The organism is Pseudomonas svalbardensis (genome assembly GCF_030053115.1).
In the GTDB taxonomy this organism is placed as follows: domain Bacteria; phylum Pseudomonadota; class Gammaproteobacteria; order Pseudomonadales; family Pseudomonadaceae; genus Aquipseudomonas; species Aquipseudomonas svalbardensis.
Genome location: NZ_CP125619.1, coordinates 6,005,069 through 6,229,974, shown reverse-complemented (window position 1 = coordinate 6,229,974; position 224,906 = coordinate 6,005,069). Strand labels below are relative to the sequence as shown.

The window sequence follows — 224,906 nt, the reverse complement described above, 5'->3', positions numbered from 1 at the left end:
TGGGGTGGTAAGCTTTTCGGTACTAAGGTCAGTATTAATTTCTTACCTTGTAAATTTTCTTGCGTTAAAATGGCGAAAGTGGCTGACTAATTATTATATTGATTTGTGGGCCTTGCAAACGAACATGCCAAGTAAAGTGGCAAAGTTAGTTGATAACCCAGACCAGCGAATTGCAGAAGACATTAATAAGTTTACGTACGAATCAGTGGATTTAACTTGTGGATTGATCTACACGCTTGCTAGTGTGGTTTCATTTAGTGTTGTGCTTATCGGGATATCGGGCGAAGCCAATTTGTTTGGCTATAATATACCCTACTATATGTTTTGGGCCGCTATATTTTATGCCGTTATAGGGACGTATATAAGTCAAAAAATTGGATTTGTATTGGTGTCTCTTAGTAATAAGCAACAAAAGTCCGAGGCGGACTTTCGGTTTGATCTTATAAAGCTTAGGGGGAATGATGAGAATAGTCCTGAGGTAGCGAATAGCAATAAGTTGCATGTCATGACTGGGCGAAAACTGGATTCGTGCATTGCTAATATGAAAAATATTATAGCTGTAAAAATGCGACTTTCTATATTTACAGAAAGCTACGCTCAGCTTTCTTTGGTTTGCAGTAGCTTACTAGCTGCTCCACGTTTTTTTGCCGGAAAAATAACGTTTGGCGAATTAATGCAAGTAAATTCAGCGTTTGGCAACTTATATGAAAATTTGAGTTGGTTTATTAATGCCTATCATACGTTAGCTGACTGGAAAGCCACGACTGATCGACTGATTGCATTTGATAGGGCGTTAGCTTCACTTTCAAAAACAAAATGCTTTCCGTTGATCGATGGTTTTACGAGTATTGAACCGTCTCATAGAAATGATGCCGTCATGGACCGCTCACTTTAAAACTTAAACGTCATTTCATTTTTATATGGAATGAAGCATTTGATTGGATTATCACTATCAAACAGTCCCTAACGCGCCCTCAAGTTATCAATATTTAATGGTTTTATTTATAGTTTAACATTAACCTGCGCGGCATAAAAAATGAAAGCAAAAAGCCTAGAATGCCTCCCAGAGGTATTTGTTAACATTGACGTCTATAAAGTTCATAGCTCTAGCGTTGTTTTATATAATAAGTTACATGTTGATAATTCCAGCAATCTGACTGAGGCGGAAATTTTAGAAAGGTACAGTTATAGTACGAAGATTTCCGAGGCGAAGGGGAGCGAATCGACGATTCATAAAAAAAAGTTTTATGCGGAAAGATACGGCGGCGATCAAATTTCAAAAAATGGCGGTGGCGGTCGTTGCGGGTTCGATGGACTTTTTCAAATTAAGGGAATAGGCAGAACTCCACTAGTCGGCCTTAATACGGACGATGTACATTCTAACGGGATGTTAGATCTGGAGTCGGCAATTTATGAGGCTATCTGGGGAGAAATTATTAACTTGATTTTGCCACATGGAGCGGTACGGTCACTGGCAGTAATATGCCTCGATAGTACTTTTTCGTTGGATGGAAGGGTTCACCAGCAAGCGCTGCTCGTACGAGAAGCCGTTATAAGACCTGCGCACTTCGAAAGAGCCATTTATTTCAACGAACCTATCATCCCTGGAAAATTGTGCAACGATGCGCGCCGCGTTCGTGACTCAATTCAAAAAATAAATGAGTTCCTTCCACGCCCGCAGAAATCATGTTTTCAGCAAACAAACACAACTTCAATCTTATCGTTTAAAGAGGGGGTAATCGAACTTTCGAGAAAGTATGCAGAGCAATTTGCCGTCGCCCGCTCAAAAAATATAATGCATATGATGATGTCCTCTTCGAATATCGCCATAACGGGTGCCTGGCTGGATCTTAATAGCGTGACGGTAGTTTCCCATAAGTCAGTGAACGAAAAGAGGCTATATCAAACGTTCAATACAGAATATGCTTCAGTGTTAAATAGCTTGAAAAGCATTTGTTTTAATGCTGAAAAATACATGCAGGTTACCAAAAAACAATCCGCAGAAATAACAGATAGCGCATTGTCAAATTTTTCAACTGCATATGATTGCGAACTTAGAAAGTTTCTAATAATCCGCTCTGGCTTTCCACCCTGTGTAGTCGAATGGATGGTGCCGACTGTAGAATTTCAAGTTTATTCTAACAAACTTTTGAGTTTGATGGAGGACCAAGATTACGCGCTTCAAGATGAACAATTATTTGGTTGTTACAGATTTCATAATATAAAAGGGCTTCCGCACGTGGTCATTGAGGAGGTAGAAAATAGAGTTGATCATGATGTTGTCATAGAGTGGGATACAGACAATCTGTTTCTAAAAAATGAATTAGAAAATGCGTTCGAGAGCTTTTATCTGTTAGTAGTGTCAAATGTCAACATTAGCAAGCAGGCTCTAAATCGGCTGATTTGCATAAATTTAACGAGACGTTCTAAAACCCCAGCCCTTTTGCAGAATTTTAAGCTTTATCAATTGATTCTAGAGTGTATTAAGAAAAATAACGCTGGACCGAGATTGAAGCAGGATATCGAATTGCTTTCTCAAGAAGCATATGACACGGCCAGTATCTGCTTAGGGACAGACGAAGGCTATAATAGTTTGCTCTGGAAAGAAGGAGATAACACAATTGAGTATGATGGCTTGCTAGACGCATTTCGAATAATTCATGACCATCAAGAAATAATTCTGAGTTGGAAGGAAATGACATCTTCACTCGATAACCTACCGATAGTAAAAAACTGCGAACTGTTTTATGAAAATATAAAGGGGGTCTTGTTTGATGTATGATATAGCCACAGAGTGTCCATCTGAAGAGATTCGTAAGCAAGCGACCATGGTAGGGTTCGCGACTATGGTGCTTTTACAATCTCAAAAGTATTCATTGTTTCATATTTTAACGATAAAAATATGGCTTGAACAAGCAATCATGCTGGATCAGATTAAGTTTTATTTTGACTGGAATGGGCATCCAATAGGCTATGTTACTTGGGCTTACTTGGCTGGGGATGTCGAAAAACGTTTAGTCGAAGACCCTGATTTTGTTCTGCACTATTCAGAGTGGAATGAAGGTGGAAATGCATGGGTCATAGACTGTTGCATGCCAACCGGAAACGCGAAAGAAGGATTGCGTTATTTTTTTGAACACATTAGTGAAACCTACTCCGGATCGCTCTCATGGGCACGGCGAGGAAGCAATAATAAAGTTAGAAAGGTTAGTAGTATCGACATAAAAACCAGAAATTACACTTCAAAATGCGTATAGCTAATGTATCTAGGGTGTTGCCGCTGACCGAAAACTGCCCCAGTAAAGGCTGTTCTGCCGACTGAAAACTGACCCGGGTGCTCAACTACTTCTGCTCACTTTCCGAGCAGGAGAACACATGGTGATCAGCATGGAAATGTTGGGAAAAATTCGGAGGATGTACTTTCGCGACAAGCTGTCGTTGCACCAGATCGCCACGCACTTGAACGCCTGCCGATGGCTTCCTCGGTTGAGGATTACGAAGTTCTTCTGCCGTGGAACTGCTCGCCCGCATCGGTTACAACTGGATTCGACCCCATCAATTCAACGGTGGACTGGCGCCAGCTCGGGCCGAAGAAAAACTTAACGTCGTGTCCGGGATTAGTTGACCACTACACTCGTTGAAAGCCGGCGGCGAGCAAATCTATACGGCGTCTCACTCGCAATGCTTGACGAAACTCAGCACATAACCGGCTCCGGCGCATCAAAGGTAACTGACATTCTGTTGACGATGGCTGCTATCGGTCTTCCAGTAATATTCGTTTCTAACTACAGCCTCGTGCATAAGCTAATTCGCCGAAATAGCGAAGATAAACAGAGGCTCCTCTCGGAGCCTCGTATCATGCTGCCTGATCATCCTGAGAGCCAAGACTGGAAAGATTATGTAAGCGAGTGCATTCGGGTCTGCAATGGTCACATTCAGGTTGGGATTGATGACCTAACAACAGAGCTTTATCGTTCTACTTTTGGGATTAAGCGGCTTGCTGTACAGCTCCTTAAGATTGCTTACATAGAGTGCCGCAGCGCTGGCAGGAAATCTATAAAGCACGCCGATGTGAGTAAGGCATTCGTTCTAGTGCGTATTCAAGCAATTCGCAGGATGTCCAACAGCTACAGCTTCAGTCGCTGCAGCCTCGTATCACCGGCACCCATTTGGATCTGCGATGTCCATTCGATCTTCCAGTTGATAGAAATTCCAATGTCGTGAGTTTCGCTCGTGAGGATCGAAACAATCGCGTGAACGCAGTGGTCTTCGACTCAGCACTGAATGAAAAAGAGCGATTGGCAATGAAGCACATTGGGCTGTTACCAGGTGACGTTGCACGATCTAGCAAGCAAAACCGCCCTCCGCCGGTACCTAAGGTTTGAGATGAAGAAATGACAAAATCCTTTTTCGAAATCGTCGGCTCCTTAAAGCAGACAACGAAGCCGAGCAAACCTCGATGAAGGCGCCATCGCGAAACCGCGAGTCCAAATAGGATGGAGCGGAAGGAAGAGTAGAGATGCTCCATGAAAAAATCCTTTGATTTCAATTAGATGGCGCTGCGAGACAGTTTTTATTCCCTAGAGCTTCATGAACAAGTAGCTTTTCGGGTGGTTGAGACAGTTTTGCAGCGTTGTTTTTTCGTCCTGCGAACCGCGGAATGCGGGGCTTCGCAGGACAGTTTTTATTATCTAAATTCAATGGAGTGCTGAGCCGGTTCGCTCCCACAGGGGCTATCCGTGTGGCCTGAATTGACTTGGCGCCACACCGCTCCAGCGCACGAACGCATGACGGAAACTCGCGGTCTCGCTGAAACCCAATGCTTCGGCGATTTGATAGATCGCCAGTTGGTCCTCGCAGAGCATGCGTTTGGCCTGCTCGAACCGCAGCTCATCAAGCAATTCCTGATAGCTGCAGCCCAGATCCTTCAGGTGGCGACGCAAGGTGCGCGCCGAGCAATTCATCTGCTCGGCCAAACCTTCGAGGCCGGGCGCCGCATTCAACTGCGCGCTGAGTAGCTGGCGGATTCGTCCCAGCCACACCTGGCGTCCCGTGAACTCGGTGTTCTGTTTGCGGCAGCGTTCGGCCATGGCCTGATGGGTGATGGCGTCGGCCAGCGGCAGGGGGTGCTCCAGCCAGGCTTTGTCGAAGGCAAAGGCGTTGGACGCAGCGTCGAACTGCAAGGGGCAATCGAAACGTTCGGTGTAGCGTGCCTGATAGTCCGGTGCCGGGTATTCGAAGCGGGCGCCAAGCAGCGGCAACGGTTGGCCGAGCAGGTCTTCGCAAGTGACCTTCATCGAAACCAGGCAAAACTCGACATTGAATGGCGCCAGCGCAGGGTTTTCCCGATAGTCGCCAGCGGTGAGCCAGATGCGCTCGTTATCCTCTTCCAGGCTCAACTCGAACAGTGTTCCTAATAGCGCCGGATAGTGCAGTGCCAGCCGCAAGGCGTCACCTAAAGTGGCGCTGGTGAGTAAGGCGTACCCGAGCATGCCGTAGGACGAAACATGCATTCGCCGGCCCAGTTCCAGGCCGATATCACGCTTGAGCGCGACGGCATTGGCGCAGACCTGCATCTCCTGATTGGTGGTGATGCGCGTGTCCGCCCGGCTCAGATCCGCCGCGCTGATGCCGCTGCCGGCCAGCAGCGCTTCGCTGGACAAGCCCTCGGCCTTGAAGGTGTTGAGCACCAGGGAGACAGCGTTGAGGGTGGTGAGGTGGGAGTGCAACATGGGGTGTTCCAGCCTTGGGATGCTGGAACGCAGCAAGTTGTATGCCTGATGGAGATCCTGTGGGAGCGAGCCTGCTCGCGATGGCGGTGTGTCAGTCAGCATCATTGTTGGATGGACGACCGCTATCGCGAGCAGGCTCGCTCCCACAGGGTATTGCAGGGTGTCAGCTGAGTTCGCCGCACAGGTCGAGCTCTACAAGACGACGCACTTCAGCGTTATCCAGATTTGCACCCAGCAACGCGTGAAACTTGCCGAACACCGCTTCCCGCGTCATCCCACCACCGGACAACACACCGACACCACGCAGACGACTGCCAGCCTCGTAAACATCCAGCTCGACGCCACCTTCATGGCATTGGGTGACGGCTACAACCACAACACCCTTGTCCCGCGCCCGTTCCAGGCTGGCGAGAAACTCTGGAGTGTCGCTCGGCCCGGTACCGCTGCCGTAGCACTCCAGCACCAGGCCTTGAATGCCGCTGTCGAGCAGGCTGTCCAGTATCTCGGCGCCGATGCCGGGGAACAGCGGCAGCACAGCGACTTTCGCCAATTGCTTGGGCTGGTTGTAGGTCAGCGATGCCGGTATTGAAGTAGCCCTCTCACCGCCACCCTGACGCTCAAGACGCTTGAACGGATGGCGACCGAAACTGCGCACCTTCGCGCAACGGGTCGGGTCCAGCAGTTCGCCGTGGAAGTACAGATGAACGCCCGGCGCAAGGCCGTGACCCAAAGCAACCAGCGCGCCGCTGAGGTTTTCCCAGGCATCGCTGTCGGCTACGCCGGCCGGCAGCATGGAACCGGTGAACACCACGCGGGCATGCAGGCCGAGCAATTGAAAACTCATGGCCGCCGCGCTGTAAGCGAGGGTGTCGGTGCCATGCAGGATCAGCACGCTGTCGCAACCCTGGACATCGACAGCATCAACCACCGCTTCACGCAGTTGCTGCCAGTAAGCCGGGCTCATGTTGGCGCTATCGATCAGCGGCGACATCTCGCGAAAGCGCCACTGCGGCACGATAAGGTCAGGCTGGCTGTGCAGATATTCGCGCATCCGTGCTTCGAAACCGGACGCCGGGGCCAGGCCATGAGCGCTGGCTTGCATACCGATGGTGCCACCGGTGTAGAGCACCATGACGTGCTGGGCGGCAGGGTAGGTCGAGGAATTCATGGAGACTCTCCGAGAATAATGACTTCCCCTGTGGGAGCGAGTCTGCTCGCGAAAGCGGTATTTCAGCCGACATCAATGCCGTCTGACATTCCCTCTTCGCGAGCAGGCTCGCTCCCACATGGGATTGCGCACTTTAACCGATCAGCGTTGCGCTGCGGGTACGCCTTGCGGCTCAGCTTCAGCCTTGGTGGCGGCCGCTGGCGGATTGGCTGGCCAGGCTTTCAAGTCCAGGTCCAGATCCGGGAATTTGCTCGAATCGAACACGGGCGTCTTGATGCCGGCCGCGCGCTGGTCATCGTAGTCACGCAGGATGCGCATGCCGACTTTGAACAGCAGGAACAGCGCGATCAGGTTCACGAACGCCAGCAGGGTCATGGTGATGTCGGCGAACGCGAACACCGTACCCAGGTTCTCGATCGCACCCCAGTAGATCAACACCAGTACCAGTGCGCGGTAGCCGATCAGCGCCTTGCGGTTTTCACCGATCAGGAACCGCAGGTTGTTCTCGCCCAGGTAGTAGTTGTAGAGAATCGAGGTGAACACGAACAACGACAGGGCCACGGAAATGAAACTCCGGCCCCAGTCACCGACGACGGCGGCGAGCGAATTCTGGGTCAGGGCAATGCCGTCGCCTTCGAAGCCTGGTGTGTAAAAGCCCGAGAGCAGGATCAGCAACGCGGTGCAGGTGCAGATCACAAAGGTGTCGAGGAACACGCTGAACGCCTGAACCACACCTTGCGAAACCGGGTGCTCGACCGAGGCCACAGCGGCCACGTTTGGCGCACTGCCCAGGCCCGCTTCGTTGGCGAACACGCCACGCTTCACGCCCATGACGATGGCACTGCCGATCAGGCCGCCGAAGGCCTGGTCGAGACCAAAGGCGCTTTTGACGATGGTCATCAACATGCCCGGAACGTGGTCGAATTGCAGCACGATCACGTAGATGGTCACGCCGATGTACACCAGGGTTTTCACCGGCACCAACAGGTCAGCGACCTTGGCGATCCGCTTGATACCACCGATGAACACCAGACCCAGCAACACCGCCAGGGCCAGGCCCGTGTAAGTGGGGTCGAGGTCGAAAGCGTTTTTCAGCGAGTGGGTCACGGCGTGGGATTGCAGACCGTTGAAGGCGAAGCCGAAGGTGATCAGCAGCAGAAACGCCATGATCATGCCCAGCCAGCGTTTCTGCAGGCCGTGCTGGATGTAATAGGACGGGCCGCCACGGTACGTGCCGTCGGAATCGCAGCGCTTGTAGAGCTGGCCGAGGGAGCATTCGAAGAAGCTGCTGGACATACCGACCAACGCGGTCACCCACATCCAGAACACCGCACCCGGACCACCCAGAGTTACCGCGATGCCGACACCGGCGATGTTGCCCGCACCGACGCGGCCGGCGAGGCTGAGCATCAATGCCTGGAACGAACTGAGTTGACCGGCGCTGCTTTTCAGGCTGTCGCGGAACACCGCGAACATGTGGAAAAAGTGGCGCAATTGAACGAAACGCGAGCGGATCGTGAAGTAGCTACCGAGCCCGACAATGAGCACGATCAGTACTTTCCCTGAGAGGAAGTCGTTAATGACTTCGAGCATGGATTATTCCTCGCTGTTTTTTGTTTAGGCAAATGCTGGAGGGGCAGAAATATCGCGTTACACCGGCTTGCGCGTGGCACAACAGGTGAGGCGAAGATTCGTCCCGGTTCCATATCGCAGGTTGTTATTAGTTCGGGTTTCGCATGGGTTTGGGCCTCGTTACCGACGACCGCTCACGCGAAGAGGGGCGGCACTATACCTATGAGCGTGCCGTCCGTCTGCACGGTTGTGGTGCAAGCGACGAAACGAGGTCCCTTTCTTTTGTCGAAGCATGGCTTGCCAGCGATGGCGATCTTGAAGGCGCCATCGCCGGCAAGCCGTGCTCCTACAGAAGTCGAGCCAGGCACGACCTATACGGTCGGGCCTGCAAATCATTAAAAAAAAGGGCTTGGGGAATGAATCCCCAAGCCCTCAAAAGGTGAGAGGTGTCTAGTCCCTCGACCTGGTGAGCGTGGCGCTTCGTGCTCTTCGTTAAAAGAGCAAGCGCCGGCGTTGCGTTCGGTTAAGCCTTCAGAGGTACCAGACGCGGAGCAATCATGTTTTCCGGGCGCAGGATGTCGGCGAGCATTTCGTCGTCGAGCAAGCCTTCTTCGCGCACCAGTTCCAGCACGCCGCGGCCGCTTTCGAGGGCGATACGGGCGATACGGGTGGCGTTTTCATAGCCGATGTACGGGTTCAGCGCGGTGACCAGGCCGATCGAGTGCTCGACCAGTTCGCGGCAGCGCTCTTCGTTGGCGGTGATGCCGACGATGCAGTGCTCGCGCAGCATGTCCATGGCGCGTTGCAGCAGGCGGATCGAGTCGAAGATCTTGAATGCGATCAGCGGCTCCATCACGTTCAGTTGCAGTTGGCCGCCTTCGGCTGCGATGGTCAGGGCCAGGTCGTTTCCGATGATCTGGAACGCCACCTGGTTAACCGCTTCCGGGATAACCGGGTTGACCTTGCCTGGCATGATCGAGCTGCCTGGCTGACGCGCCGGCAGGTTGATTTCATTGATGCCGGTGCGTGGGCCGCTGGACAGCAGGCGCAGGTCGTTGCAGATCTTCGACAGCTTGACCGCGGTGCGCTTGAGCATGCCGGAGAACAGCACGAAGGCGCCCATGTCGGAGGTGGCTTCGATCAGGTCGGCGGCCGGAACCAGCGGTTGACCGCTGATCAGGGCCAGACGCTGAACGGCCAAGAGTTGGTAGCGCGGGTCGGCGTTGATGCCGGTGCCAATCGCGGTGCCGCCCAGGTTCACTTCGGTCAGCAGCTCAGGGGCCAGTGTCTTCAGACGCGCCAGGTCTTCGCTCAATGTGGTGGCGAAGGCGCGGAATTCCTGGCCGAGGGTCATCGGCACGGCGTCTTGCAGCTGGGTACGGCCCATCTTCAATACGTGGCTGAACTCCTGGCCCTTGGCGGCGAACGCCTGGATCAGGCTGTCGAGGCTGGCCAGCAGCGCGTCGTGACCCAGCAGCAGACCCAGACGGATCGCGGTCGGGTAGGCGTCGTTGGTCGACTGCGCCATGTTCACGTCGTTGTTCGGGTGCAGGTATTGGTATTCGCCCTTCTGGTGACCCATGGCCTCCAGCGCGATGTTGGCGATGACTTCGTTGGCATTCATGTTGGTTGAAGTGCCAGCGCCGCCTTGAATCATGTCCACCACGAACTCTTCGTGGAAATCGCCGCGGATCAAACGTGCACAGGCTTCGCTGATGGCAGCGTGCTTGGCTTCGCTCAGGTGACCCAGCTCGCGGTTGGCGTCAGCGGCGGCCTGTTTGACCATCGCCAGACCAACGACCAGTTTCGGGTAATGCGAAATCGGAACGCCGGAGAGACGGAAGTTGTTCACCGCTCGCAGGGTCTGGATGCCGTAATACGCTTGAGCAGGTACTTCGAGTACGCCAAGCAGGTCTTTTTCTGTGCGGAAAGATGCAGCGGAAGACATGATAGAAATCATCTCGATAGGGACCCGGTCTGTGCCGGAACACTGCAAATGCTAGGCTTGTGGAGAATTTTGGGCCAATGCTGTTAAACACTAGCCTATGCACATTCGGCATAATGCCCGTGTGACGCCGTGTCTGCGGCGAGCGTGTGACCTAAATTGGTGCGTGTCCGGGAGGCCGTGATGAACCTTGAAAGTAAATGGCTTGAGGACTTTAGTGCTCTGGCCGCCACCCGCAGCTTCTCCCAGGCTGCCGAACGACGCTTCGTGACTCAGCCGGCGTTCAGTCGACGGATCCGCAGCCTTGAAGCCGCGCTGGGGCTGACCCTGGTCAATCGCTCGCGCACGCCGATCGAGCTGACAGCGGCGGGGCAGCTGTTTCTGGTCACCGCGCGGACGGTGGTCGAGCAGCTCGGTGAAGTGTTGCGTCACCTTCATCACCTGGAAGGCGGGCAGGGCGAGGTGATGCAGGTTTCTGCTGCTCACTCCCTGGCGCTGGGTTTCTTCCCGCGCTGGATCGCGCAGCTGCGTAATGAAGGCCTGAACATCGCGACGCGCCTGGTGGCAACCAACGTCGGTGATGCCGTGCATGCCCTGCGTGAAGGCGGTTGCGATCTGATGTTGGCGTTCTACGACCCGGATGCCGCGATGCAGATGGACCCGGAAATCTTCCCGTCGCTGCACCTTGGCGACACCGAAATGCTCCCGGTCTGCGCGGCTGATGCCGACGGTAAGCCACTGTTCGATCTGGAAGGCGAAGGCAGTGTGCCGCTGCTCGCCTACAGCGCCGGTGCATTTCTCGGGCGTTCGGTGAACATGCTGCTGCGCCAGCGCGCGTTGCGCTTCACCACCATCTACGAAACCGCCATGGCCGACAGTCTTAAAAGCATGGCGCTGGAAGGATTGGGCATTGCCTGGGTGCCGAAGCTCAGCGTGCGCGCCGAACTGGCTCGGGGTGAACTGGTGGTTTGCGGCGGCCCGCAGTGGCATGTGCCGCTGGAGATTCGCCTGTACCGCTGCGCCTTGGTGCGCAAGGCGAATGTGCGGTTGTTGTGGCGCAAGCTCGAGGGCGGAGCAGCAAGTGGCAATCAGTAAGCTGGTGAAGGCAGAGGCATGCTTTTTTGTGCCTCTGCCCATATCAGAGTTGGAGCATCAAGCTCTGTGATTCAGATAATTTTTTATGTTTTGTCGGTTAGTCGGGCTGAAGTTATAGCAAATGGATCGGAGTACATTTCGCTGTGGTGTCATATACGTTTCGCACCACCAACCGTTGTATTGAACTTTCGAGTCTTCATGTTTGGCGCCTAATAAATGGCCGATCTCATGACCCACTGTTATGAAACTGGTCGTTGATGCAATTGCAAAGGTTCCAGCGCCAAATGGGGGCCAGAGAAGTGCAGCACCTCCAGTCTTGTCATTCAAATGATCTTTAGTGACCAAAATAACCTTGGTCAATGAGTTTGTCTGGAAACCTTCTTTTCTAGCCTCGTCCAGAAATTTTATACCCAGGGCCTCCCAGCGCCTCAGGGTCTGCATTTCGTCATCGCCCTTGTAATTGAAGTTGCTGTAGGGCGAGCCGCCACCAAAGACAATGTTGACCCTCAGGTCGGTGAAGCTTTCCAGCTCTTTTACAAAAGGTTGGAAATGATCGGCATAAATCGTCTCTTTCGTTGAAGCGGGTACGTCTTCGTGAATCATAGCGAAAATCATAAGATCTTTTATCTGTGACGGCTTGGTAGTTGGAGTCATCCTTGAATCCTTATTAAAAAACATCTCGGTTCTGATTAGGTTCGAGAGATTTCTTGTTGTGTTTGTTAGTTGTGTTGGTTGGTGGTTACGATAGTCAAACTAACTAGGGTGCGGCGCTTTGGCGAGTTAATCTATATGTCACTTTATTGCGATATGACTAGCCGCTACCAATAACCTTAGTTGTAATTTCGTGGAGTAGAGGTTGTGCGTTGGGATATCTTAATAAGCCTATGGGGGCAGGCTGAATCGACTGACTTTTGAGTCAATAAACTTGCCGCATTGAATCAATTGACAGATGGTCGCTATGGGGGCTGTTTATCTGCTTCATTGAGGTATACTGCGCGGCCTTCGGCCGGTTCGCCCGGCCATAATTCATACAATCAAGCCACGCATTTTGCGTGGCTTGTTTGTTTTTTGACGCGCCTGCGGGCGCCCAGAGAGAAGAGGCACGACGATGAGTGCACTGGTTGGCGTGATCATGGGCTCCAAGTCCGATTGGTCCACCCTTAGCCACACCGCCGATATGCTGGAAAAGCTCGGCATTCCTTACGAGGTGAAAGTGGTCTCTGCCCACCGCACCCCGGACCTGCTCTTCCAGTACGCCGAAGAGGCTGAGGCGCGTGGCATCGAGGTGATCATCGCCGGTGCCGGCGGCGCGGCCCACTTGCCAGGCATGTGTGCGGCCAAGACCCACCTGCCGGTGCTGGGCGTGCCGGTGCAGTCGTCGATGCTCTCGGGCGTCGATTCGCTGCTGTCTATCGTGCAGATGCCCGCGGGCATTCCGGTCGCCACCCTGGCCATCGGCAAGGCCGGCGCGATCAACGCAGCGTTGCTGTCGGCGAGCATCCTCGGCGCCAAGCACCCGCAGTTCCACGCGGTGCTGAAAAAATTCCGCGCTGAGCAGACAGACAGCGTCCTGGAAAATCCAGACCCACGCATCGCCTGAGGTTGTTGACGATGAAGATCGGTGTAATCGGTGGCGGCCAGTTGGGTCGCATGTTGGCGCTGGCGGGCACTCCGCTGGGCATGAACTTCGCTTTCCTGGACCCCGCGCCGGATGCTTGCGCAGCCGCGTTGGGCGAGCACCTGCGGGCCGATTACGGCGATCAGGATCACCTGCGTCAGCTGGCCGATGAAGTCGATCTGGTGACTTTCGAGTTCGAAAGCGTCCCGGCCGAAACCGTGGCCTTCCTGTCGCAGTTCGTCCCGGTCTACCCGAGCGCCGAAGCCCTGCGCATCGCCCGTGATCGCTGGTTCGAGAAGAGCATGTTCAAGGACCTGGGGATTCCTACCCCGGCGTTCGCTGACATTCAGTCACAAGCTGATCTGGACGCCGCCGTGGTTTCTATTGGTCTGCCGGCCGTGCTGAAAACCCGCACCCTGGGTTACGACGGCAAGGGCCAGAAAGTCCTGCGCAAGCCTGAAGACGTGGTCGGTACGTTCGCCGAACTGGGCAGCGTGGCCTGCCTGCTGGAAGGTTTCGTGCCGTTCACCGGTGAAGTCTCGTTGATCGCCGTGCGCGCTCGCGATGGCGAAACCAGGTTCTATCCGCTGGTTCACAACACCCACGACAGCGGCATCCTCAAACTGTCCGTGGCCAGCACCGACCACCCGCTGCAAGCCTTGGCGGAAGACTATTCCAGCCGCGTGCTCAAGCAACTGAATTACGTTGGCGTGATGGCGTTCGAGTTCTTTGAAGTCGACGGTGGCCTCAAGGCCAACGAGATCGCCCCGCGTGTGCATAACTCGGGGCACTGGACCACTGAAGGTGCCGAGTGCAGCCAATTCGAAAACCACCTGCGGGCCGTTGCCGGTCTGCCGCTGGGTTCGACGGCCAAGGTCGGCGAGAGCGCGATGCTCAACTTCATCGGTAAAGTGCCGGAGACCGAGAAAGTTCTGGCCATTGCCGATTGCCACCTGCATCACTATGGCAAGGCGTTCAAGGTCGGCCGCAAGGTCGGTCACGCCAATCTGCGCTGTGCAGACCGTGATACGTTGGCTGCGCAGATCCTCAAGGTCGAAGCGCTCATCGCCGAATAGTTTCATGCGGCAGCGGCGGAACCATTCAGGGGCCGCCGTTCTCTCATGGCAGGATGCCAAAGTCTGACTAGGCTTTCGCATAGCCAAACCAATCAGAGGGAAATGCCATGGGAATTATCGGAACCATCTTTATCGGCTTGATCGTCGGCCTGCTGGCTCGGTTCTTGAAACCGGGCGACGACGGCATGGGCTGGATCATGACCATCCTGCTCGGTATCGGCGGTTCGCTGGCGGCCACATACGGCGGCCAGGCCCTGGGTATCTACCGCGCTGGCGAAGGCGCAGGTTTCATCGGTGCGCTGGTGGGCGCGGTGGTATTGCTGGTGATCTACGGCCTGATCAAAAAAAGGACCTGATTGAAGTGACAAAGCCCTCTCTGCGCCATCGCCGGAGAGGGCTAGAATGCTCGGCGTTACACCGTCCTTTCCTTTGCCGAGCACTTTCATGCGCCGTCTTCTATTGACTATTCTATTCTTGGGCAGTGGTTTGGCCCACGCCGGCGAAATGCCGGAAACCGACTGGCTCGAACTGATGCCCAAGTCGGACCAGAAAGCCCTCGAGGCCATGCCCGAAATCGACCACAACTCCCCCGAAGCCAATGGCACCTTTACCCAAAAGGGTGGCATGAAGCAGAGCAAGGGCTTGCCGGCGGTGATGTATTCGACCAAAACCGTGCCGTCGATGAACGACAAGAACATCCGCATCGGTGGTTATCCGGTGCCGCTGGAGTCCGACGCCAAGGGCCGCAGCACACTGTTCTTCCTCGTGCCGTATCCGGGCGCCTGCATCCACGTGCCGCCGCCGCCACCTAATCAATTGGTGTTGGTGCGTTATCCGAAAGGTTTGAAGCTGAATGACATCTATACACCGCTGTGGGTGACCGGCACGCTGAAGGTCGAGAAGGTCAACAACGACCTGGCTGATGCAGCGTATGCGCTGGATGCGTCGAAGGTGCAGGTGGTGCAGGAGTCGGATTTGTAGGAGATCCAAATGTGGGAGCGGGTTTGGGTGATGCTTATAAAGGTGCGCTGCCGATGCTCACGCCCAGCGTGTGACTGGCACCCGGTGCCAATGTCACCACATCATCCATCACATTCGCCGTTTCGATGCACAGCATCCGCTGCCAGCCATCGTCAGCCATGTCACTGAACGCCGCAGCGCGATCAATCCACGGATTCCAGATCACCGCCGAGCGTGAACCGCTGCTGGTCAGCTCGATGCGCCGTTCCCAGGCCGGATCGACAATGCTCAGCTTCGTCGGGGTATTGAGATAGATACGATCGGTCTCGCCGACAAAACGCAGATCGCCGGTCTGAGTGACGGTTTTCCAGTCGTCCAGGGTTTCGATGTAACTCAAGCCATCCAGCCCTTCGACATGCACTTGGCGTACATCGCTGACCGCGAAATAGCTGTGCAGCGCCTGGCTGATGGTGACTTTGTCAGCGCCCTGGTTATGGCTGGTCAGGCTGATGTGCAGTTGCTCATCCAGACGAATGCTCAGCTTCAAATCCACCTGATGCGGCCAGCCCGGTAAACCGCCCTCAGGGTAGGGCAGAACAAACTCCACCTTGAGGCTTTCGCCCTCGGTTTCAATGCCGCCCAGTTCCCAGTCCATCGCCCTTACCAGCCCGTGGGCGGTCGGCGCTTCGTTACTGACGCGCATCGCCTGAACGCTCTGCGGGTTGCGCGGCAGATTGCCGAACCACGGCCAGCACACCGGAACCCCGGCGCGGATGCTCTTGCCAGTCTTGAACACGGCCTCGTCGTTGAGCCAGATCAGCGGCGGTTGCCCGGCCACTTGATAACTGAGGATGTGCGCGCCTTGCTGGGCGACCAGCAATTCGGCCTGACCGTGGCGAATGCGCCAGCAGTTCAGTTCATCCAGTTTCACGGCTTCAACGTTGGGCGTGCTCATGGGGCAACTCTCGATCAGGAACAATGACTGCAATGGACCGCAGAAAGGTCGCAGTGTTTAACGAGCTCTAGGCGGAACCGAACGGGTGCGACCGCTGCCGTCGATGGCGACGAACACAAACACGGCTTCCGTCACTTTACGCCATTCGCTGGACAGCGGATCGTCACTCCAGACTTCGACCATCATCTGAATCGAGCTGCGGCCGATTTCCAGCGCCTGGGTATAGAAGGAGAGCTGAGCACCCACCGCTACCGGAACCAGAAACGCCATGCGGTCGATCGCAACCGTGGCCACGCGACCACCCGCGACTTTGCTGGCCATTGCGGTGCCGGCCAAATCCATCTGCGACACCAGCCAACCGCCGAAAATATCGCCAAAGCCGTTGGTTTCGCGAGGAAGCGCGGTAATTTGCAGGGCAAGGTCGCCTTGCGGGATTGGATCTTCTTGTTCGAGCTCTATCATGCCGGGGGTGCCTCTGACCCGTGACTCTCATTGGTACTTCAGGTGAATAGCCGTCTCAAGGAAAAACGATTCAGCCCCGAACATACTACGTTCGTCACGTTTTTCGTAAGGCGCCTAAAGGGAAACTCTGCGAAATCGGCTGACGGCTGCCAACGACGTTTTCGCACAGCAACCCCTTACAAGCAGGTGCAGGATTGCGAGTATATCGGTCGGTAGACTCCGAGACGACCGTCCGGTTCTCATTTCGACCGTCAAATACGCACCTCTATGTGCTTTTTCGAACAATTTGTTATCGTGCCGGACCTGCCCAAGCCTCGGCCAGCGTTGTTGAGGTTGCAGATCCGACTATAAGAGAAGCCTTGCCATGACCACAGCGCCCTCGAGCATCGCGCAGTCCACTCAATCCGCACGTCCGCTGACCCGCAGCGATTACAAGACTTTGTCGCTGTCTGCCCTGGGCGGTGCGCTGGAGTTTTACGATTTCATCATCTTCGTGTTCTTCGCCACGGTGGTCGGCAAGCTGTTCTTCCCGGCCGACATGCCCGAGTGGCTGCGCTTGATGCAGACCTTCGGGATCTTTGCCGCCGGCTACCTGGCGCGGCCACTGGGCGGCATTGTTATGGCGCACTTCGGCGACCTGTTGGGACGCAAGAAGATGTTCACTCTTAGCATTTTCATGATGGCGGTGCCGACCCTGATCATGGGCCTGTTGCCGACTTACGCGCAGATCGGCATGTGGGCGCCGATCCTGCTGCTGCTGATGCGGGTGATTCAGGGCGCGGCAATTGGCGGTGAAGTGCCGGGCGCGTGGGTATTCGTTTCCGAACACGTGCCGCAGCGTCATATCGGTTATGCCTGCGGCACCCTGACCAGCGGGCTGACGGCTGGCATCCTGCTGGGCTCGCTGGTCGCCACCGCGATCAACAGCATTTATACCCCGGTCGAAGTCTCGGATTACGCCTGGCGGATTCCGTTCCTGCTGGGTGGCGTGTTCGGCCTGTTCTCGGTTTACCTGCGCCGCTGGTTGCACGAAACCCCTGTATTCGCCGAGCTGCAACTGCGCAAGGCCCTGGCAGAAGAAGTGCCGCTGCGCGCCGTGTTGCGTGACCATCGCGGGGCGATCCTGATTTCCATGCTGCTGACCTGGCTGCTGTCTGCCGGCATCATCGTGATCATTCTGATGACCCCGACCGTGCTGCAGACCGTCTACCACTTCTCGCCAACCACCGCATTGCAGGCCAACAGCCTGGCGATCGTGTTTCTGAGCCTGGGCTGCGTCGCCTCCGGTGCACTGGCTGACCGCTTCGGCGCGGGTCGTGTCTTCGTGTTCGGCAGTGCCGCGTTGCTGATCAGTTCGTGGACCTTCTACCACAGCCTGTTCAACCACCCGGACTGGCTGTTCCCGATGTACGCCTTGACCGGCTTGCTGGTCGGCACTATCGGTGCAGTGCCGTATGTGATGGTCAAAGCCTTCCCGGCGGTGGTGCGCTTCAGCGGGCTGTCGTTCTCCTACAACCTGGCCTACGCCATCTTCGGCGGCCTGACCCCGATGGTTGTCACCCTGCTGCTGAAGGAAAGCCCGATGGGGCCTGCCTATTACGTAGCGATCATTTGCGGTGTCGGGATTCTGGTGGGCGCGTACCTCTGGAAGAAGGGTCGCTAAGCCGAGCCTTTCATCGACTGTACTGGCCCTTTCGCGAGCAGGCTCGCTCCCACAGGTTGAACGCGGACCACTGTGGGAGCGAGCCTGCTCGCGAAGGGGGCAACGCAAATCACCCGGCAAACAATCGAATGCTGGCCTTTCATCTAATTGTCATATTTCAGCCATAGAGTGTTCACACGGCCTGCTGATACTTGGCCCCGACTTAACACACCTATCTGCTAGGAGTAAGGCATGAAACTGAAGCGTTTGATGGCGGCAATGACTTTTGTCGCTGCTGGCGTTGCGACTGCCAACGCGGTTGCCGCTGTTGACCCTGCTATCCCGAGCTACACCAAGACCACTGGTGTGTCGGGCAACCTGTCCAGCGTCGGCTCCGATACCCTGGCTAACCTCATGACCCTGTGGGCTGAGAACTACAAAAAAGAATACCCGAACGTAAATATCCAGATTCAGGCCGCCGGTTCTTCTACCGCGCCACCTGCGCTGACTGAAGGCACCGCTAACCTGGGCCCGATGAGCCGCAAGATGAAGGATAACGAGCTGCAAGCCTTCGAAACCAAATACGGCTACAAGCCAACTGCTATCCCGGTTGCCGTGGATGCCCTGGCTGTGTTCGTGCACAAGGACAACCCGATCCAGCACCTGACCATGGAACAGGTCGACGCGATCTTCTCCTCGACTCGTCTGTGCGGCGCCAAAGCTGACGTGAAAACCTGGGGTGACCTGGGTGTGACCGGCGACCTGGCCAACAAGCCAGTGCAACTGTTCGGTCGTAACTCGGTATCCGGCACTTATGGCTACTTCAAAGAAGAAGCCCTGTGCAAAGGCGACTACAAGCCAAACGTCAACGAACAACCAGGCTCGGCTTCGGTCGTGCAATCGATCAGCTCCTCGCTGAACGGCGTTGGTTACTCGGGCATTGGCTACAAAACCGCTAGCGTGAAAACGGTAGCTCTGGCCAAGAAAGGCAGCACCGAGTTCGTCGAAGACACCGAAGAAAACGCCCTGAACGGCAAGTACCCGCTGTCGCGCTTCCTCTACGTTTACGTCAACAAAGCCCCGAACAAGCCTCTGGCCCCGCTGGAAGCCGAGTTCGTGAAGCTGATCCTGTCCAAACAGGGTCAAGAAGTTGTGGTGAAAGACGGCTACATCCCACTGCCGGCCAAGGTTGCTGCAAAAGCACTGGCTGACCTGGGTCTGCAAGAAGGCGGCAACGTCGCAAAAAAGTAAAACCTTGAGTCCGGGGTAAACCTGGACTCTGTAGGAGCTGTCGAGGGAACCGAGGCTGCGATCTTTTGATCAGGCTTCTAACCGCAAGATCAAAAGATCGCAGCCTCGTTTCCCTCGACAGCTCCTACAACCCCCAAATTTTCGGTCCGCTGCCAGTTCCCACAGGCGGCGGATTTGTTGCGTCACTGCATTGTCATCTTTCTGTCATACAGGTTCGCTAGGGTGTGCGCATGAATGATCTGGCCAATTCCACCATGACTACTAATCCTCCCAAGCGAATTGATTTCAATACGCCTGAGCTGCAACGCAAGCGCCGCATCCGCGCGCTCAAAGATCGCCTGACCCGCTGGTACGTCCTCGTGGGCGGCCTTGCCGTTCTTGGCGCGATCACGCTGATCTTTTTCTTCCTCGCTTACATTGTCGCGCCCCTGTTTCAGGGGGCCGACCTGACCTCCAAGGACGCCATCACGCCGGCCTGGATGCAAGACGCCGGCAAGCCGTTGATGATCTCCCTGGAAGAACAGAACCAGGTCGCCATGCGGGTTTCCGACAAGGGCCAGGCGCTGTTCTTCGATATCGACAGTGGCGCCGAACTCAAACGCGTCGATCTGAAGGTTCCGGCCGGCGTCAGCGTGACTTCTATCGGTGAAGACCAGCCAGGTCATCCACTGGTAGCGGTGGGCCTGTCCAACGGTCAGGCACTGGTGTTCCGTCATACCTATAAAGTCAGCTACCCAGACGGCAAGAAGACCATTACGCCAGCCGTCGAGTATCCGTACGGTGAAACGCCGATCGCACTGAACGAGACGGGCGGCGCGCTAGAGCACGTCAGCCTTAACGCGACCGATTCGACCCTGATGCTGGTCGGCTCCACCGGTTCACAACTCAATGTTTTGTCGCTGACCAGCGAAGAAAACATGATGACCGGCGAAATCACCAACGAGCAGAAGCGCATCGATCTGCCGCAGATGACTGAGCCGGTGAAAAACATCTTCGTCGACCCACGTCAGCAGTGGCTGTACGTGATTAACGGTCGGGCCCAGGCCGATGTGTTCAGCCTGCGCGACAAGAGCCTCAATGGTCGCTACAAGCTGCTCGAAAACGGCGATGCCGAGATTACCGCCAGCACCCAGCTGGTGGGCGGCATCTCGCTGATCCTCGGTGACTCCAAAGGTGGTCTGGCCCAGTGGTTCATGGCGCGCGACCCGGACGGCGAGCTGCGTCTGAAGCAGATTCGTACCTTCCAGATGGGCACCGCGCCGATTGTTGAAATCACCGCCGAAGAACGTCGCAAAGGCTTCGTTGCCCTCGACGCGTCCGGCAAGCTCGGCGTCTTCCACAGTACCGCTCACCGCACGTTGCTGGTCGATCAGGTGGTGGAAGGCCAAGGCATTTTCGGTCTGTCGCCGCGTGCCAACCGCATCATCGTCGAGGCCAACGGTAAGGTGCAGCCACTGTTGCTGGAGAACCCGCACCCGGAAGTATCGTGGAGCGCGTTGTGGAGCAAGGTCTGGTACGAGAACTACGACGAGCCTAAATACGTCTGGCAATCGACCGCGGCCAACACCGACTTCGAACCGAAAATGAGCCTGTCTCCGCTGACCTTCGGTACCTTGAAGGCCGCGTTCTACGCCATGCTGTTGGCCGCGCCGCTGGCCGTCGCTGCGGCGATCTACACCGCATACTTCATGGCCCCAAGCTTGCGCCGCAAGGTCAAACCGGTGATCGAGTTGATGGAAGCGATGCCGACGGTGATCCTCGGCTTCTTCGCCGGCTTGTTCCTGGCACCGTATGTTGAAGGGCATTTGCCGGGCATCTTCAGTCTGCTGATGCTCCTGCCCATCGGCATTCTGGTGGCTGGTTTCGTCTTCAGTCGCCTGCCTGAATCGATCCGCCTGAAAGTGCCGGACGGTTGGGAAAGCGCGATCCTGATCCCTGTGATTCTGTTTGTAGGCTGGCTCTCGCTGTACATGAGCCCGTACATGGAAACCTGGTTCTTCGGCGGCGACATGCGCATGTGGATCTCCCACGACCTGGGCATCACCTACGACCAGCGCAATGCACTGGTGGTCGGTCTGGCCATGGGCTTCGCGGTGATCCCGAACATCTACTCCATCGCCGAAGACGCCGTGTTCAGCGTGCCACGTGGCTTGACCCTCGGCTCCCTGGCGCTCGGTGCCACGCCGTGGCAGACCATGACTCGCGTGGTGATCCTCACCGCCAGCCCGGGCATTTTCTCGGCGCTGATGATCGGCATGGGCCGTGCGGTCGGCGAAACCATGATCGTACTGATGGCCACCGGTAACACGCCGGTCATGGAAATGAACCTGTTCGAAGGTCTGCGCACACTGGCCGCCAACGTCGCGGTGGAAATGCCCGAATCGGAAGTCGGCGGCAGCCACTACCGCGTGCTGTTCCTCTCGGCGCTGGTGCTGCTGATGTTCACCTTCGTCATGAACACCCTCGCGGAACTGATTCGTCAGCGTCTGCGCAAGAAATACTCGTCGCTTTAAGAAAGGTAGAAGTCTGTGAAACAGAACTCCCTGAAAGGATGGTTCAAGAGCGGCGCCCCCGGCGTCTGGATCAGCGGTGGCGCGGTGTCCATCGCGGTCATCATGACCATTGGCTTGTTGGCAGTGATTGCCGTGCGCGGTCTGGGCCATTTCTGGCCGGCGGACCTGGTGCACGCCAGTTACGACGTGCCGGGCCAGGCCAATCACCTCGTCATCGGCGAAGTGGTGCAGAAAGAAGAAGTGCCGCGCGAGCGCCTGAAAAGCGCTGGCCTGCCGGTGCCCGACCAGGGCCCGGAGTTCATGACCCGCGAGCTGATCAAAGTCGGCAACCGTGACCTGAACGGCAACGACTTCACCTGGATCGTCGGCGAGTGGCTGACTAACCAGAAGACGCCGCCAGAGCTGATGGCCATCGAGCGTCGTGAGTGGGGCAACTTCTACGGCTACCTGGTCAACGTCAAACAGGACGGCAAGGTCATCGCTGAAGGCGAAGCGGCGTGGCCTGAGTTGCAAGCGCGTGTGGAACGCGTCAACAAGCTCGCCGCGCAGCTCAAGATCCTTGAAAAGGTCGACATCGGCGCGATCAACGCAGGGCTGGAGCGTGTGCGTCTGCACGGTCGCAAACTGGAGTTGGCAGGCAAGCTCGACGCTGCTGCACAAGCGGACATGGAATCCGAGCGCGCTGAGCTCAATGCGCGCTATCAGGACATCGAAGCCCGTCTGAATGACCTGCACGCCCAATTCAACCGCGACAGCCTGACGGCCCGCGATGCGAACGGCAAAGAAATCGAAATCAGCATCGGTAAAGTGGTACACGCCTACCAGCCGAACGCGATGGGCACCGTTACCAAGGTCGGCTTCTACTTCAGCAAGATCTGGGAATTCCTGTCGGACGACCCGCGTGAAGCGAACACCGAGGGCGGGATCTTCCCGGCGATTTTCGGCACCGTGATGATGACGCTGATCATGGCGATGATCGTTACTCCGTTCGGCGTGCTGGCGGCGGTGTACCTGCGTGAATACGCCAAGCAGAACACCCTGACCCGGATCATCCGTATCGCGGTGAACAATCTCGCGGGTGTTCCGGCAATCGTTTACGGCGTGTTCGGTTTGGGCTTCTTCGTTTACGTGTTAGGTGGCTCGGTTGACCGCCTGTTCTTCCCGGAAGCGCTGCCGGCACCGACCTTCGGTACGCCGGGTTTGCTCTGGGCTTCGCTGACCCTGGCGCTGCTGGCGGTGCCGGTGGTGATCGTGGCGACCGAAGAAGGTCTTGCACGGATTCCTCGCACCGTACGTGAAGGCTCGTTGGCCCTCGGCGCGACCAAGGCTGAGACCTTGTGGAAGATCGTCATCCCGATGGCCAGCCCGGCGATGATGACCGGCATGATCCTCGCGGTGGCCCGTGCCGCCGGTGAAGTAGCGCCGCTGATGCTGGTGGGTGTAGTGAAACTGGCGCCGTCGCTGCCGGTGGATGGCAACTATCCATACCTGCACCTGGACCAGAAGATCATGCACCTTGGCTTCCACATTTATGACGTCGGCTTCCAGAGCCCGAACGTCGAAGCGGCACGCCCACTGGTGTACGCCACGGCGCTGTTGCTGGTGCTGGTGATCGCGACGTTGAACCTGTCGGCCGTTTATATCCGTAACCACCTGCGCGAAAAATACAAAGCGCTGGATAGCTGATTTCATGCAGCACTGATTTCTATGTGGGAGCGAGCTTGCTCGCGATGGCATCACCGCGGTTTCAGAGTTAAACCGCATTGCCTGAATCGCGAGCAGGCTCGCTCCCACAAAAACCGAACCGAATTTGTTAGCACAGGGAGCCTCCCATGCAGCACGAAGCACATACCCACGGCATCAACATGTCGGCGCTGGGTCGCGATAAACAGAGCTTGAGCCTCGAGCAGGAAACCGTCGCGATCGAAGTACCAGGCCTGAACCTGTTCTACGGCGACAAACAAGCGCTGTACGACGTCAGCCTGAACATCCCGAAACAGCGCGTGACCGCCTTCATCGGCCCGTCCGGCTGCGGCAAGTCCACACTGCTGCGTACGTTCAACCGCATGAACGACCTGGTGGATGGCTGTCGTGTCGAAGGCGCGATCAACCTCTACGGCAACAACATCTACCGCAAGGGCGAAGACGTGGCCGAGTTGCGTCGTCGCGTTGGCATGGTGTTCCAGAAGCCGAACCCGTTTCCGAAAACCATCTACGAGAACGTGGTCTACGGCCTGCGCATCCAGGGCATCAACAAGAAGCGCATCCTCGACGAAGCCGTCGAGTGGGCGTTGAAAGGCGCGGCACTGTGGGACGAAGTCAAAGACCGTCTGCACGAATCGGCACTCGGCCTGTCCGGTGGTCAGCAACAACGTCTGGTGATCGCTCGCACCATCGCCGTGGAGCCGGAGGTGCTGCTGCTCGACGAACCGTGCTCGGCACTCGACCCGATCTCCACGCTGAAAGTCGAAGAGCTGATCTACGAACTGAAATCGAAGTTCACCATCGTCATCGTGACCCACAACATGCAACAGGCCGCGCGGGTTTCTGACTACACGGCGTTCATGTACATGGGCAAACTGGTGGAATTCGGCGACACCGACACCCTGTTCACCAATCCGGCGAAGAAGCAGACCGAAGACTACATCACTGGTCGCTACGGCTAGGAAGCTGTTGTTGCTCACTGAACTGACGCTGCGGTCCACCGCACCTTACCGGACGCTCCAAGGACGCCAACATGATTAGTAAAGAAGGCCTTACCCATCACATCTCCGCGCAGTTCAACGCTGAGCTCGAGGAAGTGCGCAGCCACCTCCTGGCCATGGGCGGCCTGGTCGAGAAGCAGGTCAACGACGCGGTGACCGCGCTGATCGAGGCTGACTCTGGCCTGGCCCAGCAGGTTCGCGAGATCGACGACCAGATCAACCAGATGGAACGCAACATCGACGAAGAATGCCTGCGCATTCTGGCTCGCCGTCAGCCGGCAGCGTCGGACTTGCGTTTGATCATCAGCATCTCCAAGTCGGTAATCGACCTGGAGCGCATCGGTGACGAAGCGACCAAGATTGCCCGTCGTGCCATCCAGTTGTGCGAAGAAGGCGAAGCCCCGCGGGGTTACGTCGAGGTTCGCCACATTGGCGACCAGGTGCGCAACATGGTTCGCGATGCACTGGACGCTTTTGCCCGCTTCGACGCCGACCTGGCGTTGTCGGTGGCCCAGTACGACAAGATCATCGACCGCGAATACAAAACCGCGCTGCGCGAACTCGCCACCTACATGATGGAAGACCCGCGCTCTATCTCGCGGGTCTTGAGCATTATCTGGGTGCTGCGTTCGCTGGAACGGATCGGCGACCACGCGCGCAATATCGCGGAGCTGGTGATTTACCTGGTGCGTGGCACCGACGTGCGGCACTTGGGCCTCAAGCGCATGAAAGAAGAAGTTGAAGGTACAAGTGGCGAAACCGCTAATGTTCCGGGCAAAGCTGACGATAAGTAAGATTGCCTGAGAAAAGCGCCCGGCCTTTTGGCCGGGCGTTTTTGTTTGTGGTTTATGAATTTGAAAGCAGCACCCGCGAACGAAAAGTCCCGGCGTGACTGAAGGTTTTTGGCAATGTGCCATCAGCAAAGCGGTATGCTTGCCGGGATTTTTTAAAGGGGTGATGGATGAGTAAGGTCAGTGTGTTGGTCGTGGACGACGCGTCGTTCATTCGTGACCTGGTGAAGAAGTGCTTGCGCAACTACTTCCCGGGTATCCGGATCGAAGATGCGGTCAACGGCAAGAAGGCTCAGGCCTTGCTGGCGCGGGAAGCGTTCGACCTGGTCCTGTGCGACTGGGAAATGCCGGAAATGTCCGGCCTGGAATTGCTGACCTGGTGCCGCGAGCAGGACAACCTCAAGACCATGCCGTTTGTGATGGTGACCAGCCGAGGCGATAAAGAGAACGTCGTTCAGGCGATCCAGGCCGGGGTTTCGGGTTACGTCAGCAAGCCGTTCACCAACGAGCAACTGCTGACCAAGGTCAAGCAGGCCCTGAACAAGGTGGGCAAGCTCGACACCTTGATGAACAGTGCTCCGACCAAAATGAACTCGGCGTTCGGCAACGACTCCCTGAGCGCATTGACCGGCGGCAAGGCTGCCGTGGTCGCACCCGCCGCGGCGCCGGTCAACCCGTTCGCCAAACCTGTCGCCGCCGCGCCGGCCCCGGCGGCTGCTCCGTCTCGCGGTCTGCTCAACAGCCCGCCGATCAAGCCTCCAGCGTCCTCCGCAGCGCCAACGGGCGGTCGTGGCCAGGGCCAATTGCGCCTGCCGAACGGCATTCAGCAATGTGTGATCAAGGCCTTGAGTCTCAAGGAAGCCTTGCTGGTGGTGAAACGCACCGACACCCTGCCGCAAGTGCTCGACAGCGCCGTGCTCGACCTGGAGCAGGGCGATAACGCCGAAACCGCCCGTCTGAACGGCTACCTGCACGCCATCGTCGCCCACGAGCCGAAGCCCGACAGCGACTGGCTGCAACTGACCTTCCGCTTCGTCGACCAGGATGCGCAGAAGCTCGATTACATCTCGCGGTTGATAGCACGGGGTACGGCGCAGAAGCATTTCATACCCGGCGCTTAAGTTCGGTATCGTCTGTTAGGCCGCGAGCAGGTCGTATCGTCGCACCGTCGCTCCCACATTTGAAATGCATTCCAATGTGGGAGCGAGCCTGCTCGCGAAGGGGCCATCAAATTCACCGCACATCCGCTGAACGGCCCATTTTGAAACATCTGCCGACTACCCGGGTCCATTGCAGCTGCTAGGCTCCTACCCAGGCCTTACTCGACAGAATTTTGCCCATGCTCGCGCGCCTGCTGTTTTTCTGCGGTCTGTTCATGGCATCCGCCTCGGCGATGGCCATGACGATCTACAAGTCCACCGACACCAATGGCGTGGTCTCCTACAGCGACCGCCCCACGACAGGCTCCAAGGTGTTCGTTTTTCGTGATCGCATGGTCGAGAATCTTGAGCGCCAGGTGTACGTCGTCATCACGAAGAAGAAGGGCGTAGACAGCGTTTACGTGCGCAATGACCTGTATGCGCCGGTAGAAATCGAGTTGAGCTTCGGCGGGCTGAAAAACGTCAGTGGTGCGCCGAGCCGACCGATCCGCCGGGTGATGCCGGCACGCAGCAGTATTCGTCTGGCGCTGCTCACAGCCACGCGGCCCGAAAGACCGCTCGCGTACACCCCAAAATTTGAATACTCCCTGGGCGACCCCTCAGGGGCCGCCATGGCCTATCGATACCCGTTGCCCTGGCGCGGTGGACCGTTTCGGCTGAGTCAGGGCGCCAACGGTCAATACAGCCACTTCGGTCCAAAGAACCGCTACGCCATGGACATCGCCATGCCCGAAGGCACGCCGATCATCGCGGCGCGTGGCGGTGTGGTGGTGAAAACCGAGAATACCCAGACCGGGCGCGGCACCGATCCGTCGGGCAATTTCGTGCGGGTGCTGCACAATGACGGGACCATGGGCGTGTACCTGCACCTTAAGCAAGGTTCGGTGAGCGTTCGAGAGGGGCAACGAGTGTCGGTGGGGAGTCCGCTGGCCTTGTCGGGCAATACCGGCAACAGCAGCGGGCCGCACCTGCATTTCGTGGTGCAGCGCAATACCGGGTTGGGGCTGGTGTCGATCCCGTACCAGTTCAATCAACCGGTGGGCAGCCTGCCGAACTTTGCGCTCGGTAAACAGTGAGGTGTTGCCTGTTCTGACGCCTTCGCGAGCAAGCCCGCTCCCACAAGGTCTGTGCAAAACCTGTGGGAGCGAGCCTGCTCGCGAAGGGATCGACGCAGTTCTGGATCTGCCTGTTAATCCAGCATCAACACCTTGGCCAGAATAATCTTCGGCCCTTTCATCTTCTTGATGATGATCCGCAAGCCTTCGACTTCCAGCACCTCTTCCTCTTCCGGCACCCGTTTCAGGGTTTCGTAGACCAGCCCGGCGAGGGTTTCGGCTTCGATGTGGTCCAGGTCGATGCCCAGCAGGCGTTCGACCTTGAACAGCGGCGTATCACCACGCACCAGCAGCTTGCCCGGCTGGTACGCGAGGATCCCGCGCTCAGCCTTGCGGTGTTCGTCCTGAATGTCGCCGACCAGTACCTCCAACACGTCTTCCATGGTCAGGTAGCCGATGATGTTGCCGTCGGCTTCTTCGACCAGGGCGAAGTGCGAGCCGCCCTTGCGGAACTGCTCCAGCAATTGCGACAGCGGCATATGGCGCGAAACGCGCTCCAGCGGCCGGGTCAGTTCGGCGAGGTTGAACGACTCGGGAATGTGGTCCAGGGCTGCCAGTTCCAGCAGCAGATCCTTGATGTGCAGCAGGCCGACAAACTCCTGGGTATCGCTGTCGTATACCGGATAACGGCTGAACTTGTGGCGACGGAACATCGCCAGGATTTCCTTCAGCGGCGCATTGAACTCCAGGGTCACCAGGTCTTCCCGGGAGTTGGCCCAGTCGACCACTTCCAGTTCGCCCATTTCCACCGCCGAGGCCAAAACGCGCATGCCTTGGTCGCTCGGGTCCTGGCCACGGCTGGAGTGCAGGATCAGTTTCAGTTCTTCACGGCTGTAATGGTGCTCGTGATGAGGGCCGGGTTCACCTTGGCCGGCGATCCGCAGGATCGTGTTGGCGCTGGCGTTGAGCAGGTAAATGGCCGGGTACATGGCCCAGTAGAACAGGTACAGCGGCACGGCGGTCCAGAGCGATAGCAACTCGGGTTTGCGGATGGCCCAGGATTTCGGGGCCAGTTCGCCGACCACGATGTGCAGGTACGAAATGATAAAGAACGCCGTGAAGAACGACACGCCTTTGATCACTTCGGCGGACTCTACGCCGACAGCGCTCAGTACCGGCTCGAGAATATGGGCGAACGCCGGCTCACCGACCCAGCCAAGGCCCAGGGAGGCGAGGGTGATACCCAGCTGGCACGCTGACAGGTAAGCATCGAGCTGACTGTGAACGGTGCGCAGGATGTGTCCGCGCCAGCCGTTTTTTTCAGCGATGGCTTCGACCCGGGTCGAGCGCAATTTGACCATGGCAAATTCCGCCGCAACGAAAAAGCCGTTGAGCAAAACCAGGATCAGAGCAAAAAGAATCATGCCGAAATCGGCGAAGAGTGTCGCGAGGGTCAAGCCAGGGGAAGGGTCCATGATGGAGTTTTGCGGGTTCCGTATATTCGAAAGGAAAGAAAAAAGTGCGCCTGAAGGGCAGGCACAAGTCAGCCAATGTAGCGGCTGACCAAGTGATTGACCAGTGGCGCGTGCCGGCCGGTATCAGTCGGTGGCGCTGATGACCCGGGATTTTGTGACCTGGGCCGGCGCAAAATGGCAGGTAAAGGTGCTGCCATGGCCCGGCATACTGCTGATTTCCATCCGCGCGCGGTGGCGCAGCAGCACGTGTTTGACGATTGCCAGGCCGAGCCCCGTACCGCCGGTGTTGGAATTGCGGCTGGAGTCGACGCGATAGAAGCGTTCGGTCAGGCGCGGCAAGTGCTTGCTGTCGATGCCGATGCCGGAGTCCTGCACACTCAAGTGTGCGCCTTGCTCATCACCCCACCAGCGAATGCGGATATTGCCCTCGGCCGGGGTGTATTTCACCGCGTTGAACACCAGATTGGAAAACGCGCTGCGCAACTCGGCTTCGCTGCCCTTGAGCAGAATCGTCGGGTCGGCTTCCAGGGTGATCTTCTGATTGCGCTGAGCAGACAACTGCTGAGCGTCGCTCTTGATCGATTGCAGTAAGCCGTCGATGGCCACCGGCTGGTTGTCCGACGGGTAATCGGTGGCTTCCAGTTTGGCTAACAGCAGCAAGTCGTTGAGCAGCGTTTGCATGCGTCCGCCTTGCTGCTGCATCTGTTGCAGGGCACGGGACCAGCGCGGGTTCACGTCCTCGACGTTGTCGAGCAGGGTTTCCAGGTAGCCGCAGATCACCGTCAACGGCGTACGCAGTTCATGGGAGACGTTGGCGATGAAGTCTTTGCGCATCTGTTCCAGTTGATGGATGCGCGTCACGTCGCGCACCAGCATCAAGTGTTCGTTGTTGCCGTAGCGGGTGATGTACAGCTGAATGCGCAGACGATCATTGATCGGTGACGGAATTTCCAGCGGCTCGGCGTAGCTGTCCTGTTCGAAGTATTCCTTGAAGCGTGGATGGCGTACGAGATTGGTCACCGGTTGGCCGCTGTCTTGCGGGGTTTTGAGGCCGAGCAGAGTTTCGGCGGCGCGGTTCCACCATTCGAGGTTGCCGTCGCTGTCGAGCATGATCACTGCGTCTTTCAGCGCGGCAGTCGACTCCTGGACCCGGTCGATTACTGCTTGCAGGCGCCCACGCACACGTTGGTCGCGACGTTGCAGGTGGTAGATGCTGTCGAACACTTCGCCCCACAGACCATAGCCATCGGGCGGTGCTTCCTCGGGTTTGTGCAGGCGCAGCCATTCGTGCAGTCGCAGCAATTGCTTGAGGGTCCAGGCCAGGTAAAGGCCCAGGCCCGCGGCGAGGCTCCAGCCGTAGTAGCCGGTAATCAGGCCGATCACCAGGCAACCGGTCACCAGCAAAAGCATGTGGCGGATCAGGGTGCCATGCCAGTTTTGGTTCACTTGAGCGCGCGTCCTTGTCAGCTTGTCGTGCGGGAAAGGTCCGGATCAGGCCTTGGTGGAGAACCGGTAGCCGGTGCCGCGCACGGTTTGTACCAGATTTTCGTAAGCATCGCCGAGGGCTTTGCGCAGGCGGCGGATGTGCACGTCGACGGTGCGCTCTTCGACATAAACGTTGCCGCCCCAGACCTGATCCAGCAACTGGCCGCGGGTGTAGGCACGTTCCTGGTGGGTCATGAAGAATTGCAGCAGGCGGTATTCGGTCGGGCCCATCTCGGCGGGTTTGCCGTCGATGGTCACGCGGTGGCTGATCGGATCCAGCAGCAGACCACCGACTTCGATCGGCGTCTCGCCATCGGTAGGGCCGGCGCGGCGCAGCACGGCCTTCAGGCGCGCCACCAGCTCACGTGGGGAAAAAGGCTTGGTGATGTAGTCATCGGCGCCGACTTCCAGGCCCTGGATCTTGTTGTCCTCTTCACCCTTGGCGGTGAGCATGATGATCGGGATGTCCCCGGTCAGCTCATCGCGCTTGAGGCGTCGGGCCAGCTCGATGCCGGAGGTGCCGGGCAGCATCCAGTCGAGCAGGATCAGGTCCGGCTTGCGGTCGACAATGATGGCGTGGGCCTGCTGCGAGTTCTCAGCCTCCAGGCAGTCATAGCCGGCCATTTCCAACGCAACGGCGATCATTTCGCGAATGGGCGCTTCGTCGTCGACGATCAGAATGCTCCTGCCAACCATGCCTTTAATCCTCTTGTCATTTAACTGTCTTGCGCCGCATTAGATAACGGAATTATTGCAGTCGTGTGACAGTATTTTAGTCGCCCTGCGATTGTTGTGATCCTGAACTAAGCTTTAATTCCGAATCCTGACAACCACAAAAGGAAGGTTTCCATGAAGCGATACTCGCAATCCATCAAGGCTCTGATGCTGACGGCGGCCCTGGCGTTGCCATCGATGGCCTTCGCGGCTGAGCCAGCAATGATGAAAGACGGGATGATGGTCGATCATAAGGGTATGACGGTGTACACGTTCGACAAGGATGCTGGCGGCAAGTCAATGTGTAACGATGATTGTGCCAAGAACTGGCCGCCAATGATGGCTCCGGCGGGTGCAAAGGCCGAAGGCAAGTGGAGCGTTATCAAGCGCGATGACGGCACGAGTCAATATGCCTACGACGGTAAACCGCTTTACACGTTCGTGAATGACAAAAAACCCGGTGACATGGTAGGCGACAAAATGAAGGACGTCTGGCACGTCATCACCAATACCGGACCGAAGAAGTAAGCGAGTCCAGAAACCGCAAACCTGCCCCCATGCCGGGAGCAGGTTTGATTCAACGCAACCCGTAATCCAGCACAATCCCGACAAAAATCGCCAACCCGGCCCAGTGGTTGTGCAAAAAAGCCTTGAAGCAACGCATCCGGTCCTTGCCGCGGGTGTACCAGAACTCCCACGCAAAACAGCCCGCCGCCGCCAGCAATCCCAAGTGAAACCAGCCGCCGAGCTCGAATTTCGACCCGGCCAGCAGCAGGCAACCCAGCGCCAGCCCTTGCAGGATCAGGATGATCACCCGGTCCGCCTCGCCAAACAGAATCGCCGTGGATTTCACGCCGATCTTCAAATCGTCGTCGCGGTCGGTCATCGCGTAATAAGTGTCGTAGCCGACGGTCCACAGCAGATTGGCGATCCACAGCAACCACGCCGCCGCCGGGAGTTCACCGGTCTCGGCGGTGAACGCCATCGGCATGCCCCAGGAGAACGCCGCGCCCAGCACCACTTGCGGGTAATAGGTGTAGCGCTTCATGAACGGGTAAGTGAAGGCCAGTGCCAAACCGCCGAACGACAGCCAGACCGTTGCTGCATTGGTGCACAACACCAACAGGAAACTCACGCCCATCAGCAGCGCGAAGAACACCAGCGCTTCTTTGGAGCTGATCTTGCCGCTCACCAATGGCCGCTGTTCGGTGCGTTTCACGTAGCCGTCGACCTTGCGGTCCGCCCAGTCGTTGATCACGCAGCCGCCAGCGCGGGTCAGCACCACACCGAGGACGAAAATCACCACGTTGGCCAATGACGGTGAACCTTTGCCGGCGATCCACAGTGCCCACAACGTCGGCCACAGCAGCAGATAAATGCCGATCGGTTTGTCCATGCGCGTCAACTGAATGAAATCCCAGGCCCGGGGATTCAAGCGATTCAGGGACTTGAGCAGGCTCTGGTACATCAGCAATTCTCCGGATGGGCGCGGGTGGCGTTCCACAGGGTCGGCAAGAAAATTTCGGCCACCAGCACGCTCAAGGCGCCGCGGTCGAAACGCGAGCGACGGCCCCACAATTCAGGTGTCCGGGACTCCATCGGTAGCCATTCCTGAGGATAGTGACAAACCTCAATGACGCGACGTTGAAATGCCTGATCGCAAAACAGCAATTCGCCCAGGGAGCGGCTGCCCAATTCGTCCATGTGCAATCCGTCGCCCTGCAACGCACTGCGCGCCGCCACGCTGCGCGCAAATACCCAGGCTTCGCCGTGGCCGCGCAGATACACCTCGCGAACCCAGCCCTCGCTGCCTTCGGCCAGCTCCAGCGCAGCACATTCGTCGGCGCGCAGCGATTGCCAGCCTTCGAGCAGCGGCGTGACGCTGAAGCCATCATTCGACAGGCGGATCAAGCGCCGGGTCAGCGACCCTTTATCGAACAGCCAATCGAGCGTAGTCGTGTCGGGGAGGGGCGTCAGTTGGCTTAGAGAGAGCCAAAGTGGGGTCGCGGCGGGGGATTTTGAGTGCGGCACAGTGAGTCATTATTGGCAGCAAATGAGGCGGCGAGCTTACCATGTCAGCCTGCGATTTTGATTGATCCGGCCGGCCATTGCGTCGAACAGGCTTGCATCTGCCGGGCCCGATCAGTACAAAACGCCCCTGAGCCGGACGGCAGCGCTCCAACCATCGACCGTTCGCGCCGGCAAAAGCCTGAATCCTGAGGATGTATGTGAATGAAAAAGTGGCAATGTGTGGTCTGCGGCCTGATTTATAACGAAGCCGACGGCTGGCCGGATGACGGCATTTCGCCGGGCACCCTATGGCAGGACGTGCCGGAAGACTGGCTGTGCCCGGACTGCGGCGTGGGCAAGATGGATTTCGAAATGATCGAAATTAACTAAGACATTTGAAGGAGTAGGGAATGAACGCACCTGTCGTGATCGTCGGCACCGGGTTGGCTGGCTACAACCTGGCTCGGGAGTTTCGCAAACTCGATGGCGAAACCCCGCTGCTGCTGATTACCGCAGATGACGGACGCTCCTACTCCAAGCCGATGCTCTCCACCGGCTTCGGCAAAAACAAAGACGCCGACGGCCTGAGCATGGCCGAACCCGGCACCATGGCCGAGCAGTTGAAGGCCGAAGTGCGTACGCACACGCGCATCAGCGGCATCGACCCTGGCCACAAGCGCTTGTGGATCGGTGAGGAAGCGGTGTTTTACCGTGACCTGATCCTCGCCTGGGGCGCGGAAACCGTGCGAGTGCCGGTCGAAGGCGATGCGGCTGACGCAGTCTTCCCGATCAACGATCTGGAAGACTACGCGCGCTTTCGCGCAGCGGCGGCCGGCAAACGTCGGGTGTTGCTGCTCGGCGCCGGCCTGATCGGCTGCGAGTTCGCCAACGACCTGATCCTTGGCGGCTACGAGGTGCAACTGGTTGCACCGTGCGAGCAGGTCATGCCGACCCTGTTGCACCCGGCGGCGGCCGCTGCGGTTCAGGCCGGGCTGGAAAGCCTGGGCGCACGCTTCCACCTCGGGCCGGTGCTCAATCGCTTGCAGCGCGTTGCTGACGGACTGGAAGCGCATCTGTCCGATGGCCAGGTGATCCCTTGCGACGTGGTGGTGTCGGCCATTGGTCTGCGTCCGCGCATCGATCTGGCGGCTGCGGCCGGTGTGCAGGTCAATCGCGGCGTGGTGGTCGATCGCCACCTGAAAACCTCCCACGCCAACATCTATGCCTTGGGCGACTGCGCCGAAGTCGATGGGCTGAATCTGTTGTACGTCATGCCCCTCATGAGCTGTGCGAGAGCGCTGGCTCAGACCCTCGCCGGAAACCCGACGGCGGTGAGTTATGGCCCGATGCCCATCACCGTTAAAACGCCAGTCTGCCCCTTGGTGGTTTCACCGCCACCACGGGGTTTGGAGGGCGTTTGGACAGTCGAAGGGCAGGGCGCGGACATCAAGGTATTGTGCCGCGATGCCAGCGGCAAACTGCTGGGTTATGCCCTGACAGGCGCGGCGGTGATGGAAAAACTGGCCCTGAACAAAGAGCTTCCGGCACTGCTGGCGTAAATACTGGTCGTTCTGTCGGAATCACCCCTCTTTTGCCCATACAAAGGTCGCGCCGAGACTGGCGCGGCTCTTCGCTGCGTGCCATCCTCACTCCCGTCTGCCGCAGAGTAGAGCACCTGCGGCGCTTTGGGCGCTGTTCCAACGAGAACAGCACGGACATAACAACAAAAAACCGTCAAAGGGGCTTCACTAATGCGTAAACCAGAACTCGCCGCTGCAATTGCTGAAAAAGCAGACCTCACCAAAGAGCAGGCCAACCGCGTTCTCAACGCCGTTCTCGAAGAAATCACCGGCGCTCTGCACCGCAAGGACAGCGTTACGCTGGTGGGCTTCGGTACCTTCCTGCAACGCCATCGCGGTGCCCGCACCGGCAAAAACCCGCAAACCGGTGAGCCCGTCAAAATCAAGGCCAGCAACACCGTTGCGTTCAAGCCAGGCAAATCGTTGAAAGACAGCGTCAATCCGTAACACGCACCGACTTCCCGCGTAGCGGGTGAGCGGGATAAAAAATGGGCACGCCAACTGGGTTGGGTGCCCATTTTTTTATGCCTGACGAATCAGCTGACTCGATTTTGTTGCTTGGCGAAAATCGCCGCCATCTCGGGTTCATCCAGATGATCCAGCGCTCGCTCCACCAACAAATGCACGCCGTCGGCCATGCGGCTGAGCGCCAGGGCTACGGAGCGGCGTGAGCCTTCCACATCGTCGGCGAGGTTGGCGGCGATGGCGCTGATGGACAGCAGATCTTCCGAGGCATTGGCGAGAAGGGTTTCAGGGTGGATGCCCGAGCAGACGCTGAAGAGCTGGCCGTTGCGTTTTGGTGGTTTGGGGTCGGCTGGCGGGAAGTGATGGTCGAGGGCGCGCTCGGCGGCTTCGTTGAGTTTGTTCGAATCGGGGCTTTCGTAGGGAGAGACCGGATCGGTGTCTGGTGGGTTGGGTGTGACCTTGAACATGATCTTCAATTCCTTGAATGATGCTGACAACACTTCGCCGACTAAACGAAGGGGTGGCAGCTGTACGCAGGTTAGTCGGACCGGGGAATTGAAGAAGCCGGCGCACCCGAAGGTGCCCTACGCACAGCCACCATCAACTGCAGGTAGGAAATACCTGTCTGACAGAAGCTTGTGCAACTTCAATTACCAGCGAGCGACTAAACCCGATCACTGATGGGCAGTGACAGGAACCAAGTTACCGGCCGACCCCAAGGCGCACAAGCCGGCGGATTCTGGCGTAGCCGTAGGCAACGACGCAAGGTGTTGTAGCTTGCAGGAAGTAACCTTGAGGCGTTTTAAACAAGCGCCGTCGAGCGGTGTTTAACCATCCTAAATGTTGGCACTCCTTAAAACCCGATATGAAATTTCCGCGATACCGAAAGTTCCAATATGGGACTTTGTTTTGTGTATGAGGTGCCATCATTGTGATGGCACTTTTCATACGGGCTGTTGTCGCTCCAATTTGTTGAAAGATGACAGCGCCTTTCGGAAGCCTCCTACATTTAATAATTTTTATTTTTGTCATGATTCAGATGCGTGCCAGCGATTCAATCGGCAGCGACCGCGGGTGATTGACAGCGATGCCTCTAAGTCGGTGCTTTCCGATCGATACGTCAGGCGAGGAAACATTAAACTGATATCAGGGAATCCCTTGCGATATATAAGGAATTCTCCTACGTGCAATAGACACACTTCGTCTTGTTGTTTAATCAGATGCTTGCTAGTGGCCATCATCGTGAGTACGATGCGCGCACTTGAAAGAGCACGAACTCAATTGGATGAGATTCACCGCAGCTCTTTGATTCTGTCCCGCGTCGTTGGAACTCCAATAGACGTATGACTGTAATCCTAATTAAAGGCCATGGATGTCCTACTCAAGCAAACTTTCCGCTCATTACCTCGAACTCGCAAAAGCCTCTGTTTCCCAAGAGAATTTCGCGGGCGAGGACGTTCGCTTTTCGAGCGAATATGAGGCGCTGGAAAGCGAGCTGGGCAAAGCCCAATCCATGCACGAAAGCGGCCAGATCGACTGGCTGAAAATCCGCGAAAACAGTGAAAACCTGCTGCGCACCCAGTCCAAGGATTTGCGGGTTGGTGCCTGGCTGACCTGGGCCCTGTACCAGCGCGAATCCTTTCAAGGGCTGCTGGCCGGCCTCGGTTTGCTGCACTACCTGTGCGAAAGCCACTGGGCCGAAGTCCACCCGAACAAGGCCCGCACCCGCTCCGCTGCCGTCAGTTGGTTGGTTCCGCGTCTTGAGCAGGTGCTGACTGAAAACGTCGCGATCAAAGAGCAGTTGCCGATGTTCCGGCGGCTGGTCGAGCACCTTGAAGGTCTCGATGCTGCTTGCACCGAGCATTTGGGGGATGACGCTCCGCTGCTGCTGCCGATCTCCCGTCGCCTGAAGAACATGGTCCAGCGTGCCGCCGACAATCAGCCGGAACCTGGCGTCGTCGGGGCGGCGGTGGCTCAGGTCAAACAAGCCGCCACGCAATTGTTCACCCCCGGCGCACCGATCGATAACGAAAAAGAAGCCCACAAGGCCCTGCGTGCCCAGCAGGAAAGCGCGCGGCCGTTGTGTGCCTGGTGGCTCAAGCAGAAAGCCACCGACCTGCGCGCCTTGCGCCTCAATCGCACACTGTTGTGGTTGCCCATCGACGCGGTGCCCGAGCGCAACGCCGAGCAGATCACCGTTCTGCGCGGGTTGCCAGCCGACAAGCTCAAGGCCTACCAGGACCGTTACGACCAGGCCAAATACGCCGATCTGCTGGTGGAACTGGAGGCGAGCCTGGCGAAGGCGCCGTTCTGGTTCGATGGCCAGCGAATGGTTTGGGAGTGCCTCCAGGGGCTCAACGCCGAGATGGCAATGCGCGAAGTGGAAATCCACTTCGCGCTTTTGATTCAGCGCCTGCCCGGCATCGTCGAATTGCGTTTCCATGACGGCGCCCCGTTTGCCGATCCGGCCACCCGTGCCTGGGTCAGCGCCCACGTCATGCCGCACCTGCAAAGCGCCAGTGCGCCGCGCAAGGTCGAAGTCGCCGACAGCCAGCCGGCCTGGGAAGTGGCCCTGGAAGAAGTCTTGCCGATCCTGCGCAAAGACGGCCTCAAGGCCGCCGTGCAGATCCTCAAGCAAGGCCTGCAAAGCGCCCACGGTGGACGCGTCCGATTCTTCTGGCAGTTCGCCCTCGCGCGGCTGTGCTTCATGGCCAAGAAATACGAACTGGCCAGGACCCAACTCGAAACACTCGACCAAACATTACAGGACTCAGGCCTGAACGCCTGGGAGCCCGATCTTGCGCTGGAAGTGCTGCATTTACTGCATAGCTGCTGCGAGTTGTTACCGCAGAACCATGCTGTACGTGAACGCAAGGAAGAGATTTATCGCAGGCTGTGCCACCTCGATCTCGAAGTGGTACTCGAATAGGCCCCAGGGCCACAACCGCAAGGAGAATAGCCATGGCCAAAGAAGGCTCGGTAGCCCCCAAGGAACGCATCAACGTCACTTTCAAACCTGCCACCGGTGGTGCTCAGGAAGAGATTGAACTGCCGTTGAAACTACTGGCAATCGGTGACTACACCCACCGCAAGGACGAACGTAAAGTCGAAGATCGCAAGCCGATCAGCATCGACAAGATGACCTTCGACGAAGTGCTGGCCAAGCAAGAGCTGCAGCTGACGTTGAGCGTACCGAACCGTCTTCAGGAAGAAGGCGACACTGAAGAATTGGCCGTGAAACTGCGCGTCAACTCGATGAAGGACTTCAACCCGGCCAGCCTGGTCGAGCAAGTGCCTGAGCTGAAAAAACTGATGGAACTGCGCGACGCGCTGGTGGCCCTCAAAGGCCCGCTGGGTAACGCGCCTGCGTTCCGCAAAGCCATCGAAGGCGTTCTCGCCGACGACGAATCCCGCGGTCGCGTACTGGGTGAGCTGGGCTTGAACGCCGCAGCCCAGGACGCCTGAGTCTCCATCAGCCAAGGAAGCCAACACCATGAGCACTAGCGCAGCACAGCAAAAGAGCAAAGAGAACGGCGAATACAGCATTCTCGACAGCATCATCGCCGAAACCCGCCTGACGCCGGACGACGAAGCCTACGACATCGCCAAGCGCGGTGTGTCGGCCTTCATCGAAGAGCTGCTCAAGCCGCAGAACAACGGTGAGCCAGTCAAGAAGGCCATGGTTGACCGCATGATCGCCGAGATCGATGCCAAGCTCAGCCGCCAGATGGACGAAATCCTGCACCACCCTGACTTCCAGTCCCTGGAGTCGTCGTGGCGTGGTCTGCAGTTGCTGGTCGACCGCACCAACTTCCGCGAAAACATCAAGATCGAAATCCTCAACGTCTCCAAAGAAGACCTGCTGGACGATTTCGAAGATTCGCCGGAAGTGATGCAGGCTGGCCTGTACAAACACATCTACACCGCTGAATACGGTCAGTTCGGTGGTCAGCCGGTTGGCGCGATCATCGCCAACTACTTCATGTCCCCAAGCTCGCCGGACGTGAAACTGATGCAGTACGTGTCCAGCGTTGCCTGCATGTCCCACGCGCCGTTCATCGCCGCGGCCGGCCCGAAATTCTTCGGCCTGGAAAGCTTCACCGGTCTGCCGGACCTGAAGGATCTGAAAGATCACTTCGAAGGCCCGCAATTCGCCAAATGGCAGAGCTTCCGCCAGTCGGAAGACTCCCGTTACGTTGGCCTGACCGTGCCGCGTTTCCTGCTGCGTAACCCGTACGACCCGGAAGAAAACCCGGTCAAATCGTTCGTGTACAAAGAAACCGTCGCCAACAGCCACGAGCACTACCTGTGGGGCAACACTGCCTACGCGTTCGGCACCAAGCTGACCGACAGTTTCGCCAAATTCCGCTGGTGCCCGAACATCATCGGCCCGCAGAGCGGTGGCGCGGTTGAAGACCTGCCGTTGCACCACTTCGAAAGCATGGGCGAAATCGAAACCAAGATTCCTACCGAGGTTCTGGTTAGCGACCGTCGTGAATACGAACTGGCCGAGGAAGGCTTCATCTCCCTGACCATGCGCAAAGGCTCCGACAACGCGGCGTTCTTCTCCGCAAGCTCGGTGCAGAAGCCGAAGTTCTTCGGCATCAGCGCAGAAGGCAAGGCAGCAGAGCTGAACTACAAGCTCGGCACCCAACTGCCGTACATGATGATCGTCAACCGCCTGGCTCACTACTTGAAAGTGCTGCAGCGCGAGCAACTCGGTTCGTGGAAAGAACGCACCGACCTCGAGCTGGAACTGAACAAGTGGATCCGCCAGTACGTGGCCGACCAGGAAAACCCAAGTGCCGAAGTCCGTGGCCGTCGTCCACTGCGCGCTGCCCAGATCATCGTCAGCGATGTTGAAGGCGAGCCTGGCTGGTACCGCGTCAGCCTGAACGTGCGCCCGCACTTCAAGTACATGGGTGCCGATTTCACCCTGTCGCTGGTTGGCAAGCTGGACAAAGAGTAAACGGAGCTAACTCATGACTGGATACGGCAGCCTTTTCGAACGCCTGGGTGGCGACGCGGACAAACGCGTCGGCTGGAGCCGCGAGGTCTCCGCCATGGCGTCCGTGGCTGCCCATCTGGCCAAGATGCTCAGCACCCGTGCGGGCAGCGTGCAAACGCTGTCCGATTACGGGCTACCCGATCTCAATGACATGCGTCTGAGCCTGCACGACTCCCTGAGTCAGGCCCGTTTGGCCATCGAAAATTTCATCGAAGCCTACGAGCCACGCCTGAGCAATGTGCGTGTCATTTCCCTGCCGCGTGACCACGATCAGCTTCGCCTGTCCTTCAGCATCGAAGGCCTGCTGGAAGTTGATGGTTTCAAGCGTCAGGTCAGTTTCGCCGCGCGCCTGGATGGCAGCGGTCAGGTCAAGGTCAACTAAGGAGATTCGTATGTCCGGCAAACCCGCAGCACGTGTATCCGACCCCACCGCTTGCCCGCTCCCCGGTCACGGCACCAACCCGATTGTCGCCGGTTCCGGCGACGTGTTCTTCGACGGCCTCGCGGCCGCCCGCCAAGGCGATGCCTCGGCGTGTGGTGGTGCGATGTCGGGCGGGTTGGCGACGACGGTTTTGATCAACGGGAAACCGGCTGCGACGGTGGATTCCGTCGGGACCCATGGCAACAAGGTTACGGCCGGGTCCGGGACGGTGATTATCGGGAATTCGCATTCGGCGGTGCCGTTTGTTCCGCCGATTCCACTAATGCTTTTTTCTCATTGCCAGCATGTTGTGATGAAGGACCAGGACGGTAATCCATTACAGGGTATTCCGTATCACATCAAGAATGCCAAGGGAGAAGTTGTTTCGGGGCAAACAGATGCGATGGGAAGAACGCAAATGGTTGGAGGTAAGGAAGGCGAGAGCTTTGATTTTCATCCGGCTATCGACGGGGTTTTGCTATGACCGCGGAAGTTCTCTCAAGTTTGTATGTCTCCTCGGTGGCTTTAACTCCAAAAGCTGACCCTCTTGGAAAAGAAGTAGTTTTAAAGGTCTTTTGGCCAACTACGACCTTGTGGTCAGAAGTTGAAATTGCAGCCTATCAGAATGAAGCTCCGATGATTGCGGAAAGGCTGATTAATGAGAGGTATTGGAATAAAGACGGTGAGGTAAGTGATTACAGGTTTACCTGTGAAGATTTTGCGATACGCGTTTTGGTGGAATTTTCCAGTAAGCGGGGGCTGCCGGTAAAACTTAAAACCGGAGTCAGAACTTATAAGAATATGGAAAGCTATAGCCCGGCGGTGCATGACCGATATGCCTCGAATATGTATGGTTTCGCAGAAATGGTTATGTTTACCTACGGTGCCCGTGAGATGCAAAACACGGTAGAAAACACCACGGCAGTAGCAAGTGTCGACGATCTGAAGCCTGGCGACATCCTTGCTCAAGCGCTTGACCGACCGATGATGACAACTGCCCACCATATTCAAATGGCAGTGTCCGTAACCGGTGACCGCATAGATATATGCCAGGGAAATACTGATGCAGCTATTGTGTGGCCGTTTACTTGGGCGGTGAGATTCAAAGGAGAGAATATGGCCGATCCCCAAAGTGGTGGATACGTAGGCCTTCCTATTGAAAAAGGCTACTTCACCAAGGATGTATCTGGCTGGACTTACTATAATCCAGGCAGAGGAGTCGTCAGAGCAGATTTTCTCAAGGCGTTTGAGTTTTATCGCTGGAATTTTGTCGGCTTTAATAAGGAGTGAGCATGGAAGGCTACTTTGCTGGAATGGTGGATAATAATTATTTTGGTTTGTTGGCGATTTTCTGTTTTGTAGTTGGAATTGTCGGGCTTGTTCCAAGTGTTAGGGCTAGAAAATACTATAAAGTTTTGAATTTTTTATGTGTTATGGCGATCCCGGTAATGTACCTGCTGGGTTTGTATTACTTGACGCACCCTAGGGTCTAATGATTGTACTTAAACGTCGCAGGTACGGAGTGTAAAAGTGGGCGCTCGACCCGTTGTTAGTTTCATTGCGAATAAATACACGATGCTTGCCGCTGCATTGGTTGTTAGGCCGCTGGAGCTGTCCCATGACTCCAACTACGACGACCAGCCTCGCCGCTTCACGTTGGGTCCAGGCGAGCGCCGTTCCATCGCCAACTACACGTCGGCAGGAAAGGACGTTGCGGGGCAGATAAGCGGTGGGTACAGCTTGTCGATCAAAACCACCAGCGCCGTCAAAACCATTGATGCGCAGACGTTGCGGGCGGCGTTGGCGAGGGTTGAGAAGGTCGAAGACAACACAGTACGTGCATGGACGATTGAAGACCGTTCGTTTTGCCCAAACGGGGCATCGCAGTGATCTGGGTAAAACGCTTCCTCATGGTGGTGGGATTTCTGGCCTGCATCGCCAGTGTGTTGGTGGTTTTCCGGATGGATTTTTCAAAGGATGAGCCCCGGGTTTTGAGCGAGTACCCCAACGCGAAATGGCGCGGCAAGGTGCTGAGTGCCGACAGGGCCAAGGCTGAACAGACGCGGTGCTGATGAATTTTTTTACAGGATGAAAGGGAAGAGGGATTTTGAGTGATTGATCGTAGCGAAGAATTGTGTGGCGGCGCTTGAGCATGAATAGCCAACGACTGATCGGGTTGGTCGTCCATGGGATGGCCTGCGTGCTCTATATCGTCATGAATGGCTATGCCGTGCCTGTCTACAAACAGCTCGTCGGCGGGCTGACGTCTCGTGGTGTCGCCATCGGCATGGGCATGTACTTTATTTTTTACTTTTTCGTTTTTTTGAATTTTGTTTTGGTCTTCATCCGTCGCCTGGCCATCAAGTTTGGCGTGGCGATTTTCATGATGCTGTCGATCCTGTTTTACATGCTGCCGCAGTATCCCGTTCGCGGCATGGCGTATTGCGCGCTTGCGGGTGGTTTGACAGTTTCCGCGATCCTGGTAACACGCGCCATCGACGCAGCCTTCACCCGCTGGCGTGGGAAACAGGGAGTGGCCAGGTCGTGATCCACATCAAACAGCCTCTGAGCAAAGTGCTGGCTGTGCTCCTGTCGGCAGTCGCGCTTCTTGCCTGGACGACGCCTGTGTTTTCCAGCGCACTGATGTTGCTTATGGACCGGGAGAATTTCATCCCGGCGCAGTCGTCGATCTGGACCTTCGAACCTTATGAAATCAACCAGAGCTCCTCGTCGTATTGGCTCTACGGTGAGGACCGGTCCAACTATTACTACTTCGCCTACACCCCCGAAACACCTTACCGGCTGATCGCCAAAGACAATCAGTGCGCAGGCTTCGACAAGCGGGATGTGCGTACATGGTGCACACCATGATGCCGTGGTTGCGGGTGTGGAAATGGCTCAATCATCTGCTGAGCCTGATCGGTGCGTTGGCCGTCATCGTGGTCGTGACGTTCTGGATCGGTTCGAGCTGGGGCAACTCGACGCCGGTATTGCCCGATCACCCCGATGCGGTGTGGCGCGGTGCGCAGGATGGCGGCTACTTCATCGAGATCACCCAGTCGATGCCGCCGGACTACTTCGTCCAGGTGCGGTACGAGAGCGGCAGTCTCCTCAGAGAAGGCTGGACTCGCTTCTCTACCCCTGACGACAAGCCGTTGACGATGAATCGGGTGAGCGGCGCCGACAGCGATTACCTGTTCATCGATTCATTCGTGCCGATCACCGCGAGCAAGGGAGGGCGTGTTCAGTGAAAATTCGCGCTCGCATGACCCTCAAGGATGGAGCCTTTTGCCCATGATCGATGTATCGGACGAGATGCGCATGTACCTGATGTTCATCGCCGACAGCAATCTGTTCGGCGGCATCGCGATCTTGAGTTTTCTGCTGATTGTTACGGCAATCAGCAAGCGACTGCGCCAATCATGGCTGCATCGCGCGCTGACTTTCATGGTCCTGATATCGCTGGTGGCCATCGAAATCGCCGGCAGTTGCTACTCATCGGTGCCTCCCGCATGAACATGCCGGCGCGCATCATCTGCTGCCTGTTGATCCACAGTGTTTTCTGTGTGGGTTACACGTTTCTGAATAACTTCGCGGCCGACTGGTACATCTCGACCTACGGCGGCTTGACCTCCCGTGGCGTGAACATTCGTCTTGCCAGCAAATTCCTCTACGAGTTTTTTCTCGTCTTCAACGCGGTGCTGGCGCTGATTCCTGTGCTACGTGTGAAGTTGATCCTGTGGGCGATCTGGGTGGGGCTGATTCTCTTGTGGATGCTGCCGGATCATCCGTTGCGGGCGCTGCTCTATGGCATTGGCCAAGGGACATTCACCTTGACGGCGATCCTTCTCGGCACCGGGCTGGATGGCTGGTACAAGCGCAAGTTTGCAGGCGCCAAAGCCTCGAAGCTCGCGTCGGGGGCCGACCATGCTTAGCCGCGCGCAACTGAGTTTCTTCATGGTTGCCTTGTGGTGGCCATTGCTGGCGGTGCTGGCGATTTTTTCCTATGGCCTGTGGATTGGCGAGTACTCCACGTTCGATTCATCCGAGACTCATTGGGTGTACCTGTTGTGGTGGGGCATCCCCGGGCTGTTGATGTTTTCGCTGTGGACTTCTCGATCCGCCAAGAGCCGAAACGAGCAACAAGCGCTGCGGATGGTCTGGTTGGCGCCGTTGAAGTTCATTCCGTTCTACGCCGTGCCATGGATGCTTTATGGCTTGTTCAGTCTGGTCGCCGGGCAGCTCAGTGACTCTTACATGGCCTACGGCTGGATCCTGATCGTGCCGTACCTCCTGATCGGCGGCTACGTCTGTGCGGGTCTGACGGTTGCGCTCTACAGGACGTTTTTTTCATGAGATTCAATACCAGGCAGGTAACCCGTGTCGTTTAACCACTACTACCAAAGCGAACTCACCGCACTTCGCCAGTTAGGTCGTCGATTCGCCGAGCGTAGCCCGGCGCTGGCGCCTTTCCTGGGTCAGGCCGGGCGGGATCCGGACGTGGAGCGGTTGCTGGAAGGCTTTGCGTTCCTGACCGGCCGCTTGCGTCAGAAGCTCGACGACGAGTTGCCGGAGCTCAGCCATTCGCTGATGCATTTGCTGTGGCCCAACTACATGCGCCCGCTGCCGGCGTTCAGCATTTTGCAATTCGATCCGTTGAAGCGTTCCGGGCCTGCGTTGATGGTCGAGCGTGACACGCCGGTTGAGAGTGTGCCGATCGATGACGTGCGTTGCCGTTTCCGTACCTGCTACCCGACCGAAGTTTTGCCGCTGGATCTGGCTGCACTGACGTATTCGGTGAAAGGCGACGGTTCGCTGTTGAGCCTGCGTCTGGAGATGAGCGCTGACGGTCACCTCGGTGAACTGGAGCTGAGTCGTCTGCGTCTGCACTTCGCCGGTGAGCGCTACATCAGCCAGATGCTTTACCTGAGCCTGTTGCGCAACCTGGAAGGCATCGAGCTGATCCCGCTGGACGGCGCCGGCAAGCCCATCAACGGCGTCAACGGCACGCCAATGGCCTTCAAGATGCCCGGCGACCGCGTGCAGCCGGTGGGTTTCGCCGAAGAAGAAGCGTTGATCCCGTATCCGCTGAACACCTTCCGTGGCTACCGCTACTTGCAGGAATATTTCGCCTTCCAGGACAAATTCCTGTTCGTCGACGTCAACGGTCTGGACATTCTCAAGGCGTTGCCGGAAGACACGCTCAAGCAGATGCGCGGCCTCGAATTGCGCTTCGATATTCGCAAGAGCGGCATTCAGCGCCTGCGCCCGACGCTGGACAACGTGAAGCTCTACTGCACGCCCATCGTCAACCTGTTCAAGCACGATGCACTGCCGATCCGCCTCGACGGAAAACAGGACGAATACCTGCTGCTGCCAGCCGAATACGACCTGGAAAACTGCGGTGTGTTTTCGGTGGAAACCGTCACCGGCTGGAAGCCCGGCGGCCTTGGTTATCAGGAGTACGTGCCGTTCGAATCGTTTGAGCACGACCCGAGTTTCGACGTGCCCAACAGCCGTCCGCACTACAGCATTCGCCAGCGTTCGTCCTCGTTGCACGACGGCCTCGACACTTATCTCAGCTTCGGCATCCGTCACACCGAAGCCCATGAAACCCTGTCGATCGAGCTGATGTGCACCAACCAGAACCTGCCGCGCAAGCTCAAGCTCGGCGACATCTGCATGGCCTGCGAAGAGACGCCGGAGTTCCTCAGTTTCCGCAACATCACCCCGGCCACGCCCAGTTATGCGCCGCCGCTGAACCGTGACTTCCTCTGGAAGCTGATCAGCAACATGTCGCTTAACTATCTGTCGCTGGCCGACGTCAATGCGTTGAAGGTGATTCTCGAAACCTACGACCTGCCGCGCTACTACGACCAACACGCTGAAAAAGTCAGCAAGCGCCTGTTGGGTGGGCTCAAGTCGATCAAACACCAACACGTCGATCGCTTGCACCGAGGGTTGCCGGTACGCGGGTTGCGCACCGAGCTGACCATCGATCCGGAAGGGTATATCGGCGAGGGCGACCTGTTCGTTTTCGCTTCAGTTCTTAACGAGTTTTTCGCGCTTTACGCCAGTCTCAATTCGTACCACGAGCTGCGGGTAAAAAGCACACAGGGAGAGGTGTACCAATGGACACCACGTATGGGTCTGCAACCCCTGCTTTAAGCGGGCTGACCCGGGTAATACGCGAGTACTCGCTGTTTCAGGCCGTGCTGCTGGTGGTTGACCGGCTGCGCGAGGCGCACCCGTACCTGAGCGAAGACGATCTGTATGACCAGCTGGAATTCCAGGCCAATCCGAGCCTGGGTTTCCCCGGCAGTGACGTCGATCGCGTGGAGTTTTTCGAAGAGCACGGGCAGATGCGCGCGCGTCTGCGTTTCAACCTGATCGGCCTGGTCGGTTCCGGTTCGCCGCTGCCGGCGTTCTACGGCGAACAGGCCCTGGGCGATAGCGAAGACGGCAACCCGACCCGCAACTTTCTCGACCTGTTCCACCATCGCCTGCAACGGCTGATGCTGCCGATCTGGAAAAAATACCGCTACCGCGCAAGCTTCCAGAGCGGCGCCCTCGACCCGTTTTCGTCGCAGTTGTTTGCGTTGATCGGCCTCGGTGGCGAAGAGATCCGCCGGGCCCAGGAACTGAACTGGAAACGCCTGCTGCCGTACCTCGGCCTGCTCAGCTTGCGGGCGCACTCGGCGGCACTGATCGAAGCGGTGCTGCGTTACTACTTCAAGCACGCCGAGCTGACCATCGAGCAGTGCATCGAGCGCCGCGTCGAAATCCTCGACGAGCAGCGCAATCGCTTGGGCCGCGCCAACAGCCTGCTCGGCGAAGACCTGGTGCTGGGCGAACACGTGCGTGACCGCAGCGGCAAATTTCGCATTCACATCCGCGAACTCGACTGGCAACGCTTCCACGAATTCCTGCCGATCGGTTTCGGCTACCAACCGCTCTGCGCGTTGGTGCGGTTCACCCTGCGTGACCCGCTCGATTACGACATTCGCCTGGTGCTGCGCCAGGAAGAAATCCGCGAACTGCGCATCGGTGAGCAGAACGCCTGTCGCCTGGGATGGACCAGTTGGCTCGGCCGCGAAAAAGCGGACGGCGTGGTGACCCTGGGCAGCAAAATTCATTAAGGACAGATGACCTATGATCAACGTAGACCTGCAACAACTTATCCAGGCGCTGGACGCCGAAACCCGTCGTGACCTGGAAAGTTCGGCCGAACGCTGCGTCGCCCGTGGCGGCAGCAAGATCCTCGTCGAAGACTTGCTGCTGGGCTTGCTGGAGCGCCCGCAAGGCTTGCTCGCACGCGCGCTGCAAGACGCCGAAGTGGATGCCGGTGAGCTCAGCGCCGCGTTGCAATCGCGGGTCGAGCACAGCGCTTCGCGCAACCCGGTGTTCGCCCCGGAACTGGTGCAGTGGCTGCAAGACGCGTTGTTGGTGGCCAACCTTGAACTGGGCCAAAGCCAGGTCGAGCAAGCCGCGTTGATTCTCGCGCTGTTGCGCAACCCGATGCGCTACGCCGGCAGCCGCTATCAATCGTTGCTGGCCAAACTGAACATCGAACGCCTGAAAGAATTCGCCCTGTCGCAGAAAGAACAACCGGCCACCGGTAAACCCGCTGTGCCGGGCGAATCGCTGCTGCAGCGCTTCACCCACAACCTGACCCAACAGGCCCGCGACGGCAAACTCGACCCGGTGTTGTGTCGCGATGGCGCGATCCGTCAGATGGTCGACATCCTCGCCCGTCGCCGCAAGAACAACCCGATTGTGGTCGGTGAAGCCGGCGTCGGTAAAACCGCCATCGTCGAAGGCCTGGCCTCGCGCATCGCGGCTGGTGAAGTGCCGCAAGTCTTGAAAGGCGTCGAGCTGCTGTCGCTGGACATGGGCCTGTTGCAGGCGGGCGCCAGCGTCAAAGGTGAGTTCGAACGCCGCCTCAAAGGCGTGATCGACGAAGTCAAAGCCTCGCCGAAACCGATCATCCTGTTCATCGACGAAGCTCACACACTGATCGGCGCGGGCGGTAATGCCGGCGGTTCCGACGCGGCCAACCTGCTCAAGCCAGCCCTGGCCCGTGGCGAGTTGCGCACCATCGCCGCCACCACCTGGGCGGAGTACAAGAAGTACTTCGAAAAAGACCCGGCCCTGGCCCGTCGTTTCCAACCGGTGCAACTGCACGAACCGACCGTCAACGAAGCGGTGACCATCCTCCGTGGCCTGGCTCAGGTCTACGAGAAGAGCCACGGCATCTACCTGCGCGATGACGCGGTGGTTGCGGCGGCCGAGTTGTCTGCTCGCTATCTCGCTGGCCGTCAGCTGCCGGACAAAGCCGTCGACGTGCTCGACACCGCGTGCGCCCGCGTGCGAATCAGCCTCGCCGCTGCCCCGGAAAGCCTCGAACGCCTGCGTGGCGAACTGGCCGAAGGTGGCCGTCAGCGTCAGGCCCTGCGCCGTGATGCCGAGGCCGGTCTGCTGATCGATCACGAAGCGCTGGAGGCTTTGGAAGATCGCCTGGCTGCCGCCGACGACGAAAGGGTCGCGCTGGAAACCCTTTGGACCGAGCAGAAAGAACTGGCAGAGCGCCTGCTGGACCTGCGTCAGCAATTGGCCAAGGCCCGCGAAGCTGCCGCAGTCGAGCCCACTGTCACGGTTGAAGAAGATGCCGAAGGCACCGTGATCGAAACGCTACCAGTGGACGAAGCGCAAAGCGTTGAAACCCTGGAAGCCGCGCTCAACGAAACTCACAAAGCCCTGACCGAACTTCAGATCAAAGAACGTCTGGTGAGTTTTGAAGTCTGCCCGCGTCTGGTCGCCGAAGTGATCAGCGCCTGGACCGGCGTGCCGCTGGCGCAACTGGCCCGTGAGCACAACGCCAAGGTCGCGAGCTTCGCCACCGACTTGCGCACGCGCATCCGTGGTCAGGAACAAGCCGTTCACGCACTGGACCGCTCGATGCGCGCCACCGCTGCCGGCCTGAACAAACCTGATGCGCCGGTCGGCGTGTTCCTGCTGGTCGGCCCGAGCGGCGTCGGCAAGACCGAAACTGCGCTGGCCCTGGCGGACTTGCTGTACGGCGGTGATCGTTTCATCACCACCATCAACATGTCCGAGTTCCAGGAGAAACACACCGTCTCGCGCCTGATCGGTGCGCCGCCGGGCTACGTCGGTTATGGCGAGGGCGGCATGCTCACCGAAGCCGTGCGCCAGAAACCGTACTCGGTGGTGCTGCTCGATGAAGTCGAGAAAGCCGACCCGGACGTGCTCAACCTGTTCTACCAAATCTTCGACAAAGGCGTGGCCAACGACGGCGAAGGGCGCGAGATCGACTTCCGCAACACGTTGATCCTGATGACCTCAAACCTGGGCAGCGACCGCATCGCCGAGCTCTGTGAAAACGGCGCGCGGCCGTCGGCCGAAGTACTCGAAGAAACCATCCGCCCGGTGCTGAGCAAACACTTCAAACCGGCGCTGCTGGCGCGCATGCGCGTGGTGCCTTACTACCCGGTCGGTGGCCCGGTGCTGCGCGAGCTGATCGAAATCAAACTCGGCCGTTTGGGCGAGCGCCTGAACCGTCGTCAACTGGATTTCACTTACTCGCAAGACCTCGTCGATCACTTGGCCGAACGCTGCACCCAAAGCGACAGCGGCGCGCGCCTGATCGACCATTTGCTCGACCTGCACGTGCTGCCGCTGGTGGCCGACCGCTTGCTCGATGCGATGGCCACCGGCGAAAGCCTCAAGCGTGTCCACGCGACGCTCGACGGCAACGCCAGCGTGACGTGCGAGTTCGCCTGAGGTGGGTGTGATGTTCACTCAAGTGCCGCAACCGCTGGTCTATGCCGAAGCCTTGCTGGCGCAGTTCGCCAGCTTGTCGCGCGCGGCGGACGGTGCTGCGCTGCTGGGTGACTTCGTGCGCGGCTTGGCCGAGCTCAGCGGTTGTGAGTTGACGCAGCTGTACCTGCTGGACGCGACTCACACGTGCCTGGGGATGAACGCCGAATGCCTCAACGGCATCCTGCAACCCCGGGAATCGGCGAGCCTGCCGGCGGATTACAACGGTGAACAACTGCTGCAATTCGCCCTGTGCCAGAACCGCGTGGTGTGCCTCAGCGAGCTGAGCGGCAGCCTGCACGAAACCAGTTTCCTGCCGCCTCAGGCCATGCCTTGGCAGTCGCTGTTGTGTGTGCCGCTGGTCAATCAGCAGAAAGCCGTCGAAGGCTTGCTGCTGTGCGCCAGTCGCCGGCACATCGACCTGCAAGGCTTTGCCGATTCCCTTGGTCAACTCGGTTCGTTCGTGCTCGGCCAATTGCATTTGCTGCAACGTCTGCGTCAGCCAACCGTTGATGCGCGGCCAGTGAAGGCCAGCGTCCCGAGCGCCAGCGGCTACGGTTTGATCGGCAAGAGTTCGGCCATGCGCCAGACCTATTCGCTGATCAGCAAAGTCCTGCACAGCCCATATACCGTGCTGCTGCGCGGTGAAACCGGCACCGGCAAGGAAGTGGTGGCGCGGGCGATTCACGATTGCGGGCCGCGCCGTTCTCAGGCGTTCATCGTGCAGAACTGCGCGGCGTTCCCCGAGAACCTGCTGGAAAGCGAACTGTTCGGCTACCGCAAAGGTGCGTTCACCGGTGCTGATCGCGACCGTGCCGGGCTGTTCGATGCGGCCAACGGCGGCACCTTGCTGCTCGATGAAATCGGCGACATGCCGTTGTCCCTGCAGGCCAAGCTGTTGCGGGTTCTGCAGGAGGGCGAGATTCGCCCATTGGGTTCCAACGACACCCACAAGATCGACGTGCGCATCATCGCCGCGACTCACCGGGATTTGTCGGTGCTGGTCAGCGAAGGCAAATTCCGCGAGGACTTGTACTACCGCCTCGCGCAGTTCCCGATCGAGTTGCCGGCCCTGCGTCAGCGCGAAGGCGACATCCTCGACCTGGCCCGGCACTTCGCCGACAAGGCGTGCTCGTTCTTGCAGCGTGATGCGGTGTGCTGGTCCGATGCGGCGCTGGATCACCTGTCCGGTTACACCTTCCCCGGCAACGTGCGTGAACTCAAAGGCCTGGTCGAACGCGCGGTGCTGTTGTGCGAGGGCGGTGAGTTACTGGCCGAACATTTTTCCCTGCGCATGGAAGCCATGCCGGAAGACAGCAGTGGCCTGAACCTGCGCGAACGCCTGGAGCAGGTCGAGCGCAGTCTGTTGCTCGATTGCCTGCGCAAAAACGACGGCAACCAAACCCTTGCGGCCCGCGAACTTGGGCTGCCGCGCCGCACGCTGCTGTATCGCCTCGGGCGCCTGAATATCAACCTGGGTGATTTCGATGGCTAGGCAAACAACCGTCGACTTCACCTCATCCGCTTCCAATAGCGCCGCCCAAACGGGTCGGCGCTTTGTACTTTGTCTACCCCTGGAGACCCTCTGATGTCTGTTCGTCACTGGCAAGCCGTCCTGCTGACCCTCGTCGTTCTATGCGGCCTCGGCGGCTGTAGCGGCAATTACAAATACAACGACAACACCTATCGCCCATTGGGTGATCCGCAGGCGGTCAATCGCGGCAAGTGACCGCAAGGAGTATCACCATGGAACTGGTTTTCGAAATGCTGAACACCAAGCAGTTCGTGCCCACGGATTTGTGCCAGAAGACCTTCAAACAGGCCGGTGGCGTGATCGGTCGGGGCGAGGATTGCGACTGGATCATCCCGGACCGCAAGCGTCACCTGTCCAACCACCACGCGTTGATCAGCTACCGCGAAGGCACGTTTTTCCTGACCGATACCAGCAGCAACGGTATCCAGGACAGCGAAAGCGGCGCGCGCCTGCGCAAGGGCGAAGCGATGCGCATCGAGCACGGCAGCGTCTACGTGCTGGGTGACTTCGAGATCCGTGCGCGGCTGGTGCGCGACCCGGCGACCTTCGACGTTGAAGTCGGCCGTCCGCAAGCGGCAGGCAGCATCATCCCTGATGACGCGTTTCTCGATCTCGACCCACTCAATGCCCTCGATCAGCAAGAGCGCGTGTACTCGGAAATCGACGAGCTGATCTCCCCGAGCACGACCATCGAGGACACCCGTCAGCGCGCCGACTATGCGCGCATCGACATGGAAAGCCTGATGGTGCCGGAGCTGATCAACGCCCCGGCAGAGCCAGCCCCCGCGCCACCGCCGAAAGCGGTCGAGCGTCAGAGTGAAGGTTTCTGGGAGCACTTCGGTGCGGCGCTGGGCGTGGACCTCAAAGGCCTCGACCACGATGCCCGCGAAGCCCTGGCGCTGAACGCTGCACGCCTGCTCAAGCAAAGCGTCGGCGGTTTGCAGCAGAGCCTGCGCACCCGCAGCGAACTGAAAAACGAACTGCGTCTGGCCCAGACCACCGTGCAAGGCACGAACAAAAACCCACTGAAATTTGCCGTCGATGCCGGTGAAGCGCTGGGCATTTTGTTGCAGGGTAACAAGCCGGGTCAGTTGCCGGCCGAGCAGGCGGTCTCCCGTGCGTTCCGCGATTTGCAGGCGCATCAGGTGGCCTTGCTGACGGCCAGCCGCGCCGCTGTTCGCGGCACGCTTGAACACTTCTCGCCACAGCAATTGACCCTGCGTTTCGAGCGCGACAACAAGCCTTTGCTGGCCACGTCCGGCAGTCGCTGGAGAGCTTACGGTCGTTATCACCAGGCCCTGCGTCAGGACGATGACTGGAGCGAGCGCCTGCTGGCCCGCGACTTCGCTCAGGCCTACGAAGAACAGATCCGCCTGATTTCCACCCTTCACACCGACCACCAAGGATGATGCGCATGTCTCGCTGCTCGACCGCTTTTTTCAAGACGCTGACGGCGTTCGCGGCCCTGGTGCTGCTGGCCGGCTGCTCGTCGCTGTCGCCGTATTCCCACGTCACCAAACTCAACCTGAAGCTGACCGCCAGCGATCAGCTGAACCCGGACCTCAACGGGCGTCCGTCGCCGATCGTTGTCCGTCTGTTCGAGCTTAAGCATCCGGTGACGTTCGAGAACGCTGATTTCTTCAGCCTGTACGAGCGCGCCAAGGAATCCCTGGCCCCGGACCTGGTGGCCAGCGAAGAAATTGAACTGCGTCCAGGTGAAACCGTGGAGATGAAACTCAGCGTGGAGGAGGGCAGTCGTTACGTCGGCATCCTCGCCGCCTACCGCGATCTGCCGGAAACCAAATGGCGCTACACGGTGCAAGTCACCCCGGTGGAAGTCACCGACGCTGATCTGACCCTCGACCAGGCCGGCATCCGCAACAGCAACGAAACGCTCGCCAAGGCGGATGACTGATCATGAATTCCCATAAAGTGATTTGGCAGGAAGGCATGCTGCTGCGCCCGCAGCACTTCCAGCACAACGATCGCTACTACGACCACCAGATGAAGACCCGCACGCAGTTGCTGGGCAGCTACACCTGGGGCTTCCTGAACCTGGACATCGACTTGCAGTTCCTCAACATGGGCAAACTGGTGATCAGCCAGGCCTCGGGGATTCTGCCGGACGGCAGCCTGTTTGAACTCGGCGGCAACACTGAGCCGTTGGCCCTCGACGTGCCGCCGAACACCGGTCATACGCCGATCTACCTGGCGCTGCCATTGGTCACCGGCAACCACATCGAGTCGCGTCGTCCGGAGCAATCCGACGTGCTGGCGCGCTACACCGCGTACGAAGCGGAAGTCGCCGATTCCAACGCCGGCGACGATTCCGCCAGCCAGGTCAGCTGCGGCCGTCCGGACTTCAAACTGTTGCTCGGCGAGCAGCAGAGCGACCAGGCCTACGTGAAACTGAAGATCTGCGAAGTGCTCGACACCACGCCCGACGGCGTGATCAGCCTCGACCCGGACTTCGTGCCGACCTACATTCAGGCGCATTCGTCCAGCTACCTGCTGTCGTGCCTGAAAGAAGTGATCAGCATGCTCGGCCACCGGGGCGACACCATCGCCGAGCGGATCCGCTCCAACGGCAAAGTAGGCGGTGCGGAAGTCGGCGACTTCATGATGCTGCAACTGATCAACCGCACCGAACTGCTGCTGCGCCACTACCTCGGCCTGGAGCAGGTTCACCCGGAAGAGTTGTACCGCACGCTGCTGACCATGCTCGGCGATCTGGCGACCTTCTCCAGCGACAGCAAACGCCCGCGCCTGGACAGCCGTTACCAGCACAGCGACCAGGGCGCGAGCTTCCGCAAGCTGATGGAAGCGATTCGTCAGGTGCTGTCGATGGTGCTCGAACAGCACGCCATCGAACTGGTCCTGCAAGCGCGCCAATACGGGATCATCGTCTCGCCGTTGCACGACCACAAACTGCTGGGCTCGGCCTCGTTCGTGCTCGCCGCCAGTGCCAACTGCGACTCCGAAGAACTGCGCCATCGCTTGCCCGCGCACCTCAAGGTCGGCCCGGTGGAGCGTATTCGCCAACTGGTCAACCTGCATCTGCCTGGCATCAAGGTCAAACCGTTGCCGGTGGCCCCGCGGCAGATCGCGTTCCACTCCAACAAAACCTATTTCATTCTCGAACTCAGTTCCGAAGACCTGGCACAACTCGAGCGCTCCGGCGGCTTCGCGTTCCACGTGTCCGGCGAATTCGCCGAGCTTGAACTGAAATTCTGGGCCATCAGGAACTGACCGACATGATCAAGGACATGGAACATACCCAGGACGATAAAACCGTCCTGCTCGACCGCCAGGGCCACGGCCCTGCTTCGAGCCCGCTGACAGATTTCGCCGCACCGCCGCGTTTCGAACAGCTCGAAGAACGGATGATCTACGCCGCACGCTTGCGCCCGGCTGAAGCGTTCAACATCAGCCTCAATTCGCTGGTCGCAGCCGCCTCCGACCTGTTGTCGGAAGTGGTGCGACTCAAGCACAGCGACACCCGCGAAGACATGTACGCGCTCAACGAGCGACTGACCGCCGGGCTGAAACTGTTTGAAGTGCGTGCGCTGCACAACGGCGCCGAAAGCAGCCAGGTGATGGCCGCGCGTTACGTGCTCTGCACCGTGGTCGACGAAGCCGTCGTGACCACGCCGTGGGGCAACGAAAGCGAGTGGTCGCAGATGAGCCTGCTCAGCAGCTTCCACAACGAAACCTTCGGCGGCGAGAAGTTCTTCCAACTGCTGGATCGCCTGTCGAAAAACCCGGTCAAGCACCTGCCGATGCTGGAGCTGATGTACCTGTGCCTGTCGCTGGGCTTCGAAGGCAAGTACCGGGTGCAAGCCCGCGGCATGCTCGAGCTCGAAGGCATCCGCGACGCCTTGTATCGCCAGATTCGCCAACTTCGCGGCGACGTGCCGCGCGAACTGTCGCCGCATTGGGAAGGCTTGAATGATCAGCGCCGCAGCCTGGTGCGCATCGTGCCAGCGTGGATGGTGGTGTTGTTCACCGTGGTTTGCCTGGTGGTGATGTATTCGGGCTTCGCCTGGGTACTGGGCGAGCAACGCGAAACCGTTCTGCAACCTTATCAGCAGCTTGATCCGGCCGCGGTCCAGCCGCAGTCGCAGCCGTAAACAGGGACGTGTGATGAAAAAGTTTTTCAAGAAAGTCGGCGCATTCTTGCGTCAGACCTGGGTCTGGACCTTGTTGCTGGTGCTGTTCGTCGCGCTGCTGGTGTGGTTCGTCGGGCCACTGCTGGCGGTCAATGACTACAAGTTCTGGGAAGGTTCGACCTCCCGCCTGCTGACCATCAGTGTGCTGTTCCTGATCTGGGGCCTGACCATGGTCTTCGTCAGCTGGCGCGCTGGCGTACGCAAGAAAGCCATCGAAGACACCGAAGACGGCCAGGATCGTATCCGCCGTGAAGAGCTGATCGACGAAGAGCAGAAAGAGCTTCGCGTACGCTTCAAGGATGCGTTGAAAACCCTGAAGACCTCGAGCCTCTATCGCGGTCGCAGCGAACGCTGGCGCAGCGATTTGCCTTGGTACTTGCTGATCGGCCCACAGGGCAGCGGCAAGACCAGCCTGCTGGACTTCTCGGGCCTTGAGTTTCCGATCAACAAGATCGACCGCAAGCTGACCCGCGACACCCTCGGCACCCGTCATTGCGACTGGTACTTCGCCGATCACGGTGTGCTGATCGACACCGCCGGGCGTTACCTGACCCAGCCGGATGCCGAAGTCGATGGCAGCGCCTGGAGCACCTTGCTCGACCTGCTGCGCAAGCGTCGCCGCAACCGTCCGTTGAACGGTGTGCTGGTGACCATTCCGGTGGAAACCCTGCTGGGCGGCAGCGAGCAAGACCTCGACACCCTGGCTCGCCAGGTGCGTGCCCGCCTTCAAGATGTGCATCAGAAACTGCACGTCGATGTGCCGATTTATCTGGTGCTGAGCAAGGCTGACAAGCTGCTCGGTTTCGACGAGTTCTTCGATCAGCTGACCCGCGAAGAAAGCGATCAGGTGCTCGGCACCAGCTTCCGCAAAGAGCAGAGCGGCACCGACGTCGCCGTCCTGCGCGCCGAGTTCGAAGAGCTGCTGCGTCGCCTGAACAGCCAAGTGATCATGCGCATGCACCAGGAGCGCGACACCCAGCGCCGTGGCCGCATCCTCGACTTCCCGCATCAACTGGGGCAGATCGGCGAGCGTCTGTGCCTGTTCGTCGACATGGCGTTCACCGGCAACCGCTACCAGCGTGTCAGCCAGTTGCGCGGTTTTTACCTGACCAGCGCACCGCACCTGACTCAAGAAATGGACCAGACCACCGCCGGCATCGGCGCCAATCTGGGCCTGAACGCTGGCGTGCTGCCAACCTTGCGCAGCGGCCGTTCGCGCTTCATTCACCACTTGCTCAGCCGGGTTATTTTCCCCGAGGCCGATCTGGCCGGTCTGGACAAACGCGAACGCAGCCGCATCCATTGGGGCCAGCGCGCGTTGTACGTGGGCGCATTGTCCGCGCTGGCACTGTTCGGCATGCTGTGGGCGGGCGGATTCTCGGCCAACTACGAGCGTCTGGAAAACCTGCGTAACCTGGCTACCAACTGGACGCAACAGCGCTCGGCCCTGACCGCGCGTGATGATTCCATGGCAGTGCTCAAGCCCCTCGACACCAGTTACGCGGCGACTCAGGTCTTCCCGAAAAAAGGTGACGTGTCGTACCACGAACGTGGCGGCCTGTACCAAGGCGAAGAGGTCAATCCGGTGGTCAAGGAGGCCTACGAGCGGGAGCTTGAAGCGCAACTGCTGCCGAAGGTTGCGACCCTGCTGGAAGGGCAGATCCGCGCCAACATGAAGGACCGCGAACGCCTGCTCAACAGCCTGCGTGCGTACCTGATGTTGAACATGAAAGACCGTCGCGACGGCCCGTGGCTCAAGGATTGGGTTGCCACCGAATGGTCCCAGCGTTACGCCGGCAACACCGCCGTGCAGAACGGTTTGAACACGCACTTCGAGCGTTTGCTGAAGCAGCCGTTTATCTACCCGCTGAACGATCAGCTGGTGGCTCAGGCGCGCCAGGTGTTGCGCAGCGAGTCGCTGGCCAACGTGGTTTACCGGATGCTGCGCGAGCAGGCCCGCAACCTGCCCGAATATCGCCTCAGCCAACACTTGGGCCCACAAGGTGCGCTGTTTGTCGGCACCGAATACGTGATCCCGGGTTTCTACACCCAACAGGGTTATCAGCAGTACTTCTCGGTTCAGGGCAGTGCGCTGGTCACCGATATCCTGCGTGACAACTGGGTGCTGGGCGAAGGCTCGGGCATCAGCGGCATGGACTTGCGTCGCCTGATGGTCGAACTGGAGCAACTGTACTTCCGCGACTACGCCAACTTCTGGAGCGAAGCGGTCGGGCAGGTTGCCTTGCCACCGATCAACGACGCCGGTGAAGGCGCCGAGCAACTGGCTGGCCTGACCTCGGCCAACTCCCCGGTGCTGCAACTGCTGGTGGAAGTGCGCGAGAACACCCGTTTCCCGGCAGAAGCCGAACCGGTTGATCAAGCGGCTGATGCCGCTGCAGCGCTGGGAGAGCAGAAAGGCAAGTTGGGCAAGCTGGGCAAACTGGCGTCTGCCGCAGCAGACCAGGCTTCGGACATGGCAGCGATCAAAAACCTGCCGGACACCGCGAAGAAATCCCTGCAACGCCGCTTCGAACCGCTGCACCGTTTGCTGGATGACAACAACGGCCCGGCCGCTGATTTGACCCCGGCCCTGACGGCGCTCAACGACCTGCAACTGCAACTAGCGAGCCTCGCTCGTGCCAGTGCGCCGGAACAGGCTGCGTTCGAAATGGCCAAGACCCGCATGAGCGGTCAGCGTGATGCGCTGAGCAACTTGCGCAATGCCTCCAACCGTCTGCCGCGTCCGGTCAGCGTGTGGTTCAACGTACTGGCTGAAGACACCTGGCGTCTGGTGCTGAACGACTCCTACCAGTACCTGAACCAGCGTTATCAGAGCGAGCTGTATAGCTTCTATGGCAAGGCGATCAACAAGCGTTATCCGTTCACCGCCCACAGCACCAGCGACGTTGCGATCAGCGACTTCCGCGAGTTCTTCAAGGCGCAGGGCATCAACGATCGCTTCTTTGATACCTACATGCGTCCGTTCGTGAGTGGCGATCCAGGCAACTACCGCCTGCGCAGCATCGACGGTCACAGCATGCCGATCTCCAAGGTCTACCTCGACCAGATGGCCGCGGCACAAGTGATTCGCCAGAGCTTCTTCTCGATCAATCCGGCCGAGCCACAAGTGCAGTTCAAACTGGAGCCGTACACCCTCGACCCGGCCGTCAGCCGTTCCGAGTTCAAGTTTGGCGACAAGACCATCGAATACCGCCACGGCCCAATCGTGCCGGTGTCGTTCAAATGGCCGACCGACGCTGAAGACGGTCGCACCAGCCTGGTCCTCGACAAAATGGCCGGTCGCCCGATCGGCATCGAGAAGAACACCGGCCCATGGTCGCTGTTCCGTCTGTTCGACCTGATGCAGACCGAGTACCTGAGCGGTCGCGATGTGCTGGTGCTCAAAGCTGACGTAGGCGGCCTGCGCGCCAATTACCTGCTTAGCAGCCAGCGCACACCGAACCCGTTCGACATGGGCGTGCTGCGTACCTTCCGTATGCCGGTGCAGCTCTGATGCTGGTTGCCAGTCCCTGGCGCAGCGCTGCGCGTACCGATCCGGGCAAGGTTCGGGCGCGTAACGAAGATGCTTTCCTGGACTGCCCACAGCAGGGGCTGTGGGTGGTCGCGGATGGCATGGGCGGTCATCAGGGTGGCGACATCGCCAGCCAGTTGATCGTCGCCAGCCTGGCGGAATTGCCGGTGCAGCACGACTTCGACGAACGACTCAAAGGTATTCGCCAGTGCCTGCACTGGCTCAACCGCCGCTTGGGTCAGGAGTTGACCGTCACGGCCGGGCGCCACGACAGCATCATGGGCAGCACCGTGGTGGCGCTGCTGGTGGAAGGTAATCGCGCGGCCTGCATCTGGGCCGGCGACAGCCGTTGCTACCTGTGGCGTGGCCAGCGTTTGTATCAGCTGTCCAAGGACCATTCGCTGCAACAACAACTCATCGACGAGCAACAGATGAGCATCGAGGACGCCCGTGCGCATCCTTCGGCCCATGCCCTGACCCGTGCGGTTGGGGCAGCCGATGTGCTGACTCTGGACGTGCTCGAACTCGAGGTTTACCCCGGCGATACGTTTCTGTTGTGCAGCGATGGTTTGTACCAAGGGCTGAGCACCGATGCCTTGGGCAACGCCCTGAGCCTGACCGCGCCGCACGTTGCGCTGGAGCGTCTGTTTGACGGCGCCCTGCGTGGCTCGGCTCGGGACAATCTGACTGCCGTGGTGATCCGAAAATGACTGAACTCATGCCGCCGCTCGACGACCTGCTGGTGACCGACGAGGAAGCCAATAACCTGACCTACTTTGCGTTCGCCAAATCGCACAAAGCAGAGCCTGCGCTGGCGCCGATCAAGGCCAGCATCGGCGAAATGCCGGACGTACTCGCAGGCCGTTACCGCATCGAGCGCCTGCTCGGTGCCGGCGGCATGGGCGCGGTTTACCGCGCACGGGACTTGCTGAGCGAGCAGTTCGGCGATCCCGACCCTTACATCGCGCTGAAAATCCTCAGCGAAGAATTTGCCGAATCGCCGGACGCCAGTGCCTTGCTCTACAGCGAGTTCGCCCTGACCCGACGACTGCGCCACGACAACGTGCTGCGTTTGCACAGCTTTGAAGTGGACACCGATTGCCAGCGCGCCTTCATCACCATGGAACTCATGCGTGGGCTGACCCTGGACAAATTACTCTGCGAGCGGCCGCTGGGCCTGCCGTGGAAAGAACTGCGCGACATCGCGCTGCCGCTGCTCGACGCGCTGGCCTTCGCCCACGCTCGCGGCGTGCTGCACGGTGACATGAAACCGAGCAACGTCATGCTCAGCGAAGAAGGCGTGCGCCTGTTCGACTTCGGTCTGGGCCAGGCCGAGGAGGGCATCTTGCCCGGCCTGCCACACCTGAGCCGCAACCGCTTCAACGCCTGGACCCCCGGCTACGCCGCCCCCGAACTGCTCGAAGGCCAGCCGCTGTCGGCCAGTGCGGATGTCTATGGCGTGGCCTGCGTGCTCTACGAATTGGCGGGCGGCAAACACCCGTTCCGCCGCTTGCCCTCGACCGAAGCCCGCGACGGCCACCTCGAACGCGAGCTGCACGCCCCCAGGAATTTACCGAAACACTGCTGGCCAGCCCTGCGAACGGCGCTGGCTTTCGATGCGGCCAAACGCACCATCACCGCCGCACAACTGCGTGACGCCTTGGGCGCCACTTCGTCTTTGCTGCAGCGCCTGCGACTGCGGGCGTAACGGATGACTACCGAACAGGGAGCAAGCAATGTTCAACCCAGCTAACGAAACCCACTTCAGCCTGACCGTTGAAGACTACGTCGGCGACCTGCAAGTGCTGTCGTTCACCGGCACCGAAGGCATTAGCCAGCCGTATCGCTTCGACCTGGAACTGGTCAGCGAAAACCCCGATCTGGACCTGGAAAAGCTTCTGCACAAACAGGCGTTCCTGGCGTTCGATCCACAGGGTTCCGGCATCCACGGCCAGATCTACCGCGTCGCCCAAGGCGATGCCGGCAAACGCCTGACCCGCTACAAAATCTCGCTGGTGCCGCACCTGCAATACCTGCACCACCGCACCAACCAGCGCATCTACCAGCAGATGTCCGCGCCGAAAATCATCGCGCTGATCCTCGATGAACACGGGATCAAGGGCAACGCCTACAAATTCCAGTTAAGCCAACCCTGCCCGGACCGCGACTACTGCGTGCAGTACGACGAAACCGACCTGCATTTCGTCCAGCGCCTGTGCGAAGAAGAAGGCATTCACTACCACTTCCAGCACAGCGAAAAAGCCCACCTGCTGGTGTTCGGCGACGACCAGACCGTGTTCCCCAAACTCGGCCAGCCAACGGCGTACGTGCAAGGCAGCGGCATGGTCGCCGATGAGCCGGTGATCAAAGGCTTCAAGCTGCGCCTGGAAACCCGCACCGGCCGCGTCACCCGCCGCGACTACGACTTCGAAAAACCACGCCTGCAACTCGAGTCCGCCTACAAACCCGAGGCGCAAAGCGACGCGCCGGACCTCGAAGACTACGACTACCCCGGCCGCTTCATCGACCGTGCGCGCGGTAAATTCCTCAGCCAACGCGCCCTCGAACGCCACCGCGCCGACTACCGCCAGGCCGAAGGCAAAAGCGATCAGACCACCCTGGTCAGCGGCCACTTCCTGGAAATGTCCGACCACCCGCGCACCGAGTGGAACGACCTCTGGCTGCTCACCGAAATCTTCCACGAAGGCAAACAGCCGCAAGTCCTCGAAGAGTCCGTGACCAGCGACACCACCGACCACAAGGACGACTTCCACCAGGGCTACCGCAACCGCTTCCTCGCCACCCCGTGGGACGTCTTCTACCGCCCCGCGCTGGAACACCCAAAGCCCCGCGTCCTCGGCAGTCAGACCGCCATGGTCACTGGCCCTAAAGGCGAAGAAATCCATTGCGACCAATACGGCCGCATCAAAGTGCAATTCCACTGGGACCGCGAAGGGTTGGCTGATGACAAAACCAGCTGCTGGATGCGCGTTTCTTCGAGCTGGGCTGGCGACCGTTATGGCGCCATCGCCATTCCGCGGATCGGTATGGAAGTGTTGGTGACCTTCCTCGAAGGTGATCCCGATCAGCCGCTGGTGACTGGGTGCCTGTATCACAAGGAAAACCAGGTTCCGTACGATTTGCCGGCGAACAAAACCCGGACCGTGTTCAAAACCCTCAGCTCACCGGGGGGCGGCGGGTTTAATGAACTGCGGATTGAGGACAAGAAAGGCGCGGAGCAGATCTTTATTCATTCCCAGCGCGATTGGGATGAAAACATTGAGCATGACCAGAAGATAAGAGTCGGCAATGAGCGGCATGACACGGTGGAGAAGAACACTTACACCGAGCTCAAAGCTGAAGAACATCGCACCACGATTGCGGATCGCAAGACTGAAGCGCGGCTGGATGACCACCTGACAATTGGGCAGAACCAGCATGTGAAGCTGGGGACTGCGCAGCTGACTAGCGTTGGGAAAGAGATTCATCTGAAGGCTGGGGACAAGATTGTCATCGAAGCCGGGATGGAGCTGACAGTAAAAGCAGGTGGCAGCTTCATCAAGCTCGACGCCGGCGGGATTACCGTGGTTGGGCCGGTGATCAAAATCAACGCTGGCGGTTCGGCGGGGAGTGGGACAGGGATTGGGATTAAACCGCCGGTGCTGCCGGGGGCTGCGGATAAGGATAAGGCGGGGAGTTTGATGGATCAGGCGTTGGGGAATGCGTCTGAGGAACTCAAACCAAAAACGAAATACCTGTTATCGCTGTGAAGCCAGCGTTCGATGGATCTGAAAATTTATTAAATATGGATCACACCTATGTTGATTAGCCCTCCGTTTATTCCAACTCCCAGCGCTGGAGAGGACGACGAAGCATTTCTGAATCGAGCGATGCTATGTGGAGCTCCTGGAGATGGTTTTTTTCCTATCAGTTTTGATCTGAACTGGCATGGTGGAACACACCTAAAAGCACCAACAGAAGCGGGTCACGTCCTGCCTGTACGTGCGATTGCCGACGGGACGCTAGCCTATTTTCGCGAGCCCGCCCCTGTGGATACAAATGCTGACGCCCCATTGAATTACAGTGGTTGGACAGACAATGGCTGCATTGTCTTGCGTCACGAAACCGAGATCGGTGAAGGTGCAAATTCGAAGGTGGTCTTTTTTTCGATTTATATGCATCTTTCAAAATTAACGGTGAAAGATCTGAAGAAAGGAATGCAGATTTACCGTAAGGAAGCGCTCGGCGAGGCAGGAAAAATTTACGGTTCTGCTAATAAAATTCATTTTGAAATTATTGCGGATGACAACCAGGTTGCAAACCTGACAGGTCGATCAGAGCGAGAGCTTGAATATCAGACGAAGTCTGGTCGTAAAGCGAGCTGTTGGGGAGATATGTATTTTTGTTTGCCTCCAGAAGTTGTTGGTTACACGGATCACCCTAGTTCATGGGCGGACTCAAACAATGTATCGAGTCGAGCGGTTCGTCCGACAGAAGATCTATTCGTGCGCATAAGCTATAGCCAAGGGCAATGTGTGCTTCGTACCTATACACTTGATGGTAACTGTATTGGTGAGCAAGAAGAGGAAAAGGATTTTGAGTACGATCTTTATCAGGAGGCGACTAAGCGTTATCCAAGTTGTGCAAGCGCGGGTTACGAACTACTTCGCTTTGGTCGAGTGCTCGGGCCTGATGCGCTAGCACCGGCCAATGCTGCTCATTGGAGGAAAGTCGCTCTACCTGGTGGGGTTGCGTGGTTTAACCTAAACGGCACTACTGTTACCTGTTTTAGTGATGCTGACTTTCCTCATTGGCAAGGCTGGAAACTGATTTCCGATGATACCGATGAAGATAGTCATTGTCAGTCTCCATACTTGAGAATGCTTTTGAAATTGGATGAGGATCCTCTATATCCACCTTCAAGAAGTTTGCTGGAAATATCCAAAAATCCTGACCTTAAATATGCGCCACCAAAACCCGAAGAGGAGAGTGTTTACAGTAAGAGTTATCGGATCAAGCAGCATAATAAAGCGATCCTCGAGAAGGAGAGTTCACAACAAAAGCTCAAGCGTTGCATCTTTAAGTTTCCAAGTGAGTGGGGAAAAAGTGACTTCGATACCCGCTACAGTTGGTTGCAGCAAGAGTCAGAGTTGGGTCCGCCTATGCCAAAAGGCGACTATGAAAAACTCAAGGCACACCAAGAAGCTATGGCTTTTTGGGAAGAGGCTGGTTTAACGGATATCGGAATTAAACATTGGCATTTCCCACCGAAAGAGTTTATCGGAGCGTTCAGGAAATGCTCATGGCTAAGCACGAATGAGTTGATTCAATGTATTCCTCGGTCATTTATTGGTGAGGATCATAATAGTAAAACATTATATCGGGCGAGCATTCCGTATTCTGGTGCTTCTCGCAGGGCTGCAAGAATCAAAGTGTCACTTAATGAGGTTATGCGAAAATATCTGGTAGTGACGAAACAACGTATGAGTCAGTTCATGGCGAACGGCTTGGTAGAGTCAGGCTTTTTTTCCTTGTTTTCGGAGCTCGGAGAAGGTAAAGGAAAAAGCTATGGTGATTGGTATGGTAGGGGGATCATTCAGGTAACGCATAAAGACAATTATATTAAGTATTTTAAGCATCGAGGTAGGCAAGTAAATAATGAAGCTCAGAACGTAGCGTGGAGAAATGCAGTTGGATCAGAATCATATGACCAAGCAGAAAGCGCTGGTTTTTGGTGGGCGAAAAATAGGGCCAATAAAACAAGCGATCCTGTAGCTATGAATGTCGCATGGCGGGTTGAGGTGTGTGAGGACTTTAACTGGAAGACACACCAATGTAGCGTTTCTCTCAGTGCTGAGAGTAGACTGAGCAATCCAACGCTAGATCTAGTTGGGCGTCATGTGAATACAGGTAAGCCAACTACAACTATACGTATGAATGGATTACCTGAAAGAAGGGATGCCTTTACTAACGTACAGGCTATACTGTCGGATTTATTGTATTCAAGTCCGGTGCCTGGAGAGTTACCTGCATCAATTCCTTCATTTATTAAGAGGCAGAAACAGTGATTAAGGTCGCGGCTTTGTATTTGTTGTCCTCGTTTTTGCTGGCGTACGCTGGAGAGGATCTAGTTGTTGAAAGCAATGGTTGTGTGATGAAGGTAAAAGATTTCACTGGTTTCTCAGCTGGGAAAACTAGTGAAGGCGAGACCATTGTCAAATACAAATATAAAGACGGTAGGGTGCGGGATATCAAGGTCGGCTGCGAAGATATGACTCTGGCGGATGCAATAGCTGGCGATTATGTGCAGGAGAAAGATGGATTGAAAGTTGGGACTGGATCGCATCCGCTATCAAAAGCAAGACTGTACTCTGGTAGCAATTGGTCTGGAGTAGAGGGCGTATATTTTTTAGGTGCCGTCTGTTTTACCACATCATTTGAGGCAGGCAAGAATCATGTTTTTTTTATAGAGACATGTGGCGAGGAAAAGGACACGAATGAGGTGAGGGGAAGCTTTCTGTCGTTGCTTAAACACGCTGAGACTTATTACGTTGAACCTGGTAATAAATAACAGTTAGATAGAGGGGTAAATTTGTTTTTGTAGTTGGGGATAAAATAAGCCTGTCCACTTTGTCTCTGAAGCAATTTTGAGAGCTACATCCGTAGCGCCGAAGATTCGATAAAAACAAAAAAAATGGGACAGATTTATTTGTGAGACTAGGTATGGCCATAAATAAATCTGTCCCATTTTTCTGCCCGTTTTTTCTTTTGCCCATTTTTAGATGCTGGGCTTTTGAGGCTGCGGCCATCGCTTTTCTATACGAAGTTGATGAAAGTAAAGCCGATCATCTGATCAATCCAAGAGATCTGGTTGAGTACGCTAGAAACTATACTGGATCGACAGCCGTGCAGATGGATCAATCCGGAAACAAAGCAATATGAGTTCAAATAATTTAGTTGTAATGAAGGTAGGTGCTGTAGGTATTTGCCTTGCGTTAGCTATCCTGGTTTCCGGTACCGCTAGTGCGAAAGCATTAAGCGCATGCGGTGTTTCAATCCCGGAAGTGCCAGGGTTTAGTCTGGAGATCAGGGCTGAGAATAATATTTGTTATGGTGAGTTTGCGTCGAAGATAAAATTGAATCCGGATATTTTGACAGAAGAAAACGTTTTTATTATCGAGCCTGTACCATTTGAAACGCGACTTAAAGATACGGCACGATTTGACGGGAAGGGAAATTACATTTACAGCTACGCCGTAGATGATGTGATACGACAGAGCAACGAAGAAGGGAAAGTTAGCCTTGAACAATTGACTGCGTCCGGAACTGCATCGCTTCGAGTAGTAATGTCGCCTTTTATGCTATGGAGTTCGGAAGAGGACATTAGTGCAGCCAGGGAAAAATTTTCGATTGCCAGTTCTGGATTGAGATTTGACTGCTTTTACGGTTTGGCGGGTGTAGGCAAATCAACTGTGACGTTTTCCGTTTGTGTTCCTCGATCAACTGATATTGGTGATCCTAAGCTTTCTGATATTAAAGAAGCTTTTCAGGCTATAAAGCTGGATGTGGCGAATGATTAGGTACTTGTTTCGCCAGCTTCTCTGAACGAAAAGTGAACAGATTTATTTGTGCGCTTCTGCAAATAAAGTCTTCAATGCAACTCGGTGAGGTAATTAAGTGCGGTTTAAAAATCTTGTGATGCCATTGCTTGTGTTGTTATGGAGTGCTTCAGCTTATGCCGAAGTAACGACTTTCAATCCAGTTAAAAAAGTCGAAGCAACTCTTGTGTTGGACGGTTTAACTTTAACGATCGGCGTTAAAGGTGATACCCATGCCGAATCCAGGACAATCGATTTTGAGGCGATTAAAGATCTACATGTTCAGATAGACGATTTTAATTTCGATGGTATGAAGGATTTTGCTGTTTGGCAGATCGATGATGGGATGGGCACCTATACCATTCACCGGATTTTTGTGTATCAGCCGGAAGCTGTTTTTTTCAAGGAAATACTTCCTGATTGTGGTGATGGCTTTGTCAATCTCCGTATAGAGAGCAGGCAGAAAGCTCTTGTCAGCACTTACTGGGAAATGAATGAGGCTAAATCGTGCATGACCACATTTCCTCAACGTTAATGCAGGAAAGGGGACGCCAAGTCCCCTTTTTCGATTCGCGGTTTTTCTACACCTTAGCCCGATGCTCCGCCGGATTCGGCGAATCAATGTGATCCAACGCTCGTTCCACTAACAGATGTACGCCGTCCGCCATCCTGCTGAGTGCCAAGGCAACTGAACGTCGTGAACCTTCCACACCGTCGGCCAAGTCGGCGGCGATGGCGCTGATGGCCAGCAGGTCTTCTGAGGCGTTGGCCAGGAGGGTTTCGGTGTGGAGGTCGGGAGCTACGATGAAGAGGTAGCCTTTGCGACGTTTTTGTTTTTCGTCGGGAGGTGGCGCGAAGTGATGGTCGAGGGCGCGTTCGGCGGCTTCGTGAAGCTTTTTGGAATCGAAGGATTCGTAGGGGGATGTGGCTGAGTCTTCTGGCGGATTAGGTGTTGGCTTGATCATAGATGTATCTCCTGGAATTAAGAGACTGACACCGTTTCGCTTTGCACTTCGAAAGAGGTGGCAGCTGTGCGTTGGTGTGCAAGACCGATCCAGGAACCGGCAGACCCGAAGGCCTCCGACGCACAGCCGCCATAACGACCCGCGAGCATAGAAAAACGCTCGACGAATAGCCATAAGCAATTGCGCACCTGGATTCGGACTTGCACGTCCGAGTCACCATTTTTGCGGTGACGAACAGAGGTTATAGGTGAACTCAAATCACGCCTAGTTCACGAACACCCCCGCGTATTGAAGGAAATGTCCGAGGATGTCGAAGTCAGTGTCAGCGGATGAACAGGTATTTTTAAACACGACACCTGAGCAGGTTAAACGAAGGTTTCTGAGTGATTGACATGGATTGTTTTTTGAAGAGAAGCGGCTACCCGACGGCGCTGATGGTCGGTGTTGTGCTGAGCGTGCTCCTGGGTGGCGCGGATACGTTCGCTGAGGATCAACCTTGCCCGTTCGACGTGCCTCAAACAGAACTGAAGGTCGCAAGCTGCGCTCAGGAAGGGGGCGTGGACATACTCAAGCTTATGCCGCGCAACCAACCTGACTACGACACCAACCTCGACAATCTCCCCACCTTCATTCTGACCGGGAAAAACCTGCAGGCTATTTTGGCGGTCATCGGGACGGATAGTGCCCAGCGTTACAACAAGCTGATAGAACTGCCCAACGCTGACTCAATCATGGATTATTCGGACGCCGCGCCGACAGCAAAAGCTGTAATGCAGCAGCGAGGCTGGACGCTATTGGACATGAAAGACGTGATTTTCCCAGGACCTGGGGGAACTGAAGGGGCTGGATTAATCTGCAACACGCTTCAAGCAGAAACAACAAAGGGCTTAGTGGTGGTTTCTCAGTGCAATTCTTTTTATGAAGATGAGAAATCAAACCTGAAAAAACTCCTCGCCCGAATCACCTGTAAACCCCCAAAAAGTGAAGCCTCGCCAGCGTTGAACACCGACTCAGGCACTATCGTTTTCAACTACACCAAATTACCCGTAGACGAATCCCAAGACCCCGACGAAAAGGCCATCGACGTCGATTTTGTAAATTGCGCCGACGGTAAAAAGACGAATATCGGCGGGCTGCCCTTTTTGGCCGCCACCGGGCGCGTGCAAGCGGCTTTCCTAGCCCAGGCCAAACCCGATACCGCGCCGATGCTGTTCATCATTCATGCCGTCGGAATCAGAGCCTATACGGGCGTTAATTATCTGGGCGAGTACTACACCGTTCATGCATATTCCCCTACGGCGAAGGGTTATGTGCGGGATGAGCGACTGTCGAACTATTTCGGCAATGGCGGCGATATTGCGCGCGATGTCGAGTCGGAGGAGTTGGTCTACACGTTCCCCTACAAAACCGCCGATGATATCGTCGCCAAGCTTAATTCCGCCGCTTATAAACACTGGGCCGCGGGAGACAAGGTAACGCTCACGATCAACAAGAAGACCTCTATCTACAGTTCACCGATTTTCGCCGACGTGACGAAGATGTATTTGATCCAGGGCGATTCGGTGTTGCAGGAAGGGGTTGAGTCGGATTGGGTCAAGATCTTGTTCAAAACTCCGAAGGGCAAATCCATTCGGGGTTGGGTGCAATGCGGCGATGCCGGTGGCTGCTGATCGATACTTCATAGAACGGGTGCCGTAAAACAGATGAAAAACTTAATTCTGGTGTTGCTGGCAGGCTGCTTTATCACGATGGCGAGTGCTGCCGATTTTCAACGCGTGACCGTAGAACCGCAGGGCGAGCAGAAAGTAGTGGGGCCGTGCATCGGCGATCAAAGCACGTTGCAGCTGAAAAATGACGTCATCAGCGTCATGGCGCAGAACGGTGAAAGCTACAGCCTGAATGCCGATGAGCAAACCGAGGCGCTTGCCGCTTATTTCGGTTCGGACGCTGATTCAGGGCTGTGCGTCATGGCTATCAAATATGCCGAGAACGAGGTGAATGAAAGCTTTTCGCTGTTCGTCTTTGATCCGCAGCAGAACCGTTTCAAGCCTTCCGCCGTCAAGACCATCACCAACCCGGAATTTACCAATAATCAAATCATCAGCTACTACAAGGACGGACCCACGAATTACACCGATACCTTATGTTTTGATAGCAAGGATTACTTCCCTTGCGAGAAGCGCGAGTGGTTTGCAGAGCGTCTCGGCAAGCAGCAAATGTGTGAGGGTGAAGACGCTTGCGCACTGCCCGACATCATCAGCGAAGCAACGGGTCAGCCGGTTGACGCGACGATCGCCGATGCCAAGGTTTACTTGCTGACCAAGACCGATGAAGCGGTTTTTACTCAGAGGAAAGCCTATCTGGTACGCGGCGACAGCGTAACGCTGGATGACTACGTTCGAAACGATGAGGGTTTGTACTTTCAGGTGACGTTTGTCGGCAAGGTCAAAACGGTAGGTTGGGTGTCGGCAAAGTCACTCAACATTGCCTATTAGTGGGGACCGGCCAGTCAGCAGTGCGAAGCCGTCGATCCACAGGTTCACCCACAGCTGCGCCGTCAGGGAAAACCACATGTCCTGCGGCGCCCACAGCACGATGCCGGCGATCAACCAGCCCCAGGCCATGGGACTTTTCAGCCGATTGCCGATGCGCACGAGACCGAGCATACGAAATGGTGAGCCAGGGTGGGATGATCGTTTCGATGAGCTACACGAATAAGTCGAGTGGCGAGGAATACGGGTTTTTTTATACAGCCACCGAAGTCTCTTTGGAGAAAGGCTGCCAATGGATGGATGAAGCGCGAGCACAAGCCCTCGCCGGCAAGGTCAATTTCGCCGGACACTACGCTCTGCACAGGGTGGGCTGTAGTGGCAGCACGATGTGTGTCGAGGTGCTGGACGCGCAGACGGGCGAGGTCGCGACGGGTCTGCCCAATGCCTACGACGGCAACTTGCTGACGCTGTCTTACCAGCCCGACAGCAACTTGATCATCGTCTCCGGCATCACCGCCAATACCGAAGAAGACATGAAGGGTAAACGGCTGAAGAACCGCGACCGAACTCACTATTACGAGTTTGTGAACAACGAAATCCGGCTGTTGAAAATCACCGATTCATAAGCGATTTGGCAAAGGGAGTTGTCTTTGAAAAAGTTAGTGATGCTGATGTTGCTGGCCTTCCCCGCGTTCGCTCACAGCGAAGTGGAAACGAAAATTTCCTGTTTTAAATCCCAGGAAGGCAAGGACATAAAGTTTGAGTTCAGGACCTACCACGATCAGGCAGCCAAGTGGAGCGGGGCGGCGGTCAAGTATGCAACGTCCAAAGAATCGATCCCGTTGGTCTACAAAAGTACCGAGCAAGAAGAAATGTCCGAGGGCCGACCTTTTCAATTCACTACCACGTGGGTCGAAGTCGTGGGCGGCGCGATCACGGGTGAATATGTCATGGTCCGGCAAGGTGCACTGATTTACGGCATGTCGTACACCAATGCCAAAAGCAAGAAACACTATGGGTTTGAGCATCACCCGCAGATTGAGTCTTCTCCCGAGAAGGGGTGTCAGTGGTGAAGCTGTATACCTTAAAGATTTCAATGTTCCTGATGACGCTATTGAGTTTTGGCGCTGGCGCCGCTGAGTTTGTTTTTCCACACGCAACGATCTGTGAGCCTTACGGCAAGACGCCCGGCAGTTGTTCCGTTGCCTTGAATGCAGACGGCTATATTTTAGATGCCAGCTCAGGAAAGCGACTGTTCGACGACGCGGAATATACCGGCGCGATGTTTACCAACGCGCTGTATCGATCCGGAAGGCAGTACATCCTGGACAGTGAGAATTACTCTTCGGCTAAATCGCGCCGTTGGGTGGTTTTCAGCTATGACGGTAAAGAGATCGTCCTGAACCATATCTATATTTTTTCCTTGGATATCTCTACACAGATTGGCCCGTACTGGCATGGCTATGACTGCCGTCCGGCCAATGCGAAGTTGGTTGCTGGCGCGGGGCAGGGGCTTCTGGATTCCGCCATCAACACCCTTTGCAAGGACGTTGAAGCCAGCGTGGTAACGGTTGCGGATCAACCCCCTGCATCTTCGGCCGCCGGTTCGTTGGCGGTCAGTGTCCCGGTGTACAGCGACGGGCAACGCAATGGCGCGGCAACTTATGTGTTCGAGGGGACTGACGAGCCCGAGTTTCTGAAGATGGCGTGTGATTCCGGCTGCGCGCTTCCCTTGAAAGAAACAGTTTCGCTGAGTACGGGAGAGGTCGCGCAGCCGAGTTCCAGCGCCCATCAGCCAACGGTGATCAAACAGCAACAGGCCAGTTTATTGGGTGATGCATCCCGTCAAAACGTGTCTGTGCTGTCCGGTGATGCTGGGGCAGACTTCCGCCGCCTGCAGATCACACCTGAACACGGCACCGGTGACGACATCCTGCTGGATACCTCCAAGGCATTGCCGTTGATCAAGAGCCAATACTCGTCGGCCATGAGCGATATCTTCAGCGTCAACATAATCAACAACCCGGCTGGCGTGCTGAAGGTCATCGATATGCAAGGCGAGTCCGTGTCGGTCAAGCAGTCTTCTGCCGAAGCCGGAAACGCCCTTGTGCTGGTCAGCAGCGAAGAAGATAACGCCGTTTATAACTTCAACCTGGTGTTTCGCTACAACAAAAGCTCCAGGCAGTTCGAGCTGAAAAATGTATTACAGGTCGTCAATAACGAGTCCTGTGATCACTCGGTTGTCAGTGTCGAAGAAGTACCCAAAAGCCTGATCGGTGAAATGTCTTTGGCGTTTTTCGATGGACGCAAAGTGTTTGAGCAGTTGTCTGACTTGCGCATTAAAGCTGCCAGCGATTACAAAAAATTAATGATGACTGACGTCGTGGAACAGCTCGACAAGGCGTTGGCGCTGTATCGAAAAGGGCAGACCGAGGCCGTTTCGACGGTGATGGCGAATTTCCTGATGGATGGAGGCAGCGGTCACTGTTATCCGGACAGCTACATCGCGCAAAAGTATGACTTCGCTCAATCGCCGGGCTGGTCCAACGACCTGGGGTTTCTATTCGGTGAAACCGGCTATTACGCAGAGTCCACTGAGCTGTTGAACGCGGTAATTGCCAGAAACCCCACCCGAACCGTGGCCTATCTGAACCTCGCAGACAGTTACTGGGGCCTGAACAATAAAGCGCTGGCGGCGCAGGCTTACAAGCGGTACGCCTCGTTGATGACCGACGCGGGCAAGGTATCGAAGATTCCCGCGCGAGTGGCTGAGCGTAGCAATGGAGTGGCGGAGTGAACGAACGCAAGAAGCTGTTTTTGATTTTCGCGGGCGTGGTCCTGGCTGCGGCCATGGCCCCGGTTTTCGGCCAGCCCAACTGCAATCTCGACAGTTTGGAAACGCCTGATTTGCTGATGTGCAGCCAGCAGACTTTCGATTCACTCGACGTGGCATTGAATGCTCAATACAAAAAAGCGCTGGCCAGCTTGTCCCCGGACGACAAGCAATTGTTGGTGGATGTTCAGCGCAGTTGGGTGAGGTTCAAGGAGGGATACTGCGAAACGCTCTATCAAAAAGCCGGGGACGGTGAGGACGCGGCACTCAAAAAGTGGTCCTGCCTGCTGCACACCACCAATGGCCGGCTGAGCGAATTGATGTATTTGCAGACGGGGATGACCAACGATGGTTTCTACAACGCGATGCAGGCGATGGTGGGCAAAGACGACGCCATGACGCTGGAGGCAGCGGCGGAACGGTTGGGAGGCGAGGCGTTGGTTGACCCGATTTGGCAGCATTACGTGGATGGCCACTGTGAAATGGCCTTCGGTCTGTTTCGAGAAGATCTGGAGTTCTGTGGGCAGCGCATGCGTTTTCAGTTGCCCATCAATCGTTGATCGTGGGCTAAATAGGCGTTGTTTCGTCAGTTGAAAAGCGTGACTTGGCAGTCATTGACGCCAAAAACTGCATCATCTTCTGCAAACACAAGCCAATAGTGTCGTTATCGTCTGAAGCCGCTACACTGCGCCGGCCGTTCATTTTCCTTTTGAGGCTGTGCGCATGAAATTTCGTTTTCTTCTGTGGATGCTGGGTTTGTTGATGGGTAAGGCCAGTCGGACTAATCCTGCGTTTCAGCAACAGTTGGGTGACAAGGAGCTTGTATTCCAATTACAGACCCTGGACGGGAAAGTGGCGCGGCATTTCTTTGTGAAGGATCAGCGCATCACCAGCAAGTCCGGCGTGTATGCCGAGCCGGCGTTTGCGATTGCCTTTAAAGATGCGGCGTATGGCTTTGCCACGATGCAGGCGAAGAACAAGCAGCTGGCGTTTATGACGGGGATTCAGGACAAGTCGATTCAGATCAAGGGCAACCCGGCGCTGGTGATCTGGTTCCAGGGGTTGACCAAGTATTTGAAGCCGAAGAAGGCCAAGCCGAAGGCATAGGTCTTTCAGGTAGCTCGCCGGGACAAGCTAGCCTCTTCAGCCATCCGACTCAGGAGGCTCGCGGGCGTCCAGTGGCTGGGCCCGGTAGGTCTTGTAGATCTGCTGGATTTGCGGGTTGTCCAGATTCTCGTATGTGATGCCTTCCTTGTCCAGGCCATCCAGGCCTCTGATGCCACCGATGGTCTCTGGCCACTCGTCACGACTGGATATATCGACTACGAACGGGTTGAGGTAGTTATCGAGATGCCTCTCGCGAGGCTCTCGGATCTCGTCGCTGAGTGCCCGCAGGTAGTCATCTTTGCTTGTCATTGACCAGTCGATGGCGAACTCGGCTCGATAACAGAGTTCCATGAAGACTAATAGAATCGTGCGCCCATTGCCGTCCAGGAAGGGGTGTGCGAAAGCCAGCTGACCCATCACTCCGCCGGGATGGTCTCTGAAGCGTTTCTTGTCAGCTGCTAGCTTAAGCGCATAGTTGACAGACATTCTGATGGAGTCCGGGCGCTCGAAGACGGTGCTGCGGGGATCGTCGAGGGAGCCTTTGAAGACAGCCAGGTGAGGGACAAGCTCGTTCCGGTCTTTTCCTGCCCAGTGATAGAAGCCGGAGAACAGGATTTCGTGAACTTTGAGTACAGTTTTGTAATCGATTGGCTTTTTTTTGGCCAAATAGGCAAGCGCATCTTCGATGCTCAATTCGAACGAAAGATGCTCTGACTCTTTTACTTCAGTGGGATCTTTCAGTTGCAGCGAGTTTTGAAGATATCCAGCCGTTTCGAAGTCGCCGAATGGATCAAAAGTCATGCGCTACGTTTCTGTGCACGCCTTTCCTTAAGATAGCGCCCTTGGAGCGCCAGGATTTCAGACTTGCTCAGAACGCCTTTTCTCTTGAGATTGACGAGCAACTGTTCGATGCCATCCAACTCGACGATATCGCCAGCCAAGCGGGTAATGCTCACGGCCATACGACTCATGCCGTCACGTTCAGCAGTGACCTTGTTTTCTTTCGCAAGCTTACGGACTTGGCTTGCAACACTGACAGCAGCTCTTTGGGTCATCGGAAAGCCCTCTATTTGCCGTCAAATCATAGCAGGGCGCTTGCTTCCTGTCGTCGTTGGCTCAAAGGCCAAAATCTGTGGAAATAGGGCGATATTTGCAAGCCCGCTCAGGGATTTAGATGATCTCTGTGGGAGTGAGCCGGCTCCGGGCGGCGTTCCGACGATGCTTTTATACCTGGGTGAACTGCGAAGCCAGTTCGCGCAGCAGGACTTCTGCTTCGAGGACTTTGCTGACGACGTCGTTAGCTTTGTCGCGAGTCAGGCCGACGCGTTCCAGCAAGGCGTCCGGGATGTCTTCATCCGGGCCGGAGCCGATGCCACGGCTACGCAGCAAGCGCACCGCCAGGCAGACGAGGTTTGGGTACTCGGCGTAGTCGCCGTCATAGCTTGGGTCGTGCTGGAAGCGCAGGGCAGTGGCCAGTTCTTCGGGCATGTCCCAGTAGCGCATCAGCCACGAGCCGATCTGTTCACGGCTGATGCCGAGCAGGTGTTGCTCGACGTAGCTGTGGCACAGGTGCGGGTTGACCTCCAGGTGGCGGCAGATCAGCGAGAAGTGTGGCGGGAAGACGTGGGCCAGCAGCAAGTAGCCGAAGTTGTGCAGCAGGCCGGCGAGGTAGGTCAGGCCGGCTTCCGGGCGCTGGGCGCGGGGCATGGCGCGGGTCAGACCTTCGATGACGGCGGCGGTGTAGATCGATTGCTGCCAATACGGCGTGGTGTGTTGCGGGTGGTCTTTTGGCAGGCTCAGGGTTTTGCCCAGGGCCAGGCCTAGCGCAAGGTTGATCACCAGGTCGAAACCCAGCACCCGCACGATGGCGTCTTCCACTGAGCGAATCTTGCCCGGCGAGGCGTAGTACGGCGACGCCGCCCAGCTCACGACTTGTGCGGCCAGGGCCGGGTCGGTTTCGACGACGCCGGTGATGTCGTCGATGGTGGCGTTGGGGTCGACGCGCAGTTTGATGATTTTCTGCGCGGTCTCGGCCAGCGGCGGAATCTCGATGGTCTCTTCCAGGCGCTGCTGGATGCGCCGCGCGGTGAACGCTTGAACGGCCTGGGTGATTTCCTCACGGTCATCGTGAGGGCGGTCGAGGTTCGGGCGAATGCTGATCAGCGCTTCGCCGAAGTTGGCGGCGCTGGCCTTGGTCAGCATGGTCTTGAAGTCTTCGCTGGTGATCTCCAGCAACACGCCCGGCTCGCCCGAGTTGATCAGCAACTTCGGCTCGCGCAGCAGGCTTTCTTCATACAGGCACGGTGAACTGGTGAGCGCCGGCATGCCGGGCAGCAGGCTCAGGTTGTGTTTGCCGAGCATTTTTACCAGGCGTTCGGTGGACACGGCGGTGAGGCGGCGGCCGGTCAGTTCGGCGAGGCGATTGAGGTCCAGCAATTGGCTCTGCGGGAACAGCACCATGAGCGTGCCCACGGCGTCATCAAGCAGAACAGCCTGCACTTTGCGTGCGGCGTTCAGGCCGTGATGGTCGAGGACTTCTTCGTAGGCGATACCCAATTTGCCCAGCATCAGCCGAATAACCGACGGAGCGTGCGGGGTGGCGGGTGCGAGGGCAACTTCGGTCATGGTCTGTATCCGTTTTAAAACAATGGCAGGAGTATAACCAGCTTGCTCAGAACGGTGGTTCAGAAACTGCGACGGTGCTCACACTTGGCCGTATTGCTGCCCATGACGTAGCCAGCGGTCGAGCAGCGGGCTGACGTGATCCGGCCAGCGCTCCAGCAGCGCCTGGGCGGCGTCGCGCACGGCGGGCAGCAGATCGGCGTCGCGCATCAGGTCGGCGACCTTGAATTGCAGCAGGCCGGTTTGACGCGTGCCGAGCATTTCGCCGGGGCCGCGCAGTTCGAGGTCTTTTTCGGCGATGACAAACCCGTCGTTGGTTTCGCGCATGATGCCCAAACGCTGACGACCGATCTGTGACAGCGGCGGATGGTAAAGCAGCACGCAATGACTGGCGGCGCTGCCCCGACCCACACGGCCGCGCAACTGGTGCAATTGCGCGAGCCCGAGGCGTTCGGGGTTTTCGATGATCATCAGGCTGGCGTTGGGCACGTCGACGCCGACTTCGATCACCGTGGTGGCGACCAGCAGTTGCAGGTTGCCGGCCTTGAATTCGGCCATGACCGCGGCTTTTTCGACGGGCTTCATGCGGCCGTGGATCAGCCCGACCTTCAACTCACCGAGGGCGGCGGTGAGGTCTTCGTAGGTGGTTTCGGCAGCCTGGCAAGTCAGCTCTTCCGACTCTTCAATCAGCGTGCACACCCAATAGGCCTGACGCCCTTCGGCACAGGCGCCGCGCACCCGTTCGATGACTTCGGCGCGCCGGGTATCGGTGATCAGCACGGTGTTCACCGGGGTTCGGCCGGGCGGCAGTTCGTCGAGGATCGAGGTGTCGAGGTCGGCGTAGGCGCTCATGGCCAGCGTCCGGGGAATCGGTGTGGCGGTCATGATCAGCTGATGCGGACACATCCGCCCGCCAACACCTTTCTGCCGCAACGCCAGCCGTTGCTGCACGCCGAAGCGGTGCTGTTCGTCGATGATCGCCAGCGCGAGGTTTTTGAACTGCACTTCGTCCTGGAACAGCGCGTGGGTGCCGACCACCATCGGTGTGCCGTTGGCAATCTGCTCCAGTGCTGCCGCGCGGTTCTTGCCTTTCAGCTTGCCGGCCAGCCACGCGACTTCAATGCCCAGCGGTTCGAGCCAGCGTTTGAAGGTGATGAAGTGCTGCTCGGCGAGGATTTCGGTGGGCGCCATCAGCGCCACTTGATATCCGGCCTCCAGCGCCTGCAGCGCGGCGAGGGCAGCGACCACGGTTTTACCCGCGCCGACGTCGCCTTGAATCAACCGCAACATGGGCTCGTGCTGACTGAGGTCGTAGGCGATTTCGTTGCCGACCCGTTGCTGGGCGCCGGTCGGAGTGAAGCCAAGGTTGGCCAGATACTGGGCCGGCAGCCGGGTGGCTTTCGGCATCGCCGGCGCGCGCAGGGAGCGCATGCTCTCGCGCAGACGCTGCTGGGACAGTTGATGCGTCAGCAGTTCCTCAAAGGCCAGACGGTGCTGCGCCCAGTGATGACCGAGGGCGAGTTCGTCGACGTCGGCATCGGCGGGCGGGTGGTGCAGGTAGCGGATCGCATCTGCTAGCGGCGCTAGTTGATAGTCCCGCGCCAGTTCGGTCGGCAGCCAGTCGGGCAGGCTGGTGGGACCGAGCATCGTCAGGGTTTGCATGCACAATTGGCGCAAGCGCTGTTGGGTCAGGCCTTCAGTGAGCGGGTAAACCGGGGTCAGGGTTTCATCCACCGGTGGCGGCTCGTCGCCGGTGATGGCGCGGTATTCCGGGTGGTAGATTTCCAGTCCCGACGCACCGGGACGCGCTTCGCCGTAGCAGCGAATCCGCGTGCCGCGTTTGAGGCCTTCTTTCTGGGCGTTGCTGAAATGGTAGAAGCGCAGGCTGAGCCCGCCGGTGCCGTCCTGCAGGCGCACGACCAGGCTGCGGCGGCGGCCCATGACCACATCGGCGCCGCTGACGGTGCCTTCGATCACGGCGTCTTGCCCCGGTCGCAATTGGCCGATCGGGACCACGCGGGTGCGGTCCTGATAACGCAGCGGCAGGTGAAAAAGCATGTCCTGGAGATTCTCCAGGCCGACCTTGGCCAACTTCTCGGCCATGGCTTCGCCGACACCCTTCAGTGCCGTCACCGACACTTGCGACAACTCGGTCATGGCAGCGACTTAGGCCGCAACCACCGGTGCTTGTGGCTTGGCCACCGAGCACAGGCGAATGGAGTCAGCGAGGATTTCAATCGCTTTCGGCCGCGGGAAGCTCGCGCGCCAGGCGATGGCCACGGTGCGGAACGGCACCGGAGGCGTCAGTGGGCGCACTTCGATCACGCCGGGAGCGTAGTGATGGCTGTCGACCGCCGACAGCGGCAGGATTGAGATGCCGAGGCCGGACGCAACCATGTGGCGGATGGTTTCCAGGGAACTGGATTCGACCGTGGTGTGCTTGGCGCCGTCGTTGCCTTTGGCCAGGGTCGGGCAGGCTTCCAGCACTTGATCGCGGAAACAGTGGCCTTCGCCGAGCAGCAGCAGGCTCTTGTCGTTGAGCAGCGCGGCGTCGATGGATTCTTTTTGGGTCCACGGGTGCTGGGCCGGCATCAGGACGTAGAACGGCTCGTCGTAGAGCTGCAAGGTCAGCACGTCGGCTTCGTTGAACGGCAGGGCGATGATGATCGCGTCTAGCTCGCCGTTGCGCAGTTTGTCGCGCAGCACGTGGGTAAAGTTTTCTTCGATGTACAACGGCATCTGCGGGGCGACCCGGTGCAGTTGTGGAATCAGGTGCGGAAACAGGTACGGGCCGACGGTGTAGATGGCGCCGACTTTCAGCGGGGCAGTCAGCTGGTTTTTGCCGGCCTGGGCCAGTTCACGGATGCCTTGGGCCTGCTCCAGAACTTTCTGCGCCTGGGCGACAATGCCTTCACCGACCGGAGTCAGGCGCACGGCACTCTTGCTGCGCTCGAAAATCAGCACACCGAGTTCGTCTTCAAGCTTTTTCACGCCCACCGACAGGGTCGGCTGGCTGACGTGGCAACGCTCGGCCGCGTGGCCGAAGTGCTGCTCTTGGGCGAGGGTAACGATGTAGCGTAATTCTGTAAGAGTCATAGCAAGCGTCCATGAAGTTGCGGGCCAAGCATACCGGCTGCAATCGATAGACGCACGTTATCAGACTGAGTGTGTTGAGTGACACAGGGTAAAGCGGGTTTGCCGCTGGCGGATATGCAAAAGGCACCTTTCGGGTGCCTTTATGGCTGCTGCATGACCCTGTGGGAGCGAGCCTGCTCGCGAAGGCGGTGTAACAGTCAACGAAGATGTTGAATGTAATGGCCTCTTCGCGAGCAGGCTCGCTCCCACATGGGTTTGTCGGTGGTTTAACGCCGGCGTTTTTCCAGCGAGTAAACAAACGGTGCAACGATTTCGATGGCGCCGTTGGTCAGCATGTCAGCCGGTGGCTTGGGCAGTGGTTGGGCACGGCGGATCATTTCCAGGGTGGCCCGGTCCAGATCGGCATTACCGGAAGCGGTCACCAGTTCAAACGACAACACGTTACCTTCGGCATCCACCACGAAGCGCAGACGGTTCATCCCTTCCTTGCTCCGCGCCTGCGCACTGGCCGGGTACTTTTTATACTTGGCCAGGTGAGCGAGCAGGGTGCCTTGCCAGCTGGCCTTGGCCGCTTGCTGCGCCGGTGATGGGCCCGGTGCCGGCTGAGCGGATTTCTCCGTCGGTGCCTGAGTCGGTTGCGCGTCGCTCGGTTTTTCCTCGGACGGCTTCTCTTTCGGCGGTTCCGGCTTTTTCTCCACAGGCTTGGGCGGTTGAGGCTTTGGCTTGGGTTTGACCGGTTTCGGCACCGCGATCTCGGCCTTCGGCACTTCAGCCAGCTTCGGTATCGGCAGTTCTTCCACCGGGGCGGGTGGCTGTGGCGGCGTTATGACCTTCGGCGGTGCCGGCGGTGGCGGGGCCGGAACCGGCGCCAATTCGACCATCATCGCCTGTGGCGGCAGCTCGATCGGTGGGTGCGACGTCCAGTTCAGCGCCAGCGCAATGGCCAGCGCATGGACGCCCAGCACCACGGCCAGGCTCCCGCTGTAACGCGTCAGCTTTTGGCGCGTCGTGATCATTTCTTGACTGCCGTCTCGAGTCCGACCAGACCCACCTTCAGGTAACCGGCAGAGCGCAGGTTGTCCATCACGCTCATCAGGTCGCCGTAATCCACGCCTTTATCGGCCTGGAAGAAGATCGTCGTGTCTTTTTTGCCTTTGGTCCTGGCGTCGAGGGTGGCGCCGAGTGCTTCGGCCTTCACCTCGTCTTCGCCGAGGAACAGGCGTTGGTCAGCCTTGACGCTGAGGAACACTGGTTTCTCTGGCCGTGGCGCCGGTTTGGCGCTGGAGGCCGGCAGGTCGACCTTGATGTCCACGGTGGCGAGCGGGGCTGCCACCATGAAGATGATCAACAGCACCAGCATCACGTCGATGAACGGTGTGACGTTGATTTCGTGGTTCTCGGCCAGATCGTCGTCTGCGCCTTCTTTCAAATGCAAGCCCATGGCTGATTACCCTACTTTGACCATGTGCGGTTGCGCGGAGCGCTCGGTGGTCGGCAGGTGATCGAGGTCGCGGCTGACCAGCAGCAGGACTTCAGCCGAGGCATCGGAAACTTGCGCCTTGTAGCCGGCAATGGAGCGGGCAAATACGTTGTAGATCACAACGGCCGGAATCGCTGCAACCAGACCCAACGCGGTTGCCAGCAGGGCTTCGGCGATGCCGGGAGCCACGACGGCGAGGTTGGTGGTCTGGGTTTTGGCGATGCCGATGAAGCTGTTCATGATGCCCCACACGGTACCGAACAGGCCGACGAACGGCGCGGTGGAACCGATGGTGGCGAGTACGCCGGTGCCGCTGCTCATGTTGCGACCGCAGGCTGCAACCAGGCGCTCAAGACGGAAGGCGACGCGTTCCTTGATACCTTCTTTCTCGCGGCTGTTGGCCGACAGCTTCATTTCTTCCAGTGCGTCGTGCACCAGCAGGTTGGCGAGTGTGCCGGCCTTGGTTGCCGAAGCGCTGGCTTCTTTAAGGGTGGTGGCTTTTTTCAGGTGGACGATTTCGGTGCGCAGACGACGCTTGGCGCCCATCAGCTCGAAGCCTTTGGCGATCCAGATGGTCCAGGTGATGATCGAGGCGATGGCCAGACCGATCATCACGATTTTCACGATGATGTCGGCGTTCTGGTACATGCCCCACGGCGACAGGTCGTGGGCCATGCCCAGGGTGTTGTCGGCTTCGAGGACTTCCGGAACGTCTTCGGCGGTGGTGTCTACGGCTTGGGCCGGGTCGGTCGCAGCCGGGGTAACATGATCGGCTGGAGCTGGAGCAGCAGTGGCTGCCGGAGCGGCTGGCGCTTGTGCGTCAGCGAAAGCGGCGGTCGGCGCCAGCATCAGGCTGAGCAGCAGGGCGGCCACCGCGCTCCAGGCGCGAGGTCGTTTGGTTGGCGAAGCGGGGAATTGATTGGGTGTCATGCTGGCCGGACCTGAGAGAAAAAGACGGTAAATGTTCTTCCAGGCCTCGTGAGGCCGAGAACAAAAGTGGCAGGCATTATTGCAAGTAATTCTTGTTAACAAAAGTAATAGAGTATCTTTTTTTCCCGCATTGCTAGCCGCTTGTCCATTGCCGGCGCTAGTCTGTGCCTTTCCAAAGGGAGTTTTCTGATGTCCGCGCCTTCTGTTTTGATCGCCGGCTGCGGTGATGTTGGCAGTCGTCTGGCTACGCAATTGCTGGCTTCCGGGTGGGAGGTTCATGGCCTGAGGCGTGACGTCTCACGCCTGCCCAAGGGGGTAATTGGCGTTGCCGGTGACTTGTTCAATGAAGACTGTCCAGCGACCTGGCCAGTCGGTGCGGTGGATTACCTGGTGTATTGCGCGGCCGCCACCGATCACGATGAAGCCGGTTATCGCGCCGCTTATGTGCAGGGCTTGCAGCATGTGCTGGACTGGCTGAACGACTACGGTCAGGTGCCCAATCGCCTGCTGTTTGTTTCTAGCAGCAGTGTGTACGGCCAGCAGAATGGCGAGTGGGTCGATGAGACTTCGCCGACCATTGCAACAGGCTATTCGGGTCGATTGATGCTAGAGGCGGAGCAAGTGGCGCTCGATAGCGGCATCCCGGCCAGCATCGTACGTTTGACCGGCATTTACGGCCCGGGCCGCGAATGGTTGCTGACGCAGGTGCGTCGGGGTTATCGCGTGGCCATCGATCCACCGTTGTACGGCAATCGCATTCACGCCGACGACGCGGCAGGGTTGATGGCGTGTCTGCTTGAAGCGGATCGTCGCGGTGTGGTGCTGGATGACGTCTATATTGGTGTGGACGATGCGCCTGCGCCGCTGGCCGAAGTGGTGGGCTGGTTGCGTGAGTATCTGGGCGTGACCGAATGGGCCGAAGACGCGAGCGTGCGCCGCACTGGCAGTAAGCAATGCAGCAATGCTCGGGCGAAAGCTTTGGGCTGGACACCGAAGTACCCAAGCTATCGCGAAGGCTATGCCGCGATTCTTGAAGGTCGCTGCTAACTTCCGTCACCCCAAACCAAATAATGGGAGCAAGCTCGCTCCCACAGTTGGTTATGCGTTGGCCTTATGGCCGGGTTACTGCTTTTCCAGCAACCACTTGCGATCACCCGGGGTGAACTGCGGCATTTCATCCGCCTGTGCGGTGTTCACTGCCTGGAGGATTTCCAGTTCCTTGCCCTTGCGCGCAAATATCCAGGTGTTGCCCTGACCATTCGCCTGTAGCCACATGTTGTCATTGCCGCCGCTCATCGACGCGCAATCACCGGCCAGGCACAGGGCATAGCGATCCGCCCCCGGCAGACCTGCAACCTGGCCGTCAGCCTGGAATTGCACGGTATTGCCTTCACCGGGACCGCTGACGACTTTCCAGCTGCCGCCCATGTAGGCCGAATACAGTGCGCGCTCGAAACTGGCGCCCATCGGTGCGCCGTCCGGCACCGTAACCTGCGCGCGGTCGAAGACTTGCTCCGGCTCATTGTCGCTGGCGACTTGGCTCAGTTGCTTGCCGTCACGCTTCAGTTCGCTGGCGGAGCTGCCATAAAAGTCGACTTTCCACGCGCCAGACTCTTCGCCCAGCAGCTTGCCGTCGACATTTTCAAAACCGTTGGTGTAGCGGGCCTGGCCGGCCTTGGTGTTGACGTCCCATTCCAGGTTCGGGCCATAGGCCTGGAGCGCTTCGCGCAGGGGGCCGCCTTTGGCTGCAGCATTGATTGCCACCTGATTGATCCAGGTGCCGCTGATGTCACGGTCGGCAGGGTTGCTGGCACAACCGCCCAAGAGTAGGGCGACCAGCGAGAGAGCTAGCGCTTGGCGCATGGTGGAATCCTTTCAGAAACGGAGTCGGCGCAGCCTCAAAAAGCTGCGCCGGATGTATTACTCGATGACCAGAATGGCATCCATCTCAACCTGCGAACCCTTTGGCAGGGCCGCTACGCCGATGGCGGCGCGGGCAGGGTAAGGCTGGTCAAAGTACTTGCCCATGATCTCGTTGACCTTGGCGAAGTGGCTCAGGTCGGTGAGGAAGATGTTCAGTTTGACAATGTCCTTGAACGAACCGCCAGCGGCTTCAGCCACGGCTTTGAGGTTCTCGAACACCTGGACGGTCTGGGCTTCGAAGCCTTCTACCAGTTCCATGGTTTTTGGGTCCAGAGGAATTTGACCCGACATGTAAACGGTGTTGCCGGCCTTGATCGCCTGGGAGTAAGTGCCGATGGCGGCCGGGGCCTTGTCGCTGGTGATAACAGTCTTGGTCATGAATGACTCCTTGTAATGAGTGGCTTACGCACGCATGCGAGTGATGCGAATCACCCCGGTCAGGGCGCGCAGTTTCTTGATCACGCGGGCCAGGTGCACGCGGTCGTGCACGCTGACCACCAGTTGGACCACGCTGATGCGACCATCGCGTTCGTCCATGCTGATTTTTTCGATATTGCCGTCGGCCGCGTTGACGCTGCTGGCCAGCAGAGCGATCAAGCCGCGCTGGTGTTCCAGCTCGACGCGCAGTTCGACATTGAATTCGCCGGTGACATCCTTGGCCCACGAGAGCTGGATGCATTTTTCCGGGTTGTGGCGGATTTCGCTGATGTTACGGCAGTTGTCCAGGTGCACGACCATGCCTTTGCCCGCAGACAGGTGGCCGACAATCGGGTCGCCCGGGATCGGCGTGCAGCACTTGGCGTAACTGAGTACCAAGCCTTCGGTGCCGCGAATCGCCAGCGGGCCTTCCGCGCTCGGCAGCTGTTCGCCTTCACCAAGCAGTCGGCGGGCGACCACGTATGCCATGCGATTGCCCAGCCCGATGTCTTCAAGCAGGTCTTCGATCAGTTCCAGGCGGTACTCGGTGAGCATCGCCTTGACGCGCTCGGCCGCAACTTTCTCCAGCGAGCTGTCGAAACCGTTGAGGACCTTGTTCAGCAGGCGTTCGCCGAGGCTGATGGATTCGGAGCGGCGTTGCAGTTTCAGCGCATGGCGGATGTGGGTCCGCGCCTTGCCGGTGACCACGAAGTTGAGCCACGCCGGGTTCGGCCGCGCGCCGGGGGCGCTGACGATCTCGACCGTGGAGCCGCTTTGCAGCGGTTCGGACAGCGGTGCGAGACGACGATTGATCCGACAGGCAATGCAGCTGTTGCCCACGTCGGTGTGCACCGCGTAAGCGAAGTCGACCGCCGTGGAGCCTTTGGGCAGCTCCATGATCCGGCCTTTGGGCGTGAACACGTAGACCTCGTCCGGGAACAGGTCGATCTTCACGCTCTCGATGAATTCCAGCGAGTTGCCGGCCCGTTGCTGCATCTCCAGCACGCCTTTGACCCACTGGCGGGCGCGGGCATGAGTGCCTTTTGGCTGCTCGTCGCCGCTGGATTTGTACAGCCAATGGGCGGCGATGCCGTTGTTGGCCATCTCTTCCATTTCGCGGGTGCGGATCTGAATCTCGATCGGTACACCATGCATGCCGAACAGCGTGGTGTGCAGCGACTGGTAGCCGTTGGCCTTGGGGATCGCGATGTAATCCTTGAAGCGCCCCGGCAACGGTTTGTACAAATTATGCACAGCACCCAGCACGCGGTAGCAGGTATCGACCTTGTCGACGATGATCCGGAACGCGTAGACGTCCATGATCTCGTTGAAGGCCCGACGCTTGCCGCGCATTTTCTTGTAGATGCCGTAGAGGTGTTTCTGACGACCGCTGACCTCGCCCTGAATACCGTCGATGGCCAGGCAGTGGCTGAGTGATTCTTCGATCTTGTTGACGATTTCCTTGCGGTTGCCCCGGGCGCGTTTGACCGCCTGGTTGATCCGTGCGGAACGCATCGGGTGCATCGCCTTGAAGCCGAGGTCTTCGAATTCTATGCGGATGGCGTGCATGCCCAGTCGGTTGGCGATGGGCGCATAGATTTCCAGGGTTTCCTTGGCGATTCGTCGGCGTTTTTCGCCGGACAGGACTTCCAGGGTCCGCATGTTGTGCAGGCGGTCGGCCAGTTTGACCAGGATCACGCGAATATCGCGGGCCATGGCCATGGCCATTTTCTGGAAGTTTTCGGCCTGGGCTTCGGCCTTGGTCTCGAAGTTCATCTGGGTCAGTTTGCTGACCCCGTCGACCAGTTCGGCCACGGTTTCGCCGAATTGCGCTTGCAGCGCTTCCTTGGCAATACCGGTGTCTTCGATCACGTCATGCAGCATCGCAGCCATCAGGCTCTGATGGTCCATGTGCATGTCGGCAAGAATATTCGCAACCGCGAGTGGGTGCGTGACGTACGCCTCGCCGCTACGGCGGCGCTGGCCATCGTGGGCTTGTTCGGCGTAGAAGTACGCTCGGCGGACCAGGTTGACCTGGTCCTTGCCGAGGTAGGTCGATAAGCGATCGGCGAGGGCGTCTATGCTCGGCATGATGAAACCTGCCGTTCGCTGTGACCCCGCGCCGTGCTACGTCGACCAGGCATGGCTTAGACTGCCTCGTTGGACTCGTCCTCGAACGCTGCGAACAGCGGTTCGTCTTCGACGATTTCAGCGTTGGCGATGAACTCGTAGCTCATCAGGCCTTCAGCGATTTCACGCAAGGCTACAACGGTAGGCTTGTCGTTTTCCCACTGAACCAGTGGCTCTTTGCCGCCGGTGGCCAGTTGACGGGCACGCTTGGTAGACAGCATGACCAGCTCAAAGCGGTTTTCCACGTGGTTTAGGCAATCTTCAACGGTTACGCGGGCCATGGTATTCCTCGGAGCGAATGCAATATGCGCGCTGCCCGGTTGGGCGAGCGGACTCAACAGTTTAAAAAATCACCAGCGATTAGGGAAGCGCTGATTTTTTGACCAAGCCCTTCAACGCGCTGCAAGTGCCAATGTAAAGCCCTTGCAACGGTTTTGGGAAGAGCTGTTTAACCGAGCAATTCGGCCAAAAGTTTTCCGTGACGCTGCTGCTGGCGCTTCTGATGCAGCTGATTGGCACGGAAAATCGCCTGCAAATCGCGCAGTGCGTGGGCGAAATCGTCGTTGATGATCAGGTAATCGTAGTCGACGTAGTGACTCATCTCGCTGACGGCTTCGCGCATCCGGCCTTCGATGATCTCGTCGCTGTCCTGGCCGCGATTGGTCAGGCGCTGGTGCAAGGCTTGCAGGGACGGCGGCAGAATGAAGATCGAACGGGCCTGGGGCATCAACTTGCGCACTTGCTCGGCGCCCTGCCAGTCGATTTCCAGAATCAGGTCGTGGCCTTCGTCCAGGGTCTGCTGCAGGTGGCTTTGCGAAGTGCCGTAGAGATTGCCGAACACTTCGGCGCGCTCGAGGAAATCCCCATGCTCGATCATCTTCACGAACTCGCTGCGTTCGACGAAGTGATAGTTCACGCCGTTCACTTCACCGGGGCGCATGGCGCGGGTGGTGTGGGAGACGGAGACGCGGATCTCCTGATCAGCGTCGGTCAGGGCCTTGACCAGGCTGCTCTTGCCCGCGCCCGAAGGTGCGGAAATGATGTACAGGGTGCCGGTGCTGTGGGTCATGTCAGGGTTGCCTTACTCAATATTCTGCACTTGTTCGCGCATCTGCTCGATCAACACCTTGAGGTTGACCGCCGCCTGGGTGCTGCGCGGGTCGAAGGCTTTGGAGCCCAGTGTGTTGGCTTCGCGGTTGAGCTCTTGCATCAGGAAGTCCAGGCGCCGACCGGCAGCGCCACCGGATTTGAGCACCCGGCGAACTTCGATGATGTGAGTGCTCAGGCGATCCAGTTCTTCGGCGACGTCGCTCTTTTGCGCGAGCATGACCATTTCCTGCTCCAGCCGCTGCGGGTCCATCTCGGCCTTCATGTCGGCAAAGCGGTCGAGGACTTTCTGGCGCTGGGTGGCAAGCATCTGCGGGACCAGTTCACGCAGGGTCACCACGTCCTCTTCAATGGAGGTCAGGCGATCATTGATCAACCGCGCCAGCTCCGCACCTTCGCGCTCGCGGCCGGCCTTAAGTTCTTTCAGGCCTTCGTTGAACAGCGCCAGGGCTTCGGCATTCAGGGCTTGCGGGTCGGTCGCGTCGCCCACCAGCACGCCGGGCCAGGCCAGGACTTCCAGCGGGTTCAGCGCGGCTGGATTTTTGATCAGGCTGGCGATGGTCTCGGCGGCGGCGACCAATTGCGCGGCGCGCTCGCGGTCCACTTGCAGTGGTTTGTCGGTATTTTCTTCGGTGAAGCGCAGGGTGCATTCGAGCTTGCCCCGGGAGATTCCCTGGCGCAGGGATTCGCGGACGGCGCCTTCGAGGTCGCGAAAGGACTCCGGCAGACGCAAGTGCGGCTCCAGGTAGCGGCTGTTGACCGAGCGCAGTTCCCAGCTCAGGGTGCCTTGGGCGCCGGCTTTTTCGACGCGGGCGAAGGCGGTCATGCTGTGCACCATGGAGGTACCTCGCAATGCAGGTTCATGCGTTACCAAAGGTTTCGCAGGCCTGATCTATATGAATTTAAGCCCAGAGGCAGCAAAGGCGCAGGATTGTAGCGCAGTGGGGCGAATGCGCCCAAACACACGGTGTGACAAAGGGCTGCAGGTCGTCGGCAAAGCGCTGTTCAGGGCCTTCAGTCGTCGGGGGATTTTTTAGAAGTGCCCACTCGTGGCCCTGCGGCTCTATAATGCTCCGCAGTTTTCCGTCCCCCGTACAGGTATTCCCTATGAAACGTCCAAGTGGTCGCGCTGCCGATCAGCTCCGCTCGATCCGCATTACCCGCAACTACACCAAACACGCCGAGGGATCTGTACTGGTCGAGTTCGGTGATACCAAAGTCATCTGCACCGTCAGCGTCGAGAACGGCGTGCCGCGTTTCCTCAAAGGTCAGGGCCAAGGCTGGTTGACCGCTGAATACGGCATGCTGCCGCGCGCCACTGGCGAGCGTAACCAGCGTGAAGCGAGCCGCGGCAAACAAGGCGGTCGCACCCTGGAAATCCAGCGTCTGATCGGTCGTTCCCTGCGCGCTTCGCTGGACATGACCAAGCTAGGCGACGTCACCCTGTACGTCGACTGCGACGTGATCCAGGCTGACGGCGGCACACGTACCGCGTCCATCACCGGCGCCATGGTTGCACTGGTCGATGCCTTGAAAGTGATCAAGAAGCGCGGCGGCCTGAAAGGCGGCGACCCGCTGAAGCAAATGATCGCTGCCGTATCGGTGGGCATGTATCAGGGTGAGCCGGTGCTCGACCTTGACTACCTGGAAGACTCGGCCGCCGAGACCGACCTGAACGTGGTGATGACCAGCACTGGCGGCTTCATCGAAGTCCAGGGCACTGCCGAAGGCGCTCCGTTCCAGCCGGAAGAATTGAACGCTATGCTTGAGTTGGCGAAGAAAGGCATGACCGAAATCTTTGAGCTGCAAAAGGCTGCACTGGCCGACTGATCGGACTGCTCCACGCAAGGAGGACGCCATGAGTGACGAGCAACAGCTGCTTCCCACCCCGAGCAAAGAGGTTCGGCAGTGGGCGATGTTTTGTCACCTGTCCGCCTTGCTGGGGATCTGGATTCCGTTCGGTACGCTGATCGGCCCTCTGATTCTCTGGCAGATGAAGCGCGAGATGGACCCGTTTGTTGATGCTCAAGGCAAGGAGGCGCTGAACTTTCAGATCACCGTCGCCATTGCCTCCGCCATCTGCTTGCTGCTGATGGTGGTGATCGTCGGGTTCTTCCTGTTCGGTCTGGTGGCGATTGGTGCGTTGGTGCTGACGATCATTGGCGGGGTTAAGGCCAATGAAGGGGTGCCGTATCGTTATCCATTTACGTGGCGGTTGATCAAATGATCGCCAAGGCCCTGTAGGAGCGAGGCTTGCCCGCGAAAGCGACCGTATGGCCAATATTTATGTTGGATGAGACGGCCTCTTCGCGGGCAAGCCTCGCTCCTACTGGGGTCGAAACGTTGCCCACAAAAAAACCGACATCGCTGTCGGTTTTTTTGTGCCTGCGAAACGACGCTTACTTAAATGGTCAGCGTCCAGTCGTAGTCCACGATCAGCGGCGCATGCTGCGAGAACCGTGGCTGACGTGGCAGGCGTGCGCTGCGTACAAACCGGCGCAGGCCCGGGGTCAGGATCTGGTAATCGAAGCGCCAGCCCAGGTTGAGCATCTCAGCCTGCTCGTTATCCGGCCACCAGCTGTACTGGTCACCTTCACGGCTGACTTCGCGCAGGGCATCGACATAGCCCATGTTGCCGACAATCTCGTCCATCCAGGCACGTTCAGGTGCCAGGAAGCCCGGGGATTGCTGGCTGTCACGCCAGTTCTTGATATCCAGCTTCTGTTGCGCCACGTACAGCGAGCCACAGTAAATGTACTCGCGACGTTTGCGTCGCTGTTTATCCAGATAACGGGCGAAATCGTCCATTAGCTTGAACTTCTGGTTCAAGTCTTCATCGCCGTTCTGCCCCGAAGGGAGCAGTAAGGTCGCGATGCTGACCTTGTCGAAATCGGCTTGCAGGTAGCGCCCGTAGCGGTCGGCCGTCTCGAAGCCGAGACCGCTGATGACTGCCTTCGGTTGCAGCCGCGAATACAAAGCCACGCCACCTTGGGCGGGAACTTCGGCTTCGCAGGCATAAAGGAAGTAGCCATCCAGTTGGAAGGCTGGATCGTCCAGTTCAAAGGCGGAGGCGCGGGTGTCCTGCAGGCAGATGACGTCGGCATTCTGTGCTTGCAGCCAACTGAGCAACCCTCGCTCCACTGCAGCCTGAATACCATTGACGTTCACACTGATGATCCGCATAAATGGCCCCAAAAATCGCGTGCGTGTATGATACACGGCGTCAACCTAATTAGCTAAATCCGTGGTATTTGGGGTTTTTTTCATGCAAGCGTATCAGCGCGATTTCATTCGTTTTGCCATCGATCGCGGCGTTTTGCGCTTCGGCGAGTTCACCCTGAAGTCCGGACGCACCAGTCCTTACTTCTTCAATGCCGGCCTGTTCAACTCGGGTTCGGCCCTTGCGCAGCTGGGTCGTTTCTACGCGGCAGCCATCGTCGAGAGCGGCATTTCGTTCGACGTACTGTTCGGCCCGGCCTACAAAGGCATCCCTTTGGCGGCGACCACCGCAGTGGCCCTGGCAGAACATCATGACCGTGATTTGCCATGGTGCTTCAACCGCAAGGAAGCCAAGGCTCACGGCGAAGGCGGCAGTCTGGTCGGCGCACCGTTGACCGGCGACGTGCTGATCATCGACGACGTGATCACCGCTGGCACTGCTATCCGCGAAGTGATGCAGATTATTGCTTCCCAGGACGGCGCCAAAGCTGCGGGCGTGCTCATCGCCCTGAACCGTCAGGAGCGTGGCAACGGCGAGTTGTCGGCCATCCAGGAAGTGGAGCGTGACTTCGGTATTCCGGTGATCAGCATTGTTTCGCTGAATCAGGTGCTCGAGTTCCTGGCTGACGATCCGCAGCTCAAGCAACACCTGCCGGCGGTTGAAGCCTACCGCGCGCAGTTTGGCGTCTGACCATAATCCCACAGGTTTGTGTAGGCAAAAAAGACCCCGCTTAGTCGGCCTGAGCGGGGTCTTTTTTTGCCGTCAGCGAAGCCTTCGCCATTTTCCTATCAGCTTTAGCGCCACCCCGAGGTTGAACAGCGCAAACACCATCAGTGCAAACACAACCATCACGTAAAGTGTGCGATCCACGTCAAAGTCCCAAAGATCCAGCGTGCTGCTGCCCATGATTTTCACAGCGGCAGGCAAGTTGACGTAAAACAGCGCCATGAAGGCGCTCGTCAGTGGAAGGGCGCAGGCGAACAAAACGTTCGTTACCTTTTTTCGGCTACGTTTTCTGGCGAGCGGGCCAGATTGGCTTTCATCCAGCTCCAGTGCTTCATGCAGCCTCGGCCACGCCAGGTTGAACATGAAAGTGGTCAGGGTCAGCAGCAAACCGCTGACCGCAACAATGTCACTGAACGGCATTCAGCCCCAGCGTTCTGCACAGCAAGTCGTGTGAGTCTTCGCTGATTTCGAACAGCCCGGCGCTGCCTTTGCGTTTGGTGATGGGTTTGAAGGTCGGCTCGTTCTGGGTGATCAGCATGTTCAGTTCATCACGAATGACGTCGGAGCTGATGACCACCAGGTAAACCGTCTGCGCATGGTCTGCGGTTTCGATCACGGCCCGCATGCTGTTGTGCAGGATGTCGTCGAGTTGGTTACGAAACCGCGAGACGGTGTTCTTCAGGAGCGTTTTGCTTTGGCTCTGGGTCAGTTGAAAGATCGTTGATATCTGCGATTCGGTCGGCAGCGTTTGCCCGAAGTAGCTTTGAATCAGATACAGCAATCGATCCTGCTTGGCCTCATCCGCTCTGCTGGGCATGCCGCCTTCAACTAGCATTTTCAAGTATTCGGTCAGACTCGCTTTGGCTATTCGCTGTAGCGCGTGGGCAATTTCGTTGTCGGAAATCCTCAACGTCTTTTTGACCGGTTCCTTTTGCTCCAGCTCGAAAGCCTGGGCGTCGATCGTGAACGAGATCTGCATGGCTCAGCCCCCCGTGATCACTTGCCGGACTTCTTTGGGTAAGGATCTTCCTCTGCGTCCCCTTGGCCCGTGAGGATTTTCCAGCCGTTTTGTACGTGCACTGAATCCAGGCGCTGAGGACAAGGAGGCAAGGATTTTTTCGATTGGTTGGAGTATTCGTAGCCGCAGTCGGCGCATTCGTAGGTGCCTGCGGATACGTCGCTTCCATTGGGTGCGTAAACTTTTTGCATGGTGAGATCTCCTGTGGGTACAGGGACGATCCTATGCAGATTGATTCCTTTACGATGTCGGACGTTTCGCTGATTCAGGTCGGACATTTCCTGCGCGCATAAAAAAGATCGCAGACTTCGTCAGCTCCTACAGGTCTTTCGTACATCCGAAATTCCGCTGTTACAGGAGCTGCCGCTGACTGCGATCTTTTAAGGTTTTGGATCAGGGACGCTTGCGATTGCTGATCAAGGTGCCCACACCGGTATCGGTGAAGATCTCAAGCAGAATGGCATTCGGAACCCGACCATCGATGATCAGCGAGCTGCCTACGCCGCCTTGCACGGCTTCCAACGCGCAACGGATCTTCGGCAGCATGCCGCCGTAGATGGTGCCGTCGGCGATCAAGTCGTCGACCTGTTGAGTGGTCAGGCCGGTCAGGACCGTGCCCGACTTGTCCATCAGGCCGGCGATGTTGGTCAGCAGCATCAGCTTTTCAGCTTTCAGCGCTTCGGCGACTTTACCGGCCACCAGGTCAGCGTTGATGTTGTAAGACTCGCCGTTGGCGCCGACACCGATTGGCGCGATCACCGGGATGAAGTCGCCTTTGACCAGCAAATTCAGCAGGTCGGTGTTGATCCCGACTACTTCGCCCACTTGGCCGATGTCGATGATTTCCGGTTGGGTCATCTCCGGCGTCTGGCGGGTCACGGTGAGCTTTTTCGCACGAATCAGCTCGGCATCTTTACCGGTCAGGCCGATGGCGCTGCCGCCATGACGGTTGATCAGGTTGACGATGTCCTTGTTCACCTGGCCACCGAGGACCATTTCCACCACGTCCATGGTTTGCGCGTCAGTCACGCGCATGCCATCGATGAAGTGGCTCTCGATCGACAGACGCTTGAGCAGGTCGCCGATTTGCGGGCCGCCACCGTGAACCACCACCGGGTTAATGCCGACGGCTTTCATCAGCACGATGTCGCGGGCGAAGCCGGTTTTCAGCTCCTCGCTTTCCATCGCGTTGCCGCCGTATTTGATCACCAGCGTCTTGCCGACATAGCGGCGAATGTAAGGCAGCGCTTCGGACAGGACCTTGGCGGTGTTGGCGGCGGCTTCGCGTTCGAGGGTCATTCAGGGCTCCGGGTACTTCAGAAGATCAAAACGGTAATTGGAGATCAGGTGCAACACGCTTCAACTGGATTTTGAACACGTCTTTGATGCGCTGCAATTCCGCCTCGTCATCGGCCTCGAAGCGCAGCACCAGCACCGGTGTGGTGTTGGACGCGCGAACCAGGCCCCAGCCTTTGGCGTAGTCGACTCGCACGCCGTCAATGGTGGTCAGGTCGGCGCCTTCGCCCCACTTCGCGTCGTGCAATGCATCAATGATGCTGAATTTGCTCTCTTCGGTCACATGGATATTGATTTCCGGCGTAGAAATATCGTTCGGGAAGGTCGCAAACAGCTCTTCCGCGGCGGATTTCTCTTTGCTGAGGATCTCTAGCAGACGCGCGGCGCTGTAAATGCCGTCGTCGAAACCGAACCAGCGCTCCTTGAAGAAGATGTGGCCGCTCATTTCGCCGGCCAGCAGGGCACCGGTTTGTTTCATTTTCTTTTTGATCAACGAGTGACCGGTCTTCCACATTAGCGGACGGCCGCCGTATTCCTTGATCAGCGGCGTCAGGCGACGGGTGCATTTGACGTCGAAGATGATCTGCGCGTCAGCATTGCGCGCCAGCACGTCACGGGCGAACAGCATCAGCAGGCGGTCCGGGTAAACGATGCTGCCGGTGTTAGTTACCACGCCGACGCGGTCGCCGTCGCCGTCGAAGGCCAGGCCCAGGTCAGCGTTGGTTTCCTTGACCTTGGCGATCAGGTCCACGAGGTTTTCAGGCTTGCCTGGGTCCGGGTGGTGATTCGGGAAGTTGCCGTCGACGTCACAGAACAGCGGGATGACTTCGCAGTTCAGTGCTTCGATCAGTTGCGGGGCGATCACGCCGGCGGCGCCGTTACCGCAGTCGACCACCACCTTCATGCGGCGGGCGAGTTTGATGTCCTGAACGATTTCGGTGTTGTAGCGGTCGAGGATCTCGACCTGGGTGATGCTGCCCTTGCCGCTGCTCAGGTTGTTGGTCTTGAGGCGTTCGTGCAGGGCCTGGATCTGTTCGTTGGCCAGGGTGTCGCCAGCGATGACGATCTTGAAGCCGTTGTAGTTCGACGGGTTGTGGCTGCCGGTGAGCATTACGCCGGATTTGCCGGCCAAGACGTTGGCGGCGTAGTACAGCGCAGGCGTTGGCACCAGGCCGACGTCGCTGACGTGGCAACCGCTGTCGGCGAGGCCTTTGATCAGTTGTTCGACCAGTTCTGGACCGGACAAGCGACCGTCGCGGCCGACGGACACGTTCGGTTCGTCCTGGGCCAGGCTCTGGGAGCCGATGGCGCGACCGAGCCAATAAGCGGTTTCAGCGTTCAAGAATTCCGGGACGGTGCCGCGAATATCGTAGGCGCGGAAGATGCTGTCGGGGAACTTGGGTGCGACTTGGGCTGGGGTGCTCATCTGTAGAAATGCTCCATCTCGAAAGTGGCTGGACCTGCCGCGAAGAACTCGTCGGCCGGCTCAAACTGAAGGGTATGACGGCGTTTTCCACTGAGAGTTCGTGGTGTGTAAAGGCCATGACCCCGACATCAGCGTGTAATGGAACGGCCAATGACTTGATTTTCAGTGATAAACCTTCCAGATGACGCCTGTGCAATTCAGTGCAAAACCTGTGGGAGCGAGCAATCGAGCGTCGACCGGCTGCTCCCACAAAGTCATCAATGGCTGCCGGAATGTCCGAAACCGCCCGTGCCGCGCTGGGTTTCAACGAACTCTTCGACCATCTCGAAATGCGCTTGAACCACCGGTACCAGCACCAACTGGGCCAAACGTTCGCCAACGACCATGGTGAATTCGGTCTGGCCACGGTTCCAGCACGACACCATCAACGGTCCTTGATAATCAGAGTCGATCAGGCCGACCAGGTTGCCCAGCACGATGCCGTGCTTATGGCCCAGGCCGGAGCGCGGCAGAATCAGCGCCGCCAGGCCTGGATCACCGATGTACACCGACAGGCCGGTAGGAATCAGCAGGGTTTCGCCCGGCTTGATGACGGTGTCTTTTTCCAGCATGGCGCGCAGGTCGAGGCCGGCGGAGCCTGGCGTGGCGTACTGCGGCAGCGGGAAATCGGTACCGATGCGAGGGTCGAGGATCTTGGCTTGCAAAGTGTGCATGTAAATTAAACCTGGTTCAGACGTTCGGCGATAAAAGTGATCAGCTGGCGAGCAATCTTGCTCTTGCTGGTCTGGGCGAAAAGTGTGGCGTGTAGCTGGCGGTCGATCACGCTGCAGGCGTTTTCTTCGCTGTTGAAGCCAATGCTCGGGTTGGCGACGTCGTTGGCGACGATCAAATCGAGGTTCTTGTCTTTCAACTTGCGGGCAGCGTAATCGAGCAGGTGCTCGGTTTCGGCGGCGAACCCGACACTGAACGGACGGTCGGGGCGTGTGGCAATGGTGGCCAGAATGTCCGGGTTACGGACCATCTGTAGCAACAAGCCGTCGCCGTTCGTAGGGTCTTTCTTGAGTTTCTGTGGGGCGACGACTTCCGGACGGTAGTCCGCGACCGCTGCCGAGGCGATGAACAGGTCGCAAGGGATCGCGGCTTCACAAGCGGCGAGCATGTCGCGGGCGCTGACCACGTCGATGCGCGTGACGCGATCCGGGGTCGGCAGGTGCACCGGGCCGGTGATCAGCGTTACGCGGGCGCCGGCTTCCACCGCGGCTTCGGCCAGGGCAAAGCCCATCTTTCCGGAGCTGTGGTTGGTGATGTAGCGCACCGGGTCGATGTTTTCCTGGGTCGGGCCAGCGGTGATCAGCACGTGTTTGCCAGTCAGCGCCTGACGCTGGAAGCAGTCCGCCGCGCACTGGGCGAGGTCGGTGGCTTCGAGCATGCGGCCCATGCCGACGTCGCCGCAGGCCTGGCTGCCGGAGGCTGGGCCGAAGGTTTTCAGGCCGCGGCTTTCGAGGGTTTGCAGGTTGGCCTGGGTGGCCGGGTCGCGCCACATGGCCTGGTTCATCGCCGGGGCAACGGCGACCACGGCGTCGGTGGCCAGCACCAGTGTGGTCAGCAGGTCGTCGGCAATGCCTTGGGCCAGGCGGGCAATGAGGTCCGCGGTGGCGGGGGCGATCAGCACCAGGTCGGCCCATTTGGCCAGCTCGATGTGGCCCATGGCAGCTTCGGCCGCCGGGTCGAGCAAGTCGAGGTGGACCGGATGCCCGGACAGGGCCTGCATGGTCAACGGTGTGATGAACTCGCTGCCGCCGCGGGTCATGACCACGCGCACTTCGGCGCCCTGGTCGATCAGGCGGCGAACCAGGTCAGCGCTCTTGTAGGCAGCGATGCCGCCGCCGACGCCCAGAACGATGCGTTTCCGATACAGCCGCTGCATAGGTCTGCCTTTCATTTCGTTGATGACTGCATGGCGAGACCCCCTCCCCAGGGATGAAATCGCCAGCAAAAAAGATGGGCTACGATATCACAGCGACCGCTACGGAACAGCGGCGCCCACAGACCAGGGAGGTGCTATGAGTATTCGCGATTGGCCAGCGGCGGAACGGCCGCGGGAGAGGTTGCTTGAGTTGGGCTCGGGGAGCCTTTCAGACGCCGAACTGCTGGCGATTTTTTTACGAACCGGCGTGTCGGGTAAAAGCGCGGTAGATCTGGCGCGACACCTGTTGAATCAGTTTGGCAGCCTGCGCGCGCTGCTCGAGGCCGATCAGGAAGCATTCAGCAGACAATTAGGGCTCGGACCAGCGAAATTCGCTCAGTTGCAAGCGGTCCAGGAAATGAGCCGGCGGCATCTAGCCGAACGTGCGCGCCAAAAGTCGGCACTGGAAAATCCGCAGGCGGTTCGTGATTACTTGAAGTCGATGCTGCGCCACGAGCCTCACGAGGTGTTCGGCTGTCTGTTTTTGGATTCCAGGCATCAAGTGCTGACCTTTGAAGTGCTGTTTCGCGGATCCATCGACAGCACTAGTGTCTATCCGAGACAAGTGGTTAAACGCGCGTTGGCCCACAACGCCGCAGCGTTGATCCTCTGTCATAACCATCCGTCGGGTAATACCAACCCCAGTCAAGCCGATCGAGTGCTGACCAAGCGCCTGCAAGAGGCGCTGGACCTGATCGATGTGCGGGTGCTCGACCATTTCATCATCGGTGACGGCGATCCGCTGTCCATGGCCGAGTACGGGTGGATGTGAACGAGGTTTTCGGAATTAAGTGAGTCCCTTGTGGGAGCGAGCCTGCTCGCGAAGGCGTCGTGTCAGTCAACCTATTCAGTGACTGAATGGACGCTTTCGCGAGCAGGCTCGCTCCCACAGGTAATGCGTCGGGGCGAATTATTTGAGGATGACCTTCGAGTAATCCTGACGACCAAACGGGCTCACTTGATAGCCCTCAACGTCCTTGCGCGTCAGCGCGAAGGCGGTCGGGTGGGCCAGCGGCAGCCACAGCGCCTGCTGCTGGATCTGTGCCTGGGCCTGTTCGTAGAGTTTGGTACGCACACCTTGCTCGCCGGTTGTCTTGCCGGCGCTGATCAGCTTGTCCAGGTCCTGGTTGCAGTAGCGGGCGAAGTTGGTGCCGGACTTGACCGCGGCGCAGGAAAACTGCGGCGTGAGGAAGTTGTCCGGGTCTCCGTTGTCGCCGGCCCAGCCCATGAACAGCAGGTCGTGTTCACCGGCCTTGGCGCGGCGAATCAGTTCGCCCCATTCGATCACCCGAATCTCGGCCTGGATGCCGATTTCCGCGAGGTCCGATTGCAGCATTTGAGCGCTGAGGCTCGGGTTCGGGTTGAGCAGACTGCCAGAAGGTCGGGTCCAGATGGTGGTCTGGAAACCGTCCTTGAGCCCGGCCTTCGCCATGAGTGCTTTGGCTTTTTCGACGTCATGCGGATAACCCGGCAGGCCTTTGGCATAGCTCCAGGTGTTCGGCGGGTATGGACCGTTGGCAGGTTCGGCGGTGTCTTCGAACACGGCTTTGACGTAGTTGGCCTTGTCGAACGCGAGGTTGATCGCCTGGCGCACTTCAGGCTTGTCCAGCGGCGGATGCTGGCTGTTGATGCCGACGAACGCGGTCATGAAGGCGTCAGTCTTTTCCACTTTCAGGGTCGGTTCTTTCAGCGCAGCCTGTACGTCCAGAGGCTTGGGCGACAGGGCGATCTGGCACTCGTTGCGGCGCAATTTCTGCAAGCGGACATTGGCATCCGGCGTGATGGCGAAGATCAGCGGGTCCACCGAAGGCTTGCCACGGAAGTAATCCGGATTGGCCTTGTAGCGGATCGAGGCGTCTTTCTGGAAGCGCGTGAAGATGAACGGCCCGCTGCCGATTGGCTGGCTGTTGAGCTTCTCCGGGGTGCCGGCCTTCAGCAGTTTGTCGGCATATTCGGCGGAGTAGATCGAGGCGAAGCCCATGCTCAGCGTCGGGAGGAAGGTCGAGTCCGGGTGATCGAGGGTGAAGCGCACAGTCAGCGGGTCCAGCGCGTCGATCTTCTTGATCAGCGCCGGCAGCTGCATCGACTGGGCGTGTGGGAAGCCGCTTTGGGCGACCTTGTGCCAAGGGTTTGCCGGGTCGAGCATGCGGTCGAAGCTGAACTTCACGTCTTCGGCGGTCATGTCGCGCGATGGGCTGAAATACTCGGTGCGGTGAAACTTCACCTGCGGATGCAATTTGAAGACATAGGTCAGGCCGTCGGGCGTGACTTCCCAGCTGTCGGCAAGGCTGGCGACCACTTTGCCGCTGGCGGTGTCGAAGTCCACCAGACGGTTCATCAACACGTCGGCCGAGGCGTTGGTGGTGGTCAGCGAGTTGTATTGCACCACGTCGAACCCTTCCGGGCTGGCCTCGGTGCAGACGCTCAGGGCGGCGGCATGGGCCAGCGGGCTCAGTAGGAGCGGGGCGAGCAACAGCGGTAGGGCAGCGAGGCGCATGGTCGGATTCCTTTACAGATCGAAGGCCCATCTGCAAGTGCAGTCTGGAAAAGGCTTACCCTAGTGGGCTCTTTTGTAAATGACTATCCCCTTTTTCATTTTGCGGCGACTATAGGCGACTGTTTTGTGTGTGCGACGGTTGGGAAACCCTGAAACTGGCGTGTTGGCCGATGCTCTGCGACGAGCGGTCGCCATCGACGACAGCCTTTATCCAAGGCGCTCGTAGCCCGGAAAATGGGCTTTTTGTGAATTCATCGCACACCGAATGTTGTTGCACTGTGGTCTTTCTGGTATAAAGCAGCGCTCTTTTCTAGGGGCCCGGTTCCTTCACTGTAGGTGTAGCCGGTAAGACCTCTAAAGAAACGCGGCGCCTGGCGCCAAATGACTGAGAGATTAAGCGGCCAACCCATGCCGGGTTGGGCATGTGGTTTTAGAGGGCTGAGGCATGTCGAGAGTATGTCAAGTTACCGGTAAGGGTCCGGTGACTGGGAATAACATTTCCCACGCAAACAACAAAACCCGTCGTCGTTTCCTGCCGAACCTGCAGCATCACCGCTTCTGGGTTGAAGAAGAGAAACGTTTCGTGCGTCTGCGCGTATCTGCCAAAGGCATGCGTATCATCGACAAGCGTGGCATCACTGTCGTGCTGGCCGAAATCCGCAAAGCTGGCAAGATCTAAGGGAGCTAATCATGCGTGAATTGATTCGTTTGATTTCGAGCGCCGGTACTGGTCACTTCTACACTACCGACAAGAACAAACGCACTACTCCGGACAAAATCGAGATCAAGAAATTTGATCCGGTTGTTCGCAAGCACGTGATCTACAAAGAAGGCAAAATCAAGTAATTGATTTTTCCCTCTTACGAAAAAGGCCCGTATCGCGAGATACGGGCCTTTTTTGTTGGGTCTAAAAAGGCTTCAGGTTTTTAGCCGCACTGGATACTGACGATGACTTTGTCGGCATTGGTCAGCAGACTGATACGACGTGGGACCCGTTTTCGATCCGATGCAAATTTTGGCCCGGTGACCCGGACCGGTGCGCCATTGGCCATGAGGCGAACTTCTTCGAGCAATTCGGGGGTGTACATCTTGCCAATGGTGTATTGAGCGACCGTGATGTCGCATGGATTTGGATTGTCAGACATGGTGCTTCCTTGCGGTTTAAAAAGTTGAGGTGAGTACGGGCCAAAACCTGACAACACATCCGGTGTTGCCATCGCTTTGGCGCTGAAGAAGCTTCGCTCAACCGAACCACTCTTGTCCTACCTGGATCGTGACCACCTGTGTCGGATCAGGCCTTCTGTTCAAACACCACGTATATTTTGCGGCACGCCTCCAGTACCTCCCAGGTGCCGCGAAAGCCCGCCGGGATCACGAAGCGATCGCCCACGCGCAGGGTCTTGCCGTTGCCTTCGTTGTCGCGCAGCACTGAAACACCTTGAACGATTTCGCAGTATTCATGCTCGGTGTAGTTCACATGCCACTGACCGACTTCGCCTTCCCACACGCCTGCGCTCATCTGGCCGCAAGGACTGTTGTAGTGGTTGTACACTGCTTGTTCAGGGTCGCCCTTAAGGACTTTCGCCGGGTCTGGCCGATAGCGATCGGGCTGGGTGGTGGCCTGGCTGAAGTCGACGATGTCCTGGATGCTCATTGTTGTAATCCCCCGTGATTGCGGCGCGGTTGGTTGGAAAGTCCAAAGTCTATGTTTATTAAAATGAACATCGCAAGGCCGTTTGACGGTGTTATGTCAAATATATTGAAACTTCACCTGCCGCTGGTTTAGGGTGGCAGTTGCCTTGGGCCGAAAATGCAGGCTGGCCGGGCAGAATTCCTGACAGCGCCCGCGAAGACCGCGGGGCGCTCGTATTCAATAAGAGGAGGACACTCGTATGACCACCCTGACTCGTGCCGATTGGGAACAACGGGCTCGCGATCTGAAGATCGAAGGCCGCGCCTACATCAATGGCGAATACACCGATGCTGTCTCCGCCGAGACCTTCGAGTGCATCAGCCCGGTCGATGGCCGTCTGCTGGGCAAGATCGCCAGCTGTGACGCCGCCGACGCCCAGCGCGCTGTTGAAAACGCCCGCGCCACCTTCAATTCCGGCGTCTGGTCGCGTCTGGCGCCCACCAAACGCAAAGCCACCATGATTCGTTTCGCCGGTCTGCTGAAACAGCACGCCGAAGAGCTGGCCCTGCTTGAAACCCTGGACATGGGCAAGCCGATCAGCGATTCCCTGTACATCGACGTTCCAGGCGCGGCGCAAGCCCTGAGCTGGAGCGGTGAAGCCATCGACAAGATCTACGACGAAGTGGCCGCGACTCCCCATGACCAGCTGGGTCTGGTGACCCGCGAACCAGTCGGCGTAGTCGGCGCGATCGTGCCGTGGAACTTCCCGTTGATGATGGCTTGCTGGAAACTCGGCCCGGCGCTATCCACCGGTAACTCGGTGATCCTCAAGCCATCCGAAAAATCCCCGCTGACCGCCATCCGCATCGCTGCGCTGGCCGTTGAGGCCGGCATCCCGAAAGGTGTGTTGAACGTCCTGCCAGGTTACGGTCACACCGTCGGCAAGGCCCTGGCTCTGCACAATGATGTGGACACTCTGGTGTTCACCGGTTCGACCAAAATCGCCAAGCAACTGCTGATCTACTCCGGCGAATCGAACATGAAGCGCGTCTGGCTCGAAGCCGGCGGCAAGAGCCCGAACATCGTGTTCGCCGATGCGCCGGACCTGCAAGCTGCCGCTGAATCGGCGGCCGGCGCCATCGCCTTCAACCAGGGCGAAGTCTGCACCGCCGGCTCGCGCCTGTTGGTGGAGCGTTCGATCAAGGATAAATTCCTGCCGCTGGTGATCGAGGCCCTCAAAACCTGGAAACCGGGCAACCCGCTGGACCCGGCAACCAACGTCGGCGCGCTGGTGGATACCCAGCAGATGAACACCGTGCTGTCCTACATCGAATCCGGCCACACCGACGGCGCCAAACTGGTGGCGGGCGGCAAACGCATTCTTCAGGAAACCGGTGGCACCTACGTTGAACCGACGATTTTTGACGGCGTGAGCAATGCGATGAAAATCGCTCAGGAAGAAATCTTCGGTCCGGTGTTGTCGGTCATCACCTTCGACAGCGCTGAAGAAGCTATCCAGATCGCTAACGACACGCCTTACGGCCTGGCCGCTGCAGTCTGGACCGCCGACATCTCCAAGGCTCACCTGACCGCCAAGGCTTTGCGCGCCGGTAGCGTGTGGGTCAATCAGTACGACGGCGGCGATATGACCGCGCCGTTCGGTGGCTTCAAACAATCCGGCAACGGTCGCGACAAATCGCTGCACGCGTTCGACAAGTACACCGAGCTGAAGGCGACCTGGATCAAGTTGTAAGTCGGTTTTCTTAACGACGTAGATCCCTTGTGGGAGCGAGCCTGCTCGCGAAGACGGTGTAACAGTCAACATTGATGTTGAATGTGCTGGCCTCTTCGCGAGCAAACTCGCTCCCACATTGCTTTGTGCGGCGGTTAAAAAATAACAATCCACAGGAGCGTGGAACATGCGTTGGGCGACGTATTTCGCCGTTTTGGCGTCTGTCTTGAGTGTCGGCCTGGCCCTGGGTGTCAGCATGCCGTTGGTGTCGCTGCGTCTGGAAGGCTGGGGTTACGGCTCGTTCGCCATCGGCGTGATGGCGGCAATGCCGGCGATTGGGGTATTGCTGGGGGCGAAGATCTCCAGCCACCTCGCGGCGCGTCTCGGCACGGCCAATCTGATGCGCCTGTGCCTGTGGGCCGGGGCGGTGTCCATCGGTTTGCTGGCAGTGTGGCCGAGCTATCCGATTTGGCTGGTATTGCGGCTGATGATCGGGGTGATCCTGACCCTTGTCTTCATCCTTGGCGAAAGCTGGATCAACCAGCTTGTGCTGGAAGAGTGGCGCGGGCGATTGGTGGCGCTGTATGGCAGCAGTTATGCGCTGAGTCAGCTGGCCGGGCCGTTGCTGCTTGGCGTTGTGGGCACCGAACACGATTACGGATTTTGGGTCGGCGTCGGGTTGCTGATGGCGGCACCGTTCCTGTTGCTGGGCCGCAGCGGCGCGCCGACCAGTGAAGCCTGCAGCGTGACCTTCAGCGACTTGCTGGGCTTCTGCCGTGGCCTGCCGGCGATTGCCTGGGCGGTGTCGCTGTTCGCAGCGTTCGAAGCGATGATCCTGACGTTGTTGCCGGTTTATTGCCTGCGTCAGGGCTTTACGACGGAAATTGCGTTGGCGATGGTCAGCACGGTGGTGGTGGGTGATGCCTTGCTGCAATTGCCGATTGGCGCACTGGCTGATCGCTTGTCGCGACGTACATTGTTCACCGGGTGTGCGGTGGTCCTGCTGATATCGAGCCTGGCCATCCCGTTGTTGATCGATACGTTGCTGATCTGGCCGTTGTGGGTGTTGTTCGGTGCCAGTGCCGGTGGCTTGTTCACCTTGTCACTGATCCTGATCGGCGAGCGCTATCGCGACGATGCACTGGTGCGCGCCAATGCGCATATCGCGCAGCTGTGGGGGATCGGTTGCCTGGTCGGACCGCTGGCGGCCGGTGCCGGCAGTCAGTGGATCAGCGGGCATGCGTTGCCGCTGCTGATGGCAGCCGGTGCGCTGGGGTTGGTGATTCTGCTGTCGCGGCAAGGCGCGTTTGGCACGGTGGCCGAACCGGCCTAGAGCATCCGTTCCAGGCCGACGGTGGTGCTCATCCACGCATTGAAGCGCCGCCACCAAGTCCCCGGCTCCTTGGTCATCGTGTGCATTTTGCCGTTGTCCTCGGTGACCCAGACGACCTGGCCTTTTTCCAGTTTCGCCTGATAACTCAGGGCCGGCGCCATGCCTTGAAACGCCAGTTCACGCACACGCGCGGCGAGTTCCGGGCTGTCCACCAGCACCCCGACTTCGGTGTTCCACAGCACTGAGCGTGGGTCGAAATTGAACGAGCCGATGAAAGACTTCTGCTGGTCGAAAATGATTGCCTTGCTGTGCAGGCTGGAATTGGAGCCGCTGTTGAACAGATGGGGTCCGCTGCCGCCGCCGTCGCCAGGCTGGCGACGCAATTCGAACAGCTGCACGCCATGCTCCAGCAGTGCCTTGCGATACGGCGCGTAACCGCCATGCACCGCCGGGACGTCAGTGGCTTCCAGTGAGTTGGTCAGCAGGCTCACCGACACTCCGGCATCGGCGCGCCCGGTCAGGTACACCAGCCCCGGCTGGCCGGGTACGAAGTAGGCCGAAACCATGATCAGCTCTTTGCTGACGCCATTGAGCTCGGGCGCCAACTGCGTGGTCAGCAGCAACTGCGAATCGGGCTCGCCGTCGGCCAGCACTTTGCTCGGCGCGTCCCACAGTGCCTGGTTCCAGGCCCAGATCAACTCCCGACGCCAGATATCCAGGCGCGGGTGAGTGGTGTAGGTCATCAACTGCTGGTAGAGCGCGTGATTCTGTTTGCGTGTTTCTTCAAGCGATTCTTCCAGTCGGGTCCGGGTGTTTTCCAGGTCCCGGGCTGTCGGCTTGCTGGATAAAAACGCGTCGATCGGTTTGCTCAGCGCGCTGTTCCAGTACTGGTCGAAACTGTGCCCCAGCTGTTCGGCGACCGGGCCGACACCGAGCATGTCGATGTCGGTGAAATTCAGGTTGGGTTCAGCGTCGAAGTACTCATCCCCCAGATTGCGTCCACCGACAATGGCCATGCTGTTGTCCGCCAACCAGAGCTTGTTGTGCATGCGCCGGTGTTGCTGCGACAGGTTGAGCAACCGTCCCACCGTTCGTGTCACGCCGGTGCTGCGGCCCAGGTGCAATGGGTTGAACACACGGATCTGGATCTGCGGATGTGCCGCCAGCGTGGCGATGATCCGGTCCAGGCCATCGCTGGTGGTGTCGTCGAGCAGAATGCGCACGCGCACACCGCGGTCGGCGGCCTTGAGCAGTTCATCCACCAGCATCCGCGTGCTAATGCCGTCATGCACGATGTAGTACTGCAAATCCAGGCTGCTTTGGGCGTTGCGGATCAGCTCGGCGCGGGCCGCGAAGGCTTCGGTGCTGTCGGAGAGCAGGCGAAAGCCCGAGCGGCCCTGATGAGGCGCAGCCTGCGCCTGGATCGAACGGCCGAACGCCGAATTTGCCGCCGGCAATGCCTGGCTGGGCTCGCGGGAGACGTCGAGGCTCGCACAGCCATTGAGCAGCAAGACGAGCAGCAGAACGAAGGGCAGGACCGGTCTGACTCTCAAATCGGATCGTCTCAAGTGATTGCAAAGGCCGAAGTATGGCACGTCATTGTGATTCATCGCTTTTGCAGGACGTGAAGTCTCTGGTTGTCGGACGGTTCTCCGTGAGCCTTCAAAAACTACAAAGTCTGTAGTTAAAACCGCGTTGAATTGCCTTTGTTTCCTACATAAACGTCCTACAAAACCCGGAATGATGACTGGGCATCGGATGCGGTAGCAGGCAGCGGATTTTTTCTTGCGCAGCCCGTGCGTCCATGTTTCCAGCTATCTCACAGGTAAGTGATTATGAAGAAGTTTTATTGGGTAAGCGTTTTGGCCGCTGCACTGGCGCCTATGGCGGTGCAGGCAGCCAACATTGATCTGACGGTCTCCGGCACGGTCGTCCCGACATCGTGCATTCCGGCCTTTGCCGGCGGTAGCAATGTTGATCTGGGCCGAATCTTTTCCGCCACCTTGAGCCCTTCCGCGCAAAACAATCTGCCGCCACGGGATATCACCCTGAAGATTGCTTGCGATGCGCCGGCTGCGGTGGAAATCGCCGTCACCGACAACCGTGGCGCCACCAAGGTGCCGGGTCTGACGTTCAATGGCCGGACCAGCGACGCTCTTTACTACGGCTTGGGCAGTACGCAGGGTGTCGGTATCGGTGGTTTCGGTCTGTTGACTGGACAGCCTCTGACCGACGGCAATCCGCAGGCTTTCCTGGTGCGTACGCCGGCCAACCCGGTGTGGCGTGTTCCGGTCAGTGGATTGATGTCCAATGCGCCGACCTCCTACTCCTGGGGGCCGAGTGCGACGGCAGGCCCGGCCGCAGCCCGTCTGCACACTTTTCCGATGAAAGTGGCAGCGGCCATTCGTGCCACCTCCGAACTGCCACCGACCACCGACGAGTTCCTGCTCGATGGTTCGGTCACCTTTGACCTGTATTACCTCTGAGCCGACGCAGTCACTGCGTCACTGTGCTCTGAACCTGCCTGATTGACGGGGTTCGCCTGGCGCGAACCTGGGTGGCGGCTCGCCTGAAAAACCGTCATCCATAGGTGTCATTGCATCACCGGGTATCGGCTGGCGCTGTGTTTAACAGCGTCGCTCGATGCCTTCTGGAGACTTCCATGTACCCCTTTAAATCCTTCAAGGTGCTCGGCGCCGGCGCCGCTTTGTGCCTGTCGTTCACGAATCCGAGTACGCATGCCGCCGGAATGATCCCCGAAACGCCAGTGGTGGTGGTCGACCAGGCGTTGGGTGAGGCAACCCTGAACGTCAGGAACTCCGACGACCAACCGGCGTTGCTGTACAGCTCCATCGAGCATATCGCCGAGGACGACGAGCCTCTGTTGTTGCTGAATCCGCCGGTGGCGCGCGTCGAACCGGGTCAGAGCCAGCAAGTGCGATTCATCCTGCGTAGCGCCAAACCCCTGGAAACCGAACGTCTCAAGCGTGTGGTGCTGGAAGGTATCAAGCCTCGGCAGAATACGAGTGATGCACACGTCAGCCTGGGGGTCCGGCAGAACATCCCGGTCATCCTGCGTCCGGCCAATCTGCCGGTAGAACGCATGCCTTGGAAACGGTTGGTCTGGACGGGCGTCGGCAATCAAGTGCGGGTCAGCAATCCCAGTCCCTATGTGGTACGGCTGGCCAGGTCAGTAAACCTGATTCCCGGTGGCGCAACGCTGGACCTGGGGCGCACCTATATCCTGCCAGGAGAGATGCTGAGCCTCAGTGCGCCGTCGATCCTGGCCACCCATGTACGGCTATTTCCTGCGACAACCTACGGGTTTGCTGTCGGCAACTACGATGCGCCGCTGAGTTTGCGGTAGTGAGTCACGGCTGCGGTTGGAGTCTGGCCGGTGGCTTTGCCCTGGTCATGTTGGCGGTGGAAAACGCTTGGGGTGAGGCACTCACCGAGTTCGACCAGTCAGTGCTCAAGGCGCGTGGCATCGATCCGAAAGTCGCCGAGCACTTTGGTCGAGCGCCACGCTTTACGGCAGGGCGCAATCGAGTGGCGCTGCAGGTCAATGGCGCACCGTCAGGACACGTCGTGGCGACCTTCGATGCGGACGGGCAGTTGTGCCTCGATTCGAATCTGCTTGATCAGGCCGGGATTGCCGCGCCATCGGGATTGCCCTCGAGCGCTGACAGCGCGCAGTGTTTACGGGACATCGATGGTCTGGTGGGGGTGCAGGTACAGCTCGACCCGGGCAAACAACACGTGCAACTGTTGGTGCCAACTGACCTGCTGCTCACATCAACGACGCATCAGCGAACCTGGGCCTCGGGCGGTATGGCCGGGTTGCTCAACTACGACGCGCTGGTGCTCACCAGTTCTGCCTCCGGGCAATCCAGCCAATTTCGTAGTCTTGGCACCGAGCTGGGCTTCAACGCGGGCGACTGGGTGGTGCGCAGCCGGCAAAACTACACCTCGTTTCAGGACGTAGAGCGTTTCGAAACGCTTTACACCCAGGCCTCGCGTACCTGGGAGCGTTTTCAGGCCAACGTGCAACTGGGCCAACTCAACATGCGTTCGTCGCTGTTTGCCGGGGAAGCGTTCACTGGCCTCCAGATCCTCCCGGAAACGGCCCTCGTGTCCCGCAATGGCGAAGACCTGGGGGGCGGGACGGCGGTGCAAGGGCTGGCCTATTCGCCGGCGCGGGTCGAGGTGCGCCAGAGCGGCGTAGTGATCTACACCACCCTCGTCCCCAGTGGGCCGTTCACCCTGCGCGACTTGCCGTTGCTCAGCAATCGACTGGACCTTGAGGTCAGCGTTTTCGAAGAGAGCGGCGAACAGCGCGACTTCCGCGTACCGGCGGTCAACGTACGCCCCCTCAGTGTCGGGACGTTGCCGGGTTATGGCGTCGCGGCAGGCAAGGTCCGACGCTTTGAGGGGGATGAGCGCGATGCGCCGTCATTCTTTGCCGTGAGCAAGGACTGGCAGTGGGGGGCTGCCACTCAGTTAAGTGGCGGGTTGATGGGCGCTGGTCAATACCAATCCTTGGGTTGGGGCGTGCAGCAGGCGCTGACGCGAAGGTCGGTGGTGAGTGTCCAGCAGCTGAGTTCGCGCGCGCCACAAAGCGGTCAGGGCCGAGAACTGCAAGCCACGTTCAGCACGGCATTGGGCCCCGGGTTGTCCGCCACCCTGACGGCGAGCCAGCGCAGTCAAGGGTTTCGACACATGGCCGACACCGGACTGGCGTTTGTTGCCGATGACATCGATAGTCGCTCTGAGCGCCAGTGGGGTGCATCGTTGAGCCATTCCAACCCTCTATGGGGAGCGTTTTCCGGATCGGTAACGCGGTATGCCGTGGGGGGCGGGCAGGACCGTTCGCGCGTCAGCACCTCGTGGTCACGGGTGTTCAGTGGTGCAAACCTGTCGTTGAGTGTGCAGCGCGACAGCGGTGACGACGCCCGTGGCACGGGCCTCTATGCCAGCCTCAGTCTGCCCCTTGGGCGCAACCGAAGCCTCAATACCTACGGGCGCCATGATGAGCGAAGCGGACTGCGCACTGGCGCCCGTTATACAGAACAGATCAGCGATACTCTGGGCTACAGCCTCGGTGCCGACCGTTCTGACAATGGCCAGACGGACGTCAACGGGCGCCTCAATGCCTTGCCCCGTTACACTAGCGTTGACCTCGGTTACTCGCGCAGTGGAGTTGGCGCCAGAAGTTACGACCTCTCGCTACGCGGCGGCCTAGCGATCCACGAAGAAGGGCTGACGCCGTCACCCTATCCGCTGCTTGACACCTTCGGCCTGCTCAAAGTCGGCGATGCCTGCCGGGGTCAAGGTCAGCACGCCCCAAGGCCCGGTCTGGACCGATGGCGGCGGGCGGGCGGTGGCTGCGAGCCTGCCGGCCTACCAGACCAGTCGTATCGAAATCGACACCGTCAGCCTGCCGCGTCACCTGGACGTGCTCAACGGCTATCAAGAAGTCGAAGCCGGACGTGGCGCAGTACCACGACTCGACTTCAGCGTGGGTTCGGTGCGCCGGTTGATGCTGCATGTGCGTACGGCCGAGGGTGACTGGGTGCCCAAAGGCGCGTCGGTTCATGGCAACCAGGGCGAGTACCTGACCAGCGTGGTGGACGCCGGCCTGGTGTACCTGGCCGATGCGCCTGACGAAGTTCGACTGCAAGTGATGCTGCCGGATAATCGGCCCTGTCATCTTGAGCTCGACACCGCCGGGCTTCCCGAATCGGCCATGCCTTACGAAACTGTCGAGGTGGTTTGCCGGGCGGGGTAGACCTTCCTCAGTCCGTGGGCGTCTCCGCCAGCAGTTTGATCGCCGCGGCGCCGACCTTGCGTACCGCTTCTTCAATTTGCGGTGTTGGCTTGGCAGCGTAGTTCATCCGCAAGCAATTGCGGTACTTGCCCGAGGCGGAAAAGATACTGCCGACGGCAATCTGTACGCCTTGATCGTGCAGCGCACGATTCAGTTTCAGGGTGTCGAAACCCTCCGGTAGCTCGACCCAGAGCATGAAGCTGCCCTGGGGACGGCTGGCGCGGGTACCGACCGGAAAATAGCGGCTGACCCAATCGATCATCACGTCGCGATTGCGTTGGTATTGGGTGCGCATCCGCCGCAAATGCGGTTCGAAATGTCCGGCCTTGAGAAATTCGGCAATCGCGATCTGCGGTTGCGGCGCGGTAGAGCCGGTGCTGATGTACTTCATGTGCAGCACCCGTTCCAGATACCGTCCCGGCGCCACCCAGCCAATACGCAGCCCCGGCGCCAGGGTCTTGGAAAAGGAACTGCACAGCAGGACGCGGCCATCTTCGTCGAAGGATTTGATCGTGCGCGGGCGCGGGTAGGTGTAGGCCAGTTCGCCATACACATCGTCCTCGATGATCGCCACGTCGAAGCGCTGTGCGAGTGTCAACAACGCGCGTTTGCGCGACTCCGGCATGATGTAGCCCAGCGGGTTGTTGCAGTTGGGAGTCAACTGTATGGCTTTGATCGGCCATTGTTCCAGGGCCAGTTCGAGAGCATCGAGGCTGATCCCGGTGAGCGGGTCGGTGGGTATTTCCAGGGCTTTCATGCCCAGGCCCTTGAGGGTCTGCATGGCGCCGTGAAAGCTTGGCGAATCCACGGCGACAATGTCACCCGGTTCGCAGATGGAGCGGATGCTGGTGGACAGCGCTTCGTGACAACCGGTGGTGATCACCAGATCGTTGGCGCTCAACTGGCAGCCGGAATCGAGCAGCAGGCGGGCAATCTGTTCGCGCAGTTCGAGGGTGCCGTAGATGTTGTCGTAATACAGGCCGGGCATGTCCTGCCGCCGGCTGATTCGCGCCAGGTTGCGCAGCAGCGGTTTCATAGTCGGCGTGGTGATGTCCGGCATGCCGCGCCCCAGTTGCACGACATCTTTGCGCGGGACGGCACGAATGAGTTCCAGCACCTGATCCCACTGGGAAATATCCACCGGCCGCTGTGCCGGGCGGCCAATGGCCGGGAGTTCCGGCAGTTCGCGGCCCACCGGTACGAAGTAGCCTGACTTGGGTTTGGGTGTCGCCATGCCGCTGTCTTCCAGCACGCGATAGGCCTGCTGCACCGTGCTCAGGCTGACGCCGTGTTCAACACTCAACGCCCGCACCGATGGCAGCCGGTCACCGGGGCGATAGAAGCCCTGTTCGATACGCGTGCCGAGCAGTTCGGCGAGGTTGACGTAAAGGGTCATGGCGCAGTCTCGGTGTGGGTGATTCGGTTAACCAGTACAGATGGGTCGAAAATATAGGATTCAGACGCTGAAACGCAAAATCTGTATGGAGTTAATACAGTCCTGTTGAATCTGTAATGCTTTTTGCCATCGACGCATCATGAAAGCTCTGGCTACCCAAGTAAACAGGAGCAATCAAAATGAACGGCTTGAGCGATGTGCGGCTGACGTTACACAGTCAGGAACTGGCGGCAGGGCAAAACAACGGCGCACGCGAGGCGGTCATGCGCAACGCACCGTCCGGCCTAAGTCGCTGGGGCCTGTTCTGGCATCGTCTGCACACGCGCAAGCTGTTGCTGGAGCTCACGCCCGAGCAGCTGAGGGATGTGGGGCTGAGTCGGGAGCTGGCGCGGGAGGAGGGCTTGAAGCCGTTCTGGCGTCTGTGAGATGAAATGCGATCCCTTGTAGCAGCTGCCGAAGGCTGCGTCCGACTGCGCAGCCGTCGTAAATCAGGCGCCGCGGTTTGCCTGAAAGAGCGCGGTTGCAGGATTTGCGACGGCTTCGTCGCCGAACGCTGCCTCGCGGTGCTCGTCAGCTGCTACAAGGGCGGACATGTCGCTGAATCAGGTTCAGACCAACTCTTTAAGCCGATGCCACAACATCCCCAACGCCAACAAAGGCGAGCGCAAATGCTTACCGCCAGGGAACGTGATATGCGGCACCTTGGCAAACAGATCGAACCCTCCACTCTGCTGACCACTGATAGCCTCAGCCAACAACATCCCCGCGAGGTGCGTGGCATTCACGCCATGACCGGAATAAGCCTGGGCGTAATACACATTCGCCTGATCCTTGAGCCGGCCGATCTGCGGCAGACGGTTGGCGCCGATGCCGATCATCCCGCCCCATTGATAGTCGATCTTCACACCGGCCAGTTGCGGGAAAACCTCCAGCATCTTCGGCCGCATGTAGGCGGCGATGTCCTTCGGGTCGCGACCTGAATAGTGACAGGCGCCGCCAAACAGCAAGCGTCGGTCCGCCGAGAGCCGATAGTAATCCAGTGCCACCCGTTGATCGCAGACCGCCATGTTCTGCGGCAGTAGCGAGTGTGCCAGCGCTTCACTCAAGGGTTCGGTGGCGATGATGTAGCTGCCGGCGGGTAGCACCTTGCCGCTGAGTTCGGGATTAAGTTCATTGAGGTAGGCGTTGCAGCCCAGCACCAGCGTCTTGGCGCGGACCGAACCTTGGGCGGTGTAGACCTTGACCTCGGGGCCATAATCGATGCGGGTGACTGCCGATTGTTCGAACAGCTTCACCCCCAACTGCTGGGCGGCCGCCGCTTCGCCCAGTGCCAGGTTCAGCGGGTGTAGATGCCCCGAGCCCATGTCGATCAATCCGCCGACGTAGCGGTCGGATCCTACGACTGAGTGCATTTCGCTGGCTTGCAGCAGCCGGGTTTCGTAACGGTAACCGAGGCTGCGCAGCTCTTCGGCGTCTTCGGCAAAACCTTCGAGGTCTCGGGGTTTGTTGGCCAGATCGCAGTAGCCCCATGTGAGGTCGCAAGGGATCTGAAAACGTTCGACCCGCTGTCGGACGATTTCCACCGCTTCCAGGCCCATGAGTTTCATCTGACGCACGCCGTCCGCACCGACCACGTTAGCGAACTGATCGAGGCCATGGCCGACGCCACGAATCAACTGCCCGCCATTGCGTCCGCTGGCGCCCCAACCGATTTTGTGGGCTTCGAGCAAGATCACACTAAAGCCGCGTTCGGCCAGTTCGAGCGCCGTATTCAACCCGGAGAACCCGCCACCGACCACGCACACGTCAGCCACCAGGTCGCCAGTGAGCACCGGATGATCGGGCTGCGGCAGGCTGCTGGCGGCGTAGTAAGAAGCAGGGTGCTGGTGGTTCTGGGCAGGTTGCTGAGCACGGGCATTCATGTGCGTGTTCCTGATTCTTGTGTTTAGAAAATTTTACGGAGCATAAGCCGGACCTTCGAACACGGGCAACACTGGTCGGTTGGTGCTGTCTGGATCGGGGCTTTTGCGGCAGAATCCCGCTCTATTCCGCTTTTGGTTACCGCTTCGATGAGCTGCAACAGTCAGAAAATTCGCACGCTACGGCAGCAAATTCCCTCGTTCGAATGCGTGCCCGGCTGCCATGACTGCTGTGGGCCGGTGACCACCTCACCGGAAGAAATGTCCCGCCTGCCGCGCAAGACCCGGGCCGAGCAGGACGCTGCGATGGATGAGCTCAATTGCGTTCACCTCGGACCCAACGGCTGCACTGTGTATGACGAGCGGCCATTGATCTGTCGGTTGTTCGGCACCACCAAGACCTTGCCGTGCCCGAATGGGCGGGGGCCGGTGGAGCTGATTCATCCGCGGGTCGAGAAGCAGATTCATGAGTACATGGCCAGCACTCGACAAGTCCTGGTTTGATCGTGGGCTCAATCCGGAATCGGCAGATTCAGGCTTTCTTTCACCTCTTCCATCACGATATAGCTCTTGGATTCGCGCACATGCGGCAGCTTGAGCAGGATGTCGCCCAGCAGTTTGCGGTACGAGGCCATCTCGGAAATCCGCGCTTTCACCAGATAGTCGAAATCCCCTGACACCAAATGGCACTCCAGCACGTGGGGAAGCTTCAGGACCGCGCGTCGGAACTCTTCGAAAGTATCGCCGGATTTGTAGTCGAGGCTGATCTCGACGAATACCAGAAGACTACCCTTGAGGTGCTGCGGATTGAGCCGGGCGTTGTAGCCCATGATGATCCCTTCGCGCTCCAGCCGCCGGACCCGCTCGGTACACGGCGTGGTCGAGAGCCCGACCTTTTCCCCCAGCTCGGTGAAGGAGATGCGTCCGTCCGCTTGCAGGATCCGCAGGATGTTGCGGTCGATCTTGTCCAGCTCACGTTTGGTCTGAGTGTTGGTACGCATAGGGGATGCGCCTCCGTGAAAAGCGTTTTTGCCGAGAATTCTCGCCAAATATAGGCACTTATATAGTGAAAAGCACTGCCTAATCTTTTTTAAACTGCGCACATCAATGCTCGACAACTACGAACGTCAGCGGCAAGCCGCGATGAGGGATATGAAAATGCGCGTTATGGTCTTGGGTAGCGGCGTCATCGGTACCACCAGTGCTTACTATCTGGCGCGTGCCGGGTTTGAAGTGGTGGTCGTGGACCGTCAGCCGGCCGCTGCCATGGAGACCAGTTTCGCCAACGCCGGGCAGGTGTCGCCGGGTTATGCCTCGCCGTGGGCTGCGCCGGGTGTTCCGCTTAAAGCCATCAAGTGGCTGTTGCAGCGGCACGCACCGCTGGCGATCAAGGCCACCGCCGACATCGACCAATACCTGTGGATGGCGCAGATGCTGCGTAACTGCACCGCCAGCCGGTATGCAGTGAACAAGGAGCGCATGGTCCGCCTGTCCGAGTACAGCCGTGACTGCCTCGACGAATTGCGCGCTGAAACCGGCATTGCCTACGAAGGCCGCAGCCTCGGTACTACCCAATTGTTCCGCACCCAGGCTCAACTTGATGGCGCGTGGAAAGACATTGCCGTGCTGAAAGAGTCCGGCGTGCCGTTCGAACTGCTCGACCGCGCCGGCATTGCCCGCGTTGAGCCGGCGCTGGCCAGCGTCACCGACATCCTCGCCGGTGCCCTGCGCCTGCCGAACGACCAGACCGGCGATTGCCAGATGTTCACCACCCGCCTGGTCGAAATGGCTACCAAACTGGGTGTGGAATTCCGCTTCGACCAGGACATTCAGCGCCTCGACTACGCCGGTGATCGCATCAACGGTGTCTGGATCGACGGCAAGCTGGAAACCGCTGACCGCTACGTGCTGGCGCTGGGCAGTTACTCGCCGCAATTGCTCAAGCCGCTGGGCATCAAGGCGCCGGTGTATCCGCTCAAGGGTTATTCCTTGACTGTGCCGATCACCAACCCGGCGATGGCCCCGACTTCGACTATTCTCGACGAGACCTACAAGGTCGCGATTACCCGTTTCGACAACCGCATCCGCGTCGGTGGCATGGCTGAAATAGCCGGTTTTGACCTGTCGCTGAACCCGCGTCGGCGTGAAACCCTGGAGATGATCGTCAACGACCTCTATCCTCAGGGCGGCGATCTGGCCCAGGCGAGTTTCTGGACCGGTCTGCGTCCGACCACCCCTGACGGCACGCCGATCGTGGGTGCTACGCCGTTCAGCAATCTGTTTTTGAACACGGGTCATGGCACGCTCGGCTGGACCATGGCATGCGGTTCCGGTCGCTTGCTGGCTGACCTGATGGCGAAGAAAACGCCGCAAATCAGCGCCGAAGGCCTCGATATTTCCCGTTATGGAAAAAAACTTCAGGAGTCTGCAAAACATGTCAATCCAGCGCCAGCTCACCAATGAGCGCATGAGCCAGATCGTAGTCCACAGCGGTACCGTGTATCTGGCAGGGCAGGTCGGCGACGATATGAACGCCGGGATTGAACAGCAGACCCGTGAAACGCTTGCCAACATCGAGCGTTTGCTGGATCTGGCCGGGACCGACAAGAGCCGTTTGCTGTCGGTGACGATTTACTTGAAAGACATTGATGCACACTTTGAAGGCATGAACGCGGTCTGGGACAAGTGGCTGCCAAAAGGCGTCGCACCGGCCCGTGCCACCGTTGAATCGAAGTTGTGCGAACCGGAAATCCTGGTTGAGCTGTCGGTTGTCGCCGCTCTGCCATAAACCCGTCAGAAAGATCCCTCTCCCGGTGCTACTGGCGGTTCACGCCGTCAGCCAGCGCCGGTTTTTCTTCCCATGACCGCCTAGAAGTCTGCCGCCATGCGTCCAGCCCGTGCCCTGATCGACCTTCAAGCCCTGCGTCACAACTACCAAATCGCCCGTGAAGTCACGGGGGCCAAGGCCCTCGCGGTGATCAAGGCCGATGCCTACGGTCATGGCGCGGTGCGTTGCGCCCAGGCGCTGGAAGCCGAGGCGGACGGGTTTGCCGTGGCTTGCATCGAAGAAGCGTTGGAGCTTCGAGCCGCGGGCATTCGTGCGCCGGTGTTGTTGCTGGAAGGTTTTTTCGAGGCCGATGAGCTATCGCTGATCGTCGAGCATGACTTTTGGTGTGTGGTGCATTCGCTGTGGCAGCTCGAAGCCATCGAGCACGCGGCACTGAGCAAGCCGATCACGGTCTGGCTCAAGCTCGATTCGGGCATGCATCGGGTTGGCTTGCATCCAAAGGATTATCAGGCGGCCTATCAACGGCTGCTGGCCAGCGGCAAGGTGGCGAAGATTGTTCTGATGAGCCACTTCGCCCGGGCCGATGAGCTGCACAGTCAGGCCAGTGCCGAGCAGGTTGCCGTGTTTGAAGCGGCGCGTCAGGGCTTGTCGGCTGAGGTCAGCCTGCGTAACTCGCCGGCAGTGCTTGGTTGGCCACAGATTCCGAGTGATTGGGTTCGCCCGGGCATCATGCTCTACGGCGCAACTCCGTTTGAAGAAGCCAATGCCGTGGCGTCCCGCCTGCAACCGGTGATGACCCTCGCATCGAAAGTGATTTGCGTGCGTGAACTGCCGGCCGGCGAGCCTATCGGTTACGGCGCCAAATTCATCACCCAGAAACCAATGCGCGTGGGCGTGGTGGCCATGGGTTACGCCGATGGCTACCCACGTCAGGCGCCGACCGGTACGCCCGTGATGGTTGCCGGGCAGCGCAGCCAATTGATTGGCCGGGTGTCGATGGACATGCTCTGCATCGACCTGACCGATGTGCCGCAAGCCGGCCTCGGTTCTACCGTCGAGTTGTGGGGCAAAAATATCCTCGCCAGTGACGTGGCCGCGGCCGCGGGCACGATTCCTTACCAGATATTCTGCAACCTGCGTCGGGTGCCAATGCTCTATTCCGGGGCTTAGGCCATAGCGCCCCGACCGAAAGTCGCTTCACCGAACAGGATTCAGGTCCAAGTGTTGTAAATACTGAACGCTGTCGCCATGATATCGCTCAATATTCCAACAACCTGAATCCCTGGAGGCTCCAGCATTGGACGTCGGTGAACGACTGCAATCCATCCGTAAGCTCAAAGGACTTTCCCAGCGTGAACTCGCCAAACGCGCGGGCGTCACCAACAGCACCATTTCGATGATCGAGAAGAACAGTGTCAGCCCCTCGATCAGTTCGCTGAGGAAGGTACTGGGCGGGATTCCCATGTCCATGGTCGAGTTCTTTTCCGAAGAGATCCTGCAGGAAAAACCGACTCAGATCGTCTACAAAGCCAACGAGCTGATTGATATTTCCGATGGCGCAGTGACCATGAAACTGGTCGGCAGGGCTCATCCGAGCCGGGCCATCGCGTTCCTCAACGAAATCTACCCGCCAGGCGCCGACACCGGTGACGAGATGCTCACCCATGAGGGCGAGGAAACCGGGATTTTGCTCGAAGGTCGACTTGAACTGGTGGTGGGGCTTGAAACTTTTGTGCTCGAAGCCGGCGACAGCTACTACTTTGAAAGTACTAAACCGCACCGTTTCCGTAATCCGTTCGATGCGCCAGCGCGACTAATCAGCGCAGCTACTCCAGCGAATTTCTAAGAAAAGAGGCGTCCCGCCAGTATTGCGGAGGTGCCCGAGTTGCTTTTCCGCCACGCATAAGACCCCTTCGACTTTAGGGTTGTTTCAGTGTGGCGGGCTTACCGTTATACTTGCGCCCGCCTGCGAACCGTGGCCGTGGGCGTGACTAGCCACCATTGAGGGTGAACGCGTGAATCTAATTATGAAAATGCTGGCCGTACCAGCAACCGTATTGGCCCTTTGGGCAGTCAGCGCACAAGCTGCGACCAACGACGATATTGCTAAACGCCTTGAGCCAGTTGGCCAGGTTTGCGTTCAGGGTAAAGAGTGCAAGGGGATGGAAGTCGCTGCTTCTGCGGGTGGTGGTGATGCCAAAACTCCTGACTCAGTGATTGCAAAACATTGCAACGCTTGCCACGGCACCGGCTTGTTGGGCGCACCGAAAGTCGGTGATGCTGCAGCCTGGGGCGAGCGCGCCAAGAAAGAAGGCGGCCTTGACGGCTTGCTGGCGAAAGCAATCTCCGGCGTCAACGCGATGCCACCGAAAGGCACCTGCGCCGATTGCTCTGATGGCGATCTCAAGGGCGCCATCCAGAAGATGTCCGGCCTGAAATAAGCCTTCATCTTCATCAAAAAAACCGCTTTCGAGCGGTTTTTTTGTGCCTGCGATTTACGCCTGAGACTGTTCATTGCAGCAAAGACCCGGCAAGCTCGTTCCAACCCCAATTCACGGAATGTAAGGGAGGATCAGATGGTACAGCTGTGTTCTATCGAGCAAGCGGTCGATGACGTCTTGGCACGGTTGCCGGCGCATATCCACATGGGCCTGCCCCTCGGTCTGGGCAAACCCAACCACTTTGTCAACGCGCTGTTTCAACGCATCGCGCAGTTGCCCGAGCGGCAGCTGACGATCTACACCGCGCTGTGCCTGGGCCGCCCTTCCTTGGGCGACGGCTTGCAAAAGCGCTTCCTTGAACCCTTCATCGAGCGGGTTTTCGGCGATTATCCGGAACTGGATTTCCTGGCCGACCTGCATCGCGACAGCCTGCCCACCAACATCCATGTTCAGCAATTCTTCATGCAGCCCGGCAGCCTGCTTCACAGCGCACAGGCCCAGCAGGATTACGTCAGCAGCAATTACAGCCACGCCGCTCGAGACATCAACGCCGCCGGATTGAACCTGGTGGCGCAATTGGTGGCGAGCCACAGCGAGCATCCCGACCGCCTGAGCCTGAGCTGCAACCCGGACATCACCCTCGACCTGTTCCCGATGATCGCCAAGCGTAGGACGGCGGGAGAGACGATCCTACTGGTGGGCCAAGTGCACAACGATTTGCCGTACATGCCGGGGGACGCGGAAGTCGGCATGGACGTTTTCGACCTGCTGATCGACGAGAAGGACAGCACCACGCTGTTCTCCACGCCGAACATGCCGGTGGGTTTTCAGGATCACTTCATCGGGCTGCACGCCAGCACGCTGGTGCGCGACGGCGGCACCTTGCAGATCGGCATCGGCGCCATGGGTGATGCCCTGACCGCTGCGCTGCTGGCACGGCAGGCCGACAATGACGGTTACAAGGCGTTGCTGGCGGAGGTGAATCTGAGTCAGTGGGCGCAGTTGATCGACCGCGAAGGTGGCGTCGAACCGTTCGCCAAGGGTTTGTACGGTTGCAGCGAAATGCTCGTCAACGGTTTGCTGGTGCTGGCCGACGCCGGGATTGTGCGGCGCAAGGTCTACCCCGATGTGCCGACCCAGCAACAAGCGAATGCCGGCACGCTGGACGAAGCCGCGCAGACTGACGGCATCTCGGTGCATGGCGGTTTCTTCCTTGGGCCGCGCAGTTTCTATGAGCGCCTGCGCGAGTTGCCGCAAAGCAAGCGGCTCGAATTCAATATGACCCGCATCAGCTACATCAACGAGCTCTACGGTCAGGAAGAACTCAAACGCTTGCAGCGCCTCGATGCACGCTTCATCAACACTGTGTTCACCATGACCTTGCTGGGTGCAGGCGTGGCCGATCAGCTCGAAGACGGGCGAGTACTCAGCGGTGTCGGTGGGCAATACAACTTCGTCGCCCAGGGTCATGCGCTGGAAGGCGCGCGTTCGGTGCTGCTCCTGCGCAGCTGGCGCGAGTCGGGCGGTGAGGTCAGTTCGAACATCGTGTGGGAGTACGGCCATTGCACGATCCCGCGACACCTGCGAGACATCGCGGTCACCGAGTACGGTATCGCCGATCTGCGGGGCAAGACCGATGCGGCGGTGATCGAGGCGTTGCTGAACATCAGTGACTCACGTTTCCAGCCGGGGTTGATCGAGCAGGCTCAGGCCGTTGGCAAGTTGCCGAAGAATTTCCGTATTGATCCACGGTTTTCCGACAACAGTCCGCAGCGCTTGCAGGCCATTCAGGCGCGGCATCCGCAGTTGTTTCCGGAGTATCCGTTGGGGTGTGATTTCACCGCTGAGGAGAAAGATCTATTGCGGGCGCTGAACTGGTTGAAGAGCAAGTTCAAGCTCACGGAGATTCTGGAACTGGGCAAGGCAGCGCTTGATGCACCAGAACCATCATCGTTTCCCGAACATCTGGAACGGATGCAGCTGACGAAACCGGAAGGGCTGAAAGAGGATTTGTTTCAGCGGCTATTGCTCACCGGCCTGAAGGCCACCGCACAGTAACAGCCAGCCGAAATCAACTGTGGGAGCGAGCCTGCTCGCGATGGCGGTGTAACAGCCAACAATGATGTTGAATGTTATGGCCTCATCGCGAGCAGGCTCGCTCCCACAGGGATGTGCAGTGTGGCGTTATTCGATGAAGGTTACGACGCCGCCAGCCAGCGACTGAACGCGAGCCAGGGATTCAACGCGATAACCCTGAGCATCCAGTTCCGCGCGGCCGCCCTGGAACGACTTCTCGATCACGATACCCAGACCCGCGACGGTAGCGCCGGCCTGTTTGATGATCGAGATCAGCGCTTGCGACGCCTTACCGTTGGCCAAAAAGTCATCGATGATCAGCACGCGGTCGCTGCTGGTCAGGTGGCGCGGGGAAATCGCCACGGTGCTTTCGGTCTGCTTGGTGAACGAGTAAACGGTCGCCGACAGCAGGTTTTCGGTCAGGGTCAGGGATTGATGCTTGCGCGCAAAAATCACCGGTACTCCGAGGTTCAGACCGGTCATGATTGCCGGAGCAATACCCGAGGCTTCGATGGTGACGATCTTGGTGATGCCCGAATCCTTGAACAGCGTGGCGAATTCGTCGCCGATCAGCTTCATCAGGGCCGGGTCGATCTGGTGGTTCAGAAAGGCGTCGACTTTCAGGACCTGGTCGGAAAGCACGATGCCTTCTTCGCGAATTTTCTTGTGCAGTGCTTCCATGAAGCTTTCCTCTTTTGGCGCCTTGTGTGCGCCAAGCTCGTAAAAAAGTGCTCGGTTAAAAAGTAGGCAATTCTAGCGCTTTAACATCGCGCGTATATCCGCCAATGCGGTATTACCGCGAACAGCTTTGACTTCAACGGGCGTGTCGTCGTTGCCTTCCCAAGCCAGGTCGTCCGGCGGCAGTTCATCAAGAAAGCGGCTCGGCGCGCAATCGATGATCTCGCCGTATTGCTTACGCTTGGCGGCGAAGGTGAAGGCCAGCGTCTGACGCGCTCGGGTAATTCCGACGTAGGCCAGCCGACGTTCTTCTTCGATGGTGTCGGCTTCGATGCTGGAACGGTGCGGGAGGATTTCCTCTTCCATGCCCATGATGAACACGTAGGGGAATTCCAGCCCCTTGGAGGCGTGCAGGGTCATCATCTGCACACCCTCGGCGCCGTCTTCCTCTTCCTGCTGACGTTCCAGCATGTCGCGCAGGACGAGTTTGCCGATGGCGTCTTCGACGGTCATCTCGCCTTCTTCGTCTTTTTCGAGGGTGTTCTTCAACGCCTCGATCAGGAACCAGACGTTACCCATGCGGTAGTCGGCGGCCTTGTCGCTGGAGCTGTTGGTGCGCAGCCAGTTCTCGTAGTCGATGTCCATGACCATGCTACGCAGCGCCGAGATCGGGTCTTCGCCGGCGCATTGCTCGCGGACCTTGTCCATGAAGCGCTTGAAGCGCGACAGTCGATCGGTGAAGCGCGTATCCAGATGTTCGCCCAGACCGATTTCGTCGGTGGCGGCGTACATCGAGATTTTGCGTTCGGTGGCGTAGTTGCCGAGCTTTTCCAGCGTGGTCGAACCGATCTCCCGGCGTGGGACGTTGATCACCCGCAGGAAGGCGTTGTCGTCGTCCGGGTTTACGATCAGGCGGAAGTAGGCCATCAGATCTTTCACTTCCTGACGTCCGAAAAAGCTGTTGCCGCCGGAAAGTCGATACGGAATCTGGTGGTGTTGCAGCTTCAACTCGATCAGCTTGGCCTGGTAGTTACCGCGGTACAGAATCGCGAAATCGCTGTATGGCCGATCCGTGCGCAAGTGCAGGGTCAGCAGTTCCACGGCCACGCGCTCGGCTTCGGCGTCTTCGTTGCGGCAACGGATCACGCGGATCTCGTCGCCGTGGCCCATCTCGCTCCACAGCTGCTTTTCGAATTCGTGCGGGTTGTTCGAGATCAGCACGTTGGCGCAACGCAGAATTCGGCTGGTGGAGCGATAGTTTTGCTCCAGCATTACCACTTTCAGGGACGGGTAATCGTCCTTGAGCAGCATCAGGTTTTCAGGACGGGCTCCGCGCCAGGCATAAATCGACTGGTCGTCATCGCCCACCACGGTGAACTGGTTGCGTATGCCGATGAGCAGCTTCACCAGCAAATACTGGCTGGCGTTGGTGTCCTGATATTCGTCCACCAGCAGGTAGCGGACTTTGTTCTGCCATTTTTCGAGGATGTCGGGGTGTTCCTGGAACAGCTTCACCGGCTGCAGGATCAGGTCGTCGAAGTCCACCGCGTTGAACGCCTTGAGCGTGCGCTGATAGTGGGTGTAGACGATGGCGGCAGTCTGTTCCTTGGGGTTGCGTGCGTTTTCCAGGGCTTCGGGCGGCAGGATCAGGTCGTTCTTCCACGAGCCGATCATGTTCTTGATCTCGTCGACGCCGTCGTCGCCCGAGTATTCCTTCTGCATGATGTCGGTCATCAAGGCTTTGACGTCGGTCTCGTCGAAGATCGAGAAACCTGGCTTGTAGCCCAGCCGCACGTGTTCCTTGCGGATGATGTTCAGGCCCAGATTGTGGAAGGTGCAGACCGTCAGGCCGCGGCCTTCGCCGCCCTTGAGCAAGGTGCCAACCCGTTCCTTCATCTCCCGCGCGGCCTTGTTGGTAAAGGTCATGGCGACGATGTACTGGGCGCGGATGCCGCAATTCTGGATCAAGTGGGCGATCTTGCGCGTGATCACGCTGGTCTTGCCGGAGCCTGCGCCGGCGAGCACCAAAAGAGGGCCGCCGACGTAGCTCACGGCTTCTTGCTGCCGGGGATTGAGTCGGGACATACGAAATCAGGGAGTCGTTTGCGAAATGGGCCGGCATTTTAACAGGCTCAGCGAATTGTGCTGCTCTCTCCGACTTGTGACGCAGCACGCTATCTATATTTGCCGGTTTTGATACTTTCACGCAGGATGCGCGGTGAGTTTGCGTCTAATGTTCGTAATTCCGGATACAAAGCCGCGTTTGATAACCGAGGTCATTTGGTCATTGGTTACCGGCGCTGCATAATGCCCGCCGCCTCCATCTTTGCAGAGTCTAGGGAGCTAGCTTGTCTACGCCTGTCGAACCCTTGCGTTTGCTGCTACTGGCCGAAGAGCCAGCGTGGGCAGCGTTGTTGCGCGAGTGTCTGGCTCCAATGGGGAGCTCGACCGTGCTGATCAGCGCGCCGAGCTGGGAGTCGGTCAGCAGTCTGTTCGATGACAACCGCAGCGCGGTGTTGTTGACGATTCCAGCGCTTCAACCTCTACCTGGCCGTTGCAGCCTGCCGACGGTATTGCTGCTCGAGCACGAACCACTGGCGCCGCCCGATGGGGTGAGCGACTGGCTGGTACGCGATCACCTTGATCCCGGCATGTTGCGCCGGTGCTTGCGGCATGTGCGCGAGCGTGGTGTGCTGGAAAACACCCTGCAGCGCCTGGCTGAGCAAGACCCGCTCACCGGCATCGCCAATCGCCAGGGTTTCCAGACCTTGCTGGCGGCACGCCTGGCGGAAAACGACGGCCGCGGCCTGGCCCTCGGTCACCTCGATCTCGATAACTTCCGTCACGCCAACGATGCCCTCGGCCACCAGGCCGGTGACCGGTTGATCCTGCAAGTGGTCGCGCGGCTGAAAAGCCAGCTTGAGGCCGGCGATCAACTGGCTCGACTGGGCAGTGATGAGTTCGCCCTGCTGATCGACACCCGCCGCGCGCCTCAGCGCGCCGAATGGATGGCCGAGCGCATTACCGAAGCGCTGGCCGAGCCTTACTGGGTCGACGGCGAAAGCCTGTTGATCGGTTCCAGCCTCGGTATTGCCCACGCCCGGGCCCAGGCCGGCGCCGACCCGCTGATGTGGCACGCGCACATCGCCATGCAACAAGCCAAAAGCACTCAGGGCTGTACCTTTCACATCTTCAACGAACGCATCAATCGCAATGCCCGCAGCATGGCCGACCTCGAAAGCGAGCTGCGCCGGGCGTTGCGCCGGGATGAACTGGAACTGCATTACCAGCCACGCCTGAACCTCGAGGACGGTCAGATCGTCGGCCTCGAAGCCTTGGTGCGCTGGCGTCATGGCGAGCGCGGCTTGCTGCCACCCAGCGAATTCGTGCCGCTGGCCGAGCAGAGCGGTTTGATCGTGCCGCTGGGTTACTGGGTGATTTCCCGGGCCTTGCGCGACATGCAAGCGTTGCGCGAACGGGGTTTGCCGGCGTTGCACATGGCGATCAACCTGTCGTTCCGGCAGTTTCAGGACAGCCAGTTACTCTCTACGTTGAGTCGGTTGATTGCCGAGCGTGGTGTCGAGGCGCAATGGCTGGAATTCGAACTGACTGAAACCGCGGTGATGCGCCGCAGCGATCTGGTCAAACAGACCATGGATGCCCTGGGGCGTCTGGGTGTGCGCTTCTCCCTCGACGACTTCGGCACCGGTTTCTCGTCGTTCGTGCACCTCAACAGCCTGCCGATTGCCTTATTGAAGATCGACAAGAGCTTTGTCGGCGGCATGGAACAGCGCGAAGAGAATCGCAAACTGGTCCACGCGATGATCAATCTGGCGCACAACCTCAATCTTGAAGTGGTCGCCGAAGGCGTAGAAACGCCGGAGCAACTGGATCTGTTGCGCGGGTTTGGTTGCGATCAGGTGCAGGGATATTTGATCAGCAAGCCATTGCCGCTGGGGGAGCTGGTTGAATACTTGACCTTTGGAAGCAGTCAGCAGTGGGCGCTGGAAATCGTGGTTTAAACACGGAAAAAAATGTGGGAGCGAGCCTGCTCGCGAAAGCGGTGTATCAGTCGACATCAATGTTAACTGACACGGCCTTTTCGTGAGCAGGCTCGCTCCCACAGGGGATCTCAGTCTGGCTGAGGGACTTCGAAACGCTGCTGTGGCGAAAGCTCCCGCCGAATCATCCGCTTCATCTTCCACTCAAACGCCAACGTCAGGCTCACCGCCGCGCACGCCAGCCCCAGCGCCAACCCCCACCAGACGCCTGTCGGCCCCCAATTCAAATGGAAGGCCATCCACCAGGCGGCTGGCGCGCCAATCAGCCAATAGCAGCCCAAACCTACCAGGAACGTGGTCTTGGCATCCTTGAGTCCGCGAATGCAACCCATGGCAATGGTTTGCGTGCCGTCGAACAGCTCGAACCACGCGGCGACCGCCAACAGGCTCACGGCCAGGTTGATGACGTCGCGAAACGCCGGGTCGTTGTGGTCCAGGAACAAACCGATCAACTGATTCGGCAGCAACCAGAAGACCATGGCGAAGGCAAGCATCGCTGCCGCGCCAAAAGCGATGCCGACCCGTCCGGCCAGCCGTGCATTCAGTAGCTGCCCTGCGCCGTAGTGCTGCCCGATGCGCATGGTGATCGCATAGGAAATCCCCGCCGGAACCATGAACGCTACCGAGACGATTTGCAGGGCGATCTGGTGTGCGCCCATTTGCGTACTGCCCATAGTGCCCATGCACAGCGCGGCGAACGCAAACAGTCCGACTTCCACCGCGTAGGTGCCACCAATCGGCAGGCCCAGGCGCCACAGTTCCTTGAGATACTGACGGTTAGGTCGCGACAGTCCCTGACGCAAGGGATAAGCGTCGTAGGCCGGATGCCGACGGATGTGCCAGGCCAGCGCCAGCGCCATGCAATTGGCGACAACTGCGGTAACCAGCCCGATGCCCATCAACCCCAGTTTCGGCAGACCGAACATGCCGGTAATCAATGCGTAATTGAGCAGGAAGTTGGCCACGGTGCCGCCGAGGCTGATGACCATCACCGGTGTAGCCCGGCCGATGGCGCTGGTGAAGCCGCGCAGGGCCATGAAGCTCAGGTAGCCGGGCAGGGCGAACGGCAGGATCAACAGGAACTGCCCGGCAGCGTGGACGTTGGTTTCGGTCTGGCCAAACAGCAGCAACACCGGTTTGAGGTTCCACAGCAGCAGCCCGGCTACCAGCGCCATCAACCACGCCAGCCATAACCCGGCCTGGGTCAGCCTGGCGGCGCCGACGATGTCACCGGCACCCTGACGGATGGCCACCAGGGTGCCGACCGCGGCGATCACGCCAATGCAGAAGATCGACACGAACGAGTAAGTTGCTGCGCCCAGACCGCCACCGGCCAGCGCCTCTGGACTCAGGCGCGCCATCATCAAGGTGTCGGTGAGGACCATCAGCATGTGCGCCAACTGCGAGGCAATCAACGGCCCCGCCAGCCGCAGGATGGCCCAGAGTTCGGTACGTGCTGGATGCTGCATGGTCATCACGCTCGATAATTAAAGAGGGACAGGAAAGCGTCGATTCTCGGCGCTCTACGGGGTTTGCACAAAGGGATAAAAAGGATGGGTTGCATGATTAAAACTCATGCTGGAGAGTTTCTGCTAGGGTGACCGAATCCCGCTATAGGAGCTTTCCGAATGTCCCGTCGTCTTCCTCCCTTGTATGCCCTGCGCGCATTCGAAGCGGCGGCGCGGCACAGCTCGTTTACCCGTGCGGCCGAAGAATTATCGATCACCCAAAGCGCGGTCAGTCGGCATATTCGTACGCTCGAAGAGCATTTTGCCTGTCGGCTGTTTCACCGCAGCGGGCGCAATCTGCAACTGACCGAGTCGGCGCGCTTGATCCTGCCCGGCATTCGCGAAGGCTTCACCGCCCTGGAGCGGGCCTGCAATACGTTGCGCGCCGAAGATGACATCCTGCGCATGAAAGCGCCGTCGACCCTGACCATGCGTTGGCTGCTGGCACGGCTCAGCCGCTTTCGGCACCTGCAACCGGGCAACGAGGTGCAATTGACCAGCGCCTGGATGGACGTCGACTCGGTGGACTTCAACCATGAACCGTTCGACTGCGCCGTCATCCTCAGCAACGGGCATTTTCCGCCGGACTGGGAGGCGAGTTTCCTGTTCCCGGAAGAGCTGATTCCAGTCGGCGCGCCGAATCTTCTGCAGGATCAACCGTGGGATGTTGCACGGCTGGCCAATGCCGAACTGCTGCACCCGACACCGGATCGTCGCGACTGGCGCAGTTGGCTGGAGCGCATGGGGCTGGCGGATCAGGTGTCGCTCAAGGGCGGGCAGGTGTTCGACACGCTGGAACTGGGCATGATCGCCGCCGCCCGAGGTTATGGCGTGTCCATGGGCGATCTGTTGATGGTCGCGGAGGATGTGGCGCAGGGACGCTTGAGTTTGCCGTGGCCGACGGCCGTCGCCAGCGGTGAGAATTATTACCTCGTATGGCCGAAAACACGCCCCGGAGGTGAACGTTTGCGCAGGCTCAGCGACTTCCTGCAAGGCGAAGTCCGAGCAATGGAATTGCCCGATGTCCAGCACTTGAGCTGAATCGATAGAGCCGCCGCAATGGCGGCCTTGAGCCATACCCCGGCTAATTACTCAAGTATTCAGGTTTGCCGCCGAAAATCTGCAGGTGGAACCTTCGTGCAGGTTCGCCGTAATTCCCATTAGAAATTTTGCTGAGTGTGCGTCGTGATCAGGATGATCCGGTCACTCGGCCAGGAGCTGTCATGTCTCAACCTCGTGCCCGGATCGCCTCACAGCTTGGTCTTGCGCTTGCCGTGATACTGGCGATTGTCATCAGCGGCAGTACCGTGTTCGCCCTGCGCTCGCTGGACACCGCCAACCTTGCCACCCGCGAAGAGCATTTGGCCAGTGAAGCCCGGTTGCTGGCCGATCAGTTGAGCACCTTTCACGGCACGTTGCGTGAAAGCACCCAGCGCCTGAGCGGTCTGTTCGAGAAGCGCTTCAGCGGCGGTTTGAGCGTGCACCCGGATGAACCGGTGGCGGTAGCGGGCGCGCAGACGCCGGGCCTGCACCTGGGCAGCGAAGTGCTGAACAACAATTTCAAGGAAGTGGATGAGTTCAAGCAAATGACCGCCGGCGTTGCGACGGTGTTTGTGCGCAGCGGCGATGACTTCATTCGGGTCAGCACGTCCCTGAGCAAACAGGACGGCAACCGGGCCATCGGCACCTTGCTGGATCATGCTCATCCGGCCTATGCGCGCTTGATGGCGGGGCAAAGCTATGTCGGTCGCGCCTTGCTCTTCGACCGCTCCTACATGACTCAGTACACCCCCGTACGTGACAGCGGCGGTAAGGTGATTGCTGTTCTGTTCGTAGGATTCGACTACACCGACGCGCAGAATGCGCAGTTTGCCAACCTCAAGCGCTTCCGTATCGGCCAGACCGGTTCCCTGGCGCTGCTGGATGAGCAGAGCAAATGGCTGGTGCCGATCGCGGGCGTACAAGCGCTGGATCAGGCGACTCCGACCATCGTTGGTTTGGCGAAAACGCCGGGCAAGGGCGAGTTCTGGAGCGACAAGTCCGAAGATTTCTACAGCATTGCCGTACCGTTTGAAGGCGGCCCATGGTCGGTCGTGGCGAGCATGCCGAAAGCTGAAATCCGTGCCGTGACCTGGAGTGTTGGTATTCAATTGGCGATTGGCAGTCTGTTGGCGATGTTGATCGCTGTGGGTTCGGCGGTCTGGTTGCTGCGCAGCAAACTCGCGCCGCTGGGTGATCTGGTGCGTCAGGCTGAAGCCTTGGGGGCCGGTGATTTGAGCGTGCGGCTGAACGTGTCGAGCAACGATGAGATCGGTCAGCTGGCCCGCGCTTTCAACCAGATGAGCCAAGCTTTGTCGACCATGGTTGAGCACATCCGCAAAGCTTCGCAAGAGGTCAACAGCCGCGCCCAGGCCTTGTCCGGTCTTTCCGGCGGCGCCTATGAAGGGATGGAGCAGCAGTCGGGCGAAATCACTAGCATGGCCGGCGCCGTGGAAGAGTTCAGCGCCACCTCCCTGAACATTGCCGACAACATGGGCAGCACTCAGCGTCTAGCTCAAGAAAACGCACAGCAAACCCAGATCGGTCGTACGTCGATGGACGAAGCGTCCACGTCCCTGGAGCAAATCGCTGGCGCGCTGAACAGCACGGCGACGGTGATCAATACCTTGGGTCAGCGCTCCCAGGAAATCGGCGGCATTGTCGGTGTGATTACCTCGATTGCCGATCAAACCAACCTGCTAGCGCTCAACGCCGCCATCGAAGCCGCTCGTGCCGGTGAGCAGGGGCGTGGTTTTGCCGTCGTGGCCGATGAAGTTCGTAACCTGGCCTCACGCACTCGCGAAGCGACCAACGAAATTTCCGGCATGATCCAAAGCATTCAGCAAGAAACCGGTAACGCCATCAGCACTATGGAGCAGGGTAACCTGTTGATGCAGGAAGGCCTGTCGCGCAACGCCAACGTGGCTTCGGCCTTGGCGCGGATCGATGAGCAAAGCCGCTCGGCCGGTCAGCAATTCGCGGCGATCACCACCGCCACTCAAGAACAGAGCAGTACCGCAACCTTGCTCAGCAGCAACCTGCAAAGCATTGCTCTGGCGAACAGTGAGCAGCGTGAAGTGGTGTCCAATCTGGCGATCACCGCCAAAGAGCTGGAGAAGCTGGCGGCGGATTTACGGCATGAGGTTGACCGGTTCCGTTGAGGCACCGCCGCATTCTTTCTCTGCCATGAGCTGAGTTGTGTTGTTTTTAAGCTTGATGAATCGTTTCAGCAAGTCTATAAAAACGACACAACTCCAAGAAAGGCTCCTGTCATGACTCCGCTCAAACTCATTATCGCTCTCGGCGCATTGTCGGCTACCTCCCACGCCATGGCTTGGGATTACGTGTTGCTCGACACCGACAAAGCGGCCCAGAACTGGCAGATCACCAGTCAGCAGCTCGGCATCAAAACCGACAAACCCTTCTCGGTCACCCTGCGCACCTTGCACGGTGGTCGGCAGGAGGGTGTCAGCATCATCGACATCGATAACGGCAACATGAAACTCTCGGTGGTGCCGACCCGTGGGATGAACGTCCTGCAGGCGTCGGTCGGTAATGTGCGCATGGGTTGGGATTCGCCGGTCAAGGACGTGGTCAATCCGTCCTTCATCGAACTCAACGGCCGCGGCGGGCTGGGCTGGCTCGAGGGCTTTAACGAGCTAGTCGCCCGCTGCGGCTATGAGTGGGTCGGTCACCCCGGCATGGACAACGGTGAACTGCTGACGCTCCACGGTCGCGCCGCCAACATTCCGGCCAGCAAAGTCACGTTGCACATCGATGAAAAAGCGCCTTACACCATCAGCCTGCGCGGCGAGCTGAAAGAGCAGGCGTTCAAGAAAGTCGACTTCTCGGTGATGACTGAGCTGGTCACCGAGCCTGGCAGCGTAGCGTTCGCCCTCAACGACACCCTCACCAACAACGGCGATTATCCAAAGGAATACCAGGCGCTGTACCACAGCAACTTCAGCACCCCATTCCTGGAACAGGGCGCCCGATTCGCCGCACCGGTGAAACAGGTCTCGCCGTTCAATGACAAGGCCAAAGGGGATCTGCCGGACTGGCAAACCTACCGTGCGCCGACCAAGGACTACGACGAGACGGTTTACAACGTCGTGCCGTATGCCGACGCCAAGGGCGATACGCTGACCGTGCTGCATAACAAGGCCGGCAGCCTCGGGGTTTCGGTGGGTTTCAATACTCAGCAGTTGCCGGTGTTCTCCCTGTGGAAAAACACGGACACCCAAGGGCAGGGCTATGTCACGGGGCTGGAACCGGGGACGAGTTTTTCCTACAACCGCCGGTATCAGCGGCCACTGAACCTGGTGCCGACAATTGGGCCGAAGGAACAGAAGCAGTTCCGGATCAGCTACAGCTTGTTAGCGGATAAGGCGGCTGTGGATAAGGCGTTGAAGCGGGTGAGCGAGATTCAGGGTGGTCGGGAGACAGAAGTGCGGCAGACGCCATTGGTTGACCTCACCAAGGGCTGATGTCCCGTCCGTTTACTTCAAATCGCTGAAAGCTTCCTCAACGGCACGTGCGATGCGTTCTCCTAACTTGGGTCTCTCTGGCTTGACCGGCGTGTACCTATCTCGCTGCTGACGGGAAATGGTTGTACAGGCGTTATCCGGTGTTCGCGAGAGAGCCAGACATAGCCGATGTTGGACATAAATTCGCTTACTCGTGCAAAAAAACGGTTAGAAATGCATGTTTCATTAAAAAAACGCTTACAAAATGAAGGAATTCGGAAAAGACGCTTACAAAACTACCTAAAGACTCGTCGGCCTATATTGCAAGGCTTCCGCCAAATGCTCGCGTTTGATCTCATCGGTTTGCTCAAGGTCCGCCAAGGTGCGAGCAACCTTGAGCAGTCGATGGGCCGCTCGAAGGGACAAGGTCAGCCGTTCACACGCCGTTTCCAGCCAGGTTTCGTCAACTGTGGATAACTTGCAGTGTCTGCGCAGGCCCGGCAAATCGAGGAATGCATTGGCGCAGCCCTGGCGTTTTTGTTGCCGTTCTCGTGCATCGGCGACCAACCCGGCGGCGGTGGCAGTATCGTCGCCGGGTTTTAACGCAGGATTCAGCGCCGTGGCTTCGCGAGCAACCGTCAGGTGCAGATCGATGCGGTCCAGCAGCGGCCCCGACAGTTTGTTGCGGTAACGCTGGACCATGTCCGGTGTACAACTGCATTTACCGCTGGGCTCGCCAAGATATCCACAGGGGCACGGGTTCATTGCGGCCACTAATTGAAAGCGGGCCGGAAACCTCACTCGATCCTTGGCGCGGGATATCACGATGTGGCCGGATTCCAGCGGTTCCCTTAACACCTCCAACACCTTGCGATCGAATTCCGGGAGCTCATCGAGGAACAACACACCATGGTGGGCGAGGGTGATTTCGCCAGGTTGCGGTTTCGAGCCACCGCCCACCAGTGCCGGGCCTGAAGCGGAGTGGTGTGGCTGTCGGAAGGGGCGCTGTGGCCAATGACTCAACGGCACACAACTGGCGACGGATTGAATCGCCGCGACTTCCAGCGCTTCACTCTCGGCCAATGGCGGTAACAGCCCCGGCAGACGACTCGCCAACAACGTTTTCCCCGTCCCCGGCGGGCCGCTGAACAGCAAGTTATGAGCCCCTGCCGCCGCAATCAGCAACGCGCGCTTGGCCGCGAGTTGTCCCTGCACTTCATTCAAATCGGGGTAGGGTTTGCTGGCGTAGAGCAAGCCATTGGAAGCGTAGGGGGCGATGGGCGTGTGGCCATTGAAATGCGCGACCGCTTCCAGCAAATGATCCACCGCAATCACTTTTAACCCCGAAGCCAGGCAGGCCTCCTCGGCATTCGCTCGCGGCACCACCAGCGTGCGCCCGGCCTTGCGCGCCGCCAGCGCCGCCGGCAATACACCCCGAACCGCCCGCACCGCCCCTGACAGTGCCAACTCCCCCAAACACTCCACGTCATCCAGCGTCAATGTCGGCACTTGCACGCTGGCCGAGAGAATCCCCAAGGCAATCGCCAGATCGAATCGCCCGCCGTCCTTCGGTAGATCGGCGGGCGCGAGATTCAAGGTGATGCGGCGCGCCGGAAACTGCAGGCCTGAATTGATGATCGCACTGCGCACTCGATCCTTGCTTTCCTTCACGGCGGCTTCAGGCAAACCGACCATCGTCAGCGACGGCAAACCGTTGGCCAGATGGACTTCGACGGTGACGGCAGGCGCATCCACGCCAATCTGGGCGCGGCTGTGGACGATGGAGAGGGACATGGTCGTTCCTTGAGCTGGCGAGGACCGCTTCCTGCGGGTTTTTTGAAGGGTAGTTGGCGGTGGAAATTCTGGTGGGGTGGTTTAGGCGGCAAACTTTCACTGGATGTTGCGAGTACAAAGCAGGCCAATCGCAAGGCACAAAAAAACCGCCACTCGGGCGGTTTTTTCGGGAAGCCTAGTCAGACTCGTGCACCTGCAAGCAAGCCATCAGGTTCAAGTTCTTTGCCATACGTTGCAGCCACTTTAAAAAAAGCGATGTTGGCTGGCAGAAACGTTTCCGGCTAAACGGAGCGCCTCGGCATGATACTCAGCGATCATTAACGGCTTCGCTTTTTGCTTTTTGCTTTTCATAGACACCTCGCGTGCCTGGATGAGTGTTCGAGCCAATCAGTTTAAGAGATGTGCTTACTTGTGAGGCAATGGGAATTGGAGGTTTTTTTTGTAGGAGTCAGCTTGGTTTTGAAGACCTTCTAAAGGGCGCAGGTAGTCCTTTTCCTAGATTTTTGAAAGGGAGGCCAAAAGTCAAAACAGCACGTTTGCATTTGTGAGTTCAGGTTATACGCTCAAGATTAATGCATAACGTTAAGCTTTAAATTATGATCGTTAGCTTTAAATGTTCTGAGACCGAGTACCTGTTTCGCAGCGACCGGAAAGTGTTGAAATCGTCGATTATCACTGAGGTGAATATGACTAAGAATGGTATGCGCCCGGTTCATCCCGGCGAGATCCTCAAAGAGGAATACCTGGAGCCTCTGAACCTTACGGCTGCTGCTTTGGCCAGAGCATTGAGCGTCTCGACACCGACGGTGAACGACATCGTGCTTCAGCGTAGGGGCGTCAGTGCAGACATGGCGCTCAGGCTTTCCATCTGCCTGGATACGACCCCAGAATTTTGGCTGAACCTGCAATCGACATACGATTTGCGCAAAGCCGAGATTGAACGGGGTGCCGTGATTCGAGATCAGGTTGAGCGTCTTCCTCACTGCGCCTGATCTTTCGTATTAATTGAACCCCACGTTAAATGCGTGGGGTTCTTTTTTGGGGATCAGAATGCTTGGAGCACCTTCGATACTCGCCTCCACCAAGGTTCGTTGACGGCGCTTCGTGGTCGATCTTGGTCCGGCAACATCTGCGGAACGTCTTGCAACCGAATCCACGGCTGGTTGTTCCAGTGCAGCAAACTCAATGACATCTCCGGCCAGTTCAGCAGGCTCAGAATCGGGCGCTCTGTTGAGGCGGGTTGTTGGGCGTCTCTGAGGGCTGGCACCACGTCGTGGGTCAGCCATTCGCGCAGGCCTCGATATTCGGGGCAGTAGTGGTAGATCAGTAACGCGTAGACGCCGGATTCGCTGATCAGCAGTGTGTTTTCGATGCTGCCGTGGATGAGCATTCGTAATGTTTGGTGTTGGTCGGGGTCGAGTTTTCGGACGGCTCGTTCGTCGAGGTAAAGGCGCAGGAGGCGGCCGAGGTCACGGGCGCTGAACCAGGGTTGGTTTTCTATTAGAAGGGCGTGGAGGTTGAGTTTGTGGCGAGTGAAGACTTGGGGTATTAAATAGTTTTCGTCCATGGTGCAGTTCTCGGGATCAAATGAAGAAAACTGCCTCTGATCGTCGCCAAACGAAAAGGGTGGCAGCCATGCGCGGGTTGGCGAACCGGTGACGCCCGAAAACCGGCAGACCCGAAGGTCTCCCACGCATAGCCGCCATAATTCGAGATGGGAACAAATTCCCCGGTCGAATGTGGTCGCGGTGCGTCGGGGTCTTCCGGGTCGCCAAACCCAGAGCTGAACATTCAGCTGGGGATGAGCATAGGAACTGGAGGTCTTACGACGCAATCGGACGGCGGTGGTTTTGTTGTAGGAAGGTGCTTGGATTTTTGAGCGCTTAAAGATCAAAAGATCGCAGCCTTCGGCAGCTCCTACGGTTGAATCTGAAGGTCGTTCCGACCTTATCGCGAGCAGGCTCGCTCCCACAGTGGATTGGGTTTCACCGTGGGATCTGCGGTGTTACTCGACTGGTGGATTCAGCTTCGCTTCAAGTTCCGCCACCTTCGCCTCAAGGCTCTCCAATCGTGCCCGGGTCCGTGCCAGCACGACCATCTGGCTATCGAATTCTTCCCGGCTCACCAGATCCAGCTTGCTGAAGCCGCTCTGCAACAGAGCCTTGAACTGGCTTTCGATTTCGCTTTTCGGCAGTGGGGTGTCGCCGCTGAAGAGGCGGGAGGCGGTGCCGCTCAGGGCATCGAGGAAGTCTTTGGGCGCGAGCATGGGAAATGTCCTGTCAACAATGGCGGGCAGTGTATCACGCAGCGTCTATAGTCAATCTCGCCGTCAGGGGTGCACGCTTTTCGCGCATGGGGACGGACGGCTACGCACTGTTGTTGTGCGTATCCGTCGGGCCATGTGCGCGAAGCCGCTTTCAGCAGCGGCCAAAGGCTTGAAATCAGTGGGTTTTGGCGAGATGGCAAGCTTTCTGCTTAGTCGGTAGTGACCCATGCACTGATGCAGTCGCTGTGACGAATGCAGTGCGCCAAGCGGAACGGGGGAAGTGTTTCGTGCGGAGTGGTTAGCAGGCGTCGGACGGGCAGGTAAGGCCGACGATGCGTTACAAAGCCAGGCACTGCGCTTAGACTTGAGTCGGGTTTGTTTTCCTGGGGCAAGTCCACCAATTCGGGAGAGAGTTTTCATGAAGCTAGTCACTGCCATCATCAAGCCGTTCAAACTGGACGACGTACGCGAGTCGCTGTCCGAGATCGGCGTGCAGGGCATTACCGTTACTGAAGTCAAAGGCTTCGGTCGGCAGAAGGGTCACACCGAGCTGTACCGCGGCGCGGAATACGTGGTCGATTTCCTGCCAAAGGTGAAGATCGATGTCGCCATTGACGACAAGGATCTTGACCGGGTTATCGAGGCGATAACCAAGGCTGCCAACACCGGCAAGATCGGTGACGGCAAGATCTTCGTGGTTAATCTGGAACAGGCGATTCGCATCCGTACCGGCGAAACCGATACCGACGCAATCTAAGCCGCCACACACCCAACGCCCCAGGAGAAAACAATATGACTCTGCGTAAATTCGCAGGGCTAGGAGCCCTGTTGTCCCTCGTAATGCCCGGCCTGGTTGTGGCGGCAGACGAAGTGGCAGCCCCAGTCCTCAACTCCGGCGACACCGCCTGGATGATGACCTCGACAGCCCTCGTGCTGTTCATGACCATTCCCGGCCTCGCGCTGTTCTACGGCGGCATGGTTCGCTCCAAAAACATTCTTTCCGTGATGATGCAGTGCTTTGCCATTACCGGCCTGATCAGCATCCTGTGGGTCATTTATGGCTACAGCATCGCGTTCGACACCACCGGCATGGAACAGGGCGTCGTCAACTTCAACTCATTCTTCGGCGGCATGGGCAAGGCTTTCCTCGCCGGTGTCACGCCATCGAGCCTGACCGGTCCCGCGGCGTTGTTCCCTGAGGCGGTGTTCATCACCTTCCAGATGACCTTTGCCATCATCACCCCTGCGCTGATCGTCGGTGCCTTCGCCGAGCGGATGAAGTTCTCCGCGATGCTGATCTTCATGGGCGTCTGGTTCACCCTGGTTTATGCACCGATTGCGCACATGGTCTGGTCCGGTAACGGCGGCCTGATGTGGGACTGGGGCGTGCTGGACTTCGCCGGCGGCACCGTGGTGCACATCAACGCCGGTGTGGCCGGTCTGATTGCCTGCCTGGTACTGGGCAAACGCAAAGGCTTCCCGACCACCCCGATGGCGCCGCACAACCTCGGTTACACCCTGATGGGTGCCGCCATGCTGTGGGTCGGCTGGTTCGGCTTCAACGCCGGTTCTGCTGCTGCGGCCAACGGCACTGCGGGTATGGCGATGCTGGTGACCCAGATCGCAACCGCCGCCGCTGCATTGGGTTGGATGTTCGCCGAGTGGGTCACTCACGGCAAACCAAGTGCTCTGGGTATCGCTTCGGGTGTTGTGGCCGGTCTGGTTGCAATCACACCAGCCGCTGGCACCGTAGGCCCGATGGGTGCTCTGGTCATCGGCCTGGCAGCCGGCGTGGTGTGCTTCTTCTGCGCCACCACTCTGAAACGCAAACTCGGTTATGACGACTCCCTGGACGCCTTCGGTGTGCACGGTATCGGCGGTATCCTCGGTGCGATCCTGACCGGTGTCTTCGCTGCACCGGCCCTGGGTGGCTTCGGCACTGTCACCGACATCGGTGCACAAGTCTGGATTCAGTTGAAAGGCGTGGGCTTCACGGTGATCTACACCGCGATCGTCACCTACATCATCCTCAAGGTCCTGGACGCCGTCATGGGTCTGCGCATCACTGAGGAAGAAGAGGCGGTCGGCATCGATTTGGCGCTTCACAACGAACGCGGCTACAACTTGTAAGTACGCGCACAAAAAACTTGCCCGGCTTGCCGGGCATTTTTTTGTCTGGAGTTTGTCAGTGAAGGAACTGCTGAAAGGTTTTTTCGTACACGTTTAGTGGCGTTTACGACGAGCGTTTTTCTGCGGCCAATGGCTTACATGATTGAAGGAATATTAGGGCCTTTGTTTTTTCCCAGAGCGCGCTAGAATGCGCCCCGAACGTGCGGAGAACTGTATGTGGCAACAGACTCTGATTACCCTGCGGGCGAGGCCCCGGGGCTTTCATCTGGTAACGGACGAGTTACTCGCCGGCCTGCCTGAAATCAAGGCATGTCGGGTCGGTCTGTTGCATTTGTGGCTGCAGCATACCTCGGCGTCGTTGACCATCAACGAGAACGCCGATCCGGCGGTACGTCGCGACTTCGAACGATTTTTTAATCGTCTGATCCCACAAGGAACAGACGGCTATGAGCATAACGACGAAGGCCTGGACGACCTCCCGGCGCACTTCAAGGCCAGCGTACTTGGCTGTCAGCTCAGTTTGCCGATTTCGGCAGGCCGACTGGCGCTGGGAACCTGGCAAGGCGTTTATCTGGGCGAGCACCGTGATTATGGCGGTGCCCGTAAAGTCCTCGCCACCGTGCACGGTGAAGGGGCATAAGCCGTTGGTCACCAATGGCGGTTGAATTTTTTCCAGCAGCCGTCGACAGACGGCAAAGCTGGGCTATAACTAATCTGCTTTTCGCAAGTCATGAGGTAGAACATGAGCGACGATGATCTGGAAAACGACGACCTCGAAGTAGGCGACGACGAAACCGAAGAAGGTCTGGAAACTGCAGCGGAAGACGTTGCTGACGACGATGGCGGTGAAGCGCCCGTTCCGACCGCCAAAGGCAAGGCCAAGGCAGCGGTATCGGTCGATGAGCTGCCGAGCGTTGAAGCCAAGAACAAAGAGCGTGACGCTCTGGCACGCGCCATGGAGGAGTTTCTCTCCAAAGGCGGAAAGGTGCAGGAAGTGGAGGCCAATGTGGTCGCCGATCCTCCCAAGAAGCCTGACAACAAGTACGGTAGCCGGCCTATCTAAGCGCCTGCAGCTTGCTTGCTGAAAAAGCCCGCCGTCGCTGCGGGCTTTTTCATGGGTGAAATAAAAATCTTGGGCCTGCGTCGATCCCCTGTGGGAGTGAGCCTGCTCGCGATAGCGATGTGTCAGGCAATATAAATACTGAATGTCACTCCGCTATCGCGAGCAGGCTCACTCCCACAAGGGGAATATCGGTGATCTCAGGATCAGTGTTGGGCGTTCCAGAGGGCCAACAATGCCGGCAACTCGCTCAGGCTGCGAATCTCGGCATCCGGTGCCTTCTCGGCTTCCCAAACTTTGCCCGCCGGGTTAAACCAGATCGCCCGCAATCCCGCCTGCTGGGCGCCGGCAATGTCGTCACCTGGATGATCGCCGATATGCACGGCCGTCTCGGCCGTCGCACCACCACGCTGCAACGCCTCATGAAACAGTCGCGCATCCGGCTTGCCGATGCCGATGTCTTCGGCGCACAAGGCAAACTTGAAGTAATCCGCCAGCCCTAAGCGGCGCACATCGGCGTTGCCGTTGGTGACCACGCCGAGGGCGTAGTGATTGGCCAGAGTCTCCAGGGTCGGTTGCACGTCCGGGAAAATTTCCAGTTGATGCCGGGCATGCAGAAATACCTCAAAACTCTGATCGGCCAGGTCTGCGGCCTGACCCTGGTCGTAACCGGCCTCTTCCAGTGCGTGGAACAAGACTCGGCGACGCAGGGCGCTGATGCGATGCTTGAGACTTGGTTCGTTGCTCAGGATCCGCTCGCGAATCGCCCACAAATGCTCCACCGGCACGGCGCCCAGATTCGGTGCTTGCTCGGTCAGCCATTCACGCAATACGGCTTCGGCGCTGACGATCACCGGGGCGGTATCCCACAGGGTGTCGTCGAGGTCGAAGGTGATCAACTGAATTCTCATGACTCATCGCCTTTGATGCGTTTGGCCCTTGGATGGGCGCTGTCGTAAACCGTCGCCAGGTGCTGGAAGTCCAGGTGGGTGTAGATCTGGGTGGTTTTGATGTCCGCGTGACCGAGCAATTCTTGAACCGCCCGCAAGTCCTGGGAGGATTCCAGCAAATGGCTGGCGAAGGAGTGTCGTAGCATGTGCGGATGCAGGTTCTGTCCCAGCTCGCGCTCGCCAGCGGCTTTAACCCGCACCTGAATCGCCCGTGGGCCGAGGCGCCGGCCTTGCTGGCTGACAAACACCGCGTCGTCCGCAGGGTTGGTCATGGCCCGCAGCGGCAGCCACAACTCCAGTGCTTCGCGAGCTTTTTTGCCGACCGGCAGCAGTCGAGTCTTGCTGCCCTTGCCGAGCACTTGAACCATGCCGTCGGCCAGGTCCAGCTGATCCAGATTGAGCCCGGTCAGTTCCGACAGCCGCAAACCCGAGGAATAGAACAGCTCCAGAATTGCCTGATCCCGACGCGCCAGGAAATCATCCTCCACTGCGCCCTCAAGCAGTTGCAGTGCGCGGTCGGTGTCGAGGGTTTTCGGCAGGCGTCGTTCGCCCTTCGGCGGTGCCAGGCCGTTGGCCGGGTCGTGGTCGCAGAGGCCTTCGCGGTTCAAATAATGATAGAGCCCACGCACCGCCGACAGCAGCCGCGCCAGGCTACGGGACGATTGACCCTGTGAATGCAGGCGTGCGATCAGGCTGCGCAGGCGCTGGATGTCCAGGGCGGCCCAACTGCTGATGTTCTGTTTGACGCACCAGCCCAGCACTTTGTCGAGGTCGCGACGGTAGGCGTACAGCGTGTGAGGCGACACCTGCCGCTCACTGCGCAGGTGTTCGCAGTAAGCGTCCAGTTGCCGTTCCACGATCAGCGTACCGAGCGCAGGGAGGTGTTGACCCGTGGCAGCACGCGGCCCATGACTTCGGCGATGTAGCTGAGGAACAGCGTGCCCACCGAGCTCTTGTAGTGCTGCGGGTCGCGGCTGGCGATGGCCAGGACGCCGTGGATGCCTTGGTAGCTGATGGCGACGACGGCGGTGGAACCGATCTGCTTGCGCTGTTCTTCGCCGAACAGGAAGTCCAGTTCGTGTTCACGCAGGCTGCCGCTGACGCTTTTGTCTTCCGAGAGCAAGCCGCCGATGGCCGTTTGCGCATCGGCATGGGTCACCCAGCGGCCCACCGGCATCGGGTTGTCACCCAGCAGGATCAGGCTGACGAAGGGCACCTGGAAGTCCTGGCGCAGACTGTCTTCGACGCTGATCACCACGTCTTCCAGGCTGGTGGCGTCCATCAGCGCGAGAATCAGGCGGCGGGTCTTGTCGAAAAGGCGGTCGTTGTCGCGGGCCACGTCCATCAAGTGCGAGAGGCGATGACGCAACTCGATATTGCGGTCGCGCAGGATGGTCATCTGGCGTTCGACCAGCGAAATGGTGTCGCCGCGCTGGTGCGGAATGCGCAAGGTTGCGAGCAGTTCTTCATGCTCGACGAAGAAATCCGGATGAGCCTCCAGGTACGCGGCAATCGCCGCCGCCTCAAGGCTTTCGGAAGGGGATTCGTCGGGCTGTAGGGCGGGAACCTGGGGCTTATCTTTCATGGATTCGACTCTCTCAAAGACGCACTTGTCCTTCATAAACGCGCACTGCCGGGCCGGTCATCATGACCGGTTGGCCAGGGCCTGCCCATTCAATGGACAGGCGCCCGCCGGGCAGGTCGATCAATAGCGGCGAATCCATCCACCCCTGGCTGATCGCGGCCACTGCGGCAGCGCAAGCGCCGGTTCCGCAAGCCTGGGTTTCCCCGGCCCCGCGTTCCCAGACGCGCAGCTGCGCGCGGTTCCGGTCGATGACCTGGAGAAAACCGACATTGACCCGCGCCGGAAAGCGCGGATGGTTTTCGATTTTAGGCCCCAGTTCATGCACCGGTGCGTTGTTGATATCGCTGACCCGCAGCACGGCATGGGGGTTGCCCATGGACACGGCGGCCAGTTCGACTGCAGTGCCGTCGACGTCAACCTGATAACTCAGGGCCTGTTCCGGCGCGTCGAACGGAATGTCGGCCGGTACCAGGCGCGGTGCGCCCATGTTGACACCGATCTGCCCGTCGCTGCGGATATCCAGTTCGATGATGCCGCTTTTGGTCTCGACGCGGATCTGCCGCTTCGCGGTCAGGCGTTTGTCGAGCACGAAACGTGCGAAACAGCGCGCACCGTTGCCGCACTGTTCCACTTCGGAGCCGTCGGCGTTGAAAATCCGGTAGCGGAAATCCACGTCCGGGTTGCTTGGCGCTTCGACGATCAGCAACTGATCGAAACCGATACCCGTATGCCGATCGCCCCATTGCTTGGCGTGTTTGGGCAGGATGTGCGCATGCTGGCTGACCAGGTCGAGGACCATGAAGTCATTGCCCAGGCCGTGCATCTTGGTAAAACGCAGCAGCATGGTTTTACTCCGGCAGCAGGCTTTCGCCAGCAAACAACTCGGCTACCGTCTCACGGCGACGCACTTCAAATGCCTGATCACCGTCCACCAACACTTCAGCGGCACGGCCGCGGGTGTTGTAGTTGGAACTCATGACAAACCCATAGGCACCGGCCGAATGCACCGCCAGCAGGTCACCTTCTTCCAGGGCCAGCTCACGATCCTTGGCCAGGAAGTCGCCGGTCTCGCAGATCGGCCCGACGATGTCGTAGGCACGGGCAGCGGAATTGCGCGGGCGCACGGCGGTGACGTCCATCCAGGCTTGATACAGCGCCGGGCGGATCAGGTCATTCATGGCTGCGTCGACGATGGCGAAGTCTTTGTGCTCGGTGTGCTTGAGGTACTCGACCTGGGTCAGCAACACGCCGGCGTTGGCGACGATAAAGCGGCCCGGCTCGAACACCAGCGCCAGGTCACGACCGTCAAGACGCTCGCGCACGGCTTTGATGTAGTCGGAAGCCAATGGCGGCTCTTCATCGCGATAACGCACGCCCAAACCACCACCGAGATCGATGTGGCGCAGGTAAATGCCGCAATCGCCGAGGCGGTCGACCAGGCCCAGCAGGCGGTCGAGGGCGTCGATGAAGGGCGGCAGGGTGGTCAGTTGCGAACCGATGTGGCAATCGACACCGACCACTTCCAGGTTTGGCAGTTGGGCGGCGCGGATGTACACGTCTTCGGCGTCGGTGATGGCGATGCCGAACTTGTTCTCTTTAAGACCGGTGGAAATGTACGGGTGGGTGCCAGCGTCGACATCCGGGTTCACGCGTAGCGAGATCGGCGCGCGAACGCCCAGCTCGGCGGCGACCACTTGCAGGCGTTCCAGCTCATCGGTGGATTCGACGTTAAAGCAGTGCACGCCGACTTCCAGGGCGCGACGCATGTCGTCACGGGTCTTGCCGACACCGGAGAAGACGATCTTGTCGGCGCTGCCGCCAGCGGCCAGTACGCGTTCCAGCTCACCACGGGAGACGATGTCGAAACCGGCGCCCAGACGCGCCAGGACATTCAGTACACCCAGGTTGGAGTTGGCCTTGACCGCAAAGCAGACCAGGTGCGGCATGCCGGCCAGTGCATCGGCAAAAGCCAGGTACTGGGCTTCGATGTGGGCGCGGGAGTAGACGTAGGTCGGTGTGCCAAAGCGTTGAGCGATGGCGGACAGGGCAACACCTTCCGCGAACAGCTCCCCGCCACGGTAGTTAAAAGCGTCCATGGCGTTCCCTTAGTAGACGTCGTGCTTGTGCGATTTGGATGCAGGTTGTTTTTGCGACGACTTGGCCTGCTCTGCAGGGTCCTGGCTGTCATCGGGCAGGTACAGCGGGCCTTTTTGACCACAGGCCGATAATAAGCTCACAAAAGCGACGAGCGAAGCGAGCGCAGCAAGGGAAGAGATCAGGCGCTTCATGGCGAAATCCTTGAAAATGCATTAATTGCGCCGGAGTATACCGGCCACCCGGCAGCTTGCCTATGCGACGGGGCTCCCGTCCGGCGGGGCTTCGCCTGATGCCGGCCAGCCAGGTGCATTCCATTGTGGGAGCGAGCCGGCTCCGGGCGGCGTTCCGACGAAGACGATGTGTCAGCCAACAACGATGTTGAATGTGCCGGCCTCTTCGCGAGCAGGCTCGCTCCCACAGGTACAGCGCTTACCATATCGATATCGACGCTTGGTCGTTATCCTTTGCAATCACCGGGGCTCGCCCGTATCTTGCGGCGCTTGAGCGTGAGTAGACACTTTTTGAGGTTCCCGCAATGAGTTTGACTGAAGCCCGTTTCCACGATCTGGTCGATGCCACCCAGCAGACGCTGGAGGATATTTTTGACGAGTGTGACCTGGATATCGATCTGGAGAGCTCGGCCGGTGTGCTCACCGTCAAGTTCGAAAACGGCAGCCAGTTGATTTTCAGCCGTCAGGAACCGCTGCGGCAGCTGTGGCTGGCGGCCGTGTCCGGCGGGTTCCACTTCGATTACGACGAAGAGAGCAAGCGCTGGATGTGTGACAAGAGCGACGAACAACTCGGCGAGATGCTCGAGCGCATCGTCAAGCAGCAAGCTGACGCCGAACTCGATTTCGAAGGTCTGTGAGATCGTGACCCAGCCTGCGCGCGTTCGTCCGCCCAAACCGCTCTACAGCAATGTCAGCCCGGCGGTGGCTTCGCCATGCAGCGGTGTGTGTCGGCTGGATGAGCAGAAGGTCTGCCTTGGGTGTTTTCGCCATGTCGAAGACATCCGCGAATGGCGCTCGGCCGATGACGATCGGCGCCGCGTTATCTGCGCCCAGGCAGTCCAGCGCAAGACCGCCACCTGAAGCCTTTACGCGACCTGCAGCTGGCGAAGCCTGCGTTCGGCTCGGGCCGCGCTCGGGCGCAGCAGTCGTAAACCCTGAATACTCGGTATTCCTGAAACACCTGATAGCCTGGTTTCACGACTGCTGCGTCCGAACGCGGCCCGAGCCGAACGCAGGCTTCGCCAGCTGCTACAAAAGTGTGTCGTCGCCCCCGACTTGTATATTTGTTGAGCTGTGATAGTGTCCGGGTACGCCTCAACTCATCGAGGCTCGTGAAAACCCCGCCTTTTTCTGGCGGGGTTTTGCTTTTTCTGTGCAGAAGAAAGGAGTCTGCCCAAATCATGACCGCACCTTCCATCACCCTTACCCGTCTGGACGTGCAACGTCTGGAGCGCCTGATCGACAGCCTGGATGACACGCTGCCGGGCGTTATCGCGCTGCAAACCGAACTGGATCGCGCCGATACCCTGGTCGGTCACGATGAAGTACCCGCCGATGTCGTGACCATGAATTCCCGTGTGCATTGCCGCGAAGAAGGCAGCGGCAAGGACTATCACCTGACGCTGGTTTATCCGAAGGATGCCAATGCCGACGAAGGCAAGATTTCCATTCTGGCGCCGGTGGGCAGCGCACTGCTCGGTCTCAAGGTTGGTCAGCACATCGACTGGCCGGCACCGGGCGGCAAGACACTGAAACTGACCCTGCTGGAAGTCGAATCGCAGCCGGCCGAGGGTGGCCACTTTCCGGAATAAACCCCTCAGACCTGCTCGAGCGCCTCGTTCAATGCGCGCTCCAGGTCAGCCTTGTAGCGCAAATACAAAATGCTTGAACTCTGACCATCACCGAGCAGGCCCGACAGGTCCAGGTCGGTGATGTAGCAGCGATAGCGTTCGGTTTCACGGCGCTGCTCGACGATTTCCCGGGCGACCACGCTGAACAGTTGGTCGCCATGTTCCAACTCTGAAAATTCCCGCTGATTGCAATACAACGTGACCTGCACCTGTCCCGGTGCGGCTTTGCCGACTATCGCCTGCACGTCGTAGAACGGTTTGTTGACCGGGGTTTGCGGCGCTGGCCGAGCTTCGACCCGACGCGCCCGTACGGGGCCGGAGGGCAGCAGTTGGTAATACAAGGTGTCCAGGTTCAGCGGCTGGGCGACGTCCATCGGCAGCAAGGCGTCGCGCCGGTACTGGATCGATTGCAGGAAACGTTGCAGTGGCACCAGCAGGCTTTGCTCGTCGTGGTAGGGCAAGCGCTGCTGCCATAAGGCATTAAATTCATCCAGCACGTACAGGTCGGCGCGGTGCTCGTTGATCCGGTAGAACACCTGAATGCAATCGGGCTGGCCCATCGGCAAGACCAGCGCCAGGTCGTGGTCTTCCAATGCCATCGGGTCCAGGTGAAGTGGGCTGTAGCTTGCCAGCACTTCGCCCAGGTAATCGACCAGCGCCGGCAGCGTGGCGAGGGCGACATGATTGACCTGGCCGGGCACCAGTTCCAGCACGTGGTAGTGCTGCTGGACCTGAATCAGGTAGCGATGATTGAGTTTGCTCAACAGCAGGTTCTGCGCGGTGTCGAGGATCTCTTCTACCCGCCGGGCGATGAACTGTGCGCGGTTGTGGCAGAAGCAACGAACCCGCAACGTGGGTTGGTGTAGCCCGCCGGGCAGGTTGTTGAGGTAATCACGCACGCAGTCGAGCAGCGCGTGGGGGCCGTCGAAGCGGCTGACCAGCACTTCGTTCCAACTGTTGAGCGTGACCTGATCCAGGGTCAGCACCAGGTTTTCCCGGACGCCGGCGTAACTGAGGGAATCGGTGCGCTCGGTGGTCATCAGGATGTTCAGGTCGCGGTGGTGCTTGAGTGGATCGACCCCGACATTCACCAGAATCAGCACTTCGCTCGGCTCACTGGCGCGCAGTAACGGTTCTTCGGCGACGGTCGTCAGGGGCAGGGCGATGCTCTGTTGCAGGCTGCCGAGCAGGTTGAACAGCTCGAACTCGCTCAGGTCGCTGCTGCCGGGATGCAAGGCCAGGCGAGTGCTGCTGTCGATCACGCCATTGCGGTGACACCAGGTCAGCAGCTCCAGCAATTGGCGGCCGCGCTTGATCGGTGCGAAATGCTCCCATTCGAGGGCCGTCAGGCTGCCGTTGTACAAGCCCCACTGAGTTTGACCCGATTCTTTTTTGTTCGGCGCGTGCACCAGCGTGAGGGTGTCTTCGGCCAAGTCCGGGGCGATGCCAGGGTTGATGAACTCGACCTTGTCGCCCTTGCGCTCGAAAGCTGCGTACAGCCGTCGACCCAGCACGTTGAGGTCGCGCTTGTTGATCAGGCTGACGGTCTGTTCGTTGCGGGCGAACTGGGCCAGGAAGCGATAGCTGTAATTGAGCTCGTTGACCAAGGCCCTGCGTTCAGAGCTGACCTGACGGACTTTCCACTGGCTGCGGCTATCGAGCAGGGCCAGTTGACGATGATCCCACTGCCATTCGTGGGCCAGGCGTTTGAGCAACGAACGCTGCCAGCTCTGAGTGCGACCGCTGCTGCCGGTGAGTTTGCGATTGACCTTCAGGTACAACGCCCGGCGTACCAGTTCCAGCCGTTCCGGCTCGCCACGGGCGGTGAGGTATTCCTCGATGCGTCGGTAGACCACGACGTACGGGTCCAGCTCGTCAAGGTCGAGCCGATTGGCAAACACCGCTTGCTTGAAGCGCAGGCTCAGGCAATGAACCTTGGGGTGTTCGCTGGCGTAGACCTCGATCAGCAGCAGTTTGAGGACCGATTTGTACGGCGACTCGATGCCCTTGAACAACTGCCAGAGTCCGGCGCCGATGAACTCCCCCGGCGGGATATAGGCCAGATGCCCAAGGTCGAGGGTTTCATCGGCACGGATGAAGCGCTTGGACATCAGCGTGTGGGTGTAACGGTCGTAGCTCGCTTCTTCGTAGACCGGCACCAGCCACCAGACGGGCGTGCGTCCGGCCAGCCAGATCGCGGTGCGATAAAACTCATCCAGTAGCAGATAATGCTGGGTGGTGCCGCAGTCTTCCGAGCTCAGTTGCGTATCACGTTCACCGCGTACGAAACGGGTCGGGTCGATCAGGAAGAAATGCGCCTCGGCGCCCTGGCTGGCGGCCCAGACTTCGAGGAGCTGGCATTTTTTGCGCAGTTCAGCGAGGTCACTTTCGCTCAAGTCCGGCCCATGACAGACCCACACGTCCATGTCGCTCTGGTCGGCCTGGGCGAGGGTGCCGAGGCTGCCCATCAGGAACAGGCCGTGAATCGGTCGCGGCGGATTGCTGCCATGGCGGGGCTTATAGGAAAACGAGCGGGTCAGGCGCTGGGCTTCGGCGAGGGTGTTGGCGTCGGGTTCGTAATTCGACAGCCCGGCCGGTGTGCTGCCCGAAACGTACCCAGGCAACAGCGGATGATTGACGTGGAAAAACAGCGGCAACAAGGTCAGCACCGCTTGCTGGCGAGTCGATAACCCTTCCATGGCGCGGGCCATACGGCCTTCGTTGAGCTTCAGAAAACGTGCGCGCAGCTGGCTGAGAACCTTGCGGTCGATTCCCTCGTCCAGATCGGGGCGGATTTCATGGTGGCGGGTCATGTCAGCTCAAACCGGCTCGCGGGGCTCAGACGTGGATGTCTGCGGATGAGGGCAGTTTAGCGCCTCGGCTCCAGGACTTTTAAGCTGATTTTGTTTTTTCTGGCGTCAGATTTTTATCGCGGGGCGACGGCAGGCAACAGGGCAGGTAACGAAATGTGCCCGCGGAAATCCCGTAGCAGGGGTTTCCGTGGGCGCTACGGTAATGCTCAGGCAGTTTCCCGGACGTTGAGAATGGTCAGAACGGTTTGCACATTTTGCGCGGCGTCACGGCCCAGGCTGGTCAGATAACCACCATCTGGCTGGGTGATCAGTTCTTTGTCGAACAGTCTTTGGGCGGCGGCAATGGCTTTCGGGGCAGCGGTCTGATGAATTTTCAAACCCTCCTGGGAACTGTCCAGGTTGAAGAGTGCGAGGATTTCCAGTTCGGCAACCAACTCAGGGGTAAGCGACATAAGGACTCCAGACTTTCTAGGAATTGGACGACAGCGTCCCTAAGGTGATCCCACTCGGGCGGCATGTCCAGTGCTCGCGACAGGGTTTTTTCGCCTTGGGAAGCATTCCCCGGTGGGCGGTGCGGCAGTGGGGTGGATTGAGTGTAGTCAGGGTCTGAGAAACGGTTGCCTGAATTGAAAAAGATCGCAACCTTCGACAGGTGCGATCTTTTGATTTTATTTCTTTTCCGGCGGCAACTCTGGCAGCGCACGCAACGCAGTTTCATACCATTCAGTGTTGAACGCGCGGTCTTCTTCGAGGATCGCGTCGATTTCCACCGCCAGAACGTGGGCCATCAGATTGAGAATTTCTTCACGCTCGTAACCCACCAATGTCAGCTTGTTGAAGGTCGCCTTGGCGGCCGGCGGGTTGTCGCTTTCGATCTGGTTTTCGATGGCTTCGACCAGGGTGTTTTCGGCGAACTCTTCTTCGTCGATGTCGTCGTCGTTGATGCCGGGGGTTGGCTCGCTCATGGCAGGCTCCTCAAGTTAAGGCGGCCAGTTTACCTGCATTCATCGCTGTGATGCTGCTGGCAAGAAACGTCGCGGCGTTCTATAAAAGGCACCTGCCAACCCCGCACGGCCCGGAGGATATGTGATGCTCAAGCTTTATGGATTTTCCGTCAGCAACTACTACAACATGGTCAAGCTGGCGCTGCTCGAGAAGGGACTGCCGTTTGAAGAGGTGCTGTTTTACCCGGGGCCGAGCCCCGAGGCATTAGCCATCAGCCCGCGCGGGAAGGTGCCGGTGCTGGGCGTCGAACAGGGTTTCGTCAACGAAACCAGCGTGATTCTTGAGTTCCTCGAACACAGCCAGAAAGGCACGCCGCTGTTGCCGAGTGATCCCTTTGAGCGGGCGCAGGTCCTGGCACTGGCCAAGGAAATCGAGCTGTACATCGAATTGCCTGGGCGTGCCTGCTACGCCGAAGCATTTTTCGGCATGACGGTGCCGGATGCGATCAAGGACAAGACCAAAGCCGAGTTGCTGCTGGGGTTTGCCTCACTGGGCAGGCACGGCAAGTTCGCCCCTTATGTGGCAGGTGACAGCCTGAGCATTGCGGATTTGTATTTCCTCTACAGCGTGCCGCTGGCCTGTGCGGTAGCGCAGAAGCTGTTTGACCTGGATTTGCTGGCCGAGATGCCGGCGGCCAAGGCGTTGCTGGAGCGTCTGGGGCAAAATCCGCATGTGCAGCGGATTGCGAAGGACAAGGACGCGGCAATGCCAGCGTTTTTGGCGATGGTCGCGTCCAAGAAGTAGGTTTTTGCAGCGTCTTCAAGACCGCTTTCGCGAGCAGGCTCGCTCCCACAGGGGAGCGCATTCCAAATGTGTGCGGGCTTGCTCCGGGCGGCGTTCCGACGATGCTTTTTGACTGCTTAGCGGCTGGCGAGCAATGCCTGGCCGCGAGCCACAGCCTTCTTGACCTGTGCCGGCGCAGTCCCGCCGATGTGGTCGCGGGCATTCACCGAGCCTTCCAGCGTCAACACGGCAAACACGTCCTGATCGATCTGGTCGCTGAACTTGCGCAGCTCTTCCAGGCTCATTTCCGCCAGGTCTTTACCGCTTTCCACGCCGTACTTCACGGCATGGCCAACGATTTCGTGGCAGTCACGGAACGGCAGGCCGCGGCGAACCAGGTAGTCGGCCAGGTCGGTAGCGGTGGAGAAACCGCGCAGGGCTGCTTCACGCATCATTGCGTGCTTGGGTTTGATCGCCGGGATCATGTCGGCAAAGGCCCGTAGTGAGTCGCGCAACGTGTCGGCGGCGTCGAACAGTGGCTCTTTGTCCTCCTGGTTGTCCTTGTTGTAGGCCAGTGGCTGGCCTTTCATCAGGGTCAGCAGGCCCATCAGCGCGCCGAATACGCGGCCGGTCTTGCCACGCACCAGCTCTGGAACGTCCGGGTTTTTCTTTTGCGGCATGATCGAGCTGCCGGTGCAGAAACGGTCCGGCAGATCGATGAACTGGAACTGCGCGCTGGTCCACAGCACCAGCTCTTCGGAGAAGCGCGACAGGTGCATCATCGCGATGCTCGCGGCCGAGCAGAACTCGATGGCGAAGTCACGATCGGACACGTTGTCCAGCGAGTTACCACCAACAGCGTCGAAGCCCAACAGTTGGGCGGTGAATTCGCGGTCGATCGGGTAGGTGGTACCCGCCAGTGCGGCGCTGCCCAGCGGCATGCGGTTGGTACGTTTGCGGCAGTCGACCAGACGCTCGTAGTCGCGGCTGAGCATCTCGAACCAGGCCAGCATGTGGTGCCCGAACGTCACCGGCTGCGCGGTTTGCAGGTGAGTGAAGCCTGGCATGATGCTGCCGGCTTCGCGCTCGGCCTGCTCCAGCAAGCCTTTTTGCAGGCGGGTGATTTCGCTCAGGATCAGGTCGATCTCGTCACGCAGCCATAGACGGATGTCGGTGGCGACCTGGTCGTTACGGCTGCGGCCGGTGTGCAGCTTTTTACCGGTGACGCCGATGCGGTCGGTCAGACGCGCCTCGATGTTCATGTGCACGTCTTCGAGGTCGATGCGCCAGTCGAATTGGCCGGCCTCGATTTCACCCTGGATGGTCTTCAGGCCATCAGTGATGCTGTCGCGCTCGGCATCGGTCAGCACGCCGACCTTGGCCAGCATCGTGGCGTGAGCGATCGAGCCCATGATGTCGTGGCGATACAGGCGCTGGTCGAAAGTGACGGAGGCGGTGAAGCGGGCGACGAAGGCGTCGACGGGTTCACTGAAGCGGCCGCCCCAGGACTGATTGGTCTTGTCAGTGCTCATGAATTCGCTCGTGTCGGCTGAAGAAAAATGGCGTAGAAAGCTGTCGCGGATAATAACAGGGTTGCCAATCCTGTCGCTGGCACTGGTCGATAGGTTTTTTTCTCAGGCGGCGGTCCATACTCGAGTCAACACCGAGGGGATTTGCGCAACGATATTTTTCATTTGAGCAATATCGTGCCGGCAACCGTCTACAGTTGGACAGTAGGATCAGCGCAGTTCCAGACGCTGCAGCTGACTATAAGAAGAGGGGGTGTTCATATTGTGTATCAACAAACCCTACGGCGATGCCTCGCCAACGCGGGCCTGGGCCGCCAAACGCACGACAGATGAAAATTTAGCCGTCGGACGGGCGGCACTTTTTGGCCCTCGCGCTAGTCTTAGCGTGGATCGCGGTGACGGACGTCACTTCACCTGTCTACGCTATCCTTGTGCGAGACTCACGCAGGAATCCAGCGCAATATGAATGTCCTGATCGTTGATGACGAACCCCTTGTCCGCGAGCGCCTGAGCCGAATGGTTGGCGAACTCGAGGGATACAGTGTCCTGGAGCCTAGCGCCACGAACGGCGATGAGGCGTTGGCTCTGATCGACAGCCACAAACCCGATATCGTGCTGCTCGATATCGGCATGCCAGGCCTCGATGGCCTGCAAGTGGCTGCACGATTGTGCGAACGCGAAACCCCGCCCGCCGTGGTGTTTTGCACAGGGCCCGATGAATTTGCCGTGGAAGCCTTACAGGCCAGCGCCGTAGGCTATCTGGTGAAACCTGTGCGTACAGAACAATTGCATGAAGCGTTGAAAAAAGCCGAGCGGCCCAATCGCGTCCAGCTCGCGGCCCTGACCCGTCCCGCCGCCGAAAGTGGCAGCGGCCCGCGCAGCCACATCAGCGCCCGTACCCGTAAAGGTATCGAACTGATCCCGTTGGGTCAGGTGGTGTACTTCATTGCGGATCACAAATACGTGACCTTGCGCCACGAAGGCGGCGAAGTGCTGCTGGATGAGCCGCTCAAGGCCCTTGAAGATGAATTTGGCGACCGCTTCGTGCGAATCCACCGCAACGCGCTGGTCGCCCGCGAACGCATCGAACGCCTGCAACGCACGCCTCTGGGGCATTTTCAGCTGTTCCTCAAAGGCTTGAACGGCGACGCCCTGATCGTCAGCCGACGGCATGTGGCCGGCGTGCGCAAGATGATGCAACAGCTTTAATCCGCCATTTACGGGCGGGTTTTATCCCGATTGCTGGATGTCTGAGGCCAGGGAGGCCACGCGGTTTCTGATACAAGTCAAAGTGGATTTGGCTGAGCTGTTATTATCCGCCGTATCTATTCAGTACGGATTGATCCATGTCCTCTCGCGAAATCCGCATCGCCACCCGTAAAAGTGCACTCGCCCTGTGGCAGGCCGAATACGTCAAAGCCCGTCTGGAAGAGGCCCATCCGGGTCTGCTCGTGACGTTGGTGCCCATGGTCAGTCGTGGTGACAAGTTGCTCGACTCGCCACTGTCGAAAATCGGCGGCAAGGGCCTGTTCGTCAAAGAACTGGAAACCGCGCTGCTAGAAAACGAAGCCGACATCGCCGTGCACTCGATGAAAGACGTGCCGATGGACTTCCCTGAAGGCCTCGGTCTGTTTTGCATCTGCGAGCGAGAAGACCCGCGCGATGCATTCGTCTCCAACACCTACGCCAGTCTGGACGAATTGCCGCAAGGCAGCATCGTCGGCACCTCCAGCCTGCGCCGTCAGGCCCAGTTGCTGACCCGTCGTCCGGACCTGGAAATTCGCTTCCTGCGCGGCAACGTCAACACGCGCCTGGCCAAGCTCGATGCCGGCGAATACGACGCCATTATCCTCGCCGCCGCCGGCCTGATTCGTCTCGGCTTTGAAGATCGGATTACCTCGGCCATCAGCGTCGATGACAGTCTGCCGGCCGGTGGCCAAGGTGCGGTGGGTATCGAATGCCGCAGCGTCGACAGCGAAATTCACGCGCTGTTGGTACCGCTGCACCATCAGGACACCGCCACCCGCGTGACCGCCGAACGTGCTCTCAACAAACATTTGAATGGCGGCTGCCAAGTGCCGATCGCCTGCTATGCCGTGCTTGAAGGCGAGCAGATCTGGTTGCGTGGTCTTGTTGGTGATCCGAATGGCGGTCTGCTGCTCAGCGCCGAGGCTCGTGCGCCACGCAGCGACGCCGAAGCCCTGGGTGTGCAGGTGGCTGAAGACCTGCTGAGTCAAGGCGCCAACGACATCCTGAAAGCAGTCTACGGCGAGGCAGGTCACGAGTGACGGGCTGGCGCCTGCTGCTGACGCGTCCCGCGGATGAGTCGGCGGCGCTGAGCAGTCTTTTGGCCGAAAAGGGGATTTTCAGCAGCAGTTTGCCGCTTTTGGAGATCGAGCCGATTCCTGCCTCTGACACAATGCGCGAGGTGATTCAGGGGCTGGATCGCTATTGCGCGGTGATCGTGGTCAGCAAACCGGCCGCCAGAATTGCTGTGGATCTGCTCGACAGGTATCGGCCGCAACCCCCTCGATTGAAGTGGTTCAGCGTGGGCGCAGCCACCGCGCAGATCCTCGAGGATCGCGGGTTGGATATCCGCTTTCCGGTGGATGGCGATGACAGCGAAGCCTTGCTTGAACTTCCTCAGTTGCGCGAGGCAATCGCACGGCCCGGTCCACGCGTGCTGATCATGCGCGGGGAGGGCGGGCGCGAGTTGCTGGCTGAGCGTTTGCGCGAGCTTGGTGCTAGTGTCGAGTATCTGGAGTTGTACCGCCGTGACCTGCCGCAATACCCGCCGGCAGCGCTGCCTGACCTGATCGAAGCGGAACGCTTGAACGGGCTGGTGGTCAGCAGTGGACAGGGTTTTGAGCACCTGCATCAGTTGGCCGGCGATGCCTGGCCGCGATTGGCGCGGTTGCCGTTGTTTGTTCCAAGCCCCAGGGTCGCCGAGCTGGCACGTGCCGCCGGGGCCCAAACAGTTGTGGATTGTCGCGGCGCCAGTGCCGCGGCTTTGCTGACGGCGTTGCGGGAGCATCCCGGACCCGTTCTCTAATGCAAAGGATGGATACGTGAGCGAAACAGCCTTGCCTAAAGATGACGTCCAGCCAGTGCTTGATGCACCGGTAGAAGCACCGGTTGAAACTGGGCCACCTGCTGCAGTGCAGCGCCGAGGCAATGGGTTGGCAATCGTCGCGCTGCTGCTGGGCGCTGCCGGTGTTGCCGTGGGCGGTTGGGGAGTCTGGCAGGTGCGTCACCTGCAAGCCAATACTCAACTGCAGTTGAGTCAGGTCCAGGCATTGAACGATCAGGCGCAGGACCTGAAGCTCAATGAGCAACGCCTGACTGCTCGCCTGGAACAAATGCCTGCCGCCGACGAACTCGACGCGCGCAGTCGTTTGGTCATTCAGCTTCAAGGCGATCAGCAGCGCTTGAATCAACGCCTGGAAACGGTTCTCGGCGCCAGCCGCAAGGATTGGCGTCTGGCCGAGGCCGAGCACCTGCTGCGCCTGGCCAGCCTGCGTCTTTCCGCGTTGCAGGACATCAGCAGTGCCCAGGCTTTGGTGCAGGGCGCCGATGAAATTCTGCGCGAACAGAACGACCCGGGCTCTTTTGCCGCTCGCGAGCAAGTGGCCAAAACGCTGGTGGCATTGCGTAGCACCCAACAGCCGGATCGCACCGGTCTGTTCCTGCGACTGGGGGCGCTGCGCGATCAGGTGATCAGCCTCACCGAGCTGGCACCCGAGTACAAGGACCGTGGTGAATCCCTGTTGGGTCTCACCGCTGATGGCGACGGCGCCAGTCGTTGGGCGCAATGGTGGGATCAGGTCTCGCGCTACATCCGCATCGACTTCAACGCCGACAAGAATGTGCGTCCGTTGCTGGCCGGGCAGAGCCTGAGCCAGGTGCGCCTGGCCCTGAGCCTGGCGCTGGAGCAGGCGCAATGGGCCGCGCTCAATGGCCAGGCCGCGGTTTATACCCAGGCGCTGGCCGAAGCGCGGGACGTGCTCAAGGGCAACTTCAACCCGGACAATCCTCAGAGCAAAGTGATGCTTGAGCAGGTTGGCGAGTTGAGCAAGCAACCGGTCACCGTCGTCACGCCAGATCTGACCGGCACGCTGAGTGCGGTTCAGGGGTATCTGGAGCGGCGTAATGTCAACGCCGAGGACTCGATCAAACCGATGGCCAAACCTGCCGCGGACACCGCTCAGGAGGCGACGCCATGAAACGCCTCTATGTGATCGTGTTCCTGGTGATCGCCGCGGCTGCCGCGCTGGGGCTGGCGATTGCCGAGCATTCCGGTTACGTGCTGATCGCCTACAAAAGCTTCCGTTATGAATCGAGCCTGTGGGCAACCCTGGCGTTGGTCGCCGTGCTCTGGCTGGTGTTCTGGGGCATCAAGGCGTTGATCGAATTGGTGACGACCTCCAGCGGCGTGGTCAATCCCTGGTCGCGGCGCAATCGCAGTCGCCGGGTGCAGGTGGCGATTGAACACGGTCAGCTGGATCTGGCCGAAGGTCGCTGGGCCAGTGCGCAGCGTCATCTCCATCGGGCAGCGGAAGCCGAGCGCCAGCCTTTGCTTTACTACCTCGGCGCTGCACGGGCCGCGAACGAACAAGGTCAATACGAGGAAAGCGACAACCTGCTGGAACGCGCTCTTGAGCGACAACCCCAGGCAGAGTTGGCAATTGCCCTGAGCCACGCACAATTACAGACCGACCGTGGCGATACCGAAGGCGCCCTGGTGACCCTGCAAGCCATGCACGAGCGTCATCCTCATAACGTCCAGACCTTGCGCCAGTTGCAGCGCTTGCACCAACAGCGGGGCGACTGGTCGGCCGTGATTCGTCTGCTGCCGGAGCTACGCAAGGACAAGGTTCTGCCACCGGCCGAACTGGCCGAACTGGAACGCCGGGCCTGGGGTGAGAACCTGTCCCTGGCGGCGCATCAGGAAGAAGACGGGACGGTCGACCTGCAATCGCTCAATCGCGCCTGGCAGCAGCTGACCTCAGCTCAGCGTCAGGAGCCGCAACTGGTGCTCGCTTATGCCGAGCAACTTCGGCAACTGGGTGCTCAGGTCGAGGCCGAAGAGATCCTGCGAACGGCGCTCAAGCGCAACTACGACAGTCATCTGGCGCGCCTCTACGGACTCGTTCGCGGCAGCGATCCAGCACGTCAACTGCACACCGCCGAGAGCTGGCTCAAGGATCATCCGGCCGACCCAAGCCTGTTGCTGACCCTGGGGCGCTTGTGTCTGCAAAGCAGCCTTTGGGGCAAGGCCCGGGACTATCTGGAAAGCAGCCTGCGAGTGCAGCGCAACCCGGAAGCCTGCGCGGAACTGGCGCGGCTGCTGGCGCAGCTGGGTGACACAGAACGCAGCAATCAGTTGTTCCAGGAGGGCTTGGGCTTGTTGGACGAGCGCTTGTTGGCGGCACCGTTGCCGGTTCCTGTTCACGCTTGAAGAGTGGATGACGGGTCGCTCCAAGGAGCGATCCCGTCGCCTGCAAACTGCCAGAATTTTACCTTTGTAGTCCGTCAGCGGCAGAGTCCTACAGAGGACTACACCTAATCCTCTCGTTCCTGTCGGGAATTCCCTACACTTCTGTTGAAGTGTCCCCACTGGCCTGCCTTGAAAGGCTGCAGCGCTTTCCTCTACCGTAACCGCCTGTCTCTACTGTTACGGAAATGCCATGTCTTTGGCCTGCTCACGCTCCTTGTTTTTCATGGCTTTCATTGCAGGTGCCCTGGCCCTGGGCGTGTCCTATTACCTGGAATATGCGGTCGGCCTCAAGCCTTGCGGGTTGTGCTTGTTGCAGCGGTCTTGCCTCGCGTTGCTCACGGGTGTCTGCCTGGTGGCTTCGGTGCATGGGCCGGGCCGCGTTGGCTCTTTCCTGTATTGGATGCTCGGGTTGTTTTGCAGTCTGGCGGGTACGGTCACGGCGTGGCGGCAGGTATTGCTACAGAGCGATCCAGCGCGTCAGCTGTTGACGTGCTCGCCCAATCTGGCTGTTCAGTACGAGGACATGCCCTGGTTTTGCCAGGTGACACAGATGTTTAAAGGGGAAGCCGAGTGCGCGGAGATTTCCTGGACACTGTTCGACCTGAGCATTCCTGAATGGAGCCTGCTGTTCTTCATGGCGATGACAATTCTGGGAATTTATCAGCTGCTGCGCGTTGCCTGGAAAGCCTGTCTGCGACCGCTCAGCGGCGGTTCGTCGCACCGGGCGCTGGCGGGTGATTAAACACTTGTATGAACTTTATCTCCTGCGTACCTTGAAGCCATTGTCGCGCGGGCATAATCTGGCCCGCACGTGTCATTGGAATTATGTTGCTCGAATGACGCTCTGCCTGGCCGATACTTGACCTTCAAGTGTGCGACGGGTGTAGGGCAGCATGACCCACAAGGGAAGAGAGATCACCATGCTCGAAAGTTGTCAGAATGCTCAGGAACGTTGGGGTGGAGTGCATCTGCTGATCGATCGCTGGTTGCAGGAGCGTCACGAACTGGTTCGGGCCTATGATGCTCTCGGCGCCAAGCCTGAGGCACTGGGTGAGAACCGTAAGCCGTTGCAGGAATTCTGCGGCGTGCTGGTCGATTACGTGTCTGCCGGGCACTTCGAGATCTACGAACAGCTCACCGGCGAAGCGAAGGCGTTTGGTGACACTCGCGGGCTCGAGCTGGCCGAGACCATCTACCCTCGCATCGACGTTATCACCGAGAAGTTGCTCGCGTTCAACGACCTGTGTGATGCAGGTCAATGCGTGGCAGAGAAATTCAAAGAGCTGGGTGGCCTGTTGCACGAGCGCTTCGAACTGGAAGACTGCCTGATCGAAGTGCTGCACACCGCTCACAAGGAAGAGGATTCGGTTCAGGCCTGAACCCCCTTCCTGCAAGACCTCCAAAAACGGTGCGCTATGCGCGCCGTTTTTCGTTTGTGCGCCAGGCATGGCGCGTTGCGCGCAAGCGCAACCGGCTTGGCTGTGGTGGCCACGCTGGTGACTTGGAGGTGAAAGTCCTCTACACACCCGGCAAGGGGAAGTGTTAGCCAGAGGCAAGGGTGTCGCGGGTGACTGCGAATCTGAAGGAAGCCCGAGGCAAAATGCTGGCCTGACGAACAGGAAGCGGATTAGGCGGCGCAGCGGGGTAAGGGGGCAAACTTCCTCAAAGCCCAATACTTGCACGGAACGTTGCGACGTAGATCCGACAGGCATAAGCAGGAAGGTCACGCGAATTACCCTGGGAGATCTGCACGTTTGCCACTGTGCTACCGAACGCCGAGAGGCGACGGGATGAGCGTGCAGAAGTCAGCCGAGGCCGTAGTAAGTGGCGGATAACCACGTCACCAAGGGCCGAACAGGTTATGCCGCTGGTAGGCGTCAGAGTCTCGTTGGATACCGAAATGCAGAAATTTCTCGCAGAGAAGACTGTTACTCCGAGTCCCGGACAGTATCCGCGGATGACGGCTGACAGCGCACAGGTATCGGCGGCGTCTGTGACGTGGACGAACGCGGAGCCGGACACGCTGATGGAGCGGGTGCTTGCACCCGCCAACCTCAAGCGTGCGTATCAACGCGTAGTCAGCAACAAGGGCGCGCCGGGTGCCGATGGCATGACGGTCGACGAATTGGCAGGCTACGTGAAACAGTATTGGCCGACCCTTAAGGCTCGGTTGCTGGCCGGTGAGTATCACCCACAAGGTGTACGCGCCGTCGACATTCCGAAACCCAAAGGCGGGACACGGCAGCTGGGTATCCCCTGCGTCGTGGATCGCCTGATCCAGCAGGCCTTGCTGCAACAGCTCACGCCGATCTTCGACCCTCTGTTCTCGGATTACAGCTACGGCTTTCGTCCGGGCAGAAGCGCTCACCAAGCCATCGAAACCGCTCGCGGCCATGTGGCAGCGGGTCACCGCTGGTGCGTGGAACTTGATCTGGAGAAATTCTTTGATCGGGTCAACCACGATGTCCTGATGGCTTACGTGGCGCGTCAAATCGAAGACAAGCGTGTGCTCACGTTGATCCGTCGTTACCTCGAAGCGGGAACGATGTCAGGTGGACTCGTCAGCCGACGGCAGGAAGGGACGCCGCAAGGCGGCCCGCTTTCGCCGTTGCTGTCGAACATCCTGCTCAACGAACTCGACAGCGAACTGGAACGGCGGGGTCATCGCTTCGTGCGCTACGCCGACGACGCCAACATTTATGTGCGCAGTCGCCGTGCCGGCGAGCGAGTGATGGTCAGCGTCGAGTGCTTCCTGATCCAGCGTCTGAAACTGACGCTGAATAGGGAAAAGAGCCGCGTGGCAAGGCCTTGGGTCTGTGATTATCTGGGTTATGGGATGAGCTGGCACCGACAGCCGAGACTAAGAGTGGCGACGAGGAGTCTGGGTCGCTTACGCGACCGACTCGCAGAGCTGCTACGCGGCGCGCGGGGTTGCAAGATGGCAACCGTCATCGTGCGGATAAACCCTGTGCTGCGTGGTTGGGCTGGGTACTTCAAGTTAACCCAAGGCAAGCGAGCGCTGGAGAAACTGGATGGTTGGGTGCGTCGTAAGCTGCGCTGCGCCGTATGGCGTCAATGGAAGCAGCCCTCAACAAGGGCTCGTAACTTGATACGCCTGGGGCTCAGTAGGCATCGCGCCTGCATATCAGCGTTCAATGGCCGAGGCCCATGGTGGAACTCGGGAGCGCCACACATGAATCAGGCGCTACCGAAGAAACTGTGGGATCGGCTTGGTCTGGTCTCAATACTGAATACGATAACTCGGCTTAATCGCATAACTTGAACCGCCGTATACGGATCCGTACGTACGGTGGTGTGAGAGGACGGCGGCTGTAAAGCCGCCTCCTACTCGATCCGGTATTCAGCTTGTGGCGCCGCGCAATTCGACTTCGAATACCAGCGGTGTGAACGGCGCAATCAGGTCGCCGGCACCCTCGGCGCCATAGGCTTCGGCCGATGGAATCACCAAGCGCCATTTCGCACCGACCGGCATTTGCTGCAACGCGCTGCGCCATCCGCTGATCACGCTGTCGAGACTGAACCACTGCGGCTGACTGTTCTGATCGAACACCGTGCCGTCGGGAAGGCGACCGATATACAGCACCTGGACTTTGCCGTTAGGGCCAGCTTTGGCGCCAGTGCCTGGCGCCAACTCCGTTAGCAATATTCCATCGGCCAGCTCACGAACGCCCGGTCTGGTTTTTTCCTCGGCGAGAAAAGCCTGCTCTTTTCCGAGGGCGACTTCGCTTTGCGGCATGCTCGGTTGCAAGGCGACCTGGGCTTCGTGCTCGGCAAGAATCTGTTCGATCTGCTCATCTTTCAGCGCCAGGGGTTTGCCTTGATAGGCTTGTTGCAAACCTTGGATCAGCGCCTGAAGTTGCAGATCGGGAACCTCTTGGCGCAGGCGTTCACCGAGGCTTGCGCCCAGGCTGTAAGAGAGATCATGAGTGTCATTTTCTTTGGTTTTTTCGGCGGCTTGGGCCACGGAAAAAAACACGCACAGTGATAAAAAAAGGTAGCGCGACATGGGCACTCTCCGACCTGAGATGCGGGGGATTATGCCAGTGTGAATGCGCTCGACGGTGAACTGGTTTTGCGCAAGCGCAGAAGAATTTCAATCCGTTGCAACGTAGCGCTTTGGATACTGTCAACATGCCCTAGCGGCGGTAGCAGCAGAGGTCTAGTATGAGCCGCACCCACGTCAGCCAGGAGGTAAACCATGTCGGCCACCAAGAAGCCTGTAAATACTCCGTTGCACTTACTCCAACAACTCTCGGGCAGCTTGCTCGAGCATCTGGAAAACGCTTGTTCCCAAGCCTTGGCTGATGCTGAAAAACTGCTCGCCAAACTGGAAAAGCAACGCGGAAAAGCGCAAGAGAAATTGCACAAGTCCCGTACCAAATTGCAGGACGCTGCGGCGGCCGGCAAGGCCAAGGCACAAACCAAAGCCAAGGGCGCGGTGAAGGAGCTTGAGGACTTGCTCGATGCCCTCAAGGATCGTCAATCCGAAACTCGCAGCTACATTCTGCAACTCAAGCGCGATGCTCAAGAAAGCCTGAAACTGGCCCAGGGCGTCGGTCGTGTACAAGAGGCTGTCGGCAAGGCGTTGTCCCTGCGTTCGGCCAAGCCTGCTGCGGCTCCTGCCAAGAAAGCCGCTGCCAAACCGGCTGCTGCAAAAGCACCGGTCAAGTCTGCCGCCAAACCGGCTGCCAAAGCACCGGTGAAAGCCGCAGCAAAACCTGCCGCTAAACCAGCGGCAAAAAAACCAGTCGCTGCTAGCGCTGCAAAACCGGCTGCAAAAACAGCTGCCGCCAAGCCAGCCGCTGCCAAAACAGCTGCCGCTAAACCGGCCGCAAGAACGGCTGCTGCTAAATCGGCGGTGGCGAAAACTGCAGCGGCTAAACTCGCTGCTAAACCGGCCGCAAAACCAGCTGCAAAAACAGCCGCTGCGAAACCTGCTGCCAAGCCTGCCGCGAAACCAGTCGCGACTAAAACTGCTGCCAAGCCAGCTGCAAAAGCTGCAGCCAAACCGGCTGCCAAAACTGCTGCTGCAAAACCTGCCGCAGCGAAGCCAGCAGCCAAACCTGCCGCTGCCAAACCGGCTGCAAAACCAGCCGTGAAAAAACCGGTTGCCGCCAAGCCGGCCGCCGCTTCAGTTGCCAAGCCAGCCAACCCGGCTCCGGCAGCAACGTCTGCTTTAGCAGCAGCCACCTCGACAGCCACGCCAGCGCCAACGCCGGCAGCCGCATCGATCGCAGCAACCACCCCAACCAGCGCTTCTTAAGTGTCGGTTACCGCGACGCGCAGCTGATGCAGCGCGTCGCGGTCCAGGTGGGCGGCGCCAGCCGTTACACCTTCCAGCCAGGCCGATAGATCGGTCGCCTCACCCTGCGGCCAACTCAACGCCGATCGTTCCAGTCGTACCAACAGATGTCGCTCGGCTTCCAGCTCGAGTGCCTTCACTTGCTCGCGCAAAGCATTCAGTTCGCCATCGTCGGCGGCAACGACTTTCCAATTCACCCGCAAGGCTCGCAGCGGTCGCACCACGTCTGCGTCCCACGGCTCGGCCACGCTACGCAATTGCTGCAATCGGTGTTCGTTACAGGCGACGCCACGTTCTCCCAGCCACAACCCGCACAGCAGCAGGCACGCGTTCACACCCGCCGACTGCAATTGCAGGCATGCGGGTTCAACGCCGGGACGGGCGTAAGTACTAAGGGAAAAGCTCCACAGGTCAGAGGACATAGTGCTACTCGCGCCAGTTGCGAGCGAAGCTGGTAGACTCCGCCGCCATTATGATTCGACTTCAGAACCTGACTTTACAGCGTGGCCCTCAACGTCTGCTAGAAGACGCCGAGCTGACCCTGCACGCCGGCCACAAAGCCGGCCTCATCGGTGCCAACGGCGCCGGCAAATCGAGCCTGTTCGCCTTGCTTCTGGGTGACCTGCACCCGGACTCGGGTGATTGCTTTTTGCCGGCGGACTGGCGCATCGCCCACATGCGCCAGGAGATCGACACCCTCGATCGGGTGGCGGTCGACTATGTGCTCGATGGCGACCTGCGCCTGCGCGAGGTGCAACGCGACCTCGCGGCAGCCGAAGCGGCCCATGACGGTACCGCTCAGGCCCGCCTGCACTCGGAACTCGACAGCGCCGACGGTTACACCGCCGATGCCCGGGCCCGAAAACTGCTGGCCGGCCTTGGGTTCACCAATGAACAGATGGATCGCCAGGTAGGAGATTTCTCTGGTGGTTGGCGGATGCGTCTGAACTTGGCGCAGGCTTTGATGTGCCCCTCGGACCTTCTGCTACTCGACGAACCGACCAACCACTTGGACCTCGACGCCATCATCTGGCTCGAAGAATGGCTCAAAAGCTATCCCGGCACCTTGATGCTGATTTCCCACGACCGGGACTTCCTCGATGCCGTGGTCGATCACGTGGCCCACGTCGATCAGCGCAAGATCACTCTGTATCGCGGTGGTTACAGCGCCTTCGAACGCGCCCGTGCCGAGCGTCTGGCCCAGCAACAGCAGGCCTACGAGAAGCAGCAGGCGCAACGTGCGCACATGGAAAGCTACATCGCCCGCTTCAAGGCCCAGGCCACCAAGGCCCGTCAGGCCCAGAGCCGGATCAAGGCCCTGGAGCGGATGGAAGAACTGTCCGCCGCCCACGTTGATTCGCCGTTCGATTTCGTCTTCCGCGAATCAGTGAAAATCTCCAGCCCGTTGATTGACCTCTCCGACGCCCGACTGGGTTACGGCGAGCGAGCCGTGCTGGAGAAGGTCAAGCTGCAGCTGACCCCCGGTGCGCGGATCGGTTTGCTTGGCCCGAACGGTGCCGGTAAATCGACCCTGATCAAAAACCTTGCCGGTGAACTCGAGCCGTTGTCCGGTCGATTGACCCGTGGCGAGAACACCGTCGTCGGTTACTTCGCCCAGCATCAGCTGGATTCGCTCGACTCCAAGGCCAGCCCGTTGCTGCATATGCAGCGCCTGGCGCCGACCGAGCGCGAGCAGACGCTGCGCGACTTCCTCGGTGGTTTCGACTTCCGCGGTGCGCGGATCGATGAGCCGGTGCTGAACTTCTCCGGTGGCGAAAAGGCCCGTCTGGCGCTGGCGTTGATCGCCTGGGGCCGGCCGAACCTGTTGCTGCTCGACGAACCGACCAACCACCTGGACCTGGAAATGCGACTGGCGCTGACCATGGCCCTTCAGGAGTTCAGTGGCGCGGTATTGGTGGTTTCCCACGATCGTCATTTGCTCAAAAGCACCACCGACAATTTCTATCTGGTGGCGGACGGCAAGGTCGAGGAATTCGACGGCGACCTGGAAGACTACACCCGTTGGCTGGTGGATTACCGCCAGCGCAACGCCCCGGTCAGCAGTACGCCGGTCAATCCGGACAAGACCGACAAGAAGGCCCAGCGCCAGGCGGCGGCCGCGTTGCGTCAGCAACTGGCACCGCACAAGCGCGAGGCTGACAAGCTCGAAGCCGAACTGGGCAAGCTGCACGAGAAACTGGCGAAGATCGATACCAGCCTCGGCGACAGCGACATTTACGAGCCGGCGCGCAAGAACGACTTGCGTGATCTGCTGGCCGAACAGGCCAAGCTGAAGGTCCGTGAAGCTGAGCTGGAAGAAGCCTGGATGGAAGCGCTGGAACTGCTCGAAAGCATGCAGGCGGAGCTGGAGGCGCTGTCCTGATGGAAGCGTTCAAGCTGCCATTGCCTGCCGTGTGGATCGAGCCGATCTGGCTCTTCGTGCAGATCCTGCTGATTCTGTTGGCGGGATATATTGCCCAGCGTTGCGTCGCCAGATGCCTGACTCGCCTGGGTGAGCGCTATCCGTTGCCGCCGCAATTGCTGATGCCGCTACGCGGTGGTCTGCGCTGGCTGATCATGGGCAGTGCGCTGATCTTCGTGCTGGAACGCCTCGGGGTGTCGGCAACGGTGCTCTGGACCGCGTTGTCCGGGTTTGTCGCGGTAGCGGCAGTGGCGTTCTTCGCCATGTGGAGCGTGCTCTCGAATCTGTTGTGCGCAATCCTGATCTTCACCGTCGGCCCGTTTCGCCTCGGTGACGTGGTCGAGTTGGTGGACACCACCGACAAGCCCGGCGTAAAAGGCCGGGTCGTTGCGATCAATCTGCTCTACACCACGCTGATCGAAGCCGAAGAACTCGGCACCGGCAGCGCCATGGTGCAAGTGCCCAACAGCCTGTTCTTCCAGCGCTCGGTTCGACGCTGGCGCGGCAGCGATGTATTCCCTTCCAGCGGTTTCGAAAAGTAGCCGAAATGCCGACCACGCTGGTCGGCAGCTGTTCTGTCCTGCAAAAAATCGGTAGTCATCGGCCCAAAGCCGCATTAGCTTAGACGTCTGTCACGAGTCTGAGTCGAGGTGTGCGATGGTGCTTCAAACATGGCTGGCGTTTTTTGCCGCCTGCTGGGTGATCAGTCTGTCTCCCGGTGCCGGCGCCATTGCGTCGATGTCCAGCGGTCTGCGATACGGTTTCTGGCGCGGTTATTGGAACGCCCTGGGCCTGCAACTGGGCCTGGCGCTACAGATTGCGATTGTCGCCGCCGGTGTCGGTGCAATCCTCGCGGCGTCGGCCACCGCTTTCTACGCGATCAAATGGTTTGGCGTGGCCTATCTGGTTTACCTGGCGGTCAAGCAATGGCGCGCGCTGCCCAATGACATGAGCGACGACGCGGCCGTCCGGCAAATCGGCAAGCCGATGGCGCTGGTGTTCCGGGGGTTCCTGGTGAACGTCAGCAACCCCAAGGCGTTGGTGTTCATGCTCGCAGTGCTGCCGCAATTCATTGATCCGCATGCACCGCTGGTGGCGCAGTACCTGATCCTCGGTGTGACCATGATCTGCGTCGACCTGATCGTCATGGCCGGTTACACCGGGCTCGCTTCCAAGGTGTTGCGCCTGTTGCGCACGCCCAAGCAGCAAAAACGCATGAACCGCACCTTTGCCGGGCTGTTCATCGGTGCGGCGGCGTTCATGGCGACCCTTCGCAAAGCGGTGGTGTAAAACCGTCAGGCACAAAAAAGGCGACCCTTAGGGTCTAATGCCGATCAGTTAAGCCCTCTTGCTTGACCTTTGGCCGCAAGAAATCAAAATCCGATGCCTGTACTGGCATCGGATTTTTTTATGCGTCTCGCTCGGGCCCTAGAACTGACCCACAATATCGCCTCCACCCCTAACTCAATCGAGGGACTGGATTCTTTACTCGATCCATCTTTGGTCGAGCAGGCACTTGAACAGGCCGGCGTGGCGACCCTGCGCAAGCGGCGTTTGCCGCTGGAAATGATGCTTTGGTGCGTGATCTCCATGGCGTTCTTTCGACGCATGTCGGCCTGGGATGTGGTCAGCCGCATGAACATCATGCTGCCGGGACAACGTCCGCTGGTGGCGCCCAGCGCCGTAGTCCAGGCCCGTCAGCGATTAGGCAGCGAAGCTGTACGACAAGTCTTCCATCTGACTCAGAAAAGTTGGCATGAGGCCGTGGATCACCCAACTTGGGCAGGCTTGCGTTTGCTGGGGGTCGACGGTGTCGTATGGCGAACGCCCGATACACCCGAAAATCGGGCGCGCTACGATTCCGCCAGCAACCAGCATGGCGACACCGGTTTCCCCCAGGTGCGCATGGTCTGCCAAATGGAGTTGACCAGCCACATGCTGATCGGCAGCGCGTTGGATGGCTATCGCAGCAACGAAATGAAACTGGCGGAGCAACTGATCGAAACCACGCCCGATCACTCGCTGACGCTGTTCGATCGCGGTTTTTACTCCTTGGGTTTGCTGCATCAGTGGCAGCAAGCAGGCATCGAGCGGCATTGGCTGATGCCTCTGCGCAAAGGTGCGCAGTACGAAGTGATTCAGCGCTTGGGGCGCCAGGACGCTGTGGTCTCGTTGAGCACTTCGCCGCAGGCCCGCACGCAATGGCCGGGGCTGCCGGAGCGCCTGACCGCGCGATTGCTGAGCAAAACCGTCAAGGGCAAGGTTTGTCAGATCCTGACGTCGATGGCCGATCCGCTACGCTTCCCGTCCGACGAAATCGTCGACCTGTACAGCCAGCGATGGGAGATCGAATTAGGGTTTCGCGAGATGAAACAGACGCTGCTCAACAGCAGCTATACATTGCGTAGCAAGACGCCCGAGATGATCGAGCAGGAACTGTGGGGTGTGTTGCTGGGCTACAACCTGCTGCGCTACCAGATGGTGGAAATGAGCCGCCACTGTCCAGGTATTTACCCGTGCGAAATGAGCTTTGCCGCGTGTACTTGGGCAATTTTAGGGTTTATCAACAGCGTTTCGGCCGACCGTTCCGGGAACATCCCCAAATATCTGGCCGAGCTGCACGCCTCTGCCCCGCATTATGTTCTGCCGCATCGACGGGAAGAGCGCATTTATCCCCGCGCCATAAGGCTCAAATCACCGAAATATCCGATCAGAAAGAAAAATGCCAGTCAGCTTAACTGACTGGCATTAACCCTTAGGGTCGCCTTTTTAGTTTCAGGGTTCAGCGCAGAATCACTGGCGCTATGTCCGCTGGCAGGTTATTGCGCCGCGGGGCTTGGCCCGGCTGCTCGTAACCGCCGCCACCGAGCTGTTGGCTCAGTTGCCCCGCCACGTCTTCGCCCAAGGACTTGGACACGTCACGCACCACCCGCGGGCGGTTCAGCGAGACACGGATGTCCCGATGGTTCATCAGTTTGGTGTCCTGACCTTCGCCCATCGCCGTGAAGGCCGAGGTGATTTCGAAGGTCTTGGTGTTGATCAGGCTGAAATCCGCCACCAGGGTCAACGCCAGCACCGCCGAATAGCTATCGGTGTTGGCGAGCTCGTTGATGTCGTTGTTGAAGTCGATGTCCGACACGGTGCCGAACAACACATAGTCGGCGCCTTTGAAGTTGCCGGCCTTGATTCGCTTGATCACGTCATAGACGTCACCCTTGGACGCCGATGTATAAGGCGTGCCCTGGACCAGCTGGAACATGCCGGTACGAAGAATCTCGCCCTTGATGTCGCCGGTGAATTTGCGCAATTCACCTTGTTCGATGTAGCTGGTGGTGGCTTCGATTTCGTTGTAGCTCGAAGACCCGCTGGCGCCGTAGTAACTCTGGTTGTGGTTGCTCTGTGCCGAAACGATGTGGATGTACTGCTCCACTCGCTCCTGGTACGCGAGGTCCGTCACGGCGACTTTCGGGGCCGCTTGCACGCTGAAGGCGCAAGCCAGGGCCATCATGCCAATCCATGCGCGCATTGATTAACGCTCCGTGGTCTTGCGGATCTCTTTCTCGTCCATCCACTCGGCCAGACCGCTTTCAACGTCAATCAATTGCAGGCTGAATTTGTAGAAGACGTCCTTGTAGTCGCTGCTGCGCTTGACGATCGAGCTGATCGAACCTTCGATACGGTATTTGGCGGCGATCATGTTGCCGGTCTTGGCCACGGTGCTTTTCTTGTACAGGCCGCTCTGGTTTTGCAGCTTGAGCTGGTCAACCTGGCTTTGCATCGCGTTGTTGTCGCTGGCGAAGCGCGCGACACCGGTTTTCATCAGCTGGGTCTTGATGCTGGTGGTGATTTCGCGGGTATCGATGTACTCGCTGGTCTTGTTCTTCACGTCGTAGACCTGAACCACCGGACGACCCTGCATGATGCCGGACTGGGCCAGGGAGCGGGTCATGGATTCAGCGATCATCTGCAGGTCGGTGGAACCGAACTCATTGGTCACGGTTTCTACAGCCTTGGTGTCGCCGTAGCTGATGCTTTTGCTGCCCAGCGTTGGCGAAGTGTTGGCGCAACCGCTGGCCAGAAGGGCGATAACGGCAATGAACGAAAAGCGTGCAAACATGGGAATGCTCTCTAGAACTGAACGAATAGGGTGTCGGGCTTAAGGCGTTTTGATTTCGAGACGGAAATCCACGGCTTTGGCGGTTGGCGCGATCGCCTGAATGAAGCTGGTCTGCTCGCCGTACATCATCTGGCTTTTCCAGGTTTCTTCTTCGGCGACGGGGAAGCCTTCAGGGCCGAGCCAGGCAAAACGGTAGTAGAAGGTCTTGTTGTTGAAGCTGGTGTTGCTCAGCTGCGCATTGACCGTCATGAAGCCATTTTCCCGGGCGACGCGCATGGCGCCGACCACGATGTTCTTGAGCTTGCCCATGGCCACGACCTTGCTGGCGGCGCTGCCAGGTTCCGGCGGTGGCGGGGTGGCGCACCCGGCCAACAAGGCCAGGGCGACAACAGCGATAAGTTTGAAACGCATGCAAAGACTCCGTTCTTAAGGTTTGAGGCTGGCCACGGCGGTCGGGTTGGCACTCGGGATCACATGCGCGGCCACGCCGCTGGCGAACACCTGATTGCCCACGGCGCGCAGGCTGATGACCTGGTAACGCTGATCGACGGTGACCTTGACCACCGAACCGCCCACGGCGCTCGGCAGGGTGACTTGGTGCTCACCTTTCTTCAGGCGCAGACGCACCACTTGGGTGTAGTCCGGCAGGGTGCGCCACGTACGGGTATCGGCACCTTCGAGCACGGCTGAAGAGATACCGACCGCCAGGCCCGCCAGCGGGTTGGTTTCATTGATCTGCTTCTGTGCCACGCCTTTGGTCACGGCACGCACGGTGGTGCGCAAAATGATGCCCGGCATATCGTCACGCAGTGCGCGACGGGACATGGCAGTGGTGCTGTTGAGTTGCGTCAAGTTCAGTTGCTGACCGTCCACGCCAATCTGGGTGAGCGTGGCGGTGGAGGTGTCCGCCTTGATGATTGGGAACGACAGTGGCGTGATCACCAACTGGTTGCTGATCGGCAAGGGCAATGGGATGCGGATCGAATCGCGCGCCGGCGCCAGACCACTTTGCACGACGATCAGGACGTCACTTGCCTCGTCCTTGCCACTTGGCTTGTCGAGATTGACCAGCGCCTGTTCGAGCAGCGGAGTGTTCGGGCGCAGTTCGGCGGCTTTGCGATAGCCCGGCGCGGCCAGGTCTTTTTCACCCAGGGCTTCGTAGACGAAGCCGGCCAGGTAGTGGCTGAACGCACTCTGGTAGCTGTTTTTCAGGCTGACCACTTCCGGTGCGTCGAGGCTCGCGACCGGGTAACCCTGCAAATCCTTGTACTGGGTTTTGACGCCTTCTTTCTCGGCTTCCTCTTCGCTCTTGAGGTATTCCTTGTCGCGCAGGTCGGCGATCACTGCTTCGCGTTCGTGGGTCTTCTTGATCGACATGCGCGCGCCGTCGAAGTCGTTCACCGCCAGCAGGTTGAGGGCCATCTGCGTGGTCAACATGACTTTTTCGTAGTCGTAGCCTTCGTAGCGACGGACCTTGTCGTTCACCACGAAACTGCCGAACTGGGCGAGGTATTTGCCGGTATCAAGCTTGACCGAGTCTTCCCACTTGCCCACCACCTGATCGGCACTGGTCCAGGCATTCTGGCTGCCGGACAGGTCACCTTTGGCGCGCAGCAGTTCCCCTTTCTCGAAGTAATAGAGCAGGTCTTTGTCCGCGCTGGTGTTGTTCTTTTCCAGCAGGGTCAACGCGGCATCGACATTGCCGGCGGCCAGTTGCTGGTTGGTTTGGGCCAGTTCGGAGTCGTAGTTGCGAAACGCCGAGCAGCCGGAGAGCAAGGTGACGGCGCTGAGCGCGATCGAGGTAAGGGCGCGGGATGCCATTGGGGTACTTCTTCCCTGAATGTAAGCAGCCGCAAATGCTGGTCGGGCTGATGGGACCTACTGGCGGGAATGTTGGCCTCCTGCCAATTCCTCATAAAAAGAGGAGCTTAAATACCGTTTCGCAATAACGAAGGCGCGGCATTATAAGCAAGGATGCTGGCTATGTAATGGCTTTTTAATTTCGCATTTTAACGGCGTGCCATCATGGCTCGGAAACGCGAACCCGATGCGTTGGCCACCCAGCCTGCCGCGCACCCCACAACAAAGCTTGAGTGAAAGTCATTGGAAGTGAACAATGTGTTACTTCGTATTTCCAATTGAGATTCATTCATGACTGCCCCGTCCCGTTTCCTGGCCTGGCTGATGTTGCCGTTGTTTGCCCTGTGCAGTTTCAACCTGCTGGCCGACACCGTGGAAGGCGCGCCACAAGCGCTGCATTTGCTCGATTACATCGGTGCGGATTACCCGGAAACGGTGCAAGCGGGCAAGGTCATTAATGAGTCCGAATACCAAGAGCAGCTGGAATTTATCAAGGCGCTGCAAGGCTTGATCGCCTCGATGCCGGCCAAACCGGAAAAAGCCGGGCTGGAGCAGGGCGTCAGCACGCTGCGCAACGCGATCGCTGCGCGTCAGGACGGCGCGGATGTCGGCCGTCAGGCACGGCAACTCGGCGCCAAGCTGGCGGTGACCTATGAAGTCAGCCAGGCACCGATCATTACGTCGGATCCGACCCGTGGTGCGCCGTTGTACGCTCAGCATTGTTCGGTGTGCCACGGCGACGCGGGTGCCGGGGATGGCCCGGCGGGAGTTGGTTTGACGCCGCCGCCGTCCAATCTGCGTGATGCGGCGCGACTGGATCACCTGAGCCTCTACGCGATCTACAGCACCCTGGGCCTCGGTGTCGAAAGCACCGACATGCCGGCCTTCGCCGATCAGCTGGATGATCGTCAGCGTTGGGACCTGGCGACCTACATCGCCAGCTTCAGCGCCGACCCGGCTGCTGCAAAATCCGAAAAAACCTACAACATCGCCGACCTGGCCCGTCAGACTCCCGCAGAAGTGCAGGTTGCCGAGGGGCCGCAAGCTGCGGCGACCTTCCGTGCGCAGCGGGCGCAACCGCCGCAGGTCAAGCGTGGCCCGGCGCAATTGCTGGACTATACCGCCGCGACCCTGGACAAGAGCTTCGCAGCCTACCGTGCCGGTGATCACGATCAGGCTTATGACCTGTCGGTGGCGGCTTATCTGGAGGGCTTCGAACTGGTCGAAAGTTCTCTGGATAACGTCGACGCCAATGTGCGTAAAGACACCGAAAAATCACTGATGGCTTACCGTCAGTCGTTGCAGGACGGTTTGCCGGTGGCCCAGGTTCAGGAGCGACTGGATGCGGCCAAGACCAAGTTGAAGGAATCCGCCGGTCTGCTGGGCAGCGATGGCCTGAGCTGGTCTCTGAGCTACATCTCCGGTTTGTTGATTCTGTTGCGCGAAGGTCTGGAAGCGATTCTGGTGTTGGCGGCAATCCTCGCGTTCCTGCGCCACACCGGCCAGCAATCGGCGGTGCACAGCGTCAACGTCGGCTGGGGGCTGGCGCTGCTGGCGGGTCTGGCGACCTGGGCGCTGGCGGCGTATGTGATCGATGTCAGCGGCTCGCAACGCGAATTGCTGGAAGGTGCGACGGCGTTGTTTGCCGCCGTCATGGTGCTTTGGCTCGGCGTGTGGATGCACGACCGTCGTCACGCAGCGGCCTGGCAGGATTACATCAAGAGCAGTCTGGTGGGCGGCGGTGGGCGTTTCGGGTTTGCGACGCTGGCATTCTTCTCGGTGTATCGCGAGCTGTTTGAAGTGATTCTGTTCTACGAGACCCTGTGGCTGCAGGCAGGTCCAGCGGGCCATAACGCGGTACTGGCGGGTGGTGCGACGGCGTTGGTTATGTTGGTGGGTCTGGCTTGGGTGATTCTGCGTGGCTCGGCGAAACTGCCGCTGTCGTTGTTTTTCAGTATCAACGCCGGCCTGCTGTGCGCGTTGTCGGTGGTGTTTGCCGGGCATGGCGTGAAGGCGCTGCAGGAAGCCGGGATTTTCGGCACCCGGCCGGTGCCGTTCTTTGACTTCGACTGGCTGGGGATCCACGCTGATGCGTATTCGCTGAGTGCGCAGGCGGTGGCGATTATCGCGATCATTGTTCTATATAGCCGTAGTCGGCTGGCTGAGAAGCGGCGGGTGCAGGTTTCTTAAAAGCATTCGCTGCGCTCACAATCGCGAGCCTGCTCGCGAAGCTTTTTGAACCGAGGAAAACACAATGCGTGTGTGGATCGATGCCGACGCCTGCCCTCGGGCGGCCAAGGATCTGGTGGTGAAGTTCGCCCTCAAGCGTCAGTTCGAAGTGGTGCTGGTGGCCGGACAGCCGCAGATCAAACCGGGTTTGGCCCTGGTGAAGCTGATCGTGGTGCCAAGCGGTCCGGATGCCGCCGACGACTACCTGGTGGAATACGCGGTCCCTGGCGAATTGGTGATCTGCAGCGATGTGCCGCTGGCCGACCGACTGGTGAAAAAGGGCGTTGCGGCGCTGGATCCACGGGGCAAAGAGTTCGATGCGCAGAACATGGGCGATCGGTTGGCGGTGCGTAATCTGTTTACCGATCTACGTGAGCAGGGGCAGATGAGCGGCGGGCCAGCGCCGTTTGGCGAGCGCGAGAAGCAGGCGTTTGCCAATGCGCTGGACCGGATCCTCACGCGGCTTTCCCGTAAATCTTGAGCCTTGTGCTGGACCCTGTGGGAGCGAGCCTGCTCGCGAAGGGGACAGCACATTCAACGATGATGTCGATTGACAGTACGTCTTCGCGAGCAGGCTCGCTCCCACATTTTGATCAGGGTCAGGCGTCGTTTTCGTGGGTCAGTTCGAGCACGCGGTCGACCAGTTTGTTGATGCCTGACGCTGCCTCGCTGATCGATTGCGCCAGCATATAAGCCGGGGTGCACACCAGTTTGCGGGCCTTGTCTTCGACGATGTCGCTCACCGCGCAATCTTTGTGGGTGGCACCCATCTTGTTCATGGCGGCGGCAGTATCGGCGTCATTACCGATGGTGCAGGTCACGCCCGGTCCATAGATCTTCGCCGCGAGCGCCGGCGAGATGCAGATCAGCCCGACCGGTTTGCCGGCCTCGGCAAAGGCTTCAGCCAGCGCCAGGACTTCCGGTTGCACGGTGCAGCCGGCGCCTTCGACGGCGAAGTTCGACAGGTTCTTGGCCGCCCCGAAACCGCCCGGAACGATCAGCGCATCGAAGTCTTCCACGTCCGCTTCGCGGATATCCTTGATGTTGCCTCGGGCGATCCGCGCCGATTCCACCAGCACGTTGCGCGACTCGGGCATTTCTTCGCCGGTCAGGTGATTGATCACATGTAGCTGCGCGATGTTCGGTGCGAAACACTGCACCTGAGCCCCCCGCTGGTCCAGACGCAGCAGGGTGATCACGCTTTCGTGGATCTCGGCGCCGTCGTACACGCCACAGCCGGATAGGATCACTGCAATTTTTTTGCTCATGGGCTTTTCTCCAGATTCATGGCGTTAAATGTCCACTAATTTGTCACTCGTTGCCATAGGGTTAATTCGCGGCTACACCTAGGATCTGTCCTCAAGATTCCGATCAGGGCGCGTCATGGACTTCATTCTGTATGCGGTGCCGTTTTTCTTTGTGCTGATTGCCGTCGAACTGCTGGCCGACCGTTGGCGCGGATTGAGCAATTATCGTGTGGCGGACGCGATCAACAGCATGAGCACCGGCGTGCTGTCGACCACCACCGGCCTGTTGACCAAAGGCGTCGGTCTGGTGACGTATGCGTTTGCCCTCAAGCACCTGGCGCTGCTCGAACTCTCGGCCGACAGCGTTTGGGTCTGGGTTTTCGCCTTTTTCCTCTACGACTTCTGCTACTACTGGCTGCATCGCATGGGCCATGAACGCAACATCCTCTGGGCGGCGCATTCGGTGCATCACCAGAGCGAGGACTACAACCTGTCCACGGCGCTGCGCCAGACCAGTACCGGCTTCCTGTTGAGCTGGATCTTCTACCTGCCGATGGCCGTGCTCGGCGTGCCGCTGCTGGTGTTCATCAGCGTCGCCTCGCTGAACTTGCTGTACCAATTCTGGGTGCATACCAAACACATTCCCAAGCTCGGCTGGTTCGAGTGGTTCTTTGTCACGCCGTCCAATCATCGGGCCCACCATGCACAGAACGCTCTCTACATGGATCGCAACTACGGCGGGGTGTTCATTATTTGGGACCGTCTATTTGGCTCGTTCCAGGAAGAGGACGATAACGAACCGGTGATTTTCGGTGTTACCACGCCGCTCGCGAGCTGGAATCCGGTGTGGGCGAACGTGCAGTTCTACGCGCAGCTGTGGGATGACGCGCGGCGTGCGCAAAGCAAATGGGACAAGCTGCGCATCTGGTTCATGCGCACCGGTTGGCGGCCGGCGGATGTGGCGGCCAAGTACCCGATGAACAAGCCAGACCTGAGTCAGTTCCGTAAGTTCGAGGTGCCGCTGGACGGGCGTCAGCAGCTTTACGTCGTGTTGCAGTTCTGCGTCTACATCGCGCTGGGCAGCTACTTGATGAACCTGGAGCAAAGTTTGCCAACCTCCGCGCTGGTACTCGGTTGGAGTGCCGTGGCGCTGGGTTTGTTTACGTTGGGCGTGGCCCTGGAGAATCGCCCGTGGGCGCTGAAGCTGGAGCTGCTGCGCCTGGCTTCGAATGTGCCGCTGGTGTGGCTGGCGCCGGTGTTTGGGCTGTGGCCGGCCAGCGCGGCAGGCTGGGTCGGCCTACTGAGTTACAGCCTGCTCAGTGGTATCGGTCTCTACTGTTGCAGAAACCGTTTCACTCGGCTGGCGTCTTAGTCTCGGCAGATTTGGCCAGTTCAGCCTGCTCGTCGGCGTAGATCTTCTTCGCCAGACGGGCGTTCTTGAGGCGTCGGCGCAACCACAGGAAAAAGCCCAGTATCAGCAGGGCGCCAAGCACCCACAGCTCGTACTTCTTGACGCTGCCGAGCATGCCTTCGAGCACCGCACCAAAGTGATAGGCGGCAGCAGCCAGCGCGGCGGCCCAGATCGCGGCACCAATCCCGTTGAGCAACAGATAGCGTCCCGGCGGATAGCCCGACAAGCCGATCGCTACCGGCATCACCGTGCGCAGGCCATAGACAAAGCGGAAGCTCAGTACCCAGATGTCCGGGTGCCTGCGGATGTGTTCCAGAGCCCGGTCACCCATCAATTGCCAGCGCGGTTTGCGTGCCAGCAACTTGCGGCCGTGCTTGCGCCCCAGGAAATACCACAGCTGATCACCGGCATAACTGCCGAGGAACGCCACGATCATGACCAATTTGAGGTCCATGTATCCGCGGAACGCGAGGAAGCCTGCGAGCACCAGAATGGTTTCGCCTTCGAAAAACGTGCCGAGAAAAAGGGCGAAGTAGCCGAATTCCTGAAGAAATTGTTGGAGCATTGTCTGGATGCTGGCGAAATGAACGCGCAGCCTAACCCTTCGGGAACATTCATGAAAGTGTCCAAATGTGTCTCGACGTGAACATTTCCTACAAGGACAATGGAATGCGGCTACCTGTCACAGGGGTGCACATAACTGTAATACGTTCGTCATAATGGCCACTTATAACTGTCACGCTCGCCCGCCAGCGCGGGCTCAGGAGTCTGCCGTGAGCTTTACCCCCGCCAACCGTTTGTTTCCTGCAACCCGCCTGCGTCGCAACCGCCGTGATGATTTCTCGCGTCGACTGGTCCGTGAAAACGTTCTGACCGTCGACGATCTGATCCTGCCGGTGTTCGTGCTGGACGGTGAAAACCGTCGCGAAGCGGTGGCGTCGATGCCAGGTGTCGAGCGCCTGACCATCGATCTGTTGCTTGAAGAAGCGGCCAAGTGGGTCGAACTGGGGATTCCGGCATTGGCGTTATTCCCGGTGACGCCGCCGGAGCTCAAGTCTCTGGACGCCGCCGAAGCCTGGAACCCCAACGGCATTGCCCAGCGCGCCACCCGCGCATTGCGGGCGCAGTTCCCTGAGCTGGGCGTGATCACCGATGTCGCCCTGGACCCGTTCACCACCCATGGTCAGGACGGTATTCTCGACGAAGAAGGCTACGTGCAGAACGACATCACCGTCGACGCACTGGTCAAGCAGGCGTTGTCCCACGCCGAAGCCGGCGCTCAGGTGGTGGCCCCGTCGGACATGATGGACGGCCGCATCCAGGCGATCCGCGAAGCGCTTGAACTGGCCGATCACGTCAACGTGCGGATCATGGCTTACTCGGCGAAGTACGCCAGCGCCTATTACGGCCCGTTCCGCGATGCGGTCGGTTCGGCGCTGAACCTGGGCAAGGCCAACAAGGCCTCCTATCAGATGGACCCGGCCAACAGCAACGAAGCCCTGCACGAAGTGGCGGCGGACTTGTCAGAAGGCGCGGACATGGTCATGGTCAAGCCAGGCATGCCGTATCTGGACATCCTCTACCGGGTCAAAGAAGAATTTAAAGTGCCGACCTTTGTTTATCAGGTCAGCGGTGAATATGCCATGCACATGGCGGCAATCCAGAATGGCTGGTTGAGCGAAGGGGTTATCCTCGAATCCCTGACCGCTTTTAAACGTGCAGGCGCTGATGGCATCCTGACTTACTTTGCCGTCCGTGCTGCTCAATTGTTACGAGAGCAAAAATAGCCCTCCCAGGAACATTCGATGAATACCGAAGGACTCACTGAAGTTGCCGTAAAAGATGCTCAACCTGTGGTGGAGCAAATCGCCGAAACCCCGCCGGAACTGGAGCCTGCTGCTCCCGCTGTGGTGGCCGAGCCCGCAATAGCGGCGCCAGCGATTGCCATTCCCGGCCTGGATGACAGCAGCTTGTACATCCATCGCGAGCTCTCGCAACTGCAGTTCAACATCCGCGTGCTGGAGCAGGCGCTGGATGAGTCCTACCCGTTGCTGGAGCGGCTGAAGTTTCTGCTGATCTTCTCCAGCAACCTGGACGAGTTCTTCGAGATTCGTGTAGCCGGTCTGAAGAAGCAGATCACCTTCGCCCGTGAACAGGCCGGCGCCGATGGCCTGCAACCGCACCAGGCCCTGGCCCGCATCAGCGAACTGGTGCACGGTCACGTCGACCGCCAGTACGCGATCCTAAACGACATTCTGTTGCCGGAGCTGGAAAAGCATCAGGTCCGCTTCATCCGCCGGCGTCACTGGACCACCAAGATCAAAACCTGGGTGCGCCGCTATTTCCGCGACGAGATCGCGCCGATCATTACCCCGATTGGCCTCGACCCGACGCACCCGTTCCCATTGCTGGTCAACAAGAGCCTGAACTTCATCGTCGAGCTCGAAGGTATCGACGCCTTCGGCCGCGATTCCGGTTTGGCGATCATTCCGGCGCCACGTCTGTTGCCGCGCGTCATCAAGTTGCCGGAAGAAGTGGGCGGCTCTGGCGACAACTATGTGTTCCTGTCGTCGATGATCCACGCTCACGCCGATGACTTGTTCCAGGGCATGAAGGTCAAGGGCTGCTACCAGTTCCGTCTGACCCGTAACGCCGACCTTTCCGTCGACACCGAAGATGTAGAAGACCTGGCCCGCGCCCTGCGCGGCGAGTTGTTCTCCCGTCGCTACGGTGACGCGGTGCGTCTGGAAGTGGCCGACACGTGCCCGAAACACCTGTCCGACTACTTGCTCAAGCAGTTCAACCTGCACGAAACCGAGCTGTATCAGGTCAACGGTCCGGTCAACCTGACTCGCCTGTTCAGCATCACCGGCCTGGACAGTCAGCGCGCGCTGCAATACATGCCGTTCACGCCGCAGATCCCGAAACTGCTGCAGAACAGCGAGAACATTTTCAGTGTGATCAGCAAGCAGGACATCCTGTTGCTGCACCCGTTCGAGTCATTCACCCCAGTGGTCGACCTGCTGCGCCAGGCTGCCAAGGACCCGCATGTATTGGCGGTCCGTCAGACCCTGTACCGCTCCGGCGCCAACTCGGAGATCGTTGATGCGCTGGTCGATGCTGCGCGTAACGGCAAGGAAGTCACCGCGGTGATCGAATTGCGCGCGCGGTTCGATGAAGAGTCCAACCTGCAACTGGCCAGCCGTCTGCAAGCGGCCGGTGCGGTGGTGATTTACGGCGTGGTCGGCTTCAAGACCCACGCCAAGATGATGCTGATCTTGCGTCGCGAGGCCGGCGAGATTGTCCGTTACGCCCACTTGGGGACCGGCAACTACCACGCGGCCAACGCCCGTCTGTACACCGACTACAGCCTGCTGACGTCCGACGATGCCTTGTGCGAAGACGTCGGCAAATTGTTCAGCCAGTTGATCGGCATGGGCAAAACCCTGCGCATGAAGAAGCTGCTGCACGCGCCGTTCACGCTGAAGAAGGGCATGCTCGACATGATTGCCCGGGAGACCCAGTTCGCCCTCGACGGCAAACCGGCGCACATCATCGCCAAGTTCAACTCGCTGACCGATCCGAAGATCATTCGCGCGCTGTACAAGGCCAGTCAGTCCGGGGTGCGTATCGATCTGGTGGTGCGCGGCATGTGCTGCCTGCGTCCGGGCATCGCCGGGGTTTCGCATAACATCCACGTGCGCTCGATCATCGGGCGTTTCCTGGAGCACACCCGGGTCTTCTACTTCCTCAATGGCGGCGAAGAGCAGATGTTCCTGTCCAGCGCCGACTGGATGGAGCGCAACCTCGACAAGCGCGTCGAGACTTGCTTCCCGGTCGAGGGCAAGAAGCTGATCTTGCGGGTCAAGAAAGAGCTGGAGCTTTATCTCACCGATAACACCCACAGCTGGAGCTTGCAGGCGGACGGCCGTTACATCCGCAACACGCCGACGGGTAACCAGAATCCGCGCAGCGCCCAGGCGACTTTGCTGGAGCGTTTGGGCAGTCCGATTCTGACGGTTCGTTAACGCGAATTATTTTGGGCAAAAAAAGGGCGATCCAGGTGGATCGCCCTTTTTTCTTTCAGAAGGTTTCAGCGAACGTTGAGCACGAAGCCGACGCGGGTCAGCCACTCCGCTTCCAGACCGAAGTCAGCCTGGGTCAGCTGGTTTTCGTCCAGCCAGTTTTCCGGGAACAACACATCCAGGCTGTCGCCATTGGCCTGCAGCACAACCTGAGGCATTTCCTGGGTGCCGCGGATGTGATGGAACAGAATCGCAAAGCGCAGCAACACGCACAGGCGAATCAGCTTGATGCCTTCATCGCCGAAGTCGGCAAACTTGTCCCGGGGGATATTGCGTCGGTGGCCACGCACCAATAGCGCGAGCATCAGTTGGTCTTCGCGGGAGAACCCGGCCAGGTCCGAGTGCTCGATCAGGTAAGCGCCATGCTTGTGGTAGTGATAGTGGGCGATGTCCAGGCCCACTTCATGGACCTTGGCGGCCCAGCCCAGCAGTTCGCGCCATACGCCGTCATCCAGATCCCAATCCTCAGCCACTTGATCGAAGGCATGCAACGCCTTGCGCTCAACCCGCGCCGCTTGTTCCAGATCGACGTGATAACGCTCCATCAACGAGCTGAGGGTGCGCTCACGGACGTCTTCGTGATGATGACGGCCCAACAGATCATAGAGCACGCCTTCGCGCAGGGCGCCTTCACAGTGGTCCATGCGTTGCAGTTCGAGTGCGTCGAAGATCGCTTCGAGAATCGCCAGGCCCGCAGGGAAGATCGCCCGGCGGTCAGGCTTGATGCCTTCGAAGTCGATCTTCTCGACGTCGCCGAGCTTGATCAGCTTGCGCTTGAGCCAGGCCAGGCCTTGGGCGTTAACCTCGCCCGTGCCATGACCGCCGGCCTTCAGCGCCAGGCCGATGGCGCGAATGGTGCCCGAGGAGCCGATGGCTTCATCCCAGGTCAGGCGATGCAGTGCGTGTTCGATGCTCATGATCTCCAGCCGCGCCGCCGTGTACGCCTGGGCGTAGCGGGCCGGGGTGATCTTGCCGTCCTTGAAATAGCGCTGGGTGTAGCTGACGCAGCCCATTTGCAGGCTTTCGCGCAGCAGTGGTTCAAAGCGCTGGCCGATGATGAATTCGGTACTGCCGCCGCCGATGTCGGCCACCAGGCGTTTGCCAGGAGTGTCGGCGAGGGTATGGGAAACGCCGAGGTAGATCAGACGCGCTTCTTCACGGCCGGAGATGACTTCCACCGGGTGGCCGAGAATTTCTTCGGCGCGGTGGATGAACTCGGCACGGTTACGGGCTTCACGCAGGGCGTTGGTGCCGACGATCCGCACGGCGCCGGGCGGCATACCGTTGATCAGTTGGGCAAAACGCTTCAGGCAATCAAGCCCGCGTTGCATGGATTCTTCACTGAGCTGGCGCTCATCGTCGATGCCGGCGGCCAGCTGAACCTTCTCCCCGAGTCGTTCGAGAATACGGATTTCGCCGTTCTGGGCCTTGGCCACGACCATGTGAAAGCTGTTGGAGCCCAGGTCGATTGCGGCGATCAGGGACAGATTCTTGGCTTGGGATTGCGGCATGGTCAGGGAGTCTCGGTCGATAACCTCGACATCGTGCCACGATCAAACGCTGCCGCCAACGCGCAGTGTTCAAAGCCTTGATCCAGCGCAGTCATGCAGGTGACCGCTGCGCGGTCAATCGCGAGCAGGCTCGCTCCCACAGGGTTTTGCGTTGCCGCCCATCCTGCGCACGACACAGAACTAATGTGGGAGCGAGCCTGCTCGCGATGGCGTCCTTCAGCCCGCCGCTTCAACTGTGCCAATGAAATTCGCCAACTCCGCGGTCTGCGGATTGGCAAACAACACTTTCGGATCCCCGACCTCATGCACCTTGCCCTGATGCATGAACACCAACTTATCCCCAACCTCCCGGGCAAAACGCATCTCATGGGTGACCATAATCAACGTCATCCCTTCCTTGGCCAGTTTCCGGACCACGCTCAGCACTTCGTTCACCAATTCCGGGTCCAGCGCCGAGGTAATCTCATCGCACAGCAAGACCTTCGGCGACATCGCCAGCGCCCGGGCAATCGCCACCCGCTGTTGCTGCCCGCCAGACAACCGATCCGGGAAGGCATCGAATTTTTCCCCCAGCCCGACCCGCTCCAGCATCTCCCGCGCCAGTTCCGCCGCTTTGGCTTTTGGCACTTTCTGCACCACTTGCGGCGCGAGCATCACGTTCTCGCCGACCGTCAGGTGCGGAAACAGGTTGAACTGTTGAAACACCATCCCGACTTTCTGTCGCAAGCTGCGCAGATCGGCACGGGCGGCGTCGAGGTATTCGCCGTCGACTTCAATCACGCCGTCGTTGATCGATTCCAGGCCATTGAGGGTGCGCAGTAACGTGGATTTTCCCGAGCCGCTGCGGCCGATGATCGCCACGACCTGGCCTTCCTCGACACTCAGGTCGATGCCTCTGAGTACATGGTGGTCACCGTAATATTTATGCAGGGCCGAAATTCTAAGCAGAGGCATGCAGTCTCCTTTCCAGGTAGCGCGCACTGAGGGACAAGGGGTAGCAGAGCAGGAAGTAACCGAGGGCCACGAGGCCGTAGACCATGAACGGTTCGAAGGTCGCGTTGGCGAGCATGCCGCCGGTCTTGGTCAATTCGGTGAAGCCGATGATCGAGGTGACGGCGGTGCCTTTGACCACCTGCACCGAGAAGCCCACGGTCGGTGCCACGGCGATCCGCAGCGCTTGCGGCAGGATCACGTAGCGCAGTTGCTCCAGAGGATTGAGAGCCAGGCTTGATGACGCTTCCCACTGGCCGTTGGGGATCGATTCGACGCAACCACGCCAGATCTCCGCCAGGTAGGCGCTGGTGAACAGCGTCAGGGCAATGGCCGCGGCCATCCACGGCGAAATCTCCACCCCGGCCAACGCCACACCGAAGAACACCAGAAACAGCTGCATCAACAGCGGCGTGCCCTGGAACAGTTCGATATAGGTGCGGGCGAAGCTGCGGGGCAGGGATTGTTTCGAGATGCGCATGACCATGATCAGCAAGCCGATCAGTCCGCCACCGATAAATGCCAGCAGCGACAGCGCCAGGGTCCATTGCAGGCCTGTGAGCAGGTTGCGTACGACGTCCCAGAACGTGAAATCGCTCATTGGCTGGTCCTTGCGCTGCTTCTTGCTATAAACCGGCGGCCGATCCAGTTCAGTAACTGGCGGATCATTAGCGCCATGCACAGGTAGAGCAGCGTGGTCAGGGCGTAGGTTTCAAAGGCGCGGAAGTTGCGCGACTGAATGAAGTTGGCGGCGAAGCTCAGCTCTTCGGTGGCGATTTGCGAGCAGACCGCCGAACCCAGCATCACGATGATGATCTGGCTGCTCAGCGCCGGCCAGACCTTGCCCAGCGCCGGCAGCAGCACCACGTGGCGAAAGGCTTCGAAACGCGTCATTGCCAGCGCCGCTGCGGCTTCAAGCTGTCCTCGAGGGATTGCTTGAATGCCGGCGCGGATGATCTCGGTGGAATAGGCGCCCAGGTTGATCACCATCGCCAGCACCGCCGCCTGCCATTCCGAAATCTGCACATCCAGTGACGGCAGGCCGAAGAAGATGAAAAACAACTGCACCAGAAACGGCGTGTTGCGGATCAACTCGACGTAGACCCCGAAAATGCTGGCGAACGGGCGGATGTTCCACGCTCGCACCAGCGCTCCGACGATGCCTAGACCCACCCCGAGCACAGCGCCGATGGCTGTCAGTTCAAGGGTGAACAGCGCACCGCGCAGCAGCAGGTCTGTGTTTTGCACCACCGGTATGAAACCGAACTGATAAGCCATGTTTAGGCTCCTTGTTTGAACGGCGTCGCGCGACGATCAGAGATCAGCCGGCAGCGGCTCTTTGAGCCAGGTTCGGGAGTTCTTTTCCAGCGCGCCGTCGGTCTTGGCGGTGGCGAGGATCTGGTTGACCTTGTCCAGCAGCGCCGGCTCGTTTTTGTTCACGCCGACGTAGACCGGCGAATCCTTGAGCTTCACTTTCAGCGCCGGAATACGCTTCGGGTTGCGCTCGCTGATGGTCACCATCACCACGTTGCCGCTGGCGATCAGGTCGACTTGCCCGGCGAGGTAAGCGGCGATGGTCGAGTTGTTGTCTTCGAAGCGCTTGATGGTCACGCCTTCGGGCGCGACTTTCGTCAGCTCAATGTCTTCGATGGCACCACGGGTGACGCTGATGGTTTTGCCCTTGAGGTCGTCCAGGCCTTTGATGCTCGCATCTGGCGGGCCGAACACTGCCAGGTAGAACGGCGCGTAGGCACGGGAGAAGTCGATAACCTTCTCGCGCTCGGGGTTCTTGCCGAGGCTGGAGATCACCAGATCGACCTTGCCGGTGGTCAGGAACGGAATGCGGTTGGTGCTATTGACCGGCGTCAGCTCGAGTTTGACCTTGAGTTGGTCGGCCAGCAGCTTGGCGGTGTCGATATCGAGGCCGCGCGGCTTCATGTCCGGGCCGACCGAACCGAAGGGCGGGAAGTCTTGAGGCACGGCAACCTTGAGGACGCCGCGCTTGACCACATCCTCCAGACCGTCGGCGTGGGCGGGCGCCTGGCTCAGCATCAGGCTGGCAAACAGTGCTTTGATCAGGGCGCTGTAACGCTGGGTCATGGCAAATCTCCGAATCGGCGAGAAGTGAATTCTGCGGATCGACAGAGCATGGGCCGTGCCAATATCGGGTTGTGGAGGCGCAAGGCCACGGTTTTGCTGGTGTCTCTCGGTCTTACTGGTCTGAACAGTTGGGCGGCGTTTCGCACCCCGATAGCGCATCCATAAAAATCTCCGAACCCCCATGGGGCACGTCTTGCCGGGCGTCGCGAATAGCTTTACAACTAACCGCTCATTGGCCTGGTTCGTCTGAAAAACCATGAACTCGATCTTTCGCGCCGTACCTGAAGTGGCGCTGCAAGCCATCCGTAAACTGATCACCGAGCAAGGTTTCGGGCCGGGCGATGCCTTGCCCTCGCAACGGGATTTGGCGGTGCAATTGGGGGTCAGTCGGGCGTCGCTACGCGAAGCGTTGTCGTCATTGAGTGCGTTGGGGGTGATCAGCATCCAGCCGGGCAAAGGCGTGTTCGTGCAGTCACCGGTTGATTTGCCGCGAGGTGATGCGGCGCTGAGTTGGCCATTTGCGGCACAAGCCTCGCCGCTGGACATCTTTCAGTTGCGCTATGCCCTGGAAGGCTTTGCGGCCGGTTTGGCGGCGGTGACCCTGAGTACTCACGAGCTCGATGCACTGGAAGATAACGTCGCCGCCATGCGCATCGAATTGAAGGCCGGCGACTTCGAGGCCGCGGCGAGACTGGATTTCGAGTTTCACCGGCGCATCCTGCTGGCGAGCGGCAATCAGGCGATGCTGAGCATTCTGACGGCCAGCGCTGACATCTTTCTAGAGAGCCAGAAACTACCGTTCATCCGGGCAGAGCGGGCCATGGAAACTTGGCAGGAACACCGCAAAATCCTCCGCGCACTGGCCCGGCGGGCGTCCGGGGCAGCGCAGAAGGCCATGCACGAACACGTGCGTAATGCGGCACTGCGCACCGGAATTGCCTTCGTCGCTCCCGCCACCTCGTGACTTGGTCTATACCCAAACTCATGCGGCACCATAGCGAGACTCAATCATCTGCACCTTCCTGAACGAGGGAAGGGCGGCTATGATGGGCCACGTTTTTTTGCTTACAACCTGGAGACTTCCATGAGCAGCGATCTTATTAAACACGTCACCGACGCTAGCTTCGACGTCGACGTCCTCAAGGCCGAAGGCGCTGTACTGGTCGACTACTGGGCTGAATGGTGCGGCCCTTGCAAAATGATCGCTCCTGTTCTGGACGAAATTGCTGAAACCTACAAAGGCAAGCTGACCGTTGCCAAACTGAACATCGACGAGAACCAGGAAACCCCGGCCAAGCACGGCGTGCGTGGTATCCCGACTCTGATGCTGTTCAAGAACGGCAACGTTGAAGCGACCAAGGTCGGCGCACTGTCGAAGTCGCAACTGGCTGCTTTCCTCGACGCCAACATCTAAGCGTCGTTTAAAGCGTCATCAAAAAGGCCCCGCACATCGCGGGGCCTTTTCGTTATTGAGGGCTAGACGCTCCGAAACTCAGGTGGTACATTCGGCCCCGCACTGGTTTCTCCAATGCCCCCTGCTAGCCGTCGCCGACGCACTCCTTTTCGAATAAGTACGCGATCCTGTCGCCTTCTCTGCGGCGCGGCCTCATTAAGCCAAAAGCTTAATTTCCCCCCCTCCATAAATGATTACGTCATTCCTATATGAATCTGACTGAACTCAAGCAAAAGCCGATTACCGAACTGCTCGAATTGGCCGAACAGATGGGCATAGAAAATATGGCCCGTTCGCGCAAGCAGGACGTGATTTTCTCCCTGCTCAAAAAGCACGCTAAAAGCGGCGAGGAAATCTCCGGTGATGGCGTGCTGGAGATTCTCCAGGACGGCTTCGGCTTCCTTCGCTCCGCTGACGCTTCCTATCTCGCCGGCCCAGACGATATCTACGTCTCGCCGAGTCAGATCCGTCGCTTCAACTTGCGCACCGGTGACACCATCGTTGGCAAGATCCGTCCTCCAAAGGAAGGCGAGCGTTATTTCGCGCTGCTCAAGGTCGACACGATCAACTACGATCGTCCTGAGAACGCGAAAAACAAGATTCTCTTCGAGAACCTGACCCCGCTGTTCCCGACCGTGCGCATGAAGATGGAAGCCGGCAACGGTTCCACCGAAGACTTGACCGGTCGTGTCATCGACCTGTGCGCCCCGATCGGTAAAGGCCAGCGCGGTCTGATCGTTGCACCGCCGAAAGCCGGTAAAACCATCATGCTGCAGAACATCGCAGCGAACATCGCTCGTAATAACCCAGAAGTTCATCTGATCGTTTTGCTGATCGACGAACGTCCGGAAGAAGTAACCGAAATGCAGCGCACCGTGCGCGGCGAAGTGGTTGCCTCGACGTTCGACGAGCCGCCAACCCGCCACGTGCAGGTTGCCGAAATGGTGATCGAGAAGGCCAAGCGCCTGGTCGAACACAAGAAGGACGTGGTGATCCTGCTCGACTCCATCACCCGTCTGGCTCGCGCCTACAACACCGTGATCCCGAGCTCCGGCAAAGTACTCACCGGTGGTGTCGATGCTCACGCCCTGGAGAAACCGAAACGTTTCTTCGGCGCCGCGCGGAACATCGAAGAAGGCGGTTCGCTGACCATCATCGCCACCGCGCTGGTTGAAACCGGCTCGAAGATGGACGAAGTGATCTACGAAGAATTCAAAGGCACGGGCAACATGGAACTGCCGCTGGATCGCCGCATCGCTGAAAAACGTGTCTTCCCGGCCATCAACATCAACCGTTCCGGCACCCGCCGCGAAGAGTTGCTGACAGCCGACGACGAGTTGCAACGCATGTGGATTCTTCGCAAGCTGCTGCACCCGATGGACGAAATCGCTGCCATCGAGTTCCTGGTCGACAAGCTGAAAACGACCAAGACCAACGATGAGTTCTTCCTGTCGATGAAACGCAAGTAAGTCGATAGGCTAGCAAAAGCCGGGGAAACCCGGCTTTTTGCTATCTGATTTTTGATCAATGGCAGTTCGTGGTTCTGAATAGAGGGGTTCGGCGCTAAACTGCCACCCCCGAACGGCACGGCCAAAACGAGGCTCACGCATGCAGTATCGCGACTTGCGCGACTTTATCAGCGGTCTGGAAAAGCGCGGCGAACTCAAGCGCATCCAGGTTCCGGTGTCCCCAGTGCTCGAAATGACCGAGGTCTGCGACCGCACCCTGCGTGCCAAAGGTCCGGCCCTGCTTTTCGAGAAGCCCACGGGTTATGACATTCCCGTGCTCGGCAACCTGTTCGGCACCCCTGAGCGCGTGGCGCTGGGCATGGGCGCAGAGGCGGTCAGCGAATTGCGCGAGATCGGCAAGCTGCTGGCGTTCCTCAAGGAACCCGAGCCGCCGAAAGGCCTGAAGGATGCCTGGTCCAAGCTGCCGATCTTCCGCAAGATCATCGCCATGGCTCCGAAGGTGGTCAAAGACGCAGTGTGTCAGGAAGTGGTCATCGAAGGCGACGACGTCGACCTCGCGATGCTGCCGGTGCAGACCTGCTGGCCGGGCGACGTCGGCCCGCTGATCACCTGGGGCCTGACCGTCACCAAAGGTCCGAACAAGGATCGCCAGAACCTCGGCATTTACCGTCAGCAAGTGATTGGCCGCAACAAGGTCATCATGCGCTGGCTCAGTCACCGTGGCGGCGCGCTGGATTACCGCGAGTGGTGCGAGAAGCATCCTGGACAGCCGTTCCCGGTGTCCGTGGCGCTGGGCGCTGACCCAGCGACCATTCTCGGCGCGGTGACGCCAGTGCCGGACAGCCTTTCCGAATATGCTTTCGCCGGCTTGTTGCGCGGCAACCGCACCGAACTGGTGAAGTGCCGTGGCAACGACTTGCAAGTCCCGGCCACTGCCGAGATCATCCTTGAAGGCGTGATCCATCCGGGCGAAATGGCCGATGAAGGCCCGTACGGCGACCACACCGGCTACTACAACGAAGTCGACAGCTTCCCGGTGTTCACCGTCGAGCGCATCACCCACCGCATCAAACCGATCTACCACAGCACTTACACCGGCCGTCCACCGGATGAGCCGGCGATTCTCGGCGTGGCGCTGAACGAAGTGTTCGTGCCGATCCTGCAGAAGCAGTTCCCTGAGATCACCGACTTCTACCTGCCGCCCGAAGGCTGCTCGTACCGCATGGCCATCGTGACCATGAAGAAGTCGTATCCCGGCCATGCCAAGCGGGTAATGCTCGGTGTCTGGTCGTTTTTGCGACAGTTCATGTACACCAAGTTCGTTATCGTCACTGATGACGACATCAACGCACGCGACTGGAACGACGTGATCTGGGCCATCACCACGCGCATGGACCCCAAGCGCGACACGGTGATGATCGACAACACGCCGATCGACTACCTTGACTTCGCCTCGCCGGTTTCCGGCCTGGGTTCGAAGATGGGGCTCGATGCCACGCATAAATGGCCGGGCGAAACCACTCGCGAGTGGGGCCGGGTGATCGTCAAGGACGAAGCCGTTACCCAGCGGATCGATGCCATCTGGAATCAGTTAGGAATAGATTGATGCGTGTAACCTTGCAGCCCTCCGGAGCAGTGCTACAGATTCTGCCCGGCGAGCGGATTCTCGATGGCGCGCGGCGTCTGGGCTATGAATGCCCGCAAAGCTGTCGAAACGGCAATTGCCATGTGTGCGCCGCACTGCTGGTGGAAGGGCGGATCGAACAGGAAGGCGGTGTGCGCGACCATGGCGAGTTCTACACTTGCATTGCAGAGCCGCTGGAAGACTGCATCGTGCTGTGGGATGGCGTGCTTGCGCTGGGAGAATTGCCGGTGCGCAGCTTGTCGTGTCAGGTCATTGAATGCAGGGACGTCGGCGGCGATACCTGGCGTGTGCGTCTGCGAGCGCCGGCCGGCAAGCCACCGCGTTATCACGCCGGTCAGTACTTGATGATCGAGCGCGAGAACGGTGAGAAATCCGCGTTCTCCCTCGCCTCGGCGCCACATGGCGGGCGTGATCTGGAAATCCATGTGCTGGCGCGCGAAAGCAGTGCGCTGAGCCTGATCGACCAGTTGCAACGCAACCCGATGGTGCGGATCGAAATGCCGTTCGGCGACACCCATCTGGCGGAACTGCCGGAGGGTCCGCTGGTGCTGATCGCTGCGGGCACCGGCATGGGCCAGATCCATAGCCTGATCGAACATTGCCGTGCCGCGGGCTTCAAACATCCGGTGCACCTGTATTGGGGCGTGCGTCGTCCTGAAGATTTTTATGCCATCGAACATTGGGATGAATGGCTGAAACTGCCCAATCTATTCCTGCATAAAGTCGTCAGCGATCAATGCGGCTGGCAGGGGCGCTGCGGGATGTTGCATGAGGCGGTGTGTGAGGACTTCCCGGATCTGAAACCCTTGCATGTCTACGCTAGCGGCTCTCCGGCCATGGTCTACGGCACGCTGGATGCTTTGGTTGAGGCGGGGATGGACGCTCATCAAATGCGTGCGGATGTATTTGCATACGCGCCTCGATCTTGATCCGCGATCTTAATCGTTATAACTCTCTATATAGCCGATCGGTATTTATAAAATCTTATAAATGCCGGTAGGTTATATGTCATCCAGGCAAATATTTAAGAACTGTGCCATGGCACTTAAATTGCCTTAAAACATATGTGCCTTATTGTTACAGCGGTGCGTTCTATTAAGTAATTCTTCACCCGCGGGGAGCTGAACGCTGATCGCCATGAGCGCCATCGAATCTGCTTTTTTGAATCTGGCTTACCCTCCGCGGCTCGATCTGGGGCCGCAGCTCACGCACGAACAATTACTCAGCTCGATGCAGTCGACGATGGCGCGCCACAAGGGCGGGCCGGTGTGGCTGTTCGCTTACGGCTCGCTGATCTGGCGTCCCGAATGCGCAGCAGTGGAGCGAGTGCGCGGTCGTGTGCATGGCTACCATCGCGGTTTGTATTTGTGGTCCCACGAACATCGCGGCACGCCCGAAGTGCCTGGGCTGGTATTTGGCCTGGATCGCGGTGGTTCTTGCAGCGGCTTCGCCTATCGCTTGCCTGAAGAACAACTTGAAGCGTCTCTTTACGCACTTTGGCAGCGCGAAATGCCATTCCCGTCCTACCGTCCACACTGGCTCAACTGCCGTCTTGAAGACGGAAGTCAGGTTCAGGCGTTGGGGTTTGTATTGGAGCGGCATCTGCCCAGCTATGCGGGCAACTTGCCGGATCACGTGCTGAGCCACGTGTTCGAAAACGCTTGCGGGCGTTACGGCACGACTCGCGATTATGTCGAGCAGACCGCCCACGCCCTGCGTAGCCACGCCATGCCAGACCGGAATCTGGAGGCGCGGCTCAAGCGCTGCAAATCAAAGGCCGATCAGGCGATTGCTTCGCGGCTCTGACTGGCGACTTGTTTGTGCCACAGCGTCGGCGCAAGGAAGGCCATCGCCAGTAAGCATGCGCCGATCAGCAGCACGAAACCGCCGTCCCAGCCGAAGTGGTCCACGGTGTAGCCCATCGCTGCACTGGCCGCGACCGAACCACCCAGATAACCGAACAGGCCCGTGAAGCCCGCTGCCGTACCGGCGGCTTTCTTCGGTGCCAATTCCAGTGCTTGCAGGCCGATCAGCATCACCGGGCCGTAAATCAGGAAGCCGATCGAGACGAGCGCGATCATGTCGACTGTCGGGTTGCCCGCCGGGTTGAGCCAGTACACCAGGGTCGCAACAGTCACCAATGCCATGAACACCATGCCGGTCAGGCCACGGTTGCCACGGAAGATCTTGTCCGACATCCAGCCGCACAACAGCGTGCCCGGAATACCTGCCCATTCGTAGAAGAAGTAGGCCCACGAGGTTTTATCCACGGTGAAGCCCTTGGCTTCCTTGAGGTAGGTCGGTGCCCAGTCCAGCACGCCGTAGCGCAACAGGTAGACGAAGACGTTGGCCAGGGCGATGTACCAGAGCATTTTGTTGCGTAGCACGTATTTGACGAAGATTTCCTTGGCGCTGAATTCTTCTTCGTGGCTGGCGTCGTAGCCTTCCGGGTAATCGTTCTTGTACTTCTCGATGGGCGGCAGGCCCACCGATTGCGGGGTGTCGCGCATGGTGACGAAGGCAAATACCGCCACCGCCATGGCGACCGCCGCCGGCACGTAAAACGCTGCGTGCCAGTCATTGAACAGGCCCATGCCGAGCAGGAACAGCGGGCCGATCAGGCCGCCACCGACGTTATGCGCCACGTTCCACAAGGACACTACGCCACCGCGTTCCTTCTGCGACCACCAGTGCACCATCGTCCGCCCACTCGGCGGCCAGCCCATGCCCTGGGCCCAGCCATTGATAAAGAGCAGGATGAACATGATGGTCACGCTGGACGTCGCCCAGGGCGCGAAACCGAAAATGAACATCACACCGGCCGATACCAACAGGCCGAAGGGCAGGAAGAAACGCGGATTGGAACGGTCGGACACGATGCCCATCAGGAACTTGGACAGGCCGTAGGAAATGGCAATGGCCGACAGCGCCAGGCCCAGCTCACCGCGGGTATAGCCCTCTTCGATCAGATAGGGCATGGCCAGGGAAAAGTTTTTGCGCAGCAGGTAATAGCCGGCGTAGCCGATAAAAATCCCGGCGAAGATCTGCCAGCGAAGGCGTCGGTAGGTGTTGTCTATTTTTTCTTCAGGCAATGGAGCCTGATGTGCGGCAGGACGAAAGAAAGCAAACATTCAAGAGCTCCAGATTTCTTGTTTTGACTGCGGATGCGAATGTTACAGTTTCGTTACCGAAAATAGCACCGCTTCGCATCGGCCAAATAGAGGAAATTCTGGAGATTGCATGTTCTTTTATGAACATGTCGCTCAGGTATAAATGTAGGGCGTTGTGGGAAACGTTACTTGCAGGTCTACGTGCCGCATTTCGGTCCAGGGTAGGACGAGGCTTTGGGAAATGTCCTTCGCATGAATGGGAAGTCGTGGCGTTCTGTTCCCAGTCGTCGAGTCTTAACCTTTACGCAGCTGCCAGCTCTGGCATTTCAGTTGCGGGGTTGCTTTAGTCCTGGACAAAAAAAGCGGTCTGAACAACTTCATTCGAAGTCCAGACCGCTGCATTGGGCTCAGCGAATCTGAACCACCACTTTCCCAACCGCCTTGCGCTGGCCAAGATCATTGATCGCCTGCGCCGCATTGCTCAGTGGATATACCTGCGACACCAACGGCTTCAACTTGCCCTCGGCAAACCAGCCAAACAATTGCTGGAAGTTCGCCGCGTTGTCTTGAGGCTGGCGCTGGGCAAACGAGCCCCAGAACACACCCACCACCGCTGCACCTTTGAGTAGCGCAAGATTGACCGGCAATTCAGGGATGCGTCCGCTGGCGAAACCGACCACCAGCAGACGGCCGTTCCACGCAATGGCGCGGATGGCCTGGTCGAACAGGTCGCCGCCCACCGGGTCGTAGATCACGTCGGCGCCCTGGCCATCGGTCAGGCGTTTGATTTCGTCCTTGAGGCTGGTTTCGCTGTAGTTAATCAGCTCATCGGCACCGGCAGCTTTGGCCACTGCGAGTTTTTCGGCACTGCTGGCGGCGGCGATCACGCGGGCGCCCATGGCTTTGCCGATTTCCACGGCGGCCAGACCGACACCGCCGGAAGCGCCGAGTACCAGCAAGGTTTCACCCGGTTGCAGGTTGCCCCGTTGCTTGAGCGCGTGCATCGAAGTGCCGTAAGTCATGCTGAACGCGGCGGCGGTGTTGAAGTCCATCGATGGCGGGATGGGCAGCACGTTGTAGCCCGGCACCGCGACCTGTTCGGCGAAACTGCCCCAGCCAGTCAGCGCCATGACCCGATCACCAACCTTGAGGTGGCTGACCTTTTCGCCTACTTCGCTGACCACGCCAGCCGCTTCGCCGCCCGGGGAAAACGGGAAGGGCGGCTTGAACTGATATTTGCCCTCGATGATCAGCGTGTCCGGGAAATTCACCCCGGCGGCGTGCACGTCCAGCAGGATTTCATTCTTCTTCGCGACAGGACTGGCGACGTCTTCCAGCACCAGCGATTCGGCAGGGCCGAAGGCTTTGCACAGCACGGCTTTCATCAGGGCTATTCCTTTGGGAGTGATGGCCGATAAGTGTAGGTGTGTGAGTCGATGGGTCAACGAGCATGCCCGGCCCTGATAGTCAGCCATAAGCTTGTGCTTGAGCGGCGGGTCGTTATGCTAGGCCGCAAACCGGATAAGGAGCGAATTGTGAAAGCGTGGATCATGTTGTTGCTGGCCCTGTCTCTGCCTGTGGCAGCGATGGCCGAAGAAGCCAAAGAAGGTGCAGCTCCGAAGGTCAATTACATCACCCTGAGCCCGCCGTTCGTGGGCAACTACGGGCTGGACGGGACGTCGAAGCTGAAGGTCTACAAGGCCGATGTGGCATTGCGAGTGACCGGTGATGAGGCGACCAAACTGGTGAAAGCCAATGAGCCGTTGATTCGTAATCAACTGGTGGCGTTGTTTGCCCAGCAGACCACTGAAGCGATGAACAACGTCGAGGCCAAGGAAAAGCTGCGGCAGGAAGCCCTGAAGCAGACCCAGCAAATCATGAACGACGAAACCGGCAACCCGGTGGTTGAGGATCTGTTGTTCAACAACCTCATTATCCAGTAAGTTTTTCGCTGTCCGGGCGGGCCTCTTCGCGAGCAAGCCCGCTCCCACAGGGGATCTTCAGTGAATGCAGAACCATTGTGGGAGCGGGCTTGCTCGCGAAGGCATTCATGCAGTCACTGCATGGCTTAAGCCCGTAATGCAATCACCGCCACCCACTGCTCGGCCGTCACCGGCATCACCGACAGTCGCGAGCCTTTCTGCACCAGCGGCATCTCGGCCAGCGCCGCCTGCTGTTTCAGGTAATCCAGCTTAAGCACGTTGGGAAACGTCTCGACATGCGCGACATCGATCGCGCTCCAGGCGTTTTTCTCTGCCGTGGCCTTCGGATCGTAGTAATGACTCTCCGGCTCCAGCGCCGTCGGGTCCGGATACGCGGCTTCGACGATCTTTCCGATCCCGGCGATCCCCGGTTCGGGGCAGCTGGAGTGATAGAAGAAAAACTCGTCGCCCACGGCCATGGCCCGCAGAAAATTACGCGCCTGGTAATTGCGAACCCCGTCCCAGCGCGCGTTGCCAAGCGTCTCCAGGCCCTTGATCGAGAGCTCGTCGGGCTCGGATTTCATCAGCCAATAAGCCATGGTTTTTGCTCCTTGCGAGGTGAGTGGGCAAGTTGTCGGGGAATTTTATGACAAACCGACGGTCGGTTGACGCCAGCGTTTGCGTGTCGGTTCACGTTGTCGCAAAATGCCGGCCTTCTAAGCTTGACGCTGCTGCACGGCCTACACCTACAACGGAAACCGCTGCTGTCATCGTGTTGATGTGCCTTTGGGGGGCAATCGATGAAACGCAAACCGGATTTACTATGGATTTTGGTTATTTTGTTCGGCCTCGGCGTCGTGACAACTGGCTATGCCCAAAGCCTGTGGAGCAACAAGACTGACGCTCCGATCGAAATCGCGCAGCAACAGCAACAGCAACAGCAACAGCAGCCTTCGGCCTTAAAGCGCTGAATCTCTTCGGACGCCGCTGATTTCAGTGGCGTCTAGCCGGCGAAATACCGCGCTTTGTCTGTCACCGTTCCCTGTAACGGCACATCCCAGCTCGCTTGAGCCAATCGCTCGACCTTCTGACATTCATGGGCCAGCCCCAATAGCGTCGGCTTGCGCCAGTTTTTACGTCGTGCCAGGTACGCCAGGCTTCGATCATAGAAACCACCTCCCATGCCTAGGCGTCCGCCGACATCGTCAAACCCTACCAATGGCAACAACACCAGATCGAGCGCCCAGACTTTGCGTTGCCGGGCGAGGTTGTGCCGGGGTTCGAGAATACGAAAGCGGTTGGGTTTGAGTTTTTCGCCGGGGCGAATTCGCTGGAACACCATTTTGGTTCGTGGCCAGGCGCTGAGCACCGGCAGATAAGTCGCCTTGCCCCGACGTTGAGCGGCACGCAGCAAAACACGCGGGTCGATTTCACCGTCAGTGGGCAGATACAAAGAGATATGTTTTGCGCGGCGAAACAGCGGCTGCTGGGCCAATTGTTTGTACAGCCCGCGAGCAGCCTGGCGTTGCTGACTGGGTGTCAGTGCGCGGCGGGCCTTGCGCAGCATGCGTCGAAGTTGCGGGCGGGGCAGCAGCGCAGGTTCGGTCATGAATTCGGGCTTCGGCAGTGCGGGTACATAAAGCGTACCCGTAAAAAAGCCGATGCCGGTATTTAAACCGGCATCGGACTGGAATCAGGCTCCCCGGATGTACCGCTGTCGACTTAGCCCTTGAACCCGAAAGTTCAAGGTGGAAGATGCAGTAGGCTTTAAGGCTTTCCGTCTAGCGGACATGCACACCAGCCCAACGTGCAACCTCCAGGGTATAGCAAATCGGCTCAGGGACATCGCCAACTGGCAAGCACCCCAGGGAGTGTTGCGAGTATACCCCAAGCTGTTTCGTGTTTCAGCCCTTGGTGACGTCCGGATCGGTGGCGAGCACCAGATCGACGCGGTCCAGCAGGTCGCGAACCTGCTCACGGGTCGATCCGCTGGCCTGCACATCCGGGCGTTCTTCCTTGTGCAGAAGATCGTGGGTGATGTTCAGGGCGGCCATCACGGCGATGCGATCGGCGCCGATGACTTTGCCGCTGCTGCGGATTTCGCGCATTTTGCCGTCCAGGTAACGGGCGGCGCTCACCAGATTGCTGCGCTCTTCCTGCGGGCAGATGATCGAATACTCTTTATCGAGGATCTGCACGGTAACGCTATTGCTTGAACTCATGAGTCTTGCTCCAGGGCCTTGAGGCGCGAAATCATTGATTCGACCTTACGCCGGGCGATTTCGTTCTTTTCAATGAGGTGAGCGCGTTCCTCGCGCCAGGTCTTTTCCTGAGCTAATAGGAGTCCGTTTTGACTCTTTAGTTGCTCGACGCGAGTAATTAGCAGTTCGAGTCTGGCCATTAGCGCTTGCAGGTCGGTGTCTTCCATTGGGTCCACTGAAATTGTGTCAGATGGGTGATAGCTGGCGGACAGCCTTTAATAGTCTTGGCGAGTCTGTCGATGTAGGATACAAGGCCTTCATTCTAGACATAGCGCCGTCTGGCGCCTAGCTGCCCATGCCCATTCAGAATTCCCCGTACCAAGCCTTCGCCACACTGCTGACTTCCAGCGGTCATAATGTCTCGCCTGCCGAACTGCATGGCCTGCTGCTCGGCCGCAGTTGCGCCGGTGCCGGTTTCGATGCCGAAGGCTGGCTGGTCGATGCCGCCGAGCTGCTCGAAAGCGAGCCGCAGGATAATGTCCGCAACGCCTTGATCGGCTTGCAGGAGATGGTCAAGGGCGAGCTCACCGGCGACGATGTGACCGTCGTTCTGCTGCTGCCGACCGATGACGAACCACTGGCCGACCGCGCCGCCGCACTGGGCCAATGGTGCCAGGGTTTCCTCAGCGGTTTTGGCCTGAACTGCCGTGACAGCAGCATGCTGAGCACCGAGGCCACCGAAGTACTTCAGGACCTGGCGGCTATTTCACAGGTGCAAGACGCCCTGGAAGAGTCCGACGACGGCGAAAGCGACTACATGGAAGTGATGGAGTACCTGCGCGTCGCGCCGCTGCTGCTGTTCACCGAAAACAAAAAGCCGGACGCGCCGGCTGCCGCCAAACCGTCGTTGCATTAATCGCGTGCCAGGGAAAGCCATCTGCCCATGATTCATATCCCGAAATCGGAATACAGCCGTCGCCGCAAGGCCCTGATGGCGCAGATGGAACCCAACAGCATCGCCATCCTGCCCGCCGCCGCCGTTGCGATCCGCAACCGCGACGTCGAGCACGTCTACCGTCAGGACAGCGACTTCCAGTACCTCAGCGGTTTTCCCGAGCCTTCGGCGGTCATCGTTTTGATACCTGGGCGTTTACATGGCGAATACATATTGTTCTGCCGTGAACGCAATGCCGAACGAGAGTTGTGGGACGGCCTGCGCGCCGGGCAGGAAGGCGCGATTCGCGACTTTGGCGCCGACGACGCCTTCCCCATCACCGACATCGACGACATCCTGCCGGGCCTGATTGAAGGTCGCGACCGGGTGTATTCGGCCATGGGCAGCAACCCGGAATTCGACCGGCACCTGATGGACTGGATCAACGTGATCCGCTCTAAAGCGCACCTCGGCGCCCAGCCGCCGAACGAATTCGTTGCCCTGGATCACCTGCTTCACGACATGCGCCTGTATAAATCGGCGGCAGAAGTGAAGGTGATGCGCGAAGCCGCACGGATTTCCGCCCAGGCACACATCCGCGCGATGCAGGCCAGTCGTGTGGGGCTGCATGAGTTCAGCCTCGAAGCCGAACTCGACTACGAGTTCCGCAAGGGCGGGGCGAAAATGCCGGCCTACGGTTCGATCGTCGCCGCTGGACGCAACAGCTGCATCCTGCATTACCAGCAGAATGACGCGGTGCTCAAGGACGGCGATCTGGTGCTGATCGATGCCGGTTGCGAGATCGACTGCTACGCCAGCGACATCACCCGCACCTGGCCGGTCAACGGTAAGTATTCAGCGGAACAGAAGGCAATCTACGAGTTGGTGCTGGCGTCGCAAGAAGCTGCGTTTGCGGAAATCGCCCCGAACAAACACTGGAATCAAGCCCACGAAGCCACAGTTCGGGTGATTACTGCCGGTCTGGTGAAGTTGGGCCTGTTGCAGGGCGACGTCGACGAGTTGATCGCCAGCGAAGCCTATAAAGCGTTTTACATGCACCGCGCCGGCCACTGGCTGGGCATGGATGTGCATGATGTCGGCGAATACAAGGTCGGCGGTGAATGGCGTGTATTGGAAGTCGGCATGGCGCTGACCGTGGAGCCGGGCATCTACATTGCCCCGGACAACCAGAACGTGGCGAAGAAATGGCGCGGCATTGGCGTGCGCATCGAGGACGACGTGGTGGTCACCAAAACCGGCTGTGAAATCCTGACCAAAGGCGTACCGAAAACGGTCGCCGAGATCGAGGCCTTGATGGCCGCCGCGCGGGCACAAGCGGCATGAGTCGAGTCAATCTGGCAATCATCGGTGGTGGTCTGGTCGGCGCCAGCCTGGCGTTGGCATTGCAGGCCGGAGCCAAGGCTCGTGGCTGGAAGATCGTGCTGATCGAACCGTTTGCCCCGGGTGACACTTATCAGCCGAGCTACGATGCCCGTTCTTCGGCGTTGTCCTACGGCGCCAAGCAGATTTATCAACGGTTGGGCGTGTGGCAGGAAATCTCCCGTCGCGCCGAGCCGATCAAGCAAATTCATGTGTCCGACCGTGGGCGTTTTTCCACGGCACGGTTGTCGGCGATGGAAGAGGGCGTTCCGGCGCTGGGCTATGTGGTGGAAAACGCCTGGCTCGGCCAATGCCTCTGGCAAGGTCTGGACAAGGACGTGATCAGCTGGCGTTGCCCGGCGGAAGTCACGCGAATGGAGCCAATGACCGGCGGCTATCGCCTGACCCTCAACGACGAAACCACTCTGGAATGCGATCTTGCGGTGCTGGCTGATGGCGGCCGTTCCGGCCTGCGCGAGCAACTGGGGATCGGCATCAAAAAGCGTCCGTACAACCAGAGCGCGTTGATTGCCAACATCACGCCGAGTGAAGCGCACAACGGCATGGCCTTCGAGCGTTTCACCGATGACGGGCCGATGGCGTTGTTGCCGTTGCCGGAAAACCGCTGCGCACTGGTGTGGACCCGTCTGGGGATGGATGCGCAACGGCTGGCGAACCTCGATGAAAAGAGCTTCCTTAGTGAGTTGCAAGGCGTGTTCGGTTATCGCCTCGGCACTTTGAAGCAGGTTGGCGCGCGGCATTTGTACCCGCTGACATTGATCGAGGCCGAAGAGCAGGTGCGTCCGCATCTGGCGATTCTCGGCAATGCTGCCCACAGCCTGCACCCGATTGCAGGGCAAGGTTTCAACTTGTCCTTGCGTGATGCTCAAGCTTTGGCCGATGCGTTGTTGACCAGCGAAACATCTCCCGGCGATTTTGCGACCTTGCAGGCTTACCGCGAGCGTCAGCGTCTGGATCAGAACCTGACCGTGGGCTTCTCCGATCAGGTCACCCGTTTGTTCGGCAGCACTCAACCGCTGGTTTCCCTCGGCCGTAACATCGGTCTGCTCGGTCTCGATCTGCTGCCGCCGGCCAAACGCTGGTTCGCCCGGCAGGCCATGGGTTTGGGTACGCGTCCCGATGCTTAAGTGGCTGACCAACAAGTTCGGCAAAGCGCGGTTGATGTGTTGGGTGATGAGCTTCTATTCGCCGTACCTCGGCGCCGACACTTTGGTGGCGCGGGTCGGGAAAACCCTTTATATGCGGCTCAAGCCGCAAGCGAGACAGGCTTAAAGCATGGAAATGCGCGCAGATCTGCTGATTGTCGGGGCCGGAATGGTCGGTAGCACCCTGGCGCTGGCGTTGCAGGACAGCGGGCTGGAAGTCCTGCTGCTGGACGGCAGCCCGATGAGCGTCAAACCCTTCGACGAGCAATCGCCGTTCGAACCGCGAGTGAGCGCCTTGTCGACGGCCAGCCATAGGATTCTCGAACGCCTCGGTGTCTGGGACGGTATCGCCAACCGGCGCAGCAGCCCGTATACCGACATGCACGTCTGGGACGGCAGCGGCACCGGGCAAATCCATTTTTCGGCGACCAGTGTGCATGCTGAAGTGCTGGGGCATATCGTCGAGAACCGCGTGGTTCAGGATGCCTTGCTCGACCGTTTGCATGACTGTGATCTGGGAATGCTGGCCAACGCGCGCCTGGAGCAAATGCGTCGCTCCGGCGACGATTGGCTGCTGACCCTGGCCGATGGGCGCACGCTACGCGCACCGCTGGTGATTGCGGCGGATGGCGCCAACTCCGCAGTGCGGCGACTGACCGGTGTGGCGACTCGCGAGTGGGATTATCTGCACCATGCGATCGTCACCAGCGTGCGCAGCTCCAAACCTCATCAACTGACCGCCTGGCAGCGTTTCACCGACAACGGTCCATTGGCGTTTCTGCCGCTGGAGCGTGATGGTCAGCAGGATTGGTGTTCGATCGTCTGGTCGACCACCCCGAGCGAAGCCGAACGCCTGATGGCGCTGGACGACGAAGGTTTCTGCAAAGCGCTGGAGCGGGCCTTCGAAGGCCGACTGGGCACAGTGATCAGCGCAGACCCGCGTCTGTGCGTACCGCTGCGGCAGCGTCATGCCAAGCGTTATGTGGCTGAAGGTTTGGCGTTGATCGGTGATGCAGCGCACACCATTCACCCATTGGCCGGGCAGGGCGTGAACCTTGGTTTTCTCGATGCGGCCGTGCTGGCCGAAGTGCTGTTGCAAGCGGCCGTGCGTGGCGAGCGTCTGGCGGATGTGAAAGTGCTCAGCCGTTACGAACGTCGGCGCATGCCCCACAACCTGGCATTGATGGCGGCGATGGAAGGCTTCGAACGCCTGTTCCAGGCTGATCCGTTGCCGATTCGCTGGTTGCGTAATGCCGGGTTGAAGATGGTCGACCAGATGCCCGAAGCCAAGGCGCTATTCGTGCGCGAAGCACTGGGATTGACCGGGGATCTACCGGCACTCGCCAAGGCCTGACTCACCCTTGCAGGGCTGCGCGCAACATCTGGTAACGCCTCCGCCAACTGTTCGATTGAGAACGTAAATGTGAGTCCATATCATTTGACCTCACTTTTCCAATCGAGAGATCGCTCCCATGCTGGTACCGAAGCGTCTACTGACCGCACTCGCCCTGACCCTGATTGGCAGCACCGCAGCCCAGGCCGCTGACGAGGTGGTGGTTTACTCCTCGCGTATCGACGAGCTGATCAAACCGGTCTTCGATGCCTACACCGCGAAAACCGGCGTGCAGGTGAAGTTCATCACCGACAAGGAAGCGCCGCTGATGCAGCGGATCAAGGCCGAGGGCGAGAACGCCACCGCGGATCTGCTGCTGACCGTCGATGCCGGCAACCTCTGGCAGGCCGAGCAAATGGGCATCCTGCAACCGTTCACCTCCAAGGTGATCGACGCCAACATCCCGCTGCAATACCGCTCATCCGCTCATGCCTGGACTGGCCTGAGCCTGCGGGCGAGGACCATCGCTTACTCCACCGATCGGGTGAAACCCGGTGAGTTGACCACCTACGAAGGTCTGGCCGACAAGAACTGGGAAGGTCGCCTGTGCCTGCGCACAGCGAAGAAGGTCTACAACCAGTCACTGACCGCCACCATGATCGAAGTCCATGGCGCCGACAAAACCGAGAAAATTCTCAAGGGCTGGGTGAGTAACCTGTCCACCGACGTGTTCTCGGATGACATCGCGGTGCTGGAGGCCATCAACGCGGGTCAATGCGACGTCGGCATCGTCAACACGTACTACTACGGTCGTCTGCACAAGCAGAAGCCTGATCTGGCGGTGAAGCTGTTCTGGCCGAACCAGGGTGATCGTGGCGTGCACGTGAACCTGTCGGGCATCGGCCTGACCAAACATGCTCCGCACCCGGAAGCAGCCAAGGCCTTGGTGGAATGGATGACCACACCTGAAGCGCAGAAGATCTTTGCTGACGTGAACCAGGAATTCCCGGCCAACCCTGCCGTTCAGCCGTCTGCTGAGGTGGCGAGTTGGGGCAAGTTTGTCGCCGATACCTTGCCTGTGGAAATTGCCGGCAAGCGTCAGGCTGAAGCGATTCGGATGATGGATCGGGCGGGTTGGAACTGAATCTGGCGGTATTCTTTCGTTAGCTTCAAGATCCACCCCTCATCGGAACGCCGCCCGCCCATCCCTCTCCCCACGGGGGAGAGGGGGAAAGGGAGCTGATCTTTATGCTTTTCAATTCCTGAGTTCGACTTTGAAATTTCAAGTCGCAGGATTTCAACTAAACGCCGCGGTCAGTCCCCTCGCCCCTTTGGGGAGAGGGTTAGGGTGAGGGGGCGATCTTGGAGCCCAGACACCAAACTCACCGTCTCAGAGACCTTAACGTGGCCCACCCCGCCCAACGCCGCTGGTATCCCCTGGTCTTCGCCATCGCTGCGCTGGTCCTGCTGCCACTTAGCGTTTTGCTGTTGTCATGGCAAACCATCGATCATCAAATCTGGTCCCACCTCTGGGATACCCAGATGCCGCGCTTGCTAAGCAATACCCTGACCCTGGTGCTCGGCGTCGGTATCGGCGTGACGCTCTTGGGTGTGAGCCTCGCCTGGCTCACCAGCCTCTGCGAATTCCCCGGTCGGCGTTGGCTGGACTGGGCGCTGATGCTGCCATTCGCCATTCCCGCTTATGTGCTGGCATTCGTCTTCGTCGGCCTGTTGGATTTTGCCGGCCCCGTGCAAACCCTGTTGCGCGAATGGTTCGGCACGGGCTTGAGGTTGCCGCGCGTGCGCTCCACCGGCGGTGTGATTCTGGTGCTGGTGCTGGTCTTCTATCCTTACGTTTACCTGTTGGCGCGAACCGCGTTCCTGGCTCAGGGCAAAGGCCTGATGGAAGCGGCGCGAGTCCTGGGGCAATCCCCGTGGCAAGCGTTCTGGCGAGTCGCGCTGCCCATGGCGCGCCCGGCCATCGGCGCTGGCGTGGCGCTGGCGTTGATGGAAACCCTGGCAGACTTCGGTGCGGTGTCGGTGTTCAACTTCGACACGTTCACGACCGCCATCTACAAGACCTGGTACGGATTTTTCAGCCTCTCCACCGCCGCGCAACTCGCCAGCCTGTTGCTGCTGGTGGTGATGGTCGTGATGTACGGCGAGCGTCGTGCTCGCGGGGCCAACCGGGCGAGTAACGAACGACCTCGGGTCAAGGCGCTGTATCACCTGCGCGGTTTCAAGGCGCTGGCGGCCATGAGTTGGTGCAGTCTGGTGTTCGCCTGCGCTTTCGTCATTCCAGTGCTTCAACTGGTGGTGTGGTTCTGGCAGCGCGGGCGCTTCGACCTGGATGAGCGTTACGCGGGGTTGATCGTCCATACGTTGTACCTGGGCGGCATGGCGGCGCTGATCACCGTCAGTGTTGCTTTAGTGCTGGCGTTTGCCCGGCGCCAGGCTCCGACCCGAGCGATCCGCTCCGGCATCAGCCTGGCCAACCTCGGCTACGCCTTGCCGGGTTCGGTGCTGGCGGTGTCGATCATGCTGGCGTTCAGTTACCTGGATCGCGAACTGGTGATCCCGTTATCGGGCTGGTTGGGCGGCGCCGGCAAGCCATTGTTGCTGGGCAGCCTCTCGGCGTTGTTGCTGGCCTATCTGGTGCGTTTCATCGCGGTGGCTTATGGGCCGCTGGAAAGCAGTCTGGCGCGAATACGGCCATCTTTGCCCGAAGCGGCACGTAGCCTTGGCGTCAGTGGGCCACGACTGTTTTTCAAAGTGTATCTGCCGTTATTGCTGCCAGGAACGTTGAGCGCTGCGTTGCTGGTGTTCGTCGATGTGCTCAAGGAAATGCCCGCGACCCTTCTGATGCGCCCGTTTGGCTGGGATACGCTGGCGGTGCGCATCTTCGAAATGACCAGCGAAGGCGAGTGGGCGAGGGCCTCTTTGCCGGCCTTGACTCTGGTTTTGGTCGGCCTGCTACCGGTCATCGGATTGATTCGACGTTCAGCGCATCGAAACGCCTAGGTGCCAGTCCTACACCTTGAGGCTACAATGCGCGGCATTCGGTGCGGTCCGTCCTACGGATCAGGTAGCTGAAATCGGCTGAAAGCCTTCTATTTCAAGGCTTTCACCCCGTGCAGCACCGGCCCGCACCTTCGCCACGCCCGGAAGGAGAAACCCATGGGACAGCGCACGCCTCTGTATGACCTTCATCTCGCCCTCGGCGCGAAGATGGTCGATTTTGGCGGTTGGGATATGCCTTTGCATTACGGCTCGCAGGTCGAGGAACACCATCAGGTGCGTCGCGATTGCGGGGTTTTCGATGTGTCCCACATGACCGTGATCGATGTCAGCGGCCCTCAGGCCAAGGCCTGGCTCCAGCATTTGCTGGCCAATGACGTCGAACGTCTGCACAGCCCTGGCCGTGCCTTGTACAGCACCATGCTCAACAAGCGCGGCGGCATCGTCGACGACATGATCGTCTACCGTCTCGACGAAGGTTATCGGCTGGTGGTCAACGCCTCCACCCGTAATCAGGACCTCGCCTGGATGCAGGCCCATATCGATGGTTTCAAGGTGCGGCTCAACGAGCGCTCCGAGCTGGCGATGCTGGCCATTCAAGGTCCCCAGGCCCGGCATAAAATCTCCGAACTGGTGACCCAGTCCCGCGGCAACCTGATTCAGATGCTCAAGCCTTTCGAAGGCCAGGCCGATGGTGACTGGTTCATCGCACGCACGGGCTACACCGGCGAAGATGGCCTGGAAATCGTGCTGCCGGCCAATCAAGCGCCAGGATTCTTCAACGATCTGGTGGGCGCGGGCATCTCGCCGATCGGCCTCGGGGCGCGCGATACGCTGCGGGTCGAAGCCGGTATGAACCTCTACGGTCAGGACATTCACCAAGACGTTTCACCGCTGGCCTCCAACATGGCCTGGAGCATTGCCTGGGAGCCGGCCACTCGCCAGTTCATAGGTCGCAGTGCTCTGGAAGCCGAACGGGCGGGTGGCGTGCAGCACAAACTGGTCGGTCTGGTCCTTGAGGAGCGTGGGGTTTTGCGCGCTCATCAAGTGGTCCGCATCGCCAATGTTGGCGAAGGGGAGATCACCAGTGGTAGTTTCTCTCCTACGCTTAGCAAGTCGATAGCACTGGCGCGCGTGCCGATGGCAACAGCCGACCGCGCAGAAGTGGAAATCCGTGGCAAGTGGTACCCGGTCCGAGTGGTCAAACCGACCTTCGTACGCCATGGCAAAACCTTGATCTAACCTTTTCTGGCGGGCAACGACCGCTGACAATTCTCTTGAGGACATAGAACATGAGCGATATTCCTGCCGACCTGCGTTTTGCCGAAAGTCACGAGTGGGCCCGTCTCGAAGCCGATGGCAGCGTCACCGTGGGCATCAGCGATCACGCTCAGGAAGCCTTGGGTGACGTGGTGTTCGTTGAGCTGACCGAAGTCGGAACAGTCTTCGCTGCCGGTGATCAATCCGGTGTGGTGGAGTCGGTTAAAGCCGCTTCGGACATCTACTCCCCGGTTGCCGGTGAAGTGATTGCCATCAATGAAGAACTGAGCGCCAACCCTGAGTTGCTCAACTCCGACCCGTACGGTGCCTGGATCTTCAAGCTCAAGCCAAGCAACGCTGGCGATCTGGACAAGCTGCTCGATGCAGCTGGCTACAAATCCGCCATCGGCGAGTAAGCGTTTAGCGTCACCCCCAAAGCCCCGACTAGTCGGGGCTTTTTCATTATCAAGGGGTACAGCGACATCGACTGCTATGCTGGTTTGACCGTGTTGCATCGACGCTGAGCGCCAGTCAAGAGAGAGCCCGTCATGTCCCAGTTGCCGTCCTTGAGCCAGTTACGCGACCCCAATGCCTTCCTCCGCCGCCACCTCGGGCCCGATGCCGCCGAGCAACAGGCGATGCTCGACAGCCTCGGCCTCGGCAGCCGGGTCGAGCTGATCGAGCAGACGGTGCCGCCGGGAATCCGCCTGAACAGGCCGCTCGACCTGCCGCCTGCCCTCGACGAAGAAGCCGCGCTGGCCAAACTGCGCGGTTACGCCGAGCAAAACCAGGTCTGGACCAGCCTGATCGGCATGGGCTACCACGGCACCCTTACGCCGACCGTTATTGTGCGCAACGTGCTGGAAAATCCCGGTTGGTACACCGCATACACGCCGTATCAACCAGAGATCGCCCAAGGGCGGCTCGAAGCGCTGCTGAACTTCCAGCAATTGACCATCGACCTCACGGGCCTGGAACTGGCCAACGCCTCGCTGCTGGACGAAGCTACGGCGGCGGCGGAAGCCATGGCATTGGCCAAGCGTGTCGCCAAGTCCAGAAGCAATCTGTTCTTCGTCGACGAAAACTGTCATCCGCAGACCATTTCCGTGGTGCAGACACGAGCAGAAGGGTTCGGCTTCGAGCTGATCATCGACACTGTGGATAACTTGAAGCAGCACCAGGTGTTCGGCGCGCTCCTGCAATATCCCGACACCCACGGCGAAATCCGCGATCTTCGTCCCTTGATCGATCATCTGCATGCGCAGCAAGCCTTGGCGTGTGTCGCAACCGATCTGCTGAGTCTGCTGTTGCTGACGCCGCCGGGGGAGTTGGGCGCTGACGTGGTGTTCGGTTCATCCCAGCGTTTCGGCGTGCCCATGGGTTACGGCGGCCCTCACGCGGCGTTTTTTGCCAGTCGCGATGAGTACAAACGGGCGATTCCCGGGCGGATCATCGGCGTGTCGAAAGATGCTCGCGCCAACGTCGCCCTGCGCATGGCCCTGCAAACCCGCGAGCAACATATCCGCCGGGAGAAGGCCAACTCGAACATTTGCACCGCTCAGGTGCTACTGGCCAACATTGCCAGTTTCTATGCGGTCTACCACGGTCCGGATGGGCTCAAACGCATTGCCCAACGCGTCCATCGGCTGACCAGCATCCTCGCCGCTGGCCTGGAGCGCCGCGGCATCACCCGCCTCAACACACACTTTTTCGACACGCTGACGCTGGAGGTCGGTGGTACTCAGACGGCAATCATCGAAAGCGCCCAGGCCGCACAGATCAACTTGCGCATCCTCGGGCGTGGGCAGTTGGGGCTGAGCCTCGACGAAACCTCTGACGAATCCACCGTCGCGAAGTTGTTTGATGTGTTCCTCGGTTCCGATCACGGGTTTAACGTCGACGAACTGGACGCTGAAGCCCTTGCTTCCGGTATTCCCGCAGGTCTGCTACGTACCTCGCCTTATCTGCGCCACCCGGTCTTCAGCGCCCATCACAGCGAAACCGAGATGCTGCGCTACCTCAAGCAACTGGAGAACAAGGACCTGGCGCTCAATCAATCGATGATCCCGCTGGGCTCCTGCACCATGAAGCTCAACGCCACCAGTGAGATGATCCCGATCACGTGGCCGCAGTTCGCCAACCTGCACCCGTTTGTGCCGAAAGTGCAGGCGGTCGGTTATTCGTTGATGATCGAAGAGTTGGAGCGCTGGCTCTGCGCGATTACCGGTTACGACGCGATCTGTATGCAACCCAACTCTGGCGCCCAAGGCGAGTACGCCGGGTTGCTGGCGATCCGCAAATATCACGAGAGTCGTCATGAGGGCGCGCGGGATATTTGCCTGATCCCGTCCTCGGCCCACGGCACCAACCCGGCGTCGGCGCAGATGGCCGGGATGCGGGTGGTGATCGTCGAATGCGACGAGGCGGGCAACGTTGATCTGGATGACCTCAAAGGCAAAGCCGCAGAGGCCGGAGACAAACTCGCTTGCCTGATGGCGACGTACCCATCGACCCACGGCGTATACGAGGAAGGCATCAGCGAAATCTGCGAAGTTATCCACAGCCACGGCGGCCAGGTGTACATGGATGGCGCCAACCTCAACGCCCAGGTCGGACTGGCGCGCCCGGCGGACATTGGTGCCGACGTGTCCCACATGAACCTGCACAAGACTTTCTGCATTCCACATGGTGGCGGCGGGCCGGGCATGGGGCCGATTGGTGTGCGGGCGCATCTGGCGCCATTCGTGGCCAATCACCCGGTGGTGCCGATCGACGGGCCATTAGCGCAAAACGGCGCAGTCAGCGCGGCGCCTTGGGGCAGCGCGAGCATCCTGCCGATCAGCTGGATGTACATTGCGATGATGGGGCCGCAATTGGCGGATGCCAGTGAGGTGGCGATTCTCGCCGCGAATTACCTGGCGCAGCACTTGTCCGGGGCGTTTCCGGTGCTTTACACCGGGCGCAACCAGCGGGTGGCTCACGAATGCATTCTTGACCTGCGGCCACTCAAGGCGCTGACCGGGATCAGCGAGGAGGACGTCGCCAAGCGGCTGATGGACTATGGCTTCCATGCGCCGACCATGTCGTTTCCGGTACCGGGGACGTTGATGGTTGAGCCCACCGAAAGTGAATCGAAGGCGGAGCTGGACCGGTTTATCGGGGCGATGCTGAGTATCCGCGCGGAAATCACCGAGGTGCAGAACGGCAACTGGCCGGCCGATGACAACCCGCTGAAACGTTCGCCGCACACCTTGGCGGATATCACCGGGGTGTGGGAGCGACCCTACAGCATCGAGCAGGCGGTGACGCCGGATGCTCACACCAAGGCGCATAAGTACTGGCCGGTGGTGAACCGGGTGGACAATGTCTACGGCGATCGGAACCTGTTTTGCGCTTGCGTCCCGGTGGATGATTACCGCTGACGCACCGTTTTGTATTCGGGCAAAAAAATGCCGCTCATGGAGAGCTGCATTTTTTTGAGTCATGAATCAGAACGACATCCGCGCTTCAACGTAAAGATTCTGCTCTCGAAGCTTGCCCTTTAGTTGTTCGTCCCGCGCATTGATGCGGTTGGCGAAGGTGTTATAGCCGGTTTCAACCTTACCCATGTCGACATAGCGGTAGCCGGTGCCGACGGTAATTTGCCGGGTCAGTTTGAGGTCTGCACCGACGCCCAGGGTGTAGGCGAAATTGTTTTGGGTATTGTTGGCAAATCGACGTGAAGGGTTGGACTGATAGCCTTCGGATTTGATATGGGCCACGCCTGCGCCGGCCATGGCGTACAGCGATAGGCTTTGGGTCAAGCGGAAGTCCTTATAGGCATTGAACATCAGACGCTTGGATGAGACCTGCATGTTGTTAACGTTGGCGTTGAATGGCGCCCAGTAACTCATGAACTCCGAGTCCTGCTTGATGGTGTACTCGCTTTCCAGGCGCCAGCCACCTATGAACTCATAGCCGAGCGCAACGGAGCCGCCGACATCTTTGTTGCGCTCCGGACTGACGATACGGCTGTTCACCCTGGGACTTGTGAGCAGGGCGTCGGCAAGGTCTTGCTGGACACTCTGGATTTTTATCGAGCCGTACAGGCCTTCCGCGTGGGAAACGTGACTGTAGGCGGCCAGCAGAAGTAAAGATAAGACTGGTTTTTTCATGTGAGTCGATTCGCTTGTGGGGGTAATCCGAATCGACAAAGTTTGAGTTCGCACGTCTGGCGCTCATATCAGAGCTTTCATCAGTAGGTCGGTGAAAACTCGTCTGTATGTCAGTGTTTTGGCGTTAGCCTACGTAGGAAATAGCTGTGCAATTTCTCTGGTTCAAAAAAATGCCGCTCATTGAGAGCGGCATTTTTGTTCAGCAGTACATCTTAATTCGAAGCGACGGCATTCTTCGCCAGGATTGCGTTCGCCAGTTCCATGTCCGTGGCCTGCAGGCCAGGGTTGTCGGCGCGGACTTTCTGCATCGCGGCCTCCAGGTATGGGCCGCGAATGCCGCCGTCACTGGCGACAAAGCTGCCAGCATCGTCCTGGGCGGCAACGATCAGCTTGTGATCCTTGAAGGTCAGGTAGGTCGAACCGGTGGTCGCACCGGATGAGATGACGTTACGCCAAAAGCTATCGGCCATCGCCGAACCAACAGGAAGGGACAACAAGGCGATGGTAGCGACAGCAAGTTTGAGACGCATATTGGGTGACTCCACTGGGTTAACTACGGCGTTTGATTGCCAATCCCCCAATCGAGTTCCATAGCGGCTCATCAACAGATTCGTTTGCCCAATACCGGATTGGGCCTGGCCGACTGGTAGCGCAGCTATTTCTGCTCACTCTGCGGCGTCACCCGCAATACCTCCTCAATCGTCGTCAAACCCGCTGCGACTTTTTGCGCCCCTGACAATCGCAAACTGCGCATGCCTTCCTTGAACGCCTGACGCCGCACCGCCAGCAAATCGGTGTCGGGGTTGATCAGCGCTTTGACGCCGTCCGTCAGCTGCATGATTTCGTAGACCCCGGCGCGGCCGCGGTAACCGGTATCGCGGCATTCCAGGCAACCAATGGCGCGCTGTGCGTTGTTCGGCAACGGTGCCTGCCAGGGCCGGGTCAAGGTTTGCCAGTCTTCTTCGCCCAGGGTCAGCGGTGCCTTGCAATGCGGGCACAAGGTGCGGACCAGGCGCTGGGCCATGACGCCGAGCACCGTGGCTTTGATCAGGTAATGCGGCACACCCAGTTCCAGCAAGCGGCTGATGGCGCTCGGCGCATCGTTGGTGTGCAGCGTCGACAGCACCAGGTGGCCCGTGAGCGCAGCCTGGATCGCCATTTCAGCGGTTTCCAGATCACGGATCTCACCGATCATGATGATGTCCGGGTCCTGTCGCATCAGCGCGCGCACACCGGCGGCGAAGGTCAGGTCGATGTTGTGCTGGACCTGCATCTGATTGAAGGCTGGCTCGACCATTTCGATCGGGTCTTCGATGGTGCAGAGGTTGACCTCCGGCGTCGCCAGTTTTTTCAGGGTGGTGTACAGCGTGGTGGTCTTGCCGGAACCGGTCGGGCCGGTGACCAGAATGATGCCATTGGGCTGGCTCGTCATGTCCTTCCAGCGGCGCAAGTCGTCGGCGGAGAAGCCCAGCTGATCGAAATTCTTGAGCAGTACCTCCGGGTCGAAGATCCGCATGACCATTTTTTCGCCGAATGCAGTAGGCAATGTCGATAGCCGCAACTCGACTTCGCCACCGTCCGGGGTTTTGGTTTTCACCCGGCCGTCCTGGGGTTTGCGTTTTTCCGCGACGTTCATCCGCCCGAGGCTTTTCAGGCGGCTGACGATGGCCATGGTCACTTGCGGCGGAAATTGATAGACGTTGTGCAGCACGCCGTCGATACGAAAGCGCACCGTGCCTTGTTCGCGCCGGGGTTCGATGTGGATATCGCTGGCGCGTTGCTGGAACGCGTACTGGAACAACCAGTCGACGATGTTGACGATGTGCGCGTCGTTGGCGTCCGGTTCCTGATCGCTCGCGCCGAGGTTCAGTAGCTGCTCGAAATTGCCCAATGTGTTCATCTGCTGATCGGCGTTGGTCGCACCGCTGACCGATTTGGCCAGACGGAAAAACTCCACGCTGAAGCGCTGGATGTCGACCGGGTTGGCGACCACACGCTTGATCGGCAGCTTCAGCACATGGGTCAGGTCGGCTTCCCAACCGGTGACGTAAGGCTGGGCGCTGGCCACGGTGACTGCTTCGCGGTCGATAGACACCGCAAGAATCTTGTGGCGCTGGGCGAACGCGTAGGACATCAGCGGCGTAATCGCCGCAACGTTGATTTTCAGCGGGTCGATACGCAGATAAGGCTGACCGGCCTGCTGCGACAGCCAAAGCGTCAGGCTTTCCAGATCGAGGGGTTTACCGGGGCGGCTGAGGTCGTCCAGGTGTTGGCTGGCGATGAATTCCAGTGGGTGCATCTGGCCATTGGCGGCGTGGCGGCGTCGGGCATTGAGCGCGTGTTCGGCCGAGTCCTGGCTGATAAAGCCTTGGGCGACCAGTTCACGCAGCAAATCATTGAGATCCAGCCAGCGGTCCTGAATGGCAAGGTGAACGGACATGCGGGCTCCTCATGAACAACAGTTCGCAAAGGATAGTCGCGGAGCCGCAGACCGTTGGGCCACTACCCGACGAAGCCGTGTCGAATTTTTTCAGCCCGCCGCCTGAGCCGGTTCATCCCACGCGCAATCAGCGGCTTGCAGCTCAACCGAACAGACGCTGATCAGGTTACGTAATTTTTCTGCGATCACCTGGGCGCGGTGCCAGCTCAGGCCGTCCATCACGATGTCGATCGACAGCAGATCGTCCATCCGCTGCACGTTGACCTGTTGCGGCGTCAGAAACTGCAAGGCGAACAGGTTGAGCGCCCGGCACAGCAGATCCGGTTCGGCCTCGGCCAGCACTTGATAGTGAACGCGGCAGTGGGCGTTGCTGACGTTCCAGACATCGGCGCGGGTGTGCGGGGTGTTTACGGCTTCTAGATGCGGCATGGTCGTACTCCAAAATCACTGGAGGAATTTTTACATTCGGTGCCGGGCATTTCTTATCTATGATTGGGCTTATTGGCGATTATTTGAATTGCTTGATTCGACAAGTTATCAATCAAAGGTTTTTTTATGCATAGCGAGCTGGATGGCTACGACCGCAAGATTCTCGCGTTGCTGCAAGAGGACGCTTCACTTTCCAGTGCGCAGATTGCGGAACAGGTGGGGTTGTCGCAGTCGCCGTGCTGGCGACGGATACAGCGGATGAAGGAGGAGGGGATCATTCGCGGGCAGGTGACCTTGCTCGATCGGAAGAAAATCGGGCTTAACACGCAGATCTTCGCTGAAATCAAACTCAACGCTCACGGGCGTTCGAACTTCACTGAATTCACCGAGGCGATTCGCGGCTTTCCCGAAGTACTGGAGTGTTATGTGCTGATGGGGTCGGTGGATTTTTTGCTGCGGATTGTGACGGCGGACATTGAGGCGTATGAGCGCTTCTTCTTCGAGAAGCTGTCGATGGTGCCGGGGATTCAGGAGGTGAACTCGATCGTGGCGTTGTCGGAAATCAAATCCACGACGAGTTTGCCGGTCTGAGTTTTTCGGTGACCGGGCTGGCCTCTTCGCGAGCAGGCTCGCTCCCACAGGGGGATGTGTGTCTGGCACAGATCCCCCTGTGGGAGCGAGCCTGCTCGCGAAGGCGGTATCACATGCGCAACAGCATCTTCCACGCACGATTCTGATACACCGCAATCGCTTGCTGCTTGCGCGCATCCAGCGATTCATCGGTGATCGGCTCGTTCGCTAGCAGAGCAAGCTGTTTCAGCTCACCGTACAGGCGATCCATTTCCGGGATGTCCAGCACGCTGCGGGCGTGGTGCAGCCAGGCCTGTATGCGCTCGATGCGCGGCAGTTGTTCGGCCAGGTCTTCCGGCTGTTGCTGATAACGCTGCAACTGCAGCGAAGTCGCTTCTTCACCCAGCAGGCGCGGCAGCCAGCTGCCCAGTTGCGCAGCGCCTTGGCGATTGCCGCGGACGTTGCGATCGGCGGCCCAGGTGCGGGCCAGCAACCAGCGCGAAGTGTTCAAGGAGAACAAGCCCCAACGCGGATCTTCCAGTTCTTCGAGGAACTGCTCCGGCGCGGCTTTGCGCACGTCTTCGTCGTCGACACCGGCTTGCACCAGCGGACGCCAGTCTTCCAGCAAGGCATCCAGCGCAACCCGCAGATCGTGCGTCGACTGACGCGGTGCGGCTTGACCCAGGCTGCTCAGCAGCGCGCGCAATTCAGCCAGGTTTTCGATCCAGTCCTGCAACAGGCGCCAGTGGCCATTGAAGCGATACTGCTCGGCCAGACGCTGGCTGCTGCTCAGCAAGTGCCAGCTCAGCGCGGCGAAAGCGTCGTCCAGCGGGGTTTCGGCGGTGATCTGCGGCGCCGGCAGGCTCAGCGAGTAGCTGTTGGCGTCGTACAAGCGATAACCGCGTTCGGCCTTGCTGATGTCACATGGCATCAGGGCCAGGGTCGCGGCCAGTTCGGCGGCCAGTTCCAGCAAAGCGGCCGGCTCGCCTTCGCGCAGTTCCAGCTCCAGTTCGCAGATTTCTTCTTTCTGCTTGCCGACCACCACGTGGCCGAGGTCGAGCGCGGCTTCGATGACCACTTTGGTCTTGCCACGGCCCCAAGCGATTTCAGCGCGTTCGCGGACGAAATCGGTGGTAAAGATAGCCTTCAGGGTTTTCTTGTCCAGCTCGGCGAGTTCTTCGGGCCAGCATTCGCCGTCGAGTTTCTTCACGTCGAGCTTGGCTTTGGGCAGGTTCCAGTCGTATTCGTTACGCACCGACAGACCGGCAACGCTCTGGCCGCGGGTCTTGAGGGTCTGAATCACTTCTTCGCCATCGCGGCGCAGGCGCAGGGCAACCTTGGCGCGGGCCAGGTCGCGCTCAGGTGTGTCGAAGTACTGGTTCATCAACTCACGGCGTTCCCAGCCACTTTTGTTGCGTTTTTTCAGGAGCGGGTGCTCGCGCAGGGCAGCGAGAGTTTCTCGGCTGACGCGGAGTTTGATTTCGGTTTCTTTCTGCATGGCCGGAAAATCCAGGATCGGGAGCGCAGCCGGGGGAATGTGTGGCTGCCAAGGCCGTGCAGTGTACAGCACTGACCAAACCTACGCGCCGCGACGGTTTATTCCTGTCGCCGGATGGTTCTATGATGGAGTTCAAATCGGGAGTTGGGAGTCAGCGATGCCTTTGCCGTCCATGAAAGATCAGTTCGCTGCGCTGATCGCTGCGCCGTCCGTCAGCTGTACGCAGGCCAGCCTCGATCAAAGCAACCGTCCGGTGATTGATTTGCTGGCGACGTGGCTCGGCGATCTGGGTTTTACCTGCGACATCCAGCAGGTCAGCCCCGGCAAATTCAATCTGCTGGCCAGTTTCGGTTCCGGCCCCGGTGGCCTGGTGCTGGCCGGTCACAGTGACACGGTGCCGTTCGATGGCGCGCTGTGGCAGACCGATCCGCTGAAGCTGACCGAAGTTGACGGTCGCTGGGTCGGGCTGGGCAGTTGCGACATGAAGGGCTTTTTCGCGCTGGCCATCGAAGCCGTCATACCGCTGCTCGATCAGCCGTTCAAGCAACCGCTGCTGATCCTCGCCACCTGTGATGAAGAAAGCTCGATGTCCGGCGCTCGTGCCTTGGCCGAAGCCGGGCGTCCACTCGGTCGTGCGGCGGTGATCGGCGAGCCGACCGGGCTGAAACCGATCCGCATGCACAAAGGCATCATGATGGAGCGCATCGACATCCTCGGCCAGAGCGGCCACTCCTCGGATCCACGCCTCGGCCACAGCGCTCTTGAAGCCATGCACGATGCCATCGGTGAACTGCGTGGTTTGCGGTTGGCGTGGCAGCGTGAATTCCGTAATCCACAGTTCAGCGTGCCGACGCCGACCCTGAATTTCGGCTGCATCCATGGCGGCGATAATCCCAACCGTATTTGCGGTCAGTGTTCGCTGGAGTTTGATCTGCGCCCGTTGCCAGGCATGGACCCAAATGCCCTGCGCGCGGAAATTCTGCAGAAGCTCAAGCCCATTGCCGAGTGGCATCAGGTGAAGATCGATTACGCGCCGCTGTTCCCCGAAGTGCCGCCGTTCGAGCAGGCCGAGGATGCAGAATTGGTCCGGGTCGCGGAAAAGCTCACCGGCCATCGTGCCGAAGCAGTGGCGTTCGGCACCGAAGCGCCTTATCTTCAGCGTCTTGGCTGTGAAACCCTGGTGCTCGGCCCTGGCGACATCGCCTGTGCGCACCAACCGGGGGAATACCTCGAAATGTCACGTTTGCAGCCTACGGTGCATCTATTACGACAACTGATTGAACATTACTGCCTCACACCGGCCCAAGCCGTATAAATTGCCAGCATCCCAACCCGTATTCATGAGGAGAGCGCGCGTGTCGCCAAGCCTGTTCCGACGATAACCATCAGCCCGCTGTGCGTTTTTCTGTTTCGCCCATTTTTTGGCTGCTATTTATTACAGGCCCAGGTTCATGCCCGACTACGTTAATTGGCTTCGTCATGCTTCGCCTTACATCAACGCCCACCGCGATTGCACCTTCGTCGTCATGCTGCCCGGCGACGGCGTGGAGCACCCGAACTTCGGCAATATCGTCCATGACCTGGTGCTGTTGCACAGCCTGGGCGTGCGACTGGTGCTGGTTCACGGTTCCCGTCCGCAAATTGAAACCCGCCTCACTGCGCGCGGCCTGACCCCGCATTACCACCATGGGATGCGCATCACCGATGCCGCGACCCTTGAGTGCGTGATCGATGCGGTCGGCCAGCTACGTATCGCCATCGAAGCGCGACTGTCCATGGACATGGCTTCATCGCCGATGCAGGGCTCGCGTCTGCGGGTGGCCGGCGGCAATCTGGTGACGGCGCGGCCGATCGGCGTGCTCGAAGGCGTCGACTATCACCACACCGGCGAAGTGCGTCGGGTCGACCGCAAGGGCATCAATCGTCTGCTGGATGAACGCTCCATCGTGCTGTTGTCGCCACTGGGTTACTCGCCGACCGGTGAGATTTTCAACCTCGCCTGCGAAGACGTCGCCACTCGCGCGGCCATCGATCTGGGGGCGGACAAGCTGCTGTTGTTCGGCGCCGACCTGGGGCTGATCGATGAAAACGGTCGGCTGGTTCGTGAGTTGCGTCCGCAACAAGTGCCGGCGCATCTGCAGCGCTTGGGCAGCAACTATCAAGCTGAGCTGTTGGATGCCGCCGCTGAGGCCTGCCGCGGTGGCGTGGCGCGCAGTCACATCGTCAGCTACGCCGAAGACGGCGCGCTGCTGACCGAACTGTTCACCCGTGACGGTGGCGGTACGCTGGTGGCCCAGGAGCAATTCGAGATTGTGCGCGAAGCGGCGATCGAAGACGTCGGTGGTTTGCTGGATTTGATCAGCCCGCTGGAAGAGCAGGGCATTCTGGTGCGGCGTTCCCGTGAGGTGCTGGAGCGTGAGATCGAGCAGTTCAGTGTGGTCGAGCGCGAAGGCATGATCATCGCGTGTGCGGCGCTGTATCAGATTGCTGATTCGGATGCGGGGGAGTTGGCGTGTCTGGCGGTGAACCCGGAATACCGCCATGGCGGTCGTGGTGATGAGTTGCTGGAGCGCATCGAAACCCGCGCCCGGGCGCAGGGGCTGAAAACCTTGTTCGTACTGACGACCCGGACCGCTCACTGGTTTCGCGAGCGTGGTTTCGTGCCGAGCAGCGTCGAACGCCTGCCGTCGGCACGGGCATCGCTATACAACTTTCAGCGTAATTCGAAGATCTTCGAAAAGACCTTGTAACCGCGGTGCGGCCATCGCGAGCAAGCTCGCTTGTATGTTTAGACTTGAAGGGGTGGGCGGGACTAAAAGCTCGATTCTGACCAGTACAGACCGTGGGAGACTTCTCATCCCGCCCCTTCTACCCAAAGCGCCGATAAGGAATTCATCGGTAAAACCGACGATAGAGGCAAGCCAGCGCAACGGTAGACCCCGACAAGCTCTTAAACCCTAGCTCCGAGGATTCGTCATGACAATCCTTACTTCGCAGACGGTGGTTGGCGTCGATATCGCCAAGACCGAAATAGTTGTCTATCGCTCCGACCGGCTAACCACTGACACCATCAAGAACGATCGAACAGCCCTCAAACGCTGGCTTAAAACATTGCCCGCCCAAAGCGCTATCGCCGTTGAAGCCACCAACATCTACCACCTGGACACCGTCGAGCTGGCCCATGCGATGGGGCACCAGGTCTATGTCGTGGATGCTTATCGGGTGAGCAACTATCGCCGCGGCATCGGCCAACGAGCCAAGAACGATCCCTGCGATGCCCGTCTGCTGGCGCGTTATTTGACGAACGAACAAGACGGACTGCGGATCTGGAGCCCACCACCCAAGGCCTACACCTCGCTGAAAAGCCTGCTCCACAGACGTGCAACGCTGATCCAGAACCATGCCGGTCTGATGCTGAGCTGGGCCAATGAACCCTTGTTGAAGAAAGTACAGAGCGCCCAGCAAAAGGCCTTCAAGCAAGCGGATCAGGCCATTCAGAAACTGCTGCGCAAGGTCAGCAAAGAGGCGGGTATTGAAGAGAATATCGACCGCTGCAAAGCCATCGAAGGGGTTGGCGAACTGACTGCAACCGGGTTGGCGACGACCTTTATGCGCGGTGATTTTGCCAATAGTGATGCGTTCATCGCGTTTCTAGGGATGGACCTTACGGTCGATGACTCCGGGAAGAAGAACGGCCCCCGGCACCTGACAAAAAAAGGGGATCCGGAAGTCCGCCGGTTGGCTTACAACGCCGCAATGGCAGCCTGTCGCTCAGCTAAATGGAAACCGTTTTACGAGTCGTATTTGGCAAGAGGCTTCTCGAAAACCCAGGCCTTGGTGGCCCTTGCCCGGAAACTCTGCCGGGTGGCATTTGCCCTGATGAAAAATCAGAGCGAATACCACCCGGCCTGAGGTTGCGGGGTTGCCCTGCAACATAGAATCTCCCACAGGGATCTTTGGCGTTTACAAAACCACTGTGGGAGCCAGCTTGCTTCGGGCGGCGTTCCGACGATCGGCTGCGCAGCAGCCGTCAGCAATCACTCAGTGACAAACTTCGCGCTGACATACGGCGAATAATCCGGCAGCACCGTCTCGACCTTCCCTTGTTCCTTCAAGAACTTCGCCGTCTCGCCAATCGCCTTGGCCGTGCCGCCGTCCAGCAGCGCGGTGGTCTGTTGGGCTTTAGCATCCGGGAACGTGGAGCCGGCCAGCAACTCCGGCACATCGACGGCATTGGCGCCGGTCAGTTTGGCGATTTTTTGCACCGGTACCGAGTCAGCAGTCCAGCTGTCTTTATGCGCGGCATAGTCGGCGAACGAGTCCACCGTGACCTTGGCAAATTTGGCCACAACCTCTGGGTGCTTCTCGGCGTAATCCTTGCGCGCGACCCAGACTTCGAAGGTCGGTGCACCCCATTGGCCGACCTGTGCCGCGTCGGTCAAAGTCTTGCCGGTCTTGCGAATTTCCCCCAAGGCGGGTGACCAGACAAACGCACCATCGATGTCACCACGCTTCCACGCCGCCGCGATTTCCGCCGGTTGCAAATTCACCACTTTGACTTTCGAGGCATCCAGGCCCCAGTGCTTCAACGCACCCAGCAAACTGTAGTGGGAGGTTGAAACGAAGGGTGTGGCGATGGTCTTGCCGATCATATCTTCCGGTTTATCAATGCCACTGCCGTTGCGTACCACGAGGGCTTCAGCGGCGTTGATCTGGGCGGAAACAATGAACGCAACGATTGGCAGATTGCGCGAAGCAGCGGCTGCCAGCGGACTCGAGCCGAGGTTGCCAATCTGCACGTCGCCGGAAGCAATGGCCGTAACCACTTCCGGGCCGCTATTGAAACGACGCCAGTCAATTTTCTGGCCGATGGTTTTCTCGTACAGTCCGTCTGCCTGGGGGACTTTGCTGGGGTCGATACCGGTTTGATAACCGATCGTAAGGTTCGCCGCGTGAGCGCTAAAAGAAATTATTAGCGATACACAAACTGTAACAATTGGGCCGGATAGTGCGCGTTTGGTCGTCATGGCGCTGCCTTTCGATAGGTATTGATCGTGAATTGCATCAAAGCTAATCGATCTAAAAAAAGGCTAACAAATACCCTTTAGGAATTAGCTTATGAGCCGGCGCCCGTGTCCCGGCTCAAGGAATAGTGCGGAGCTAAATTCCTAAACGGTATGAAAAAGAACTGGGTGATTCTTTTTGGGTTTATGGCCCGGCTTAGGAAGGAATTTGTTGGGGGTTAGACCATGGTCGTAGACACACATAGTTACGATTGACTTGTGAGTCACGGTCTGGCGCTAATCGCGGATCTTAGGAGCCCGGGCATACGACCCAGGACCAGGAACACAAGAATTAGAAACGAGAGGAGCGAAACAATGAACAAGTCCACCTTGGCTCTGGGTGTGGCCGTGGCCGTCGGGGTTCTGGCGCAGCAGGCAGGCGCCGCGGGTTTCATCGAAGACAGCAAAGCTTCCGTCAGTTCTCGCACCATGTATTACAACGACGATAACCGCGATTCCGGTGGTACGGATCAGAGAGAGACCGCTGAAGGCCTCAAGTTCGATTATCTGTCCGGTTTCACCCAAGGTACTGTCGGCTTCGGTATCGACGCCCAGGCCCTCGTGGGTATCCATCTGGACGGCGGCAAAGGTCACCACCCAGCCAACAACAACACGTTTTTCCCAAGCGACACCGATGGTTCGGCTGTGGACGAGTGGAGCCGTGCGGCCGCTAACGTCAAGGCCCGCTTCTCGAAGACCGAAGCCCACCTGGGTGGCGCTCTGCAACCGAACATGCCGATCCTGGTCGCGAACGACAGCCGCCTGCTGCCACAGACCTTTGACGGTGGCACCATCACCTCGAAGGAGATCGACAACGTGACCTTTAACCTGGGTCAGTTGGAGCACTCGGCAGGTCGCGCCTCTTCAAACTCCACCGGCCTGGCCGTGGCTGGCGGAACTCAGGACAGCAACCAGTTCCGTTACGCCGGTGCTGACTGGAAGGTCACCAAGGACCTCACCCTGCAGTACTACCACTCGAATCTGAAGGATTACTACAAGCAGGACTTCCTTGGCTTGATTCACGTTTTCCCGATCGACGCCAAACAGTCCTTCAAGACAGACCTGCGCTATTTTGACAGCAGCTCCGATGGCAAGAACGGCGACCTCGGCTACCGCTTCAACAACAACGGTGGTTTCGCCAAGACCCCGGGCGAGGTCGATAACAAGACCTGGAGCGCCATGTTCACCTACACCTTGGGTGGCAATGCTTTCTTGCTCGGTCACCAGCGCGTCAGCGATGACGGCGGTTTCGTCTATCTGAACCAGGGCAGCGTGGTTGACGGCAATGGTCGTCCGGAAGGTAACGGTGGTACCAGCTTCTACCTGTTCACCGACGCCATGATCAACGGTTTTGTCCGCGCAGGTGAAAACACCACCTTCGGTCAATACACCTACGATTTCGCCGCTGCGGGTGTGCCGGGTCTGAAAGCGTCCGTGGCTTACTTGAAGGGCGAAAACATCAAATCCGCAACCGGTGGCAGCGATGCGTCCGAGTGGGAGCGCGACATGCGGGTGGACTACACCATTCAGCAGGGCGCGCTCAAAGGCTTAGGCGCAACGGTGCGTCATGGCGTCTACCGTGGCGACGCAGCCGGCCTCGCCGACAAGGACCAGACCCGTCTGATCTTCAACTACACCTACAGCTTCCTCTAAAGCCACTAGGAAAAGCCTCGTCCGCAAGCGACGCTTTTTTTGTGTTTTTCAATATTCCAAATAGAGCTTACGTAGTAATTTTTTATTCTTTTTGGCTTTTAGGCCAAGCGCCTAAAGTGGGTGGCTTATGAGCCGATACCTTGTGTCCCGACTCAGAGTAATAGCGCGAAGCTATATTCCTGAATGGCATGAAAAATGATGAAATAATTCTTTTTGTGTTTATTATGCGGGCCAAAATCACAGGGTCAGGCCATCGCCGTAGTCACAAGGTCTGGCGCTAACCGAGCATTTCAGGATCCAGGGCATTCGACCCAGGACCTCAAGAATTAGAAACGATAGGAGCGAAACAAATGAACAAGTCCACCTTGGCCCTGGCTGTGGCCGTAGGGGTTTTGGCGCAGCAGGCAGGCGCCGCCGGTTTCATCGAAGACAGCAAGGCTACTTTGGGGCTGCGTAACTTCTACATCAACACGGATAACCGTGACGGCACTGCCGATCCAAGCAGAAACGAAGAGTGGGGCCAAGGCTTCGACCTGCGCTTCATCTCCGGTTACACCCAAGGCACCGTAGGCTTCGGTATCGACGCTATCGGTCTGTTGGGCGTGCGTCTGGATTCTGGTGGTGGCACTAATGGTGCGAGCCCTGCAACCGCCACGAACTATGGTTCTTATGGCGGTACTGTATTTCCAAGCAAGTCCAACGGCGAAGCAGTTGATAACTTCTCCAGCCTGGGCCTGACTGCTAAAGCCAAGATTTCCCAGACCGAACTGAAATTGGGCACCCTGCAGCCAAAACTGCCGGTGATCGTGACCAACGACGGTCGTCTGCTGCCGCAAACGTTCCAGGGCGGCCAGATCACTTCGAACGAGATCAAGGACCTGACACTGGTCGGTGGTCAGATCGAGCACGCCAAAGGTCGTAACTCCAGCAACAACGAAGAGTTGTCGATTGTTGGTGCGAACGGTCGCACTGCGGCTGGTCGCGACAGCAACAAATTCTATTACGGCGGCGGTGACTACAAAATCACCAAAGACCTGACTGCCCAGTACTACTACGGCAACCTGGAAGATTTCTACAAGCAGCACTTCCTGGGTCTGGTTCACAACTGGGCAATCGGCCCGGGCGTTCTGAAATCCGACCTGCGCTACTTCAACAGCCGGGATGACGGTGCCAACGGTCACGACGCCAACTACTTCACCTCTGGCAACTACAATGCGCCAAACGGTAAAGGCAAGGTCGACAACAACCTGTATAGCGGCCTGTTCCTGTATACCGTTGCCGGCCACACCTTCGGCGGCGGCTATCAGATCAGCAACGGTAGCAGCGACTTCCCTTACTTGAACCAGGGTGACGGCGCTTCGGCTTACCTGACTACCGACATGCAGATCCAGAAGTTCGCCCGTGCCGGCGAGCGCACTTGGCAAGCACGCTACTCGTATGACTTTGCCAAGGTCGGTGTACCAGGTCTGACGGCCGGTGTGGTCTACCTGAAAGGTGATGAAATTGATACCGTCAACGCTCGCAGTGGCGAGTTGGCTAACGGTGCTTCCGAGTGGGAACGCGACCTGACTCTGGCTTACGTCGTACAAGAAGGCCCGCTGAAAAACCTTGGCTTCATGTGGAAAAACGCTATGTGGCGTACCGACCTGCCGAACACTCGTTCGCAGGACGAAAACCGTCTGATCGTCAGCTACTCGATCCCGCTGTTGTAATAGCACTCGCGTAACAGAAGTAAAAAAAGCCCCGCCCGGCATCACGCCGGGCGGGGCTTTTGCGTTTTCAAGTCAGGCTCACCCCCGTAAACCTTCCTCGAAATTTCCCTCTTTGTGCAGCCCAATGAACACATCTTTAATATTCATTTACGATCTAAACAAATCGATATTTATTCTTTTTAATGAATAAGAAATGCAGGCACAGTTGACCTCAACAAGCACTCACCAGGAGCAGCACCATGAGTCTCAGACTGGGCGATATCGCCCCCGACTTCGAACAGGATTCCAGCGCCGGCACCCTCCGTTTCCACGAATGGCTGGGCGATAGCTGGGGCGTGCTGTTTTCCCATCCGGCGGACTTCACCCCGGTGTGCACCACGGAGTTGGGCTTCACTGCCAAGCTCAAGGACGAGTTTGCTCAGCGCGGTGTGAAAGCCATAGCCCTGTCCGTGGACCCGGTGGACTCGCACCACAAGTGGATCGAAGACATCAACGAAACCCAGAACACCCTCGTCAACTTCCCGATTATTGCCGACGCCGACCGCAAGGTCTCGGACCTCTACGACCTGATCCATCCGAATGCCAACGACACCCTGACCGTGCGTTCGCTGTTCGTGATCGACCCAAACAAAAAGGTTCGGCTGACCATCACCTACCCGGCGAGCACCGGCCGTAACTTCCATGAAATTCTGCGAGTGATCGACTCGCTGCAACTCACCGACAACTACAAGGTGGCCACCCCGGCCAACTGGCAGGACGGTGATGAAGTAGTGATCGTGCCGTCACTCAAGGATGAAGACGAAATCAAGAAACGCTTTCCCAAGGGTTATCGCGCGGTGAAGCCGTACCTGCGTCTGACGCCACAGCCGAACAGGTAATCCATAGCATTTTAGGTGTGGCTGAAATCGCCTTCGCGAGCAAGCCCGCTCCCACAGGTAAAGCTCGATCCAATAATGCGGGCTTGCTCGCGAAGACGGCATAACAGGCGCCGTATAATTCAGATTGAACCGTATCCATAAAGCAGGGGATTTCAGGCCGTTTTTACGGCCTATTTTTTTGCCTGGGAAAAGACATTCCGTATAGATCCGTAAGGAATAACCAAATGAATAAATATGATTTATGGATATAACAATCACCTGTTAAGGTCACTTCCATCAAAGCGAGATCGCAAACCGCGAATCGCCAACACCGTTCAAGGAATCGTCTGAATGCTGG

At 58.7% G+C, this 224,906-nt stretch carries 220 protein-coding genes, 1 other RNA gene and 5 pseudogenes (2 of these 226 running past the window's edge); 140 read left to right on the top strand and 86 right to left on the bottom strand.

Features of this window, described 5'->3' with window-relative positions; genetic code table 11:
* The 4 genes from QFX16_RS28940 to QFX16_RS28925 all read left to right on the top strand — a co-directional run.
* On the top strand, positions 1–895 hold the 3' portion of the coding sequence (locus tag QFX16_RS28940; protein ID WP_283182256.1) for an SbmA/BacA-like family transporter. The gene continues 248 nt to the left of window position 1, outside the view; the window shows 895 of its 1,143 coding nt (coding positions 249–1,143); the start codon falls outside the window, past its left edge; the stop codon is at positions 893–895.
* A 141-nt stretch (positions 896–1,036) separates the two neighbouring features.
* Entirely contained in the window at positions 1,037–2,782 is a 1,746-nt protein-coding gene (locus QFX16_RS28935; protein ID WP_283182255.1) for a hypothetical protein, read from the top strand.
* Positions 2,775–3,257 (top strand): toxin-activating lysine-acyltransferase, encoded by a 483-nt coding sequence (locus tag QFX16_RS28930; protein ID WP_283182254.1) that lies wholly within the window; start codon positions 2,775–2,777, stop codon positions 3,255–3,257. The genes QFX16_RS28935 and QFX16_RS28930 overlap by 8 nt, the downstream gene beginning before the upstream one ends.
* Positions 3,258–3,681: 424 nt before the next feature.
* Complete coding sequence (locus QFX16_RS28925; protein ID WP_283182253.1) at positions 3,682–4,224, top strand: hypothetical protein; 543 nt, start codon at positions 3,682–3,684, stop codon at positions 4,222–4,224.
* A 509-nt stretch (positions 4,225–4,733) separates the two neighbouring features.
* On the opposite strand, the gene QFX16_RS28920 is transcribed toward QFX16_RS28925, so the two are convergent.
* The 4 genes from QFX16_RS28920 to aspA form a co-directional block, all read right to left on the bottom strand.
* The gene (locus QFX16_RS28920; protein ID WP_283182252.1) at positions 4,734–5,732 is read right to left on the bottom strand and encodes an AraC family transcriptional regulator; all 999 of its coding nucleotides are present in this window, start codon (positions 5,730–5,732) and stop codon (positions 4,734–4,736) included.
* Positions 5,733–5,895: 163 nt separating this feature from the next.
* Positions 5,896–6,900 (bottom strand): asparaginase, encoded by a 1,005-nt coding sequence (locus tag QFX16_RS28915; RefSeq protein ID WP_283182251.1) that lies wholly within the window; start codon positions 6,898–6,900, stop codon positions 5,896–5,898.
* A 141-nt stretch (positions 6,901–7,041) separates the two neighbouring features.
* Positions 7,042–8,493 carry an alanine/glycine:cation symporter family protein gene (locus QFX16_RS28910; RefSeq protein WP_283182250.1) on the bottom strand — a complete coding sequence of 484 codons (1,452 nt, stop codon included), beginning with the start codon at positions 8,491–8,493 and terminating at the stop codon, positions 7,042–7,044.
* Positions 8,494–8,995: 502 nt separating this feature from the next.
* Positions 8,996–10,420, bottom strand: a complete 1,425-nt coding sequence (aspA, locus tag QFX16_RS28905; protein ID WP_283182249.1) for an aspartate ammonia-lyase — start codon at positions 10,418–10,420, stop codon at positions 8,996–8,998.
* 180 nt (positions 10,421–10,600) lie between these two features.
* Between aspA and QFX16_RS28900 the strand changes: the two genes are divergently transcribed.
* Positions 10,601–11,512: a LysR substrate-binding domain-containing protein gene (locus QFX16_RS28900; RefSeq protein WP_283182248.1), complete on the top strand. Its 912-nt coding sequence runs from the start codon at positions 10,601–10,603 to the stop codon at positions 11,510–11,512.
* A gap of 57 nt (positions 11,513–11,569) precedes the next feature.
* Here the strand turns inward: QFX16_RS28900 and QFX16_RS28895 are convergent, their stop codons facing one another.
* On the bottom strand, positions 11,570–12,166 hold the full coding sequence (locus QFX16_RS28895) for a zinc metalloprotease (RefSeq protein ID WP_283182247.1): 597 nt from the start codon (positions 12,164–12,166) through the stop codon (positions 11,570–11,572).
* 454 nt (positions 12,167–12,620) lie between these two features.
* On the opposite strand from QFX16_RS28895, the gene purE reads away from it, so the two are divergent.
* From purE to QFX16_RS28875, 4 genes are all read left to right on the top strand, one after another.
* The gene (purE, locus tag QFX16_RS28890; protein ID WP_008150032.1) at positions 12,621–13,112 is read left to right on the top strand and encodes a 5-(carboxyamino)imidazole ribonucleotide mutase; all 492 of its coding nucleotides are present in this window, start codon (positions 12,621–12,623) and stop codon (positions 13,110–13,112) included.
* Positions 13,113–13,123: 11 nt separating this feature from the next.
* A complete protein-coding gene (locus tag QFX16_RS28885) occupies positions 13,124–14,206 on the top strand; it encodes a 5-(carboxyamino)imidazole ribonucleotide synthase (protein ID WP_283182246.1) in 1,083 nt (360 codons plus the stop codon).
* A 107-nt stretch (positions 14,207–14,313) separates the two neighbouring features.
* Positions 14,314–14,562 (top strand): GlsB/YeaQ/YmgE family stress response membrane protein, encoded by a 249-nt coding sequence (locus QFX16_RS28880; RefSeq protein WP_283182245.1) that lies wholly within the window; start codon positions 14,314–14,316, stop codon positions 14,560–14,562.
* Between the two features lie 88 nt (positions 14,563–14,650).
* Complete coding sequence (locus tag QFX16_RS28875) at positions 14,651–15,187, top strand: DUF3299 domain-containing protein (RefSeq protein ID WP_283182244.1); 537 nt, start codon at positions 14,651–14,653, stop codon at positions 15,185–15,187.
* Positions 15,188–15,221: 34 nt separating this feature from the next.
* Here QFX16_RS28875 and QFX16_RS28870 read toward each other — a convergent pair whose 3' ends face one another.
* Both QFX16_RS28870 and QFX16_RS28865 read right to left on the bottom strand, forming a co-directional pair.
* Complete coding sequence (locus tag QFX16_RS28870) at positions 15,222–16,121, bottom strand: D-hexose-6-phosphate mutarotase (RefSeq protein ID WP_283182243.1); 900 nt, start codon at positions 16,119–16,121, stop codon at positions 15,222–15,224.
* Between the two features lie 57 nt (positions 16,122–16,178).
* The gene (locus QFX16_RS28865; protein ID WP_003177184.1) at positions 16,179–16,583 is read right to left on the bottom strand and encodes an acyl-CoA thioesterase; all 405 of its coding nucleotides are present in this window, start codon (positions 16,581–16,583) and stop codon (positions 16,179–16,181) included.
* Between the two features lie 364 nt (positions 16,584–16,947).
* On the opposite strand from QFX16_RS28865, the gene QFX16_RS28860 reads away from it, so the two are divergent.
* The 8 genes from QFX16_RS28860 (at position 16,948) to QFX16_RS28825 (ending at position 27,721) form a co-directional block, all read left to right on the top strand.
* Positions 16,948–18,246, top strand: coding sequence for an MFS transporter (locus QFX16_RS28860; RefSeq protein WP_283182242.1), 1,299 nt, complete (start codon positions 16,948–16,950; stop codon positions 18,244–18,246).
* A 231-nt stretch (positions 18,247–18,477) separates the two neighbouring features.
* On the top strand, positions 18,478–19,476 hold the full coding sequence (locus tag QFX16_RS28855; protein WP_283182241.1) for a phosphate ABC transporter substrate-binding protein PstS: 999 nt from the start codon (positions 18,478–18,480) through the stop codon (positions 19,474–19,476).
* 230 nt (positions 19,477–19,706) lie between these two features.
* The gene (locus QFX16_RS28850) at positions 19,707–21,989 is read left to right on the top strand and encodes an ABC transporter permease subunit (protein ID WP_283182240.1); all 2,283 of its coding nucleotides are present in this window, start codon (positions 19,707–19,709) and stop codon (positions 21,987–21,989) included.
* A 15-nt stretch (positions 21,990–22,004) separates the two neighbouring features.
* A complete protein-coding gene (gene pstA, locus QFX16_RS28845; RefSeq protein WP_283182239.1) occupies positions 22,005–23,675 on the top strand; it encodes a phosphate ABC transporter permease PstA in 1,671 nt (556 codons plus the stop codon).
* A gap of 146 nt (positions 23,676–23,821) precedes the next feature.
* Positions 23,822–24,655 (top strand): phosphate ABC transporter ATP-binding protein PstB, encoded by an 834-nt coding sequence (gene pstB, locus QFX16_RS28840; protein ID WP_283182238.1) that lies wholly within the window; start codon positions 23,822–23,824, stop codon positions 24,653–24,655.
* Positions 24,656–24,726: 71 nt separating this feature from the next.
* Positions 24,727–25,488 carry a phosphate signaling complex protein PhoU gene (phoU, locus tag QFX16_RS28835; RefSeq protein WP_283182237.1) on the top strand — a complete coding sequence of 254 codons (762 nt, stop codon included), beginning with the start codon at positions 24,727–24,729 and terminating at the stop codon, positions 25,486–25,488.
* A 167-nt stretch (positions 25,489–25,655) separates the two neighbouring features.
* Positions 25,656–26,606 (top strand): response regulator, encoded by a 951-nt coding sequence (locus tag QFX16_RS28830; RefSeq protein ID WP_283182236.1) that lies wholly within the window; start codon positions 25,656–25,658, stop codon positions 26,604–26,606.
* Between the two features lie 218 nt (positions 26,607–26,824).
* Entirely contained in the window at positions 26,825–27,721 is an 897-nt protein-coding gene (locus tag QFX16_RS28825; RefSeq protein WP_283182235.1) for a peptidoglycan DD-metalloendopeptidase family protein, read from the top strand.
* 113 nt (positions 27,722–27,834) lie between these two features.
* Here the strand turns inward: QFX16_RS28825 and QFX16_RS28820 are convergent, their stop codons facing one another.
* The 3 genes from QFX16_RS28820 to phoB form a co-directional block, all read right to left on the bottom strand.
* Positions 27,835–29,175 carry a hemolysin family protein gene (locus tag QFX16_RS28820; RefSeq protein ID WP_283182234.1) on the bottom strand — a complete coding sequence of 447 codons (1,341 nt, stop codon included), beginning with the start codon at positions 29,173–29,175 and terminating at the stop codon, positions 27,835–27,837.
* Between the two features lie 123 nt (positions 29,176–29,298).
* The gene (gene phoR, locus QFX16_RS28815; protein WP_283184655.1) at positions 29,299–30,585 is read right to left on the bottom strand and encodes a phosphate regulon sensor histidine kinase PhoR; all 1,287 of its coding nucleotides are present in this window, start codon (positions 30,583–30,585) and stop codon (positions 29,299–29,301) included.
* A gap of 81 nt (positions 30,586–30,666) precedes the next feature.
* Entirely contained in the window at positions 30,667–31,356 is a 690-nt protein-coding gene (gene phoB / locus QFX16_RS28810; protein ID WP_008150066.1) for a phosphate regulon transcriptional regulator PhoB, read from the bottom strand.
* A 153-nt stretch (positions 31,357–31,509) separates the two neighbouring features.
* On the opposite strand from phoB, the gene QFX16_RS28805 reads away from it, so the two are divergent.
* A complete protein-coding gene (locus tag QFX16_RS28805) occupies positions 31,510–31,902 on the top strand; it encodes a COG4315 family predicted lipoprotein (protein WP_283182233.1) in 393 nt (130 codons plus the stop codon).
* 49 nt (positions 31,903–31,951) lie between these two features.
* Here QFX16_RS28805 and ubiA read toward each other — a convergent pair whose 3' ends face one another.
* Both ubiA and QFX16_RS28795 read right to left on the bottom strand, forming a co-directional pair.
* Positions 31,952–32,842, bottom strand: coding sequence for a 4-hydroxybenzoate octaprenyltransferase (gene ubiA, locus QFX16_RS28800; RefSeq protein ID WP_283182232.1), 891 nt, complete (start codon positions 32,840–32,842; stop codon positions 31,952–31,954).
* On the bottom strand, positions 32,842–33,405 hold the full coding sequence (locus QFX16_RS28795; protein WP_283182231.1) for a chorismate--pyruvate lyase family protein: 564 nt from the start codon (positions 33,403–33,405) through the stop codon (positions 32,842–32,844). Before QFX16_RS28795 ends, ubiA begins: the two co-directional genes overlap by 1 nt.
* 201 nt (positions 33,406–33,606) lie before the next feature.
* Between QFX16_RS28795 and QFX16_RS28790 the strand changes: the two genes are divergently transcribed.
* The 3 genes from QFX16_RS28790 (at position 33,607) to QFX16_RS28780 (ending at position 35,411) form a co-directional block, all read left to right on the top strand.
* Positions 33,607–33,774 (top strand): rubredoxin, encoded by a 168-nt coding sequence (locus tag QFX16_RS28790; protein ID WP_282376312.1) that lies wholly within the window; start codon positions 33,607–33,609, stop codon positions 33,772–33,774.
* Positions 33,775–33,794: 20 nt separating this feature from the next.
* The gene (locus QFX16_RS28785) at positions 33,795–34,943 is read left to right on the top strand and encodes an NAD(P)/FAD-dependent oxidoreductase (RefSeq protein ID WP_283182230.1); all 1,149 of its coding nucleotides are present in this window, start codon (positions 33,795–33,797) and stop codon (positions 34,941–34,943) included.
* Positions 34,944–35,135: 192 nt separating this feature from the next.
* Positions 35,136–35,411, top strand: coding sequence for an HU family DNA-binding protein (locus tag QFX16_RS28780; protein ID WP_003213368.1), 276 nt, complete (start codon positions 35,136–35,138; stop codon positions 35,409–35,411).
* An 89-nt stretch (positions 35,412–35,500) separates the two neighbouring features.
* On the opposite strand, the gene QFX16_RS28775 is transcribed toward QFX16_RS28780, so the two are convergent.
* Positions 35,501–35,896 carry a DUF6124 family protein gene (locus tag QFX16_RS28775; RefSeq protein ID WP_283182229.1) on the bottom strand — a complete coding sequence of 132 codons (396 nt, stop codon included), beginning with the start codon at positions 35,894–35,896 and terminating at the stop codon, positions 35,501–35,503.
* 905 nt (positions 35,897–36,801) lie between these two features.
* Here QFX16_RS28775 and tssA point away from each other — a divergent pair.
* From tssA to QFX16_RS28615, 32 genes are all read left to right on the top strand, one after another.
* A complete protein-coding gene (gene tssA, locus QFX16_RS28770; protein WP_283182228.1) occupies positions 36,802–38,358 on the top strand; it encodes a type VI secretion system protein TssA in 1,557 nt (518 codons plus the stop codon).
* A gap of 32 nt (positions 38,359–38,390) precedes the next feature.
* The gene (tssB, locus tag QFX16_RS28765; RefSeq protein WP_046045012.1) at positions 38,391–38,894 is read left to right on the top strand and encodes a type VI secretion system contractile sheath small subunit; all 504 of its coding nucleotides are present in this window, start codon (positions 38,391–38,393) and stop codon (positions 38,892–38,894) included.
* A gap of 28 nt (positions 38,895–38,922) precedes the next feature.
* Positions 38,923–40,398, top strand: coding sequence for a type VI secretion system contractile sheath large subunit (gene tssC, locus QFX16_RS28760; RefSeq protein WP_283182227.1), 1,476 nt, complete (start codon positions 38,923–38,925; stop codon positions 40,396–40,398).
* 13 nt (positions 40,399–40,411) lie between these two features.
* Positions 40,412–40,819, top strand: coding sequence for a type VI secretion system baseplate subunit TssE (tssE, locus tag QFX16_RS28755; protein ID WP_008150080.1), 408 nt, complete (start codon positions 40,412–40,414; stop codon positions 40,817–40,819).
* A 10-nt stretch (positions 40,820–40,829) separates the two neighbouring features.
* Complete coding sequence (locus QFX16_RS28750) at positions 40,830–41,342, top strand: PAAR domain-containing protein (RefSeq protein ID WP_283182226.1); 513 nt, start codon at positions 40,830–40,832, stop codon at positions 41,340–41,342.
* Positions 41,339–42,148, top strand: coding sequence for a hypothetical protein (locus tag QFX16_RS28745; protein WP_283182225.1), 810 nt, complete (start codon positions 41,339–41,341; stop codon positions 42,146–42,148). Before QFX16_RS28750 ends, QFX16_RS28745 begins: the two co-directional genes overlap by 4 nt.
* Positions 42,149–42,150: 2 nt before the next feature.
* A complete protein-coding gene (locus tag QFX16_RS28740; protein WP_283182224.1) occupies positions 42,151–42,351 on the top strand; it encodes a hypothetical protein in 201 nt (66 codons plus the stop codon).
* A gap of 37 nt (positions 42,352–42,388) precedes the next feature.
* On the top strand, positions 42,389–42,748 hold the full coding sequence (locus QFX16_RS28735) for a hypothetical protein (protein WP_283182223.1): 360 nt from the start codon (positions 42,389–42,391) through the stop codon (positions 42,746–42,748).
* A complete protein-coding gene (locus tag QFX16_RS28730) occupies positions 42,745–42,930 on the top strand; it encodes a hypothetical protein (RefSeq protein ID WP_283182222.1) in 186 nt (61 codons plus the stop codon). Before QFX16_RS28735 ends, QFX16_RS28730 begins: the two co-directional genes overlap by 4 nt.
* Positions 42,931–43,010: 80 nt before the next feature.
* Positions 43,011–43,406, top strand: coding sequence for a hypothetical protein (locus QFX16_RS28725; RefSeq protein ID WP_283182221.1), 396 nt, complete (start codon positions 43,011–43,013; stop codon positions 43,404–43,406).
* Positions 43,403–43,729 (top strand): hypothetical protein, encoded by a 327-nt coding sequence (locus QFX16_RS28720; RefSeq protein ID WP_403142835.1) that lies wholly within the window; start codon positions 43,403–43,405, stop codon positions 43,727–43,729. The genes QFX16_RS28725 and QFX16_RS28720 overlap by 4 nt, the downstream gene beginning before the upstream one ends.
* Positions 43,726–44,109: a hypothetical protein gene (locus tag QFX16_RS28715; protein ID WP_283182220.1), complete on the top strand. Its 384-nt coding sequence runs from the start codon at positions 43,726–43,728 to the stop codon at positions 44,107–44,109. The genes QFX16_RS28720 and QFX16_RS28715 overlap by 4 nt, the downstream gene beginning before the upstream one ends.
* A gap of 43 nt (positions 44,110–44,152) precedes the next feature.
* Positions 44,153–44,374, top strand: coding sequence for a hypothetical protein (locus tag QFX16_RS28710; RefSeq protein ID WP_258698151.1), 222 nt, complete (start codon positions 44,153–44,155; stop codon positions 44,372–44,374).
* Positions 44,371–44,793, top strand: coding sequence for a hypothetical protein (locus tag QFX16_RS28705; protein WP_283182219.1), 423 nt, complete (start codon positions 44,371–44,373; stop codon positions 44,791–44,793). Before QFX16_RS28710 ends, QFX16_RS28705 begins: the two co-directional genes overlap by 4 nt.
* Complete coding sequence (locus QFX16_RS28700; protein WP_283182218.1) at positions 44,786–45,214, top strand: hypothetical protein; 429 nt, start codon at positions 44,786–44,788, stop codon at positions 45,212–45,214. The genes QFX16_RS28705 and QFX16_RS28700 overlap by 8 nt, the downstream gene beginning before the upstream one ends.
* A gap of 24 nt (positions 45,215–45,238) precedes the next feature.
* A complete protein-coding gene (gene tssF, locus QFX16_RS28695; RefSeq protein ID WP_283182217.1) occupies positions 45,239–47,026 on the top strand; it encodes a type VI secretion system baseplate subunit TssF in 1,788 nt (595 codons plus the stop codon).
* Positions 46,990–47,997 (top strand): type VI secretion system baseplate subunit TssG, encoded by a 1,008-nt coding sequence (gene tssG / locus QFX16_RS28690; RefSeq protein WP_033059313.1) that lies wholly within the window; start codon positions 46,990–46,992, stop codon positions 47,995–47,997. Before tssF ends, tssG begins: the two co-directional genes overlap by 37 nt.
* Positions 47,998–48,010: 13 nt before the next feature.
* A complete protein-coding gene (gene tssH / locus QFX16_RS28685; protein ID WP_283182216.1) occupies positions 48,011–50,659 on the top strand; it encodes a type VI secretion system ATPase TssH in 2,649 nt (882 codons plus the stop codon).
* Between the two features lie 10 nt (positions 50,660–50,669).
* Entirely contained in the window at positions 50,670–52,190 is a 1,521-nt protein-coding gene (locus QFX16_RS28680) for a sigma-54 interaction domain-containing protein (RefSeq protein WP_283182215.1), read from the top strand.
* Positions 52,191–52,283: 93 nt separating this feature from the next.
* Positions 52,284–52,424: a hypothetical protein gene (locus tag QFX16_RS28675; RefSeq protein WP_008150087.1), complete on the top strand. Its 141-nt coding sequence runs from the start codon at positions 52,284–52,286 to the stop codon at positions 52,422–52,424.
* Positions 52,425–52,441: 17 nt separating this feature from the next.
* Entirely contained in the window at positions 52,442–53,638 is a 1,197-nt protein-coding gene (tagH, locus tag QFX16_RS28670; RefSeq protein WP_283182214.1) for a type VI secretion system-associated FHA domain protein TagH, read from the top strand.
* Between the two features lie 5 nt (positions 53,639–53,643).
* Positions 53,644–54,144 carry a type VI secretion system lipoprotein TssJ gene (tssJ, locus tag QFX16_RS28665; RefSeq protein WP_008150089.1) on the top strand — a complete coding sequence of 167 codons (501 nt, stop codon included), beginning with the start codon at positions 53,644–53,646 and terminating at the stop codon, positions 54,142–54,144.
* A gap of 2 nt (positions 54,145–54,146) precedes the next feature.
* Complete coding sequence (gene tssK, locus QFX16_RS28660; RefSeq protein WP_046053871.1) at positions 54,147–55,478, top strand: type VI secretion system baseplate subunit TssK; 1,332 nt, start codon at positions 54,147–54,149, stop codon at positions 55,476–55,478.
* A 5-nt stretch (positions 55,479–55,483) separates the two neighbouring features.
* Complete coding sequence (gene icmH / locus QFX16_RS28655; protein WP_046045023.1) at positions 55,484–56,359, top strand: type IVB secretion system protein IcmH/DotU; 876 nt, start codon at positions 55,484–55,486, stop codon at positions 56,357–56,359.
* Positions 56,360–56,372: 13 nt separating this feature from the next.
* Positions 56,373–59,912 carry a type VI secretion system membrane subunit TssM gene (gene tssM / locus QFX16_RS28650; protein ID WP_283182213.1) on the top strand — a complete coding sequence of 1,180 codons (3,540 nt, stop codon included), beginning with the start codon at positions 56,373–56,375 and terminating at the stop codon, positions 59,910–59,912.
* The gene (locus QFX16_RS28645) at positions 59,912–60,640 is read left to right on the top strand and encodes a PP2C family protein-serine/threonine phosphatase (RefSeq protein WP_283182212.1); all 729 of its coding nucleotides are present in this window, start codon (positions 59,912–59,914) and stop codon (positions 60,638–60,640) included. Before tssM ends, QFX16_RS28645 begins: the two co-directional genes overlap by 1 nt.
* Positions 60,637–61,638, top strand: a complete 1,002-nt coding sequence (locus QFX16_RS28640; RefSeq protein WP_283182211.1) for a serine/threonine-protein kinase — start codon at positions 60,637–60,639, stop codon at positions 61,636–61,638. Before QFX16_RS28645 ends, QFX16_RS28640 begins: the two co-directional genes overlap by 4 nt.
* A 28-nt stretch (positions 61,639–61,666) precedes the next feature.
* The gene (locus QFX16_RS28635) at positions 61,667–63,700 is read left to right on the top strand and encodes a type VI secretion system Vgr family protein (protein ID WP_283182210.1); all 2,034 of its coding nucleotides are present in this window, start codon (positions 61,667–61,669) and stop codon (positions 63,698–63,700) included.
* A gap of 48 nt (positions 63,701–63,748) precedes the next feature.
* Positions 63,749–65,998: a M23 family metallopeptidase gene (locus tag QFX16_RS28630; protein ID WP_283182209.1), complete on the top strand. Its 2,250-nt coding sequence runs from the start codon at positions 63,749–63,751 to the stop codon at positions 65,996–65,998.
* Positions 65,995–66,501, top strand: a complete 507-nt coding sequence (locus QFX16_RS28625; RefSeq protein ID WP_283182208.1) for a hypothetical protein — start codon at positions 65,995–65,997, stop codon at positions 66,499–66,501. The genes QFX16_RS28630 and QFX16_RS28625 overlap by 4 nt, the downstream gene beginning before the upstream one ends.
* 367 nt (positions 66,502–66,868) lie before the next feature.
* The gene (locus QFX16_RS28620; RefSeq protein ID WP_283182207.1) at positions 66,869–67,510 is read left to right on the top strand and encodes a hypothetical protein; all 642 of its coding nucleotides are present in this window, start codon (positions 66,869–66,871) and stop codon (positions 67,508–67,510) included.
* Between the two features lie 97 nt (positions 67,511–67,607).
* The gene (locus QFX16_RS28615; protein WP_283182206.1) at positions 67,608–68,063 is read left to right on the top strand and encodes an XAC2610-related protein; all 456 of its coding nucleotides are present in this window, start codon (positions 67,608–67,610) and stop codon (positions 68,061–68,063) included.
* Between the two features lie 46 nt (positions 68,064–68,109).
* Here the strand turns inward: QFX16_RS28615 and QFX16_RS28610 are convergent, their stop codons facing one another.
* A complete protein-coding gene (locus QFX16_RS28610) occupies positions 68,110–68,493 on the bottom strand; it encodes a DUF6124 family protein (protein ID WP_283182205.1) in 384 nt (127 codons plus the stop codon).
* 392 nt (positions 68,494–68,885) lie between these two features.
* On the opposite strand from QFX16_RS28610, the gene QFX16_RS28605 reads away from it, so the two are divergent.
* Positions 68,886–70,163: a hypothetical protein gene (locus QFX16_RS28605; protein WP_283184653.1), complete on the top strand. Its 1,278-nt coding sequence runs from the start codon at positions 68,886–68,888 to the stop codon at positions 70,161–70,163.
* A gap of 33 nt (positions 70,164–70,196) precedes the next feature.
* On the top strand, positions 70,197–70,988 hold the full coding sequence (locus QFX16_RS28600; RefSeq protein WP_283182204.1) for a hypothetical protein: 792 nt from the start codon (positions 70,197–70,199) through the stop codon (positions 70,986–70,988).
* On the opposite strand, the pseudogene QFX16_RS28595 reads toward QFX16_RS28600, so the two are convergent.
* A pseudogene (locus QFX16_RS28595) lies at positions 70,968–71,159 on the bottom strand (cell division protein); the annotation flags it as partial. The gene QFX16_RS28600 and the pseudogene QFX16_RS28595 sit on opposite strands and share 21 nt — an antisense overlap.
* A 5-nt stretch (positions 71,160–71,164) precedes the next feature.
* Between QFX16_RS28595 and QFX16_RS28590 the strand changes: the two are divergent.
* The 5 genes from QFX16_RS28590 to QFX16_RS28570 all read left to right on the top strand — a co-directional run bounded on the left by QFX16_RS28590 (position 71,165) and on the right by QFX16_RS28570 (position 74,925).
* A complete protein-coding gene (locus QFX16_RS28590; RefSeq protein ID WP_283182203.1) occupies positions 71,165–71,611 on the top strand; it encodes a hypothetical protein in 447 nt (148 codons plus the stop codon).
* A gap of 24 nt (positions 71,612–71,635) precedes the next feature.
* The gene (locus QFX16_RS28585; protein ID WP_283182202.1) at positions 71,636–72,058 is read left to right on the top strand and encodes a hypothetical protein; all 423 of its coding nucleotides are present in this window, start codon (positions 71,636–71,638) and stop codon (positions 72,056–72,058) included.
* Positions 72,055–73,782 carry a tetratricopeptide repeat protein gene (locus QFX16_RS28580; RefSeq protein ID WP_283182201.1) on the top strand — a complete coding sequence of 576 codons (1,728 nt, stop codon included), beginning with the start codon at positions 72,055–72,057 and terminating at the stop codon, positions 73,780–73,782. Before QFX16_RS28585 ends, QFX16_RS28580 begins: the two co-directional genes overlap by 4 nt.
* Positions 73,779–74,378 (top strand): lysozyme inhibitor LprI family protein, encoded by a 600-nt coding sequence (locus QFX16_RS28575; protein ID WP_283182200.1) that lies wholly within the window; start codon positions 73,779–73,781, stop codon positions 74,376–74,378. The genes QFX16_RS28580 and QFX16_RS28575 overlap by 4 nt, the downstream gene beginning before the upstream one ends.
* A gap of 163 nt (positions 74,379–74,541) precedes the next feature.
* The gene (locus tag QFX16_RS28570; RefSeq protein WP_084317752.1) at positions 74,542–74,925 is read left to right on the top strand and encodes a helicase; all 384 of its coding nucleotides are present in this window, start codon (positions 74,542–74,544) and stop codon (positions 74,923–74,925) included.
* A gap of 36 nt (positions 74,926–74,961) precedes the next feature.
* On the opposite strand, the gene QFX16_RS28565 is transcribed toward QFX16_RS28570, so the two are convergent.
* The 8 genes from QFX16_RS28565 to exbB all read right to left on the bottom strand — a co-directional run bounded on the left by QFX16_RS28565 (position 74,962) and on the right by exbB (position 83,053).
* Positions 74,962–75,726, bottom strand: coding sequence for a Fic/DOC family protein (locus QFX16_RS28565; RefSeq protein WP_283182199.1), 765 nt, complete (start codon positions 75,724–75,726; stop codon positions 74,962–74,964).
* Complete coding sequence (locus QFX16_RS28560) at positions 75,723–75,980, bottom strand: hypothetical protein (RefSeq protein WP_283182198.1); 258 nt, start codon at positions 75,978–75,980, stop codon at positions 75,723–75,725. The genes QFX16_RS28565 and QFX16_RS28560 overlap by 4 nt, the downstream gene beginning before the upstream one ends.
* 169 nt (positions 75,981–76,149) lie before the next feature.
* The gene (locus QFX16_RS28555) at positions 76,150–77,550 is read right to left on the bottom strand and encodes an aminoacyl-tRNA deacylase and HDOD domain-containing protein (RefSeq protein ID WP_283182197.1); all 1,401 of its coding nucleotides are present in this window, start codon (positions 77,548–77,550) and stop codon (positions 76,150–76,152) included.
* A 78-nt stretch (positions 77,551–77,628) separates the two neighbouring features.
* Complete coding sequence (recG, locus tag QFX16_RS28550) at positions 77,629–79,704, bottom strand: ATP-dependent DNA helicase RecG (RefSeq protein ID WP_283182196.1); 2,076 nt, start codon at positions 79,702–79,704, stop codon at positions 77,629–77,631.
* Positions 79,705–79,713: 9 nt separating this feature from the next.
* A complete protein-coding gene (locus QFX16_RS28545) occupies positions 79,714–80,643 on the bottom strand; it encodes a hydrogen peroxide-inducible genes activator (protein ID WP_008150125.1) in 930 nt (309 codons plus the stop codon).
* A 266-nt stretch (positions 80,644–80,909) separates the two neighbouring features.
* Complete coding sequence (locus QFX16_RS28540) at positions 80,910–81,659, bottom strand: TonB family protein (RefSeq protein ID WP_283182195.1); 750 nt, start codon at positions 81,657–81,659, stop codon at positions 80,910–80,912.
* Positions 81,656–82,084 (bottom strand): TonB system transport protein ExbD, encoded by a 429-nt coding sequence (gene exbD, locus QFX16_RS28535; RefSeq protein WP_008150131.1) that lies wholly within the window; start codon positions 82,082–82,084, stop codon positions 81,656–81,658. The genes QFX16_RS28540 and exbD overlap by 4 nt, the downstream gene beginning before the upstream one ends.
* Positions 82,085–82,090: 6 nt before the next feature.
* Complete coding sequence (gene exbB, locus QFX16_RS28530; protein WP_283182194.1) at positions 82,091–83,053, bottom strand: tonB-system energizer ExbB; 963 nt, start codon at positions 83,051–83,053, stop codon at positions 82,091–82,093.
* A gap of 189 nt (positions 83,054–83,242) precedes the next feature.
* Between exbB and QFX16_RS28525 the strand changes: the two genes are divergently transcribed.
* Positions 83,243–84,100 (top strand): SDR family oxidoreductase, encoded by an 858-nt coding sequence (locus QFX16_RS28525; RefSeq protein WP_283182193.1) that lies wholly within the window; start codon positions 83,243–83,245, stop codon positions 84,098–84,100.
* A 75-nt stretch (positions 84,101–84,175) separates the two neighbouring features.
* On the opposite strand, the gene QFX16_RS28520 is transcribed toward QFX16_RS28525, so the two are convergent.
* From QFX16_RS28520 to QFX16_RS28495, 6 genes are all read right to left on the bottom strand, one after another.
* Positions 84,176–84,916, bottom strand: a complete 741-nt coding sequence (locus QFX16_RS28520) for a hypothetical protein (RefSeq protein ID WP_283182192.1) — start codon at positions 84,914–84,916, stop codon at positions 84,176–84,178.
* A gap of 57 nt (positions 84,917–84,973) precedes the next feature.
* Positions 84,974–85,354, bottom strand: a complete 381-nt coding sequence (gene ridA / locus QFX16_RS28515; RefSeq protein WP_003229509.1) for a RidA family protein — start codon at positions 85,352–85,354, stop codon at positions 84,974–84,976.
* A gap of 24 nt (positions 85,355–85,378) precedes the next feature.
* Positions 85,379–87,484: a bifunctional GTP diphosphokinase/guanosine-3',5'-bis pyrophosphate 3'-pyrophosphohydrolase gene (gene spoT, locus QFX16_RS28510; protein ID WP_033059343.1), complete on the bottom strand. Its 2,106-nt coding sequence runs from the start codon at positions 87,482–87,484 to the stop codon at positions 85,379–85,381.
* A gap of 56 nt (positions 87,485–87,540) precedes the next feature.
* A complete protein-coding gene (gene rpoZ, locus QFX16_RS28505; RefSeq protein WP_007894670.1) occupies positions 87,541–87,804 on the bottom strand; it encodes a DNA-directed RNA polymerase subunit omega in 264 nt (87 codons plus the stop codon).
* A 167-nt stretch (positions 87,805–87,971) separates the two neighbouring features.
* A complete protein-coding gene (gmk, locus tag QFX16_RS28500) occupies positions 87,972–88,592 on the bottom strand; it encodes a guanylate kinase (protein ID WP_050681654.1) in 621 nt (206 codons plus the stop codon).
* Positions 88,593–88,604: 12 nt separating this feature from the next.
* Positions 88,605–89,468, bottom strand: coding sequence for a YicC/YloC family endoribonuclease (locus tag QFX16_RS28495; protein WP_283182191.1), 864 nt, complete (start codon positions 89,466–89,468; stop codon positions 88,605–88,607).
* A gap of 269 nt (positions 89,469–89,737) precedes the next feature.
* Here QFX16_RS28495 and rph point away from each other — a divergent pair, with 269 nt between their 5' ends.
* Together rph and QFX16_RS28485 are read left to right on the top strand one after the other, a co-directional pair.
* Positions 89,738–90,460, top strand: a complete 723-nt coding sequence (gene rph / locus QFX16_RS28490; RefSeq protein ID WP_283182190.1) for a ribonuclease PH — start codon at positions 89,738–89,740, stop codon at positions 90,458–90,460.
* A 28-nt stretch (positions 90,461–90,488) separates the two neighbouring features.
* A complete protein-coding gene (locus QFX16_RS28485) occupies positions 90,489–90,857 on the top strand; it encodes a DUF4870 domain-containing protein (RefSeq protein WP_283182189.1) in 369 nt (122 codons plus the stop codon).
* Positions 90,858–91,033: 176 nt separating this feature from the next.
* On the opposite strand, the gene crc is transcribed toward QFX16_RS28485, so the two are convergent.
* Positions 91,034–91,813 carry a catabolite repression control protein Crc gene (gene crc, locus QFX16_RS28480; protein ID WP_008030595.1) on the bottom strand — a complete coding sequence of 260 codons (780 nt, stop codon included), beginning with the start codon at positions 91,811–91,813 and terminating at the stop codon, positions 91,034–91,036.
* Positions 91,814–91,895: 82 nt separating this feature from the next.
* Here crc and pyrE point away from each other — a divergent pair, with 82 nt between their 5' ends.
* A complete protein-coding gene (gene pyrE, locus QFX16_RS28475) occupies positions 91,896–92,540 on the top strand; it encodes an orotate phosphoribosyltransferase (protein WP_007934609.1) in 645 nt (214 codons plus the stop codon).
* 72 nt (positions 92,541–92,612) lie between these two features.
* On the opposite strand, the gene QFX16_RS28470 is transcribed toward pyrE, so the two are convergent.
* The 7 genes and pseudogenes from QFX16_RS28470 to coaBC form a co-directional block, all read right to left on the bottom strand.
* A complete protein-coding gene (locus tag QFX16_RS28470; protein WP_283182188.1) occupies positions 92,613–92,996 on the bottom strand; it encodes a hypothetical protein in 384 nt (127 codons plus the stop codon).
* Positions 92,983–93,555: a hypothetical protein gene (locus tag QFX16_RS28465; RefSeq protein WP_283182187.1), complete on the bottom strand. Its 573-nt coding sequence runs from the start codon at positions 93,553–93,555 to the stop codon at positions 92,983–92,985. Before QFX16_RS28465 ends, QFX16_RS28470 begins: the two co-directional genes overlap by 14 nt.
* A gap of 17 nt (positions 93,556–93,572) precedes the next feature.
* The gene (locus QFX16_RS28460; RefSeq protein WP_283182186.1) at positions 93,573–93,785 is read right to left on the bottom strand and encodes a hypothetical protein; all 213 of its coding nucleotides are present in this window, start codon (positions 93,783–93,785) and stop codon (positions 93,573–93,575) included.
* A gap of 202 nt (positions 93,786–93,987) precedes the next feature.
* Entirely contained in the window at positions 93,988–94,893 is a 906-nt protein-coding gene (argB, locus tag QFX16_RS28455) for an acetylglutamate kinase (RefSeq protein WP_109626724.1), read from the bottom strand.
* A 25-nt stretch (positions 94,894–94,918) separates the two neighbouring features.
* Positions 94,919–96,295: pseudogene (locus tag QFX16_RS28450) on the bottom strand (phosphomannomutase/phosphoglucomutase); the annotation flags it as partial.
* Between the two features lie 278 nt (positions 96,296–96,573).
* The gene (gene dut / locus QFX16_RS28445) at positions 96,574–97,029 is read right to left on the bottom strand and encodes a dUTP diphosphatase (RefSeq protein WP_150657681.1); all 456 of its coding nucleotides are present in this window, start codon (positions 97,027–97,029) and stop codon (positions 96,574–96,576) included.
* Between the two features lie 5 nt (positions 97,030–97,034).
* A complete protein-coding gene (gene coaBC / locus QFX16_RS28440; protein WP_008150165.1) occupies positions 97,035–98,243 on the bottom strand; it encodes a bifunctional phosphopantothenoylcysteine decarboxylase/phosphopantothenate--cysteine ligase CoaBC in 1,209 nt (402 codons plus the stop codon).
* A gap of 136 nt (positions 98,244–98,379) precedes the next feature.
* On the opposite strand from coaBC, the gene radC reads away from it, so the two are divergent.
* Entirely contained in the window at positions 98,380–99,054 is a 675-nt protein-coding gene (gene radC / locus QFX16_RS28435) for a RadC family protein (RefSeq protein WP_283182185.1), read from the top strand.
* A gap of 138 nt (positions 99,055–99,192) precedes the next feature.
* Here radC and QFX16_RS28430 read toward each other — a convergent pair whose 3' ends face one another.
* The gene (locus QFX16_RS28430) at positions 99,193–100,779 is read right to left on the bottom strand and encodes an ABC transporter substrate-binding protein (protein ID WP_283182184.1); all 1,587 of its coding nucleotides are present in this window, start codon (positions 100,777–100,779) and stop codon (positions 99,193–99,195) included.
* A 445-nt stretch (positions 100,780–101,224) separates the two neighbouring features.
* Here QFX16_RS28430 and rpmB point away from each other — a divergent pair, with 445 nt between their 5' ends.
* Positions 101,225–101,458, top strand: a complete 234-nt coding sequence (gene rpmB / locus QFX16_RS28425) for a 50S ribosomal protein L28 (protein WP_007894701.1) — start codon at positions 101,225–101,227, stop codon at positions 101,456–101,458.
* A gap of 11 nt (positions 101,459–101,469) precedes the next feature.
* The gene (rpmG, locus tag QFX16_RS28420; RefSeq protein ID WP_007894709.1) at positions 101,470–101,625 is read left to right on the top strand and encodes a 50S ribosomal protein L33; all 156 of its coding nucleotides are present in this window, start codon (positions 101,470–101,472) and stop codon (positions 101,623–101,625) included.
* An 80-nt stretch (positions 101,626–101,705) separates the two neighbouring features.
* On the opposite strand, the gene QFX16_RS28415 is transcribed toward rpmG, so the two are convergent.
* Positions 101,706–101,924: a peptidase inhibitor gene (locus QFX16_RS28415; protein WP_283182183.1), complete on the bottom strand. Its 219-nt coding sequence runs from the start codon at positions 101,922–101,924 to the stop codon at positions 101,706–101,708.
* Positions 101,925–102,070: 146 nt separating this feature from the next.
* Positions 102,071–102,433 carry a cupin domain-containing protein gene (locus QFX16_RS28410; protein WP_283182182.1) on the bottom strand — a complete coding sequence of 121 codons (363 nt, stop codon included), beginning with the start codon at positions 102,431–102,433 and terminating at the stop codon, positions 102,071–102,073.
* A gap of 238 nt (positions 102,434–102,671) precedes the next feature.
* On the opposite strand from QFX16_RS28410, the gene QFX16_RS28405 reads away from it, so the two are divergent.
* Entirely contained in the window at positions 102,672–104,165 is a 1,494-nt protein-coding gene (locus QFX16_RS28405; protein WP_283182181.1) for an aldehyde dehydrogenase, read from the top strand.
* Between the two features lie 166 nt (positions 104,166–104,331).
* Positions 104,332–105,477 carry an MFS transporter gene (locus tag QFX16_RS28400; RefSeq protein ID WP_283182180.1) on the top strand — a complete coding sequence of 382 codons (1,146 nt, stop codon included), beginning with the start codon at positions 104,332–104,334 and terminating at the stop codon, positions 105,475–105,477.
* Here the strand turns inward: QFX16_RS28400 and QFX16_RS28395 are convergent.
* The gene (locus QFX16_RS28395) at positions 105,474–107,030 is read right to left on the bottom strand and encodes a phospholipase D family protein (RefSeq protein WP_283182179.1); all 1,557 of its coding nucleotides are present in this window, start codon (positions 107,028–107,030) and stop codon (positions 105,474–105,476) included. The genes QFX16_RS28400 and QFX16_RS28395 overlap by 4 nt on opposite strands.
* Positions 107,031–107,312: 282 nt before the next feature.
* Between QFX16_RS28395 and QFX16_RS28390 the strand changes: the two genes are divergently transcribed.
* The 5 genes and pseudogenes from QFX16_RS28390 (at position 107,313) to QFX16_RS28370 (ending at position 111,265) form a co-directional block, all read left to right on the top strand.
* Complete coding sequence (locus tag QFX16_RS28390; RefSeq protein ID WP_283182178.1) at positions 107,313–107,963, top strand: DUF1120 domain-containing protein; 651 nt, start codon at positions 107,313–107,315, stop codon at positions 107,961–107,963.
* Positions 107,964–108,139: 176 nt separating this feature from the next.
* Positions 108,140–108,844, top strand: coding sequence for a fimbria/pilus chaperone family protein (locus tag QFX16_RS28385; protein WP_283182177.1), 705 nt, complete (start codon positions 108,140–108,142; stop codon positions 108,842–108,844).
* A gap of 47 nt (positions 108,845–108,891) precedes the next feature.
* A pseudogene (locus QFX16_RS28380) lies at positions 108,892–110,736 on the top strand (fimbria/pilus outer membrane usher protein); the annotation flags it as partial.
* A gap of 55 nt (positions 110,737–110,791) precedes the next feature.
* A pseudogene (locus QFX16_RS28375) lies at positions 110,792–110,932 on the top strand (hypothetical protein); the annotation flags it as partial.
* 84 nt (positions 110,933–111,016) lie between these two features.
* Positions 111,017–111,265: a FimD/PapC C-terminal domain-containing protein gene (locus QFX16_RS28370; protein WP_283184652.1), complete on the top strand. Its 249-nt coding sequence runs from the start codon at positions 111,017–111,019 to the stop codon at positions 111,263–111,265.
* Between the two features lie 7 nt (positions 111,266–111,272).
* On the opposite strand, the gene QFX16_RS28365 is transcribed toward QFX16_RS28370, so the two are convergent.
* Positions 111,273–112,700, bottom strand: a complete 1,428-nt coding sequence (locus tag QFX16_RS28365; RefSeq protein WP_283182176.1) for an aminotransferase-like domain-containing protein — start codon at positions 112,698–112,700, stop codon at positions 111,273–111,275.
* A 179-nt stretch (positions 112,701–112,879) separates the two neighbouring features.
* Between QFX16_RS28365 and QFX16_RS28360 the strand changes: the two genes are divergently transcribed.
* Positions 112,880–113,125 (top strand): DUF1127 domain-containing protein, encoded by a 246-nt coding sequence (locus QFX16_RS28360; protein ID WP_283182175.1) that lies wholly within the window; start codon positions 112,880–112,882, stop codon positions 113,123–113,125.
* Positions 113,126–113,308: 183 nt separating this feature from the next.
* Here the strand turns inward: QFX16_RS28360 and QFX16_RS28355 are convergent, their stop codons facing one another.
* Positions 113,309–114,622: an NAD(P)/FAD-dependent oxidoreductase gene (locus tag QFX16_RS28355; protein ID WP_283182174.1), complete on the bottom strand. Its 1,314-nt coding sequence runs from the start codon at positions 114,620–114,622 to the stop codon at positions 113,309–113,311.
* A 147-nt stretch (positions 114,623–114,769) separates the two neighbouring features.
* Here QFX16_RS28355 and QFX16_RS28350 point away from each other — a divergent pair, with 147 nt between their 5' ends.
* On the top strand, positions 114,770–115,123 hold the full coding sequence (locus QFX16_RS28350; protein WP_007947437.1) for a YkgJ family cysteine cluster protein: 354 nt from the start codon (positions 114,770–114,772) through the stop codon (positions 115,121–115,123).
* An 8-nt stretch (positions 115,124–115,131) separates the two neighbouring features.
* On the opposite strand, the gene QFX16_RS28345 is transcribed toward QFX16_RS28350, so the two are convergent.
* Positions 115,132–115,620 (bottom strand): Lrp/AsnC ligand binding domain-containing protein, encoded by a 489-nt coding sequence (locus QFX16_RS28345; RefSeq protein WP_003206849.1) that lies wholly within the window; start codon positions 115,618–115,620, stop codon positions 115,132–115,134.
* A 157-nt stretch (positions 115,621–115,777) separates the two neighbouring features.
* On the opposite strand from QFX16_RS28345, the gene dadA reads away from it, so the two are divergent.
* The 6 genes from dadA (at position 115,778) to QFX16_RS28315 (ending at position 121,906) form a co-directional block, all read left to right on the top strand.
* A complete protein-coding gene (gene dadA / locus QFX16_RS28340) occupies positions 115,778–117,082 on the top strand; it encodes a D-amino acid dehydrogenase (protein WP_074880408.1) in 1,305 nt (434 codons plus the stop codon).
* Entirely contained in the window at positions 117,054–117,407 is a 354-nt protein-coding gene (locus QFX16_RS28335; RefSeq protein WP_008150191.1) for a RidA family protein, read from the top strand. Before dadA ends, QFX16_RS28335 begins: the two co-directional genes overlap by 29 nt.
* A 96-nt stretch (positions 117,408–117,503) precedes the next feature.
* On the top strand, positions 117,504–118,577 hold the full coding sequence (alr, locus tag QFX16_RS28330; protein ID WP_283182173.1) for an alanine racemase: 1,074 nt from the start codon (positions 117,504–117,506) through the stop codon (positions 118,575–118,577).
* A gap of 127 nt (positions 118,578–118,704) precedes the next feature.
* Complete coding sequence (locus QFX16_RS28325) at positions 118,705–119,253, top strand: cupin domain-containing protein (protein ID WP_008150195.1); 549 nt, start codon at positions 118,705–118,707, stop codon at positions 119,251–119,253.
* A 169-nt stretch (positions 119,254–119,422) separates the two neighbouring features.
* Positions 119,423–119,848, top strand: coding sequence for a c-type cytochrome (locus QFX16_RS28320; protein ID WP_095126930.1), 426 nt, complete (start codon positions 119,423–119,425; stop codon positions 119,846–119,848).
* Positions 119,849–119,983: 135 nt separating this feature from the next.
* Positions 119,984–121,906, top strand: coding sequence for an acetyl-CoA hydrolase/transferase C-terminal domain-containing protein (locus tag QFX16_RS28315; RefSeq protein WP_283182172.1), 1,923 nt, complete (start codon positions 119,984–119,986; stop codon positions 121,904–121,906).
* Between the two features lie 126 nt (positions 121,907–122,032).
* Here QFX16_RS28315 and QFX16_RS28310 read toward each other — a convergent pair whose 3' ends face one another.
* Together QFX16_RS28310 and rep are read right to left on the bottom strand one after the other, a co-directional pair.
* Positions 122,033–122,605, bottom strand: coding sequence for a xanthine phosphoribosyltransferase (locus QFX16_RS28310; RefSeq protein ID WP_020799401.1), 573 nt, complete (start codon positions 122,603–122,605; stop codon positions 122,033–122,035).
* A gap of 72 nt (positions 122,606–122,677) precedes the next feature.
* Positions 122,678–124,687: a DNA helicase Rep gene (rep, locus tag QFX16_RS28305; protein WP_283182171.1), complete on the bottom strand. Its 2,010-nt coding sequence runs from the start codon at positions 124,685–124,687 to the stop codon at positions 122,678–122,680.
* A 263-nt stretch (positions 124,688–124,950) separates the two neighbouring features.
* Between rep and QFX16_RS28300 the strand changes: the two genes are divergently transcribed.
* Positions 124,951–126,624 carry a putative bifunctional diguanylate cyclase/phosphodiesterase gene (locus QFX16_RS28300; RefSeq protein ID WP_283182170.1) on the top strand — a complete coding sequence of 558 codons (1,674 nt, stop codon included), beginning with the start codon at positions 124,951–124,953 and terminating at the stop codon, positions 126,622–126,624.
* Between the two features lie 110 nt (positions 126,625–126,734).
* Here the strand turns inward: QFX16_RS28300 and QFX16_RS28295 are convergent, their stop codons facing one another.
* Positions 126,735–128,132, bottom strand: a complete 1,398-nt coding sequence (locus tag QFX16_RS28295; RefSeq protein ID WP_283182169.1) for a NorM family multidrug efflux MATE transporter — start codon at positions 128,130–128,132, stop codon at positions 126,735–126,737.
* A 159-nt stretch (positions 128,133–128,291) separates the two neighbouring features.
* On the opposite strand from QFX16_RS28295, the gene QFX16_RS28290 reads away from it, so the two are divergent.
* The 3 genes from QFX16_RS28290 (at position 128,292) to QFX16_RS28280 (ending at position 132,697) form a co-directional block, all read left to right on the top strand.
* Complete coding sequence (locus QFX16_RS28290) at positions 128,292–129,212, top strand: LysR substrate-binding domain-containing protein (RefSeq protein ID WP_283182168.1); 921 nt, start codon at positions 128,292–128,294, stop codon at positions 129,210–129,212.
* Positions 129,213–129,394: 182 nt separating this feature from the next.
* Entirely contained in the window at positions 129,395–131,371 is a 1,977-nt protein-coding gene (locus QFX16_RS28285) for a methyl-accepting chemotaxis protein (protein WP_283182167.1), read from the top strand.
* A gap of 111 nt (positions 131,372–131,482) precedes the next feature.
* The gene (locus QFX16_RS28280) at positions 131,483–132,697 is read left to right on the top strand and encodes an aldose 1-epimerase family protein (RefSeq protein WP_283182166.1); all 1,215 of its coding nucleotides are present in this window, start codon (positions 131,483–131,485) and stop codon (positions 132,695–132,697) included.
* 279 nt (positions 132,698–132,976) lie between these two features.
* Here QFX16_RS28280 and QFX16_RS28275 read toward each other — a convergent pair whose 3' ends face one another.
* Positions 132,977–134,470, bottom strand: a complete 1,494-nt coding sequence (locus QFX16_RS28275; protein ID WP_283182165.1) for a YifB family Mg chelatase-like AAA ATPase — start codon at positions 134,468–134,470, stop codon at positions 132,977–132,979.
* A 686-nt stretch (positions 134,471–135,156) separates the two neighbouring features.
* Here QFX16_RS28275 and QFX16_RS28270 point away from each other — a divergent pair.
* On the top strand, positions 135,157–135,462 hold the full coding sequence (locus tag QFX16_RS28270) for a HigA family addiction module antitoxin (protein ID WP_283184651.1): 306 nt from the start codon (positions 135,157–135,159) through the stop codon (positions 135,460–135,462).
* A 53-nt stretch (positions 135,463–135,515) separates the two neighbouring features.
* Here QFX16_RS28270 and QFX16_RS28265 read toward each other — a convergent pair whose 3' ends face one another.
* Both QFX16_RS28265 and QFX16_RS28260 read right to left on the bottom strand, forming a co-directional pair.
* Positions 135,516–136,037, bottom strand: coding sequence for a BRO-N domain-containing protein (locus tag QFX16_RS28265; protein WP_283184650.1), 522 nt, complete (start codon positions 136,035–136,037; stop codon positions 135,516–135,518).
* Between the two features lie 438 nt (positions 136,038–136,475).
* Positions 136,476–136,736 carry an accessory factor UbiK family protein gene (locus QFX16_RS28260; protein ID WP_283182164.1) on the bottom strand — a complete coding sequence of 87 codons (261 nt, stop codon included), beginning with the start codon at positions 136,734–136,736 and terminating at the stop codon, positions 136,476–136,478.
* Between the two features lie 418 nt (positions 136,737–137,154).
* Between QFX16_RS28260 and glnK the strand changes: the two genes are divergently transcribed.
* From glnK to sutA, 4 genes are all read left to right on the top strand, one after another.
* Positions 137,155–137,493 (top strand): P-II family nitrogen regulator, encoded by a 339-nt coding sequence (glnK, locus tag QFX16_RS28255; protein ID WP_002555808.1) that lies wholly within the window; start codon positions 137,155–137,157, stop codon positions 137,491–137,493.
* A gap of 35 nt (positions 137,494–137,528) precedes the next feature.
* Positions 137,529–138,866: an ammonium transporter gene (locus QFX16_RS28250; protein ID WP_283182163.1), complete on the top strand. Its 1,338-nt coding sequence runs from the start codon at positions 137,529–137,531 to the stop codon at positions 138,864–138,866.
* 214 nt (positions 138,867–139,080) lie between these two features.
* On the top strand, positions 139,081–139,506 hold the full coding sequence (locus QFX16_RS28245) for a secondary thiamine-phosphate synthase enzyme YjbQ (protein ID WP_283182162.1): 426 nt from the start codon (positions 139,081–139,083) through the stop codon (positions 139,504–139,506).
* Between the two features lie 102 nt (positions 139,507–139,608).
* Positions 139,609–139,929, top strand: coding sequence for a dormancy-specific transcriptional regulator SutA (sutA, locus tag QFX16_RS28240; RefSeq protein ID WP_282376182.1), 321 nt, complete (start codon positions 139,609–139,611; stop codon positions 139,927–139,929).
* A gap of 203 nt (positions 139,930–140,132) precedes the next feature.
* Here sutA and QFX16_RS28235 read toward each other — a convergent pair whose 3' ends face one another.
* Genes QFX16_RS28235 through lptM form a run of 6 tightly spaced genes read right to left on the bottom strand, consistent with a single transcriptional unit; the run spans position 140,133 to position 144,749 of the window.
* Positions 140,133–140,837 carry an HAD family hydrolase gene (locus tag QFX16_RS28235; protein ID WP_283182161.1) on the bottom strand — a complete coding sequence of 235 codons (705 nt, stop codon included), beginning with the start codon at positions 140,835–140,837 and terminating at the stop codon, positions 140,133–140,135.
* Entirely contained in the window at positions 140,834–141,733 is a 900-nt protein-coding gene (xerC, locus tag QFX16_RS28230) for a tyrosine recombinase XerC (RefSeq protein WP_283182160.1), read from the bottom strand. Before xerC ends, QFX16_RS28235 begins: the two co-directional genes overlap by 4 nt.
* Before the next feature lie 2 nt (positions 141,734–141,735).
* Entirely contained in the window at positions 141,736–142,461 is a 726-nt protein-coding gene (locus QFX16_RS28225; RefSeq protein ID WP_129440062.1) for a DUF484 family protein, read from the bottom strand.
* A 13-nt stretch (positions 142,462–142,474) separates the two neighbouring features.
* The gene (gene dapF / locus QFX16_RS28220; RefSeq protein WP_149630711.1) at positions 142,475–143,305 is read right to left on the bottom strand and encodes a diaminopimelate epimerase; all 831 of its coding nucleotides are present in this window, start codon (positions 143,303–143,305) and stop codon (positions 142,475–142,477) included.
* Between the two features lie 4 nt (positions 143,306–143,309).
* Positions 143,310–144,557, bottom strand: a complete 1,248-nt coding sequence (gene lysA / locus QFX16_RS28215) for a diaminopimelate decarboxylase (protein ID WP_283182159.1) — start codon at positions 144,555–144,557, stop codon at positions 143,310–143,312.
* Positions 144,558–144,566: 9 nt separating this feature from the next.
* Positions 144,567–144,749, bottom strand: a complete 183-nt coding sequence (gene lptM / locus QFX16_RS28210) for an LPS translocon maturation chaperone LptM (RefSeq protein ID WP_283182158.1) — start codon at positions 144,747–144,749, stop codon at positions 144,567–144,569.
* Between the two features lie 344 nt (positions 144,750–145,093).
* On the opposite strand from lptM, the gene cyaY reads away from it, so the two are divergent.
* The 3 genes from cyaY (at position 145,094) to rnk (ending at position 146,380) form a co-directional block, all read left to right on the top strand.
* Complete coding sequence (gene cyaY / locus QFX16_RS28205) at positions 145,094–145,426, top strand: iron donor protein CyaY (protein ID WP_008150266.1); 333 nt, start codon at positions 145,094–145,096, stop codon at positions 145,424–145,426.
* 4 nt (positions 145,427–145,430) lie between these two features.
* Positions 145,431–145,649, top strand: a complete 219-nt coding sequence (locus QFX16_RS28200; RefSeq protein WP_283182157.1) for a DUF1289 domain-containing protein — start codon at positions 145,431–145,433, stop codon at positions 145,647–145,649.
* 320 nt (positions 145,650–145,969) lie between these two features.
* Complete coding sequence (gene rnk, locus QFX16_RS28195; protein WP_046045088.1) at positions 145,970–146,380, top strand: nucleoside diphosphate kinase regulator; 411 nt, start codon at positions 145,970–145,972, stop codon at positions 146,378–146,380.
* Positions 146,381–146,385: 5 nt separating this feature from the next.
* On the opposite strand, the gene QFX16_RS28190 is transcribed toward rnk, so the two are convergent.
* The 3 genes from QFX16_RS28190 to QFX16_RS28180 form a co-directional block, all read right to left on the bottom strand.
* Positions 146,386–149,232, bottom strand: a complete 2,847-nt coding sequence (locus QFX16_RS28190; RefSeq protein WP_283182156.1) for a class I adenylate cyclase — start codon at positions 149,230–149,232, stop codon at positions 146,386–146,388.
* Positions 149,233–149,438: 206 nt separating this feature from the next.
* On the bottom strand, positions 149,439–149,684 hold the full coding sequence (locus tag QFX16_RS28185; protein WP_008150272.1) for a TIGR02647 family protein: 246 nt from the start codon (positions 149,682–149,684) through the stop codon (positions 149,439–149,441).
* Positions 149,685–149,900: 216 nt separating this feature from the next.
* Positions 149,901–150,197 (bottom strand): hypothetical protein, encoded by a 297-nt coding sequence (locus QFX16_RS28180; protein WP_283182155.1) that lies wholly within the window; start codon positions 150,195–150,197, stop codon positions 149,901–149,903.
* Between the two features lie 124 nt (positions 150,198–150,321).
* Between QFX16_RS28180 and QFX16_RS28175 the strand changes: the two genes are divergently transcribed.
* A complete protein-coding gene (locus QFX16_RS28175) occupies positions 150,322–150,981 on the top strand; it encodes a glutathione S-transferase family protein (RefSeq protein WP_283182154.1) in 660 nt (219 codons plus the stop codon).
* 116 nt (positions 150,982–151,097) lie between these two features.
* Here QFX16_RS28175 and argH read toward each other — a convergent pair whose 3' ends face one another.
* On the bottom strand, positions 151,098–152,492 hold the full coding sequence (gene argH / locus QFX16_RS28170; protein WP_010465079.1) for an argininosuccinate lyase: 1,395 nt from the start codon (positions 152,490–152,492) through the stop codon (positions 151,098–151,100).
* A 349-nt stretch (positions 152,493–152,841) separates the two neighbouring features.
* Between argH and QFX16_RS29890 the strand changes: the two are divergent.
* The 9 genes and pseudogenes from QFX16_RS29890 to ltrA all read left to right on the top strand — a co-directional run.
* A pseudogene (locus tag QFX16_RS29890) lies at positions 152,842–152,955 on the top strand (sensor histidine kinase); the annotation flags it as partial.
* Positions 152,952–153,698, top strand: a complete 747-nt coding sequence (locus QFX16_RS28160; RefSeq protein ID WP_283182153.1) for a LytR/AlgR family response regulator transcription factor — start codon at positions 152,952–152,954, stop codon at positions 153,696–153,698. The pseudogene QFX16_RS29890 and the gene QFX16_RS28160, both read left to right, overlap by 4 nt.
* A 137-nt stretch (positions 153,699–153,835) precedes the next feature.
* Complete coding sequence (gene hemC, locus QFX16_RS28155) at positions 153,836–154,777, top strand: hydroxymethylbilane synthase (RefSeq protein ID WP_283182152.1); 942 nt, start codon at positions 153,836–153,838, stop codon at positions 154,775–154,777.
* Positions 154,774–155,541 (top strand): uroporphyrinogen-III synthase, encoded by a 768-nt coding sequence (locus QFX16_RS28150; protein ID WP_283182151.1) that lies wholly within the window; start codon positions 154,774–154,776, stop codon positions 155,539–155,541. The genes hemC and QFX16_RS28150 overlap by 4 nt, the downstream gene beginning before the upstream one ends.
* 16 nt (positions 155,542–155,557) lie before the next feature.
* Positions 155,558–156,712, top strand: a complete 1,155-nt coding sequence (locus QFX16_RS28145) for a uroporphyrinogen-III C-methyltransferase (RefSeq protein WP_283182150.1) — start codon at positions 155,558–155,560, stop codon at positions 156,710–156,712.
* Positions 156,709–157,947, top strand: coding sequence for a heme biosynthesis protein HemY (locus QFX16_RS28140; protein WP_283182149.1), 1,239 nt, complete (start codon positions 156,709–156,711; stop codon positions 157,945–157,947). The genes QFX16_RS28145 and QFX16_RS28140 overlap by 4 nt, the downstream gene beginning before the upstream one ends.
* A 229-nt stretch (positions 157,948–158,176) precedes the next feature.
* A complete protein-coding gene (locus QFX16_RS28135) occupies positions 158,177–158,728 on the top strand; it encodes a disulfide bond formation protein B (protein ID WP_283182148.1) in 552 nt (183 codons plus the stop codon).
* A gap of 178 nt (positions 158,729–158,906) precedes the next feature.
* On the top strand, positions 158,907–159,365 hold the full coding sequence (locus tag QFX16_RS28130; RefSeq protein WP_046045098.1) for an Rsd/AlgQ family anti-sigma factor: 459 nt from the start codon (positions 158,907–158,909) through the stop codon (positions 159,363–159,365).
* Positions 159,366–159,847: 482 nt separating this feature from the next.
* Positions 159,848–161,269 carry a group II intron reverse transcriptase/maturase gene (gene ltrA, locus QFX16_RS28125; RefSeq protein WP_283182147.1) on the top strand — a complete coding sequence of 474 codons (1,422 nt, stop codon included), beginning with the start codon at positions 159,848–159,850 and terminating at the stop codon, positions 161,267–161,269.
* 78 nt (positions 161,270–161,347) lie between these two features.
* Here the strand turns inward: ltrA and QFX16_RS28120 are convergent, their stop codons facing one another.
* Positions 161,348–162,013, bottom strand: a complete 666-nt coding sequence (locus QFX16_RS28120) for an FKBP-type peptidyl-prolyl cis-trans isomerase (RefSeq protein WP_283182146.1) — start codon at positions 162,011–162,013, stop codon at positions 161,348–161,350.
* 192 nt (positions 162,014–162,205) lie between these two features.
* Here QFX16_RS28120 and QFX16_RS28115 point away from each other — a divergent pair, with 192 nt between their 5' ends.
* The gene (locus tag QFX16_RS28115) at positions 162,206–163,270 is read left to right on the top strand and encodes an AlgP family protein (protein ID WP_283182145.1); all 1,065 of its coding nucleotides are present in this window, start codon (positions 162,206–162,208) and stop codon (positions 163,268–163,270) included.
* Here QFX16_RS28115 and QFX16_RS28110 read toward each other — a convergent pair.
* A complete protein-coding gene (locus QFX16_RS28110) occupies positions 163,267–163,731 on the bottom strand; it encodes a TIGR02444 family protein (RefSeq protein WP_283182144.1) in 465 nt (154 codons plus the stop codon). The two genes, QFX16_RS28115 and QFX16_RS28110, sit on opposite strands and share 4 nt — an antisense overlap.
* Positions 163,732–163,781: 50 nt before the next feature.
* On the opposite strand from QFX16_RS28110, the gene QFX16_RS28105 reads away from it, so the two are divergent.
* From QFX16_RS28105 to QFX16_RS28090, 4 genes are all read left to right on the top strand, one after another.
* Positions 163,782–165,692: an ATP-binding cassette domain-containing protein gene (locus QFX16_RS28105; protein WP_283182143.1), complete on the top strand. Its 1,911-nt coding sequence runs from the start codon at positions 163,782–163,784 to the stop codon at positions 165,690–165,692.
* A complete protein-coding gene (locus tag QFX16_RS28100; protein WP_283182142.1) occupies positions 165,692–166,273 on the top strand; it encodes a mechanosensitive ion channel family protein in 582 nt (193 codons plus the stop codon). The genes QFX16_RS28105 and QFX16_RS28100 overlap by 1 nt, the downstream gene beginning before the upstream one ends.
* A 115-nt stretch (positions 166,274–166,388) precedes the next feature.
* Positions 166,389–167,021: a LysE family transporter gene (locus QFX16_RS28095; RefSeq protein WP_283182141.1), complete on the top strand. Its 633-nt coding sequence runs from the start codon at positions 166,389–166,391 to the stop codon at positions 167,019–167,021.
* A 120-nt stretch (positions 167,022–167,141) separates the two neighbouring features.
* Positions 167,142–168,473: an IS4 family transposase gene (locus QFX16_RS28090; RefSeq protein ID WP_283181584.1), complete on the top strand. Its 1,332-nt coding sequence runs from the start codon at positions 167,142–167,144 to the stop codon at positions 168,471–168,473.
* 40 nt (positions 168,474–168,513) lie between these two features.
* Here the strand turns inward: QFX16_RS28090 and QFX16_RS28085 are convergent, their stop codons facing one another.
* Genes QFX16_RS28085 through QFX16_RS28070 form a run of 4 tightly spaced genes read right to left on the bottom strand, consistent with a single transcriptional unit; the run spans position 168,514 to position 171,669 of the window.
* Complete coding sequence (locus QFX16_RS28085) at positions 168,514–169,257, bottom strand: penicillin-binding protein activator LpoB (protein WP_283182140.1); 744 nt, start codon at positions 169,255–169,257, stop codon at positions 168,514–168,516.
* Between the two features lie 3 nt (positions 169,258–169,260).
* Positions 169,261–169,848, bottom strand: coding sequence for a penicillin-binding protein activator LpoB (gene lpoB, locus QFX16_RS28080; protein WP_283182139.1), 588 nt, complete (start codon positions 169,846–169,848; stop codon positions 169,261–169,263).
* A gap of 39 nt (positions 169,849–169,887) precedes the next feature.
* Positions 169,888–170,259, bottom strand: coding sequence for a YcfL family putative periplasmic lipoprotein (locus tag QFX16_RS28075; protein ID WP_283182138.1), 372 nt, complete (start codon positions 170,257–170,259; stop codon positions 169,888–169,890).
* A 15-nt stretch (positions 170,260–170,274) separates the two neighbouring features.
* Entirely contained in the window at positions 170,275–171,669 is a 1,395-nt protein-coding gene (locus QFX16_RS28070) for a COG3014 family protein (RefSeq protein ID WP_283182137.1), read from the bottom strand.
* A 330-nt stretch (positions 171,670–171,999) separates the two neighbouring features.
* Here QFX16_RS28070 and QFX16_RS28065 point away from each other — a divergent pair, with 330 nt between their 5' ends.
* Both QFX16_RS28065 and QFX16_RS28060 read left to right on the top strand, forming a co-directional pair.
* Complete coding sequence (locus QFX16_RS28065; protein WP_283182136.1) at positions 172,000–173,898, top strand: cytochrome c/FTR1 family iron permease; 1,899 nt, start codon at positions 172,000–172,002, stop codon at positions 173,896–173,898.
* A 64-nt stretch (positions 173,899–173,962) separates the two neighbouring features.
* Positions 173,963–174,418, top strand: a complete 456-nt coding sequence (locus QFX16_RS28060; protein WP_084320266.1) for a YaiI/YqxD family protein — start codon at positions 173,963–173,965, stop codon at positions 174,416–174,418.
* A 118-nt stretch (positions 174,419–174,536) separates the two neighbouring features.
* On the opposite strand, the gene elbB is transcribed toward QFX16_RS28060, so the two are convergent.
* Entirely contained in the window at positions 174,537–175,205 is a 669-nt protein-coding gene (gene elbB, locus QFX16_RS28055) for an isoprenoid biosynthesis glyoxalase ElbB (RefSeq protein ID WP_095126974.1), read from the bottom strand.
* Positions 175,206–175,320: 115 nt separating this feature from the next.
* Here elbB and QFX16_RS28050 point away from each other — a divergent pair, with 115 nt between their 5' ends.
* Positions 175,321–176,556, top strand: a complete 1,236-nt coding sequence (locus QFX16_RS28050) for a sterol desaturase family protein (protein WP_283182135.1) — start codon at positions 175,321–175,323, stop codon at positions 176,554–176,556.
* Here the strand turns inward: QFX16_RS28050 and QFX16_RS28045 are convergent.
* Entirely contained in the window at positions 176,537–177,160 is a 624-nt protein-coding gene (locus QFX16_RS28045; protein WP_283182134.1) for a DedA family protein, read from the bottom strand. The two genes, QFX16_RS28050 and QFX16_RS28045, sit on opposite strands and share 20 nt — an antisense overlap.
* A gap of 208 nt (positions 177,161–177,368) precedes the next feature.
* Between QFX16_RS28045 and hemB the strand changes: the two genes are divergently transcribed.
* Together hemB and ppk1 are read left to right on the top strand one after the other, a co-directional pair.
* Positions 177,369–178,382 (top strand): porphobilinogen synthase, encoded by a 1,014-nt coding sequence (gene hemB / locus QFX16_RS28040; protein WP_008150323.1) that lies wholly within the window; start codon positions 177,369–177,371, stop codon positions 178,380–178,382.
* 18 nt (positions 178,383–178,400) lie between these two features.
* Positions 178,401–180,623 (top strand): polyphosphate kinase 1, encoded by a 2,223-nt coding sequence (ppk1, locus tag QFX16_RS28035; RefSeq protein ID WP_283182133.1) that lies wholly within the window; start codon positions 178,401–178,403, stop codon positions 180,621–180,623.
* Positions 180,624–180,688: 65 nt separating this feature from the next.
* Here ppk1 and ppx read toward each other — a convergent pair whose 3' ends face one another.
* From ppx to QFX16_RS28010, 5 genes are all read right to left on the bottom strand, one after another.
* Complete coding sequence (ppx, locus tag QFX16_RS28030; RefSeq protein WP_283182132.1) at positions 180,689–182,191, bottom strand: exopolyphosphatase; 1,503 nt, start codon at positions 182,189–182,191, stop codon at positions 180,689–180,691.
* Positions 182,192–182,407: 216 nt separating this feature from the next.
* Positions 182,408–183,145 carry an amino acid ABC transporter ATP-binding protein gene (locus tag QFX16_RS28025; RefSeq protein ID WP_283182131.1) on the bottom strand — a complete coding sequence of 246 codons (738 nt, stop codon included), beginning with the start codon at positions 183,143–183,145 and terminating at the stop codon, positions 182,408–182,410.
* Positions 183,132–183,782, bottom strand: coding sequence for an amino acid ABC transporter permease (locus QFX16_RS28020; protein WP_283182130.1), 651 nt, complete (start codon positions 183,780–183,782; stop codon positions 183,132–183,134). The genes QFX16_RS28025 and QFX16_RS28020 overlap by 14 nt, the downstream gene beginning before the upstream one ends.
* Entirely contained in the window at positions 183,779–184,459 is a 681-nt protein-coding gene (locus tag QFX16_RS28015; protein WP_283182129.1) for an amino acid ABC transporter permease, read from the bottom strand. Before QFX16_RS28015 ends, QFX16_RS28020 begins: the two co-directional genes overlap by 4 nt.
* A gap of 36 nt (positions 184,460–184,495) precedes the next feature.
* Positions 184,496–185,281, bottom strand: coding sequence for a transporter substrate-binding domain-containing protein (locus tag QFX16_RS28010; protein ID WP_283182128.1), 786 nt, complete (start codon positions 185,279–185,281; stop codon positions 184,496–184,498).
* A 256-nt stretch (positions 185,282–185,537) separates the two neighbouring features.
* Here QFX16_RS28010 and QFX16_RS28005 point away from each other — a divergent pair, with 256 nt between their 5' ends.
* The 6 genes from QFX16_RS28005 (at position 185,538) to QFX16_RS27980 (ending at position 191,654) form a co-directional block, all read left to right on the top strand.
* On the top strand, positions 185,538–186,245 hold the full coding sequence (locus QFX16_RS28005) for a FadR/GntR family transcriptional regulator (RefSeq protein WP_283182127.1): 708 nt from the start codon (positions 185,538–185,540) through the stop codon (positions 186,243–186,245).
* 120 nt (positions 186,246–186,365) lie between these two features.
* Positions 186,366–186,695, top strand: a complete 330-nt coding sequence (trxA, locus tag QFX16_RS28000) for a thioredoxin TrxA (protein WP_008150340.1) — start codon at positions 186,366–186,368, stop codon at positions 186,693–186,695.
* A 248-nt stretch (positions 186,696–186,943) separates the two neighbouring features.
* The gene (gene rho, locus QFX16_RS27995) at positions 186,944–188,203 is read left to right on the top strand and encodes a transcription termination factor Rho (protein WP_007942421.1); all 1,260 of its coding nucleotides are present in this window, start codon (positions 186,944–186,946) and stop codon (positions 188,201–188,203) included.
* 139 nt (positions 188,204–188,342) lie between these two features.
* Positions 188,343–189,809, top strand: coding sequence for a 4-hydroxy-3-polyprenylbenzoate decarboxylase (gene ubiD / locus QFX16_RS27990; protein ID WP_056738783.1), 1,467 nt, complete (start codon positions 188,343–188,345; stop codon positions 189,807–189,809).
* The gene (locus QFX16_RS27985; protein ID WP_283182126.1) at positions 189,809–190,777 is read left to right on the top strand and encodes a CDP-6-deoxy-delta-3,4-glucoseen reductase; all 969 of its coding nucleotides are present in this window, start codon (positions 189,809–189,811) and stop codon (positions 190,775–190,777) included. Before ubiD ends, QFX16_RS27985 begins: the two co-directional genes overlap by 1 nt.
* 208 nt (positions 190,778–190,985) lie before the next feature.
* Complete coding sequence (locus QFX16_RS27980; RefSeq protein WP_129440131.1) at positions 190,986–191,654, top strand: gamma-glutamylcyclotransferase; 669 nt, start codon at positions 190,986–190,988, stop codon at positions 191,652–191,654.
* Here QFX16_RS27980 and glpT read toward each other — a convergent pair.
* Together glpT and QFX16_RS27970 are read right to left on the bottom strand one after the other, a co-directional pair.
* Positions 191,630–192,979 carry a glycerol-3-phosphate transporter gene (gene glpT / locus QFX16_RS27975; protein ID WP_283182125.1) on the bottom strand — a complete coding sequence of 450 codons (1,350 nt, stop codon included), beginning with the start codon at positions 192,977–192,979 and terminating at the stop codon, positions 191,630–191,632. The genes QFX16_RS27980 and glpT overlap by 25 nt on opposite strands.
* A gap of 386 nt (positions 192,980–193,365) precedes the next feature.
* Positions 193,366–194,343 carry an NADPH:quinone oxidoreductase family protein gene (locus QFX16_RS27970; RefSeq protein WP_283182124.1) on the bottom strand — a complete coding sequence of 326 codons (978 nt, stop codon included), beginning with the start codon at positions 194,341–194,343 and terminating at the stop codon, positions 193,366–193,368.
* 150 nt (positions 194,344–194,493) lie between these two features.
* Here QFX16_RS27970 and QFX16_RS27965 point away from each other — a divergent pair, with 150 nt between their 5' ends.
* Positions 194,494–194,901, top strand: a complete 408-nt coding sequence (locus tag QFX16_RS27965; protein ID WP_283182123.1) for a flagellar basal body-associated protein FliL — start codon at positions 194,494–194,496, stop codon at positions 194,899–194,901.
* A 125-nt stretch (positions 194,902–195,026) separates the two neighbouring features.
* Here QFX16_RS27965 and QFX16_RS27960 read toward each other — a convergent pair whose 3' ends face one another.
* The gene (locus QFX16_RS27960; protein WP_283182122.1) at positions 195,027–195,479 is read right to left on the bottom strand and encodes an EVE domain-containing protein; all 453 of its coding nucleotides are present in this window, start codon (positions 195,477–195,479) and stop codon (positions 195,027–195,029) included.
* Between the two features lie 201 nt (positions 195,480–195,680).
* Here QFX16_RS27960 and QFX16_RS27955 point away from each other — a divergent pair, with 201 nt between their 5' ends.
* On the top strand, positions 195,681–195,851 hold the full coding sequence (locus QFX16_RS27955; RefSeq protein WP_283182121.1) for a hypothetical protein: 171 nt from the start codon (positions 195,681–195,683) through the stop codon (positions 195,849–195,851).
* Positions 195,852–195,883: 32 nt separating this feature from the next.
* On the opposite strand, the gene QFX16_RS27950 is transcribed toward QFX16_RS27955, so the two are convergent.
* The 4 genes from QFX16_RS27950 to QFX16_RS27935 form a co-directional block, all read right to left on the bottom strand.
* On the bottom strand, positions 195,884–196,489 hold the full coding sequence (locus QFX16_RS27950) for a 5-formyltetrahydrofolate cyclo-ligase (RefSeq protein ID WP_140675317.1): 606 nt from the start codon (positions 196,487–196,489) through the stop codon (positions 195,884–195,886).
* Positions 196,490–196,575: 86 nt separating this feature from the next.
* Positions 196,576–196,754, bottom strand: a non-coding RNA gene (ssrS, locus tag QFX16_RS27945) — 6S RNA.
* A 30-nt stretch (positions 196,755–196,784) separates the two neighbouring features.
* A complete protein-coding gene (locus QFX16_RS27940; protein WP_007942435.1) occupies positions 196,785–197,102 on the bottom strand; it encodes a cell division protein ZapA in 318 nt (105 codons plus the stop codon).
* Complete coding sequence (locus QFX16_RS27935) at positions 197,099–197,308, bottom strand: TIGR02449 family protein (RefSeq protein ID WP_007982902.1); 210 nt, start codon at positions 197,306–197,308, stop codon at positions 197,099–197,101. The genes QFX16_RS27940 and QFX16_RS27935 overlap by 4 nt, the downstream gene beginning before the upstream one ends.
* A gap of 128 nt (positions 197,309–197,436) precedes the next feature.
* Between QFX16_RS27935 and QFX16_RS27930 the strand changes: the two genes are divergently transcribed.
* The 10 genes from QFX16_RS27930 to gcvP all read left to right on the top strand — a co-directional run bounded on the left by QFX16_RS27930 (position 197,437) and on the right by gcvP (position 209,594).
* Positions 197,437–197,997, top strand: coding sequence for a YecA/YgfB family protein (locus QFX16_RS27930; RefSeq protein WP_283182120.1), 561 nt, complete (start codon positions 197,437–197,439; stop codon positions 197,995–197,997).
* A gap of 27 nt (positions 197,998–198,024) precedes the next feature.
* Positions 198,025–199,359, top strand: coding sequence for a Xaa-Pro aminopeptidase (pepP, locus tag QFX16_RS27925; RefSeq protein WP_283182119.1), 1,335 nt, complete (start codon positions 198,025–198,027; stop codon positions 199,357–199,359).
* Positions 199,356–200,543, top strand: coding sequence for a 2-octaprenyl-6-methoxyphenyl hydroxylase (gene ubiH / locus QFX16_RS27920; RefSeq protein WP_283182118.1), 1,188 nt, complete (start codon positions 199,356–199,358; stop codon positions 200,541–200,543). Before pepP ends, ubiH begins: the two co-directional genes overlap by 4 nt.
* The gene (locus QFX16_RS27915; RefSeq protein WP_283182117.1) at positions 200,536–200,688 is read left to right on the top strand and encodes a hypothetical protein; all 153 of its coding nucleotides are present in this window, start codon (positions 200,536–200,538) and stop codon (positions 200,686–200,688) included. The genes ubiH and QFX16_RS27915 overlap by 8 nt, the downstream gene beginning before the upstream one ends.
* Before the next feature lie 9 nt (positions 200,689–200,697).
* Positions 200,698–201,915, top strand: a complete 1,218-nt coding sequence (locus QFX16_RS27910) for a 2-octaprenyl-3-methyl-6-methoxy-1,4-benzoquinol hydroxylase (RefSeq protein WP_283184649.1) — start codon at positions 200,698–200,700, stop codon at positions 201,913–201,915.
* Positions 201,916–202,033: 118 nt separating this feature from the next.
* Positions 202,034–203,038: an extracellular solute-binding protein gene (locus tag QFX16_RS27905; protein WP_046053772.1), complete on the top strand. Its 1,005-nt coding sequence runs from the start codon at positions 202,034–202,036 to the stop codon at positions 203,036–203,038.
* 260 nt (positions 203,039–203,298) lie between these two features.
* A complete protein-coding gene (locus QFX16_RS27900) occupies positions 203,299–204,915 on the top strand; it encodes an ABC transporter permease (protein WP_283182116.1) in 1,617 nt (538 codons plus the stop codon).
* 156 nt (positions 204,916–205,071) lie between these two features.
* Positions 205,072–206,154, top strand: a complete 1,083-nt coding sequence (gene gcvT, locus QFX16_RS27895; RefSeq protein ID WP_283182115.1) for a glycine cleavage system aminomethyltransferase GcvT — start codon at positions 205,072–205,074, stop codon at positions 206,152–206,154.
* A 50-nt stretch (positions 206,155–206,204) separates the two neighbouring features.
* The gene (gene gcvH / locus QFX16_RS27890) at positions 206,205–206,588 is read left to right on the top strand and encodes a glycine cleavage system protein GcvH (RefSeq protein ID WP_283182114.1); all 384 of its coding nucleotides are present in this window, start codon (positions 206,205–206,207) and stop codon (positions 206,586–206,588) included.
* A 132-nt stretch (positions 206,589–206,720) separates the two neighbouring features.
* The gene (gcvP, locus tag QFX16_RS27885) at positions 206,721–209,594 is read left to right on the top strand and encodes an aminomethyl-transferring glycine dehydrogenase (protein WP_283182113.1); all 2,874 of its coding nucleotides are present in this window, start codon (positions 206,721–206,723) and stop codon (positions 209,592–209,594) included.
* A 66-nt stretch (positions 209,595–209,660) separates the two neighbouring features.
* Here gcvP and QFX16_RS27880 read toward each other — a convergent pair whose 3' ends face one another.
* The 4 genes from QFX16_RS27880 to QFX16_RS27865 form a co-directional block, all read right to left on the bottom strand.
* On the bottom strand, positions 209,661–210,326 hold the full coding sequence (locus tag QFX16_RS27880) for an outer membrane protein (RefSeq protein WP_283182112.1): 666 nt from the start codon (positions 210,324–210,326) through the stop codon (positions 209,661–209,663).
* 212 nt (positions 210,327–210,538) lie between these two features.
* Entirely contained in the window at positions 210,539–210,856 is a 318-nt protein-coding gene (locus tag QFX16_RS27875; protein ID WP_283182111.1) for a DUF2388 domain-containing protein, read from the bottom strand.
* Between the two features lie 125 nt (positions 210,857–210,981).
* Positions 210,982–212,766, bottom strand: a complete 1,785-nt coding sequence (gene tfpB / locus QFX16_RS27870) for a type IV pilus assembly ATPase TfpB (RefSeq protein WP_283182110.1) — start codon at positions 212,764–212,766, stop codon at positions 210,982–210,984.
* A 90-nt stretch (positions 212,767–212,856) separates the two neighbouring features.
* Positions 212,857–213,195 carry an ACT-like domain-containing protein gene (locus tag QFX16_RS27865; protein ID WP_283182109.1) on the bottom strand — a complete coding sequence of 113 codons (339 nt, stop codon included), beginning with the start codon at positions 213,193–213,195 and terminating at the stop codon, positions 212,857–212,859.
* Positions 213,196–213,321: 126 nt separating this feature from the next.
* Between QFX16_RS27865 and QFX16_RS27860 the strand changes: the two genes are divergently transcribed.
* Entirely contained in the window at positions 213,322–213,786 is a 465-nt protein-coding gene (locus QFX16_RS27860; RefSeq protein ID WP_046045137.1) for an Lrp/AsnC family transcriptional regulator, read from the top strand.
* A 109-nt stretch (positions 213,787–213,895) separates the two neighbouring features.
* Here the strand turns inward: QFX16_RS27860 and QFX16_RS27855 are convergent, their stop codons facing one another.
* Positions 213,896–215,263 carry a CYTH domain-containing protein gene (locus QFX16_RS27855; RefSeq protein ID WP_283182108.1) on the bottom strand — a complete coding sequence of 456 codons (1,368 nt, stop codon included), beginning with the start codon at positions 215,261–215,263 and terminating at the stop codon, positions 213,896–213,898.
* A 157-nt stretch (positions 215,264–215,420) separates the two neighbouring features.
* Here QFX16_RS27855 and argE point away from each other — a divergent pair, with 157 nt between their 5' ends.
* The 3 genes from argE (at position 215,421) to QFX16_RS27840 (ending at position 219,175) form a co-directional block, all read left to right on the top strand.
* Positions 215,421–216,578 carry an acetylornithine deacetylase gene (argE, locus tag QFX16_RS27850; RefSeq protein ID WP_283182107.1) on the top strand — a complete coding sequence of 386 codons (1,158 nt, stop codon included), beginning with the start codon at positions 215,421–215,423 and terminating at the stop codon, positions 216,576–216,578.
* A gap of 136 nt (positions 216,579–216,714) precedes the next feature.
* The gene (argA, locus tag QFX16_RS27845) at positions 216,715–218,013 is read left to right on the top strand and encodes an amino-acid N-acetyltransferase (protein ID WP_283182106.1); all 1,299 of its coding nucleotides are present in this window, start codon (positions 216,715–216,717) and stop codon (positions 218,011–218,013) included.
* Between the two features lie 226 nt (positions 218,014–218,239).
* Positions 218,240–219,175, top strand: coding sequence for an IS110 family RNA-guided transposase (locus QFX16_RS27840; RefSeq protein WP_283180612.1), 936 nt, complete (start codon positions 218,240–218,242; stop codon positions 219,173–219,175).
* 125 nt (positions 219,176–219,300) lie between these two features.
* Here QFX16_RS27840 and tauA read toward each other — a convergent pair whose 3' ends face one another.
* Positions 219,301–220,290, bottom strand: a complete 990-nt coding sequence (gene tauA / locus QFX16_RS27835) for a taurine ABC transporter substrate-binding protein (RefSeq protein WP_283182105.1) — start codon at positions 220,288–220,290, stop codon at positions 219,301–219,303.
* 351 nt (positions 220,291–220,641) lie between these two features.
* Between tauA and QFX16_RS27830 the strand changes: the two genes are divergently transcribed.
* The 4 genes from QFX16_RS27830 to ssuE form a co-directional block, all read left to right on the top strand.
* On the top strand, positions 220,642–221,979 hold the full coding sequence (locus QFX16_RS27830; RefSeq protein WP_283182104.1) for an OprD family outer membrane porin: 1,338 nt from the start codon (positions 220,642–220,644) through the stop codon (positions 221,977–221,979).
* Positions 221,980–222,329: 350 nt separating this feature from the next.
* Positions 222,330–223,691 (top strand): OprD family porin, encoded by a 1,362-nt coding sequence (locus QFX16_RS27825; RefSeq protein ID WP_283182103.1) that lies wholly within the window; start codon positions 222,330–222,332, stop codon positions 223,689–223,691.
* Positions 223,692–223,930: 239 nt separating this feature from the next.
* Positions 223,931–224,569, top strand: coding sequence for a peroxiredoxin (locus QFX16_RS27820; protein ID WP_283182102.1), 639 nt, complete (start codon positions 223,931–223,933; stop codon positions 224,567–224,569).
* A gap of 330 nt (positions 224,570–224,899) precedes the next feature.
* Positions 224,900–224,906: the 5' end (the start) of an NADPH-dependent FMN reductase gene (ssuE, locus tag QFX16_RS27815; protein WP_283182101.1), read on the top strand. Its footprint extends 587 nt past the window's final position; the window shows 7 of its 594 coding nt (coding positions 1–7); the start codon lies at positions 224,900–224,902; its stop codon lies beyond the right edge, outside the window.

What these genes read in the sequence shown, in the direction of transcription:
- QFX16_RS28935 (WP_283182255.1), top strand. Translation starts at nt 1,037, where the DNA reads ATGAAAGCAAAAAGCCTAGAATGCCTCCCAGAGGTATTTGTTAACATT.
- QFX16_RS28930 (WP_283182254.1), top strand. Translation starts at nt 2,775, where the DNA reads ATGTATGATATAGCCACAGAGTGTCCATCTGAAGAGATTCGTAAGCAA.
- QFX16_RS28925 (WP_283182253.1), top strand. Translation starts at nt 3,682, where the DNA reads ATGCTTGACGAAACTCAGCACATAACCGGCTCCGGCGCATCAAAGGTA.
- QFX16_RS28920 (WP_283182252.1), bottom strand. Translation starts at nt 5,732, where the DNA reads ATGTTGCACTCCCACCTCACCACCCTCAACGCTGTCTCCCTGGTGCTC.
- QFX16_RS28915 (WP_283182251.1), bottom strand. Translation starts at nt 6,900, where the DNA reads ATGAATTCCTCGACCTACCCTGCCGCCCAGCACGTCATGGTGCTCTAC.
- QFX16_RS28910 (WP_283182250.1), bottom strand. Translation starts at nt 8,493, where the DNA reads ATGCTCGAAGTCATTAACGACTTCCTCTCAGGGAAAGTACTGATCGTG.
- aspA (WP_283182249.1), bottom strand. Translation starts at nt 10,420, where the DNA reads ATGTCTTCCGCTGCATCTTTCCGCACAGAAAAAGACCTGCTTGGCGTA.
- QFX16_RS28900 (WP_283182248.1), top strand. Translation starts at nt 10,601, where the DNA reads ATGAACCTTGAAAGTAAATGGCTTGAGGACTTTAGTGCTCTGGCCGCC.
- QFX16_RS28895 (WP_283182247.1), bottom strand. Translation starts at nt 12,166, where the DNA reads ATGACTCCAACTACCAAGCCGTCACAGATAAAAGATCTTATGATTTTC.
- purE (WP_008150032.1), top strand. Translation starts at nt 12,621, where the DNA reads ATGAGTGCACTGGTTGGCGTGATCATGGGCTCCAAGTCCGATTGGTCC.
- QFX16_RS28885 (WP_283182246.1), top strand. Translation starts at nt 13,124, where the DNA reads ATGAAGATCGGTGTAATCGGTGGCGGCCAGTTGGGTCGCATGTTGGCG.
- QFX16_RS28880 (WP_283182245.1), top strand. Translation starts at nt 14,314, where the DNA reads ATGGGAATTATCGGAACCATCTTTATCGGCTTGATCGTCGGCCTGCTG.
- QFX16_RS28875 (WP_283182244.1), top strand. Translation starts at nt 14,651, where the DNA reads ATGCGCCGTCTTCTATTGACTATTCTATTCTTGGGCAGTGGTTTGGCC.
- QFX16_RS28870 (WP_283182243.1), bottom strand. Translation starts at nt 16,121, where the DNA reads ATGAGCACGCCCAACGTTGAAGCCGTGAAACTGGATGAACTGAACTGC.
- QFX16_RS28865 (WP_003177184.1), bottom strand. Translation starts at nt 16,583, where the DNA reads ATGATAGAGCTCGAACAAGAAGATCCAATCCCGCAAGGCGACCTTGCC.
- QFX16_RS28860 (WP_283182242.1), top strand. Translation starts at nt 16,948, where the DNA reads ATGACCACAGCGCCCTCGAGCATCGCGCAGTCCACTCAATCCGCACGT.
- QFX16_RS28855 (WP_283182241.1), top strand. Translation starts at nt 18,478, where the DNA reads ATGAAACTGAAGCGTTTGATGGCGGCAATGACTTTTGTCGCTGCTGGC.
- QFX16_RS28850 (WP_283182240.1), top strand. Translation starts at nt 19,707, where the DNA reads ATGAATGATCTGGCCAATTCCACCATGACTACTAATCCTCCCAAGCGA.
- pstB (WP_283182238.1), top strand. Translation starts at nt 23,822, where the DNA reads ATGCAGCACGAAGCACATACCCACGGCATCAACATGTCGGCGCTGGGT.
- phoU (WP_283182237.1), top strand. Translation starts at nt 24,727, where the DNA reads ATGATTAGTAAAGAAGGCCTTACCCATCACATCTCCGCGCAGTTCAAC.
- QFX16_RS28830 (WP_283182236.1), top strand. Translation starts at nt 25,656, where the DNA reads ATGAGTAAGGTCAGTGTGTTGGTCGTGGACGACGCGTCGTTCATTCGT.
- QFX16_RS28825 (WP_283182235.1), top strand. Translation starts at nt 26,825, where the DNA reads ATGCTCGCGCGCCTGCTGTTTTTCTGCGGTCTGTTCATGGCATCCGCC.
- QFX16_RS28820 (WP_283182234.1), bottom strand. Translation starts at nt 29,175, where the DNA reads ATGGACCCTTCCCCTGGCTTGACCCTCGCGACACTCTTCGCCGATTTC.
- phoR (WP_283184655.1), bottom strand. Translation starts at nt 30,585, where the DNA reads ATGCTTTTGCTGGTGACCGGTTGCCTGGTGATCGGCCTGATTACCGGC.
- phoB (WP_008150066.1), bottom strand. Translation starts at nt 31,356, where the DNA reads ATGGTTGGCAGGAGCATTCTGATCGTCGACGACGAAGCGCCCATTCGC.
- QFX16_RS28805 (WP_283182233.1), top strand. Translation starts at nt 31,510, where the DNA reads ATGAAGCGATACTCGCAATCCATCAAGGCTCTGATGCTGACGGCGGCC.
- ubiA (WP_283182232.1), bottom strand. Translation starts at nt 32,842, where the DNA reads ATGTACCAGAGCCTGCTCAAGTCCCTGAATCGCTTGAATCCCCGGGCC.
- QFX16_RS28790 (WP_282376312.1), top strand. Translation starts at nt 33,607, where the DNA reads ATGAAAAAGTGGCAATGTGTGGTCTGCGGCCTGATTTATAACGAAGCC.
- QFX16_RS28785 (WP_283182230.1), top strand. Translation starts at nt 33,795, where the DNA reads ATGAACGCACCTGTCGTGATCGTCGGCACCGGGTTGGCTGGCTACAAC.
- QFX16_RS28780 (WP_003213368.1), top strand. Translation starts at nt 35,136, where the DNA reads ATGCGTAAACCAGAACTCGCCGCTGCAATTGCTGAAAAAGCAGACCTC.
- QFX16_RS28775 (WP_283182229.1), bottom strand. Translation starts at nt 35,896, where the DNA reads ATGTTCAAGGTCACACCCAACCCACCAGACACCGATCCGGTCTCTCCC.
- tssA (WP_283182228.1), top strand. Translation starts at nt 36,802, where the DNA reads ATGTCCTACTCAAGCAAACTTTCCGCTCATTACCTCGAACTCGCAAAA.
- tssB (WP_046045012.1), top strand. Translation starts at nt 38,391, where the DNA reads ATGGCCAAAGAAGGCTCGGTAGCCCCCAAGGAACGCATCAACGTCACT.
- tssC (WP_283182227.1), top strand. Translation starts at nt 38,923, where the DNA reads ATGAGCACTAGCGCAGCACAGCAAAAGAGCAAAGAGAACGGCGAATAC.
- tssE (WP_008150080.1), top strand. Translation starts at nt 40,412, where the DNA reads ATGACTGGATACGGCAGCCTTTTCGAACGCCTGGGTGGCGACGCGGAC.
- QFX16_RS28750 (WP_283182226.1), top strand. Translation starts at nt 40,830, where the DNA reads ATGTCCGGCAAACCCGCAGCACGTGTATCCGACCCCACCGCTTGCCCG.
- QFX16_RS28745 (WP_283182225.1), top strand. Translation starts at nt 41,339, where the DNA reads ATGACCGCGGAAGTTCTCTCAAGTTTGTATGTCTCCTCGGTGGCTTTA.
- QFX16_RS28740 (WP_283182224.1), top strand. Translation starts at nt 42,151, where the DNA reads ATGGAAGGCTACTTTGCTGGAATGGTGGATAATAATTATTTTGGTTTG.
- QFX16_RS28725 (WP_283182221.1), top strand. Translation starts at nt 43,011, where the DNA reads ATGAATAGCCAACGACTGATCGGGTTGGTCGTCCATGGGATGGCCTGC.
- QFX16_RS28715 (WP_283182220.1), top strand. Translation starts at nt 43,726, where the DNA reads ATGATGCCGTGGTTGCGGGTGTGGAAATGGCTCAATCATCTGCTGAGC.
- QFX16_RS28710 (WP_258698151.1), top strand. Translation starts at nt 44,153, where the DNA reads ATGATCGATGTATCGGACGAGATGCGCATGTACCTGATGTTCATCGCC.
- QFX16_RS28705 (WP_283182219.1), top strand. Translation starts at nt 44,371, where the DNA reads ATGAACATGCCGGCGCGCATCATCTGCTGCCTGTTGATCCACAGTGTT.
- QFX16_RS28700 (WP_283182218.1), top strand. Translation starts at nt 44,786, where the DNA reads ATGCTTAGCCGCGCGCAACTGAGTTTCTTCATGGTTGCCTTGTGGTGG.
- tssG (WP_033059313.1), top strand. Translation starts at nt 46,990, where the DNA reads ATGGACACCACGTATGGGTCTGCAACCCCTGCTTTAAGCGGGCTGACC.
- tssH (WP_283182216.1), top strand. Translation starts at nt 48,011, where the DNA reads ATGATCAACGTAGACCTGCAACAACTTATCCAGGCGCTGGACGCCGAA.
- QFX16_RS28680 (WP_283182215.1), top strand. Translation starts at nt 50,670, where the DNA reads ATGTTCACTCAAGTGCCGCAACCGCTGGTCTATGCCGAAGCCTTGCTG.
- QFX16_RS28675 (WP_008150087.1), top strand. Translation starts at nt 52,284, where the DNA reads ATGTCTGTTCGTCACTGGCAAGCCGTCCTGCTGACCCTCGTCGTTCTA.
- tagH (WP_283182214.1), top strand. Translation starts at nt 52,442, where the DNA reads ATGGAACTGGTTTTCGAAATGCTGAACACCAAGCAGTTCGTGCCCACG.
- tssJ (WP_008150089.1), top strand. Translation starts at nt 53,644, where the DNA reads ATGTCTCGCTGCTCGACCGCTTTTTTCAAGACGCTGACGGCGTTCGCG.
- tssK (WP_046053871.1), top strand. Translation starts at nt 54,147, where the DNA reads ATGAATTCCCATAAAGTGATTTGGCAGGAAGGCATGCTGCTGCGCCCG.
- icmH (WP_046045023.1), top strand. Translation starts at nt 55,484, where the DNA reads ATGATCAAGGACATGGAACATACCCAGGACGATAAAACCGTCCTGCTC.
- tssM (WP_283182213.1), top strand. Translation starts at nt 56,373, where the DNA reads ATGAAAAAGTTTTTCAAGAAAGTCGGCGCATTCTTGCGTCAGACCTGG.
- QFX16_RS28645 (WP_283182212.1), top strand. Translation starts at nt 59,912, where the DNA reads ATGCTGGTTGCCAGTCCCTGGCGCAGCGCTGCGCGTACCGATCCGGGC.
- QFX16_RS28640 (WP_283182211.1), top strand. Translation starts at nt 60,637, where the DNA reads ATGACTGAACTCATGCCGCCGCTCGACGACCTGCTGGTGACCGACGAG.
- QFX16_RS28635 (WP_283182210.1), top strand. Translation starts at nt 61,667, where the DNA reads ATGTTCAACCCAGCTAACGAAACCCACTTCAGCCTGACCGTTGAAGAC.
- QFX16_RS28630 (WP_283182209.1), top strand. Translation starts at nt 63,749, where the DNA reads ATGTTGATTAGCCCTCCGTTTATTCCAACTCCCAGCGCTGGAGAGGAC.
- QFX16_RS28620 (WP_283182207.1), top strand. Translation starts at nt 66,869, where the DNA reads ATGAGTTCAAATAATTTAGTTGTAATGAAGGTAGGTGCTGTAGGTATT.
- QFX16_RS28610 (WP_283182205.1), bottom strand. Translation starts at nt 68,493, where the DNA reads ATGATCAAGCCAACACCTAATCCGCCAGAAGACTCAGCCACATCCCCC.
- QFX16_RS28605 (WP_283184653.1), top strand. Translation starts at nt 68,886, where the DNA reads ATGGATTGTTTTTTGAAGAGAAGCGGCTACCCGACGGCGCTGATGGTC.
- QFX16_RS28600 (WP_283182204.1), top strand. Translation starts at nt 70,197, where the DNA reads ATGAAAAACTTAATTCTGGTGTTGCTGGCAGGCTGCTTTATCACGATG.
- QFX16_RS28590 (WP_283182203.1), top strand. Translation starts at nt 71,165, where the DNA reads ATGGTGAGCCAGGGTGGGATGATCGTTTCGATGAGCTACACGAATAAG.
- QFX16_RS28570 (WP_084317752.1), top strand. Translation starts at nt 74,542, where the DNA reads ATGAAATTTCGTTTTCTTCTGTGGATGCTGGGTTTGTTGATGGGTAAG.
- QFX16_RS28565 (WP_283182199.1), bottom strand. Translation starts at nt 75,726, where the DNA reads ATGACTTTTGATCCATTCGGCGACTTCGAAACGGCTGGATATCTTCAA.
- QFX16_RS28560 (WP_283182198.1), bottom strand. Translation starts at nt 75,980, where the DNA reads ATGACCCAAAGAGCTGCTGTCAGTGTTGCAAGCCAAGTCCGTAAGCTT.
- QFX16_RS28555 (WP_283182197.1), bottom strand. Translation starts at nt 77,550, where the DNA reads ATGACCGAAGTTGCCCTCGCACCCGCCACCCCGCACGCTCCGTCGGTT.
- recG (WP_283182196.1), bottom strand. Translation starts at nt 79,704, where the DNA reads ATGACCGAGTTGTCGCAAGTGTCGGTGACGGCACTGAAGGGTGTCGGC.
- QFX16_RS28545 (WP_008150125.1), bottom strand. Translation starts at nt 80,643, where the DNA reads ATGACTCTTACAGAATTACGCTACATCGTTACCCTCGCCCAAGAGCAG.
- QFX16_RS28540 (WP_283182195.1), bottom strand. Translation starts at nt 81,659, where the DNA reads ATGATCACGACGCGCCAAAAGCTGACGCGTTACAGCGGGAGCCTGGCC.
- exbD (WP_008150131.1), bottom strand. Translation starts at nt 82,084, where the DNA reads ATGGGCTTGCATTTGAAAGAAGGCGCAGACGACGATCTGGCCGAGAAC.
- exbB (WP_283182194.1), bottom strand. Translation starts at nt 83,053, where the DNA reads ATGACACCCAATCAATTCCCCGCTTCGCCAACCAAACGACCTCGCGCC.
- QFX16_RS28525 (WP_283182193.1), top strand. Translation starts at nt 83,243, where the DNA reads ATGTCCGCGCCTTCTGTTTTGATCGCCGGCTGCGGTGATGTTGGCAGT.
- QFX16_RS28520 (WP_283182192.1), bottom strand. Translation starts at nt 84,916, where the DNA reads ATGCGCCAAGCGCTAGCTCTCTCGCTGGTCGCCCTACTCTTGGGCGGT.
- ridA (WP_003229509.1), bottom strand. Translation starts at nt 85,354, where the DNA reads ATGACCAAGACTGTTATCACCAGCGACAAGGCCCCGGCCGCCATCGGC.
- spoT (WP_033059343.1), bottom strand. Translation starts at nt 87,484, where the DNA reads ATGCCGAGCATAGACGCCCTCGCCGATCGCTTATCGACCTACCTCGGC.
- rpoZ (WP_007894670.1), bottom strand. Translation starts at nt 87,804, where the DNA reads ATGGCCCGCGTAACCGTTGAAGATTGCCTAAACCACGTGGAAAACCGC.
- gmk (WP_050681654.1), bottom strand. Translation starts at nt 88,592, where the DNA reads ATGACCCACAGCACCGGCACCCTGTACATCATTTCCGCACCTTCGGGC.
- QFX16_RS28495 (WP_283182191.1), bottom strand. Translation starts at nt 89,468, where the DNA reads ATGGTGCACAGCATGACCGCCTTCGCCCGCGTCGAAAAAGCCGGCGCC.
- rph (WP_283182190.1), top strand. Translation starts at nt 89,738, where the DNA reads ATGAAACGTCCAAGTGGTCGCGCTGCCGATCAGCTCCGCTCGATCCGC.
- QFX16_RS28485 (WP_283182189.1), top strand. Translation starts at nt 90,489, where the DNA reads ATGAGTGACGAGCAACAGCTGCTTCCCACCCCGAGCAAAGAGGTTCGG.
- crc (WP_008030595.1), bottom strand. Translation starts at nt 91,813, where the DNA reads ATGCGGATCATCAGTGTGAACGTCAATGGTATTCAGGCTGCAGTGGAG.
- pyrE (WP_007934609.1), top strand. Translation starts at nt 91,896, where the DNA reads ATGCAAGCGTATCAGCGCGATTTCATTCGTTTTGCCATCGATCGCGGC.
- QFX16_RS28470 (WP_283182188.1), bottom strand. Translation starts at nt 92,996, where the DNA reads ATGCCGTTCAGTGACATTGTTGCGGTCAGCGGTTTGCTGCTGACCCTG.
- QFX16_RS28465 (WP_283182187.1), bottom strand. Translation starts at nt 93,555, where the DNA reads ATGCAGATCTCGTTCACGATCGACGCCCAGGCTTTCGAGCTGGAGCAA.
- QFX16_RS28460 (WP_283182186.1), bottom strand. Translation starts at nt 93,785, where the DNA reads ATGCAAAAAGTTTACGCACCCAATGGAAGCGACGTATCCGCAGGCACC.
- argB (WP_109626724.1), bottom strand. Translation starts at nt 94,893, where the DNA reads ATGACCCTCGAACGCGAAGCCGCCGCCAACACCGCCAAGGTCCTGTCC.
- dut (WP_150657681.1), bottom strand. Translation starts at nt 97,029, where the DNA reads ATGCACACTTTGCAAGCCAAGATCCTCGACCCTCGCATCGGTACCGAT.
- coaBC (WP_008150165.1), bottom strand. Translation starts at nt 98,243, where the DNA reads ATGCAGCGGCTGTATCGGAAACGCATCGTTCTGGGCGTCGGCGGCGGC.
- radC (WP_283182185.1), top strand. Translation starts at nt 98,380, where the DNA reads ATGAGTATTCGCGATTGGCCAGCGGCGGAACGGCCGCGGGAGAGGTTG.
- QFX16_RS28430 (WP_283182184.1), bottom strand. Translation starts at nt 100,779, where the DNA reads ATGCGCCTCGCTGCCCTACCGCTGTTGCTCGCCCCGCTCCTACTGAGC.
- rpmB (WP_007894701.1), top strand. Translation starts at nt 101,225, where the DNA reads ATGTCGAGAGTATGTCAAGTTACCGGTAAGGGTCCGGTGACTGGGAAT.
- rpmG (WP_007894709.1), top strand. Translation starts at nt 101,470, where the DNA reads ATGCGTGAATTGATTCGTTTGATTTCGAGCGCCGGTACTGGTCACTTC.
- QFX16_RS28415 (WP_283182183.1), bottom strand. Translation starts at nt 101,924, where the DNA reads ATGTCTGACAATCCAAATCCATGCGACATCACGGTCGCTCAATACACC.
- QFX16_RS28410 (WP_283182182.1), bottom strand. Translation starts at nt 102,433, where the DNA reads ATGAGCATCCAGGACATCGTCGACTTCAGCCAGGCCACCACCCAGCCC.
- QFX16_RS28405 (WP_283182181.1), top strand. Translation starts at nt 102,672, where the DNA reads ATGACCACCCTGACTCGTGCCGATTGGGAACAACGGGCTCGCGATCTG.
- QFX16_RS28400 (WP_283182180.1), top strand. Translation starts at nt 104,332, where the DNA reads ATGCGTTGGGCGACGTATTTCGCCGTTTTGGCGTCTGTCTTGAGTGTC.
- QFX16_RS28390 (WP_283182178.1), top strand. Translation starts at nt 107,313, where the DNA reads ATGAAGAAGTTTTATTGGGTAAGCGTTTTGGCCGCTGCACTGGCGCCT.
- QFX16_RS28385 (WP_283182177.1), top strand. Translation starts at nt 108,140, where the DNA reads ATGTACCCCTTTAAATCCTTCAAGGTGCTCGGCGCCGGCGCCGCTTTG.
- QFX16_RS28370 (WP_283184652.1), top strand. Translation starts at nt 111,017, where the DNA reads ATGCTGCATGTGCGTACGGCCGAGGGTGACTGGGTGCCCAAAGGCGCG.
- QFX16_RS28365 (WP_283182176.1), bottom strand. Translation starts at nt 112,700, where the DNA reads ATGACCCTTTACGTCAACCTCGCCGAACTGCTCGGCACGCGTATCGAA.
- QFX16_RS28360 (WP_283182175.1), top strand. Translation starts at nt 112,880, where the DNA reads ATGAACGGCTTGAGCGATGTGCGGCTGACGTTACACAGTCAGGAACTG.
- QFX16_RS28355 (WP_283182174.1), bottom strand. Translation starts at nt 114,622, where the DNA reads ATGAATGCCCGTGCTCAGCAACCTGCCCAGAACCACCAGCACCCTGCT.
- QFX16_RS28350 (WP_007947437.1), top strand. Translation starts at nt 114,770, where the DNA reads ATGAGCTGCAACAGTCAGAAAATTCGCACGCTACGGCAGCAAATTCCC.
- QFX16_RS28345 (WP_003206849.1), bottom strand. Translation starts at nt 115,620, where the DNA reads ATGCGTACCAACACTCAGACCAAACGTGAGCTGGACAAGATCGACCGC.
- dadA (WP_074880408.1), top strand. Translation starts at nt 115,778, where the DNA reads ATGCGCGTTATGGTCTTGGGTAGCGGCGTCATCGGTACCACCAGTGCT.
- QFX16_RS28335 (WP_008150191.1), top strand. Translation starts at nt 117,054, where the DNA reads ATGTCAATCCAGCGCCAGCTCACCAATGAGCGCATGAGCCAGATCGTA.
- alr (WP_283182173.1), top strand. Translation starts at nt 117,504, where the DNA reads ATGCGTCCAGCCCGTGCCCTGATCGACCTTCAAGCCCTGCGTCACAAC.
- QFX16_RS28315 (WP_283182172.1), top strand. Translation starts at nt 119,984, where the DNA reads ATGGTACAGCTGTGTTCTATCGAGCAAGCGGTCGATGACGTCTTGGCA.
- QFX16_RS28310 (WP_020799401.1), bottom strand. Translation starts at nt 122,605, where the DNA reads ATGGAAGCACTGCACAAGAAAATTCGCGAAGAAGGCATCGTGCTTTCC.
- rep (WP_283182171.1), bottom strand. Translation starts at nt 124,687, where the DNA reads ATGTCCCGACTCAATCCCCGGCAGCAAGAAGCCGTGAGCTACGTCGGC.
- QFX16_RS28295 (WP_283182169.1), bottom strand. Translation starts at nt 128,132, where the DNA reads ATGCAGCATCCAGCACGTACCGAACTCTGGGCCATCCTGCGGCTGGCG.
- QFX16_RS28290 (WP_283182168.1), top strand. Translation starts at nt 128,292, where the DNA reads ATGTCCCGTCGTCTTCCTCCCTTGTATGCCCTGCGCGCATTCGAAGCG.
- QFX16_RS28285 (WP_283182167.1), top strand. Translation starts at nt 129,395, where the DNA reads ATGTCTCAACCTCGTGCCCGGATCGCCTCACAGCTTGGTCTTGCGCTT.
- QFX16_RS28280 (WP_283182166.1), top strand. Translation starts at nt 131,483, where the DNA reads ATGACTCCGCTCAAACTCATTATCGCTCTCGGCGCATTGTCGGCTACC.
- QFX16_RS28275 (WP_283182165.1), bottom strand. Translation starts at nt 134,470, where the DNA reads ATGTCCCTCTCCATCGTCCACAGCCGCGCCCAGATTGGCGTGGATGCG.
- QFX16_RS28270 (WP_283184651.1), top strand. Translation starts at nt 135,157, where the DNA reads ATGACTAAGAATGGTATGCGCCCGGTTCATCCCGGCGAGATCCTCAAA.
- QFX16_RS28265 (WP_283184650.1), bottom strand. Translation starts at nt 136,037, where the DNA reads ATGGACGAAAACTATTTAATACCCCAAGTCTTCACTCGCCACAAACTC.
- QFX16_RS28260 (WP_283182164.1), bottom strand. Translation starts at nt 136,736, where the DNA reads ATGCTCGCGCCCAAAGACTTCCTCGATGCCCTGAGCGGCACCGCCTCC.
- glnK (WP_002555808.1), top strand. Translation starts at nt 137,155, where the DNA reads ATGAAGCTAGTCACTGCCATCATCAAGCCGTTCAAACTGGACGACGTA.
- QFX16_RS28250 (WP_283182163.1), top strand. Translation starts at nt 137,529, where the DNA reads ATGACTCTGCGTAAATTCGCAGGGCTAGGAGCCCTGTTGTCCCTCGTA.
- QFX16_RS28245 (WP_283182162.1), top strand. Translation starts at nt 139,081, where the DNA reads ATGTGGCAACAGACTCTGATTACCCTGCGGGCGAGGCCCCGGGGCTTT.
- sutA (WP_282376182.1), top strand. Translation starts at nt 139,609, where the DNA reads ATGAGCGACGATGATCTGGAAAACGACGACCTCGAAGTAGGCGACGAC.
- QFX16_RS28235 (WP_283182161.1), bottom strand. Translation starts at nt 140,837, where the DNA reads ATGAGAATTCAGTTGATCACCTTCGACCTCGACGACACCCTGTGGGAT.
- QFX16_RS28225 (WP_129440062.1), bottom strand. Translation starts at nt 142,461, where the DNA reads ATGAAAGATAAGCCCCAGGTTCCCGCCCTACAGCCCGACGAATCCCCT.
- dapF (WP_149630711.1), bottom strand. Translation starts at nt 143,305, where the DNA reads ATGCTGCTGCGTTTTACCAAGATGCACGGCCTGGGCAATGACTTCATG.
- lysA (WP_283182159.1), bottom strand. Translation starts at nt 144,557, where the DNA reads ATGGACGCTTTTAACTACCGTGGCGGGGAGCTGTTCGCGGAAGGTGTT.
- lptM (WP_283182158.1), bottom strand. Translation starts at nt 144,749, where the DNA reads ATGAAGCGCCTGATCTCTTCCCTTGCTGCGCTCGCTTCGCTCGTCGCT.
- cyaY (WP_008150266.1), top strand. Translation starts at nt 145,094, where the DNA reads ATGAGTTTGACTGAAGCCCGTTTCCACGATCTGGTCGATGCCACCCAG.
- rnk (WP_046045088.1), top strand. Translation starts at nt 145,970, where the DNA reads ATGACCGCACCTTCCATCACCCTTACCCGTCTGGACGTGCAACGTCTG.
- QFX16_RS28190 (WP_283182156.1), bottom strand. Translation starts at nt 149,232, where the DNA reads ATGACCCGCCACCATGAAATCCGCCCCGATCTGGACGAGGGAATCGAC.
- QFX16_RS28185 (WP_008150272.1), bottom strand. Translation starts at nt 149,684, where the DNA reads ATGTCGCTTACCCCTGAGTTGGTTGCCGAACTGGAAATCCTCGCACTC.
- QFX16_RS28180 (WP_283182155.1), bottom strand. Translation starts at nt 150,197, where the DNA reads ATGAGCGAGCCAACCCCCGGCATCAACGACGACGACATCGACGAAGAA.
- QFX16_RS28175 (WP_283182154.1), top strand. Translation starts at nt 150,322, where the DNA reads ATGCTCAAGCTTTATGGATTTTCCGTCAGCAACTACTACAACATGGTC.
- argH (WP_010465079.1), bottom strand. Translation starts at nt 152,492, where the DNA reads ATGAGCACTGACAAGACCAATCAGTCCTGGGGCGGCCGCTTCAGTGAA.
- QFX16_RS28160 (WP_283182153.1), top strand. Translation starts at nt 152,952, where the DNA reads ATGAATGTCCTGATCGTTGATGACGAACCCCTTGTCCGCGAGCGCCTG.
- hemC (WP_283182152.1), top strand. Translation starts at nt 153,836, where the DNA reads ATGTCCTCTCGCGAAATCCGCATCGCCACCCGTAAAAGTGCACTCGCC.
- QFX16_RS28140 (WP_283182149.1), top strand. Translation starts at nt 156,709, where the DNA reads ATGAAACGCCTCTATGTGATCGTGTTCCTGGTGATCGCCGCGGCTGCC.
- QFX16_RS28135 (WP_283182148.1), top strand. Translation starts at nt 158,177, where the DNA reads ATGTCTTTGGCCTGCTCACGCTCCTTGTTTTTCATGGCTTTCATTGCA.
- QFX16_RS28130 (WP_046045098.1), top strand. Translation starts at nt 158,907, where the DNA reads ATGCTCGAAAGTTGTCAGAATGCTCAGGAACGTTGGGGTGGAGTGCAT.
- ltrA (WP_283182147.1), top strand. Translation starts at nt 159,848, where the DNA reads ATGCCGCTGGTAGGCGTCAGAGTCTCGTTGGATACCGAAATGCAGAAA.
- QFX16_RS28120 (WP_283182146.1), bottom strand. Translation starts at nt 162,013, where the DNA reads ATGTCGCGCTACCTTTTTTTATCACTGTGCGTGTTTTTTTCCGTGGCC.
- QFX16_RS28115 (WP_283182145.1), top strand. Translation starts at nt 162,206, where the DNA reads ATGTCGGCCACCAAGAAGCCTGTAAATACTCCGTTGCACTTACTCCAA.
- QFX16_RS28110 (WP_283182144.1), bottom strand. Translation starts at nt 163,731, where the DNA reads ATGTCCTCTGACCTGTGGAGCTTTTCCCTTAGTACTTACGCCCGTCCC.
- QFX16_RS28105 (WP_283182143.1), top strand. Translation starts at nt 163,782, where the DNA reads ATGATTCGACTTCAGAACCTGACTTTACAGCGTGGCCCTCAACGTCTG.
- QFX16_RS28100 (WP_283182142.1), top strand. Translation starts at nt 165,692, where the DNA reads ATGGAAGCGTTCAAGCTGCCATTGCCTGCCGTGTGGATCGAGCCGATC.
- QFX16_RS28095 (WP_283182141.1), top strand. Translation starts at nt 166,389, where the DNA reads ATGGTGCTTCAAACATGGCTGGCGTTTTTTGCCGCCTGCTGGGTGATC.
- QFX16_RS28090 (WP_283181584.1), top strand. Translation starts at nt 167,142, where the DNA reads ATGCGTCTCGCTCGGGCCCTAGAACTGACCCACAATATCGCCTCCACC.
- QFX16_RS28085 (WP_283182140.1), bottom strand. Translation starts at nt 169,257, where the DNA reads ATGCGCGCATGGATTGGCATGATGGCCCTGGCTTGCGCCTTCAGCGTG.
- lpoB (WP_283182139.1), bottom strand. Translation starts at nt 169,848, where the DNA reads ATGTTTGCACGCTTTTCGTTCATTGCCGTTATCGCCCTTCTGGCCAGC.
- QFX16_RS28075 (WP_283182138.1), bottom strand. Translation starts at nt 170,259, where the DNA reads ATGCGTTTCAAACTTATCGCTGTTGTCGCCCTGGCCTTGTTGGCCGGG.
- QFX16_RS28070 (WP_283182137.1), bottom strand. Translation starts at nt 171,669, where the DNA reads ATGGCATCCCGCGCCCTTACCTCGATCGCGCTCAGCGCCGTCACCTTG.
- QFX16_RS28065 (WP_283182136.1), top strand. Translation starts at nt 172,000, where the DNA reads ATGACTGCCCCGTCCCGTTTCCTGGCCTGGCTGATGTTGCCGTTGTTT.
- QFX16_RS28060 (WP_084320266.1), top strand. Translation starts at nt 173,963, where the DNA reads ATGCGTGTGTGGATCGATGCCGACGCCTGCCCTCGGGCGGCCAAGGAT.
- elbB (WP_095126974.1), bottom strand. Translation starts at nt 175,205, where the DNA reads ATGAGCAAAAAAATTGCAGTGATCCTATCCGGCTGTGGCGTGTACGAC.
- QFX16_RS28050 (WP_283182135.1), top strand. Translation starts at nt 175,321, where the DNA reads ATGGACTTCATTCTGTATGCGGTGCCGTTTTTCTTTGTGCTGATTGCC.
- QFX16_RS28045 (WP_283182134.1), bottom strand. Translation starts at nt 177,160, where the DNA reads ATGCTCCAACAATTTCTTCAGGAATTCGGCTACTTCGCCCTTTTTCTC.
- ppk1 (WP_283182133.1), top strand. Translation starts at nt 178,401, where the DNA reads ATGAATACCGAAGGACTCACTGAAGTTGCCGTAAAAGATGCTCAACCT.
- ppx (WP_283182132.1), bottom strand. Translation starts at nt 182,191, where the DNA reads ATGCCGCAATCCCAAGCCAAGAATCTGTCCCTGATCGCCGCAATCGAC.
- QFX16_RS28025 (WP_283182131.1), bottom strand. Translation starts at nt 183,145, where the DNA reads ATGCCTCTGCTTAGAATTTCGGCCCTGCATAAATATTACGGTGACCAC.
- QFX16_RS28020 (WP_283182130.1), bottom strand. Translation starts at nt 183,782, where the DNA reads ATGAGCGATTTCACGTTCTGGGACGTCGTACGCAACCTGCTCACAGGC.
- QFX16_RS28015 (WP_283182129.1), bottom strand. Translation starts at nt 184,459, where the DNA reads ATGGCTTATCAGTTCGGTTTCATACCGGTGGTGCAAAACACAGACCTG.
- QFX16_RS28010 (WP_283182128.1), bottom strand. Translation starts at nt 185,281, where the DNA reads ATGACCCAGCGTTACAGCGCCCTGATCAAAGCACTGTTTGCCAGCCTG.
- QFX16_RS28005 (WP_283182127.1), top strand. Translation starts at nt 185,538, where the DNA reads ATGAACTCGATCTTTCGCGCCGTACCTGAAGTGGCGCTGCAAGCCATC.
- trxA (WP_008150340.1), top strand. Translation starts at nt 186,366, where the DNA reads ATGAGCAGCGATCTTATTAAACACGTCACCGACGCTAGCTTCGACGTC.
- rho (WP_007942421.1), top strand. Translation starts at nt 186,944, where the DNA reads ATGAATCTGACTGAACTCAAGCAAAAGCCGATTACCGAACTGCTCGAA.
- ubiD (WP_056738783.1), top strand. Translation starts at nt 188,343, where the DNA reads ATGCAGTATCGCGACTTGCGCGACTTTATCAGCGGTCTGGAAAAGCGC.
- QFX16_RS27985 (WP_283182126.1), top strand. Translation starts at nt 189,809, where the DNA reads ATGCGTGTAACCTTGCAGCCCTCCGGAGCAGTGCTACAGATTCTGCCC.
- QFX16_RS27980 (WP_129440131.1), top strand. Translation starts at nt 190,986, where the DNA reads ATGAGCGCCATCGAATCTGCTTTTTTGAATCTGGCTTACCCTCCGCGG.
- glpT (WP_283182125.1), bottom strand. Translation starts at nt 192,979, where the DNA reads ATGTTTGCTTTCTTTCGTCCTGCCGCACATCAGGCTCCATTGCCTGAA.
- QFX16_RS27970 (WP_283182124.1), bottom strand. Translation starts at nt 194,343, where the DNA reads ATGAAAGCCGTGCTGTGCAAAGCCTTCGGCCCTGCCGAATCGCTGGTG.
- QFX16_RS27960 (WP_283182122.1), bottom strand. Translation starts at nt 195,479, where the DNA reads ATGGCTTATTGGCTGATGAAATCCGAGCCCGACGAGCTCTCGATCAAG.
- QFX16_RS27955 (WP_283182121.1), top strand. Translation starts at nt 195,681, where the DNA reads ATGAAACGCAAACCGGATTTACTATGGATTTTGGTTATTTTGTTCGGC.
- QFX16_RS27950 (WP_140675317.1), bottom strand. Translation starts at nt 196,489, where the DNA reads ATGACCGAACCTGCGCTGCTGCCCCGCCCGCAACTTCGACGCATGCTG.
- QFX16_RS27940 (WP_007942435.1), bottom strand. Translation starts at nt 197,102, where the DNA reads ATGAGTTCAAGCAATAGCGTTACCGTGCAGATCCTCGATAAAGAGTAT.
- QFX16_RS27935 (WP_007982902.1), bottom strand. Translation starts at nt 197,308, where the DNA reads ATGGAAGACACCGACCTGCAAGCGCTAATGGCCAGACTCGAACTGCTA.
- QFX16_RS27930 (WP_283182120.1), top strand. Translation starts at nt 197,437, where the DNA reads ATGCCCATTCAGAATTCCCCGTACCAAGCCTTCGCCACACTGCTGACT.
- pepP (WP_283182119.1), top strand. Translation starts at nt 198,025, where the DNA reads ATGATTCATATCCCGAAATCGGAATACAGCCGTCGCCGCAAGGCCCTG.
- ubiH (WP_283182118.1), top strand. Translation starts at nt 199,356, where the DNA reads ATGAGTCGAGTCAATCTGGCAATCATCGGTGGTGGTCTGGTCGGCGCC.
- QFX16_RS27915 (WP_283182117.1), top strand. Translation starts at nt 200,536, where the DNA reads ATGCTTAAGTGGCTGACCAACAAGTTCGGCAAAGCGCGGTTGATGTGT.
- QFX16_RS27910 (WP_283184649.1), top strand. Translation starts at nt 200,698, where the DNA reads ATGCGCGCAGATCTGCTGATTGTCGGGGCCGGAATGGTCGGTAGCACC.
- QFX16_RS27905 (WP_046053772.1), top strand. Translation starts at nt 202,034, where the DNA reads ATGCTGGTACCGAAGCGTCTACTGACCGCACTCGCCCTGACCCTGATT.
- gcvT (WP_283182115.1), top strand. Translation starts at nt 205,072, where the DNA reads ATGGGACAGCGCACGCCTCTGTATGACCTTCATCTCGCCCTCGGCGCG.
- gcvH (WP_283182114.1), top strand. Translation starts at nt 206,205, where the DNA reads ATGAGCGATATTCCTGCCGACCTGCGTTTTGCCGAAAGTCACGAGTGG.
- gcvP (WP_283182113.1), top strand. Translation starts at nt 206,721, where the DNA reads ATGTCCCAGTTGCCGTCCTTGAGCCAGTTACGCGACCCCAATGCCTTC.
- QFX16_RS27880 (WP_283182112.1), bottom strand. Translation starts at nt 210,326, where the DNA reads ATGAAAAAACCAGTCTTATCTTTACTTCTGCTGGCCGCCTACAGTCAC.
- QFX16_RS27875 (WP_283182111.1), bottom strand. Translation starts at nt 210,856, where the DNA reads ATGCGTCTCAAACTTGCTGTCGCTACCATCGCCTTGTTGTCCCTTCCT.
- tfpB (WP_283182110.1), bottom strand. Translation starts at nt 212,766, where the DNA reads ATGTCCGTTCACCTTGCCATTCAGGACCGCTGGCTGGATCTCAATGAT.
- QFX16_RS27865 (WP_283182109.1), bottom strand. Translation starts at nt 213,195, where the DNA reads ATGCCGCATCTAGAAGCCGTAAACACCCCGCACACCCGCGCCGATGTC.
- QFX16_RS27860 (WP_046045137.1), top strand. Translation starts at nt 213,322, where the DNA reads ATGCATAGCGAGCTGGATGGCTACGACCGCAAGATTCTCGCGTTGCTG.
- QFX16_RS27855 (WP_283182108.1), bottom strand. Translation starts at nt 215,263, where the DNA reads ATGCAGAAAGAAACCGAAATCAAACTCCGCGTCAGCCGAGAAACTCTC.
- argE (WP_283182107.1), top strand. Translation starts at nt 215,421, where the DNA reads ATGCCTTTGCCGTCCATGAAAGATCAGTTCGCTGCGCTGATCGCTGCG.
- argA (WP_283182106.1), top strand. Translation starts at nt 216,715, where the DNA reads ATGCCCGACTACGTTAATTGGCTTCGTCATGCTTCGCCTTACATCAAC.
- QFX16_RS27840 (WP_283180612.1), top strand. Translation starts at nt 218,240, where the DNA reads ATGACAATCCTTACTTCGCAGACGGTGGTTGGCGTCGATATCGCCAAG.
- tauA (WP_283182105.1), bottom strand. Translation starts at nt 220,290, where the DNA reads ATGACGACCAAACGCGCACTATCCGGCCCAATTGTTACAGTTTGTGTA.
- QFX16_RS27830 (WP_283182104.1), top strand. Translation starts at nt 220,642, where the DNA reads ATGAACAAGTCCACCTTGGCTCTGGGTGTGGCCGTGGCCGTCGGGGTT.
- QFX16_RS27825 (WP_283182103.1), top strand. Translation starts at nt 222,330, where the DNA reads ATGAACAAGTCCACCTTGGCCCTGGCTGTGGCCGTAGGGGTTTTGGCG.
- QFX16_RS27820 (WP_283182102.1), top strand. Translation starts at nt 223,931, where the DNA reads ATGAGTCTCAGACTGGGCGATATCGCCCCCGACTTCGAACAGGATTCC.